Source organism: Pontiella desulfatans (assembly GCF_900890425.1).
Taxonomy (GTDB): Bacteria; Verrucomicrobiota; Kiritimatiellia; order Kiritimatiellales; family Pontiellaceae; genus Pontiella; species Pontiella desulfatans.
In genome coordinates this window covers 230,150-460,835 of the sequence record NZ_CAAHFG010000001.1, presented here as the reverse complement: position 1 = coordinate 460,835, position 230,686 = coordinate 230,150, and the positions used below count along the sequence as shown (strand labels likewise).

The window sequence follows — 230,686 nt, the reverse complement described above, 5'->3', positions numbered from 1 at the left end:
AGGTTCGCGCTCCGGCCGGTGGCCACCTGGCCGGAAACGAGTTCCTTCGCCCCGACAAATTCCGCCGGAATCTCAACGCGGAAGGTCTGGGAAGCGTCGCAGTTCATCGCGATGAAATAGGGATCGTAGTTCATGGTGTAGAGCTGCCCCTTGCCGGCCAGGATATGTTCCTGGCCGACCTCATAGGAATCGTCGCCCGTCACCTTGGCAATCGGTTCCTTAACCCCGGCCATGGCTTGGTATATGCCTTGGTTTGTATACCAGCGCTCTTCCCGGCCGCGGCTGAATTCCATGTTGGTGCGCTCGGGGAAGGTGTAGACTTCGCCGCTGTCCTCGAAAACCGTTTCAATATTCACGATGGCATCGCGTTCGATATATGGCGTCATATAGTGCACCCGCGCCAGGTTGTTGACGGAGTGGCGCGCTCGCCAGTAGAGCGAGGCATAAAAGAAAGTTCCCCGATCCTTGAACGCCAGCACCCCGTCGCCCGGATCGGCAAACACAAAGTCGGGTTGGCCGTCCGTCATCGGCAGGCGATAGGGCTGTTCCGGAAGCGAAGCAACATATTCATACAGCTCCGGCACATTCAGCAAATAGGTCTTGGAATTGGTGTGCCGGCTCTCCATCCGCTCCTTCACCGCCGCAAAGTATTGGTTATCCTCCAGCATTTGCTGGCCATAACCCAACAGCACCTTGTCCCCGGTGGAGACCGCAACCTCGAAGGCACCGCCGTCGCGACCGTTGGTTTGGTCGTAGATCACGTTGCCCGGATATTTCCAGTCGCGCCAGCCGATGAGCGCCTCCTGGTTCATGCTGCGATACCCGTCCTTATCCACCAGCGGATAACGGAACGGCGCGCGGGCCCGGATCATTTTGATCAGCTGTTCCCTGAGACGCTCGTCTGCGCCCTCCGGCGAGGATTTGGTTGCTTCATAAATCGCGAAACCGGAATCCGAAATAATTTCGCCGTATGCGCCCACATACCCAAGCTCCTTCGTCAGCCCCGCCTCCGTGAGCAACATCTTGTTTTTTCCCTGACTCCAGTCCGGCCGCGCATTTTCGTCCCAGCTACCGCTGAACGGTTCCAGCCCCATGGCTTCGTACAGCATCAACCGCGCGATCTCTTCCGGCCAGGCCTTCGAGGGATAGATCAGCCGGACTGCCAGATTACAGTAGTAGGTATTCTGGTCCTTGATCATGCACTGGTTGGTATAGGCGCGGCGGCCCTCGCCCGTTGCCGAACAGTTATGGTTCCGCGAGGCAACCATCATCTCTGCCCAGGCCTTTCTGCGCGGCGTGCTGGTTCCCGGCACGTCTTCATCCAGCCAGGGTTCCAGGTCTTTATGCGTCAATCGGATCGCATCGCCGATGGGCCCTTTAAAGATCCAACGCACCCCTTCAATCTTTCCGTCCTTCTCGCGGAACTCCAGATAGTGGGCATCGATGGCTTCCACCATCCGTTCCAGCGCCTTCCTATTTTTATAGGCGGTGTTCCACGGCGTGTTGTAGGCATGGCCAAGATACTGGATATTGTACTCATGCTTTTTGCCACCCCGCGCCATTTCGCCATCCGAGCGGTCGTTCAGCTCCTTCTTCAGCTTTTCAATCACCTCGGCGCCCGGCGCCTGGCGCACAGGAATATTCGCCGGAGGTGCCCCCTGGATTTCACCTTCAACGGGTTCGAAACAGGGATTCGTATGAACATAGGCGCGGTAGATCCCACGCGACGGCTCCTTCATCATTTTCTGGTAATCCGCGATCTTGGCCGCATAGCCGTTGATCCCCCCCTGCCCCTCGACCGTAAGCTCGATCTCGGTCTTGCCCTGGGTCATGTGGATGGGCAGCGGCCGGGTGGTGTAAAGGAAACGACCCGGATAGCGCGCCAGATCGTATTTCATGATATCCAGCATATCGATGGTACCCAGATGGCGCGTACCCAGCTGCTTACCATTCACATAGAGACAAAGGCGCGATTCATATTGATCTTCGCTGCAGGTATCCCCACCCCAGAACTTGGCCGTGAAATAGTTGGGCTTTTCCGGATCGACCTTCATCGTCACCGTAAACCTGCCGCCGCGCCACTCGCCCTTGGCCAGCAACCGCCGCGCCTTCAGCCCCAGCGCACCGTCGAATACCTCGCTCAGCTCCGCCTCCATTCCATGCGCCATCTCCGAAGCCGGATTCCCCAGCACCACGTGGTCGACCATCTCCGCCGAAGCCCTGCTGGGGCTGCCGAGAAAACCCAATACCGCAATAATGCAGAAAACCAGACTGCGACCGCTCAACTGGAGGGGCGCACGCCGTGCGCCCGGCCAGACAGCGTCTGCCCCTCCAAAGGCACAAGCCATGGCCACCGTTTTTAACATATAGAGCATTTTAAATAATTCTATAGCCATTAGATGAGTCATTGTGTAGAGTTCTTTGCATGAGCACTCTATCACTGGATCTACGCCAGAGAATTCTGGCCACCTACGATGCCGGAGAAGGAACCCGGCAGGACATTGCTGACCGATACAAGGTATCGCTTGGTATGGTAAAGAAGCTCCTCTCGCAACGGAAGCGAACCGGCGATATCGCCCCGCTTCACAGCCATTCAGGAAGAAAACCCTACTTCACCCAAGAGCACCGGAAGCAGATGAAAACGCTGATTGATCGGCAACCTGATATCACGTTGTGGGAGATCCGAGAGCAACTGGAGCTCGATTGCACGCTGCCTGCCATTCACTATGTACTCAAGGACATGGGGATGAGCTTTAAAAAAAACGCTTCACGCCAGCGAGCAAGGGCGCGAAGACGTGAAACTCGCACGGGCTGAGTGGATGGCCATGCAAGGGCAACTTGACATTGCTCGGTTGGTCTTTATTGATGAGGCTGGAGCCAAGACCAATATGACTCGGCTGTACGGACGCTCGCCGAAAAATGAGCGGGCTTACGATCACGCCCCGCATGGCCATTGGTGTACCACCACCATGATCTCCTCCATTCGTTTCAACGGAGAAACAGCCTGCATGGCGATTGATGCCGCCACAAGCGGCGATGTATTCCGTGCCTATGTCGAACAGGTTCTAGCTCCGACTCTTCGAGTGGGCGATATCGTTGTGCTTGATAACCTCTCGGCTCATAAGGACAAGGCTTCGTTACAGTTGATCGAAGAAGCTGGGGCAGAGGTTTGGTTCCTTCCGCCCTACAGTCCTGATCTCAATCCCATCGAAAAGATGTGGAGCAAAGTAAAGCAATTGCTTCGCGGGGAAAAAGCGCGCTCCCTGGAATCTCTGTTTGATGCGATCGGCGCTGCCTTAGGGTGCGTTAGTGCGGCGGATGCTCAAGGTTGGTTTGCCTCATGCGGCTACAGTTTAAATTAAATTGCTCTAGAAATCCTTCTTCATCAAACGCCCCACTCCATCAGTTGGTTGACCCCTACGTTTTTCTTCAGCTCTATCACCCTTTTCCGCCCGTCCCCATAGGGCGCAGCCAGCTCGACCGTCTGGTCGGTCCTCGAACAAAGCAGCACCTCGATCCGGTTTGCGTCGAGGTTCCACCGGATCGAAACCTCAACACCGCCGCGCGCGAGCAACCGCTTCACCGAACCCTGGCTCCATTCCTTCGGAAGCGCGGGGAGCACCCTGATTCTTCCGGGCACGGAAAACAGCAACATTTCCTGAACGGCGGCCGTCCACCCAAAGTTGGCGTCGATCTGGTACGGCGCCAGATGCATCGGCACCCCGATGCCGCTGTTGCGCCAGTCGTTGTGCGTCGTGTAGAAATTATTCATCACGCAGGCGCGAGAGAGCAGGCCCAGGCAGTTGAGCGCATCGTCGCCCTCGCCCATGCGCGCATAGACGTTCGCCATATGCGCCAGCGACCACCCGGTCTGCGAGCCGATGCCGATTTCGAGCCGCTTGCGAATTGCGATCTCAAATCCCTGGAACAGCTGCGGGTCGGACTCGCGCGTGACCTCCAACCCCGGAAAGACCGGGTAGATGTGCGATTGGTGGCGATGGCGATAGTTGTCGTCGAAAAACGGATGCATCCATTCGCAAACCGCGCCGTCCCCATTGATTTGGTAGGGCGGAATCCGGTCGAGCATCGCCTGCCAGCGTTCCACGTCGTCGCCGCTTTCGACCAGATGCATCAGCACCTCCTTGGCCAGTGCAAAGTCCATCGTGGCATTCATCGTGGTTTCCATCGAAAGCATGTCGGCCGCGCCCTCGGCATAGTTGCCCGGATGGTTTTCCGGCGAGTTGGACGGCGAACTCAGATAAAACCCATCTTCATTGATCGTAAAGAAATCCTCGTAGAACTGCGCCACCTCGCGCAGGTAGGGAATGCAGCGCTCCGTCAGAAACACCTCGTCGTTGGTGTGCAGGTAATAGTCGTAAAAATGCTGGCCAATCCATGCCGCCGCGCCCGTCCAGTGCAGGATGTGCGGTTGGATGTCCTTGAACAACCCCGACGGCGGCGTGGTGATGCACGACATCAGGATGCCCCGGCAACCATACAGCTTGCGGGCGTTTTCGCGGAAGTCGTCCATCATGCGCTCGACATAGTCGAAGACCGGCAGCGCCACCTCCGGCATGTTGCCGGACATCGCCTGCCAATAGTTCATCTGCAGGTTTTCGTTGGCCATGTTGAACGTCCAATAGCCGCGGTACGAACCGCACCACTTGCCCTGCAACGGACACGGATGGCTCCCCTCGCGCGAACTCGAAATCAGCAGGTAGCGCCCATAGGCCCACATCTTTTCCACCATCTCCGTCGGCACCGCACCCTGATAGGCCGCCATCAGCAATTCTTCATTGGAACGCCCATGCCCGGTCGCGCCAAGATCGAGCGTCAACCGGTTGAAGATTTCGCCGTGCAGTTCCGCATGCGGAGCCAACAACGATGCGTAGTCCGCATTCAATCCAGCAACGTCGGATTTAAGCCGCGCCCAATCCTTTTCACGCTCGCCCTTCACAAACATTTTTAGAATGACCAGCACCCCGTCACACCGCCCCGGTTGCTTGGCTTGCGGGGAGCCACCACATAGTGGCGGCTCTACCGGTACAGCCTGCACTACGTGCTGGCTTTCCGTTTGAAAGACGCGAGCGACAGCGCCAAAGTCGGTGCCATCGTCGTTTTGCGCCGCATAGAAGATCCAGCCGGGCTCATCCGTTTTCACTTCCCGTTTTCCAGGAAGCTTCGGATCGGGCTGGTCGCAAATGTGGGCATCGAGGCGGTCGTGTAGATCCAGCGCAATGTCAACCTCCAGGGCACCGCCAGCGCTCGCGACCTCCATCACGACGCAATCGTCGGCGCGGGAAACAAACAGCTTGCGGCAATAGTCCACCCCGTTGTCCCTCCACGAAACCAATACCTCGCCGGTCGCCATGTCCAGCTCGCGGCGGTAGTTGGTAAAGCCGTGGCTGACCGGGATCTTGATTTTCAGGTCGCCCAGCGGAAGCGGTGCGCCGATGTCGGCGGTATAGCCCGCTTCCTTCAGCGCATTGGAAAGAATGGGGTCGGCGGCATAGGCATCGCCCTTCGCCAGCAGCTCGCGGATTTCCGGCAGGGTGTGGCTCACGTCCGGCAGCTCGTTCGTCACCACCTCGTGCCACAGGTCGTCATGCGTCAGCAGCACGGTTTCCTCATGCACCGCGCCATACGCCGCCGCACCGATCGTTCCATTCCCGGAAGGCAGCGCCTCCTTCCACATATCCCCCTGCCACCCGGCGGGAAAATTCATCGTCAGTTTGTTCTTCATAAAAAAACCTTAAGGGCGCAGTGCGTCTTTTAGTTCAATGTGGGCGTGGCTTGTTTTCCAAAGCGGCATGCCCGCTTCATCGAGTCCGGCCACTTCCGGCCGGTGCAGATGCTCTGGCGCCTGCCCGTGGTTCATCATTCTTGCCATCAGCCGTTGCGTCAGCTCCCGTGCAACCGGGGCAAGTTCGGGTTTATCATACAGGTTGCACGAATCGGAGGGATCGTTTTCCAGGTCGTACAGCTCCCAGCCATCGAAGCTATGCGTACACAACTTCCAGCGGTCGGTGCGCAGCATGGCACCGGCCCCGAAATGGGTGGGGCCGTGCGGCGCGCGCAGGTTGGCCTTCCTGATGGGCTCCTCCAATGGAGCCATCTGGATTCCGCCCTCGGCAAAAACATCCGCGCGCGGTTCATGGTTTGCACTCAGCAGCGAATAGGCGCGACTGCCCTCCGGCTGGGGGACGCCACAAAGGTCCAGCACCGTGGCGAAAACATCCAACGCCTCAACCAGGTTTGCCTGACGCCCCTTCGGAATGGTTCCCGACGGATCCCACAACACCAGCGGAACGCGCACCAGCGAATCGTAGAAGGCCGCCATCTTGTGCGTGACGCCATAGTCGCCGAGGAACTCGCCGTGGTCGCTCCAAAACAGGACGATGGTTTCGTCGAGGATGCCCCGCTCCTCCAGCTTATCGAGCACACGGCCGAGTTGGTCGTCGACATAGCGGATCTGCCCGCAATACATCGCCATCGCCTTCTTGAAGTCCTCCTCGGTCGCTTCGCCGGAGCGGGAGTTTTCGCGCCAAAGCGTCATGCGCCGCGGCTCGCCCGCCACCGGCCCGCGGCGGAAGTTGGATGGCAAATCAAACTGATCCGGAGAAAACATCGAGGCATACGGTTCCGGGCAGGCGAAGTAGGGATGCGGATCCTGGTAGTTGAGCGTCAGGAAAAACGGTTCGCCGGTTTGGCAACGCCGGTCGATGTAATCCAGCCCGGCCGAGGTGAGCCGCTCCGTCAGGTTCGAAGGGCTGGATGGATCGAGTACGCCGGCGCTCCAGCTGCGGGCATAGTCCGGATGGTCGTCCATGTTGCCGATGCAGATATCCTCGCCCTCGTCGTAGAGCACGCCAATGGCATCTTCGGCCATGATGTGGTCCTTGCCGAAGAGCGCGCGGTGGTAGCCGGCCGCCTTCAGGTTGTGGAACAGGTTGGGGTGCTCCGGATGCATGCGGCCGCCATAGTTGCGGCATCCATGTTCCGAGGGATATTGCCCGGTGACGACCGACACCCGGCTCGGCCCGCACATCGGGCAGGAAACAAAGGCCCGCTCGAAGTTGGTGCCCATTGCCGCCAGGCGCGACAGGTTGGACGTGCCGATGAACGGGTGCCCGTTCGGCGTCATGTAGTCCCACCGCATCTGGTCGGGGTTGACCACCACTATGTTGTACAGCCTTCGATCCATGAAACCCCTACTCGACGACCAGCTCCTGGAAGGCGGAGTTTTCGCCCCGCGAGGTGACCGGGGAAACCTGCCAGACGATCCAGCGGAACGAACCGAAGGTTCCGTTTTGACCGGCGCGGAACGCGACGCCTGAAAATTCGCTCTTTTCCATTTTCGTCGTATCGAACGAGCCCAGCGGCACAAACTTCGAGGCATCGCCCAGATCCCATCCTGGATCCTGCTGCGACGCACTCGCATAGAGGGTGACCTTCTGTGCGCCACGGCTCCCCCCCTGGTTGCAGCTCCAGCTGGTGATGGCCGAAACCGGCACGGCTTTGCCCAGATCCATTTTGTATGCACCGTCGCTGATGCCGTTGCCGAAGACCGGGCCATAGCCTTGGTTCAGCTGGCCATCGACCAGGATCGGCAGCGGATCGTTGTTGGTCTTTTGATTGGCAACGACCTTCTTGGCGGACGGCACCGGCTTGCCTTCGGCCACCACGTCCACAAAAGGAGCACCGCCCACCGCAATCGCCTCACTTTGCTGATTGCGCAACACCTGAACCTGGAGCGCCGCATCCGACAACGCCGTGTAGACCGTCAATAGATCGGCGATATTCCCGACTTTCCGTCCGTTGAGCCCCTGAACCAGGTCATCCTTCCGGAGTCCGGCCTTCGCCGCCGGGGAACCTTCGGGAACCGAAGCCAACACCACGCCGCCATCCTCCTTGCCGGCCCCGTAGGCTGAAAATTCCTCGCCGGAAAGATCGTGCAAACGGGCGCCCAGCCAATACGAACCCAAGGCCACCTTTTTCATCGTTGTCGGCTTCATGCGCAACTTGGTGCGCTCGAATACCAGCTCCGGAATGACGGGCGTTTTTGCGATCGCCTTGAGCGTTGCCTTTTTCACGCCAAACGAATCCATCGGGAAGTTCTTGAAGCCGATTTCCAGCGCGGGCGAACCGTCTTTGACCGAGAAGTCGCCGCCGGCCGGATCAACAAACAACGCGTCGCCGGAGAGGGAGTTCACATCCCAGCCGGAAGCGGTGAAATAATCCTTCTCTTCGGGGAAACCGGTAAAGAAGAGGTTGCCATCGATCCGTTTTCCGCTGGCGCCTTCCTTCGGTACGTTCACGCCGAGCGGCGCGCGCATGACGATGTTGGCGAAGAATTCGTCGCCGCTGTTGTTGTACCAGACGTGCGGGTGGAAGCCATTGTTCACCATCACGTTGTTCCAGGCGCGACGGCGGAACCCCTCGCGGAACTTCAGGCCGCCGTTGAGCATGAGGTTGTTGTAGATATCGTAGTTGGAGGAGCCGTCGTCGAGGTCGATGTCCCAGCCGTGGTCGCAGCGCCAGCGGCTGTTGCGGATGACGGTGGTGTGCATCGCGTCGAGGAACGGCAGGTTGGGTTCCTGGTCGATCACCCGCTGCGATTCCGCACGGTTGCTATGCCAGAAACGGTCGCGCCCCCAGGAATTGAACGAGCCGTGGTCGTGCGTTTCAAGAACGGTATCGAACACGTCGCAACCCTCGATCAAATGGCCGCCCCAGCAACCGTCGCCAATGTTGAGACCGGCGCGCGCGGTGTCGTAGACCGAACAGTCGCGCACCGTGATCTTCATCGCCATTTCAATCTGCACCCCGGCGGGCTGGCGCTCCACGCGGCCAATGCCATGGATGAGGCAGTCTTCGACCGTGCTTTCGGCCGGATAGTTGTCGGTCTTGGGGCCGACCGTGCGGTCGATCTTGTCGAGGTCGTTTTTCTCGCGGTATTCGAAGAGCGGATCGCGTACGGCATCGGGATCGCCGACAAAGCAGACCCCGCTCGCCCCGGCGTCGTGGATGTGGCAGCCCTTGACCAGCGTGCGGCGGTTATAGTTGTTCACGAAAACGGCGTTGCCGCCAACCTGGTCGAATTCGCAATCGAGAATGGACACCTCTTCGGTGCCGGTGAGCATGAACGCACCGCCGCGATAAATCGCCCAGTCGGAACGAAGCATCTGCTCCTTGCAGTCCATGAACGTGCGCGCCGCGTGGCGCACCGTGAAGCCCTGGAGCGTGACGCGCCTGACCGGCTTCTTCGCACTGCCCTTGAACTCAACCAAATGGCGAAGGCGCACGACCTCGACCTGCGCACCTTCCAGATCGGCTCCGGCTTCGGGCATGTAGTAGAGGGTGCCGCTCTTCGCGTTGTGGAACCATTCGCCGGGCGCATCGAGCTCCTCGAAAATATTTTCCACCATGCGGTAATCCTTGTGCATCCCCATCTTGCGGTTGTTTTGCCAGCCGCCTTCATACACCACTTCGCCCTTGGCATCCTTGCCGGTGATCCGGTAGTGGTAGCCGCCCCACCGGTTCTTGTGCATGGCGTGGATGTAGCCGCCCGCCGGATCGGCCCAGCCTGCGGCGCGCTCCTTGGAAAAGGCATCGGCCGCGTAGCCCTGGTAGGCGGCGGTGGGTTGGTTGGCATCATAGTTCGGGTAGCGGGCCATGCGCTGGTTCCTGCCGTTGATGAAGAGCTGGTCGATCTCCAGCCCCTTGGGCGTCTTGGCCTTGAAGATTCCATTTTTGAAGGGCGCCCACTTCAGATCCAGCCGCGATCCTCCGCTCAACACCGCGCCGCCTTCGTTCATCGCCTTAAAGACCACGCCCGAATCCTCCGGCGTGAAGACGAGCGTTTCCGGCAGATAGTAGACGCCGTCGGCCACATGCACCGTGGCATCGTTGTGGCTCCGCGCCAGGTCGCGCGCTTTTGCCAGCGAAGCAACGGGCGCGTCCGCCGTTCCAGGATTGCGATCCGAACCATTCGGGGCCACATGGATGTCCATTGCGTCAACCGACCCACAGGCCACTAAACCCACCATCAAACACATTGTTTTATTCTTCATACCTTCTCCTATTTCATGACTCTAAAGCTTCGCATAGCTTCCCTATATTCCTATCCGGCATTTAGGGGACACGTTTCATTGCTTCGGCCGTTTCCGCCGCGATCACCTTGCCGTCGAGCTCCACCGTCATTTCAACGGAAACCCCGCGGCCACCGAGACCCGCGATTTTAAACCGGTCAACACTACCATCCCTACGCAGAACCACAACTTCGTCGTTGCCGACGGCCTGGATCGATTTGATGACCGGGTTGTCTTCGTGCAGCTCGACGGCACTGAGGAAGCGTGCTTCTTTTCCGGTGCTGCGGGTGGCGATGATTTTACGATGGATATCGTCGCCACCAACCGGATAGTCGCCGCCGAGCGTGGCCTTGAAACGCGCCGCGCCCTTGAGATCGATCTTGAGCATGCCCGGCTTTTTACGGTCGGCGGGTTCGGCGGCGATGGATCTGGAATGGTGTTCGCCGAAGATCGAAACCGTGCCGCCGGCATAGTCGAGGTTTTTGCCGGAAGCTTCCGCCACGTTTTCGGCCTGCACTTCAAACGGAATTTCCTCCCCTGCTGCGTCCAGCAGTTTGGGACTGCCGAGAAAGATGGTTTTCGGCGCTTTGGCTTTTTCGATCCGCGTTTCGATTTCGAGCGTTTGCATTCCGCGGACATCGACATCGATTTCGGCGCTACCGAGAATCCACGGAGCGAGCTTGCCTTCGGCCAGCACGGTTCCATCGGCGCTGACTTTATAGTAGAGGTGCCGTGCCACATCGAGGCTCTCGGCATAGTTGCCCACCATCAGCCCGGCCTTTTTCGGCCAGAGCGAATAGTAGTCCACGTTCATGACCCCCGGTTCGGAGCAGGAATGGCGGCCGCCCATTTCGCCCTTCGCCCCGTCGAGAACGAATCCGGCCTTCACCGTTCCGGCGGTTTCATACCAGTTGCAGTCGGTGATGAACTGCGCACTGCCGTAGGGATCGGGATCGCACTGCGCGGTGTGCTTGACGAAGGTTTTCTTTTCGGCGGCGAGTTCGACGAGCCCCTTGCAGTTGAAGAGGTTGTCGAAGTCGTGCGTTTGCGTGCCCTTGAGATCGTCGGCCATCACCACATAATCGTCGGTGGTGATGATCAGGCGGCGCTGGAGGATGGGCTCCGACGGCGTTCCGGTGCTGCCCTGCGGGCGCGGGTTTTCGGGCGTCGGCAGCCAGCGCGCTTCATCCCAGGTTTTTTCTTCCGGCATTTTCAGCGCGTACGGCGTCTGCCCGCCGTAGGGCGGATCGATCCATTCGGTCTCGATCTCGGTGGCGGAGACCTGCATGAGGTCGCCGGAGTGGAAGAGGATGCGGCGGGTTTCGGCGGGTTTCTGCATGCGGTGGTCGACCACGGTCATGTTATGCGCGTCGGAGGTCTGCACCCACATCTTGAACATGAACGACCAATAGCCGAACCACGAGGCTTCGGTGTTGTAGTGCGAACGACCGAAGCGCGAGAGGGAAACGAGGCTCGTTTTATCGAAATGGCCGTGGTAGCCGCCGTGCGTTCCATACCGTTGCACCACCTGGTAGCGCTCGCGCGGCTCTTCGGCCTTCGAGCGCAGCACGGCAAAGCCGGCGTTGTCGTTTACATACGAAGCCGATCCCAGCCCGCCGTCCACATCGGGAAGCTCGACCGCACCGTAGAGCAGATCGCGCTTCTTCATTTTTTTAAGCAGCGGCACATAGGCGGGATCCGGCCAGAGATGGTAGGCCATCTCGAATCCGAACCCGGCTTCGCTGTGGCCGGTCGTCAGGTCGATGCCCCCCGAATCGTTGGAGGCAAACACGACGCCGCGCCAGTCGGCCATGGGCAGCACGGCATCCCAGATATCCTTCAGCTGGCGGTAGGTTCTTGTGCTCGGGCCCTGCCGTTCGAACGACATGCCCAGGAATTCGCCGGAGAGCGCCCATGGCGAAACCATGATGTGCTTGCCATACTTGGCCGGAATCTTCCAGTCCTTGAGGTTCAGTCCCCAGGGCTCCAGCGCAACCGCCACCGAGTTAAAGAGGTTTCCGGCCAGAATATTATAGTTGGCCGTACCTTCGAAATAGTGGCCGTCGTCGAGCACCCCCTGCCCGATCAGATCCAGCAGGCCGCCGGTGCCGTGGAGAAAGCGTTCCACCTCGGCGAAGTCCTGCAGGGCCAAGCCGTTCATCAGCGCACCGGCCACGAGACCGTCCTGGTGGTTGTTTCCATCGCCGGTCAGGATCTGGTAATCCACCCATCGGTTGTAGAGGCGCATGGCGCTTTCGATGTTGGCGTGATCCTGCTCCGTAAACGACGGATGGTTGTAGAGCAAATCGTAGGCGCGCGCCATATGCAGGAAAAACATGCCGCGGTGCACGAGTGCGCCGCTGTTGCGGATGGTCGTGGGATAGCCGGTTTCAGGATCGCTGAACGCCCGCAGGAATTGGACGACCTTTTGCGCCAGCTTCTCGTCGCCGCTGAGCTTCCACGCGATCGCGCAATCGGCCACATCCTTCCCATCCGTATTCTTGAAACTGTAATCGCCTTTGGTGCGGGCGGCGGGAACGCGCCATTTTTTGGCCTTATCGATATAGTCCTGCCGCGCGGCCTTTGCCCACTCCACCGTTGCGGCCTTTTGCTTTACCTTTTCCCAGCCGGCCTCGGTGTGCAGCAGGTACGGGTGCGGCAATTCCCGCACCGTGATGAGTGCCAGCTCTTCCTTCAGGTCGCCACGACCATCCGGGACGACGGTCACCTTGCGCAGCTCCCGGCCGCCCGGCGCAACGAGGTCATTCATCTGAACTGAAAGCGTGACCTTTTTAGTTTCCCACGGCTGGAGGATCAGCTCATTTTCCGACAGCGTAGCCGGGCAGGCTTCCCAGCCCGTATGCTCAAGAACGAGCGATACATTCCGAGCAGTGGAGCTCTCGTTTTCCAGCTGCAGTTCATAAACTGCCGTTTCACCCGCTTTCGCGGACTTCGATTTTATCGGCGTATCGAGAGCGACCATGCGACTTTTTTTCAGGCGAGGCTGACCGATCACCACCGGATAGGAAATTCCTGAAGTCGAAATTTTCAATCCCTGGATATGTTTCCAGTGGGCACCCTGGTGGCGAACATAGTCGAAGTCGCTAAGCGAAAAGACCACTTTCTGCCAGCCTTCGCCCTGCACGGTCACCTTCGCGGCAAGCGACTTCACATAATCTGGCCGACCAACCGCCAGCGGCAAAACCGAGCACTCCAGCTCCACCGGATCGGCGTGCGGCAACCAGACCCAGCATTCAAGGTAGCGGTAGTCGTACCAGTCTTCGACGCATACCTCGTCGAGCATGTCGGAAAAATCGACCGTTTCGCCGCTCAGAAAGGTTTTGGGCTCTGTATAGGTAAACGTCGCCGTTCCCGGGGGCAGTAATGCTGCAAATTCCCCGCAAGGCGTTTTAAGTGTGGATGCCCCAAGCCCCGTCCAGTTTTCCATCGTCCGGAAATCGCCGATCGGTTTTGCCTCCGCAAAACCCACCCACAAGAGCGGCACCATCAAAAGCATTCGGTTCATCATGCCCTACAGCGCCTCGACTTCGGTGAAGTAGGCGCCGCCGGCTTCGCCTGTTTCATTGTAGAGATAGGTCATGAGCTCGGTCTCGCCGGCCGGGAGCTCCAGCTCGATCACAATGCCCATGGAACCGGGCTCCACGCTCACGTCCTTTGACCGCCCGGCGATCTCGATCTTTGCCCGCACGGTTTGCTCGACCGGCTTGCCGGCGAGCTTGGGATATTGGCGCAGCGTGAAGCGGTAGCGTCCGGCCTTTTTCACTTTGACCATCCACGGCGCGGTGACGCGCGGCAGCTGGCCGATGAGCCGGAAGTTCCAGGGCGGATTGCCCTGCGGCATGTACCAATCCTGCGAGCAGAGCTCGACCGGGTTTTCGGTCGGGTTGCCGAGATCGAGGCGTACCGGAGTCATGCCTTGAACGACCGACTGCCAATAGGGTTCATAGTGCGCCCACAGCTGCTTCACCACCTCCGGGTGCTCGGCGGCGACATCGTTGCGCTGCTTCGGGTCGGCTTCCATGTCGTAGAGTTCGCGCCCGTGCAGCAAGCGCCAGCGCTCGGTCAGGATGTAGGAAAACTCGCGCTTGAGCCGGTCTTCCGGGAAGGCGGCACCGCCGTGGAACTGAAGCACCACGTGGTCGCGGTCCACGGTTTTGCTTTCGCCTTTAAGCAACGGGGCCAGCGAAAGGCCGTCCATTTCGCGATCCGCCGGAACCTTGATTCCGCACAGCTCGGCCAGCGTTGGAAAGAGATCGAACTGCACGGCGAGCGTATCGATTTCACGCCCGCCGTCGAGCCCGCCGGCCGGCCAGCGGATAAAGAACGGGACGCGGTGGCCGCCGTCGAAGATCGATGCCTTTCGGCCGCGCATCCCCGCATTGAAGCCTTCCACGGGCTCCGAATCGTTGTTCGCGAATTTCGCACCCACATAGGTTCCGTTGTCGGTCATGAAGATCAGGATGGTGTTCTCTTCCAGCTTCAGCGCCTTCAGCCGTTGGCGCAACAGCCCGAAGTTGTGGTCGATGTTGGCAATCATGCCGTAGTAGTCGGCCAGGATTTCGCGGTCGACCTTGTCCTTATAGGGCGCAGACCACTCCTCGCCCACGATGATGGGCGTGTGCGGGGCGTTGAGCGGGAGGTAGAGGAAAAAAGGCTTGTCCTTGTTTTCCTCGATGAAGCGGATGCCCTCGCGGAACCAGACGTCGGTGCAGTAGCCTTCGAACTTTTCGAGCGTGCCGTTGCGTTCGTAGGTGTCGTCGAAATAGTCATTGCCCCAATAGTCGGAAACCTGCCCGATACCGCCGCAGCGGTGCCAGACCACATCCTGGAAGCCATAGTCCTGCGGACGGTGCGGGGCGCTGTCGCCCAGATGCCACTTGCCGAACATGCCTGTGGCATAGCCGTTGTCCGCAAAAAGGTTGCCCAGCGTGCGCTCGTTGGTGTGCAGGATCGAGCGGCCGGCGCTGGTGCGGTAGGCCCCGTTGCGCCCGGGGTCGCGCCCGGTCATCAGCGCGCCGCGCGTCGGGGTGCAGAGCGGGCTGACGTGGAAATCGGTAAAGCGCACGGATTGTTCGTGGAAGGCATCGAGTTCCGGCGTCTTCAGGATCGGGTTGCCGTGGCACCCGAGATCGCCATAGCCCTGGTCGTCGGTTAAAACAAAAACCACATTGGGCCGGGCTTGTTCGGTAGGTATTGGTTTTCCACCGGCAAACGCGTTGCCTATTGCAACCAACAACAAACTGAATACGACTCTTTTCATTTTCTTTCCCATCCTGTTCGTGGCGCGGATATCCGATCCGCGTTGTCGCTCGCAAAGCATCCCTGCCGTCGGTCAACTCGCATCGGATATGCGAGCTACTATTTCGGGGGCTTAATCTGCACAATCCGGTTCCGCCGCCCGTTGTCCTCCACGGGGCCAACCGATTTGATATAGCAGTTTTCCACATTCGATGCGAGCACCAGCGTGGCGGTGGTGTGGTTCGTGATTTTGGAATCCTTCAGTCCGCGCTTCCCGCCGCACTGGAGCCGGTTGGCCGAGGCCGGCAGCGGACGGGTGGTGCCATCGTGGAAAATGAATTCGCAATCTTCGCCACAGATGATGCCGAGGCTGGAACGCTCGGTGACGATGGCCCCTTCCGGCGGATCGAGCACGGTCAGTTCAAAAAACGCGTCGGTCGGCTGCGCACCGCGGGTGAGGTTGAAGACCGGGTTGTAGGCGACATCGGACTTGCAGTTTTTCATCACCACCTTTCCGTTGTCGCCCACGCTCAGGTCATAGGCAAAATCGCCACACTCGAGCACCGTGACATTTTCGAGCACGATGTCCCCCTCCGGGCAGAGCAGCTGGAAGCAACCGCGCAGGCGCTCGACGGTGGTGTCGGTCACGGTAATGTTCCGGACATTGTTGTATGCCCGGATGCCGTCCTCCGTGAGCGGGATCATCCAATCGCGCGGAATGGGCTGCTGCTTGCGGTACATCATCTCGAAGTTATAATCGACGGCGCGCCCCACCTTTTCCTTGAAAATATCGTTCGTCGGCCGCAAGGCTCCGGTGAAATAGCAATCCTTCACCGTGACCCCGTCCACGTTATGGAAATGGAGACAGTGCCCGAACGATTGCTGATAGACCTTGCAACCGATCAGCGTCGTGTCGTTCGCATTCAGGATGCTCATGAAGGAGTGCTTGTTCAGGCGGCCGTGAGAACCGCTACCCTTCCCGTAGAAATCGGTGTAGCCGTAGGGGATGGAGCCCTTGATCACAAACGTGCAGTCATAGAACGTATTGCCGTCGCCACAGATTTCAAACTCGCATTCGGTCACGAAAAAATCGGGATAGGGCTTGTCGAGCACGTTGCGGAAATAGCCGCCGATGAAGGTATTGTTCGCCCCGTTGATATGCCAGGAGTCCGCCACATGGACCTTGCGGGAAAGCGTGCTTTGCAAGGAGACCGGTGTTTCGATCACGACGCCGCGCAGATCGAAATAGTTGTTCGATCCGGTGACGGCGAAGATATGATCCTGCTGAACGGTTTGGCGCTCCCCCTTCTCATCGTCGTGCAGCGCCGTGAATTCCATCGGCGGGTCGGTCTTTTCCGCGCGGTAGACGCCCGGCTTCAAGCGGATCTTTTTGCCGCTCAGCTTGATGGCCTGCCGGAACTGATCCAGCGAATCAATGACGACATAGCCGGGGCGAACCTCGAAATCATCGGTGACCGGATCGGGTTCCGGCGGTTCGTGGGCGACCACCTCCATAAGGGGATTTTCAGCGAATTGGAAACCAAACCCCGGTTGCTCCTCCGGCTTCAGGACGACAACCGGTTCGGCCTTCACCGTCGGCTTGAGCTCGGGCAGTTTTTCCTTAACAGCCGGTTCGGGTTTGGGTCTAACCGGTTGAAGGTCCTCGTCTTGACTCTTCTCCTTACACCCTGCCAGCAATACGCCAACCGTCAAAACACTTAAAACAATGCCCTTGTACATTATCGCTCCACCTCTACCTGAATAAATCCCGTGGCATGATCCGTCAGCACCGTGCTCGTACATTCCGGCTCAATGCCGAGGATTCCGCTGTCGCTCAACACCCATGCCGTTTCCATAAGATTCGTTTTAAACCACACATCATAGGTTTTTCCTGTGACGGCCGACCAGTCAAAGAACAATTGATTGCCTACGGATTCGGCATCGGTGATGCGGAATACCGATGCGGCGTTGGTCGGATCGGTTCCTGCCCAATATTCCCTGCCGTTCAGCAAACCATCGCTGTCGGCATCCTGCGCATCGGCCGCGGCATAGTCTCCGCCGGTCACCAGCGCGTGGGCATCCAGCCAGCTGTGCGGTGTGCCCGCATCAGTATAGGCATAGGAACCGTACAGCTGAGTAACTTCGTGCTCCATGAGCTCAACATCGTAAAGCCGCACGTCGTCGATCATGCCTTTATAGTTGGCTGCCCCCCCGATCTGGCTGCCGATAGACGCGGCCGTGATACCCCGCATCTCTTTCTGCAGGAACGCTGCATGGTGCCACATTTCGCCGTTGCGGTAGATGCGCATGTTCCCCGTTTTCGAATTCTTGGTGAAAACCCAGTGCGCCCATGATCCCTCGTAATCGGCGCTAGCCGCATTCGTGGAGATCCGGTCATAGCCCCCGTCGTTTCCGGCATCCCAATAGACCGTTGAATCACTGTAGGGAAGATGAATGTTCAGCACCCGGGTACTGCCGTCTACCGCATAGAACAGGGAGTCCGCCGTTGGCTGGGCGGCATCGCCGAAAGCCCAGCAGGCGATGGTGATTTCTTCCTGAACCGAATCAAACGCATTCGACGGAATGGAAACGGTCGAAGCTCCTGCTCCGAAATCGAGCGCGCCGCCCTTCTTCCCGCTCACCCACGCGGCATTCGCCATGGTGCCGTGGTGTCCGTAGCCCGAGGAGTCGGATGCAACCGTTCCGGCGGTCTCGTCAAATTTCCAATGACCCACCAGCCCCTTGGCCGCTTTCCTGCCGGGAAACTCGACGTAGAAACGGAAGCGATCCAGTCCGGGCAGTGCCCCGGCGGTTCCTTTGAAGACCAGATAGAGATCACGCTTGCCGCGCGGCTCATTCAGCGTGATGGTTTCGGCGACCCATGCTCCTGAACCGGCAGCCACCGGGCAGGTTCCGATGAGTGTTCCTGCCGCCCCATCGAGCCGCAGTTCAATACTTCCGGCAGCGGCACCGCCCATCACAAACGCCTCAAACCGGTTGGGGCCCGAACCCATGAAAAAGTCCTCGAAGCAGATCCAGTCGCCGTCATTTGCGGCGCCCATATGGCGGATGCCATCCCCCCGGGTCTGAATCGACGCGCCGCTCTGCGTTGAAAATTCTTCCGCCTGGATGGTCTGAACCACCCCGTAACCGCCCGCGGTGGTTACCGGAATCTGAGCGAGGCTGTTCCCGGTGCCGTAATCCACGACACTTCCATCCGTCCGGCCGCTGGTTCCCGTGCTCTTCGTATTCATTTCCACCGGATACTGCGTGTGGTTGTATAACTCGACGTCGGTGGTGGAAAAATCGTTGTAAGTCGGATTCACGACATACTCGCGAATGCCCGTACGGATGCCCGCAATCATGATGCGCAGGTTGGGATCGACATAGGCATCCCTGCTCCGGAAGGTCAGGTCGTGGCGGGAACCGCCGGTATAGGCGAGAATCGTATTTCCATATCGGCCCGTATTATCCAGGACGGTCAGATCCACCACGCTGTCCCGGTCGGTCTGGTAGGCATTCCCCAGCAGCTTTCCATAAACGGCATTGCCGGCGCATTCAACAATTTCCCCTTCGGTTCCCACCCAGTAGCCCCCTTCCACTCCAAGGACCACGCAGTTTTCGACATACTTGGTATTGTTGCAGAATCCGATCGTCACCCCGGAACGCATCTGATTCACGGTGCAGTCGATGACCTGGATATTGGCTGTATTCACCGTGTTGGTTCCTTCCAGGCCCACCCCGGTGTTGTAACAACGGATGCCATCCTCCTGGCAGCTGAACATCCAGCCGGGCTGGAGCGTATATCCATTCTCCCCGTTTTCGTCCTCGCCCCAGTTGGTCCGGAAATCCACATTGTCGGCCGACGACCCGGAACCGGCCTCCGCCAGCACATCATCCGACGACCGGACCTCGCCCTCCACATAGCAACCCTCAATCACGGCATTGATGGAACCCTGGCAGAAAATGCCGTGACCATACGCCCGATGGAAGACCTTGCAGTTCAACAGATGGTTATCCTCGCCCCGGACCAGAATGGCGGAGTGCTTGAAGTGCTTGATCACATAGCCGCTGCCCTTGCCGAAAATATCGCCATAGCCATAGGGCTGTGAGCCGCGCACCGTCACGTTGAACCCCTCGACCCGGTTGCCGACACCATCCAGCAGCACACCCAGCGCGGTTTTTGAAGGCCGCGTGTTCCCGATATCCGTCAAGGTCAGGTTTTTCAGCACCTGACCTTCTCCGAAAACAGCAATTTCTTTGACATCGATGCCGCCGAACGACTGAAACACATCCGTTTCGATTTCAAAGGTTACCCCCGTAAAATCATACACGTTGCTCGAACCGATGAATTCAAACAGGTGGGAATCAGGAAACAGTCCGGAGGTCACGTCGGCAGGAGTTATGCGGTAGGTACCCGGCGCCATGGTTACATCATGATCCGTTGCGTTCAGATACAGCTTCAAGCCGGCCAGGCTATTTACCGTTACGGCGGTGCGTCCCGGGGCGGTGCCTGCTGCCGTTACGGTCAACCGCTTGTTCAGCGCATCCACATTAAAGCTCCAGACGTTGGTATCCACCGAAGGGGCAAACGCGAGGCCGTTATTGGTTACAACGCCATCCCATTCCATCACGGTAAAGGTGCCCGGATTGGTTGCAGCCAGATACCCGACATCAAGCAGGGAGCCGGCCTCAAACGTCACGTTGCCATCCCAGGAAACCCCGGTTGTTCCATCGATTTCATCAACAAAAATTTTGCTGACCCCGGTGGGTGTCGTATCAATGCCGACGCACAGCACTCCGCCGGCGGCTTGCATCCATCGGCCATCCAGCAGCCCGTGGCTGCCGATGCCAATGGTTGCCGCCGCACTGCCGGTCACCTTGAAGGTGCTGCCGTTTCCGATAATGACGCCCGTTCGGGTATTCAGGGAACCCCCTGCAATTTCAATCATTCCGGTTCCCCCGGCCCCCACATGAAGACTGTAGTCATTATAGCCGCGAGCAATGGCCATGGTGCCGCCGGCAAGGGTTAGATCGCCGGTGCCGCTGCCTAGCCCCAGTTGAATGGCGTTGATGTTGGCTGTCCCGCCGGTCATTAACCACGAACCGGTTTTCCCGGAGCCGTTTCCGACCCGGCTCACCGCGCCGGGATTTGAGGTAGCCGTGAGCGTACCGCCCGTCTGTTCAAACGCTCCATCCGATCCGTTGTAACCGATTCGAAGCACATCTATGTTTGCAGGGGAACCGCTGCCCAGCACCGCTTTATTGATTCCCGCCAGATCCACCACGGCCGTTTCGGAAGCAAGAAAGGCATCGCCAACCCAGTTTAACGGATTGGCGAAATCGTTGTCCCCTTCGCTGTTATCCCAGACAAAATCCACCGCCGGCGCAGAAACCGCCAAGAGCAGCAGCACGGAAAAAAAACAAATCTTACTGATCGCTATATGTGTCATCCGACGGATCCTCATTTTTTTGGATCCCTAGATATACACGCTATCGGATAAAATTAAGCCCATATGAAGGTTACCTTGTTAATCCAGGAGGCAGGACGCAAAAACCAGGCGCATGGGCGCACCTGCGGTCCGGCCAGCAGGCACCCCTCCCGTTTGCGTTGCGCGAACTATTTCTTGCGCGCTTCCGCTGCGATCCGGTCGCACTCGGCCCGATACTCCGGCGTCTTCGGCGAACAACTCAGGATGTAGGGATCCTCCGGATGGTTCGCCGGCCATTTGTCGCGCTTGCCGGACGGCTGGTTGATGTGCGAGAGCGACCCGAGGTAGCGGGAAACGGTCAGCCACTGGAGCATGTCGGCTTTGAGTTCGAGGATTTCCCGCGCGTAATCCGGATGCTGCGCGAGGTTATGTTCCTCCCACGGATCCTTCTCCATGTTGAAATATTCCTCTTCCGGCTGGCCTGCATAATAGATCAGCTTGCGGTCGTCGGTGCGCACCATCGTCAGATAGTTGTCCTCGCAGAACACCATGTCCGGCACCTCGCTGCGGTCGTTTTCGGTGATGCGTTTCCAATTGCTGGAACCATCGAGCCGCTGCGGCACCTCCAGGCCAAGCGCCGTCAGAACCGTCGGCCCCACATCCATCTGCGTAAACAGACCGTCGTCCACTTCGCCGGCGCGCGCCGCGCCCGGCAGGCGAACCACCATCGGTACCTGCACCGACTGCTCCGTCATCAGCCATTTATAAATCAGCTCGTGATCGCCGAGGTTGTCGCCGTGGTCGGAGGTGAAGATAATCAGGGTGTTGTCCATCAGCCCCTTTGCTTCGAGCATGTCGAGAATCTTGCCGACCTGGTAGTCGATGCCGGTGATCTTGGCATAATAGTGTTTCCGCATCCGGCGGAACGCAGCGTCATCCATGCCCGTCAGGTCGACGGCCCAGACGCCAAAATGCGGCCCCGAATCAAACATCAGCGGATTGCGGCATGCCTCCATAAACCGCGCATACTGCGGCGGACGGGCGGCCAGGCCGCCCACATCGAAACGCGGCAGCGGCACCTCCTTATCGGCATACATGTCCAGAAAACGCTGCGGCGGATCATACGGATCGTGCGGCCCCTGGAAACCGATGTGCAGGAAGAACGGCTGTTCCTTTTCATAGTCCTTAATCCAGCGCGTCGCCATGCGGCCGACAAACTGGTCCACATGGTATTTTTCCTCGAGCGGAAACGCGTTGGACGCATGCTTGTTCATCCAGTCGCCGCCCTGCGTCAGAATCTTGCACGGACTCGGCTGGCCTTCCGCCTTCAGATAGTTCGCATAGTCGTCGTACGATTTCGTCAGGTCCGGAAAGTTTTCCGTATAGAGGCGTTCGTTGTAGCCCATCATGGCGGTGGCCGGATAATGGTGCACCTTGCCCATCGCCGCCGTGTAGTAGCCCGCATCGCGGATCTCCTCCACCCAGCTGCGGTTGTGCGCCCACTCCTGGAACCCATAGCAACCCGTGTTATGCGCAAACTGCCCGGTATAGAACGCCGCGCGGGACGACACGCAGGTGGACCCGCAAACGTAGCTCCGCTTAAAGCTGATCCCCTCGCGCACCAGCCGATCCATGTTGGGCGTAACCATGTGCTCATGGCCCCACGCGCCCACCGCATCCGAGCGCTGCTGATCGGTCGTGATCACCACCACGTTCATCGGCTGCTGTTGAGAACTTTCCGCAAAACCAACCGATGCCGACAACGCGACTACCGCCCCTAAAACCCTATTTTTCATCATTCCGCCTCCAGGTAAAAACAGCCGTCCCGATCAAACGGCCAGGTCGTGCACCCGCGATCCGTGATCGTCTTCCAGCGCATGCCAAAGCTGGCGGCTATAAAAACCCCTGCCCCCGGAATTGAACAGCCCTGTTTTGTTTTACCTGTACAACCGCAGCCCTCGGCGAAACCTACGACGGCCTCTGCAAACTTGCCACCCCCGCCGAAGTCGCCGAACAGGACTATTCCCTCAACCCCGGCCGCTACGTCGGCGTCGTCATCGAAGAAGACGGCAAAACCGAGGAGGAGTTTTTGGAGGAGTTGATTGGGATGAATGAGGAATTCGCCAACCTGAACAAGCAAGCCTCAGATCTGGAAAAAACAATCTCAGCAAACATCAGCGCCCTGGTGAATGAGCAATGAAGAGCTGGAAGCAAATTCCAGCTGATCCCTATCCGTGTATTCTGTACTAGGTGTTCCGTGGTTAAAAAAATCCGCCCTACCCTTCGCGCAGGAGGTGGGCGAGCATGCCGCCCGGCTGCACATACGAGATCCATCGCTGGTCGGCGTGTTCCAACACAAAGCGGTTGCGCGCCTCGGCCGCCGCCAGATTGCCCGCCGTATCGCGCATTTCGAGGATCAGCATCCGATTTTGTTCCTGGGCTTCCCGCACGCCCGGTGCAAATGCGGCCCGTTCCAGCCCCCACGCCGGGCACCAGATCACGGGGCGTTTGTGCTCCAGCAGCTTTTCAAGGATTTCCTTTTCCATCGGCGAATGGAAGCCGCCCAGGTAGACCGCCGCTTTCGGGATGCTTTTGGGGCGCGGCGCATTGCGGCTGCAGAGCACGCCCATCTTTTCGGCATTCCACAGCGCCGGGTTGCCCATGCCGCGCAGGCCACTGCCCAGCTCCTGCACGCACCGCCAGGGATTCATCCGGATATATTCTGCAATCTTCGCCTCCGCTTCCGCCGAGCGCACAATCATTTCATAATAATTGCGGTGCCAGATGCGCATTTCCCGGGGAAGGGCGGGAGCGATCCCGCCCGTACGGGCAAGGCCTGCCTTGCCCGCTTTGCCTGCCTCGTCCCTGCGCCATTCCCGAGAAACGCCAGCCTTGAATCCGCCAATGATATTCCCCAAATCGAGGGAGCCCCCTTTACGGATGCGGATGAGCGCATGGAAATGATCGGGCATGATGATGCTTTCGCCCCATTCCATCTGAGGATTTTTTTCGGCGGTAATGGCCATGCGCTCAGCAATGAGCGCTTTCATAGGTGCGAAGGGCTTGCCTTGCATGGCGGCGATGGCATCCCGATGCGCGCAGAGGGTGATGAAATAAAGCCCGCCGCCCGCATAATCATGCCCCTTCAGCCGGATCGATCGTCGATGATGCTTTTCCGGATCGTATGCGCCCTTTTCCATGGAAGAGGCTTAGCATGAAAACCGCGGAACGGGCAAAAGGGTTTGAAATTATTTTTTGCGCCGCCCGACCCTTTTGTGTTTAATGCGCTTCAACATGCCACCGAACATCATCGGCGAAGACGATATCGAGCAGGCGCTACTTCAGCGCCTGCAGCATCTGCATGGTTTCGACACGCTCAACTGCTACACGGCCAGATCCTCGAGCTCATCCAGCCAGGCCTCGGCAAATGCGCCATAGGTTTTGAGCGCCTTGAGTGCATACTGCTGCGTTTGCGGATGCGGATCGATTACGAACGGATGATGGTATTACCCGGAAGGATTCTGAGTGGTCGAAACCGTATTGCCTGAACCGTGGTCGGTCACCGCACTGGTGCTGGTGATGGTGCTTGAGCGGACGGTGGATCCGATTTCCACCGGCATGCCGGTTTCGTTGTTCAGGGTGATGCCGGACGCCGGCTTCGTCCCCAGCGGCGAAAACGGATTACAGGCCGCGGGCCGGGTGGTCCCCATGCAAATGGGCAGCATCGCCCCGCGGGCCATGTTTCGCCAGCGTTTCAACGTCACGGAATGGTCTTCGCCCGCAATCGTCGCCAGGGCATGAACCGTTGTTTTATTGGTGGCCGGCATCAACGCCAGATCCACCGTAGAAGCTTCGCCGGCATTGAGGTAGAGCAACGGCCCGTTCACCGCATCGCCCCGGCTGTTTTCGATGGTCACGCCTTCAATATTATACCCCGCCTCGCAACCGGTGGCCTCGCAGTCCTTGATGAGAATATCGCCATCGACCTTCGTCATAGCAAAACCGATGCGGCAGTTTTTTGCCCGGCAATTGATCAGCGAAATCGCCCCGGTGGAGCGCCGTTCCGGACCGCCGGATCCATAGTTGCGGAAGCCGCATTCGCTGAGGGATTTCGTGTAGCCCGGCGAGATGATTTTTTCGCCGTCATAATTTTTGTAAACCGCCGCAAAATTGGCGTCAAAGGCCGGGCCCGAGGTTTCCGCCAGCATTTCATCGGTGGTACGGGTTACGGCCTCGGCATAGCAGTTTTCGAAACGGACCTTCCGTCCGCCCTGCACAAAAAAGAGGTGACCAAAAGATCGGGAATAAATGGAGCAGTCGCGGATCACAATATCCTCCCCCGTCACCAGCAGGCCGCTGTGCTTCTGCAGGCGGGCCAGGCTGCCGCCGCCCTTGCCCAGCAGATCGCCATAGCCATAGGGCGCAGAGCCGCTCATGTTCAGCGTCACCTCCATAATGGCATTTCGTTGGCCATCCACCACAAACGACTGTCCGCCCTTGGCCGTCGGGGCATTCCCGACATCGGTAACCGTCAGGCCCGTGATCCGGTTGTTGCTGCCGGTCACAAAAAACTCCATGACGGTCGTTCGGAAATCGTTCAGCAGCTCGGTGTTCACCTCGATGGTTACCCCGGTGAGATCAAAGGTGTTATTGCTTCCGCTGAACGTAATCATGGCCGCCCCCATCACCTCGTGCGGAACGGTATTGCTGATCACTTGCGGCGTCAGATAGTCCTCCATCCGATAGACGCCCGGCTTCATCTTGATGGCATTCCCGCTCTGGCCCGCATAATGAGCCAGCTGCGCCACCGACGTGATGCCTTTTACCTTTGCCGCATAAGCATCGGCAACCGCGATGCCCAAACCGATCGCTAAAACAAATCCTGCTTTATTCATCATTCAGACCCCGCTGATATTCCGGTCAGCTTCGAAAGAATGAATTGGGCCGCCGCCGCATTAATCTCCTCCATGGAGGGCGAAATATTTTTTCCGCCAAAACTATGCCCGGCGTTTTTAACCGACAGCAACTGCACATCCGCCCCTTTTTCCTGGGCGACGTCCATCATGTAGCGTGAGTTTTTGATGGATAGCGTTGTATCCTTTTCACCATGCAGCAGCAGGATTGGCGGGGAATCCTTGGTGAGATATTCGGTCGGGCTGAGCAGGCGGGCCAGTTGCGGTTTTTCCGAAAACAATCCATCCAAAACATGGCGCAGCACTTCCGGATCCTCGAACTTCGATCCCGACAGCACCTCCGGATTCACCAGCGAGGTGAGCGGGAAATAGGAGGCCACACACTTGAACGAGGGTTGGTATTCCGCCAGCGCCGCATCCCCTGGAAAATCTTCATTCCGCCCCAGCGCCGTCATTAAACTGAGATGCCCGCCGGCCGACCCGCCCCACACGCCGTAGCGCTCCGGATCGAGATTATAGGTGGAAGCATTCTTGAGCAGGAAACGCGCCGCATCCTTGCAGTCCACCACCGAATCAAACGCGGTGACATGGTTCTTGGTTAACCGATATTCAATGGTGAAACAGGCAATGCCATTCTCCGTCAACTGCTGCAAGGTCCCGGAGAACGCCGACCGGAGCACATTGAATTTATTTCCTCCGCGCCAGCCGCCGCCATGCACAAAAAGCATCCAGGGCACCTGTTCCCCCGCCTTGGGGTTCCGCGGTTTGAAATAGACCATATCCAGTTTTTGGCCACCGGCCATTTTGTATACGATGCCCTTTTCATACTCGAAGGCATCGAGCACGTCCTGCTCGGCCGCCTTCTGCCCGTATCCGGAGGAAACGCCGCCCAACAACAGAACCGCGAAGATACACCTGAACAACCTGCCCACCATAATCAACATCCTCACCTCTCCTAACCCGTTAAACCAAAAACCTACTGCGACCTAGAAATAGACTTGTCCCGGCAATTTGACAGCCCTATTTTGTTTTACCAGTACAAACCCCGAATTTACGACTTTTCCAAACACAGAAAGAGAGCATGGGCAGCAAGCAAAGAATTACTTATAGCGATATCGCAAAGGCACTGGGCATATCCAAGATGACGGTCTCCTACAGCCTGCGCAATGATCCGCGCATTTCCGAAGCCACCCGGAAACGCGTTCAGCAAAAAGCCAAGGCAATGGGTTATCAGCCAGACCCCATGCTCTCGGCGCTCTCGAACTATCGCCATGAAACCAAGGAAAAAGCAGCGAAGGCCTCCTTGGCCTGGCTCAACTTCCATCGGCATCCGGACAAGCAACGGGAAAAAGAGGTCTTCAACCTATACTGGAAAGGCGCCTACGAAATGGCCCGCCAGCTGGGGTTCCATCTGGAGGAATTCAGGCTGAGCGAGCTCCCGCTGCATCGCATGCACGGCATCTTTAAAGCGCGCGGCATTCGCGGCCTGCTACTGACCCCGACGCCCCAGGACGAAGAACCCTCGGCCGCCGAGCTGGCAACCTTTCCCTGGAAGGATTATGCCCTGGTGCGGTTCGGCGAAAGCCTGCGGTCGCTGAAGGTGAACGTTGTCTCCGGCGCCCAGGTTTCCAACACCATCCTGGCCTTTGAGGAAATGCAGAAGAAAGGATATCGACGCATCGGCTATGCCGGCGAATATCGCCGCCAGCATCTTTTCAGCGCGGGATACCTATGGGCCCAGCAGGCCCTGCCCCGCTCCCGTCAGCTGGCGCCGCTCTTCCTGAACAACCAAGAGACCGGTCGGCATGGGCAGCTTGAAAAATGGTTGAAGCAACAGCGGCCCGACGCCCTCATCTGCGGCGCCCCATGCCTATTGAATATGCTGAAGGAGCTGGGTTATCGCATCCCGGCCGATCTCGGATTGGCCTCCATGAGCAAACAAGACAATCCCATCGATGCCGGCATCGACCAAAACCCCGTGGAGATCGGGCGCACAGCCATCCTGACGCTGGTCTCCCAACTCAACGAAAACAGTTATGGCATTCCCGCAACCCCGAGGGAGATCCTCGTTGAAGGCCGCTGGACGGAAGGCTCGATGCTGCCGAACCGTTTACTTCCGGATATCAAGCCCTGACAGGAAGAGTCATTCAAACGAAACGACGATCTTATCGAGGATCGGCTTCGAGATGTTCTCGGTGGTATCCGTCAGTTTGACTTCAAACTGGAAACCGTATCCTTCCGGCAGGTCGGACAAGTCCATCTGAGCCGCAGTTTTCGCAATCTGTTTTGCGAAGCCTTCGATATAGTCGTACTGCTCGGAAACCGTCTGCCAATCAGACCATTGGTCCACGTTCCCATCGTTGGACGTATCAACACCGACGCGCACCTGGACGGATTCCACCCACGGGCCGGGGCTAACGTAGTCGGTCTTCATCTGGGTGAGCAGATAGAACCGGCCCTCTGCAAAGAGGATTTCCGGATCGGGATGCCCCTTCCCGATGTTTCCGCAAAATTTAAACGGTTTGTTGATATCGTCGGCCGTGAACCAGGCCGCGCTCATGCTATCGCGTCCATGCCCACCGGCGGGGTCGAAATCCGCGAACAGATAGTATTGCCCGCCGATCGAAATCGCCGCCCAGTCGCCGTAGGCATTCTGTTCCGGCTCGTGGATTTCGTAGGTTCCGTACGCCCGTGTTTGACCTTTTTTGACCCGGTGTTGCGGAACATCTAGCGTGGCCGTCTTGCCCGGATAGTTTGCGGGATCCTCAGAGTGCCAGTGCGGATGAACATATTCGGCAAACCGGCCGGTGGGCTTCGTTCGTTCATCAACCGGCGGCCCGAGAATCTTGAAATCCCCAATCCCATCCGGACTGACCGCGTGAACCGCAAGCGGCGAATCCCACGCATGGGTCGATGCATCGATCGGGCTCCAGTCTTCGGCGATCACGTGGAAATTACCATCGAGGTCCCGAATAAACGCACAATCCGAACCGTGCGTCGGATCCTGAAATGCCATTCCCATATCCTTGCCCGGTTTGCCGTCGAACAGATCGTCATCGATGAAGAGGTGCGGATCCTGATCGTTCGGGAAGTCGTAGTAGAAATAGGCTTTGCCGTCGGCATACTCCGCCGTGGTCATCCATTTGCCTTTGGGATCGGTGATCGCTCCATGATACACCCAGTTCACCATATCCCGACTCTGCCAGGCATGATATCCCCCGTCGCCCGCAGCCACGCCCCCCGGCGCATCGAACTGGTTTTTATGCGGGGAGGTTTTCAGCTCAACATCAAACCCGTCCAACGTTGCCGGTTCGGCCTTGAACGTTCCATCCTTCTGGCTCTTATGTTTGCTGTAGCGCCCGAACATCCAGTAGTTCCCGTCGCCCATTTGCAGGGCAACCGGGGCGTCTCCCAGATTCCCGGGGCCAACGTTTGGAACCGGGTTCCAGTTCAGCCATTCGGGCGACTGCGAGATGCTGATCGTTTGCGCGGAACGCTTTTTGGGGTAGCGCTTCATCACGCTCAGAAACGTGGCTTCAACGTCCGTGGGAATGGCTTTTCCGGCTTCATAGGTCAGGTTCGACTGCGTTGCGGCATTTTCCTTCCAGTCCCCCTGCGATTCAATCGTCCACGTCTCTTGCGCCCATGTGCATCCGCACAGGGAGAGTGCCCCGAGCAACGACGTTCGTATACATGCTTTCATACATTCAGCTCCTAACGGTTAATGCCCATCTTAAGATTGCCCTGCACATTCTACCGAATCGCGTCTGCATGCAACTCATCCGTCCGCTTGCGCAGCTTCTTCAGCAGCTCGGCATGTTCCGGGTTGTTGACCAGGTTGTCCTGCTCGTACGGATCGGCCTTCAAATCGTAGAGTTCCTCGATCACAGGATCGTGCTCGAAGTAGATGAAATATTTGTAGCGCTCCGTCCGTACACCTCGCGAACGATAGGATCGGTTATTCGCGATGATCTCGCTGTTCAACCCAGGGATATCCTCATGTTTTTTCACACCTGCCGAATGAATCTCCTGCAGGAAAAGGTTTTCCATCAGAACCGCATCGCGCCATTGGGCCATATCCTGGGAGCCTGCCAGTATCCCGCACAAGTCGCGCCCCCTCATGCTTTCCGGAACCTTTTCACCGGCAAGGGAAAGGATGGTGGGCGCCACATCGGCAGAGGAAACCATCGCATCCTCCCTGCGTCCCCGACTCTTCTTATCGACTCTTCCATCGAATACAATCAATGGCGCCTTCATGGATTCGTCGTAAAGGATCGCCTTGTCATAAAGCCCCTGCGAACCATGGAAGCGGCCATTGTCGCTGGTGTAGATCACAATGGTGTTGTCCAGCACGTCCATCTCCTCCAGCTTCGCCATCAACCGCCCGACCTGCGTATCGACGGTGTAGCCTTGTGTTGCGAAACGACGCGCGAGCTTTTGATACAGCTCGGGTGTTGAGGTTCGCGCGACATGCAGGTAGGTGCCCCGGCAATGGTCGAGCACCTTCGGCAACCGTTCATTCCTACCCTCCACCCAGTTTTCAGGAACCCACATTTGCTTGTCCTTAAAAATCTCCACATGCGGTGCATACATGTCTTGGTCCCGATCGTTTTTCACCGCATCGAAGCTGATCGAGAGACAGAAAGGCTGCCCCTCCGGTTGGGTTTCAAGGAAACGAATCATCGCGTCCCCCTTCTTCAACGTTCGCTCTTCCCGCGGGCGGTCACGACGATAAATGTGATTCAAGCCCGGATCATCCTCCGGCCAACGCGTCCCTCCGACGACGAAGAAATCGAAGTGCTCGCGGGCTGTATTCGACCAATTTTCCAAGCGGATCCCGAATTTCCCAACAAAGCCGGTGCGGTAGCCCGACGCTCTCAGCCTGGCCGGATAGCTGTCGGAAAACTCCGCTACCGACAGTGTCCGGTTGTAGGGATAGGTAAACCCGGATTGGTGATCCGAAAAGTAGCGCCCGGTAAATATCGTAGCGCGGCTCGGCATGCAGATCGCGACCGCATAATAGGCATTATCAAAAATAACCCCCTGGGTGGCGAGCTTGTCGATATTTGGAGTTATGACGTCGGTCCGGCCGTAGCAACCGAGCGTATCCCAGCGCTGGTCGTCGGTCATCAGGAAGACAATGTTCGGTCTATTCTCCGAACCGGCATGGCTGGCAAGGGGAGCCGCCAAGGCAAATACCACCAGCATGGCAAACGGTTTCAGGGGGAAAGGGCTTTGTTTCATCGGTTTCTCCTCAACTGCTTTTTCGTTCAATCAGTCCGTCACTTATTGGCTTGAAGGACCACGCAGTCGAGGCCGAAGAAAGTCCCGATGCTTTTCGGATTTTTACCGCTCACCTCCACGCGCAGGAGATAGGCGCCATCGACCGGGTCAAACGCTCCCAGCCCGATCGCGCCGGACGGAACCGGCTTGGGGGCATAGAGGTCGACCTCCGCCCCGGCAGGCTTTCCGTTCACCGAAAAACGCACAATACCGAAGTCCCGCGATTTCGTGGCGTGCAGCACGAGCTTTTCCGCCACCGGACTCGATGCCGGAATGCGAACCTCGACCACGTTGCCAACCTGCGCACCTTTGAATAGAACATGATCGGTTTCGTTCCAGTTTCCTTTATAGCTTTTCAGTTTTTGCGACTTTCTTACCAGTCCTTTCGGACCGGATACGATCGACATCTCTTCAAACTCGACAGCTCCCTTCAATGTATCAGCCGAGGTTTCAGGTGCGTCACCCTCCATGTTTGGTAGCGGCGGCACGTTGAGCACCTCTTCCGGTTCCGGTTTGCGGTTCGAGGTCGTGTCCGCAAAACCATACCAATACGCCCCGACGCCATAGCCCATATCGCAATCCGTCCAGGACCAGACTTCCATATCAAGCTGAAGCGAACTCCCGAAAGGCATGGTGTCCAACGAGCGACTCCGGGTCTCTACACTATAGCCCATAGAATTCCGTTCACTTTCGTCCGTTTTACGGTTCAGCTTGTTATATTTATACGACATGGGCTGTGCGTGGAACGGGTGCTCATAAAAATCCGTGCTCTGCCCACCCCATGAATAGGCATAATAGTCCTCCGTTCCCGTACCGAACATGGATGGAAAGTCTTCCCCATCAACCCAAATTTTTTCATCCCCCTCGCCCCACCATTTTTCGACCGGGTTCATGATGGTCAGCGTGTCGCCCACATAAACGCCGCGTCCTTTGAGGTGAACATAGTTCCAATCTGAATACGGACGTGTCGGAACCGGATATTGTCCGCGCCATCCGGCGTGGAAATACATGGAATGGTCATCCCAGATCCAATCGCCCGTTTTAACTTCCAGCTCGGCATCCACCGGCTCACCGCTGAGGTTCTGTAGGGTTACTTTACCCCCTTCTTTGTATGGCATGACCCAGCGGCAACTCATGGTTCCATCTTCTGCAACCGTACGATACCAACCCTGCACAGGATTCAGGCCGATTCCCGAACCGAAAAAATCGCCGATCGGGCACCAGACCGTTTCCTTGCCGTCAAATTCCATTTTAAGAATAACCTGGCGCGTGACATCCGCATTTTCATAACTACCGAGTTTTACTGAAATTTCGCGTACAGCAGTCTCACCAGCCGGAAGTTCAATCGATTGTTCTTCCTTGTTGCCCAGCTTCGCTTTGAAGCTGAGCGGATCACCTGCTCCGGAAGCGACCGGATTCAAAAGCGCCTTGCCTGTAGTTTCAGTCAAGGCCTGAGCAGCTTCAAAATCTTCCATCGTAAAGGTTTTGATCGGCGTACCTTCATCATATTCACGGAACGTACAGATAAAGAAAAACGGCATTTTATCTGTGGTAACCTTACAGCTTTTCGCATAGGGAATCGGAAAAAAGTTTACCGACGAGCGCAGGGACGGATGGGCAAAGGGATATGGGATAACGCCCGTTCCATCAAACATACCCAGCATATTACCCTCAAGCGCCGGTGTATCGGAACCATCCAGGTAGATCTTCATATTAATGTCGGTACCGCCGTTTTTGGGATTCCGCCAAGGCATCCACGTACGCACGATGGCCCCGGGACCTTCATGATCCATCAGGACCCATTCTTTTTGCCCGTTGTTTTCTTCAATACGAATAAAACTGTCATGTTTGTCGCTCGTATTGTTGTCCTTATTGTTAAACCAGCCCTCAGGCTCATCCGGAGTTTTAGATGCCCGGTTATAGCTGCTGTGCTGCTTAAGTCGAAAATCCGCTGCAGGATAACGGGCGACCGAATCACGGTCGATCATTTCCGTCAACAGGGATTCAATCGTAACGGGTTCATTGGCCTGAACAGCAACAGCGGACAACACCGTCCAGGCACACAACAGGCTTAGGGTTTTCGATCGTTTATTCATCATTCATTTCCTTTTTTAATATCTGCGGCTTTATAGTGCTGACTGTCCTTGAGCCAGTCGTAGTCGGCGTATTGAATGTTTTTACCGCCCGTCCACAGCGGAGGCTGTTTGTCCTTATCCCATTCCAACCAGCGGGCCTTCATTGCCTGTGCTTTTTCCGGATAACTTGCCGCGATGTTTTTAGTCTCACCCAGGTCGTCCTTCAAATTATACAGCTCCAGCTTTCCCTTCATTCCAATGATCAATTTAAAGTCCCCTTCACGGATAACGCCTACCGGAGCTATGCTGCGGGCGGTGTGCCAATACAGCACATCGTGCGGTGCTTCAGTTGACTGCTGGGTCATGTACGGCCGAATATCTTTCCCGTGCAGACCTTCCGCTATCGGATCACCGCCGGCCATGGCAACGGAGGTTGCCGTGATATCCAGAGAGGTGACCGGTGCGTCGAGCACTTTTCCTGATGGAGTTTTACCGGGCCACTTCACGAACATGGGTACGCGCAATCCCCCCTCATAAGCGCTACCTTTCGCTCCGTTCAAGGGTCGGTTATCACTCGTACGCTTCATCCCTCCATTATCACTCAGAAACCAAACCACCGTATTCTCCGCAAGCCCCAGCGCATCGAGTTTAGCCAACAGTTGCCCGATGCCCGCATCCATTTCATAGACCATCGCGCCATAGATGGAGCGGGCCGCCGGCTTCACGCCGGGCACCTTGGTCATCTGATCCGCAGGAAACTTGGCAATCGTCTCCTCCGGGGCCTCCAGATCGAGATGCGGAGCGTTGTAGGACATAAACAGGAAAAACGGTTTGTCGGCGTTCTTTTCCAGGAAGCGAATGCCCGCATCCGTCAGTTCCCGGGTCAGGTATTGATCCCATTCCACCGGCTCCCGATTGTGGATCACCGGCAGGGTATGCTGCATATACTTCATACTCAGCGGGCGTTTGATCGGCGTAAAGCGGCCGTTATAGGAAGGATGGTCGAGCGGGAAATACATCAGTCCTCCGCCCAGAAAACCGAACCAGTCATCAAAGCCCATGGCATTGGGATGCTGATCATCGGTGGTGCCCATGTGCCACTTGCCCACCCCGCCGGTGGTGTATCCCTGCTTTTGCAGCAGACTGGCGATCGTCTCGATTTTCGGCAAACCCTGATTCGGATCAAACGGTGCCGACACATTTTCATAATACCCAAATTTGGATTGGTGTTTCCCGGTAAGAAAACCGGCCCGCGACGGACCGCACATCGGCCAGGTCACATAGCCGGAGGTAAAGCGCACACCCTCGCCGGCCAGTTTATCCAAATGCGGCGTCGGGATATCTTTGCAGCCATAGCAGCCCAAATCGTTGTATCCCAGATCATCCGCCATGATGACGATGACATTGGGAGCTCCCGCGCAAGCAACCCCCGCAATCCCCACAGACAGCACGACGACGCCTATGTTTTTTTTGATCAACCGCATTCCAATCCATCCTTAGTTTTTTGAAGGTGCGAAACCATGGCGCACCAGGAACCCGATGCCCTGCTCCATGGTCTTGTTGAATGCTTCGTCTCCGTTTTTCTTGCGGAAGAACGCCCCGTTGAAAAAGCCGTGGCCCTTGCCCTCGAAGGGAACGAGCCGGCATTCGTTCCCGGCCTCTTTCATGAGGCGGTCGAAGCGCTCGGCGTTTTCGAACGGAACCGTCGTATCCGCCGTGCCATGGAACAGCAGCGTCGGAACAATGCCGGGCGTCACATGGTGCGTGAGCGACAAATCCGTTTGCTGCTCCGGTTTAAAGTTTTTTGCGCCATAACCTTTATCCGTCGTATCCAGCACCGGATTATAAAGAATCATCAGGTTGGGCTTCGAGCTGACCTCCAGGTTGTCGCCCGCCTCCTCGCATCCATCGATCACTCCCGTGCAACCGGCAATATGGCCGCCCGCCGAACCACCGGACGCAACGATGCGGTTGGGATCAACGCCCAGCTCGGCCGCATGTTCCCGGATCCACCGGACGGCGGACTTGGCATCCTTGACGCATTCGAACGGGGTGGTCTTGTTGCGGCTCTTCACACGGTAGTCCGCGGAAAAGCAAACCAACCCCTCGTCCGCAAACGCGCGCGCCTGCTGGTAAAACTGTTTCGGATCCCCTCCACTCCAACCGCCGCCGAAAAAGAAGACGATCGCCGGACGCTTGTCGGCGGCCTTGACTCCTTCCGGCTCAAAAACGTGCATCTTGAGTTCAATGCCATCGATCTCTTTGTAGGCCACTTCCCGATCCGGCGTCATCCCATCACCCAATGCCAAAAACGGGCATGCCACCAACAGCCATGTCATCTTCGATAATTTCATACTCCCCAACACCTCATTCCTCGGTCATCCACCGTAGCTCGCATATCCGATGCGAGTTTCCCGACGAAACGGACGCGGATCGGATATCCACGCTACTTCCAAAGTACGATTTCATCGACATCATTCCGCTGAGCCGCCCCGTCGGTGCTGCGGCCGCGCTTCACATCGGCTTCCAGTTGCCTATATAAACGTTCCACAACCTCCGGATGTGACGCGTAGAGGTTGGTTGTTTCGCCGGGATCGGCCTCCATGTCGTAGAGCTGGGCTTTCAGCGCATCGGCTGGAGCTTCCTCTTCCGTGGGCGATGTCCAGCCGCCGGAAGCCTTGGCGAGCAGCAGTTTCCATCGGTCCATGCGATAAGCGAAGTGGCCACTGAAGGAATGGTGCACCACCCCGGCGCGGGAGGAGACGATTGCCTTGCCCGACAAGGCCGGCAGGAAACTGACGCTGTCTTCACCGGCCGTTGCCGGCATGGGAGCGCCCGTCAGCTCCGCGCACGTAGCCATCAGGTCGTTCAGGGAAATCAACTGATCGCACATTGAGCCGGCTTTAACTTTTGCCGGCCAGCGCACAAGGAACGGAACGCGATGGCCGCCCTCCCACAGATCGCCTTTTGAGCCGCGATAGATTCCACTGAAGTGGTGCCCCTGTTCGAGGAGCTTAGCCGTACCGCACCATTTCGAGCAACCGTTGTCGCTGGTGACCACCACGATGGTGTTTTCCCCCAGCCCGGCAGCATCCAGCGCATCGACGATTTCGCCGATGATGGCATCGGTGTGCATCACGAAATCGCCGTAGTCGCCAATACCGCTTTTGCCTTTCCATTCGTCCGTCGGCACCAGCGGCGTGTGCGGCGAGGTCAGGGAGCAGTAGATGAAGAAGGGCGTGGAGGCGTCCTGCCGTTGGATGTATTCGATGGTTTTCCGCGTCAGGATCGGCAGCGTCTGCACGTCGTCGAAATTCTTTTCCTTCGGCCCCTTGCGGCCTTTCTTGTGCATCACGATTTCATCGCCGACAACGCGGTTGTTCTCGATGTAGACATACGGCGGAATATTCAACGAGGCCGAGATTCCGTAGAAATAGTCAAAGCCCAGATCGACCGGCCCGCCCGCGATGGCGCCTTTCCAGTCCACGTTGGTAAGGCCTTCGGTATCCATTGCCTCGCCCCCGATGGTCGGCAGCCCCAGCCCCAGGTGCCACTTGCCGATGCAGGCGGTGCGGTAGCCCTGTTCCTTCAAGAGTCCGGCCACGGTCAATCGATCCGGCGTGATCAGCGGTTGATCAAACCCCATCAACACCTGGGCCTGCAGCTCCGTTCGCCAGTTGTAACGCCCGGTCAGAATGCTGTAGCGCGTCGGGGTGCAGACCGATGAGCTGGTGTGGGCATCCGTAAAGGTCATCCCCTCGCGGGCCAACCGGTCCATGTGCGGCGTGTTGATTTTTCCGAGTTCCGGATTCAGGCACGACACGTCGCCATAGCCCAGATCGTCGGCCAGGATATAGAGGATGTTCGGTTTTTCGTTCGCCGCCAAAGCCAGGCCGGCCGCTCCGAGCCACCCGATGGCAAGTGCTGTTTTCAGTACGTTCATAGGTTCATTCTTCCTAAGGTTCGAAACGATCCGTCCGGAACGGGTAGGCCGGCAGGCCCGCACCGTTCACGAGATTGACTTCGGGTTTTCCCGCAAAGGCATATCGAACATGCAACGGCTTCTTCAGACCGGCCGACTCGAGCACAACGGTTTGCCCGTTGATGGCCGCAGTGGCAGGAACCCATTTCCCGGAATCATCCGTCAGCCAGAATCCTTTCGGCCTTTCGCCGTCCGTGGTTTTCAGTTCCTCGGCATGGTCAAACGAAAGCACCAGCGTTGTTCCTTTTCTTTCCAATCCGCGGAAAACGGGGCCCTGCGCTTCCACATCCATTCCCAGCGTATCGCGCTGCGCGAGCAAAGCCAGGCGCTGCCCGACCGGGAGTTTATCCTTGGGGTGCACGTTCTTGACATCGCCCAGATCGATCGTGTTGGCCACACCGACCCCCGGCAGGTCGAGCGCCTTCAGCTGCGACTCCCGCATCCACGCCCATGAATGGGCCACCGGGCTTTCCGGCCCCTCCTGCGGCCCGGTCGGCAGTTGCTTATAATATCCCGGCAGCATGACCACCAGGAAATGAAACTCATCCTGCCCCCATTCCGAGCGCAGGCGCTTCATCCATTGCTGCAGGGTATCGGCATAGTTGAGCATGCCGGAGTTGCGGGAAAACCAGGGTTCGTCAATCATGCCAAACATCGACTGCGTATTGCGCTCGCCCTGGTACCACACCAGCCCGCGGCAGGCGTACGGTGCCAGCGGATGCATCATGGCGTTATAAAGAATGTTCGATTGGCGCCGCAGAAAAACATCGTCCTGCTTGCTCCAGGGTTTGGGTCCGTCGAGGATGGCCTGAATCTTATCGCGCGTTGCGGTGTCGGCATCGAACTCCGCCATCATCGTCTTGAAGTGCGGCACGGTTTCGGTCATATCGCGCGGCATCCAGGCCTCGATCGACGAGCTGCCCCAGCAGGTCAGGACAATACCCACCGGCACCTCGGCGGCCTGCTCCAGGAAATAGGCGAAGGAAAACGCCACGGCGCTGTTGGGATGCCGCACGACCCACCCGCCTTCGCAGGAATCCTGCCCGGTCAAGGCGACGGTTCGCTTCACCTCGAAACAACGGATGTTTTCCGCCGTGGTTTCCAGCGCCTTGATCTCCGGCACGGAGGCCACCGGGAACTGCATGTTGGATTGCCCGGAACAGATCCACACCTCCCCCACCACCACATTGGAATAGGCGATCGTTGGATGATTGGAACAGGAAATTTCCATCGTCCGGGGCTTGGTCGATGCGGAAAGGGGTTCCAGGGCCACGTTCCATGTTCCGCCGGAGTCGGCCTTCCCCTGTTTGATCTGGCCGGCAAACCCCACCGTAACCGTTGCCCCGGGATCGGCGGTGCCCCAAACCGGAACCGGCCTATCGCGCTGCAGCACCATGTGGTCGGTGAAGAGCGAGGCGGGTTGCAACGCGGCCTGCGCCGCGGCCGACACGAAGGCCGCCGCCACGATTCCTGCTTTCACTACATATCTGGTTCTCTTCTTCATGCATCTCTCCAAGCTAATTGATTCATCGTACCGTGCGAGGCAGACTACCGATGCAATAGTAAGATACGCAAGCACGCAGCGTCACCCGACCACGGCAAAGATTACCAAGTTAACCCTGCCCGCCCGTTCCCCGGGCCTTGCCCTTCTGACTCAAAACGGCCCGGCTGTAGAAATTGTCGTACGTCAAGAGTTCGCGCGGCGAATCGCAGGCAACCAACCGTCCGTTCTCCAACAGCGCAATCCGGTCGGCGTTTTCAACCGTTGAAATGCGATGCGCCACAATCAGGGTCGTGCGGCCTTTCATCAGTTCATCGAGGGCCGATTGGATCACCCGCTCCGATTCCATATCCAGCGCACTGGTTGCTTCGTCGAGGATCAATACCCGGGGGTCCCGCACAATCGCCCTGGCAATCGACAGCCGTTGCATCTGACCGCCCGACAGGCGGGCGCCGCCGACCCCCAGGACGGTATCCAGCCCGTCGGGCAGTTCCTCCACAAACCCACGGGCATGGGCTTTTTCCAAGGCCTGCAAAACCTGTTCCCGGCCTACGTCTTCGCTGCCGTAGGCAATGTTTTCAAAAACGGAGCCCGAAAAAAACACGGGATCCTGCGTCACCACCCCGACCTGCCTGCGGTAGCTGCGCAGATCCATGTTCTGCATATCCTGGCCATCCAGCCGAATCACGCCGGATTCCGGTCGGACGAAGCCCAGGAGCAAAGACAACAAGGTGGATTTCCCGCATCCGCTGGGGCCGACAATGGCCAGCGAGGTTCCGGCATCGATCCGCAGCGACAGATCGCGGAGCGCGGGCGCCTCCGCCCCGGGATAGGTGAAGCGGACCTGCTCCAGGCGGAAGTCGCCGCGCACCGATTCAAATGCCGGCTTGCCGCTGTTTTCCTCCAGATCGGGGGCACTGAGCACTTCGGCGATCGACCCGAGCGACTCGCGGATCTGCAGCAGCTGCGGCACAAAGGTGAGCAGGTTGGCCAGGCTGTTCGACAACGTTCCGAAGAACAGGTTGAACATCACCACATCGCCGACCGAGATGTGGCCCTTGAAGCACGCATACATGGCACCGCCCAGAAACAGCGCCTGCATAACGCCCATGACCACCCAGCTGATCGCCATGAAAAGCTGGGTCAGCTTATCAAAATCGACACCTCGCTCGAAGACGGAGTGAATCCCGCTCTCCACCGTCCGGAGCTGCTGCTCCTCCACCCCGTGGGCGCGGGTGATGGGCATCATGGTGACCATCTCGTTGAGGAACAGGCTCATGCCTTCCATGCTCTTGCGGTAGCGGTTGGCACTGACGTCGAGTCTTTTCCGGAAATGGCTGGAAACCAGCGCGCAGGCCGGAACCGTCAGAAAGAAAAAGACCAGCGCCTCCGGCTTCCGGACCAGGATCGAAACCGTTGCAATGAGCAGCGCCATGAAAAACCCGAACCCCTGCTCCACCACCAGCTTCGGCAGCTGTTCCACCAGTTCGATATCGCGGATCGCCTTGGAATGCAGGGCACCGATGCTGTTACGGCTGTGATAATGGAGCGAAAGCACCTGGAGCTGGCGGCAGATGCGGATGCGCAAGTCCCGCCCGATGCCCCGCGTGAGGTGCACCAGGTTGCCCATGTAGCACACGGCGGCCGGAATATTCTGCACAAACAGGAACACCGACAGGGCGGTATAGAGCACCAGCTTGCCCACATCCGGAACCTCCATGCCTCCGAGGTCGATAATCCTCCCCATCAGAACCGGCCCCAGCCAGACCGGCGCGCCCTTGAGCATGATCCAGAACAGCACCGCGCCGATGCGACGGCCCCGCCCCTCCGGCAGCTCGCGCAAAAGTCCATATTCCCGGCGATTCAAGAAAACCCCCTAGTTGACATCCAGCTCTACCTCGATGCGGTAGAAGCAGCATCCCGGCAGGACAACGTCGGTAAAGGTGCCCGTGGCAAGGCCTCCGGCAATCCGGACGAACGGTTTGCCCAAACAATCGGTCCGATATACCGAAGCGTCAGCCCTCGCCATAGGTATCATCCGTTTTTTCCAGCCAGTCGGCAAACAGCTTGCGGTGGCGCTCCAGCTGCTGGGCATATTCAGGATTGTTGGCCAGGTTCTTGGTTTCGCCGGGATCGTTGGCCATGTCGAACAACTGCTCGCGGTTGTCGCCCTTGCTCCAGAGATGGTATTTGTATTTCGGCGTACGCAGTCCGCGCCCTTCGATGGTGTTGCTTTTTCCAATCCGGACCTCGGCCTCCGAAACCACGAATTCATGCGTCGGCGCCTTGCTGTTTTTATGGAGCACAAAGGGGAGCACGCTCTTCCCGTAATACGGTCCTTCCGGCATATCCACCCCAACCAGCTCGGAAATGGTCGCCATCAAATCGATGCCCACGGAAACCAACCGGTCATCCGTCTCGTTCTGCCGCCCCTTGCCGGGATAGCTGACGATGAACGGGACGCGGCAGGACTCTTCGTAGAGCACCGATTTCTGGTGCCAGCGGTGTGCGCCATAGCCGTCGCCGTGGTCGCTCGTAAAAATGATCACCGTATTGTCCGCCAGCCCGTTTTTTTCCAGTGATTGGAGAACTTCGCCGATATGGCCATCGACCAGTTCCACCAACCGGTTGTAGGCCCATCGGTATTGACGCCATTCGTCGGCCGTAAAATCCATGGCCATTCTTTGCGCGTTCGGGACCCCTTTATCCACCAGGCTGCGCCGGGTTACGACCGCTTCGGATTCATCGGGATTGATTTCATAGTTCTCCGGCAAAGGCGGGCAGTCCGCCAACGCCGGATCGGTTTCGACCTCGCCGTTTTTCATATCAATGCCTTCAGTGCGACCGGCCTTCTTCCGCCCCCACTCACAGATATCGTGCGGGTTGTAATAGGACACCACGGCAAAGAAAGGTTTTTTTCGATCTCCGGAAAGAAACTCGATCGCATTCTTCGTCATCGTTTTATCTTTGCCGCCCGTATGCAGATCAAACCCGTGGTTCGCATGATCCTTCGAGGAAAAGGTTTCATCCTGCACATGCCACTTCCCGAAGTAGGCCGTATCGTAGCCGGCGGTCCTGGCCTGATTGCCCAGCGAAATGGTCGGCTTGTGGTCTTTGTCGGCCAGATGGCGTTGGCAGGGAAGGCGTCCGGTATACATCGTGTAGCGCTCCGGCATGCAGACGGGATAGTTCACATAGGCATTGGGGAAACGGACGCCCCGCTTCGCAATGGAATCCATCGCCGGAGTCTTGACCCACTTCGACCCGGCGCAGCCCATCACATCGGCAAACTGCTGGTCGGTGGTGATGAACAGGATGTTGGGCCTGGTGCTCTTTGCGGCCTTCGCGCTTAAAGCTCCAGCGGCTACGGCCATGGTTGCCGTCTTTAAAAAATTGCGTCTTTCAAAACTTTTCATTTTTCTCGTTCTCCATTTTTTCGTCCGTAGCGCGGATATCCGATCCGCTCCCGCTGCATCGGGAAACTCGCATCAGATATGCGAGCTACTTTTTCTCCTGCAATTCAATCATTTTTTCCGCAAAGCGTTTTCCCAATTCCCGCTGGCTGGCGGAATCGAAGTGGGTGCCGTCCTGGGTCGTCAACCCTTCCGAAGAAGCAACGGCCGTGTTTGGAACCACCTCGGGAAGCTTGAGGAGGATGCCATTGATTGCGCGCGGCTCCTTGCCATCGCGATCATCCATCTCAACCAACCCGGCCACAAAGGGAAGCCCGGGATTCCCGAGCTCCTCACGCAGCGCGGCAATCAACGCCGCAAGCCGCTCCATATACTGGCTGGTTCGCTTGCCGTCCGACTCCCCCTGGTGCCAGAGGATGCCCTTGACCGTCCCGCTTTCCTGCGCAACCTTCAGACGGGCGAGCATATCGTCGTAAAGATGCTTCTTGCTCTTGGCATGTTCAACCCCCGGAACCCAGGCGGTGATGGAGGTTCCACCCACCGCACATGGAACCAGGCCGATCCTGGCCTCGGGATCGTGTTCCGCCATCGCAATCCCGAAGGCCCGGCCCGGCCCGACCCCCGCAATGGATTTATCGAAATGGATCGGATCCACGGCCGGCACCCACGCCTTCTCCTTGTTCAGGGTGAACACCTGCGGATGGGGCTTGCGATCCTGCTCCTCGACCTTTCCGCGCCCGGCCATGTTGGATTGGCCGATCAGCAGATAGAGGTCCATGGTTTTCCGCTCTCCCCCGTGGGTTGCCAATGCCCAAACCACGACATGGCACAACGTCGTTCCTATCCATCTGTTCATCTTGTTCCTCAATAAATAAAAGTGATCATTGGCGATCGAAGTAATCGATGAGCGCATAGACCTGCGTGTTGAGTTCTTTCATTTTCGTCAATAAAGGTTCATACGGTTCATAGTCGTTATTCACGATCCCCTTATTCGCATTCAGGTTGGATGCATCCACTTTCGTGTTCCCGGGGTCATTATCCTGATACCGGAACCAGTGCCAACCGATGCAGACTTTGGATTCAAGCAGGTCCAGTGCAAAATTCTGGTAGAACAGGCCCCGATCCTCCTGCGTCGGCACGCACCACCCGGCGCCGGACTCATTCGACAAACCGTCCACATCCATTCCTTTGGCGTAGAATTCGGTCACCAGCAAAGGCTTCCCGATGGATTCCGCCAAATCCGCGGCTTTCCATGCGGGCGACCATTTTCCATAGAGGTTGTAGGCAAACGCATCGACATATTTTCCAATGGTGCCCATCGAAGCATTCCGGGAGTAGAGACGGGGGCCGAGCAACATGTGGTTTGGATCCACCTTACGGATCGCCCGGGCAATGGTGCCCATGTATTTTTCCATGACGAGGTCATCGAACGCGTCCCGCTCGGCCGCCTTGAGATCGCCAATTGCGGCCCCCTTTCCCTTGCGGGATTCCATAAAGTTGCGGGCCGCCAGATAACCGGCATCCCCCTTCGGCAGTTCCAGGAAGCGCTCGATCATGCCCGGCTTCAGCGGAAGCTCATTGTCAAAAAAATGCCCCACCAGGCAGGGATCGTCCTTAAACCCGGCCACCTTCATTTTTGCATGGCGTTCACAAAAGCTTTCCCAATCCGGATCGAACACCGGAATGCAGTCCGCCGGATAATCAACATGCCCCGACCCCAGCTTGGTACGCCCCCGGGCAAACGTGGACATGAACTTCCAGTTTACGCAATAGTTGATGCGGTTCTTTGCTTCTCTCAACTGCTCATCGTCGGACCAGGCTCCCGTGCCGTTGAATCCATTCTCCCGAAGCAGCTCAACCGTTTTGTTCGCCCACTTTTTTTCCGAACCGAATGCACGAGGGAACGCCTTCTTCTGCGATGGGCCGCTTCCCATATTCACGGACACGACCGAAACATTGATATTCAGATAGCCCTCGGGATCGACCAGCCACCAACGACCGTCTTTCTCGACCGCATGGAAAAAACCCGTCTTCTTCTGCCGACAATCCATCCGGCTTCCGAATGCATTGGTCTTTATCCGCTTCGGTTTAAAGCGGTTCAGCGATTCAACCGTCCGAGTTTCCTCCAGCTTCCAGCCCAGCCCGGGATCGCGTTTGGCTTTCACCCGCAGGGTATCTGCCGATGAAACCGAGACGCCAGCCAGCACATACGCCAGGCCCGCTAAAATGAGACGCTTAATTTTCATATTTATAACTGCTCAGGTCGATCATGTGCCAACGGCACTACACAACTTAGCCTTGGACGCAGTCCAAGGTTGACGAAACCCCATTCTATTTGCCCTGAAGGGGCAACACAATCCGCGATGAAAACAGCTGTTTGTGTTGCCCCTTCAGGGCAAGAAACGCGGCCTTCTCTCAGCCCCATGGCTTTGCCATGGGCTAAATTGTATTGTGCTTTCAGCACATTCCCTGCCTCTGTGTGCCTATCTGCGAAGATCCCCATATTTATTGCAGCCAGTCCGGCACACCTTTTGTTTTAAAATCATCAACGCATCGGTCATAGCTATCCGTCGGGTAGTCCGCAGTTGCATCGGCAGCGGCTTCGTTACTCAGCAGCCACTCCCGTTGAGCTTTCAGCACATCGGCAAACTCGGGGTTTGATGCAAGGTTCTTGTGCTCGCCGGGATCCTTGCGATGATCGTACAGTTCTTCGGTTCCGTCGCGATAGCGAATGTAGCGCCAGTCCCGGCTCCGGACGGCATGGTTTCCGTTATAGCGGGTGGTTACCACCGGAGCCCCCCGTTCGGCCTCGTCATTCTTCAGCATCGGCACAAGGCTTACGCCATCAAGATCCTGTCCAGGCAGTCCGCAGAGTTCGCTGAGGGTCGGGAAAATATCGAGCAGGCTCACCGGCTGGTTCCGGAGCTCGCCGTTCGAGGGCATGCCCGGCACCGAGAAAAACAGCGGCACCCGGGTGGACTCCTCCCACAAGGCCTGTTTTCGCCAATGCCGTTTCTCGCCCAGATGCTGCCCATGATCCGACCACAGAACAACGATCGTATGGTCGGCATACTTGCTCTCATCGAGCGCGTCGAGCACCCTGCCGATCTGGTCATCGACGAAGGTGGTACAGGCGAGATAGGCCCGGACGAGCTCCTTCCAATAGGTCGGGCTGATATCGAGGACTTCCTTATGGTCGCCCTTCGGCAGTGTTCCGTAAATCATGGCCTTGCCGTACAGCGGAATATCGTTGAACTCATCGGCGGGCACCTCGGGAACCTTGATCGACTCCAGCGGATAGCGCTCGAAATATTTCTTCGGAGCCGTGTACGGATTGTGTGGACGCAAAAAACCCACCGCCATGAAAAAGGGCTTTTCATGCTTTTGGCCCAGCTGCCCGATGGCCCAGTCCGCAATCTGCTCGTCGGGCATGCCTTTCTTCGGCATCTCATCTTTTTCCAGCGCCGCCCAGCAGAGGGTGTCGCCTTTAACCCGGCCTCCATGGGCCTGATAGATGGCTCCGCCGTCCGGCGGGAAAGGATTGAAGTGGCTGTTGCGATACCACGGAGCGCCTTTTCTGAACCCATAGTTGCTCGACAGCGTTTCATCCCACAGCGGATAGTCAAAATCCTTCACGCCCTTATGATAAATCTTACCGGCCGCCATGGTCGCGTATCCATTGTCCCTGAAAAGGGTCGGTAGCGGTTTCCGCCCCGCCAGCACGGCGTCGTATTCCTCTGCGTTATTCGGCGTGCTGTTTACCCACCCGGACGTGGTCGGTGCCAATCCACTGAGCAGCGATTGCCTCGATGTTGTGCAGACCGGCGCCGCGCAGTGTGCATTGGTGAAATAGACGCCCCGTTTCGCGAGGCGATCGAGGTTGGGCGTGTAGGCCTGCGGATGTCCCTCCAGCAATCCCGTCCAGTCGTTGAGGTCGTCCACCGCAATGAACAGCACGTTCATCCTGTCTTTCGCGGCGGATGCCTGTGCCGCCGCGCCAATGAGCAACGAAAAGAGCAGTATTCGAATAGTGTTTTTAGATTTCATGACTTCGTTCCTACCTGTAGCCGCGATCCATGATCGCGGAAGCGGGGTCACGGCCCCGCCCTACACATCACCGTACGATTGTCCAACCATTGGAATTACCGGATGTTAAATCCGCCGGTCAGCTTTATGCCTTCCGGTGCCGAGGAGGTGCCCACTTTAACCTCGAACCGACCGGGTTCGACGACCCATTCATTTTCACGATTCAGCATTTTAAGATCGCGCTTCGGTTCGAGCTTGAACGTGACGGTCTTGGTTTCGCCGGGCTTGAGCGGAACGCGCTCAAAGCCGCGGAGCACCTGATCGAACGGGGCGACGGAAGCAACCTCGTCCGTGATGTAGAGCTGCACCACTTCGTCGCCGTCCACTTTCCCGACATTGGAAACATCGCAACTGACAGTGATTGTTTCCCCTTCGGCGATTTTCAAGTTGCTGTATTCAAAGGAGGTGTAGCTCAGGCCATGGCCGAAATGGTAGAGCGGATCGACGGCACGGGTGGCGCCCCATCCGTTTTCATCGGCCGATTTATTCTGGGCGCCCCAGGCCCCTTTCCGGTGGGGAATGCAAAGCGGAATCTGGCCGGCGGTCTGCGGGAACGTCAACGGAAGCCTGCCTCCGGGATTGTTGTCGCCGAACAGGGTTTCCGCCACGGCCTGGCCCACCTTTTCCCCGCCATGCCAGCAGACCAGGATGCCGGGCACCTGCTGCTTGATCCAGTTGATCGATGCCGCGCGGCCTGCCATCAAGACCACCACCACCGGCTTGCCGGTCTTCACCATTTCCTGCGCGAGCAGGGTTTGATATCCGGGGAGATCCAACGATGTGCGGGAAAGCGATTCCCCGATCGTATTGTGGTCGTCGCCCAGCACGACCACCAGGGCATCGGCCTGTTTTGCCAGGCTCACGGCTTCATCGAGGCCCGCCTGCTCCTCCGCATTGGGCGGCATGGGAATCAAGTCCGACCCCGGGAAGCGGGCATCCTTGAAGTCAACCCCTTTCGCATGCAGCACCTGCACCCGGTCGCCCACCAGCGCCTTGATCCCGGCCAACGGCGTAATCACATCCGAGGTTCCCGGGCCGTAGCGGCTGATCATCGGGTGGAAATCGTCCGCACCGGGGCCGGTCACCAGCAGGGTTCCGATCTTTTCCGGATCCAGCGGCAACACGTTCCCCTCGTTCTTCAGCAAGACCATCGCCTTGCGCGCCGCCTCCAGCGTCGCGGCTTCGTGCGAGGCCTGGTGAACGATGGACGGGGCCGCCGCCGGATCAACGAACGGGGCATCGAACAGGCCGAGCTGGAATTTATACCGCAGCACATCGCCCACCCGCGAATTGATGGTTTCCTCGCTGATGCGCCCTTCCACGACCAGTTCCCGAAGCGGTTCCACGAAATGCTCCATCGACCGGAAATTGGTGCGCACATTCAGCCCGGCATTGACCGCCTGCACAATCGCGTCCTTGAAATCCACGGCGACGCCATGTTGCTTGTAGAGCCGCTCAACCGCACCGCTGTCGGAAACGACGTAGCCCTCGAAGCCATACTCGTTGCGCAGCAGCTCCGTCAGGAAGTAGGGGCTGCCCGTCACCGGAATGCCGTCATAGGTGTTGTATGAACTCATCGTGCACATCGGCGAAGCTTCGGTGAACACCTTCTGGAAAGGATGCAGCAGGATTTCCTGCAGGTCGCGGAACGGGATCTGCGGGTCGGTGCGGCCACGGGCATCGCGCCCGCCGTTCGGATTGCTGTAGGCCGCGAAATGCTTCGGGGTCGAGGCCATCCCCTGCGACTGGATGCCCAGCACCTGCTGTTTGCCCAGCTCGCCGACCAGATACGGCGACTCGCCATAACACTCCACCGTGCGCCCCCAGCGCGGATCGCGCACGGTATCGAGGATCGGCGAATAGACATTGGTGTAGCCCAGCGCCTTGCCCTCCTTGCCGGTAATTTCGCCAATGCGGCGCACCAGTTCCTTGTCGAAGGTGGCGCCGATGCCGAGCTGGCTCGGGAAGTTGCTGGCGCGCCAGTGGGCCAGGCCGCGAATGCCTTCGTTGGTGAAATCCACCGGAATGCCCAGCCGGGTTTCCTCGATGAACCAGCGTTGGATTTCGTTGAGCAACTCGCCGTGCTCCACATGCCCGGTCAGCTCGTTCGCCCCGCGCACGCCGTTGCAATGTTCATCGATGTTGGCGACGCCATCCTTCCAGACGCGGGTTTTCCACTCTGCCGTCGGATGGATCTGCTTCAACACGCGCTTGTAGCCATAGATGGTGCCCATCTGGCAGGTCTTTTCCTCCAGGTTCATGCGGCCCAGCAGATCGGCGACGCGCTCATCCACCGATAGCGTGGGATTTTCATACGGATCCATTTCCCCGTTCTTGTTCCGGTCGATCCACCCTTCGTGATAAATGCCCTCCGCTCCGGCGGACAAAGCCGCCGCGGCACAAACCAACACCAAACCTGTTTTCGTCATCCTGCTTCTTCCTTGTTTTCAATTGTAGCGCGGATATCCGTTCCGCGTTCCCGTGCGCGAAAACTCGCATCAGATATGCGAGCTACTTCGTGCCCATGGTTAATGATGTTTTTGGCAACTCGAAGGCGCCCACGTCTGCGCCCTCAGAATCAATGGCGGTCTTCAGCATATCCACCCCGCCGTTTCCAACGATTTTAAGCCCGGCATCCACACAGGGCGATCCCGACCGGAGCCGGTACCCCCCGAGCGCAGCCATGGTTTTCAGATCAATATCCGTTCCAACATCGCCCGGATTGATGAATCCGGGGTTCGCAACGATGGGAACCGTTTCCGAAGGATGCGGTTCGATATTAAAGTAGAGGTTGTTGCGGAAGACGGTGTTGATGCCTTCCGCGTGAACTCCCCATTTCCCCCGGCCTTCGAAATAGAAAATATTGTTTTCAAAGGTTGAATTCAGCGGGGTCCGCCCTTCCGCAAAGACCTCCACCTCCAACCCCCGCCGAACAAAGTGGGTGTTGTTGTAGATGTGTACATTTTCGGCCTGCTTGTTTCGATCGAACCCATAAAAGTAGATGCCCGCGCGATCGTTCTGGCTGAGGTTGTAACGGATGACCACGTTGCGGGTCGGCCTCTTCATGATCCCGCAGAACCACAGGTTGTCGTGGCTGTAGTTGTATTGGATAAAGGTGTTGATACAGTTGTAGTCCGCATCGAAGCCGCCGCGGTCCGACTCGCCGCCCCCGTCCTTGTTCTTGGTATCGCCCACATTTCCATAGGCCTCGTTGAACTGGATCCTGATGCCTTCGGTATTGAAGCAGAAGATGCTGTGCCCGGTATCGCGGCGGCTGCTGTTCGCCAGGATATTATGCTCATAGACCGCATCCTTGCTGACACGCGCAATGATGTTGTTCCGCCCGGTCGTATCCACCCGGTTGCCGGCCACATAGACGCGCGTCCAGAGGTTTTCACTCTCGAAACCGTCTTCAAGCAACTTGACCCCGCCGCAGGAGGAATCATTTCCAATCCCGACCCCGCCGATGTTTTCAATCCGGTTGTTCGTGATGCGCAGATCATCGAAGCTGGAGTTCTTGAGCTTTTTGATATGGACATGGATACCGCCACGTTTTTTGCCGGCCACCATGCCGTTCACATCGTGGATATGGCAGTCGTTAATGTAGACATTCCGGTAGGTGCCTTCCTCGCCCTCGGCCAGCACATAGATCCCGAACAGATCACCCTGATCCTTGTCCGATCCATCCGTATTGGTGATTTCCAATCCCTGGACTTCCCAGAAAGAGGGATTTTTCAGCAGCAGGCCGGCGATCTCTTTTCCCCTTGCATGGATTTGCGGGCGTTTACCGCGGCCATACGAATCAATACGAACAGGAGCCTCTTCCGATCCGTTTCCCAAGGGAGCAAGCATACCTGAAAACTGCATGCCACGTTTGAGGAGGATGGCATCGCCCGGCTGCATTTCAATCTGGCTGATGGCCTCGAACTTCCGCTGCGAATCCACATGGTAGTCCCGCGCAACAGCAGGCGAAGCGACCAACAGGAGCATTAGGACGGATAGCCACAAAAAGGCACAAGAAGCACAAAGACCTGTGCGACTTCTTTCTATGTGTTTCCTACGCCTTTTCGTGGCCATTTTTATTCCTGCTAGTATTTGTAGTCCGCGCCGTCGCGGCTGAGCTGGCAGCTCATTTCGATTTCGGCCAGCCTTTCGGAGAGCACCTTGAATTTTTCGGGCATGCTTTTAGAGAGGTCGGTGGTTTCCCCGGGATCTTTTTCCAGATCGAACAAGTAGGTTTTTCCGCCGCCCTTGTCGGCGGTGGTCATCAGCTTGAAGTTGCCGCTGATGAGGGCCTTGCCATCGGTGCCTTGGATCAGGCGGCGGTATCCGAAGTAAAGATCCTGCCCGCGCCCGGAAACCTCGCCACGGATCACCGGAAGGAGGTCGATGCCGTCGATCGGCAGGCTGGACTTCAGCTTATAGCCGGAAAGGTTTGCGATGGTTGGAACATAATCGACGGTCGAGCAGCGGACGTCCGAGACGGTGCCCGGCTTGATGGTGCCCGGCCATTCGGCGCAGGCCGGCACCAGTAGCCCCCCCTCGTACATCGTGTGCTTGTGCCCCTTAAAGGGGCCGGCGGAGGCAATGCCTTTCTTGGCCAGTCCGTCGGAGGGGCCGTTGTCGGAACAGAAGAACAGAACGGTGTTTTTCTCGATGCCCATTTTCCGCAGCTCGGCGCGCAACCGGCCGATCTGCTCATCCATCGCGGTGATGCAGCCGTAATAATTCTGCCGCGCATTCCCCCCCTTCGGATATAGTTTTTTATATTCCTCGCCGGCCACGCACGGCTCGTGCGGCGTATGGAACCAGACCGTGGCCAGGAAGGGCTGGCCTTTGTTCTTTTGGATGAACGGAAGCACCCGGTCCATGATGACGCGGCTGTCGTCGCCCTTCAGGTTTTCGCGGACTTCATCGCCGTTGTGGACATAGGGGAAGCCGCCTTTCCACGGTTGTCCGCCCAGATCGGTCTTGCCGGAACCAAACCCTTTCCAGCCCTTGGGCGTGATGCCCGGATCCCACGTCGGCACGGCGCTGGTGGTGGCGAACCATTCGTCGTAGCCATGCAGCGAAGGCGGCGAATAAAACCCACGGTCTCCGGAATCCTCCATGCGGACCCATCCGAGGTGCCACTTTCCGAAGAAGCCGGTGGCATAGCCCTGCTTCCGGAGCATTTCGGCCACGGTGGTTTCGCCGACCCGCATACCGGCGGTGTGGGCGGCCAGGATGCCGTAGCGGAAGGGATAGCGACCGGTCAGGCAGCTGCCGCGCGTGGGCGAACAGAGCGGCGCCGCGGCATAGAAGCGGTCGAAGCGAACCCCGCTTTTGGCCATGTCGTCGAGATGCGGCGTCTTCAGCTCCGGATGCCCATTGAACCCGACATCGCCCCACCCCTGGTCATCGCTCATGATCATGATGATGTTGGGCGTTTTCGGTGCCGCCAAGGAAAGCAGCGGCAGGCATAGCGCTCCGACCATGCATGCCATCGTTCGTTTGTTAAGTTGTTTCATCATTCCTCGTCCTGCGTTAGTCCATTTCAACGGTAATTCTATAGAATCCGGCATCATCGCCTGAATGGCCGGTATCCGTCCAACTGTTTTGGGGATAGGGCAGTCCATTGGTCACCATCTGCCAGTTGTTGGTTAACTGATCCGTCCAATAGACGCTGTATACGCGCCCGGAAACGGAGTGCCAGTCAACCGTAACATCGGGCTGAGAGCTGACTCCGTTAACCACGAATTTTTCATTTTGGTCATTCGGGTCGGTTCCGGCAATAAACTCGGAAAAATTATCAAACCCGTCCAAATCACTATCCACCATACGACCGGGATAGCCTGACGGGAAATTCGTCGAAACCCAGGCATCATGACCGTCATACGCAGGGAAGAGCCTGATGGCAGTAATCTGGCCTTCGGAGGTTCCGGAACTGCCGCCGTTCACAGCCGAATAATAGGTGCAGAACAGATATTTTCCGCCGTCATCGTCCACAAACACGGCTCCCATCCCCATGGAACTCGGATCGGCGTAAACATCCGGGTCGGCGCCGGGATTCGCCGCCTGCACCGCCGCCGCGATTTCGTCGTCCGTCACCACCACATCGAACAGATGGAGCCCGTCGCCGTTGGTCGCCACCGTCCATTGCTGGAAATCGGGATGGCTGATATCTAGAACAATCCGGTACTCATCATCGTACAAGTCCGTCTCAACATCCGCGCGCACATAGAAAAAGACCTCCAGCTGCTCTTGCTCTGCCAGCAGGTTCAAACTGCAATGGTTCAAACGCAGGCCGTCATCGTGCTCACCCTCACTGAAGATGCGCCTACCGGGATGCGGATTGTTCGGATGGACTGCAAAGGCGGAGGAGGCGAGGAAGGTCGCCGCCGGTGAAAAATAACTATCCTGCCCACCCGGATTCGCGTCGTTTATCCAGAGGTCGGAGGGCGTATTTTCTTCCACCCACGCCATATTGAACGGCTCTGCCGTTGACGTTCCGGGATCATCAGCAGGCGGTGCCCACGGATCTGAGGGATCGGGTGCCATGGCCATGATGGCACGCTTGGAGAGCGAATAATAGTTGCCCCTGAATTCAAATACGCGTTGGTAAACATCCCCAAGGAACACCTCGCGCGTGATTCCGTCAAACGTCACCTCGATCGGTCCATGCCCGGGGTCTCCACCGGCCTCATCCGGATCGTTGAAATTCAGTCCATAATGGCTCGTAGCCACAAAATTAGCGTGCCGATTGGGAACCTTCTGGCCTGTCGTCAATGTCGTGGTGGAGGGCTGATTCTGCCCGTGGTAGTACATGACAATCTGCTGATTGATGTCATCCACATGGACATCCGGGGAAAAGACATGATCATAGTCTTCGCGGGTGGCATCCGCATCGGTATCGAACACCCCTCTCCGGTCTTGGCCGTTGTAGGTTCCGCCCAGGTTGAACTCCATCCAGGGGCCGTCCAGCGTTTCCGCCCATTTCATCTGGATATATGGGCCGCTGTGCTGCCCGTAATACATGTAATAGTTCGCATTGGTGGCGGCGCGCTGTCCGGGGGGAATCCAATCCGGCACGCGGATCACCGATGCGTTGGCGGATCTTCCGGTCGATTGGTCGGCAATGACCGCGCCGTCGGCCACCAGCTCAAAGTCATAGGCCCGTTCCCCGACATCCTCATTCGGCGGTTCGTCGGAAAGAATGGTTACGGACTCGATACGAAATTCTCCGAACCCTGTATTTATAAGTGTAATTGGGGTTCCTGCCGGGACATCCAGATTCAGCGCCCACCGTCCTTCTCCCGTCCGAAGGGTATCATTCGTCTGAACTGCGGTTGTAAAAGCGGGTGAAGAGAGCGTGACTTCATAGCCCTCGTCCAACGACTCGAATTCCAACTCCGTCAATGTGACATCCCGATCAAAGTTGAAGACCCACCCTTCCGAGGCGTCAATTCCCCGTTCCCAATCGTTTGTGTTCCAGCTATCGACGGTCAGGGAATCCCAGGCATCCACATTGACCGTATTGTTCGATCCATCCAGCGCGCTGGAGCCATCATCCCCAATGACATCGACCGTTGTTAACGTAACGGAGTTGCTTGTACCCACTATCGTCCAGCTCTGGCCGGGACCTCCGTTAATGGCTTCGGCATCCGACCCGTCAACAAAGTCGAAGACCACGCCGTGCGCGCAGAACGCGACCGCCATGACCATCATTGGAATCAGTAAGGTGCTGGAGATTTTCGGTTTCATATTTTTCCTGAGCCTCATGCGGTATAAAAGACGCCCCGCATCCCTGCGGGGCGTTTCCGTCATGAAACTATCCGGCGTTGCTTAGTCGATCGTGACCTTGAGCTCCATGAACTGCGCATCTTTGCCGTCCATTGAGACGCGGTTGGTGACCGATTCAAAATCGGCGTCAATGGCACCGGCAGGGAGCTGCTGCGTGGCATTGGTCATCGGTTCGTGAACCAAATTGCCCCCCGCACCCACTGCATAGGTCATGCCGCGGGCGGCATAGTCGATGCGGCGGCGGTAGACATAGTTCAGGTAGTTGGTGCTGCCATCCTCGGCAACCGCATACCCCGGCAGGAAAGTGGACGCATCGTTCAATAGCGCATTACCGCCCAGCGCATATTCGAGCAGGTTATCCATGTCGTCGCCGTCCGGATCGTCGCCATAGGCTGCATTGACCCCGTTGGTGAGTCCCTGCTCTGCCATCCAATCTTCATAAGGCGTCGTTGCGACTATGTTCGTGCTGAAGACATAGAGTTCTGCAATGCGCAATTGCCAGTCGGCAGCATTTGTTGTGCTGGTCATCTGGAACATTACGTTTGTACCGGCAGGGACAACAACATCGCCAAGTGTAAATCCACCACTTCCATCACCGGTTCCCAGAAGTACAATATCATCAAAGGCCGAAGAGGAAACCGTCATCTCTGTATCCACTCCCTGGGAGCTTAAATCAATGAAGTTCATCACCACATCCTTGTCAAAGGAGATGATCCACGCTTCGCCGGGATTAAAGTCGCGGGACTCGCTTCCGACGCCCCAGATATCGTCAGCCGAATTGATACCCAGCGAATTAGAACTCGATTGAATATTGGTCTTATTATTCACTCCATTCGTAGCACTTGAGCCGTCCTGACCAATAACATCAACCGTCGTAATGGTTAGTGCTTCACCCAGGTTATTGGATCGTGTCATAGAGACGTTATAACTTTTATCATCAAACTCGGTGCCTTCATTAAAATCAAAGAGCGTGGCTTCCCGGGCAGGTTCATTATCCTCAACAGTCAGGGTGACGGTGGCCACGACACTGGTTGCTAATGGTGTATAGGCCTTATAGGTGAAGGTCTCGATACCAGTGAATCCAGCATTTGGCGTGTAGGTAAAGTCTCCATTAGTCGACACATTTAGCGTGCCATTCGCGACCGTATAGTCGTCTTCCATCGCAGATAACCCGTAGACGAGTGAGTTGTTAATATCATTATCAAGCACGTTACCCACAATATTCGAGTCCCCGAGTCCAAAATCCATCGAGTAGCTATCGTCTACGGCCGTAGGGGGATCTTCTGTAAGCGTAACAAGCAGCGAAACCGTTGCCGGAGCACTGGTCACGGACCCACCGACCACCGCATAGCTGAAGGTGTTCAAGCCATTCACCAAGCCGGAACAGGAGAAGCTTCCATCGGGATTCAAGGTCAACGAGCCCGAGGAAATATTGGTGGCCAGTATGGCGGAATCATACGACGCATCATTGGCAAGCACACCGGGAGCGGCCACATTCGTACTGATGCTTCCAGCCGGCAGGATATATTCATCGTCGCGGGCGGTCGGCGGTAGTGGAGGGGCAAGCGCAATCGACAAATCCCTTGCAGACGTACCGGTCCCCTTAATAGTACCGTCTTCATACATATCTCCGCCGGCATAGGGATCGGCCGTGGAGGACCGCAGCCACTCCCAGCCAGGTAGAAAGTCCCCGCCGGAAGATTCGGTAATTTGCAACGCATAACCTGAGGTTCCCACACTGGCAGCCAATACTACCGGGGTCGTCAGATTAATTTCAGCCGTGGTATCTGAACCGCCCACATAGGGAAACGTGAATGTATTCGTATACACATCGGCACCCGATGCCACCACATTGCTTGCCGATACATCAGCAACTGGAAAAATGCGCACCGTCATGCTCCAATCAGCCGTACTTCCACCGGTATCATTCTCGTAAGGAATATAAATTGTTCCAAGGGAAAATGCATTGGACACACTAAACGTCTGCGCTAGTGATACGTTCGCATCGTCTCCAAAGCCAGCATCAGCCGCAGGAACCGTCACGACTTCGGCGGCACCGGGGTAGTCTACCTTGCCATAGGTAATGAAGGTATCCGCATGAACGACCACAACACCAAAAGCCGCTACCGCCAACGTAACCGCTCCCAATTTGCATGCTCTTTCTCTCATTTTGCTCTCTCCTGTTATGCATTGCACTCCCCGACCATGCACTCCCCACACAATCGGCTTTTACACCTATGATCTTCCCGGAAGGCAATTGGGACACTTCGGCAGTTTTTTCTGCTTTATTCACACAGAGACCGCACGACCGACGAAATCCCCGGTAAAAGTCCCCTGTTGGAGCGGGGGCTTTCCTGCCCCCGACGGGGACAATACGCGAAGCGAGGCTTTCTGGAAGAAAGCAACGACCAATAGGGAGTGGCAATTCCCCGCTCCTTTTTTTGGCGCATGCGGATAGGTCATCGCTGCCACGCTCTTTATTCCGCAATAATCCGGTAAAAGGCCGCATCTGCGCCCGGAAGTTCAATCACGATCCGGTTGCCCTCTTCCTGGGAAGGAATTCCGGACTCAATGGTGGTGGAAAACGGATCGGTTGCCAGATTGGTCGAGCTTTGCACCGCATAGCTTGCGCCGGGCGCATTGGGCCGATCCAACGCAACAGATCCTTTGATCATACCCTGTATTCGAAGGGATCCTATCCTCCGTTTATTCAGCAATGATTCGGTAGAATGCAGAGGGTTCGCTCGGTAGCTCCAGTGTGATGGCATTAGTCTGTGTTAAGGCAGGAATGCCTGATTCAATGGTCTCAGAGAAGGCATCCGCCACCAGGTTGGTTGAACGTTGCACGGCATAGATCGCGCCCGGCGTATTGGGCCACTCGAATGAAATCGAATCGGCATTCATTGCCATGGAAGGCGACAGGTCAGAAAGTCCGTAGAACTCAACTTCCTCGATCGTCGGATTGGCTGTCGCCGACATAATCTGCAACCGGAATCTGGATCCGGTCACGGCTGTAAACCACTCGATCGGATCATCACTGGGATTGGCCCCCACAAAAACGGTTTCCCAACTGTCGGTATACACCTGAATTTCATACGAGCGAATGCGATCCCTCGTTTCAATGATGCGAACGCCATTGACCGAAACGATCGAGCCGAAATCCACCTCGAGCCAAGGCGTTAACTCCGTAGATGCCCAACGGGTATTGAGATCTCCATCGAACGATTTAACCGCTGTGTAGGAGGAGCTATGCACACTGCTCGCACTCGCCGCCTGATTCAGCGCGATATTGATTGAATCCGTCGGAACGGACGACTCAAAGTAGCCATCTGAAGCGGTTAATTCAAACCAGTTTAATAGTTGCGCCTCTCCATCGGTTGCAGAAACCGTGAGGGTACTATTACCTGCAGAAAGCGTGATCATCTTATACACGGTGGTCCAGGTTTCACCTGCGTCAACCAGCCGATTAAGCGTGGTGAGCGGTGTTCCATTCTGAGCCAACTCCAGATTCAGCAACCCTGTGTCGGAGGCCACACGGAAGCCGACTAAATAGGTTCCAGCTGCCGGCACATTCACCTCGTAGGAGATTTCATCGCCCGTCGCATCAAAAGCCACCACCTCACCACCACCGTCATCGGAGCTCGGCTGGGTCACCACACCCATGGCATCGTCGTATAACTCCGCCTGCACCACGGTTGTTCCCTCCGCGAGGAAAGGAACGGCAGAAACGGTGATGCTCGTCACTCCAAGACCGGTATCGACACCATTGGTCGGCGTGGTCATCATCAAGGTTAGTTCGGTTCCAGCCGGAATAAAGCGATATTCCAGATCGTGAACATCATTCGGTTTCCCGTCCGCAAGAACAATATCGTCAAATACATCCGACGACAGGGTCAGCTCCGCATCAGACGTCTGGCTGCCGAGCTGTATATTTTCGAGATAGACATCCACATCAAAGGAGAAGACCCAGCCTTCGTTCGGATTAAAAAAACGGGTTTCCGAGTCGTAGCCGCCGGGGTTTCCGCTTTCATCGTTGACGCCCAGATAATCGACAGAACCAAACACATTCAACGTATGCCCTCCGCCCTCAGAAGCCAGGCTGCCATCCTGCCCAATAATATCGATAGTCGTTAGTTTTACATGCTCGTCTGTCAAAGAGTTTGTCAACGTCACGTTCGAGCCGATCCCGCCTCCACCGGCACCGCCGTCCCAGACCGAATCTCCAAGAAAATCAAACGTGACTCTGGAGACCGGCCCCTGATACTCAAAGGCACCGATATCGCGAGCGCCGTCATTTATCGGATACCCTACAATATCCGACGCCAAAGCCCCCGGAATCACAGTCGCCGCATCAATTGCCGGCGAGCCGGTTAGTAATTGATAGCCGCGCAACCCTCCCATCGTCGTCAGGTCAATATCTGTTCCGGCAATGCCGGGCTTTGTGAACAGCGGGTCTCCAACCATTGGGTTCGTGTCCGACGAATGCGGCGTAATATTGTAGTAGATATTGTTGTTAAACGTAGCGCCACTCTGATTACCCGTTCCGTATGAGGCATCAGCCGCATCCTCAAAGTAGAAGATATTATTTTCAAGCAGGGTATCATGCGGTTTTCGACCCTCTACAAACACAACGGCACTGTTCCCGGCGCTCACATAATGCGTATTGCCGTAGATATGCACATTTTCAACTGCCGAACTGCTGTCAAAGCCATAGAAATAGAAGCCCCGCTTCTCGTCCTGAGTCACATTGTATCGAATGGTCACATTGCGTTGAATTTTCTTCATAATGGCACAGAAATATTCATTGCCATGGCTGTAGTTATATTGAATATAGGTATCCACGCAGGTGTAATCTGCATCAAACCCACCGCGATCGGCATAGCTGACGTGCGTGGAACCTTCGACTGTGTTTCCATAGGCTTCGTTGTACTGCATTATACAACCAACGGTATCGAAACAGAAAATACTATTCCCCTGACTATGGCGACCGGGGTACGCGACAACGTTATACTCAACCATCGGATCCTGACTGGCGCGAATAATGATACTGTTTCGCCCGGTTCGATTCACATAGTTTCCACCGATATACACTCCGGTCCACAGGTATTCTGCCGTATACCCACCAGCTTCATGCACCGTCACATTCCCACAGCTTGACTTGGTGGCGATCCCGACCCCGCCTATATCTTCGATCCGATTATTCGTTATGCGAAGGTCATCGACGATAGAATTATCCAAACCCTCCATATACACATGTATTCCACCCCGGTCTTTACCTTCCACCCCGCCATTCACATGATGAATAAAAACATCATCGATATAAATATGCTCATAGACGGTATCATCGGGACCGCTTACGACAACGAGAACGCCAAAAAAATAGTTATCATCATTATCCGTTCCATCGTTATTGATGATTTCCAACCCCGATACTTCCCAGAAGGCAATGTCTCCCTCCAGAAGCACACCGGCCTCATTCAACCCCTGGGCATCAATCAGCGGGCGATCTCCCTCTCCATATGCACGAATTCGAATCGGGGCACCTTCCGTTCCTCTTCCGGTCGGCGACAGCATACCGATAAACTGTTGCCCGCGCTCCAGCAAAATGGCATCGCCGGGTTGCAGCACCGCATTTGCAACAGCATCAAATTCAGTCTGAGTGCTCACATAGTAGTCCGTTGCAAAGCACGACAGGCTTACGCTTGCCGCCAACATCATATGCTGAAAACGTCTCATCATCCTCACCACTTCCTCTTTCTTATTCGCTGACAACCGAAATCGACTCGATTCGCGCTTTGCCTGCAATTTGCTCAATCCGGATGTCCGTTCCGGCGGAAACCTTTTTTTCGAGAACCAGGTTACCCGCATCGGTAACCGTCATCGTGGTTCCCGCTCCGCCATTACTGCCATCAAGAATACTTACTTCCATGGTTTCGCCGCTTCCCAGGCCGTCAAAATGAATCCGGCTCAGCATCACATCCGTATCAAAATCAAACACCCATGCTTCGCCGGGATCCATATTCTGATATTCATTTCCGCTCACCGATCCCGTATTGATACTGAGCGAATCAAAATGCTTAAAAATGGTGGTCGTATTGCCCTCTTCGGTCCCATCGCTGCCGATGATCCCGCGGGTTGTCAGGGTGATTCCTTTGACCGTCATGCTCGCCCCAACGATGCCCGCTTTTCCATCCAGCGCGGAACCATCGGTGAATTCAAAAACCACCTGATTGCCTCCGGCAGTCCGGGGATTTGACAGAGAGGAACCCACCTCGCGCAGGTCGATCGGCTTGATTCCCAGCGCTTCCGCCGGCGAGCCTTTTTTGAAACGATAGAGGCCTTCCTTCATCGCCTCTTCATCAAATAGGGGATCGGCATACAGCAACTTCACCGGATCCCTGCCGGGCGTTACCGGTTTTCCCGTGAACAGATCATTGCCGAGTGCTGTTTTGGGTACATACGGTTTGCTCTCGTTTTCTGTGAAATAAATCGAGTTTTCCATTAGCGGGAGATTCTCATAGAACGGCTTATCCGTAGCGCGGTCGTCGGTCAGATAGAGGCCGTTACTCGATTTGGACGACGCCGGCGGCATAAAGATATTCCCCTTTGGCAGGGCTTGTTTGGTGCCGCCCAGCCAGCCCGGAGTACTGCGCCCGCGCAGGAACGTTTCCGTGAAAATAAAGTTATTGATCACATCCGCCGGCCCCTTGAGGCCCAGGCCCCGCTCCGATGTTGTGATCACGTTTTCCCGAATAATGGTAAAGCTCGGGTTATCATCCAAACGTATAGCCCCTGCTGTATCATGATTCTCGTGAAGATAGTTGCGCTCAACCACATTATCCTCGCCCATGGCGGAAAAATAGATCGCATTGCCGTCATGCAGCTTCAGCAGCGTGCGCGAAATATCATTCATCACGATCCGGTTTTCGCGGGCGTGCAGCAGCGGCAGAAAATGTTCAAGGCGGTTCTGAGATTTCGCTTCGAGCCCCTTCTTGATGTAGGGTTCGCATTCCTCGAAACGGATTGACGAAACCCAGGCACGGCGGAATGGAATCCGCTTTACCAGATAAAACTCATGCGGACGGCAACCGCTCACCACAATGCCGTTATACGGAACATCATGAATGGTATTGTGACTGATTTCATTATGCCCGCTTTGCGCAATAAAAATAGCGCAGGAGTGCATCAGCAGTTCGCCGATGTGATGGATATAGTTATCGTGCACCACATTGTTTTTATTCACATCTTTCGTACCCGGACTATAGCCGCTGAGCACAATGCCTCCCCCGCCGAGATGATGCAGATGGTTGCGAGTAATTTTGATGCGCTGACAATGCAGATCCAGGCGGATGCCCGTGCCGCTGCTTGATTTTATGACGCACGAATCGACAGCGCAGTCTTCCGCAAAGCGGAACCGAATCACGGCATTGGCCTTGTCATACATTTCCCAGTCGTGCTGCAAGCCCTTGTCGTCCTCAAGCAGGGTATCGCGCACACCATGGGTGAAGGTCAGGCCCTCGAAACGGAGGTGCGATGCAAACGGCCCGTTTTCCGAGCCTTCAACCCGGATGAACTCCTGCAGATACGGAGCCATCACATTCATGTCGGCCATATCCTTCTTCGGCCACATGTAAATGAGCCCTTCGCGGGTATTCACCACCCATTCGCCCGGCTCATCCAAATATTCAATCGCATTCTCCACCCAGTACCGATTGTTCGGATTGATCGCCTGATACGTCGGATCCACCGCCAGATAGGCAATCTTCTTTTTTGTTTCGATGCGATCAAGAGCAATAATATTAGCCAACCACGGGCGATCCTTAAGGATGAGTTCGATATCGGAAGGGTTTGGCCAATCCTTTATGTCATCGTTCCGGTAATGAACCGTGCGGTCAAACGGCGCAACGGGTTCGCCCTCGTATTCCAATACACTCGTCAGTTTTTTACCCTGCCGGTTCGAGTCGTTTTCTTTTTCGGCCGCTTCCGCCGCATATTTAAAACCATCCGACCGGGCACGCTTCAGCAGCTCATCCCCGTCATAGAGAGATCGGATGACCCAGTTCTTTTTTCCAACCTTTGGAACCTTAGCCACCCACAGGTTGCCACGCGCTTCCTTGGAAACACCCTTTGGATACGCCGACACTTTTTTCCATCCAATGATTGGAACTCCGCCTGTGAATACCGGCTCCTCTCCAGGGGCCGCTTTGTATACGACTGGAGCACCTTCAGCCCCCGAATCCTCGAGTCCGAAAACTACCGTTTCCCGCAACGGATAAACCCCGCCCTTAATCAAAACCTCAATCGGTTGACCGGCCTGCTTTTTCTTCAGTTCCCTGACCTGCAACCGGGCCTCTTCCAGAGTTGAAATCGGCCCATCGGGACTGACCATCAGGGGCGCCGCCCGAAGCGAACTGCAGGCCAGCAAGCAGAATAGAATGACACAAGGCGGTTTAATAATTTTTGACATTTAGATCTCTTCCGTTTTGTGGCAGCTAGTCTGCCGAAATTCTGAGCTCCATGAACTGCTGCACCTCTACATCCGTCGGAATCCGGTTCGTAACGAGTTCAAATCCATCGCCCAGCGCGACCGCCCCCGCCTCCTGCGTAGCATTCGTCCGTTCCTCCAGCAGATTGGTGGCCGAACCGACCTGATAGTCCAGCCCCCGGTATGGGGCATCCATACGCCGCCGATACACGAGGTTTAGATAGTTGGTTCCATTCTGCTTTGAAGACGTGGCATGGGGTCGATAGAATGCTGCATCGTTGCTCAGTGAATTTGCACCGATGGCATATTCAACCAGATTGACCATGCCGTCCCCATCGGGATCATCGTCATACGCATCATTCACCCCGAGTCCCTGCTCCACAGCCCAATCGCCATAACCTAGCGTATCCGGAGCCCCTTCAACCACCACCGAGTCAACATAACCGTAGTCGGATCCGGCATTGACCCGGAAGCGAATCCTGAAGTTTGGATTATGGTCGGCGCCGGCCGGCAAACCAATCTGCGAAACCACTTGCCACGGGGTAAATCCGCTTGAAAGGTTCTCGATGGTGTTCCAACCGGTTCCATCGTACCACTCGCTGGTAAAGGAGCTTCCGGCCGACAGGCCGTCGGTCTTCCGGGCATACGAGATCCGAATGCCGGAATAACCGGTCGTGTCTACGCCCGTTTCAACATAGTCGGCATTGTTCATTTTTGCGGCTTTTGCTCCTTCATACGACGTTGATGAAAGGTAGGCCGTGCTGGCCCAGATCGGGGTAAAGCCCCCCTCAAAGCCATCGGCAAACAGCTCGGAAGAAGCCGCCGGAGGGGGCATCACAGTAAGACTCATGATTTTCGGCCCGTCCATACCCGGCCCATTGGTGTGGCTGAAGGTGATGCCGATCAGGGCATTGGAGGGCACGAACACATTCCCCAAACCAGATGCTCCATCCTGGGCGCCGCTAATGACGATATCCGTAAAGCTGGATGACGAAATGGCCAGCGTGCCGCCAGCAACCGTTTCCAACAGATCAATGCTCTGCAGATAGACATCGGTATCGAATGAAAATTCCCATCCTTCACCCGAATCAAAGTTATTGGCCTTGTCGGAATCAGCGGAGTTAATGCCTAAACCGTCATTAGTCCCGACATTGGTACCATGGCCCACCCCGCCGGAGGCCCGGGTGCCATCCTGCCCGATAACATCCAGCGTCGTGATGGTTACATCCCCAACGGTCATACCGCCTCCGATTCCCGCCGCGTCCAGCGCAGATCCATCGACAAATTCAAATACCTTCGCCGAACTCGGAGGCTCTTCCTGAAAGGGGGACATGTTTTTAAGCGCAATGATAATCTCCGCATAATTCACATCATTCACCAGATTCGTCCATTCATCGGGGTCGTTTGAATGGTCATACAGTTCCTGTGAACCATCTTCATATTCTATATGCCGCAGATCGCCAACCTGTACGGCTTCGATGCCGTGCTTATAGTTAAATGCGGGAACATCCCACGGGAGCGCAGGGTTTTCCAACAGGGGTCTTAAGGTTTGGCCCCGGTTCAACTCATTAGCAGGCAAACCGCATAGATCCAGCAGCGTCGGGTAAATATCGAGCAGGCTCACCACCCGGTTGCACGTCGAATTGGTGGCCATGCCGGGCGCCTTGATGATCAGCGGCGCCACCCCCGACCGATCCCAAAGGGTATGTTTCTGGAAGGTGTTCTTTTCACCCATGTGGTAGCCGTGATCGCTCCACAGCACCACAATGGTGTTCGTGCTGTATGGACTCGCCTCCAACGCATCCAGCACCAGCCCGATCTTGGCGTCGGCATAGGTAATGTTGGCCAGATAGGCATGCACCATATTCGTCCATTGATTATTAGCGATCGCCCATTCGGTTCGGGGATATCCATCGTTGATGTTATCAAGCCCGGCAGACGGAATGTCATCCCAGTCATCCGGATTATACGGAGGCATGATCAGGTTTTCATGATCGTACATATCGTAATAGCTTTGAGGCACATACCACGGTACATGGGGATGCAGGAAGCCGACCATCAGCATAAAGGGTTCCGAGTGCGTTTCCTGCAAGCGATCCACCGCCCATGCGGCTGCTATTGAGTCGCTCATATCGGCCTCAGTGCCCGTGCCGTTGTCGCCGACATAGATGCCCCAGTCGGTCAAGGTGCTGGCCGTATCCGGATTCAGATCAGGCGGCCAATTACTGCGGATCCGGTTCCCGGCAGCATCCTCGTTAAAATCCCACCCTTCTCTTCCTCCCGACAGATCCACACTGAAATCCGGAACATGGCTGTGAAGGATTTTTCCCACCGCCATGGTTTTATAGCCATGATTGCCCAAATACGTGTGCAGCAGGGACGAGCCCAACGCTTCGATTTTTTCTTCAACCTCTTCATCCTCTGGCTGCGTTGCACTCGCGTTGAGTTCCGAAAAATAAACGCCGCTCATGAGGCTTGCCCGCGAAGGCCCGCACAACGGATACGCACAATACGCACGCGAAAAATGAACCCCCTCGCCGGCCAGCTGATCCATGTTGGGCGTGATCGCATTCGGGTCGCCCGCAAAGCCCGTCCAATCATTCAGATCGTCCACCGCAATAAACAGGACGTTCGGCTGCTGCCCGAAACACACCATTGCGGACACCAGAAACACAGCCACTAGGTTTAAGCGTCTCATCATTTCACGGATACTTTACTGTGATCTCCGGTCATTTTTACGCGGGGGTGTTTGACCACGGCGCGCCACTGGTAGGTTTTATCGTTCGGCACTTCGATGGTTTTGGCAAACTCGCCCGGTTCCGTCATCTCAGTCAGCTCGGTTGAGAACCATTCGTCGTTGTACATGTTTTCGGCAAAACCGAGATATTCCTGATATTCAAAGCCGACGAGCACCTCCTTCGCATCACCCAGATCCTTCAGCTCGCCGTTGAAGGACACCTGCCCGTCTTTGCCTTTGGCTTTGCCGTTCATCACCAGCGGCGGTTTGCAGGAAGCCTTCACATTCGTCAGCTTCACGACAATGGGGTTCCGCCAGTCGGTGTGGTTCAGCAGGCGCTGACCCGGCATGATCGAGAGGTGCAGCCCATCCTGCTTCTGCTCAAATCGCGGAGCCACTTCTTCCGTCTTCATTTTGCTGTACTCAACAAGTTTACCGGTATAACCCACCACGCTGATTTCCGTCTTGTCCGTTGCCTCCACCGATCCGACCACGAAATCGCGGCGCGACTTCCGGCTCCAGTCCTGCTGTTTGGTCAGGAAGATATAAACGGTGTCCTCATCCTTGGCTTTGGTAAACCAGGTGTTGCCCTCGTTCGTCACAATCCATGGGCGAACCCCCAGCACCGACTCGCGGTTGACAAAATTCCAGAGCGCCACTTCCCGCATGATGTCTTCCTGCAGCTCGGTAATGCTTCCATCGGGGCGCGGCCCCAGGTTCAGCAGCAGCGCCCCGCCCTTGGCGCGCGTTTCGACCAGGATTTCCACCACACGGTTACCATCCTTCAGATGATCGAGCTGCTGCGGCATATACTGCCACTGCGTTCCGAGCGTCATGCAGGTTTCCCACACCTCTTTCGGCGGCAGGCCGGGTACGGTCTGTTCCGGACTCTGGATGGCCCCGCGGGTAATCATGCAATCCGGTTGCAGCGTCCAGACGACTTCCTTCGTGGCCGGCTTACCCTTGCCGTCGATAAAGAACACATTCACGTCGCCATACTGGGTCATGAGCTCCGTCACCTGCGCTTTGATATACGCGACATACTCCGGGTCGCTGTCCGGACTCGGCTGGTGCCCGAGCCGCCGGATGGTTTTTCCGCGTTTGTGGCTGTAGGAAAAATCCTCCGGGGAATAGTACAGCCCGACCGCCATATCAAACTTCCGGCAGGCATCGACAAACTCGCGGACGATGTCCTTTCCATACGGCGTGTTCATCACATTGAAACCGGTCGTCCGGGTATCCCACAGGCAGAAGCCGGAATGGTGCTTGGTGGTCAGCGCCACATATTTCATCCCAGCGGTCTTCGCCAGCAGCACATATTCCTCCGCATCCCACTTTTTCGGATAGAAGGTTTGCGGGAGTTCGTTGAAATATCGATCCAGATAGGCCTCATCGGCCCCCACCATCGAATGGCTGATCACCGACCCCAGCTGCGCATCCACGCCCCAATGCAGGAACATGCCGAATCCGTTATCCCGCAGCCATTCCAACCGTTCGGGCTTGTTGCCCAGCTCGCCCACCTTGCCGACATCATCCGCCGCATTGGCTTCTTTAATGGCATCCGCCAAATTTGCATCAGCGGCAAATGCGGTTCCCGCCCCGATGACCACAAATAATCCAAACAACAGTATCTTATAGTTCATTCCTTCTCCTTTGTAGCGGCGGTTCTGCATCTTGGTGCGGATATCCGATCCGCGTACCCTCCGTCCGGGAACTCGCATCAGATATGCGAGCTACTCCAGACTAAGCAGGGCCTCGGCATAGCGACGGCCCAGTTCGCGCTGGCCGGCCGAATCGAAATGGGTGCCGTCCATCGTGAGCAAGCCTTCGGTCGTTGCGACTGCCGTGTTTGAACTGACGGTCGGCAGCAGGATGATGTAGTCATTGACCGGGCGTTCTTTTACTTCGGGGGTGACATCATCCTGCTCCAGCTGCCCGGCAACAAAGGGCAGATCCGGATCACCGAGGTCGGCGCGGAAATCCGCGACCAGTTGGGCGAGCGAATTCAGATAGGAGGTGGTCTGGCTGCTGTTGCCTTCGCCCTGATGCCAGAGGATGCCCGCCAGGCGGCTGTTCCCATCCTTCAGCGCCGACTGCACGCGGCTGATCGCCTCATTATAATAGGTCGTGCCTTTTTCCCACTCGGAAATACTCGTCCCGCCGCGCGCGTTCACCACCAGTCCCAGATGGATTTCGGGCTGCACTTCGCGCATGCGCTGCGCAAAACCATAGCCAGGCCCCAGGTTTTGCAGGCTGATATCTTTCCGGATGGTGGAATAGCGGTTGAGCGGATTGGTCGCCGTCTCCCAGCCATTGGAACTGTTGAACAGCTCGCATCCCACGACCGGCGCTTCGTCCTGTGTTTCGATCGGAGCACGCCCGGCCATGTTCGACTGCCCGATCAGCAGATAGATGGCGCGCTTCTCGATGCCGACCTTATAAAAGGCGGCACTCGCGGAAGCAACGGTTGTGGTGTACGCCGTTTCGGTTTCCAATCCCTGGATATTATTCGCGACCGTTTTCCAACCATTGGAAAAAGCAACCAGGTTGGTTTCAACCATCACGCTGTAATACTTTCCGGTTACAGACTGCCAGGAAACAATGCAGTTGGTATCGGCGAGCTCCGTGGCGTTGACTTCCAGCAAAGAGGCGGAATTCGTCGGAATGGTTCCGGCAAGGTATTCCTTCCACGTCAGCATCGAATCTCCGTCGCTGTCGCTTTCATCAGCATTAAGATAATCGGCTTCTGTTTCCAATCCCTGGAAAAACTGATCCAGCCAAACGTAGGGAGTTCCATGGATCGTCTCCGTTGCAGCAGGCTGGTTCGTTGCCAGCACCACGGTAAGCGAACTGATACTAAGACCTGTGTCGGCGGCGTTTGTGGCGCTCGTCATCCGGAAGGTAATTTCTGTTCCCGCCGCAACAAACGTATTTGCCAGAGAGTGGATGTCCTCTGCATTAACGCCGTCTGCCAGCACGAAGTCGGAAAAGGCCGATGACGAAACGGTCATTTCAGCCCCCGCGTCCTGGCCGAACATATCCAGTTCAACCAGATGGACATTCCGGTCAAAACTCATCACCCAGCCCTCACCGGGATTAAAATCGCGCAATTCAGTGGTGCCGATCCCCAGCAGATCAATAGCATCATTCAAACCCAGCGCATTATAACTGCCGTAAATGTTCAGCCGATGCGCAGCACCCGTGGAATTCAGCGATCCATCCTGACCGATCAGATCAATCGTGGTGATGGTGATATCGCTGCGGGTCATGCTGGAGCCGATCGCCGCCGGATTGTCGAACTCGCCGCCATCGACAAAGTTGAAAATGGCCGTACCGGTTGTATTGGTGGTTGCCAACGCCTCTATCGTGAAACTCGAAAGCCGCAGAACGTCATCCGCGATATATGAAGTAAACTGGAGGGTTATCTCTGTTCCTGCCTCCACAAAGGCGTCGTCCAGGCTATGGGTGTTGTTTGCATCGCCATGGGCATAATCCAGCGTTTTGTCAGCAAATGCCGGACTGGAAAGAACGACAACAACGTCAGTGCCCTGGCTGGCAAAATCCAGCTCAACCAGATTAACATCGACATCAAACTTAAACACCCAGCCTTCACCCGGATTAATGCTTGTCGCTTCATTACTCCAGTTCGTATTCGGCGTGCTGTTCACAGCCAATCCACCGCTTCCGCCAATATTCAGTGTCGGGACATCCGGCCCGCCTTCCGAGGCCAGGTCGCCTTCCCAGTCAATAATATCCACGGTCGTCATGTTCACGATCACGGAGGAGACGGCATCCGTCTGCGTCATGGAAACGCCGATGCCGGTGCTGCCATCAAATGCAGTTCCATCGGTAAAGGAAAACACCGCATTGGCCGATACTTCTGCGCAAAGGGCTAACGCAGCCGCAAAACAAAGGGCGATTGGACGTGTACGATCAAACATATCTCTCTCCAACAGGACAAATAAATGGGCCTCCGAAACCGGAGACCCACACAGATTTAAATTTCGGTCCCTTAGACGCGGAAACGGCGAATGATGAATGCCCCGACTGCACATGCGCTGAGCAAACCCAACGTAGCCGGTTCCGGAACCACGTTGACGGTCAAGGACTCGATCCGGTAGTCCGTGTCGAGCACGGGACCACCAGCCAGGAATGTGATCTCAGTGCCTGAGGAAATGGTGAGCCCGTTGAGTCCACCAAGGCCTGTGCCGGAGACATTGCCATCCGGGGCATCGAGGGTCACGATGTTGCTTCCTCCAACCAGAACGCTGAAGAGATTGCCGGAAACTGCGGATTCAAACTCAATGTTAGCGAAGGTAACGTCTTCATCGAACGAAAAGATCCAGGCCTCTCCGGTGTTGAAATCACCCGACTCTGAACCGCCTCCGATGGTGAGGAAGTCGGTGTTCCCGATGCTGGGATTATTGAGGCCCAGCGCGTCAGCAGTACCGGCAATATTGGAGCTTCCTCCATCGCCGTCCTTTGCGCTCAAGGTGTTCCCCGTAGCTACCCATCCGGTGCCGGGATCTTCATACTCAGGAAAGAGAATATCGATGGTGGTGAGCGTCACGGTATCGGAGCCGTCGGTTTCCGTCATCATGGCGCCCACACCTCCTCCATCAAGAGGATCCGCGCTGTTGGGATCGGTGTCGTCAACAAAGTCAAATATAATAGCCGCTGACGCTCCGGACACGCCAACCATAAGCGCAAGTCCTGCGACCCATTTACATGTTATTTTTTTCATCTCATTTACCTTTTCAGTTTATTTTCCGAATTTCATGTACACCCATCGAATGGGCTAAAATTCCCACAAATACACGTACATGTGTACTTATGAACATCCCAAGTTGGGATTGGGACAGTTGATGTTGATTTTTTTTCCGCGTGGCGCGCCGCTAGCGAAGCGACCGATATTTGCCGAAGGAAAAAGAGACGAAGTCTCGGTTCATATCCGATCCGCGTTTTTCTGTGCAACGGGAACTCGAATCGGATATGCGAGCTACGGCGTGGCGGACGGCGTGGCGCGGATATCCGATCCGCGTACCCTGCGTGCGGGAACTCGCATCGGATATGCGAGCTACGGCGTGGCGGACGGCGTGGCGCGGATATCCGATCCGCATACCCTGCGTGCGGGAACTCGCATCGGATATGCGAGCTACGGCACGGCGGACGGCGTGGCGCGGATATCCGATCCGCATACCCTGCGTGCGGGAACTCGCATCGGATATGCGAGCTACGGCACGGCGGACGGCGTGGCGCGGATATCCGATCCGCGTACCCTGCGAGCGGGAACTCGCATCGGATATGCGAGCTACGGCACGGCGGACGGCGTGGCGCGGATATCCGATCCGCGTACCCTGCGTGCGGGAACTCGCATCGGATAAGCGAGCTACGGCGTGGCGGACGGCGTGGCGCGGATATCCGATCCGCGTCGTCCCGCGCTTGCCTCGCCCCAGCCCCTTGGCTACTCTTTTCCCATGGAACCAAGTTTAAAGGCATTCAACAAGCATGCCACGGTGAAGGTCTACCACCGGAACCTGCCCCATTGGCGGCAGGAAGGCGCCACCTACTTTGCAACCTTCCGCTTGGCCGATTCAATTCCACGCCCGATACTCAACCAATGGAACCATGAGCGGAAAGCATGGCTCGCGGCGAATGGTGTACTCGACTCGATGGACAAACGGGAGCGAGCCGAAGCCTATGCCAAAATCGACAGGAAGCGACGTCGTAATTTTGAGCGCGACCAAACTCGGCACCTCTTCACGGAACTCGACCAATGCCATGGCCGCTGCCTTTTTCAAGAACCGGATTGCCGTGCAGTACTGCGGAAAAGCATGCTGCATTTCGACGGCGAGCGGTATTGGGCGGGCGACTTCGTAATCATGCCTAACCATGTGCATTGGATTGTGCAGCCCATGCATGGCCATCCGCTCGAAACAAGCCTCCAGTCTATCAAGCGCTTTTCTTCAACCAGGCTGACCAAACTCGGCCTGCACGAAGGCGGACACCTGTGGCAGAGCGAAAGCCACGACCATATTATCCGCAACCGGGAAGAGTTGGGTATGCGTCTTTTCGATCACCTCATTGACAACGGCTATGCCGTTTGAGTGCGAGCGGTGGACCAGCGGGCAGGTGTCCAGTTCGCAGCTTCGGACTGTTGCATGGTCGGCAGGGCGTCGAGTAGGTCTTTGAGATACTCGGCGGGGTTAAGGCCGAGTTTACGGCAGGTTTCCACCAGGCTGTAGATGACGGCACTGGTCTGCCCGGAGTTCGGGCTGCCGAAGAACAGGAAGTTCTTTTTGCCCAGCGCGGTCGGACGAATGGCGTTCTCGACCAGGTTGTTGTCGATTTCGAATGTTCCGTGTTCGAGGTAAAGATTAAGCGCTTCCCAGCGATCAAGCGCATAGGTTATGGCTTTTCCAAAGTTGCTCTTTGGCAACTGGCGCGCCTGTTCTTTATCGAGGATCGTTTTAATTTTATCCAGAACCGGAGCCGCATGTTTCCGGCGGTAGGCCGCGCGTTCAAGTTCAGGATTGTTTCGAAGTTCTGTTTCAGTGCGGTAGAGTTTGGCGATCAGCTTTACGACTTTCCGGGCGTTCGAGTTGTCAGGCACTTCCACGAAGTTCCGACGGGTATGCGCCCAGCAGGCGGCGTGAATGATGGTCTCTTTTTCTTTTTGATGTTCCGGACGGTTCAGCCACGCCGGATAGGCGGCATACCCATCGGTCTGAATATATCCTTCATAATCGGTGAGCATCGGATCCAGGCATTCGGCGGCCCGGCTCGGGAACCATTCAAACAGCACGCCGGCCCCGGGACTGTGATAGGCCCATAGGTATCCATTGGGACAATGGTCCTTTTCCGTGTCCTGGTATTTTATGAATGTTTCATCGATCTGCATGTATCCGCTTTGCCGGATTTCATTGCGGAGCGCTTCATAAATCAGAGTCAGCCAATCGGCGACCAGATACATCCAGTTGCCCATGGTTTTGCGGCTGATTTCAATATCGTGGCGGTATTTCAGCGTCATCTCCTGCCGGTAAAGCGGAAGATGGTCACAGTATTTGTTCAGAATGATGCTCCGGATCAGTCCGGCGGAAGCATAGCTGTTCGGGATCAGCCGCTTCGGGGCAGGAGCAATGAGCGGTGCGACGTTGCGGTCATCTACTTTGATATATTTTTCGCGGACGATGATGCGGCGGAAGTATTGAGTCGGCGTAACGTCGAGTTCCTCAACGGTTTCCTCGCCAATCTTTTTATAGCTCTGCGGATCCGCCTGCACTTCATCCGGAACGATAACGACGCGCTCGGTCGGGAGATCTTCAGGGATACGCTCTTTAAGCGGTTTGCGCTTACCGCGCCGGGATTCCTTTTTTTCGTCGAGCTCTTCGAGTTTTTCTTCGGCTTCGTCGAGAGCATCCTGCATCTCGCGAAGCTCTTCAAACGCCAGTTCCATCTGGTCCGGGGTCAGTTTTTCACTGCTGCGCCCGAATATCTTATTCATCAGATAACGGACCTTCTCATGCAGAAGGCGTATTTCAACCTGCTGATCGGTGTTTTGCGCAAGCAGCTTATCAAAATTTTCCCGGTTGAATTCCATGCCGTATATTATACCAAAACCGACCGGAAAATGGCGGCATCAAGAGCAGGAAAAATGCAAAAAAAATCAGCGCTGATACCACGGCTTAAACGATCCCTGTTTCAGATCGACTCCATCGAGCAGCAGCGCCAGCGCCTCGGGCGCGAGATCAAGCTTCTCGTTCGCGGCAACGCCCTTCGGCCAGCTAAAGCATCCTTTCTCCAGCCGCTTGATGGCCACCCACATACCGGTGCCGTCCCAGTACAGCGTCTTGATCCGGTTCCGACGACGATTCGTAAACACATACAACGCCCCTGAACACGGATCTTCATTCAACCGATCCAGCACAACGCCATGAAGGCCGTTAAAACTTTTTCGCAGGTCCACCGGCTCCACCGCCAGGTACACCCGGATAGAGTTGCTTAATCCAAACATCCGGCCGCCTCCCGCAGAACAGCACCGAGTTCTTTCGGCGATGCAACCGGCACCATCACCTCAATCCGGTTCGGCAGACAGATCCGCACCTCATCCGGCTCGGCGGCATCAGGCCGCAACTCCACCTCGTAAAAAGCAGGTTCCTGCTCCTGTCGTTCAAGGCGCAACCAACGAGCCAGCGTTTTCGGATTAATATTCCATTCCCGGCAGAATGCCGCCTGAGTTAGCCCGGCACCATTGAACTCTTCGATCAACTCCCGGCGTTCCTCCTCTGTATAAGAGGCTCGCCCCATTCCATTGCTTTCATTCGTATCCATGCCCGACAAATTATCAGGCTTCCCCCGAGCTGACTACGGGGAGGAGGAAGAGGCGTATACAGAGTTGGTGCGTATCAGGAAATATATCCGGGAAAACCCGGAGAAGGCGAAACTCCCGGTCGGGCGGTTTTCACTCTACCGGGCGGACTGGCTCGACGACTGATAACTCGCATCGGATATGCGAGCTACGGCGTGGCGCGGATATCCGATCCGCGTACCCTGCGTGCGGGAACTCGCATCGGATATGCGAGCTACGGCTCAACAATCTCGAAGCGGCCGTTTGCATGGATGGAATCGCGCAGGGTCTGCGCTTCAATCTGTCCGGGGCGGATCACGACTTTCCGCAACAGGGGCAAATCGACCGGATGATTAAACACCAGCGTTTTACATTCGCTCAGATCGAGGGTCTCAACCTGAAGGCCCTGAAGATCGCCGGGATAAAACCGGCCGTCCACCACGGCCTTGAAGGTGCGGAAGGGCAGAAAGCGCAGCAGGCATTCGTTGGACCCCCACTTGTCCCAAATGGCGAGCCGTATGTTTTGGCCGGATCTCAAAACCAATGAAGAGCCCTCAGGATGATGATCGAGTTCAGCGGCACTCTTCCGTTGATTCACATATTCAAGCAAGGCTTCGACCACCGGAGCATAATTTTCAACAACGCTCCGGGCGGCATAGTCATATGCAACCATCCGCTCCATCAGGGCCTTGCGGTTCGGGTTGATTTCCCGTGCCCGTTCAAGAAATCCGTGGAGTTGCCCGGTAGATGGGCGATGGTCCTCGGTGAAATCAAAATCAGGGAAGGCCTTTGCAAAAAGCAGATAATCGGCCAAATCGCTTTGAGGCTGCACCGGATCAGCCAGCGCATCCCTGAAATTCAAGCAGATACAGTCCAGCGAAAAGCGTTGCAGCTGAACATTGGCGCTGTCGCTGTTCAACGCATAGGCCGAGTCAACCAGTTTACGGGCCTCGCGGACGGTTTCGAACGGCCGGACAAATATGCCAAGCTTCTTGAGATCGCTGGCCGACGTTGCCAATTTTCTGGCTAGGTCGATCCGCTCCTGTTCGGAGCGTTCGAGTTCATCGTGATAAAGCGTTGTGGCCACTTCGGCCTCGGTTTCAAACAGTTCCGCCCGCTCCCGTTCGATGGCGGTAACCCGCTGCTGCCGTTCCAGATGTTGGATAAACAGTACGCTCACCACCGAAAGCGCGACGATGGAAAACAGCACAATGGCGGCGGGCAGCCGGTTGCGGGTGATAAACAGGCGGGCTTCGCGGAAGAATCCGGGTTGCTCCGCGAGCGTGGAATAGCCCTCAAGGAAGTTGGAGATTTCGTGCCGCAACGCCGGCACCGAAGCATAGCGGCCGTCGGGGGCAAGAGCGGTGGCCTTGAGCACCACCGCCTCGAGCGCGGCTGGAATATGACGGTCGGGATAGCGGTTGCGGGGCGGAACCATTTCCGCGCCCCGCGTGGCCTTGAGGATTTCCTCCTGCGTCCCGAGAAAGGGCGGCTTCCCCGTCAGGATCAGGTGAAGGATGCACCCCAAAGCGAAAATGTCGCTGCGGTGGTCTTTCACGGAACCGGGCACCACCTGCTCCGGCGACATGTAGCCAAGGCTTCCTTTGATCTGCCCCATCAGCGTCATGTTGTCGATCGGCCGCAGCGCGGCAGGCATCTCGTCCTCCCCCTCCTCGGTTTCGCCCACCATCTTGGCCAGGCCCCAGTCGCAAACGAGCACCTCGCCGAATTCGTCGGTCTGGATGTTTTCCGGCTTGAGGTCGAGATGGACGACGCCGCGGGAATGGGCATAGGCGACGGCATCGCACACCTTCATGAAGATTTCCAGCAACTCGCGGCGCCCGGCGGCGGCCTTCCCGGTCGCCCGGTCGGCCAGGTTGGATTTTCCCTTCAGGTCCATGGTGAAGAACGGGCGGCCGTCGCGATCGATCCCTGCGTCGTGGACGGTGATGATGTTCGGGTGGCTCAGGGAGGCGGTCAGCCAGGCTTCGTGTACAAACAGGTCGTAGAACTCCGCGCCGCGGTCGGCGCGCAGGCGCGCCATGGCGATCCAGCGCTTGGTGTGGTTGTTGAAGGTTCTGTACACCTCCTTGACCGCCCCCTTGCCCAGCAGCTCCCCGTCGCGGTAGCGCGTATCGGCTTCGGTCAGTTCGGTGTAGGATGGGCAAAGTCCTTCCAGCCCCTTTTCATCGAGCAGGGTTGCCTCTTCGTATGCGTCGATCAACCGATGGTCGGGTTTAAACGTCATGAGGGCTCCAGCTCGGCGACCAAGGCGCGGATTTCCAGATAGAGGCGCTTCTTCACTCGTTTCCGGAGGGTGTAGACCGATGCCGTGCTAAGGCCGGTCTTTTCGGCGATATCGGCGGTGGGCAACCCATCCAACCCCAACTCGAACACCTCGATGGCCTGCCCTTGGAAAACCCCCTTCACCCGCTCCATGGCGAGGTTTGCCACATAGGCCGCCCATTCCTGCTCGATCCGCTGGTCGATCTCCGAGGGTTGCGCCATGGCCTCCAGGCTTTGTTCCTCGCCAAAAACACTGATGCGCGCCTGGCGGTTCTTTTGTTTCCTGAAATGGGCAAAGGCGGCATTGCGGATGACCGTACTGAGCCAGGTGCGGAAGCGGGCACGGGCGCGGTCGTAGCCCGGCAAATCCTTGGTAAGCGAAAGCAGCACCTGCTGGGCAACGTCTTCGATATCGCACGCCGCCACGCCCAGCTCGTTCAGGATGTAGAAAATGAAGCGGCGGTAGTGGCCGACAAACTCCTCCCACGCCTGCTCGTCATGAAGATCGCAGGCGCGTTGCAGCAGCGTGTAGCGCGTTTGGTCGAATTCACCCATGAAGCACAGGTTTAACTATTTCCGGGCAGATTGGAACCCAATAAATGGAGCGGGGGCTTGCCAGCCCCCAATCGGGGACAGGAATGTCCCCGCTCCGTTTACAGCTAGTCTTCGAGGATGATGCAGCAGTAGGCCGTATCGGCCGGTTACTGCCTTTCGATTGTAATACGATAGAAGCATTCGGCATCGGTCGGGCCGACGGGGAAGTCGAATATGATGACGCCACCATTGCCCGGCTTCGGCGCGCCGACATCCATCCAATCGCCCGTGGTGAGATCTTTTTTCTCTTGCCCTTGGTAGATGTGCCCCGGCACGGAATTCAGGAGTTCGATGTCTACATTATCTCCCGCCAGGTTCATTTCAGGGGATTCAAAGTTCAGGTCTTCGACCACGATCGGATCCGAAGGCACGGCAACCACTTCGCCTGACTCGTCACTCTCGTCTCCGTTTCCGTAGCGGGCGACAATGACATAGTAGTAGGTAACGCCGGGCGTGAGCCCCGTGTCGGTGTAGGTCGTTTCGGTGATCGTGTCATCAACGATGGCGTAGGCCCCGCCCTGGGTCGTGGAGCGCTTGACGGTGTAACCGATCGCACCAGGGACTGCATTCCAGGTGAGCGTAACCTGGGTGCCGCTAACCGGAGACTCGGTGATGGAAGATGGGGTTTCCGTCTGAGTGAGTTCAAACCAGTTCAGGTTGAACATGACGCTGGAAGCGGCTTCGTTGGAATCGGCCTCCACGTATACCAGGTAGAGATCATGCGTGCCGTTTGTTGGATCGAGTGGTGTTTCAATAGTGCACCAGTCTTGCCATCCCCCCGTCACCGGAACAGCGACTTTGCCGATCAAGGTTCCAAAAGGAGTTCCGGTACGAATCTCGATCTTGCCATCCGCCTGTCCCGCCGGGGCGGCCACACGCAAACGGATGGACTCCGCATGATCCAGGTCGATATCATCATAGCGGGTCCAGTTGCCGTCGTTGATGCTTGAAAGGTTGAGTCCGCCTCCTATGTCGGCACAGGCTTCAGTACTATGGCTAACGGGGCTGCTTCCGTCATAAGACTCCGCTTCAACACGAACGTAAGGTACCGTTTCCGGTTCGAGCAGGATCTCGAAGCAATAGGCGGAGTTGTCTTTGACGATGGTGAATACTGAAGTGTCGGAATACTTAGCGACACTTCCCGTCTCGCCTTCCGAAGAGAGGCCGTCGACTTGACTCCAGCGCGTGAACTTGATCGGTTCATCGCTGATCGTCCGCCCGGTTGGGTTGATCGCGACCGGGTAGTCCGTGTCGGAGTGGTTGAGCACCCAGACCGTCATCAAGTTGCCGCGAATCAGTGCAGATACTGCGGAGTCCGCATCGGCCTGATCGGGATCAGCATCCCAATATTCCTTAAACTCATCGGGTTCATTGACATCCAAAGCGTAGCCGCGATTGGAGGTGGTCGTCAGCTTCTCGAAAATGTAATATTTCACACTGCGTTGTTTGTTGACGATATAGCAGTGGCCCTGATCACTGTAGCCGACAGCCAGCCAGCCATTGAGGCCGGAGAAGCCCGCATTGATGCATTCCAACATGTAGGCAAAGGTCAGCACTTCGTCGGCGTTTGAGGTGCTCTTCCATCCGTGAACCTCTGTGTTCCAGATTTCAGGAACAGGTTGTGGTTGGCCGTCATACATTTCGTTGACCTTGTCGGCGAAGTCCGCTGCGGTTCCACCTTTGTCGGTGTTATGGCAGGAAGCAATGTCCAGAGCTTCTCTGTAACTGTTGAAGAGAACGCCACCCATCCATGACGCGCCCTGCGTGTAATTCCAGGCTGAGGGAGCCACCAGTTGCGGAATATCATCAGCCGTAAGCGTGACGGTCGGATAATCGGGGTGGACAACCGGCTTGGTGCCGTCCAGGTAATCGTCGAAGAGCGCACTGATATCCCTGACGTCCTGGGCGTTGACATAATTCCACTCATTGCTCAGATCCATATAGGAGATCTTTAAACCTTTAGCCTTCATCAGGATCAGATAGCGGAGCAGATACTCCGAGCATTTAACTTCGTTGAAACTGAAAGTGCTGTTGGTATAACTCGGAGCACCGGTTATCCAGATCGGATAGGGCTGCCATTTGATATCATTTTTTGCAATACCTATGGTTTCAAATGCTTCATTAAGCGGGCGTGGGCTGGCGAAGAACTTGATGTCCGGATTGGCAGCCTGCATGTCCTGCATCATGGGAATAATTCGGTCGTTATTATGCTGACCGTCTTCAAGGTCGTCCATATCGAAGTAGGCATCTTCCCTGTAGGTTCCTTCGTTCAATTCGTATTTGGCGCTGACCGCCACGCGGACATAGTCGACATCGCAATCATCCACTGACCATTCCGCGAACCGGTCCTTGACCGAATCGGCTCCCGACCAAAACCAGAGGCGCTCGTAGTCGATGCCGTAGCGCATCTGCTGCTTACGCGTATTGCCTACGGTAATCGCGATCGGATCACCCGCCGGCTCATAGGAGAACCAGTTCACATTAAAACCGGCGGTTGGAACGACAAATTCCAGACGCAAGGTCTGGGTTCCGGTGGATGTAAAGTTCACATAGGCGCTGACCGTCTTCCAGGTCTGCCAGCCACCGGAGCCGCCAACATATACGGAACCGATGCTTGAGCCGCCGCTTACGATATCGATGGAGCCGTCGCCGTTGTTGGAGGCCACGCGAAAATCAATTTTATGCAGCCCGGTGGTTTCAACGTTGATGGTGTACTCCCCCCAGTCGCCGTTATCGATCCATCCAACATTCGTTCCGCCGCCGACATCGGCAGTGCCTTCGAGCTTCAACCCGTAATGGGCGTCATAATCCTCGGCTTCCACATGCCATGCCGGCCGGGAGATTGCAAAAATTTCATCGGCGGAGATTTCGTAGTTATACAGCCGGAAATCGTCAATCTTGCCGTGGTAGGGTATTGCATCATGCGCCGCCCGGCCGATGTTGAAGGCGGTGATCCCGGAGATCGGCGACAACGTACTGCTCCATTCGGGACTGTCCTGCACCCCGTTGATGTATACCCGCTTCACGCCACTCGTGACGTTCATGGTGAAGATGCAATGGTTCCATTGCCCTTCATACTTGGATGCCTCCGCAATGTTGTAGTTATGCCGAACATTGCCGGCATCCCAATACAGGTTTCCGTTGTTCCACGGCGTATGGGAGTGCAGCATGTCGCGGATGTTGCAGCCGAACGAACTGTTTGGCGTCGAGCCGTCGCCCAAGATGTCCGGATCGCCGAAGGTCCACATCGCAATAGTGATCTCGTTACTGACCGTGTCGAACACGCCTGCGGGAATGCTGACGTAGTTGGCGGCATTGCCGTCAAACTCCAGCGCAGACGTACCGTCCTCAACGCCGCCGACCACGGCGGGGCTGCCCATAATGGTTCCGTCGTATGCACTGCCACTGGAAGCCGAATTCGTTGCCGAACCGCCTTCAAACTGCCAGTGACCGATCAGTTCGGGGGTTACCACCGGGATCGGATCTCCCTGAGCGGTAATCGTCAGGATCCCGTTGGAGCCCGAGTTGTCGACCGCGAACGACCAGACATTCGTATCCACGCCCGGCGCGAAGGCCAGGCCATTGTTGGTGATACCTCCATTCTCAACTTCGAGCAACGTCCAGGTACCCCCGTATGCGGTCGTGTTGGTCACCTCAAGCAACGAACCGGCTTGAAGTTCTGCCATTGGAATGAGGGTGGAGGTGTTGTCTTTGTCTTCGACGAAGATTTTGGTGATGCCCCCGGCATCGACAGAGGCCTTCAGCAGCCCGTCGGCACTCAAGGCAAACCAGCCGGTATCATCGCCGGAACCGCCCAGGCGAATGGCGGACGCACCGGAACCCACGATGCTGAAGGTGCCGTTCTTGCCCACCGCCATGCCGACCCGGGTATTGAGCGAACCACCCGAAATTTCCATCAGACCGGTCACGCCGGTGTTGCTGTTGTTGCCGCCGATGGTGACCGAATGGCCTCGGGAGAAGATTCCACCATACCCGCCAATCAGCGAGTTGCCGCCGCGGAACACATTCAGGTCGCCGCCCGTGAGGTTGAAGGTGCCGTCGCTGTTGCTGGAGTGGGCGATGGCCAGCACGTGGCCGATCCCGTAGGTGCCGCCCGACATATTGACCGTACCTAGGGAGCCGTTGCCGATAAAGTTCCGGATCGTGTTGCCCGACTTGCCATCGGAATGCGCCCCCGAAGGAATATTGAGTGTTGCCCCGCCCTGCACAAAGGTGCGGTCTGGGTTGGCCGTAACATCGCGGGTCACGGTGAAGGCACCATCGATGATGCGCGTGGTGCCTGCGAACGCATTGGTGGACGGATCCCAGTTGAGCGGGTCTTCGTAGCTCGTTCCATCCCCGGCCCCAGTCCACACCTCCGCCTGCGCAACGCCTCCGAATGCCACGAGCACCAAAACCAGACTTGTCTTAATAAATGTATTTATCATCTTCAGATCTCCATCATTCCAGTTAAGGAAAAAAAACCTCCGCCCCGCGCAGTAACGCGTACCCATGCATCTACGTTTGGACGTCCTCTTTGTTGTTCAGTTAACAGACAGATATACGCACATGTAGCAATTTTTACTAGAACAAGAGGAGTTACCCTGTTAACAACTAACAAACAACAGGAACAAAAAATCCAGATATTGGAAATACAACGGTATATTTGAATCAATACATCAGCTTCAGCTGAAGAAACCGGTTCCAATGGTTGGAAATCGATTCAGTATCCTCCACCGTCACCGAGCCCGCCGTGTTGGATACCCCGACGTTCCACTCATTGGAAGAGATCCAATAATCACCAACCGGTCGCGAGGAGCCGCTTTGACCTCGCTGGCAGCGATTTACTGCCGCCAGGATTCCAACTTGTAGAACTGATTGGTCAGTGCATTCACATTCGGCAAATCAATCATCAATTCTCCACCGGTTCCCACATAGGTTCCTGAGGCTTCCTGCCAGTCTGGGTCGATCAGACGGTCACTCGAAATGACATGGTAATAATGACCAAGCCCGGATTCCGCAATCGTGATTCCAACCTGTTGCCCCCCGTTTCCATCATCGCCGATCACCAAGGGTCCGATAACGACATCCTCCGGATTAATCGGTGCGGACGGTCGAGCAGAAACTTCAGTCGAATCGGCACCTTCCAACCCGTTGAGAAACGAACTGATTACATAATAATAGTTGGTCCCCTCGAGCAGGCCCGTATCGGTATAGTTCGTCGTGAGCGGCCCGAATGCCAACGTCTGATAGGGTCCGCCGCTGATGCTGGAGCGCTTCAGGTGATAGCCGGAGACATCAGCCAGGCCATCCCATAGCAAACCAACCGCCGAAGCACCGAGAGGACTGGCCTCCAGCCCGCTGGGAATGCCTGGACTTGCCGGCGTTTCCAGCTCAAACCAGTTGAGGTTAAACAGGGATACTCCAGTGGCACCGGATTCCACAAAAACCAGATATACGTCGTGAATACCGGCAACCGGATCGAGTTGCGCCTCCACCGTTGCCCAGTTCTGCCACCCGCCGGTTAATGGTATGTCGACGAAACCGACCAGCGTTCCCGACGGGCTGCCGAGACGCACCTCAATCGTGCTGTCGGACTTGCCGGATGGACGGGCCACCCGGGCGCGGAAGGTGGTGTTCGTTCCCAGTGTAAGACGGTCGTACCTGCACCAGTTTCCGTCCGAGATATAGGCCACATTCTGGCCGCCTCCCGTATCGGAACATGTTTCGAGCTGCGTACCGCTTTGGGCATTATGCGTCTCCGCCTCAATATGCTGCAACGATCCCCCGGGGGTCGATCCATCCAGGTTAACCGTGAGCCTGCTTAAGCGATACGCACCGGAGGTTCCAGGAATATGTACGCGCAGATTCTGGACGCCTTCATCCAGCACAACACCCTGGGTGACCCGCGCCGTCGCCCAGCTGGAGATGCCGCCGGTCGCAGGCAGAATGACATCATCGGTAATGTCGTTGCCGGCCACCGACAACCGTATGCCCCCGTCTGCTTCGGCCGCATAGCGCACATCGAAGCTGTACATCCCTGTTTCCGCCACATGGATGGTGTAGCTGATCCATTCCCCCTCTTCCAGATCGGTTAGAGCATATCCTCCCTCGGAACAGGTCGTGATATCCACGCCGTCCGACAACCGATAGTGGCCGCCGGAATTGGTCGGTGTCAGATCATGATAGGTGTGCCCTTCCCCTTTCACCGCAAAGTGATCATAGTTTTCCAGCTCCATCAGGCCGGGCAGCACATTCATTTTAAATTTGGGAACTCCATTGAAATGCAACCCTTCGATGGGGTCTCCATAACAATAGTCGGGACGACGTGCGCTGAGCCCGCCCCAGCCGATGGCATCGTTCGACCAGCCAGCCACTTCATATCCGGATTCCACGATCGCCTGTTCCCGGGCGCGGAGCGTCCATTTCACCTCTGCCTCCGTTTTGAATCCCCGTCCCAGATAGTGCGCAACGGGCATTTCAAACACAGGCCGCTTACCGCTGTAACCCGCGCGCCCATCCGGGCTGATGGCCTTGGAAAACCAGCGCAGCGTCCGGTCATCCCGCTGGATGAATTCGCCGGAAGCTACGGTAGGTTCCCAGGGGGTCAATTGATCCGGAAAGGAATTGGTCACATTGTACCGCATGTTATATTCGAGCCCCAGCAACAGCCGGTCGTTTTCATGGCTGTATACATCCTCGCCCTGGTTCCATGCCATTTCGGCCATGGAACAAATCAGCCCGATTCCGAAAAAGGTGTGCTGCTGGTCCCGCGAACTTTCCTGACACTGGCCGTTCTCCCAGATATAGTGCGTCATCACTCCATTGAATCCATAGTCTTCAATGGAGCTGCCCGCCGTGGTGCTGTAGCTGTCGGCATAGTCCGTGGAGGAAATCAACGAGCCGCGGGTCCGGGGTCCTGAGGGATAGGCCAAATCGTCGGGCCGGTGCGGCAGCCCTTTGAGGTGCCTGAGCGCCCGGTCATACATGATTTCATTATCCAAAAAGATGCCCATGGCCATCACGGTCCGCCATCCGGACAGGCCTTGGTTTCCATGCCGGTCGGCATCGCCCTGATAGGCCATCCAGTAGAACGTGGTTTCGCCGGATGGTTCTGCGGTTGTGGAGTAGCCGGGATAGACCAGCATGTCCTGAAATGCCTGGATATCGCCTGCAGACCATCCGCTGTAGGTGCTTTTAATGATTTCAGCCGCCTCGATCATGATGTAGCCGACTCCTCCGCTCAACGAGTCGGTCCCGCCACTGGTAACGGAGGTCAGGTTGGTCCAGGCATTGAAAATCTCCACGGCTTTATCGGCATGCCGGGAGTCGCCCGTAATATACCAGCGGATGGCATTGTAGTACGCGGCCCGGATATCGCTGTTCCAGGCACTGTAGTTGACCCCGCTGTCTCTCCCGAGTTCGGTAAAAGAATGATCGCCCCGCACGCTGTAGCTATAGCTGGCCTTCGAATCGGCCGCCATTTCCTGATAGGACGAATACCAGGGCTCGAGCTGCGCCTCGACCATATGCTTCATCCGGTCCAGATCGCTTAATTTATGCGTTATGCCTGGGTGAACAAAACTCGGAAGATTCAAAGGGGCGCCTGCCGCCGTGATCTCAAGTTTTTTGTTCACGGCATCGAGGTTAAAGCTCCAGAAGTCCGTATCAACGCCCGGCGCAAACTGCAGGCCGCTATCGGTGAGTGTCCCCTCCCACTCCATCACCGTGTAGGTGCCGCCGTTCGTGAAGGCGCCGGCAAAACCGACATCCAGCAACGCGCCGGCTTCGAACGTTACATCGCCCCCGCCATTGCCCCCGACTTCATCAATCAAGATGGAGGACAATCCAAAGACGGTTGCATCGACACGAACACGCAACACCGAGTTGGAGCGTTGCACCCAGGAGCCGTCCAATGATCCGCTGGAACCGATTCCAATTTGAGAGATGGCTGAACCGAGTACACTGAACGTGCCCACCCCCGAGCCATCGACAGACCCAAGCTGGACACCCGCGCGGGTTGTAAACGAACCACCGCTGATCTCAAGCGTTCCATCGCCATTCGCAACCGTTGCCGTGTCATCCGTTCCAAGACTGAGGGAATTGCCGCCCCTTTCCCTTGAAACAATAAAATCGCCCCCGGCAAGGGTATAGAGCCCCGTACCGCCGCGTCCGACTTCAAGCGTATTGATCGTTACACTCCCACCCGATTGGCTGATCGTTCCGCTGTTGCCGGAGCCTGCCCCGAGATGACTGTCCCAACCAGCATTCGCTGTTGCCGTCAACACGCCGCCTTCGACAACGTTCAGAACCCCTGTGCCGCCGGAACCAATCCGAATTGCATCCACGTTGTTCGGCACCCCGCTGTTTAGATGGGCAGTTTCATTCAGGGAGGCTAAGTCACCCGGATTCGGGTACGAACCGCTGCTCCAGTTTGAACCGGTGGCCCAGTCCCCTCCGGAAGCGCCCGTATAGCTGACTTCCGCCGCATACGAAAACCCCGCACCCAGCAACAGGCAGAGTTCAACCACGGTTCTTATTCCATTCCGGTTTAGCATAGTGTTTTTTGACCTTCCTGTGCGTACCCCGCTCAATGCATCAGCTTCATTTGCAGGAACCGGTTCCAAGGGCTGGAAATCGATTGCGTATCTTCCACCGTCACCGGGCCCGCCGTATTGGAAGAACCGGTGCTCGTCCAGATCGTGTTCCAATCATTGGAAAGCAGATTGGTTCCGGCTTCCACCCAATAGGTCAGCGCAGGGTCGGCGATGCGGTCAAAGGTGATGGTGGCCTTCGTGCCGTCGGGCGTGGTTCCGAGGGTCGCAACCGAATTGCTATTGAACACATTCGGGTTCGAGCCGGTGCCGTATTCGAGCAGGTTGTCGCGCGCATCGCCGTCGGGGTTGGCGCCATCCGCCGCATCGCCCGCGTTGGAATAGGTGCCGAACTTTTGGAAGCGCCATTCCTCCAGCGCCGTGTAGGGAACCGGCGTAAAATCGAGATGGAGTTCCCCGCCGGATTCAGAGACGGAAAACGTGCCCCCGTCCAACGGGTTGTTCGCCGCGAAGGCCGAGGCATCGACCGTGAATTTTCCGGGGGAGAATCCCGACACACTCGCGGCATCCACAATCAACCACGAACGGGACGCGCGGGCATCGAATCCGATGTCCGGTGCCGATAGATGGATGGCGCAGGAAACCCCGCCGAGTGCGAGTGCTCCATTCACCACCAACACATCGTGGCTTGAAGCATCCACTTCAACATCGAGCATCGCCCCACCGTTCCAGGTTTGCGGGCCGGTGGTCAGCGTGCCAACGCCGTTGCCGGGGGCAATGCCTGCGCCGGGGGCCACCGTCACCGCGCCGTTGATGGAGCCCGTTCCGCCGAGCCATCCGGCATTGACGAAGGTGCCTTCGGAGTGGGAGCAACTGCCGTTGAGCGCCAGCGTGGTGCCTGCACCGTTCTTCACAACCGCGAGCCGGCCGGCAATGGTTCCGTCAAAGCTGCTGTCTGTGGTTGTACTGTTAACGTTGACGGTTTGTGTCGCCGCCGTACTCGTTGCGGTGATCAAGCCAGCTCCTGAAAGCGATCCGATATTTACGCTGAACGCCCCCGTATCCGCCACGCCACGGCTATTCAGGTTAAGCGTTCCATCCACTGTTGTTTGCTCAGCGCTATCCTGGTTCAAGGCAAGGTTCCCATTCTGCGAGAAGGTTGTTCCTGCCAGAATGATCAGATCGTTCAGTGCCTTGTTGGATCGGGCGAGCACCTTGCCTTCCGCAACGGTAAATGTACCGACGAACGAGTTGGCTCCTCCTTCCAAGGTCAGCTGGCCCGCGCCGGTTTTGGTGAGATTCCCGGTTCCGCCAATCGGGCCGACCAGCAGCTGATTGCCTGAAACACCCACACCGATGGAGGTGTCGCCCGCGAGGGTGATCGAGCCGGAGCCGGAGCTGAGGCGGGTGGAGTTGGCGACGGCGCCATCGGAATAAATCGCGCCCTGCCCGGCCGTGCCGCTGCCGGAAAGCACCAGGTCTTCGCCCTGCAGTGCAAAACCGGATGCAACCTCGAGCGTGCCGTTGCTGACCGTGGTTCCGCCATCGCCGGCGGGCGACCCGCCGAGTGCATCGGCATCGTCGATGTACAGTGTGCCGTCAAAGATGGTGACCGGGGGCGTCGGCAGGATCAGGTTGCCTTCGGAGTCCCACTGCGCCCAGGGCACGTTGGTCGGGTTGGGCGGATACGACCAGGTGTCCTGCACGATGATCGGGGCCGGAACGAGTGTTTCACCGACATACTCGTTGTTGGTTCCCTTGTTGATGACCCCGCCGGTGGAGACGCAACCGCTGTTGCCGGTCGCGTTCTTGCCGAACACCAGAATCTGGTCGGTCAGGTTGGTGATGAAGTTGCCGGTGGTGTAACTGGCATAGTTCCCGGTGGACAGTTCATCGAGATCGCCGGAAGGCCGGTGCCGCCATTCGCGCCATTTTTGGGAGGTGTTCACATAGGCCTCCTTTGAATAGACGCCCGGTGCCGCGGAGCTGGTCAGCGTGATGTGGTTGCCGACACCGCTGATCAAGGCGATCGGCCAAACGCCGTGGCCGGGCGTGTCGCCGGTCAGCTCCACCTCGTAGGTGGCCGGATAATCAACCCCATACTGGAAATAGATCAACGGGCCGTTGAGCGCATCGCCCTTACAGTTTTTGTACAGGGTGGTGCCATAGGCGTTGGCTCCAAAGCCGTATTCACACTCCACGATCTCCATGTCATAGACGTTCAGGGTTCCGGCATTCGCCCCGGCGGCCACTCCGGTGCGCATGCGCTCCACCCGGCAGTTGGTGATGGTGACGTTTTCGATATATTGGTTGTAGCCGTTGGACTCAGGGTCGTTTCCATAGGAGCGGAACCCGCCCTCATGCTTGGAAATCCGGATGTCCGCAGGAATGGGCTCCTTGTAGGTGGCAGACCCCCATGCCTGGTATTCGGGATGGGCGATGATGTCGTCGCTATCCGCCATCGTGTCGCCGAGCACCTGGCAGTTGTTAAAGAAGAGGTCGTGCGCCCCCTGCTGGAAAAAGAACCCGTGGCCGAAGCTGCGCATGTTCAACGTGACATTCTCAACCGTCACGTTTCCGGCTCCGCCCGTAATCAAAAAACCGCTCTGCTTCTTGTGGCTGATGAAGGCCGCGCTGGTGACTCCATCCACATTCGGCCGTGCCCCTTTTCCGAACGCATCGCCATAGCCGTAGGGATAGGATCCGCCCGTGGTGAATTCGCAGTTTTTAATTACGGTGTCCGATCCCGTCACCACAACCACCACGCTGCTTTTATCGGCACAGTATTCCTTCGGGTTTCCGAAGGCATCGGTGCCGTTGTAGGCCAGCTTTTCCATGCTGAGCGTAAGCCCGTCCACCACCACGCCGTCCCCGCCGATATTCAGCACATTCACCAGGGTTGTGGAGCCGAATCCGGCCAGCTCCGCCGTATCGACCTTGATGTGGACGCCGGTCAGATTGAAGGTGTTGTTCGATCCGCTGAAATTGAGCAGGTAGGGATCCGTCGTGCCGGTCAACCAATAGGTTCCCGGCGCCATGGTGATGGCATAACCGGACTCGCCGGCATACTGGCGCAATTCCGAAATACTGTTCACCGTTACATTGGTGCTGTAAAACGGCGCACCGGCGGCGGTGACCGTCAGTCGCTTGTTGGTTTCATCCACATTGAAACTCCAGATCGAGGTATCGACGCCCGGGGCCAAAGCCAAGCCATTCTCCAGCAGGGCCCCCTCCCATTCCATCACCGTGAATGTGCCGCCGTTGGTGAACGCCCCGGCAAAGTCCACCTCCAGCAGCGAGCCGGCCGCGAAGGTAACGTCGCCATTCCAGTCGGTCGAAGCCTCCTGGTCGTCCACAACGATTTTGGTCAGGCCGGTCGCGGTGGCGGCCACACGAACGGCCAGCGTTCCGCCGGAATCCTGAACCCAGCGGCCGTCAACCGAGGTGCCGGAAGAACCAATTCCGATCTGCGTTGCCGCATTCCCAACCACTTTAAAAGTGCCGTTATTACCGATCTTCACCCCTGCGCGGGTAATCAATGATCCACCCGAAATCTCGAAATTCCCCGCCGAGGAACCGCTGTCGTTGTCAATGATGAGACTGTAGTCCGAAACCGCCCGCGAAACATTCAGGCCGCCGTCGGAGATGGTGATATGGCCGGAACCGCCGGAGAGCCCCAGCTGTATCGCATTAATCGAAGCCGACCCGGCCTTGATGGTCAGCGTGCCGGAATTCCCGCTGCCATTGCCGAAGCGGCTGACCGCTCCGGAATTGGAGGTGGCCTGCAGCGTGCCACCGGTCTGCTCCAGTTCGGCACCGGCACCGGAATAGCCGATGCGCAGCGTATCGGCGTTCAGCGTGGTTTGTCCCGGACCAACGACCGCTTTATCGTTTCCTCCGAGATTGATGTACATATTTTCCGAAGCCGGGAACGAATCACCCACCCAGTTCGAAGCATTGGTATAGACATTATCCCCGGCACTGTTATCCCAATAGATGTTGGCTGCCCGCACCGCCGAGGCCGTGCAAAGAACCAGCGTAAGAAAACCTGCCTGAATTGTTCTGTTCATCTATCCCCATTTTTACAAGCATTGGAAACGCCTTCAGGGATAGCGATCCCGGCGATCTGTTATTGGACACCAAAGATTTCCAATCGTTGGAACTTTTTTCTCAAAAGCAGCGGCCAAAGGGCATGGCAACCTACGATACGAAAATCTAAAAAACGGGGATGACATGACATCATCCCCGTACAATCAGACAAACCTTCCGGAGCTAAAGCCCGGAAGGTCTATGGTTGCCTAGTTAGCGTTCGTTACGCCGATTTCGAAGAACATTGCCGCAGCAGCCGGAACACTCGACGTGTAGGAGGTTGATCCATCCTTACCCGGAATGTCTGACACCGTTACAGCGAAGTCGCTGATTACGAGGTTCAGGTTGGTTGAGATGCTGTACTGACGATCTGCAGATGAGTTCCAGGTGATAACAAAGTCACCGCCAGGAAGCTGCTCGCCGCCTGTTACCTGGAACAGGTCATTAGAATCAGTCGGATCTGTGTCGCAGATATACTCTTCCCAGGTCAGGAACCCGTCGACGTCGTTGTCGACTTCATCATCCGCCGCGGACAGACCATATCCTGTCAGCCAGCTGATCGGCGTTCCGTTTTCTGTAAAGTCGTTGTCGACAACCGTAACCTGCAGGATATTGGTGATACCGTTGGTGACGATTCCATAACTCCACTCGCCGGGAGAACTTGTAACAAGTTTCAGTCCGTTGTCGGTGATCGGACCTTCACAGACCATCAGATCGAAGGTCGTGTAGTTTGTAGCACCTTCCATGAAATCGACCTCCAGAATAGCGCCATCTTCGAAGGTTGCCCATGCATCATCATCACCATCTTGATCATCGATAAAGATCGTAGTAACACCATTCGTGGCAAACCGTGCCTGCAGAACACTGTTGGACTTCTGGTTCCAGAATCCATCTCCAGTATTGTTTGAACCGATTCCGATAGACGTGGCTTCAGTTCCTTCAACACTGAAAACACCGATACCTGTTCCGTTACCCAACCGCATACCTGTACGGGTAATCAGTGAACCTGAAGCTACATGAAGTGCTCCTGTTCCGCCCTTGTTGTCATATCCCAGAACAATACTGGTTGAGATGCCATCAAAGGTTTGCCCACGTCCAATCGTCAGGTCTCCACCGTTAATGTTGATGGTGGCATCCGCCCCACCCAATGCGGTTCGGATAGCGTTGATCCCAAGGGTTCCGCCATTCACGTTCAGTGTAGCGTTACCGCCGGCATTGTGTCCACCGATGTTATTCCAGCCGTTGTTGCCGAAACTCAGATTACCGCGGTTAAAGTTAAAGGTTGCGGTACGGGCGATTCCAATCGCGATCGAATGCTGGTTAACCGCAGCTCCACCGTTGTAATTACAGTCCGGCACGGGATTGCCCGCGTTATGGTATTCACCGATCCACCAGATATCACCCGAGTAAGGCGTTGCCGTCGCTTCATTGGTGTAGGTGCTTCCGTCATAAATGGACCAGTTATCCAGGTTGTTGTAATCATCATCAACCGTTCCGTTCCACTTCATGGTTCTTCCCGTGGGAATATCTCCTGGCAGCGAAGAACCGATGCCATAGGTTACACGCAGGGTATCCGGCGCACCGCTACTGTCGGTATCAACAACCGCAAAGCTCCAGTCGTTGGTCAGGGACGCATCAGCTAACTGCATACCATCATCATACATAACACCCTCGGAGAACATAACATCCCAGGAGTTAGTTCCGGTGGGAACATAGCCGTCGAGCAATTCAATATCCAGCAGGGAGCCGAATGCAAAGAGGGCCTGACAGGTGCCGTCGTTTTCAGTATCATCAATCAGGATCTGCGAAATTCCGTTGGAGGAAATACCCAGGCTGAGCGTACCTTCCTGATACCAGTTTCCGTCGATGCTGCCGGCCGAACCGACCGCTATGGTTGCGTTCGTTCCGTCGACTTTAAAGGTTCCGTTATTATCAATTTCCACCCCGACGCGGGTTTTGAGTATACCGCCGGTGATATACATGAGTGATTCTCCACCACCCACATGAAGAGACGCTCCGAACGGGCTTCCCATCAGTGTGTTTCCACCACGGCCGATATTGAGCGTTCCGCCACTCAGATTATAGGTGCCATAACCGCCGGATTTACCAACAGCCAGGAGATGGCCGACATCATAGAACCCGCCTGTCTGGTTCACCGTGCCGGTGTTCGCGGAGCCATCCCCGATAAGTTCCCGAATAGTATTTCCCGCCAGTGTGCTTGACAGCTTACCGCCGGTAATATTGACGGTTGATCCACCATTGACATACTGCCGTTGGATCGAATTCGTATTACCATCATCGTAGGTAACCGTGTCGCCATTTGCAATATTAGCGGTATCAGCTAATGGCAGTGCACCGCCCCAGTTGACGGCGTTCGTCCACATGCCGTCTGCGGCAGCGCCTGTCCAATCCACTGCCTGCGCCGATACGGCACCAAGCGTTGCTGCAGCAATCGCAGCTGTGATTATTCTCGTTCTATTCTTCATCTCATTGCTCCTGTTTTCCTGCGTTTCTACCTGCGTTACCCGGAATTGAACCTGGCTCTGACCCAGCCTTCCGGGAAACGTTCGTTTTCTAAATCATGAATCGACGACGAATGAACAGCATCCCGGCGCCGAAGGCCGCAACCATGCCCAAGGTGGCCGGCTCCGGAATGACGTAGGTGGCCGTTAGCAAACCGTTCGCACCGGAGTTATCCACATTGAAGCTCCAGCCCGAAGCGGTGTCGCCCGAAAGCTCCAGACCGAGGTCTTCAATATCGTTGTTTTCAAGTTCCATCAGCGTCCAGGTTCCGGCGACGGGCGTCGTACCGAAGAACGACAGATCCAACACGGCTCCATCCTGGAAATGCACATAGGGGTCAGCTGTGACTTGGTCTGTATCGTCGATGAAAATCTTCGTTACACCGGTCGAGTCGATGCCCATGCTCAGCACACCGCCGGCCTGTTGCCACCAGTGGCCATCGAGAGTCCCGGAGGATCCAATCCCGATTTGCGTGGCGTCGTCTCCCAGAACCCGGAAGGTTCCTTTGTCCCCCACTTCGGCACCGATGCGGGTAATCAATGATCCCCCCGTCACATTGAAAAGACCGGATCCACTTCCATATCCGACGGAGAGGGATCCTCCCGAGTTTCCACCGAAGGAGTTAGGATTACCCGCCAGCGTGTTGCCCCCGCGGGAAATATTCAAATCGCCGCCACTCAGGTTGAATACCCCGGTGCCATTGCCGCCGACAGCCGTAATATGCCCGATGTCCCAGCTACCGCCGGACATGTTGACCGTGCCGGCTCCGGAGGAACCAATGAAGTTGCGGATGGTGTTGCCCGACTGGCTGTCACTGTGCGTACCGCCGGTGACATTCAACACGGCACCCCCATTGACAAAGGTGCGATTCACAGTGACATTGCCGGAGCGGGTCACGGTGAAGGCTCCATTGATGTCCCGAGTGCTGCCGGGAAACGCCGTAGCAGGAACATCCCAGTTGTTGGTATCCCCATAGCTCACGCCATCCCCTCCTCCGGTCCACAACTCCGCCTGCGCAACGCCTGCGCAAGCCACGGTCAAGGCCAGGGCGGCCACCAGCTGTTTACATGCTCTCTTCATCGTGCTCTCTTCCTTATTCATTGGACTGCTTCTCTTCTTCTTGAACCTAAGGCCTCGGGCAAAGCCACTGCGCCATTTCGAACGGTATAGTTCTACGACGCACCTAGGAATTTCTCTAGCCGCAGGAAGGTTACCTTGTTAAACCGACCTATTTTGTCGGCTTTAGGGCTTGTTTATCCGATCGATTTCGGCGATTTATGTGGAGTTTACAAGGTAACCTAAAAATTGAGCGATAGAGGATGGACATGCCGGAAAAAAAACCAAGCCAACCGGAAAACGAGGGCAAACGGATGCAGGTGACGCTGCGCGACATTGCCGCCGAACTCGGGGTTTCGCACGTCACGGTATCGCTGGCGCTGCGCGACCATCCGCGGATTTCGGCCGCCACCCGCAAGCGGGTAAAGCAGAAAGCCGAAGAGATGGGCTATCACCCCGACCCCATGCTTTCGGCCCTCTCCCACTATCGGCTGACCAGCAAGGAAAAGCCGGTGCAGGCCACCCTGGCCTGGCTGAACCCCTTGAAGAATCCGGAAAAGCTGCGGCAGCATGAAGAGTTTTCCCAATATTGGAAGGGCGCCGAGTCCACGGCCCAGCGCCTGGGTTTCCATCTCGAGGAATTCATGACCGAGGAGCTTTCCCTCAAACGGATGGACACCATCTTCAAGACCCGCGGCATTCGCGGTCTCATCATTGCCCCCCTCTCGTGGGAAACCACCCCGATCAACTGGAACGATTTGCCCTGGCAGGACTACGCCGCCGTTCGCTTCGGGCGGAGTAGGCAGGGCCCCTTGCTGCACTTCGTTACCAGTTCACAGGTCTCCAACGCCATGCAGGCCGTTGAAAAAGCCATCGAAAAAGGATACGGGCGCATTGGATTTGTCGGCATGACATCCCCCCGGCGCATGTTCAGTGCCGGGTTCCTGCGGGCGCAGCAGGAGCTGCCCGAAAACCAACGGCTTCCCCTGATGGGCTATGAAGGAAACTCCCTTTCCCAGCACGCCGACCGGCTGGCAAAATGGATTGAAGAAAACCAGCCCGATGCGATTCTTACGGATTATGCCCCCCTGCCCACCATGCTCGGCGAGCTGGGCTACCGCGTGCCCGAGGATATCGGGATCGCCACCATGAGCATCCACGATACCCCGGTCGATGCCGGGATCGACCAGAACCCGGAGGAGATTGGCCGCGCGACCGTTCGGATGCTGGTCTCCCTGCTGAACGAGCATCATTTCGGGGTTCCGGAAATCCGCAACCAGATTCTCGTTGAAGGCCGGTGGCTGGATGGTTCGATGCTGCCCGACCGGAACTAAGGCCCCATCCATCGGATTCGTATTTTCACCACAGAGGCCCCAGAGGCACAGAGGATTACGAAAGCTCTGTGTCTCCGTACTACTATCCGTCAATTTCTTGTTTTCCTGACAAGTTTTCACCACCCGCTGCGCTAGAGGACACTGAGGCTCAGAGGATTAGGGTGCTCTGTGTCTCTGAGTTCTCTGTGGTAAAAAAAAATCTGTGTCTTCGGTGTTCATCAGTGGTTCTAAACAATTTGGTTGCGGCTATGCCGCGCTAGGTTCTCTGTGGTGAAGAATTCGGTTGCGGAGTCTGGCCGGCACCTTATTTCAGCACGCCGAAGTTCGGGCCGCTAACGGTTCCAACGCCGGGATCGATCTGCATCTGGGGAATCAGCTTTTCCGGAACTTCCTGGGTTTTGAAGATGGGCAGGATCGGCTGGCCACCGTTCCCCTTGGGATATTCGACACCGTCCTGCTCGATGTAGAGCCGGCAGTAGAAGATGCCGCCGGGTTGCTCTCCAATCAGCACCTCCATATCGGTCGGCTTGTCCTTGGTCATGTGGAACCAATCGCCAATCACCAGGCCCGCGTGCCGGCCATCCTTGAACTTCCGGTTGTTTCCATCGCTGCTGTCCCAATCCGAATAGCGTTTCCCCAGGCTGGCATCGATGACCATCCGGCCCTTGACCCGGACCATCATGGCATCGTCCGCAATGCCGCGGAACCGGTAGCGGCCGGTTTCTGGCGCGGCAATCTTCCCGCTATAGTAGGCGGCCCACCGCTTCGGCTTCACGACATCCTCGACGGCAAAGGCCTTGGGTGCCTCTTCGGCCGGCATGTAGGGCACCATGAAACTGGTGGCGAATTTTTTCTTCGGGGCCTTGAAATATCGTCTTTCCAGCCGGCTGACGCTCCAGGAACTACCAAAGCTCGTGAGCACCTCGGTATACTTGCTATTTTGTTCCTTTTCGACCTTCGAGTCCATGCCCTCGACGATTTGCTTCATGTCGGTGGGTTTCCCGTCCGGATCCGTCTTGAGGTCGAAGAAGACGCCTTCGAGCTCGTTGCCGGAACCCTTGTTCCCGCCGAACAGGTCGATCTCCAGGCCAAAGCCCAGGCCGCCGAGGCCGCCGCCGCCATCCATATAGCCCGTGCCACCCTTGATGCCGACCACTTCCGGCATCTGGATATCCAACGACTTGGTCTTGGGCTTGGCCACAATGTTCTTGCGCAGCTTGGGTTTCTCGATCTTCTTTTTCTTAAGATTGACCGGCACCTGCAGCTTCTTGAGCTGCATCTTCGGCCGCTTGACCGGCTTGGCCTCGAACACCTTGTCGTCCTTCTGGATGACCGTGACCGCCACAAACGACAACGCCACCACGAGCAGCACCGCATGTATCCCCAGACTGATGAGCGCAGCGCTCGATTTTGCGTGACTGGTAAAAAATTGTTTCCTTGCCATAGATCCTTATCCCCTATTTATGCCGGAGACTGAGCAGGTTCCAAGGCTCCAGCGTCATGAAAACATGCAGGATTCCGTCTTCGTTTGCGAAACTTGTTTCCATTTTTGTGGCCCGGGCCGCCTCTTTGAGCTTTTTCGCCTGCTCACGCGAAAGCGGATCGGGCGCCCCCATTTTTTTCCACGCGGCCAGCGAATCGCCATGCTCCTGGCCAACGAGCTCGAGCACGAACTCCGCGCCCGGCGCCAGCCCCGACAGCTCAATCACCACGTCCACCGGGGAGCCGGTGGCGAGGGTTGCCTCGGCAACATCGCGGTTCTCGTAGGAACCGGGAATGGTCCGGGTGACCTCCGGCGGGTAGTGGTAGGCCAAGACGGCAATACGGCCGGTTTCGCGGTTGCGGGTCACCAGTCCGTTTGCCGTTCGTTCCAGCACTTCGCCGCCCAGCGTGTTCAACAGGCGGTAGGCATGGAACGTCGGCTTGGGGATGCCCTGGAAATTGACCATGCCGAACCCGCCATGGAAGGCGGTGTCCCCCGCCCCGCTCTCCTCGAACACATCGGTGAACGTCCAAAAGGAGAGTGAATCCACAAAGCCGATCGATTCCACATTGGCCTTGGCCACATAGGTTGCGGCCTGGAGGTAGTCGTGTGTGAAGTCGCGCGAGGAAGAGCTGCAGTTCCATTCGGTTAGATGAATCTCCGCATTCGGGAACGCGCTCGCATCCATGGTTTCCCGCAGCAGCTGCAAATCCTTCGGCGTGGCATCCACGCCACGGGTCAGCTTCTGTCCGGTGCCGTGCTCGTCGAACGCCCAGTCGGTCGGATACGGATGCACCGAGATAAAATCGACCGGCAGCTGGTGCTCCACGCAAAAGGCGAGAAAGTCGTCCAACCAGACCGGCTTCCAGTCCAGCGCATCCAAATCGCCGCCACAGGTGACGGATTTATGTTCCGAAAGATCCTCGGTCTCGCCATCGAACCGGGCATCGGGAACAAAGTTGCTGGTAGATGGCCCGCCCACCTTCAGGCGCGGGTCGATCGCCTTGATCACCTCGGCGGAAACCTGGTAGAGCCTGAAATATTCGCTCTTGGTCCCATGCCAGAACGGCTCCAGGTTGGGTTCGTTCCAAACCTCGAAATACCAGTTCAGCACCTCGTCGATGCCATAGCGGGCAACGACGTGCTCCGTGAAGCGGCGAACCAGCTCGCCCCACGCATCGTAGTCGGTCGGAGGCGCGGAATTGCCCTTCCACCAGAAGACCGTTTCCGATGGACGCGCAAGATCCTCGGGGCAGAAGCCGAGCTCGATGAACGGGCGCACGCCCAGGTCGAGCAGGCGGTCGAAGATTTCGTCCACATATTGGAAGTTGAACGTGCTCGAACCATCGGCGTTCCGGCGGTAGACAAACATGTCGTTATGGAACAGGCCGTGGAAGCGGACGCTCTCAAAGCCGCACTCGCGGTGCACCAGCTCCATCTGCTCCATCCACCCGCAGCGCAGCGCCTCGTTGGCCCGCCCGGCCCCGACGCAGGGGCTCCAATGGGGACGGAAGGTCTTGACCGCTTCACCCTGGGCATCGGCGGAAATCGTGATTTTAGTATTCATCGTATGCTTTCGTCTGAAAATAGGCCGGGAACTCCCCGATGGGCATTCCGCACAAACAGGCACAGCGTCATGAACCCACCTGTTTTTATCAATGAACAAATAGGTTTCCCTGTTAATGCCCCGGGCATCCGGACCGCCCGATCACTTCGGGCTGATCCGCAGGCGGAAATAGCGCTCGGTGGAGCTGCCCATGGGCAGGGTCGATTCAACCTGCTGGACGGCACCATCGTCGCTCAGCACGGTCTCGCCCACGCCGGCGGACGACCAGGTGTTCGACGAAAGATTGTCGGTCCAGATCACCTCGAAGGTGTAATCCGCCAGCGCGTTGACGTTGCGCGGATAGGTTAGCCTGGCCTGGGCCGGGTCGACCGCAAACAGCAACGGATCGGGATTGGCCACCTTGGGGGAAGTCGCCAAGCCAAACTCCAGCAGGTTGGCGTAGCCGTCTTCATCAAAGTCCGCATCGTCGGCCAAAGGCCCCACCGGCAGCAGCGTGCCGAAATATTCGGTTCGCCAGGCCTGCAGCTCGGTGTAGCCGGTGGCGGACAGGTTGATGTCGAAGGGGTTCTCGTTGGCATCGTTGCTGGCCAGTTGGAGCGCGGCGGAACGCGCGCCGGTGCCGAGCGGATCGTAGCTGACGGAGAAGGAGGCCGTCTGTCCGGTTTCAAGCTCCACCGAAGAGAGGGCGCCCACGCTGAAGTCATCCGCATGGCTGCCGCTTTTCGCGATGGCCAGGCCGGTGAGCGGGCTGCCGCCGGTATTGCGGACGGTGTAGCTTTTCACCACCGAGGCTTCGGAGGGGGCCGTTGCTCCGAAATCCTGCACCCCGGAGTTGTCCGCCAGCAAGACCACGGGCGGCCCGTTTTCCTCCACTTCGATCTCCGGCGCCGTCTGGCCGGTCACGACGAGGGAATAGGTTTGTTCCCCGTCCGTCAGCGCCCCGGCATAATCGACCACCACCAGATAGTCGCCGGCGACCGGGGCGGAGAGGTAGACCTGCTCGACATTGTCGACATCGTTGACGCCGGTGGTCGCCGATGTTTCGAACTTACTCTCCGACCAGTCGCCCACATAGGGCATCACATACGGATAATGGGTTCCATCCGGACTGATCACCTTGAGATTAAGGTCGTTGACGAGCGCCTTTGCGCGGTTGTCATGGCCCTCCTTTTCCGTTCCCGCCGGATCGGTCCAGCAGAGGGTGACGCGCAACGGCGCTGTGCCGTCCCACCCGAAGGTGCGCGTGCGGGAGGGGATGGCGGTGTCGACCGTGGATTCCAGCAAGATTCCGCCGCCCTGGTTGTCGGCATGCGCCTTGATCACATCCGCAGCGGCCTGCGTATTCATGACCCCCCAGCCATATTTGTAGTCGGGCCCGGTTTTGCCACGATCATCCGCCGTATGGAGAATCAGCGCTTTAAGGGTGCTCGCCCGCATCGCGTCTCCGGGGAAACGCGACGTGAAATAATCGATCAACAATGCGGCCGAGCCGCAGACGTTGGGCGAAGCCATGCTGGTCCCCGAATAGCTGGCCGTGGCGGTATCGCTGTTATCGATGCACGACGTCAGCCCCGTTCCGTTCCCGTGGATATCCGGCTTAATGCGGCCATCATCCGTGGGGCCTCGCGAACTGTAGGTCACAGCGGTCGCCGCACCCGGATCGCGAACTCCACCAGAGATCCCTTCATCGGAACTGCCAACCGTGATGACATTTTTCGAGAGCGATTTCCCCTCCATCGTGTCATATCCACCGGATGTATAGTAGCGGTTCCCCGGCGGATGGTTTGCCGGATCGTAGGCATACGGGCCATCCCAGCCATACTTCCACAACGCCCCGGTCGCCGGGGCTTCCGTCCGGCTGTTCCCGGCCGCCGCAAAAATCAGGTAATAGGGCAAATTATAGGCGATGCCGTCCCACTCTTCAGCGTTGTCGTCATAGCGGCCAAAGTCCTCATCATAATCGTTAGACGGATCGCCATCGTCACTGAACGTACCGTTATAAATCCAGTCGTAGTCGTCGCTGCCGACCCATTTCCATCCCGGCGTCGAGCCATAGGAATGGTTGGAGAGATAGATATCGGTGGTGCCGGGTTCGGCGGCGCCGTTGGCGAGCATCTCGACTTCATCGTAACTCGAGCTAAAAGCCGCCACGTTGGCACCGGGCGCCATGCCCAGCGTTGCCGCATTGATTCCCCGCGAAACCAGCGTCCCCGCAACATGCGTTGCGTGGTCCGACGTCGAAGTGGATCCATCCATCACGGTGACCTTTCCGGAGAGCTCCTGATGCGTCACGCGCGGAATCCCGCCCGATTCCCACAGCCCAATCGTCACACTCGCTCCATCGACGCTGTTGTACGCGGAATTGGAACGAACCTCATCGGCCGCCGTCGTTTTGGCGGCGTCGACATTGAAATCCTCCTCGTAAACCGGAAAGCCGCGATCATCGAAACCGATCAGGCGGAAGCCCCGGCCGTCGGGCCGGGTGCCCTCCAGCTCCAGGCCCTCGGCGGCGGCCCGGCGCCGCACGGCACGCAGGTGTTCCTCCTCCGCCGCCTTCAATTGGCGCACCACATCGGCCCGCGTCTGCCGGTCGTTCATGTCGTGCCGTTTTGAAAAAATGTCCGAACGTTTCCGCCGCGCGTCCTTCATTGCCTTGGCATCGCGTTCCGCCATGGCCCGCGTATAGGCATTCGTCCGGCCATGCGTTTCCGCGGCCAGCACGAAGATCGACAACCCGACCAGGCCAACCATGCGGATCGGCCACCGGCGATCAACGCTTTTCCGGGATTCGGCGCATGCAACCGCCGCACGTTTTTCCATCATGTTCAAATGCTCCATCATTGGCGGCGCAGCGCTATTTGCCGTACCAGGTGAAGGTCTCGCCCTTCGCGAGTTCCTTTTCGAGGGTGTTGGTTCCATGGCGGAGTTTCAGCGGGTTGCCATTGAGCGATGTGATTCGCGCGGCGGACAGCGCGCCGTCCTTCCACGCGATATCCACCTCGAACCCGCCCCGGGCGCGCAACCCCTGCACGGAACCCTCCTTCCAAACGCCGGGAAGCGCCGGAAGCAGCTGCACCTCGCCATCGTGGCTCTGCAACAGCATTTCGGCAATCGCCGCCGTGCCGCCGAAGTTGCCGTCGATCTGGAAAGGCGGATGCGTATCGAACAGGTTCGTCAGGGTCATCTTTCTGAGCAGGTTGCATAGCAACGCATAGGAGCGGTCGCCATCGTGCAGCCGCGACCACATGTTCACTTTCCACGCCATGCTCCATCCCTTGCCGCCGTCACCGCGGGCGATCAGCGATTTGCGCGCGGCTTCATAGAGATCCGGCGTGGCGTTGCGGGTGATGGATGTTCCCGGATGAAGCCCGTAGAGATGGGACGTGTGGCGGTGGTTCGGATCGAACTCCTTGTAGTCCTCGATCCACTCCATTAAACGTCCGGTTTTCGCACTGATCCGAACGGGCTGAAGTTTTTCCAAGGTTGCCTGGAGCGCTTGCTGGAATTCCGCATCATGGTTTCCGGAGGGATCGATGGCCAGGCTGGCTTCCTGCAATCCGTTGAACAAGTCCTGGATAATCTGCAGATCCATGGTGGCCGCATAGGTGAATTCAATCTTCGTGCCGTCCTCCATGAGGAAAAAGTTTTCCGGCGAGTGCGACGGGTTGGTGACCAGCCTGCCGGCCGCCGGCGTTCCCTCCGGCGCTTCGATGAGGAAATCGAGCATGAATTCGGCGGCGCCTTTCATCAGCGGATAGGCGCGCTCCTTCAGGAACGCCATGTCGCCGTTGAAGCGGTAGTATTCCATCATGTCGCGCGCCAGCCAGGCCGCACCCAACGGCCAGACGCCGTGCACGCCGTCGGCGGGCGCCGCCATGCCGAAGATGTCGGAGAGGTGGTGCACCGTCCAGCCGTCCGCGCCATAATGCACCTTCGCCGTCTTTTCGCCGAAGGGCACGAGGCTTTCGATATAGTCGAAATATGGCAGGTGGCATTCGGACAGGTTGCAGACCTGCGCCGGCCAATAGTTCATCTGGAAGTTAATGTTCAAATGGTAGTCGGCGTTCCACGGCGCTTTGTAATATTGGTTCCACTTCCCTTGCAGGTTGGCCGGGAGATAGCCGGGGCGGGAGCTGCCGATGAGCAGGTAGCGGCCAAACTGGAAATAGAGCGCTTCAAACTGCGGATCGAAACGGCCGCCTTTGACGGCCTTCAACCGTTCGTCGGTCGGCAGGTTAATGGCATCGGTGCTGCCGAGGTCGAGCTTTACCCGGTTGAACAGGGCCTGGTGGTCGGCAACGTGGGCGGCGCGCAGCTGCCCGTAGGGCTTTTTCCCGATGGCCTTCAAATAGCCTTCGCAACGCGCCGTGGCATCGCCGGAGATATCGGTTGGGCCATTGTAGCTCGTTGCCCCGACCACCAGCAGCGTCACCTCGTCCGCATTGGAAACCGTCAGCAAGCCGCCGTTGGACTCGACCCTTCCACCTTCCGCCATGGGAAACAGCTGCGCCTCGTAGTCGATGCCCAGTTTGCCGCGCAAGACCAGGCGGTTGCCGGAAGCGGATTCCGTGGATGCATTTTCCCGCGCCAGCCGGGCGGTGAAGTTGATCTTGCCCTTCCGGCTCGCCTTGAGATTCACCACGATGGCCTGATCCGGCGCGCTCACGAAAACCTCGCGCACATAGTCCACCCCACCAACCGTATACTGTGTGCGGCTGATGGCCGTGGTCAGATCCAGTTCGCGGCGGTAGCCCTCCACCTTTTCGGTGTCCGGGAAATCGAGAAGCAGATCGCACAACGTCTGGTAGGATTTAACCTTGTGCGGCCGCCCCATCATTTTATTGCCGGCCAGTTTTTTGGCCTCGACATTCTTGCCTTCGAAAAGAAGGCGCTGGACTTCCGGCAGCGCTTCGAACGCTTCCGGATTGGTGTAGTCGGTCGGGACACCGTCCCAGACCGTCTCCTCGTTGAGCTGAAGCCGCTCCTCGTTCACGCCGCCGAACACCATCGCCGCCAGCCGGCCATTGCCCACCGGCAACGCCTCGTTTTCCCAATGGAGGGCGGGCTTGCGATACCAGAGCGTCAGCGGCTCGTCCGGAGCCGGGGCATCCTTTTCGAACTTCATGTCCGCCTTCGGGTTGTTCGATTCATCCGCGGCATGGCGCGCGGCAAATGTGGTTCCCGCCGCGACCAGTCCGACCATCACAAAAATAAATTTACACATCATACCACCCTGACTTCGTTAAACCGGCTACCCGCTGCCCTGCGCAGGCCTATTCCACCGACACCGCATTGGGCCTCTATTTATGGAGGAAAACCAGCCATCCCCCGAGTCGCGAATAGGTTACCCTGTTAAGCCCCCTTTTCAACCGAAAAAAAACGCTGCCTCCAATCATTGGAAACAGCGTTAAGCAGGCGTGATCCCCGCTCCGGTAGAGGGATGTGAATCTATATTATTTTTCGACCGCCTTAATGCGGATGAAACGTTCCCCGGCATCCGTCGCAACGAGGTTGGTTACCCCCACGAAGTCTGCCGCAAAACTCCCGTTCGTACCGGCAATGACCACGCCTTCGTTCGTCCATGTGCCACCGACCAGATCAACGGTGGTCTCAACGACATACTCAATATCGTCGCTGCCGATGCGCTGCGCGTGGATAAAGGACATGAACGCGCCACCGGCTTCAACGAGGCCGTATTCCACGGGATGGCCGGTGTCGGCACCGTTGGTCGGATTGCCGCCAAAGGCATATTCGTTCCAGTTGTCGAGCGCATCGCCATCGGGATTGTCGGTCTTGCCGTTGTCGGTATCAAAGTCGGGATACTGTTCCGCCAGCCAGATGTTGTAGCCAGCCGCCTCCGCCGATCCCACCAGCATCGCGAAATCTTCTCCGCCGGAACCGGAGACCGCTCCACCGAGATCGCCGATAAAGACCAACCCGAGTTTTTGGACCGATGTAATGTTCAGGCCCGTCGGACCGCCCAATACTTCGCCGGTTGCGAGATCCCACTCCATGGTTTTCGAGTCGCCTTCAACGATGGATTCTTGACCGTCCATCGGTCGTACCACCCAGCCGGTATGCCCTTCAACGGTCGTCACATAGGCAGACATTGTAATGCCATTGTAATTCGGCGGATTGGTTCCCGGATTCGTGAAATCGACCGACCAGCGTTCCCCGGGGTTTATGGCAAGGCCCAACGTGTTCGTATCCGCCCCGATACCCAGAAGACCGTAACCCGCGCCGACATCAACCACATTCACATTCCATTGGTATCCCGGATCGCGCGGATGGTCTGTCGTGCCGGAAATGCTCCCGCTGAAATAGAGGTTGTGCGGCTCCACCACCATGCTCGACCACTGCGCGTCATTCAGTACTACGGTGGACGGAGAACCCACGATGATGGAGAACGGTTCGCCGGCCCCTCCCGAAGCCCCTCCGAGATCACCGATAAAGACCAACCCGAGCTTTTGAACCGATGTGATGGAAAGACCGGCCGCATCGCCAAGAATGTCACCGGTGGTGAGATCCCAGGTCAGGGTTTTCGACTCTCCTTCATAGATTTTTTCTTCATCATCGCCCAGCGGGCGTACGACCCAACCGGTATAGACCGCGGTCGTCACATAGGCGGCCAGCGTAACGGCATTGTAATTCGCCGCATTGGTTCCCGGATTCGTGAAATCGACCGACCAGATGTCCCCGGGGTTTACGGCAAGGCCCATGGTGCCGGTAGCCGCACCGATGCCCAGGAGGCCATACCCTCCCCCCACATCAACCACATTCACATCCCATCGGTATCCGGGATCGAGCGGATAATCCACCGTGCCGGCAATGCTCCCGTTGAAATAAGGATTATGTGCCTCCACCACCATGCTCGACCACTGTGCATCGTTCAATTCTATGGTCGCCGCCGATGCCGTTAGGGTCAACAGCGCTGCCATCGGCAGCATCATCGATCTTGCATGCACTCTCATTGCCTTGCCTCCATGGTTATGATTCCCAAAATCCCGAGCTAGATATACGCAGGATAATACGGCACATCCCCTTTGTACACTATATCAACTAAATAACAGGAACTTAGCTTGAAAGGTCTCACCACAGAGGACACGGAGGCACAGAGAAATAGTGCAATCCCGCTCCTCTGTGCCTCAGTGCCCTCTGTGGTAAAAAAACGAATCAGTTTAATTTGGAGTAACTCGATCGATGCGGGTTAACCAGATCAGGGGTCACGGGAGGGAAGCCCCCCTATTCAACCAACAACCGGTAGAAACGCTGCGGCGCGTTGGTGGTTGGAACCTCCCATTCCAAGGGCGCGCCGGTGCCCGGAACCGCATTGCCGAGCGGCAGCCAGTGGGTATCCGACAACGAATCCTTGTACTTGAGGGCATAATCATGGCCGTCAAGGGTTTCGACGCCCAACAGCAGTTCATCCCCGGTCGGCGATCCGCTGCAGGTGAAATACGGCAACGCGCCGACCTGCAGGATGAACGTCGCGGAATCGTCCAGCGCGGGGGTGCCATCATCCGTCACCCGCACGGTCGCGGCGGAATCGGAAGGGGTCCATCCAGCGGGCACCGTCCAGGAAAACGAACCGCCGGGGGTGACGGTTGCACCGGCCGGCGCCCCCGGATCGAGCGAATAGTGCAGCTGCTGGAACGCGCCTTCGGCATCGGTGGCCTGTGCGGAAAACGAGCAGGTTTCCCCGGGATAGAGCCACACGTTCGCAATGGATTCGAGGATCGGTGCCGTGTTGACCACCTGGTTCGGTGCCCCTGGCGTTGATTCCATCGCCACGATGACCGCCCCGCCGTCAAGCATCCGCCCTTCGCTTTGATCGGGAGCTTGGGCGCCGAAGGTAACACTATCGATGATGCTTCCGTCGGAAGCCACCAGCGCAAGGGTTTCCCCGTTCTTCGAGAGTGCGAAGTTGACATGCAGCGCCGCGGCGTCGAGCTCGTTCTGCGCCGGCTCATTATCGGCCCAAACCAGCAGGAAGCCATGGGCGGGAACGGCGTATTTCCCTCCCGTTGGAATCTCGAACTGGAAGGGATCGGCCAGATCGTCGGTCAGGAAATAGCCGGCCAGGTCGATGGCTTCATCGCCGGGATTATGGATCTCGAACCAATCCTCGAAGTCGCCGTCGATCGCATCGGCCAACGTGGCGCCGTTGTCGGCCATCCATTCGTTGATGCGGGCATCGAGCGGCGCGGACTGGTTGGTGTTGGCGGCGCCGGGCGTGGCCGCATACATCGCAAGGCGGGAACACGGATCGCCATCCGGATAGTCGCCATAGCTCCAGCCGACCGGGATGGTTCCAGGGTTGAGATAGTCGATCATTTCGGGCGAGCCGCCGACATCGCGGGAAAGCGCAACGCTTCCGTTGGCCAAGGCCCCTGCCCCCAATTCAATCTGGACAAACCCGCCCGGAGCAATCGACGTTGGGGCAGTGACCGGCCACTTGGCCAAATCGCCATAGTCGTCGGACAGGGAATAGCCGGCCAGGCTGAGCGTCATGGCTCCGGCATTGTGGAGTTCCACCCAGGGCAGGCCACTCACCGGCGAAGGCATGGCCTCGTTGAGCCAAAGCGCGGGGATGGCGGCGTTCGGATAGCCGATGTTGTTGGCCGCGCCCGGAGTGGAACCGGCCGCGCTACTCGCCGCGTAGTCGGTCGCCACGTGCAGGTCGAACGCGACATCGCTGCTGGATGCGGAGGTCTGGTGAAGCTCCACGGCAATCACATGCGTGCCCGGTTGCAGGTTCACTTCGATGGCAACCGGCCCCTCTTCATAGGCATTGTCCACATACGATGTGGTCGTGGTCGTATAGGTCGGCGTGCCGCCCGGCATCCGCACGCGGTGGATTTCCACACCGTCGAGATACACCACGACCCCGTCGTCGGCCATGGTGGTCAGCAACAGCGACGCACCGCCGGCCCCCGTAAAGTTGATCGTCTTGCGGAAATAATAGGTAATGGTCCCGAGCGTCAGCGGGGTTTGGATCGGATGCGGCAACGAGTCTTCTTCGTACCCGAACGCGGCGGGCCCGGAAGGCCAGGCCGAGTCGCTGTATCCAGTCGTTTGCCAGCCGGTTCCATCCAGGTTTATGCCCTGTTGGTATTTCCAGGAGGCGCCCCAGTCGATGAGCGTTTGCCCCGGAGGCGGCGTCCCGGAACCATCGGCCACGGCCCAAAGCGCCGCGCGGCGGTTGTCCTGCGCGGCCTCCATGAGCTGCAACGAGCTACCGGCCGTCGTGGCCGGCCAAGGCGCCACGGTTTCGTAGCGAACCTGGTCCACCACCGCCTCCGCGCCATTGGTTCCAACGGGGCGGTAGAGCGTCAGCGTCTCGCCATCGAGATCGAGTTTGCCGTCGAACTCGTCGAGCACCAGATAACCGCCGGGATCGAGCACCGTGACCGGGAACGTATATCCCAATCCATTCATCCGCCAGCCCGTCAGGTCGAACGCCGTGCTCGCGGAGCGGTTGAACAGCTCCACGAACTCGTCGCCTACCACCGTCGGGTTGTAGTGGATTTCATTAATGACGATGGAGTCCTCCGGCGCATCCAGGCTGCCCGTCACCGTTACCTCAACCGACGCCGTTGTTCCATCGATGGGCGCGCCGTAGACATCCAGCCCCTGCAAGGCGAACGTTGCGGGCGAGGAGTCCGCGACGACATCGATCGACCATTCGGTGACCGATGTCCAGGTGACGGGATATTCGATCCCGTTGAGGGTCATCGAAGCGAGCTCGACCGGGGCCGTGCCCGTGAGGGTCACCGTGTTGCTGGTTGTTGAAACCGAAGCGGGGCTGGTCAGCGCGAACGCCGCCGTATCCTCCTGCGCCACGCGGGCCAGAATGCCGACCCGGGCCTCCGCCACCCAATCCTTGATCGAACCCGAGAAGTAGGCCGTTCCGCCCCCATCATAAACCCCCGATCTCGATTCGGAATAACTGAACGACGTGTCGGGCGACATCGCCGGCAGGCCGTCGGCGACAAAGGCCTGGTAGCGCGCATCCAACCACTGGTTGATTTCCGGCCCGAGGAACGGCCCGTTGGCGATTTCCTTATAGGCCCGCAACGACATCCGGCGGAAGGCCGGGTTTGCATAGACTGCGGAGAGCGTGGTGTCACCATCGCCGTCGCCGTAGTGGCTGTAATCCGGAAACAGCCCGCGTCCGGGGCCGTACGACAGGTTGTTGCCCAGTAGGTGGTTCATGTCCCAGATCAGCAAGGCCCAGCGCCCTTCGGTGGGTTTATACATGTACATGTTCTGCGCAATCTGGCACCCGAAATGGTCGAGGTCGCCCACCGCTTTGCGAAGCGCCCAGACGCGCATCCACTCCTCCATGTCGGCTTCGGCCAGCATCCGTTCGGTCATGTCGGCGCCCGAATTCGCGGCGTCCATCAAATCCAGCACCGGCGTAAAATCGTTGCCGCCGGTGTTGCCATAGGCGCGCGCGCCCCACGTCCAGCGGTAGCGCGGCGCATGGAGGTTCCCTTCCGCATTGGCATAGGGAAGCAGCTCGGTTCCTCTCTGGCGCTGATTATTCAGCACCCCGTTCGTCGAGGTGGCCACATTGGAATATTCCCACCAGAAGTTGGCCTTATGCAAATTTCCGTCCGCATCGTTCCGCCAGTATTGCTCGATGAATTCGCTGCCCGGCACCTGGGTGTCCTCCATCAACCAACCGGCCTTGCGGGCCACGCCGTTGACGTAGACGTTCACATAGCGCCGGTAGAGCCACGGCAGCTTCAGCTTGCGGGCGGCCCAGAATCCCGCCTGTTCGCGGGTCATGGTTTTATCCTGGAATGGATTGTTGCCCGGCCCGTGCAGCTTGTTGAAATTATCCGTGCCCAGCAGCTTGTCGTCCAGAGGCATGTCGAAGGAGTAGTGGCAGTCGTCCGTGATGGCGGTCCAGCCCTGGTGGTAGGGGCTTCCGGCATAGTGGGCGCCGAAATGATGGATCACGCGGTCGTCGTTGTAGACAAAGGTGCCCTCGACCGGTTCGTTGCTGAGCACCAGGCGGGTTTCCCAATCCGCGGTGGCGGCCTGCGTGAACCACATGCGGTAGGTGCCGAAGCTGCTGGCGCGTGTGGCATCGCCAAAGCGCACGAGGCATTCCCTTAGGCGGGCAGCGTTTTCCGGCGTGTTGCCCGGAAAGCGGCGAGGCGCACCGGCGGCATCGAAGGCGAGCACGTAGAACGCAACCAGCGTATCGGCCGACTGCCCCGGGATCGTGGCGCTGACGATTCCGTCCCCCGCCACGGCGTCGCCCGAGGTGCCGTTGTCCTTCATGGCAACCCCCGTGTACGAGGAGGAGGGATCGACGCGATAATAGAGCACGAGCGAAGTGACTCCATCGGGATCTTCCACGCGCGCGGTCACCACCACAGCCTGGCCGGCGGCCGGCACCGCCGGGCTGTGCGCCACCTCGTCGATCGCCGGCGCCGCGTTGGCCACGGCCCGGCTGTTCGCCTGGCCGGGCGTTCCCAGGTTGGCCGGCACGTCGAGCCGAACGGGCGCTTCGAGATAGTTGCCGTGCAAGCGAAGATAGAGCCACGGATAGCCCTTCTGCCATTTGGCCTTGGCGCTGATGGTTGCGGTGGCGCCATCCGCAACCGATGAAGACAAGGCGCCGCTGATCTGGTTCGCGCCGGTATCGCAGCGGGTGCTTGCCCGGACCTGAAGGGCATACGTCCCGCCCGATCCGCCGGGCTCCCGCGAGGAGCGCTCGTGCGACCCGCGCATCACCCAGTCGGACAGGCCGCTGTTGAAGGTCGGATTCTTGACCCGGTTTTCGGCATCGACCAGCACCTGCACATCATCCAGCAGACACTCCCCCGCCCCCTGCAGGCCGCCCTCGATCCGGCTCGCCCCCCGCGACCCCAGCTCCAGCATCCCGGTAACGGAAACATCGGTCCAGGTTGCCTTGCCCGTTTCATCGCTGTCGGCCCAGGCGGTCGGGCGGCGCGGGTTTGCGCGCGCATCGACGCGCTCGAGGCTGCTGCCGCCGCCCTTGGCCCAGACCGGCCACTGCCCGCCGGTTCCATAGGTCACGTCGTCAACCACGATATGGATCAGGTTGGTTTCGGGATGGGCCGGGTCGGCGTAGTCGACCACGGTATCGGGCTTGTTGAGTTTAACGCGATCCCCGCCATTGCCTAGCGAGCCGCTAAAGCCGCCAAAGGTGTTCGACGCATTCAACTGCGCATAGTTGGTCTGCAGGTGAAGCGCGTCGCGCGCGACCACCACATAGCCGCCCGCAGGAATTTCCGCCCCGTCCGGAAACTCAAAGTCAATCCCGCCCCGGAGCCGCCAACCGCCTAGATCGACGGTGCCCGAACCCTGGTTATGGAGCTCGACGAACTCGTCGTCCTTTTCGCCGGAAATCGGGTCGTACATGATTTCATTGATCACCACGTCGTCGATGCGCCGGGTGCCGTTGCCACTGCCCAGCGTTAGGCCGGCCATCCGGTGGAACTCCGCGCCCCCGTTCGGATAGCGGCCAATGGAGATTCCATTTTCCTGGCCGCCAAACTGCACGGCGTCGATCATGCGGGTTCCCGCCGCGTTGCGGAAATAGATGGTTTCGCCGCCGGAGTTGAGCGAGAAGCCCATCTGCACCTGGTCGAAAACCGCAAAGCCGCGCGCCGCGATGGTGGTTCCGCCGGGGATGGTGAACTTGTTCGTGGTGGCCTCGTCGAACAGAGTGCATCCGGAGAGATCGACGCTGGCATTGGAATGGTTGTAGAGCTCGATGGTGTCGAGCTGCGGGTCGTCGGTATGCGCGAGGATTTCGTTGATGACCACATGGCGCAGGGCTTCGTCGCCATAGGTTTCGCCGGTGCCCGGCGAGCCGCCGATCTGGTCGCTCGCCTCCCAGGCGTGCGGATCGTTTTCGCCGTACGACGGGCGCGCCAGCACCAGCGAGTGCCCCGCCCCGTCCGCCGCCACCGGCCAGGGTGCGTCGTTGTCGTAGTCGATTTCGAGCACCGTTCCGTTGCAGCTGTTGACCAGCCGCAGGGTGCCCGAGCTGCCCAGCGAATTGCCGCCGTTGGTTTCCCCGTATTCAAACAGCTGCACCCCCGACACCCCATACTCCAGCTGGAACGCCGTTGCATCCTTTGCCACCACCAGATAGGACTGTCCTGCCAGCAGGGTGCCCTCGGGAAAGGTAAAGTCGATTTCGCCCTTCAGGCGATAGCCGCCGATTTCCTCTTCGAAGGGATTGGAGTTGTAGACTTCGACAAACTCCAGCGCGTTGGTCGTGGCCGGCCTGTACATGATTTCCGAAATCACAAAACCGGTCTTGCGCGTGCAGGCCCCCGGTTGCTCAACGACCACCTCCGCGGCCATGACCGATCCGGCCAGCAGCCCGGAAACACATAGCGTCTTAAACAATGAAACCGTGCCCATAAACCGAATCCTTCACTCTATCCTGCGCATACATCCCATGCAGCCCCTGGAAACCAGCAACCATAACTGATTATTCATGCCTGGAAATGCGCCATCTGCCGACCATCCAGAAAGTTACCCTGTTAGCCGCGGGGTTCCCGAACCCCCGCGATACGCGCCGTCCCTGCGGGACAGGCGCGTCCTACACCCCTCCACGCGCCGTCCCTACGGTTCCGGTGTGAAGCGCATCGTGATGGAGCCGGCCTTCAGCTTTTCCTTGAATTCAATCCCGATCTTGAAGGCCTGGTCTGCATAGCGGATCGCCTTAACCTTTACTTCCTCATCCTTGATTTTAATTCCGCCGCCCTCGGCACGGATCTCGACCTTGATGGTTTTTCCATCATTCATCAGCAGAAGGGTATCTGAATCCACGATCTTGTATTCCGTATGCGTCATGATGGCGGTATCGAACGAGATCGGCCTGGTAGCGGAAAATTCATCCGTGATCGTGATGGTTCCGTTGCCGGACTTATCGTTGGTCATCGTACGAACCAGTTTTCCAAGGGTTGGAACTTCGTAGGCCGCCTTGAGATCCAGCACCACTTTATCCCTGTTCTCCGCAAACTCGGTTTCGAGCACGTTCCCGCGGAACTGCTCGCCTTCCGACTGAAGCGATCCATCCACGCGGGGCACCGGGTGCCCCCAGGACGAGCGCATTTTATGTTTGGGCGAGAACGAGCCGGCCTGATACGGCGGTGCGCCCAGATCGCCGCATAGGATGTGGTCGTCGTCGAGCACCATGACATAGCTGCCGACATCCATATGGTTATGGTTTTCGTTGTTATGCCCGGCCTTGATCGCAATCGAGAACGGAGTCGCCTGCTTGCCGCGGGAAATCAAAACGCCGTAATCTTCATAATAGGTGTGTGGCGGCAACTCGTCCGCTCCCCGGCCCGGGGCAACATAGGATACCGGATCGGCCCATTCCATCAGCTGCATCGTAATATCCGCAGGACGGCTGTAGACCGGTTTGGCCGCGCCGTAGTTCTTGGCCGAAAGGATATAGGCAAAGTTATCCTGTCCCTCTTTGATCCTCGCGCCACCGTCTGAAAAGCAGGGATAAATGCTGTTCTGAATTTGAAAACCAGCCGGGAAATTACCAACGCATTTCATTTTTTCCGGATCGTCAAACCTGAACATATCGACCTTGCCGTCCGTGTAGTCGTAGATCATCTGCGCGAGATAAAGATAGTTCCCGAAGCCGTAGTTCCAGTACCCGACACCTTCCGAGCAATAGCCGTCGTCACCGAAGCCGCGAAGATAGTGCTTCATGCTGTTGAGGGCGCAGCCGATCACCGCAATTCGTTCGTCCACCTTTTCGGACGCCGTCAGCGTCGAGAAGACGGTTCCGCCCGTACAGACCGAATTCCAGTTGCTGGTTCCCCAAATCCAGGAATTGCCTTTCTGGTCTTCACCCCGGCAGCTCTTCAGGTAGGAATCAATCATCCGCCACTGGATCTGCGCCCGGATTTCCTTCCGCAGCTCCGCCGGCAGCTTGTCCTCCAGCAGAACCTCGGACAGCATCAGCACGGAACCGAACTTGCGGGCTCCCAGATCAATCGCCACCCGCTTGCCTTCGAGCACATCGTTTCCGGGATCATGATTCGGGTGCAGCCACGATTTCATTTCCAGGATGGCCTGGATGTGCTCGATGATCTGCGGAACATAGCGCCCCTCATCTTCGACGCACTCCGCAATCACGGCCCGCTCCAGCGTTTCCATCGTACGGTAATAGCGCGGTTTATAAATGCCCCGGTTCCCCTCCTTGTTCGCGCGGCGGTAGATCTCGTCGCTGATCGGAACCTCCGGCTTCCTCTCCCGGTCCTCCCTCGCCTGCTTGATAATCGCCTCGGCCGATTCCTTCTGCCCGATCATTTCCCAGAAAGCGCGATCGGCGATGGACGGCGCCGGGCGATAGCTTGTTGCGGGGAGATACGGCCTGAGCATTTCGATCTGCTTTTCGGAAGGATGGATGACCCCTTCGTCCGCGGCACCGAGGTATTCGCCGATGTCCAGCTTCTCCGCGGCTAGCCCACTGCCTGCGGCCAGCATCATTCCGCCGACTACGGCACTTACTATCATTCCTGATGGTCTCACCATTTCACCCCGATCGTTTTTCAACGTAAACGTATTTACCTTCTTTTGACATGCCCGAACACGACCTGCACCCACCACTTGAAACCCATGGCTACAGGCTTAACAGTGTTACATCTCTAACAGGTTCAAATCTTTTGGCAAAACCACGCGGGGTTACCCTGTTTAGCAGCCCCGCATTCGCCATGCGGTCGCCAGCGCCACTATTTCCACGACCGGAAGGATCTGGTCATGTATATCGTGATGTACAATCCGGAACAGATCGCGCTGCCCGAAAATGAACTGCGCCGCATGCCGGGCTACTGCGCCATGTTCATGCTCGAACCGGCCTACCGCAAACAGCACCGCTTTGCCAGCCGCCTCCACCTGAAACGAATGCAGCTCGCCCACGTGGAAGCCATTTGCGACGAAATGGAGCGGGAGTCCACCGAAAAAACGCCCGGCCACGAAATCGTGCTCCGCGCCAAGCTGCTGGATCTGATGGCCTACCTGTCGCGCACCTACATGCAGGGCGAATCCACCGAAACCCAGGCGCTCCAGCGCGTCGGCGAAGTGATCGGCGCCATGGAAATGCTACTGAAAACCGATCGCACAATCACCAAGATCGCCTTTGCCGTCGGCTTCAACGACAGCAACTATTTCACCCGCCAGTTCAAGAAAGTCGCCGGCCTCCCACCCCGCCAGTTCCGCATGCAAAACAACATGTAGGCGGCCTATCATCATATTGGCTATTTTTTAACTACTCTTCTGCGAGTTGCGGAAATGCCGACTTTGTTTTTTTATCCCGATACGGCCAGCCGTCGTTTTCCTGCTTGGGACCGGGTGTTGTGCGGCCATCGCGCAGGGCCTTGGCCAGGTCGGTTACCAGTTCCTCAATGATTTCCGGGTTGGCTTCCTCGAGGTTTTTGGTTTCGCCGGGATCCGTTTTCAGATTGTAGAGTTGAACCAGCTTGGCCGACGTTTCAACGTCCTTCCAAGGTAGCTCCCAGCCGACGCCTCCATCCTTGCCCATGATCAGTTTCCAGTCGCCCTTGCGAATGGCGAATCCGCCCTTGAAGTTATGATGGATCGTGAACGGACGAACGTCTTCGCTTTTGCCTTTCAGGTTCGGATAGAACGAAAACGAATCCTCGGCGGCATTGTCCGGAATTTTATTTTTGCTTCCCACGACATCGGCGAAGGTGGCAAAGAAGTCCGTCGTGCAGATGGTCGCATCGCTGGTGCTGCCCGCCTTGACCTGTTTAGGCCAGCGCACGATGAACGGCACCCGGTGGCCGCCTTCGTAGATGGATGCCTTGGCCCAGCGGAATTGGCCGGAGGGGCAATAGCCCGCGGCAATCATCTTTGGAATTTCCACATAGGGGGCAAAGCCGTTGTCCGCCGTAAAAACAACCAACGTGTTGTCGTCGATCCCCGACTCTTTCAGCTGTTCGAGCACCTGCTCCACCACCCAGTCGGTCTCGGCAATGAAGTCGGCATACCAGCTGTATTGCGGAAAGCGGCCCTTGAAATCCTTGCCGGGCGTTACGGGCGTATGCGGCGAGGTCAGCGAGAGATAGAGAAAGAACGGCTTTTCTGAAGGATCTTTCACCCGCTGCTGAATATAGCGACGGGATTCCGCAGTCCAATCGGCCAGGCAGGTGCTCGCATCAAAGTCTTCCGCCGCCGCGCCGACCCGCTGATAGTCGTTGTATTCATTGTGCGGCCAGCTTTTGTTCACCGTCGGGATCGCCTCCGCGCGATCATTGCGGAGATAGACATACGGTGCCATGTCCAGCGAGGAGAGGATAAAGAACGCTTCATCAAATCCCACATCGACAGGGCCATTGCGGAACGGCTGCGAATAGTCGATGTTCCACGATTTATCCTTGTTGCCCTTTTTTCCGGCACCAAGTTCCTCGGAATGCCGCAACCAGTCGACGCCGAGGTGCCATTTTCCGATGCATGCGGTGTGGTAGCCCACCTGCTGAAGAAATGCAGGCAGGTTCAAACGGTTCGGATCCATTAATGCGGGGTCGGTCGCCTTGAACAACACACCGCTTTTGAGCCGGCTGCGCCAGTTGTATCGCCCGGTGAGAAGGCCGTAGCGCGTCGGCGTGCAGACCGACGAACTGGTGTGGGCATCCGTAAAATTCATGCCTTCCCTGGCCATCCGATCCAGCGCCGGCGTCGGGACAAGCCCGCCGGCGGCGCTCAGCTCCCCCACTCCCATGTCGTCCGCGAGGATGAGCACGATGTTCGGCAGCTCGCCTCTATCTTTTGCCAGCGATGAAATACCGGTTGCCATGACGGTGGCAACCATTGCGAGGACAATATTGTATCTGCTCATTCATTCTCTTCCTGTTTTCGACCCTTACACTCCAACTTCTTGCCATTCTGCGTTTCAACGAACACCTCCCCTATCCGCTCTGCGGGAGGATGATAAGCAAAATCATTTAATGCAAAATGTTGGCTTCGGCCAGTGTCTTTGAGTGTTCAACATTTTGCTCTAATACCAAATTAAACTGATTCGTTTTTTTACCACAGAGGGCACTGAGGCACTGAGGAGCGGGATTGCTATATTTCTCTGTGCCTCCGTGTCCTCTGTGGTGAGACCATTCAAGCAAAGTTCCTATAAATCATTTTGCATAATTGCTCTGCCGCGAAACCGCGTTGGGAAAGCCTAGTATTACTCAACACCGACCTCAAAGAACAGCGATTCTGCGGACGGAATGCTTGAAGTATACGAGGTTTCCGTCGGCAATCCGGAAATCCCTGTAGCCATGGTGCTGGTATTCCTGAACAGCAGATTTGCATTCGTAATGATGCTGTAGTTTTTCCCTGCAACGGACTGCCAAGTGATCACCAAGCCGCCACCGGTTGCTTCGGTTGAATTCACCCTGAGTACCGAGCTGGAATCGGTCGGGATGGTTCCGGCAATGTGTTCCTCCCAGGCCAGATGACCGTCCAAGTCCGTATCCGAAAGGTCGGCGGCCTCGTAGTCGCCACCAAACAAGGTGTCCACATCGTAGTACGAATCCAACCAGCTGTGCAGCGTGCCGTTCGTGGTGGACGGGATGTTTTCGGTGGTCACAACATTCAGCTCCGCCATGAAGTTGCATGCATTGCCCTCCCTCGGGAGCAGCCGGACGTAGCGGAAGGATGCCGTGTTGGAAACGACCGCCGAATTCACCGCCGGATAGAGGGCTGCATTCGTCGATATGGTATGCAGCACCACGGCATCGGAAAAGTCATCCAGGTTAGCCCCCTCGAACGTTGCATTGGTTGCCGCAGGATAGGCGTGGGATCCCCAGTTGCGCAGGGTATACTGAATTTCAACCACCTGCCGGGCCGTGCCAAAGTCCACGCCGCCCCAACCACCATTGCCGTAGCCATCAAAAAACGTCGTCGGATCCGTATCGAAGAGATTATCCTTGGCCAGTGCAGGATTGTTCAGATAGGTGGCATCCGTACCGATGATGTCGTAGGGGAACCCTACGCCGATCACCTCCGAAGAATCATCGCTTGCCCCGAACTGGTTGGTGGCGGACACCACATAATAGTAGGTCTCGTTGGTTTCAACCGTTGCATCGACATAGGTCAGGTCGGTCACGCCCGTGGCAATCGTCGCATAGCCCGCCCCGCTCGTGGCTGAGCGCTTCACGTCATACGAATCGGCACCGCCGGCCGCATCCCAGTTAACGGAAACCGCCATATTGTTGACGACGGTATAGACATTCTGGGGAACCGCCGGAGGCGTTTCGGCATCATTCTCCACGACATCGAAATCGCGGAAGCACACTTTGGCGTTGGAGCCGAAGAAAATGTGCGCCATGTTGGTATCCGAAATCTGGCCGGCAATGGAAATCTCCGGCGTGGAGAGGTCGATATCGCTGTAGCGGCCGCCGTTCCAGTCATCGAGATCAAACTGGATGGTCTGGTTGACATGGTTGTAGGTCATCCAAATGTCATAACCCGGATCACCACGCCAGGCTTCGGTATCATACAATACGTCTCCATTGTCGTTATAGACCTTCACATCCGAGTTTCTATTGCCGGTCTGGAACTTGAGATATACCGTGTCGGCGTTCCTCGGTTCATGGTACCGATTACCCGCCTCGTTCGGTGTCGGGTTGCCCAGCCCAAAGAAATAGTAGGGTTTCTCGGCGTTCGGCGCTTCCATGCCGATATGGGCCGTCCAGGATTTTCCAAGATAGTTGGAATGGATTGTTCCCAGATAACTGCGGGCGGTATCATCGTCCACCGTCACCCAATCAATGACCGCGCCCCCTTCCAGGACGGTATTGGTGGTCCCGCTGTCCGTCACCATATAGCCGTTCGTGTAGGACCAAACCGCATTGCTGACGGACGAAATATATTCATTGAAGTCCAGCGCCACGCTGGCCGCGTCCGTCAGGGTATTGGTAAAGAAGGGCACAGCCGGCGGCGGTGGCCCCTCGGGCACGGCCATCACTTCAGCGGAATTGACGGTTTCCTGACCGTCGATGATTGCAGTCACGACATAATAATACGCGGCCCCCGCGATCAGCCCGGCATCGGAGAAGCCGGTATCCAGGAAGGTGCCCACCTCGGTGTACGGCCCGCCGCTGGCCAGCGAACGCTTCAGAACATACTCCGTTGCACCGGCCACGGGACTCCAGGTGAGATCCAATTGAGAGGCCGAAGAAACGGATGCCGCCAGATGGTCCGGGGCGATATTGGTGTTGATGAACCCAAACCAGTTGACGTCAAAAAGGCCGGCGCCTGTCACGCCCGCAGCGGTTGTCTCAACATATTTCAGGTAGACCGACCGGGTTCCGGAAACCGGATCAAGCGCCGTCTCAATGGTATTCCAGTTATTGTCCCAGGAGCCGGTGTATGGAACATCCACCGAGCCGATCAGCGTTCCGGTGCTTGAATCCAAACGCACCTCGATTTTTCCGGTGGCATTGGTGCTTCCGGTGGCAACGCGTGCGCGGAATACGCTGCCGGTGCCGATCTGGATATTGTCGTATCGGTTCCACTCGCCATCATTGATAAAGCCCACCTTATCGCCACCGCACCAATCCGAGCAACCGCCCACTTCCCGGGCATTCCCACCCCGGCCATCATAATCCTCGGCCTCAATATGGTTCGCTCGATACTGGAAGGTTTCTTCCGGAGATTTAGCGCTTTCGCCATGGGTATTGACGGCACTGACCGCGTAATAATAGCGGGTGCCGTAGACCACATTGGTATCCACGAAACTGGTTCCGGTTTCCTGGGTCAACAGGGTGTACGGACCGCCGCTTATCGTGCTCTTCCAGATTTTATAGCTGTCGGCTTCGAACGATTCCAGCCAGCGCAGGGGCACCTCCGTGCCGCCGGGCGAGGCATAGATGGCAAAGGGGGCTTCGGGCACCGTCGATGCTTCGCCGCCATCGCCGCCGGTGATCCGGACATCGGTAAAGGTGGCGGTGGCCGTGGAACCATACTCATCCGAACTGACCGCCAGTCCGAAATAGGCCGTGTCCGCGAGACCCTCATAATCGGCGACGCCGGCTGTGCTCCAGCTGGCGCCGTCCGGCGACGTGAAGAGCGTAACCCGCTCGCCGACCCGCTCGATTTTAAGCCAGTACGGCATTCTCGGCCGGGGCTGGTTCGGTTTTCCATGAACGGGATCGCCACCGTCATGACTGTGCGCCGTTTCGCCGCGGTACCAGGTTTGCAGCTCATCGTCGGCGTCCTCGGCGGTGATGACCACCGCCGCCATGGTATCGTTGTTCGCCATGCTTTCATTGAAAACGAGTCCGGCGCGGGCATCGGTGGCGGATCCACCGGAAAGGCCGATCAACTGCGCGATGATCGTGGCGTCGCCGGTCACCGGCAGGTAGGCAAAACGATAGTCGGGATCCGAGCTGTAATACAGTCTCGTTCCCCGGCCGGAAACCGTCCAGGTTCCCGAACTGTAGGATTCGTTGCCGGACGTGCAGTCGCCCATGTTGGCCCCGTTCAGGCTGGTTACGGAAGCGACAGGAGCCGGTTCGGTCAATGGCGCGGGAATCACTGCGGTGGAGGTATCGACCGCTTTCAAATACGTGAACGATTCTTCGGTTTGCTCAAAACAGGCGAGGTATTCTTCGAGATACGGCGCGCTCAACCCTTTGCGCAACACGTAGGCGGCATGCAGCTTATTCAATCCCTTCGCTCCATGAAAGTACGTGGCGTTCGTCGCGGTCAGTGCGTTGTTGTCGGAATAGATGTCATACACGGTACCCGCCGTCACAAACGGCGTTTCCAACCCCATCGCCACCCGGGAATAATACTCCCCGGCAGCCAGCAGGCGGTTATCATGCTCGGCATAGACATCCACGCCCTGCTTCCAGAAGGCTTCCGCAATCCACGTCAACAGCTCAATCTGCCCATTCGAATGCGAATCCCGGCCGCTGTCGCCGACCTGGCCATTGCACAGGCTGTCCATCAGTGCGCCGGCCGGGCCCGCCCGGAACGCCTGAAGGCACTGGTTGAATTTCACTTCATCGTCATTGAAGATGGCCACCCCGACCGCGGCCGCCAGATTGGCCGCGCCCTGGTTCGCCGACCGCAACGGATACGGAACGTGAACATGACCCGGATCCCAGTACACATTCTCAAAATAGGTTTTACAGATTTCGGTATCCTCATCCGTCCATCCCGGCCAGGTTCCGCGCAGGATGTCCGCCCCTTCGAAAACGCGCCAGGCGTTGTAGCCCATTTCCAGATAGGTCTCGCCGGCAGCAAATAGCGTTTGATTGGTCGCCCAGCTGATCAGGATATCGCGCCCTTTCTGCGCATAGGCATCCTCTTCCGTAAAATACCACATGCGCGCCAGGCAATGGATCGCCTCCATGTCGTTTTCCCATGCGGGATCGCTTCCATCATTTTCCTGCCCGGGCTTCGCGTGGGAAACGGTCTCAAACGGGCCGCGCATGACATAGTTGGTTGAAGCGTGCCCATCGGCCAGCAAGTGCGCATAGCCCGTCGCCCACGGCTCAACAGCCAGTCTTGCCTTGACGGCATCCAGATCCTCGATGGTCAGCGGGATTCCCGGATGCACGCACTGGAACGTCTCCTTCACATAAAACTCGCCAAAGGTCACCTTGGCGTTGGCCCCGAAGAAAATATGGACATCGTTGGTATTGGAGAAGTAGCCATCGACCGAAAGCGTTCCCGTATCCACATTGACCCCGCTGAACCGCCCGCCGTTCCAGTTATCAATTTCAAACCGGACCGTTTGGTCGAGATGGTTGTAGGTCATATACATATCGTATCCGGGATCGCCCTGCCACGCACCGGTGTTGATTTCCGTGATCCCGTTTCGCTTCACCGAAACCTTTGAACCGGTGCTCCCGGAACGCCAGTAGACATAGGTGCTGTCCCCTTTCCGCGGCTCGTTCGACGCGCTCTCGTTCGGCGTCGGATCGCCCAGGCCGAAGAAAATGTAGGGCGTCGTCGAAGACGGGGCTTCGATGGCAATATGTGCCGTCCAGGATTTATCCAGCCAGTCGGAAGCGATCGTTCCCAGATAACTGCGGGCCGTATCATCATCAGCAGTCACCCAGTCCAGGATCGCACCGCCGGTCAGCTCCGTATTGGGGGCACCGTTCTGATCCGTCGCACCGCTGGCCACATGCGACCAGGAGGAGTTGGCATGGGAGGAAACATACTCGTCGAAATCCGACGCGACGCTTGCCGCATCCGTCAGGTCATTCGTAAACCACTCCGCCAGGGCCAGGTTGCCCATCAGGCTGAGTGCGGAAACAAGGGTCAAGGCTCTTTTCGTCATTCGCGTTCCTCTTTGGTTACTGGCGTGCAGCGGTTAAACACGTCCACGACCATCAGCGTTTAATACCTCAGACAAACCATTGTTAGCGACGAACACAATGATTAACCTGTTAACCGCATGGCTACCACCCCCCCAAAAAAAAGCCGCGGGCGGTGAAGGCTAACTGGTTAGCCTTTTCGCTATTATCCCTGCACTCGTCGTGCTACGTTCCCATCCCTATGAGTGAAAAACCAGACCACAACGGAGCGCGCCGGGTCACCCTGCGCGATATTGCCAAGGAGCTGGGCGTTTCCCACGTCACGGTCTCCAAGGCGCTTCGCAACCAGTCCGGCGCCTCGGAGGAGCTGAAAGCGCGGATCCAGGCCAAGGCGGAAGAAATGGGCTACCAACCCGACCCCATGCTGGCCGCCCTCTCCCACTATCGCAAGAGCAGCAAGACCAAACCGGTACAGGCGAGCCTGGCCTGGATCAACACGTGGACTGATCCGAATCAACTTCGGCAGTTTAAGGAGTTCGATCTCTACTGGCAGGGCGCGGCGGAAAGTGCGCGGAGGCTGGGGTTCAAGCTCCAGGAGTTTTCCACGGCCGAAATCCCGTTGCGGCGACTCGAAACCATCCTTAAAACCCGGAATATCCAAGGCATCCTGCTCCCTCCCCTGCGCGACCCGGTCGAGGGTTTGCAGGCGTTTGATTGGTCGAGCTTCGCCGTGGTGCGCTTCGGCCAAGCCATCCCCTTTCCCGAAACGCACTTTGTGACGGGCGCCCAAATGGCGGACACCATGCTGGCCTTCGACCGCGCGCACCAGCTCGGCTATGAACGGATCGGGTTTGTCTGCGAATATTGGCGCATGCGCTTTTTCGGGGTGGGCTATTCCTGGGCCCAGAAAACCCTCCCCCCCAAACAGCAGCTCCCGTTGCTGACCCTCAACCAGACGGATGATTTCGAGCATCAACAAAGCGTCTTTGAAAAATGGATCGCAAAAGCCAAACCCGATGCCATCCTCACCGACAACAGCAATACGCTGAAGATGCTCAGCAACCTGGGCTACCGCATCCCCGAAGACCTCGGGCTCGCCACTACCAGCATCCACGACACGCCGATCGATGCGGGCATCGACCAACGCCCCTTCGAGATCGGCCGCGCCGCCGTCCGCACCTTGGTTTCGCTGCTCGTTGAAAAAAACTTCGGCATCCCGGATTGCCGCAACGAAATCCTCATCGAAGGCCAATGGATCGACGGTTCCATGCTGCCCCCCCGCACATAGCGCGCCCCAAAAACCGCGTCTAGCCACATCGCCCGCCTGCGCCCGGAAGCTAACAGGGTAACCCAGGAAATGGTTTCTCCGGAAGCAGGGGCGGCCTATATCTATCCACTGACAATACGTCAGGTCGTGTCCGGTCTCCGCGCCGGCCCCGACCCAAACAAAAGTGGAAATCAAAGGAGAGACCATGAAGAAAATCCTTACCTGCGCAGCCCTGGTGGCACTACCCTTGGCCCTGATGGCGCAAACAACCATTACCTGGACCGGGGCCGGCGACGGCAGCACCTACACCGACGGAGTAAACTGGGGCGGCACGGCCCCGACCGATGACCTCACGACCGATATCGCCCAGCTCACGGGCGGCACCGTCAACCTGGACGCCGACCGCAGTGTGTACGGTTTGGATATCGACACAGCCAGCACGTTGACCGGCTCGGGAACGCGCTTGATTCTGGGCGGAGGCGGCCTCACCGGCTCTTCAGCGCTCATTCTCAGCAACAACGTGACCTTGCGGACCGGCACCGTCACCACCTATGCGTCCGATGTCACGATTGATGGCGCTACGGTCGAGGCCACTACAGGGACTCAAGGCTTCCTGGGAACCGGAACCATCACCCTCGATAACGGAGGAACAATTGCAGGGCAGAGCAGTCACATCAATATGAGGGACACGACCAGCATTGTCCTCGGATCAGGCGGCGGCACCCTCGCCAATGCGCACACCCGGGCCGTTTATGGGCTGAATAACACCGTCATTTCAGGTGCTGGCCAATTAACACTCGACGGTTCAGGTAGCACCAGCTACTCCGGAAACAGTCGTATTCAGATGGAGGGTGGCATAAACACCTACACCGGTGGAACGCGTCTCCAAAACAAGGCAAACGTTCAAGTTACTGCGGATGAAAACTTTGGTGCTGCTGGCTCCAAAGTGACCATTGATGACGCGAGGCTTATTACAGGCGGCGGTGTTGATTTCGGAAGCCGCGAGTTCGCGATCACGAGTAATGGAGGTAGAATTAGTCTCAACAATCAGGCTTCAACGATTGGCGGCAGCCTTAGCGGCTCGGGCGCATTGCTTATCGACGGACAAAATCTGAAAGACAATGGTGGAACGCCTAGCGGAACCCTTACGCTCACAGCGGACAGCACCGCCACCTTCACCGGCGACATCACCATTGGGCCCGGAGCGACACTGAAAGCGAACCAGAACTCGATCGCGATCGACAGCGGACTTGGAACGGCCAACATCACCCTGGACGGCGGAACGCTGTCGGCCAACGGCAACAACCACATGGACATCGGCAACCGTCAGATCGTCCTGACCGAAAATGGCGGAACGGTCATTCACGGAGGTAGCAGAAACATCTACGGCAGCACCAAGATCACCGGTGCCGGGCAATTGACGATCAAAGGCGCCAATGGCGATGGCGGTCGCTTCCAGATGACCGGCAACGGCAGCGACTATACGGGCGGCACGCTCGTCACCGAAGGCGGCCAGGCTTGGGCCTATTATGGCGATTCGTTCGGCACGGGTGCTGTGACCCTCGATAACGGAGATCTTCAGCTGGTCAACAACGGGCACACTTTCGCCAACGACATTGCGGTTGTAGGCACCGGCAGCGACATCAAGGGAGCCAAGACCGCAACCTTTAGCGGCGTGCTTTCAGGAACTGGGGAACTCACCATCAAGGATAACGGAACGCTCAGCTTCAGCAACACCGGCAACACCTTCGAGGGCACACTCAATCTCGGAACATCGGCCGGCACGGTGAATTTGACCTCCCTGGGCGATGGCGCCACCATCACCGGGGATGGCGCAGGAACGCTGAACTTCCTCGGGGCCATCTCGCTGGACACGGCCAATACCTACGCCGGGGGAATCACGGTTGCCTCCGGGGGTTCAATTGGCGGTAGCGGCTCGCTGGCCGGTGACCTCACGCTCGCATCCGGCGCGATGATTGAATTCAGCGCCACCGAAACCCTTACCGTTGCAGGCTCGGTCACCTTGGACAGCTCCTTCGGCATCGACGACCTGCTGGGCCTCGACGGCAGCACGGCCGAGGGAACCTACACGCTGATCGCCAATGACGGCGACTTCTCCCACATCGAAAACTTCGGCGAAGCCTTCGCCGCCGACATCGGCGGCGGCAAGAGCGCCTACTTCCAGACTGGCAGCCTCCAGGTGGTTGTGATTCCGGAACCGGCCACGCTCGGTTTGGTGGCGGTCTTTGGCGCGGCGGTGCTCTTCATCCGCCGCCGGTTCATGATCTAGGATCGAGCACACCCGTTGCCATGGAAAATGCGTCGCCGCAAGGGGACGCATTTTTCGTAGGCAAACGGTTTAACCCAACCCGGCGGAGCCGGAACCAAATTTTACCACCCGGTTGCCGCTTCGCTGCCGTCGCTTCGCGCCAGCCTCACTTCGTGTCGCTAGAGAGCACCGAGACACAGAGAACTCCATCCCTCTGTGCCTCCGTACTACTATCCGTCAATTTCTTGTTTTCCTGGCAAATTTTTTTACCACCCGCTGCGCTAGAGGACTCTGAGGCACAGAGGGTTAGGATGCTCTGTGTCTCTGAGATCTCTGTGGTAAAAAATCCGTGTCTTCGGTGTTCTTCTGTAGCTTCAAATAATTTGGTTGCGGCACCGCTGCTCCAGGTCCTCAGTGGTAAAAAAAATCCGTCGCAAACATGATAGGATTTGAGTAGAGAGGGACTAAAAACGTAAATGAACCACTGATGAACCCGGATAAACACAGAAACCATATCAGCGTCCATCGGTGTTCATCCGTAGTTCCATTCCCGAGTTAAGGGTTAAATTTCCACTTCGGTGAACCGGCCGTTTTCATGGACGGTTTTGCCATCGAGCTGGATGCGGCCGCCGGGACGCATGTCGCAGACCATGTCCCAATGCAGGCCGGAATCGTTCACGCCGCCGGCCTTGCGCAGGCTCGCGCCGACGGCCAGGTGCACGGTTCCGCCGATCTTTTCGTCGAAGAGCGTGTTGCGCGAAAAGTTTTTGATGGCGTAGTTGCAGCCGATGGCGAATTCGCCGACGCGGCGCGCGCCCTCGTCCTGGTCGAGCATGTGGTTGAGGAACTCCCCGCCTTTTTCGGCCGTTGCTTCGACCACCACGCCCTTTTCAAAACGGAGTTTCACGCCTTGGCATTCGTGGCCCATGTGGATAGCCGGAAAGCTGAAGCAGATGGTGCCTTCGACGGTTTCCTCCACCGGGCAGGTGTAGATTTCGCCATCCGGAAAGTTGTCGTTGCCGCAGCTGCTGACCCACCGGCGGTTTTCGAGGCGGAAGGCCAGGTCGGTTCCGTTGGCCGCTTCGATATGGATCTGCTTATGCCCGTTGAGATAATCGACCGCCGCATCCTGCTTTTTGGAGAGCGCCTGCCAGGAGGCAATCGGATCGTCGTGGTCGAGCAGCCCGGCGGAAAAGACAAAATCCTCGTATTCGGCCAGCGACATGCCGGCATCCTGGGCCGACGAGTGGGTGGGAAACATCGACCCCGTCCAGCGCAGCTCGCCGCTGGCGGCGCGCCGGAAGAAGGTTTCGGAAAACGGCTTGCGGGCGGCGCTCATCAGGCTGTGGCGCTTCGAATCGGTGTTGGAAAGCGCACGCGTGTTTTCCTGCCCCCAAAGCCCGATGCGGCAATCGATGTTTTCGAGCTCGTACAATGCGATCGGGCTCAAGTAGGAAAGTTGCTCGTCCGAACCTTCCTTGAGCAGGATTTCGCCGAGCGCTTCCGGCGCAACGCGGACGATCGGATAGCCGCCCGCCCGCAGGGTTTCGCGATAGATTTCGACGATGAGGGGTTCGGTAATCGAGTTTCCGCTGATGGCCACGCGGTCGTTGGGCTTAACGCCGACCGAATAGTTCACCAGCACCTGGGCCAGTTTTTGAAGACGTGGATCCGTCACAGTATACTCCTGATTTAGTGCTTACAGATTATTCCGCCTGAACGCGGAAGAAGAGGTTGGGATTGTTGCGCGGCAGCAGGCTGTCGGCGGGCAGCGTCCAGCTCCCCTGGAGCTCGCCCTGCGATCCCGTGCTGCGCAGATCAACCACCCCGGGCGGGTTGTCGATCCAGCTTTGCAGGTCGGTGCTGTATTGCAGCATGACAGCCTCGTCGCCATGGGCGGCGGGCACGGTGTATTCGGCCGCAAGAATGCCTTCGCCATCGACCAGCCGCTGGGCGCCGCCCGTCGAGGAGATCATCCGCCAGCGCGGGCGGCTGGCCCGGACGGCGGAGGTTTCCACTTCATAGCCCCAGAAGCGCAGCGGCCCGAGATCGGTCGAAAAGTCGAACGGCAGCACGGTTGCCCCGACCACCAGCTGGCCCGCCCCAGTGGCCGGGTCAAGGTCCATTGTGCAGTTGGCCTGGCTACCCTCGAAATCCTCCGCCGGCAACGTGGTGCTGACGGTGGTTTGGCCGGGATAGCTTACGGCAACCTGCAAGCTGCTGGCATCGATGCGCACGGCCAGGCACTGCGACACCTCGTTGGCGTTGCCCAGCAGGAACGATGCGGCGGTGCTGGAGGGAAAATTCAGTTTCCAGTCGAACCGCGCGGAAGCCCCCAGCCCGTTTTCGAACGGCAGATAGTTGAACGCCGACCCCGTACCGGACGGCGTTAGGGTATATCCATTGTTGGCCCCGGCGGCATCGTGCGAACCAAAGAGGTAGGCGGCGGGTGTCAGGTCGGTCTTTGTGAAGAATTCGTCGTCCGCCTTGAAGTAGGTCGAAACGGAGACCTCGTGGGTGCCCTCCACCAGCGGAATCAGGCGCGCCAGGACATCCGTTTCGTTCGTCGAGAGATCGGTCGTTTCGTAGAGGTCGGCGGCGAGGTTGAACAGTTCGTAGGTCGGAGCGCTGCCGTCGGTTTTGCGGGTGCGGACAATCTTCCAGTCGCCCGAGCGCACGGCGCGCCAGCGGCGGTCGCCCTCGGTGAAGGACCAGTAGTGGTAGTTGCGCGGCTGCAGGTCGGCCTCGGAACCGCCGAGCAGGGCCGGCAGGATGGAACGCCCGGTGACCTGCGCCGGGGACGACATCCCCGCGAGCTCCGCGAAGGTCGGCAGCATGTCGGCGAAGGTGCCGACCACGCCCGAGGTGGTGCCGGCCTGGATGGTGCCCGGCCACCACGCCACGAACGGTTCGCGGATGCCCCCTTCGTAGCAGTCGCGCTTCAGGCCGCGGAAATCGGAGTAGCCCGGCTTCAGGTGCTCCGGCGTGAGGAAGGTCGGCTCGTCTTCGCCGTTGTCGGAGCAGAAGATCACCAAGGTACGGTCGTCGATCCCGAGCTCGACGAGCTTATCCAGAATGCGTCCGGTGTCGCGGTCGGCGGCCGAAACCATGGAGGCGTAGCAGTGGTTGTTGAAGTTTGGCCAGCCGGCGGCATATTCATCTTCGCCGAAGGGCATGCCGGGATAGACCGCGTTGATCAGGGTCTGGTCGAGATCGAGCGGATCGTACAGCAGGCCGTCGGCATCGGTCAGCGCATCGAGCGTGGCCGCCGGATACATGTAGGCGTGCGGCGGCGTCCAGGCGCAGTAGAGGAAGAAGGGTTTATCGGCGTGGTCCTCGATAAACCGGAGGCCTTCGGCCACCACGACATCGTGGGAGCAGACGTTGCCGAAATCGTTGCTCCAGGCTTTCGTAATGGCGTTGAGGTTGGCCGCGCCCGGAATATACAGCGAGTCGCCCGCGCCCAACTGGTCTTCGTTGAAGTAGATCTTCTGGTCGTTTTTCCAAAGATACTTCGGGAAAAAGCGGTGGGCCGCCGTCTGGCTGAGGTAGCCGCAGAAAAAGTCGAACCCCTGGTTCCAGGGGGCGCCGACGGTGGTGGATCCCCCGAGCCCCCATTTGCCCACCAGGCCCGTGGTGTAGCCCGCCTGCTTGAGCACTTCGGCCAGCGTAACGCGATCGGTCTGCAGCGCCATCGTCGAATTATGCCGATCCTGCGACCGGCGCGCGTCCTGGCCGCTCATCAGGCAGGAGCGGCAGGATTGGCAAACCGGGCTCGCGGTGTAGTAGTCCGTGAACATCATGCCCTGGCTGGCCATGGTGTCCACCCGCGGCGTCTGCAGCGTGGCCTGGCCATAGACGCCGATTTCGCGGATGTCGAGGTCGTCGATCATGATAAAGACAATGTTCGGCTTTTCGGCCAGGTTGGGAACGTGCGTCCCGTCGGAAGGATCGTAGCCGAGCTGGATTTCCGTGGCGTCGTCAACGCCATCGTCGTCCGTGTCGGCCAGCAGCGGGTCGGTGCCGGTGTTGCCGGGGCCGGCATACGTTCCGGTATCCGACTCCACGCCATCCAGCAATCCATCGTCGTCGCAATCGGGGTTCATTGGATCGGTCACGCCCGCCACTTCCACCTCGTCGGCCAACCCGTCGGAATCGGAGTCGGCCTTGTTCGGATCGGTGCCGTTGGTTTCCTCGGCCTCGTTGTCGAGCCCGTCCCCATCGGGATTGCCCGTCCCCAGTTGATTCAAGTTTCCAAAATTCATGGATTCCCAAACGTCGGAAAGCCCGTCCTCGTCCTCGTCGATGGCGTACATGCCGGCGTCGATGGCGTTGCCGTTGATATAGAAAACCACATCCCGCGGGGAATAGGCCTGGTTGTAGCTGGGGATGCCGGCCGTCCTGATTTCGACCCCGTCGGCATAGGCGGAGCTGCCCGACTCCCGGTATTGGAAATAGGCGCTGTCGCCCGCCCCGTCGACATAGCCGATCAAAAACCCGTAGGCCTTGTTCTCGGCGAAGTAGAGCGGGCTGGAGCTGAAATCGAACGTCAGAAACGATTCATCGGCGAACGAAAGGCCGTTCAGGTCGACGCTCTCAACCTTCAGGGCGGTCATGCCGGTTCCACTGAGGGGATCGCCGTCGTCCGTCCCGGTGGTTCCGGCCTGCGTCCAGCCCGACTCGTCATTGCCGTCCATGGTGGGCTCCCAGGTGAAGAGCCACAGCTGCAGGGCATCGCCCGAACCGAAGCTCTGGGCGGCATCCTTGCGCAGCGTCACGCCGGTGACCTGGTAGCCGGGGAATTCATCGCCCGTGTCGGGCATCAGGAAGGAGTTCCCCCGGGTCGTTTTTCCGCTGCTTCCGTCGTGGAACGATCTCGTGTAGCTGGATGCGGTTGGGTTCGAGACCAGGGCGCCGGCTGGGGCGGACGCCGACACCGTCAACACCGCCTCGGCCTGAACCGATGACACACCGGCGGCCAAACACAAACAGGTTATCCATTCCGAACGCATGCAACCTCTCCTTTTCATAACCAACAGCGCAGGGTGCTTTATCTGCGGATCCATTTCCACGGCTTGAATGTAGCCAGGAGACCGGCCTGCGTCTTGTAGAAGTCTGCCATGCCTGTGTATATTACTGCAGGCGTCCCCGTGGTACGGGTGCGGTCACTCAAAGTAGCGGTTGATCTTCGGGAGTTCCCGGAGATCGGTTTCATCGAAGGCGTCGAGGGTGTTGGAGTCGATATCGAGGACGCCGACCAGTTCGCCGGTGGCCGTCACCATGGGGATAACGACTTCGGAGCGGGTGGTTGAAGAGCAGGCGATATGGTCGGCGATGGCGTCCACATCGGGCACGTGCTGGATTTTCATTTCGCGCGCGCACTTGCCGCAGACACCCTTGGAGAAGGGAATCGAAAGACAGCCGTGCGTGCCTTGGTAGGGGCCGATCTTCAGGGTGTCGTCGCCCATGTTGCGATAGAAGCCGACCCAGTCGAAATGGTCGAAGGCGTGATTGAGCTCGCAGGCGATGGTGGCCATGCGCGCAATCGCATCCGGCTCGTCCCCGCACAGGGCGTCGAGCCCCCCGAAAAGCTGTTCATAGGCCGCTGGTTTATCCATGTCCGTGTTTCCTTTTCTGCTACAACCCGAACGGGTGCTCCTTGCCATGCGGGGCGACGGGGGCGACCGATGGCGTGGGCCGGGCGGCGCCCTTGGGCCAGAACAGGACCGTGGCGCCGGGCTCGGTTTGGATGGTGCAGATGCCGTCGGCGCCTTTTTTGACCGTGGCCTCGTTGGAAGCAACCCATTGGGCATCGGCCATGGCCGGATCCACCTCCACGGTTCCGCCGGCTTCGGACTGGACGAGCACCCATTGCGTCGTGCCGTGCTCGCGGCGGGCGCTGACCAAATAGGCCCCTTCGCCGCGCAGCTGGTGGAACTGGGCATCGGGCCATTCCGACGGTACGGCGGGAAAGACGCGGAGCTTGCCGCCCCAGCTCTGCAGCAGCATTTCCTGCATGGCGGTGGCGCCGTGCAACGGCGTTTCCATAACGGGCAGGTGGTCGATTTCGTAATAGAGCGTATTGGGCCGTAGATGGGATTTGAGAATGGAAAGATAACGGAGGGCTTCGTCGCCGTCGCCCAGCAACGACGCCATGCAGGACGCCCCCGTATAGGCATAGCCGGCCAAGCCCCGTCCAAAGCTGTGCCAATGCTTCAGGCTTTGGTCGATCAGCGCGCGGTCGGCGGGCGCCTCCGGCGTGAGGGTGCGCAGCGGATAGATGGCAAGCAGGTGCGACCAGTGGCGATGCCCGCCGGTCAGCTTGACGTTGCGGCCAACCATGCGTCCGGTCTCTGCATCGACATGCGCCGGCACAAGCCTGGCCTGCAGCTCCTTCCAGACGGGAACCAGCGGTTCGTCCTTGCCGGCGGAGAGTTCGAGCAGGCGCCCGACACCCCAGTGGAGCAGATCGATATCGTAGGTGCAGTCGGCCGCGCGGCGGTATTCGGGGCTGTAGGTTTCCGGCAGGGAGAGCTGCCCCTCCTTGTTTTCCACCAGGAAGTGGCGGTAATAGTTCACGGCGCGCGTGAGGAGCGGATAGAGCACGTTGTCGCGCAGCTCGGCATCCTGCCAATAGCGGCATTCGAGATCGACGTTGTGCAGTCCCCACAGCAGGTTGCCGGTTTCGCGGCCCATGTTGGGTTCGATCGGATCGCGCCCGCCGGGCTGGCCGGCATGGCCGAGGAAATCCCACCCCGACACCGTGCGGCCAATGGCATAGGAATCGGCGCGGTAGGGTTCGGCCACGTTGCGCGCGAGGTTGTCGCGGTTGGTATCGAGCCGATGGCTCATGGCCGAAACCGCCCCCCGGCGGTTGGCGGTGTAGCCACCGCTATGCGACAGCTGCACATTGAGGTTCCACCAAAGGGCATTCCATGCGGTGGGCTGGAGCCATGGTCCTTGGTTATCGATCATCCACCCCTTGTCGCGCGTGGCGCAGGCGAGCTTGTACTGCTGGATCCAGTAGAACGCGTCCCAGTAGCGGTCGCCGATGGAGACAAAGCTTTGCGGATAGTAGGCATGCCACCAGTCGCGGTGCGCCTGCACCCAGGCGGCCTGGTCGGCCTTCGCCGCGGCGCGCACGGCGGCCACGGCTTGTTCCACCGCGCCCTTGTCCGGGAAGCTGTGCAGGACGCTGAGCCAAAGCTGCGTTTTATCGCCGGCCTTCTTTTCGATCCAGGCCACGGCGGTCTGTCCGCCGGAAGCGAGATTCTGCACGGCGGTCCGCACCCCGTCGTCGAGTGTTTCGAGCTCGGGCGATGGGTTGGCGGGCACGCGAAACTCGTTGCGCGGTTTGGGCAGCATGCTGGCGCGCAGCGCACGGGGATTGCGCGCCTCTTCGGCAACATAGGCTAACTTCGCGCCCTTGAGACGGCCCTCGCCCGCCAGTTCGAAACGCAGCACGGGTTCGGTGGCATGCGCCAGCGCCGACCATTCGGCGGAACCGCCTTTGGCGGAGAGCGTGCCCGTGGCCTCGGCATCCCACAGCGAGAGGCGCGACTGGCTGCCGGTCACATCTGCCGGGAGCTCCATCCGCAGGTGCCCGATGAAGTGGCGGCCGCGGTTGAGCACCGTAACGTTTTTCTCCGTGAGATCGTCCTTTTCGATCGGACGGTGGTCGTGGGCCGCCGAGCAGCCGACATCCCACCGCAGCGTCCGGTGGTCGAGTTGGTACATCAGCGTCCCCTGCTCGCCGTTGCCGAGGAACGGCCCTTCGAACCATTTGGACGGAAGCTTTTTCCACTGCAGGTCCTGCCCGGCCATGAACACCGGCCAATCCACCGCATCGATCTCCGGCACCGCCGCCCACGCCGCGACCGACAAGAACAGGGTGGCGAGTATTAATGACCGCAAAGACGCTAAGACGCTAAGAATCCCCAATTCATTTCCTTTGCGCCTTTGCGTCTTCGCGGTCAAAAAAATCTGTTGAATCGTTTTCATGTTCTTTTTCCTATTGCGGCTCCTGCCGGGTGACGATCGGGACATAGCCGACCTCCATGCCCTTCGGCGGGGAAACGATCAACGCGGGGTCGAGGTCCGCGAGCGTTCCAACGGTGGGCGGTGCCAGATAGTCGCGATCGTTTTTCCAATGCGCGTGGATTTTTTCCACCTTCTTCTGCAGGGCTTCGCGCTCTTCGTCGGTCAGGTCGGCATTGAGCAGCGCGGGCTGGTCGGCGAAGCGATACCAATGGTAGGTCACCGCGCTGCCGTCGCCCAGGTTCGCCTTGAACGGCCCCGCCACGGGGCCGGGGGTTTTCCAGCAACTGCCGGGGTCTTCCGGCGTCGTGTAGACATAGGGTGTTTCCTTCGGGTTCGGACTGAAGTCGGCCTCGCCCAATTGTTGCTTGGCCTCGATGCTCGCCGTGCGCGTTGGAATCCATTTCCCGTTCTTGCTCTTTCCGGATGTATCCAGACGATACAGCTGCGGCAGCTCCACCACGGCTCCCCGCGAGGTTTTCTTCAGCGAGACCGTATCCAGGTCCCACAGATAGCGGAAGGTGTATGGATCCGCCGCATCCGGCTTCATGAAATCCATCGCGAACGGAGCCCGGTCTTCCTTGGGAACATGCTTCATGTAAACCTTCCACCCCACGCCGCCCTTGCCGTTGAACCGTTGCGTGAAGGTTCCCCCGGGGGCGAAGCGGCCGTCAACCGGATCGCCACCGTTGAACCAGGCCTCGACTCCGTCCCACAGGGCGGTTTTGTCGTAGACGCTCAGGCGGTGCATGATCAGCGAATCGCCCTTGGGGCCGACGGGGAACAGGGTCGGCGCCATCCGGGCGAAGGTCTCGCCCTTGGAGTCGGTCACCTGCGCGCACAGAATGTGTTGGGTCTCCATCGAAAGGGAGCGGTTCGCCTTTGAGGGGCGGCTGTCGAGGAACATGCCCGCCACGCTCGGCTCGTCGACCGATGCGCGCGACCAGAAGTAGGGCGTGAAAAACGCGACCGGCCCCTTGAAATTGCCTGTGCCAAGGAACAGCGTCCAGGAGTGGTTCCCGGTCGGGACATCCGCCCCCGCCGTGGTGGTTTTCGGTTCAGTGAGCGGCAGCGGGTGATAGCCGTATCCGAACAGTTCGCCGCAGGTGCCCTGCTTCAGGTTTAACCCGTCCGGCGGAAACAACAGCCAGGGGCTCAGCTGCGCCACGCCATAGTGCCCCTTGGGATTGTTCCAGTCCTTGCCCTTCCCCGCGCCGGGCCCGTTGGCCCATCCACGGAAATTCAGTTCCACGCCCCCCATAATGAATTTGGGCGTCGTTGTGGGATATTCCGTGTTGCGCCACCAGCCGAGCCCCCCCTCGATATCGGTGTAAAGTTTAATGGGGGCCGGCTGGTTGTTCGCGGGAAACATCCACGTTCCGAACAAACCGGATTGGAAGCGGCGCCCGGGATGCCGGGGATGCAAGGGCCAGGCCGCCGTATACATCGAAAACCCGGCACCATACGAATCGGCGGCGTTTTCCTTGCCGATATGCGCATAGCCGCCCACGTTTCCGATATGCACCGGGTTCGTCGCCTCCCCCCGTTCAGCCCCGGCGGCCTCAGCCGGCGGAACGATGCACCAGGCCAACAGCACACCGCACAACAACACAGCTGACTGCTTGGCGGCGGCGAGCATGTTGCGAATGATGACCGAGGCGCCGAAGGCGATGCCAACCATGACTACGGCCAGAACCGTCAGCAGCCCGAAATAGTTGCCATAGACCTCTTGAACAATCCCCTGCGTAATCTCCATCCCCTTTTCCTGCGCGATGGAGGTCGAGAAGACCGCACCGAAAATTCCGCTCAACGCGATGGCAACGGAGAAGAGACTGACCGAAAAGTTTTCGATGCGCCGCGGTGCGACCGACAGGATGAAGGCCACCACCAACGCCCCCACGATGACTTCCGCGAACGCCTGGAAGAGATGAACCACGAGAAAGATTTCCGGACGAACCACCGCATCGGCGCCCACCAGTTCCATGGCCGCCGTCATGGTTCCGAAGGCGATGGCCGTCAGCACGAAGGCGATGGCAACCCGGGTGGCCGTCGACCAATTGATGCCACGCTTTTCCATCTTCGAGAAGACCAGGGCAATCACCGGGCCCGCCACCATGCACCACAATGGATTCATCGACATGGAGGCTGCCGGGGTAATGGGGATGATGCCGAAGAGGTCGCCGCGCATGGTATTGATGGCCACCAGGTTCAACGAGGTCATGATCTGTCCGTAATAGACATAGAAACAGGTGGTCAGAAACATCATCACCAGGATGGTGCCCATCTCCAGCCGCTGCGCGCGGCCGAACGTGAACATCAGCGAAACAAAATAGAGAATCGCCGCACCGCCGATCACGTAGACCATGATCCGCCCCGCTTCCATGTTCGAAAACATGAAGAACACCAAGCCGGTCATCGCCGCCGATACCGCGAAAAACGCCAGCCAGTTCCGGACGCCGACGGGCGCCTGGTCAATCTCCGCCGCCACGCCCCTGAGCGGCCGGCGCATGAACACCAGCGTGCCGAGCGCCAGTGCGCTCAAAAGCGCGGACAACAGGAACCCCCCTTGGAACCCGGCCTTGAGAATCAACGCCGGGAAGAGGTACATCCCCAAAAACGCACCCACGTTATTGACCGAATAGTTTACCGGAATGCCATTTTCAAAATCCTCCTGCGTTTTGAACGTGCGCTTGTAAAGGCTCGGATAGGAGGGCGACATGAGGCCGCGGAAATAACTCGCGAGCGCGATGCCGCTCAATGCCAAGGGAACATTCCGCACCCATGCGGCCAGCACGAGCAGGAGGTAGCCGGCCGCAAAACCCATGCAGGCGATGGTGAGGCCCCGATACGCCCCGAGGAATTTATCGGCAACGAAGCCGCCGGCCACGGCGAACAGGGGGCCGATGGCAGAGAATGCGCCGAGGATCAGCAGGGTTTGTTCTTCGCTATAATCGAGCTCCAGGAAAAAGGGCGTCAAGATACCCATCACGCCGTAATAGGAGAGGCCAAACAACATTTGGCAAAACATCATGGATCGGTTCAGGTTATTCCACATTAGGTTAATATCCATTTATCCAGCTTGGTCGGGAGGGTGCAGAGGTTTTTGCAGCCGTCCGAGGTGATCAGGTAGTCGTCCTCCAACCGCACACCGCCGGTGCCGATGAAGTAGATGCCGGGTTCAATCGTTACGATCATGTTTTTTTTAAGCCGTTCCTTGGACGCGGTTCCGAGCGTCGGCGCTTCATGGATCTGCAGACCAATGCCATGCCCGAGCCCATGCCGGAACTCCGTGGTGTATCCCGCCGCCGCAATCCAATCCCTGGCGGCCGCATCCACCTTGCGGCAGGAGACGCCGGGCTTCAGCAGGTCGACCGCCGCCAAATGCGCCTCGCGCACCAACGAATAGATTTTACCGATCCTCTCCGGCACCGAATCAATGAACACCACGCGCGTCATGTCGCTGCGGTAGCCGTCCAGCTCGGCGCCCCAGTCGAAGAGTACCGGATCGCCTCTCTTCACCTTGCGGTTGGTGGGCACATGGTGGCATGCGGCACTGTTGGGACCGGCGCCCACAATGGTTCCATTGCCTTGGAAGCCCTGCTTGTCCGCCCCCAGCGAGCGCATCCGGTATTCCAGCTCGGCCGCCAACTGCTTTTCGGTCCTGCCGATAAAATAGCCCGCGCCGCCGCCCAGCAACTGCTTCATCGCCTTTTCCGCAATCCGGATGGCCTTTTGCGTTAGGGCAATTTCGCCGTCGTCCTTCACCGCCCGACAGCGCCCCACCACCCCGGGCACCGGAACCAACTTCTTTTCCGGAATCGTTTTGCATAGCGAGCGGTAGCGATCGATGGCCATATGGTCGGTTTGTATACCGATGCCCTTAACGCCGCGGCTGTTGAAGATGCCGGCCATCTCCTGGTCGAGATGCTTGAAGAGCATCGTTTCGGCACCGGGGGCAAAGCGCGGCACGAGATCCTTGAACATGTTCGAGGTGAACAGCACGCACCATTTCTTGCCGATCAGCAGTGCCGGGCAGCCCTCGCGCAAACCGCTCAGATAGTGCACATCCACCGGATTGGTGATCATCAATCCGGCAACCCGGCCGTCGCTTTGCTTAACGGCAGCCCGCAAGACGGCGGCGCGGCGCTTCTTGTATTTTTCCGTCAACCCATCGCGTTCCAAACCCATATCGGCCATCTCCATCCCGGTAGCGATTCACCTGCCGGGAAGATATCCTTTAAAGCATCGTTCGTCCAAATGTCCACCCCCATCGGCAACAATCCTTCCCGCCTCAATCCGGGAAGAGACGCCCACGCCGCTAGCGTGCACCAAGGTGCGTGAATTGTACAATATATCAACTCAACACCTTTGATAAAAAGTTCCAACATGGTTGACCCTCCATAGTGATCAACCGTGCGGAACGCAGTGTTAATAAGTTGAACAACCCACCAAAAGGAGATGGACCATGAAGACCACACGAAGCTTCACCATGGCAATGGGCGTGGTTGCCCTGCTATGCCAGACCAGCCTAGGGGCAACGCTTACCGTTGACACGACCGAGCCCGGCGGCGAGGCCGCAAAGCATTCCCAAATGGGTAGCTACACCCGCGCATTCGGAACCAACCATGCCAACTCAGGCTTCAGCCGCGGACAAACCTTCACCACCGCCGACACGGGCGATGCCAACAAGGCTTGGAGCGTGACGGAATTCGCGCTTAAAAAGCACACCACCCACACCTTTGGAACCAACGACACCATTCAGCTTTGGATTTTTGAGTGGAGCCCCACGGCAGACGCCGACACCATGGACAAGTGGATCACGGGCGATGGAAACCTGAGCGACGGCGACCCGATGAATGGAACCGGCGTTGGCGAAGTGCTGGTGAATGGCGATGTTTATGAGCTGCCGGAATCGATTACGGGCGGGCATTATTTGCACTTCGGCTTCGACACACCGCTGGAACTCGCCGAAAACACGGCTTATGGCGCGTTCATCGTCTTCAACGACGCGGATGCCACAGGAGCCCAGTTTCTCCAGTTGGGAATCGGCTCCGGGGGGTCCACATACCCAAGAGGAAGAACGCTTCGAACCGAATCAACGACCAATACGTCTTATGACCAGGACTTGACCTTCTATGTGACGGGAACGAAAGTTGCCGGATCGGGCGGCCTGAAACTGGGTTCGCCGTTCCAGGATGGAATGGTGCTGCAGCGCGACAAAGCCGTATCGGTTTGGGGCCTGGCCGATGCCAGCGCCTCGGTTTCGGTTTCGATCAACGGCACTTCAACCAACACCACGGCCGATGCCGAAGGAAACTGGACCGCAGTACTGCCCGCCATGGGCTACGGCGGCCCCTACCAGATGGACGTAATCAGCAACGGCGAAACCAATACGCTCGCCGATGTACTGATCGGCGATGTATGGATCGCCTTCGGACAGTCGAACATGGTTCGCCCGCTGAGCGAAATGGAGGGTGCAACCACCTATATCGACGCGATCACCAACGGCGCCCCCATCCGCTGCCTGCAGGTACGCTCCATGGCGGCCACCTCCCCGCAGACCACCGCTTCGATGACCTGGCACGGCAACTCCGATCCGAGCTTCTGGACTTCCGTCGGCACGGTCTTCGCCTATGAAAACTACCAGAAAACCGGCGTTCCCACCGCCATCATCTGGGGCGCATGGGGTAGCTCCACGATCGAGGGATGGATGCCCATCCAGATGACCAACGACTTCCCGCACTTTGCCGCGGAGATGGAAGAGTATTACGCCAACGACGAAGCGGATGCCATCGCCATGCTCGATGGCTCCATCAACTACGACGATGTCTGGATCCGCCAGCGTCCCAACCTGATCTACAACCGGATGATCCACCCGCTGTTGGACTATGGCATTTCCGGTTTCGTGTGGTATCAGGGCGAAGCCAACGCCGGCAACGCGACCGATGCCGACCAGTATGGCGACACCCTGCCCGCATTCGTTACGGAATACCGTTCGCTGTTTGGCCAGGGCGACCTCGCCTTCTACGGCGTTCAGCTCCCCTCCTACAACAGCACCTACTGGCCCTGGTTCCGCGAAGCGCAGGACCAATTGCTGACGATCCCCAACGCCTATGTTGCGGTTACGCTGGACACCGGCCTTTCCGGCAACATCCACCCCTACGACAAGGGGCCGATCGGCCAGCGCCTCTCGCTGCTGGCACAGAAATATGAATACGGCCTCCCGGTTGAAGCACACGGACCGACCCTGTCGTCCGTCAGCATCGCCGGAAGCGACGTCACCGTCAGCTTCTCCAGCGCCACCGGCCTGACGACCGACGATGCCGCCGATCCGGCCGCATTCGAAGTCGCGGGTGCGGACGCTGTATTCCATGCCGCCGACAGCGCAAGCATCAGCGGTTCGGACGTCACCGTCAGTTCCACATCGGTTGCAACCCCGATGTATGTTCGCTACGCCTGGCTGCCCTATGCGAAGGACACCATCAACCTGGTGAACTCCGACGGCCTGCCCGCCGCCCCGTTCCGCACCGATACCGAGTGGGCAGACCCCGCTCCGACGTTTAGCGCGGATCCCTTCAGTGCAGATCCTGCCGAGGAAAATGTGGAATACACCGGCTCCATTGCCAGCGCGGCGACAGGTGCGGAATTGGTCTTCAGCAACCTGACGACCGGCACCTGGCTGAGCATCGCCGAAGACGGCACCCTCGGCGGAACGCCTGCTCCGGGTGATGTGGGAGTCAACTCCTTCAACGTTCAGGTGACGGACAACATTGGCCGCACCGCCACCGCCACGATGACGATTGAAGTCCTCGCGTATGTCGCTCCCGACCTCTCCAAATATGTCGACACCTTCGATGGCGATGGGCTTGACGTGAACACCGGAAGCGGTGGCGGATTGGAATATGTAGCACTCACCAGCTACACACTTTATGTCACGGACAATTCGGACAACCTGGTGTTCAGTCAAGGATTGGGCAGCAATTTGGGTGCTCAGCACGGCGGCGTGCACACGGCTAATACATTCCCCGTAACACACGGCTTCACACTGGACGTAACCTATTCGATCGTTGGCGTTCCCGGAACCCTTTCGGAGTCAGTAGGCATTGGACTGATTGATGGTGTTGAGGGTCTACCAGGGATGCTTTATGCCGCGACCAAGCAAGAGTCCCTTGGAATCAGCCTCACCGCCCGGAATGGTAATCAGGGCCTAAACCACTGCACCTATACGGAGGGCGATGCGGCTGGCATATTGACCTCGTTGAGCACTGCTCAAACTATCTCTGCCGGAACCGACCGCACCTTCAGCCTTACGGTGGATGCGGACGGCAACTACAGCTATAGTGTCGATGGAGCCGCCGCAACCATGGGCACGACGACATTCGACCTGACCAAGGAATACCACTTCGCGATCTATTCCCAACGGGCTTCCACGGGGCTTGAGATTCAGAGCGTTTCGTTTGTTCCGGTCAATGTCGTAACCGGCATCGGCGACATTACGATGGATCTGTCCGGGGGCGGCGGCACGCACGCAGGCTTCAGCTGGTACGGGCAGTCGGGTGCGAACTACGAGCTCCAAGCCAGGGAATCGCTGACCGTTGGCATCTGGGAAACCGTAACGAATGTCGCCGGCGAGGATGCCGTTATCTCGATCACCGAAGAAATGGATAAGGACAACGAGTTCTATCGGGTCAAGCTGGCTGAATAGCCCACCTTGCCCATCCGTTTTACGCCAACAGGCGCGGCCCACGCCGCGCCTGTTTTCCGTCGGGGGGTTTTGACGCTTTCGCCCGCGCCGAATCGTCCGTCCATCTAAAGGAACTCAACTTGAATCGTCTCACCACAGAGGACACCGAGGCAGAGAGGAATATAGCACCCCCGCTCCTCTGTGCCTCGGTGCCCTCTGTGGTAAAAAACGAATCAGTTCAATTGGGTATAATCGGTCTGGTGCCATTTATCCTTTGTGGCCAACCTCAGCGGGGAACGGGCGGGTTTTGTTTTCGAGCCAGGCGCGCTCTTCTGCGGAAAGATGCGGGGCGAGACGATCGAAGACCTTTTGATGGAACGCGTTGAGCCACTTGAGTTCCTTCTCGGTCATCAGTTCGGCCTTGAGCGGTGCGGTGTCGACCGGGCAGAGCGTCTGCGTCCGGAAGCGGTAGAAGATGCCGCATTCGGTTTCGCAGTCCTCTTCCACCACCGCCATGTTTTCGATGCGGATGCCATGGCGGTCTTCCTTGTAGACGCCCGGCTCGATCGTCAACAGCATGCCCGGCTCAAAGGGGGTATCGCACGTCTTATGCGCACTGATGCCCTGGGGCCCTTCATGGACGTTGAGGTAGCAGCCGACGCCGTGGCCGGTGCCGCATTTGTAGTCCACCCCGTGTTCCCACATCGCGAGGCGCGCGAGCACGTCGAGGTTGTTGCCGGCCGTCCCTTTCAGGAAGCGCGTGCTTGAAAGATTGATGACGCCCTTGAGCACCAGCGTGTAGTCCATGCGCTGTTCGTCGGTCAGCTCGCCGAGGGCGAAGGTGCGCGTGATGTCGGTGGTGCCGCCGAGGTATTGCCCGCCGGAGTCGATCAGATAGAACCCCTTCGGCTCCAGGGTGGCGCAATCGCCGCGCTTGGCGCAGTAGTGCATCATGGCGGCGTTGGGGCCATAGCCGGAAATCGAGGTGAAACTCAGATCGAGACATTCGGGGTTCGCGAGGCGCAGCCGTTCGAGTTCATCGGAGGCATCGACCTCGTCGACGCCGCCGTTCGGCACGTTTTCCTCGAGCCATTTCCAGTAGCGCACCATGGCCACGCCATCGAGCTCATGCACCCGCTCCCAGTTGTGGAGTTCGGTTTCGTTCTTGCGTGCCTTGGGCAGGCTGGCCAGCTCCTTCCCCTCGACCACCTTGCATGGGATTCGCCGGCGCAGCGCGGCGCTCACCCGCTCTTCGCAAAGAAAGACGGCCGCCGACTCCGGCAGCTCTTCCACCGCTTCGAATATTCCATCGTAGGGCGCAACACCGATGCCCTCGGCGGCCAGCCCTTCGCGGACCTCCTGGGTCAGCTTGGCTTCTTCGGCGAACAGCGTGGCTTTATCCTTTTCCACCAGCGCATAGGACGTGAGCAGCGGCGTGTGCGCCGTATCGTTGCCGCGGATATTGAACAGCCAGTTGACATCGTAGATGGAGGAGATCAGATAGGTGTCGGCATCCTGCTCCTCCATGGCCGCGCGGATCTCCTTCAACTTGTCGGCGGCGGAACGCCCCGCATATTCAACCGGCCAACGTTTGGCGGGATCGGTCGGCAGCTCCGGGCGGTCGATCCAAACCTGGGAAACCAGATCGACATCGGTTACCAGCCGTGCCTTTTTCTTTTCCAGTTTTTCCGCCCATTCCTTGCCCTGCTTCGCGGTGATCAACCGGCCGTCGACCCCCACGGCCCCACCTTGCGGCACGTTCTCGGCCAGCCAGTCGATCAGCTCCGGCACGCCATCCATTTTCATTTTGAACAGCTCGAACCCGGAACCTTCCAGTTCGCGCTCCGCCTGGATGAAATAGCGCCCGTCGGCCCAGACCCCCGCCTTTTCGGCCATCACCACGGCGGTGCCCGCGGAACCGGTGAAGCCGCTCAGCCAGGCGCGGCAGCGCCAGTGCGGATGGACATATTCCGTCTGGTGCGGGTCGGCGCTCGGAACCACGTAGGCATCGAGCCGGTTCTCCTTCAACAAGGCACGAAGCTGTTTCACGTGTTCTACTGCGGGTTTTTCCATTGGTCTTCCTTTCAACATTCCTGGTTTTCCTATGCGAGTTCCCGGTAGACCGCCGAAAACTGTTCGATGGCATCATCCAGGTTTTCCATGCTGTGCGCCGCGGAAATCTGCACCCGGATGCGCGCCTTCTCCCGGGGAACCACGGGGAAGGAAAAACCGATAACATAGATGCCCCGCCCGAGCAAGCGTTCGGCCATCGCCGTGGCGAGCCGCGCATCGCCCAGCATGATCGCCACGATCGGATGGTCGCCTTCGGGGACATCGAAGCCGGCCTCCTTCATTCTCATGCGGAAGTAGGCGGTATTCGCCGTCAACCGGCCCAGCAAATCGTTGGGGGAGGAAACGAGTTCCAATGCCCGGATGGACGCGGCGGCAATCGGCGGCGCGATGGTGTTGGAAAAGAGGTAGGGCCGCGAACGCTGGCGCAGCAGGTCGATCACCTCTTGGCGCCCGCTGGCATAGCCGCCGCTGGCGCCGCCCAGCGCCTTGCCGAAGGTGCCGGTGAGAATGTCCACCCGCCCCATGACCCCGCAATGCTCGGGCGTGCCCCGCCCGCCCTTGCCGAGCACGCCGACCGCGTGCGAATCGTCGACCATGACCAGCGCATTGTAGCGGTCGGCCAGCTCGCAAATGGCGGGCAGGTTCGCGATGGTTCCATCCATCGAAAATACGCCGTCGGTCGCGATCAGCCGGATGCGGCAATCCTGGGTTTCCTGCAGCCGCACCTCCAGCTCTTCCATATTGGAGTTGGCGTAGATGTGCCGCTGCGCCTTGCAGAGACGGACGCCGTCGATGATCGAAGCATGGTTGAGCGCATCGCTAATCACGGCATCCCCGTCGGTCAGCAGGGTTTCGAACAGGCCGCCGTTGGCATCGAAGCAGGAGGAATAGAGAATGGTGTTGTCGGTTCCGAGAAAGTCCGAAACCTTTTTTTCCAGTTGCTTGTGCAGCTGCTGCGTCCCGCAGATGAAGCGGACGGAAGACATTCCGTAGCCCCAGTTGTCCAATCCGGCATGGGCCGCCGCAACGAGGGCCGGATGGTTCGCGAGGCCCAGATAGTTGTTGGCGCAGAAGTTGAGCACCTCCGCGCCGCCGACGCCGATGGCGGCGCCCTGCGCGCTTTCGAGCACGCGCTCGTTCTTGAGCCATCCGCCTTCGCGGATGCCGTCCAGCTCACACCGGAACCGTTCGAGTCCCTTTTCCATCATTCACTCCAATCCAGCACCACTTTGCCCGAGTTGCCCGAAAGCATGCGCTCGAAGCCTTTTTCATATTCGGTATAGTGGTAGCGGTCGGTAATGACCGCGGAAATGTCCAGCCCGCTCTGGAGCATGGAGGTCATCTTATACCAGGTTTCGTACATCTCGCGGCCATAGATTCCCTTGATGGTGAGGCCGTTGAACACCACCGTGTCCCAATCGATCCCGACGTTCTCCGGCAGGATGCCAAGCAGGGCGATCTTGCCGCCGTGGCACATGGAGGAAAGCATTTGCCGGAAAGCCGACGGATTGCCGGACATTTCAAGGCCGATATCGAAGCCCTCCTTGAAATCGAGATCCTTCATGACGGCTTCGAGGCTCTCCCCGGCCACATTGACGACGCGGTCGGCCCCCATTTTTTTGGCCAGTTCGAGGCGGACGGGATTCACATCGGTTGCCACCACATAGCGCGCGCCCGCATGCTTGGCGATGGCGGCGGCCATGCAGCCGATTGGCCCCGCACCGGTAATCAGCACGTCTTCGCCGAGCATATCGAACGAGAGCGCCGTGTGGGTGGCGTTTCCGAACGGATCGAAACAGGAGAGGATTTCCTCGGGGATCGAGGGGTCGCAGTGCCAGGCATTGGTTACGGGGATGGAGAGGTATTCGGCATAGGCGCCGTTGCGGTTGACCCCCACGCCACGGGTCTTCGCGCAAAGATGGCGGCGGCCGGCCAGGCAGTTCCGGCACCGCCCGCACACCACGTGCCCTTCGCCACTCACCAGGTCGCCGATCTCGAAATCGTGGACGTTCGCGCCGATCTCCGCAACCTCGCCCACGAACTCGTGGCCGATCGTGAGCGGCACCGGAATGGTTTTCCGCGCCCACTCGTCCCAGTTGTAGATATGCACATCGGTGCCGCAGATCGAGGTCTTGCGGATCTTGATCAGGACATCGTTGATGCCAATCTCCGGAACCGGGACATCCTCGAGCCAAAGCCCGCGTTCCGCCTTTTTCTTAACCAATGCTTTCATGGCATCCTTGCTCCCCTAATCCACCCCGGCAGGTGGTCCGTCTTTAAATTAGAGCGACTCCACCAAATCCGGACGCGGGGAATTCAGTTCGCGAAGCAGGATCTTCTTAAGGTCTGAAACCTTCTCCGGATATTGGTCTTCGAGGTTGTGCCGCTCCTCGTTGTCTTCCCGAATGTTATAGAGCTGGAACTCATCCTTCTTGCGGTCGATCTCCACCAGCTTCCAACCGTCCTTGGCAATCAGCGCAGAGCTTCCCATCCGGTTGAAGTTGTTGTTGACGATGACGTAGTCGTGCTCCTTCGGCTGCGGCTTCGACAGCAACGTGGGCAGATAGGACAGGCTGTCCTTGCCCTTCGGCATTTCTGCGCCGATCAGGTCGGCGAGCGTTGCCATGAAATCGTAGTGGGCGCTCAGGTGGTCGGTTTCCGTACCCGGCTGGATCCTGCCCGGCCAGCGCACGATCATCGGGCACTGCATGCCGCCCTGGTAGCCGGCGCGCTTGATGCCGGCGCGTCCGCCCGCGCCGTCGAAGATGTCGCCGCATTCGGAGGTGCGCCACTTCCTGTCGGTCAGGTTGGCCTTTTCTCCACCCGGGCGGGTGTTGGGAAAGTTTTTCTTCGGGCCGTAGTAGAGCTCGTGGCCATTGTCGGAGGTGAAGGCGACCACCGTTTTTTCGTCCAGCCCCAGCGTCTTCAGCTCCTGCATGATCAAGCCGACGTGGTCGTCGAGCATGCGCACCATGGACGCATATTTTTTTTCGGCCAGCGTCCAATCCTGGTCGGCGTAGTCCGGATGCAGCTCGGGAATGGCGACAGGGCCGTGCGGCAGCTGGGTCGGGTGGTAGAGGAAGAAGCGTTCGTCCTGGTGCTCGCGGATGTAGGCAAGGATGCTCTTGATGAAGACGTTCTGCGAATAGGTTTTTCCGCCGGAACCGACGGGTTCGTTCCCCTCTTCGCTCATCTTGCCGCAATAGGGATCGGTGTTGCCTTCGAGCTCGAACCGCTCGCCGTTGCGCCACAGGTAGGCCGGGTAGAAGCCGTGGCAGCGGACGTGGCAATAGTAGCCTTCGTGGAAGTCCCAGCCAAAGCGCCGCACGCGTTCGTTCCAGGTCAGGAAGCCGCGGTCGAGCTTGCCGAACTGCGCCGTTTTATAACCTGCCTGCTGGGCAATCTGCCCCAGGAAAACCTCGTGGTCGGGAATGGTCCGGTTCTTTTTCAACTGCTCGAGTTTCTGCTCGTATTGCTCCTGGGTAATCTTTCCCGTATCGCGTTGGATCGGGAGGCCGCCTTGGCTATGGCCCCAGCCGCCGCGGCGGCCATCGTGCATGCCGGTCAGCAGCGTCCAGCGCGTCGGCGCGCAAAAGACGCCGCCATAATAGTTGTTGAACTTGATGCCTTCCGCCGCGAGCCGGTCGATGTTCGGTGTCCGGACCACCTGCTGTCCGTAGCAGCCCAGCATGCCGATGCCTAGGTCGTCCGCGTAGAGCAGGATCACGTTGGGGCGTTCCAGCGAGGGCTTGAGCGCGAACGAGGCGGGCACCGCCAGGAGGAGTGCCGTGAGAATGAGGATGTGTTGTTTCATGATGCTCCCTATGGGATGGCCGGTTTCTGAAGCGCACTCCCGATCATGGCCATGAGTTCGTTTTCCAACCGTTGCGCCAGTTCCGGATGCGCATCGATCAGGTTGTTGCGCTCCACGATGTCGTTCGAAAGATCATAGAGCTGGTACGGTTTTTCAAATGGCGTGCTCTTCGGCAGGGTGCGCCCGCCGGAGCCTTTGGTGGCAATGAATTTCCAGGGTCCGGAATAGAGGGCAAAACAGCCGTTGACGGAATGGGCGACCACGGGGGCGCGTTCATGCGTCCCCTCCCCCGTAAGCAACGGAAGGAAACTGAAGCTGTCCTCGGCGGCGCCATCCGGCACCTCCGCGCCGAGGAGATCGGCGCAGGTTGCCAGAATATCCACCAGGGAGATGGTGGAGGAAATGCGGCGTCCGCCTTCGACCGTCCCCGGTATGCGCACCAGGAAGGGAACGCGGTGGCCACCCTCGAAGATATCCGCCTTGGTGCCCCGATAGTTCAGGTTGGCGCGGTGGCTGGCTGAATTGAACCCCTGGATGGTGGGATCGCTTTTATGGTCGGAACCGTTTTTCGGGTTGTTCGAATCGGCCGGCATTTGTGGCGGGCATTCCGGCGCGTCGAGCCGGAACATGAATGAGCCGTTGTCGGAGGTGTAGACGATCATCGTGTTTTCATCAATACCGCTCTCCCGGACCGCCTTCAGCACTTCGCCGACCGACCCGTCGGTCTGCATGACATAGTCGCCGTATGGGCCGATGGCGGACTTGCCCCGAAAGCGCCCGGCGGGAAGAACCGGCTTGTGCGGCGACGGCAGCGGCAGGTAGATGAAAAACGGTTCCCCGGCCGCGGCCTTCTCCCGGATAAAGGCCGTTGTGGTTTCCACCAGTTGATCCTGCACGTTTTCGTGCTCGAAATTGGTGCCGGTTTCGCCGGCACGCAGGAATTCCGGAAAACGACGGGAGGGTTTCCGCTCAACGGCGGGCGCATCGATCTTGTCGTCGCAAATGAATACATAGGGAGGAAAGTCCAGCGAGGCCGTGATGCCGTAAAACCGGTCGAAGCCATTGGCCAACGGCCCGTTTTCAACCTTGCCCGCCAGATCGAGTTTGTTTTTTCCAGACATTGGCAGATCCATGCCCAGGTGCCACTTGCCGAAACAGGCCGTGGCATACCCCTTGGATCTGAAGAGATCGGCAATGGTAAAGCGCTCCGGCTCGATCAGATGCCCGCTGTAGCCGTTGAGCACCCCTTTTTTCAAACGGGAACGCCAGCAGTAGCGGCCCGTCACAAGGCCATACCGGGTAGGTGTGCAGACGGCGGAACCGGAGTGGGCGGCGGTGAAGGTTGCACCTTCCGCACTGAGCCGATCCAGGTTCGGCGTTGGAATCGCCGAATCCGGATTGAGCGCCCGGATATCCCCGGATCCCATGTCGTCCGCGAGGATCACAATGACATTCGGCTGGTTCGCGGCCGCGGCACTCAGCGCGAGAGCCACAGCCGCTGAAAACAGCATGCGCTTCATGGCTATTTCGTCTCCATCGTGCGAATTTCCCCGTTGACGCGCACCTGAACCGTTGCAGGCTCAAGCCCCGGCAAGCGCCGGATTTCCATCTCGGTGACTTTTCCCTGCTCCCAGGCAAAATCGACCTCGAATCCGCCGCGGGCGCGCAGGCCCTTCACTTCGCCGTCGGGCCAGGCCTTCGGCAGGGCGGGCAGCAGCTCGATCTGGCCGGTGTGCGACTGCAGCAGCATTTCCACAATACCCGCCGCGCCGCCGAAATTGCCGTCGATCTGGAACGGCGCATGTTTGTCGAACAGGTTGTTGTAGGTCGATTTCTTGAGCAGTAGCGCAATGTTTTCATGCGCCTTGTCGGCATCGCGGAAGCGGGCCCAGAAGTTGATGATCCAGGCGCGGCTCCAGCCGGTGTGGCCGCCGCCCTTCGACAGGCGGTGGTCGATGCTCTTGCGCGCCGCCGCAACCATGGCGGGGTGGTCGTGGACGTTGTACTGGCGGCCGGGATAGAGGCCATACAGGTGGGAAATGTGGCGATGCCCTGGATCCACTTCGCCGAACTCCTTCGTCCATTCCATTAGGCGGCCGTCGGAACCGATCTGCGGCATGGCCAGGTTGGCGAGCGCCGTTTCGACCTCCTGGGTGAAGGCATCGTTGAGGCCCAGGATCCGTGCGGCGTCGAGCGTGTTGGAAAAGACATCCCAGATAATCTGCTGGTCCATCGAGGGCCCCATGGTCAGGTTGCTCGGTTGTTTTTCCGTTCCGGGAATGATGAATTTATTTTCGGGGGAGGTACTCGGGCCGGAGACGAGATTGCCGGTTTCCGGATCCTCCACCAGCCAGTCGAGGAAAAAGAGCGCCGCTTCCTTCAGGATCGGATAGGCGCGGTCCTTCAGGAAAGCCTGATCCTGGGTAAAGCGATAGTGCTCCATGAAATGCTGGGTGCACCAGGCGCCGCCGACCACCCATTGGCCATACTGGGCCTTGCCGAACGGAACCGTTCCATGCCACACGTCGGACGCGTGCCCGGCCAGGAATCCCCGGCAACCATAGACCTCCTGCGCCGTCTTCCGCCCCGAGGGCACCAGGCGCTCGATATAATCCATGAACGGCAGGTGGCACTCCGGAAGGTTGGCGATTTCGGCCGGCCAATAGTTCATCTGCATGTTGATGTTGATGTGGTAGTCGGAGTTCCACGGTGCGGCAAGATCCTTGCACCAGATGCCCTGCAGGTTGGCGGGCAGGCAGCCTGCGCGCGAAGAGGTGATCAGCAGGTAGCGGCCATACTGGAAGAAGAGCGCCTCGAAGTCGGGATCGATCTCGTCCTTGCCGTAGGCTTTCAACCGCTCCAGCGTCGACTTGCTGGACGGTGTCCCGAGCTTCAGCGAAACGCGGCGGAACAGCTCCTGGTGGGCGGCGACCGAAGCGGCCTTCAGCTGCGCGTAGGTTTTTCCCTGCGCGGCCGCAATGGTGGCTTTGCCGGCGGCAACGCGGTCGTGCGTCAGCGGCTGGGCCGTGTCGGCGGCGTTGTAGTCCGTTGAAGCCGCAATGTAGAGCGTGGCCGAGTCGGCCGCGGCGACGACGAGCTTGCCATCGGTTGCCGTAACCGTCCCGTTGTTGGCCACCATTTTGTAGACCGTGGCGAACTTAACCCCGAGATGCTGTTCGCCTTGCGATGCCTGGCCCCGGGCAACGAGGGTGTCGTTTCCTTCCGCGGTGATTTCAAACATGCCATCGCGCTCGACCCACGCACTAAAGGAAACCGAGCCGGGTTTGTCGGCGGTGATGTGGACGGCGATCACTTGGTCAACTGGGCTGGCGGTGACTTCGCGGACATAGGTGACGCCCTGGGCCTTATAGGTCGTGGTGGCGATCGCGGTGTCGAGGTTCAGGTCGCGGCGGAAGGCGGTTGCCGTGTTTGTGATGCCGAAATCGAAGCGGAGCTCGCCCATGGTTTGGTAGCTGCGCGGCGAAATGCGCGGCGCCATCACCGACTGCATGAGCTTTTGCCCTTCCGCATAGTTGCCGGCGAACAGCAGCTCCCGGACGCGATCGACCGTCTCGCTGATGTTTCCGTTCGCCTCCGGGATCGGTGGGCCGGCCCAGATCGAATCCTCGTTCAGTTGGATCAGTTCGTTTGCAACGCCGCCGTAGACCATGGCGCCGAGCCGCCCGTTACCGATCGGCAGGGCCTCTTCCCAATAGGTCGCGGGGGCATCGTACCACAGCGAGAGTTCGGATTCCGGCGGCTGGTTCAACGGCAGCACTTCAACCGCTTCCTTATAACTGAACTTGTTGGCCTTTTTATTGGCGGGAGCCGCGCCCGTATCCAGGCAAACGAGAATTGCAAGGCCTGCAACCCAACCCAGGGTCATCTGTTTTTTATCCATCATCTTCCTCCTCGTCATCGTTTTCATTCGGCGTGCTTTCCATCGAGCTTGGGTAAGCTACCGCAAACACATACTGTGCGTATTGCATAATTACAACCCGCCTGTGTAGGATTCCACACGTGGAAGGGTTTCTCAACCTATGCCATGTCAAGTTAACATGTTAATCCACGAACGACTTCCGCCGCCGCGGGCTTGGGATACCCTGTTGGTTTGCTTGGTGGCAGCAGATCGCTCGGCTTGCACCGGGGGCGGCCAGCGAATGGAGGCGGGTTCCGAGGAATGTGATGAAAAAGTTTATCTTGTTTTTGATGCTCTGCACGGCCGGCTTTGCCGGGGTCTATTATTTCATGGAACGGGAACCGGTGCCGGAGGCCACAACGATCGCGGCTCCGGTTCCGGCCCCGGTTGAGCAAAAGACCCCGGAACCGAAACCCGTCCCCGAGCCCAAACCCGCGCCGGTTACGGCGGATTTCGAGATTCCTGCGGGATACACGCTGATCTCCTCGCTGGATGAGCTGGCGGACTATGCGGCGCAGAGCGGCAACCTGATCCGCATGAAGCCCGGAACCTATGTCGTTAAGAAAACGTATTATGCGGACGACCCTAAAATTATTTTCAACTTCAGCGGATCGAACAACACCTTTGATCTGACGGATGTGCGGATTGAAATCGACACGCAGGTCTATGCGGATATGCCGAACTCCAAGAACCCGCATGGGTATATGGGCTTCCGCATGCATGGAGATCACATCACGATTCTCGGCGGCGAGTTTGAAGACATCGGCGAAAAGGTGGGGCCGCGCGGGGCCAACGAATTCGAGATTATGGGCAACGATTTCACAATGAAGGGCAGCTCGGTTACGGTTCGCGGTTCGGCGCCCTATGGCTATGGTGATATGTACGGCAAAGGGCGTGGCGCATTTGTGCGGTTGCAGAAGCATGCGTTGATGTCGGTGATGGGCGACCGCATCCTGATTGAAGACTGCGACTTCAAGGTCTTTTCCTATGGCCACGGCATTCACATGCACGGCTCGCAGGATAATGTGTTCCGCAATGTGAAGATGCTGGGGGCGTTGCGCCTGACGGACGAGATCTACAACGAGAAGTCGGGGCCGGCGGCCGAGCACGACTATAAAATCATGTTTCCCGACTGGATGCAGGGGCAGCCGATTCCGAAGGGGCAGATGCTGAGCCTGACGGAAGACGGCATCCGGGCGTATGTCCGGGGCACCAACAAAGAGGGAGTAGAGCGCAACACCGGACACGTCACCATGGAAAACTGCACCATCGTCCGCATGCGCACCTGCGTTGCGCTGGCGGCGGCCTCGAGTGCCGACGTTACCGACTGCACGGTGCGCGAAGCGGGCGGCACGGCCTATGGCCTGCCGTCCAACTGCACGATTCGCCGGTGCAAAGGCGATGCGTCGTACAGCCCGCTGCTTTCCATCCCCTATAGCAACCGGCGCAACGCGGACATCGAGCTGGAGCTGGTCGAGACCGACCAGGATGCCGGGGATCATGCATTGGCCAATATTGTTGGCAGCAATCACCGGATCACGATCACCTATTCCGGCAAAACGCGGCCGAAGAAGCTACGCGAAATCTGCATTGGATCCACCGGCGAGCGCTATCGGGAGGACAATACCGACGAAAAGGAACTCCGCGAGAAAAACAACGCGAACGGCATCACCCTGATCAACGAAACACCCCATCCGGTCTTCCTGACGGAATTTTCCTCCAACTGCGAAGTCATCACCCATAGCTCCGTCAAAGACCGGGGCGACGACAATAAAAAGAAAAAAACCGCATCCCGATAGGATCCATGATCACGATTGAAAACGAACAGTTCTCCGCTACGGTTGACCTGCGGGGCGCGGAGCTCCGCTCCTTCAAGGAAAAATCCACCGGCCGCGAAATGATGTGGCAAGCCGATCCGGAAATCTGGGGCGGCAGCGCGCCCATCCTTTTTCCGATCGTTGGAAAACTGCGCGATGGCAAGACCCGGATTAATGGCCAAACGTATGGGATTCCAAAACACGGCCTCGTCCGCACCCGCACTGCCAAGTGTATTGAACAGGGGCGCGACGTTGTGGTCTTTTCATTTTCGTCCGATGCGGAAACCCTCCAGCACTATCCCTTCACCTTCACGCTTGAAGTCGAGTTCCGGCTGGATGGGAAACAACTGCTTATCGACTACCGGGTAAAGAATGAGGGAGCCGAAGAGATGCTCTTCACCATCGGCTCCCACCCGGCACTGGCGCTCGACCTCGAACAGGCCGCGCTTGATGGGTATGACCTCGAATTCGAAAAGCCGGAATCGCTGGATCTATATGGATTGACCGATGGCTTGCTGGCCTTCAAGCAGGGCGGTTATCTGGAAAACAACAACTGCATCCGGCTCTCGGAAACCCTGTTCGACGACGACGCGCTGATTTTCAAAAACATCCGCTCACGGCGGGTACGGCTGAAACCAAGGCACCGGACGGGCGGTCTCGAGATTGACCTGGGCAACTGCCCGCACCTCGGCATCTGGGCGAAGCCCGGTGCGGCCTATGTCTGCATCGAGCCGTGGCATTCATACGACGATGCACCGGATAGCAACGGAAACTTTGAAAACAAACCCGGCATACTGCGGCTCGCCCCAGCCGAAACCTTCGAGACCGGCTACGCCATCCGCATGGTCGGCTGACGCCGCTCAGCGGACTGCGCCGCTGACGATGGTTGCCATGCTCTTGGGCGGCAGGGTCAACCGTTCGTCATGGATGCTGAACCGTTGCATATGGGAGTCCTTGCGCGTCAGGAAACCCTGGGTTTCCCAGCGGCCTCGCGCGGGCGGGAGCATGCGGGTGCGGTAGGCGACCTCCTGCTCGACATCGGAAAAGTTGACGAGCACCATCACCCAGCGGTTGCGCCCGGCGTCGTGGTAGGCGGAGGCCATCAACCCTTCGAGGTCTTTTCCGGCCGGCCGCCCGGTCTGCGCTTCGATGCGCACCATGCCGGGCCGCACAAAGCGGCTATAGTGGCCCAGCGCCCATAGCAGTTTCGTTGCGCGATAGGTTTCCTCGTCGTCGTCCCCGCACTCGATCAGGCAATAGCGCGGCACCCGCCCCATCCGAGGCTCGGTGGACGACCACCATTGCCACGCCGAGGCATTGGCCAGTGTGAGGTCGGCATGGATGTTGCGCGCCAGCAGGAGGGCGGCGGTCATCTCATCCACCTCCGAAACGGGCAACCCGCCCGTCCACCCCTCGCCCAGCAAGCTGTATTCGGTTTGCCAGAACCGGAGGTTGGAACCGGAGCGGGCCACGGCTTCCTTCACGGCTTCCCGGGTGTTGATGATCTTGACAACGCTGCCATCGGAAAAGTAGGCATGCCCGGCCACCGCCGGCTCCACCGACTTGAGGTTTCCGACATAGTCCGGGCTCTTGCGGTTCCAGAATGCGTCGATTTGGTCGGAGGCCGCGGCAAAGTATCGCCCCGGAAGCGGCTCAACCAACGCGGGATATTCGGCCGCCTCGGGAATGAGCAGCCGGGTCGAGATCCGGTTGGCAAGAAACCGCTGATCGGTCAACCGCACCACCTCGGCAATCTGTTCGTTCGTCCACGGAGAGCCTTCCTGCTTGGCCCTGCCCGGAACCCCGTCCCAGTACCACTGCGGTTCGTTGACCGGACTGATGTGGGAGAACGGCAAGCCCGTTTCCTGGAAATGCGTTGCGACGGCGGTCAGGAATGCGGCGTAGTTGCCATAGTGCTCCGGCTTGAGATTGGAGGTGAAGCTTTTCGAGGTCTTGAACACATAGCCGCTTTCGGTGAACCAAACCGGCGGCGAGTTGAGATAGCCGATCACCGTCGGCACTTCGTATTCGCTTGCCTTCCTGCGCCAGTAGTGAACGCCCTGTCCCTGGTTGACCCAATCATACGACCCATCGGCCCGGAGGAAGCAGTCGGTTCTGCGCCAAGGCGCCCGAATCCCCCCCTCTTCCCCTGCTCCGCCCGCGCCAATCTGGATCCGGAAACAGGAAAGGCCGATCCCCTTCGGCGTGCCGGCCCCATCGAATTCCCGGCTAAACAAAAGGTCGGCAACCGCATCGACGGTTTCGGGGGCCCAATGCTTGGCCATATGGTCGCCGTGCATCCCCGTTGAGGAACCGATGTTCTCGATGGTTTGCGCCCGCTTCGAAAAATCCAGCGTAACCAACGTCTCGCCCTGGCAGGCAAGCGCAACGAATCCAACGGTAAAAAATAGACGGTTCTTCATGGCCCGGGAATATAGTTCGAATGGCTCCGCGTTGCGAGACGCTTCCGCCGGGATAAATCCCCACCCGGCCCATCCTTCCGCCGATCAATGGCGAAGGAGCGACGGCGCAATCCAAATTCCCCAGTCGCCATCCTTGCCGTCGGGCCCCGGCTCGGTGACGAGTTCGAGGGTTTGGATGCCTGAAACATTCACCCTCACATCGGCTTCGCCATCCGCGAGACGCAGCAGGGACGAACGGAACAGTTCGCGGCCATCGCCCTTAACCACAAAAACGACGGAGCCTTGGTGGCCGCGATGGAGGGCCATGCGGGATTCGAACGATTTCCATTTTCCGCCAAGGGCATAGGCATAGGAGGATGGTGCGTGCGCATACAACCCTTGCGGGCACTTCCCTTTCGCACTGGCCAGCGGCTGGAACCATTTCCCGTCGGGATCCAGCACCCCGTTGAAACTCGGCACATGCCACCCCACCGAGGCGGCGCTCCACCGGCAGGAGGAGAGGCCAATGGCCTGTTCCGCGGCAGCAACCTCGACCGGGGCGCAAAACCCCTCCCACTGTTCCGTCAGCCCGAGGAACAACCGGGCGGCCTTGACCGATGCAGGGTCGGCGGTCTCCAGTTCCTTGATGACCGTCCGGAGCCGGGCGGCATCCTTGACCTCAAAGGCATGCCTGGCCTGTTCCTTGAGATAGCCCGTCCGCAAGCGTTCAAGCCCGCCATCCTGGCCCTGGGTAAAACTAAATTTCCGGTGCATGCCGTTCTTGAAATAGACCTTCACGTGCAGCGCGCACTCCTGGCCATCCAACAGCGGCAGGGTTGCGCGGAAGGCGCCATCCGGCTTCATTTCGGCGAGATACGAAAAGGCGTCGTAATCCTTGTTGGTTCCCGTCGGCAAGGCATCGTGGTAAAGCACAACCCCCGCAACCTCCCCCACCGGCGCCACACGGCCGGAAACCATCAACCGGCCGCCTTCGGTCGTGAAAGCCAACTCTTCCGGAAACACCGGCGGGATGGCAAAACCACCGGGCACCCGTCCACTGAACAGGGGATGCAGCGAAAGGATGAAGGCGTGCGCCGGCGTCAGGAAGGAGCCATGCGGCTTCGAGCCCAGCCGCTCCTGCCGGTAGGTATAATTGCCCGCCCCCATCAGCGCCTTGCCCAGCCGCTTGGACTCCGCCTCGGTTTCGCGGTTGTGCGGCAGGCCGAGCCCATGGCCTAATTCGTGCGCCACGCCGCCGATCATCTTGACGTTGAACTGCCCGATGGCCATCCGGTGCCCGCGATCGTTGATGCGCTCCTTCCGCTTCGGATCAAGATTCCGGGGATCGAGCCATTCGTGGTCGGCCACCCACGTTGCGCCCTTCACCGGATTCCCGCTTCCGGTATAGACCACGTCGTAGGTCCACGTGTCGCCATCCTTCCAATAGGCGTTTTCGAACACAACGAGGTATTCCTGCTCGATGTCGATCCCCTTCCTGGAGAGGGTTTCGGCGATGGCCGGGCGCAGCTCCCCCGGCGTAAATTTGCGGTGCGGATCGAAATCCCAATCCAGGGTGACCAGATGGACGTTGGCCTTGCCGTCCACGCCGAGGTCGAGCCGGAAGGTTTTCGGCCCATGGCCATTGCGCGCCATCTCGGTGCGGTAGAAATCCTGCACATCCACCATCATGCGATGGACCCGGTTTTCATAATCCGCCAGCGGGGGGCGGTCGCGGTTCGTCACATAGACCAGATGCAGGCATTCACGCGGCCCGGCCAACGCCGGAAGACCCAGCAGGAAAACGGCCGCCAACATCAACCGCTGCGAGAGGATGCGCATTATTTTTTCTTTTTCCACGAGACGATGGGCGAAGGCGAGTGCGCCTCGTTGAAGATTTCCAGGAATTCCGCAACCACTTCCGGGTGGCTGGAAGCAACATTGTTTTCCTCGGCCCGGTCGGCGGCGGCGAACAGCAGAACGGGGTCGCCGCCCTTGAACATATTGAGCTGAACCGCCTTCCACCGGTGCGTCAGCGCGGCGCGCTTGCCGCCCTTTTCATAGAATTCCCAATAGAGGTAGTCGTGCCGCCCCTGCCCGCCCTGCCCCAGCAGCGTCGGCAGGAAGCTGATGCCGTCGATGTTTTTCGGCGGCTTCGCACCGGTCAGTTCGCACAACGTGGGCAACACATCCCAGAACGCGGAGAGATGGTCGCTCGTCGTTCCGGCCGGGATCCTGCCTGGCCAGTGGGCAATCATCGGGACGCGCACGCCGCCCTCGAACAGGTCGCGCTTTTCGCCGCGCAGGTCTCCGTTGGAGTTGAACCATTCCGCCTGGTTTCCGCCGGCGCTGTGCGGGCCGTTGTCGGACGCGAACATGACGAGGGTGTTTTCGGCCATGCCCAGCTCTTCCAGCTTGTTCATGATTTCGCCCACCTCCCAATCCAGACGGCTGACCATGCCGGCGAAGGTGGCCTTGGGCTCGTCGCACTTGGCATAGCCGCCGCGCGCGCCCTGCTTTTCCTCCTTCACCTTGCCGCGGTATTGGGCCACCCACTCCTCCGGGGCCACGAGGCTCGCGTGGGGGATGAGCGCGGCATAGTGCAGGAAAAAGGGGCGGCCGTCTTTGGCGCGCCCGTCGAGGTAGCCCATGATTTCCTTCATGAACTCGTCGTGGATGTAGGTATCGCCGGTGTGCTTCGTGTTGTTCGGGAATTTGACCGGTTGCTCGTTGCGGTAGACTTCCGGCGGGAAATAGTGGTGCGCCGCACCGTGGCCGTTAAAGCCAAAGAAATGGTCGAACCCCTTGCGGTTGGCGTGCCCGGGATCGGTGTTGCAGCCCGTGCCGGACTTGCCGACCATGGCGGTGTGGTAGCCGGCACTCTTCAGCACACGGGCCAGGGTGATGTCTTCGCCATCCTCGCGCATCTGGAAGTTGCCGTTGGCGCGCACCCAGGTGTGGCCGGTGTGCTGCCCGGTCAGCAGGCAGGATCGCGACGGCGCGCAGACCGTGCTGCCCGAATGGTGGTTCGTGAACTTCATGCCTTCCCGGCACAGCGCGTCGATGTTCGGCGTCTGGATCTCCTGCTGGCCATAGCAGCCGAGGTCGCCATAGCCCAGGTCGTCGGCCAGGATGTAGATGATGTTCGGTTTCGCGGCCGCGCACGCACCAGCAACCGCGAATACCAATAAGAATAAAACCTTCTTCATCATGAGCCCTCTACTGAATTCCATTGTCAGCATCATTTTGCCAGATAGTCCAGGCGCTGCTTGGCCAGACTCTTCTTACCCTTCGCCCACGGGGCGTCGCCGAAAGCGGAGAGGTCGAAGTTGTAGCCGGGCTCCGAATCCTCGAGCAGCGCGGCGGAGTTGAGGATCAGGTTGGCCTCGACCGCATCGGCGGCCTGCCCGAGGGCCGCCATGATGACGGGGCGCGGATCGGCCTCGCCATTGAGCCCGAGGAACTCGGCGGCGCGGACGCGCACGAGCGGATCGGCATCGGACGCGGCGAGCTCCTTCGCCTTATCGTGGAACGGCGCGGCCTGCCCACCGAACGAGGAGCAGACGATAAGCCCCCAGTAGCGTTCGAGCGGATCGGCCGAGGCCAGCGCGCGGGCGATGCCCTGCTTCACTTCCGGGAACTGCCGGAGGCTGAGATCGGCGAGTTCCACCAGCTTGCCGATCCGCGCCTTGTTCTGCTGGCCAAATCCGGTCGGGTTGCCGCGCCCCTCGCGTAGAAAGACCGGTTCGGGGATGAAGCTGAGGTCGGGCATCGACTTCACCCGCTCCTGCATCAGCCCGCGCATTTCGGCGAGCTTTGCGGCATAGGCCGGGTTGCCCGCCAGGTTGTCGACCTCGTCGGGATCGGCCTTGACGTTGTAGAGGATTTCGGGCGGGCGCTTTTCGAAGAAGCGGGCCTGGGTGGCGTTGAGTTCACCGGCCTGGTGCATCTCGCGCCACTCCTGGTAGGCGAGCATCTTGTAGCGGTAGTCGTTGTGCAGGCCGTCGAAGTTGAAGGGCTGGTAGCTGCGCATGTAGACAAAGTCGCCCTTGCGGAGCGTGCGGACGAGGTCGTATTTTTCATCGAAGCGGTCGGCGTAGCCAAAGGCGGTGTCGCGCGCATTGAGTTCGTCGAGATCAACGCCTTTGCCCAGGAAGGGCTCGCCGTCGATGCCCGCGGGGATATCGACGCCGGCCAGGTTGAGCACGGTGGCGGAGAGATCGACGAATTCAACAAAGCCGTCGATGCGGCTTCCGGGCTTGGCGGGCACGAGGTGGCGCCAGTTTTTCGGCACATGGACGACCATGGGCACCTGCTGGCCGTTGTTGTAGGCATAGCCTTTTCCGCGCGGGAGGACGCCGCCGTGGTCGCCGTAGTAGAAGATGAAGGTGTCGTCCATCAGGCCGTCCGCTTCAAGCCTCTGGATGAACCGGCCCATCTCGGCATCGACCTTGGCATGGTTGTCGAGATAGCGCGCGTAGGTGTAGCGGAAGGTTTCGGTGTCGGGATGGTAGGCGAAGAGCCGGACGGCGGCGGCATCGGTGGTGTTCGCCTGTTGCATGTCCTTGAAATGGAGCGAACTCTCGTGGGTGGTTCCATAGTTCTGGACGTGGAAGAAGGGCTGGCCGGGTTGGCGGTTGCGGTAGCTGGCCTTCTTCGAGGAAGCGTCCCAGACGCCCTCCTTCTCCTCGGGGTTGAAGTTATAGTCCTCCTTCGAGCAGTTGGTGGTGTGGTAGCCCGCCTGGCGGAGATAGTACGGAAACATCCGGATGCCCTCGGGCATCGGCACCGTCTTTTCCCTGCGGTGGTATTCCGCGCCGGTGCGCGGCGCATAGCAACCGGAGATGATCGTGCTGCGCGCCACCGAGCAGACAACGCCGCAGGAGAAGGCATGGTTGAACACCAGCCCATTGGCGGCAAGCTTTTCAATGTTCGGCATCGAAGCGCCGTTCGCGTTGTAGAGCTTCAGCCAGCTGGCCGAGTTGTCCTCGCTCACCAGCCAGACCACATTGGGCTTTTCCGGCTTCGCGACGCAGGCCACGGCCGACCACAGCAACAGGACGGATATTTTTTTCAGCATGGTTTCTCCTTTATGAATCAGCGTTTCTTGCCGACGGGCTTCGACGGATCGAAGCCGGGATCGGCCTTGGGAATGTAGGCCTCCCGTTGCGACAGCCATCGGTCCAGCGCGGCTTCGTATTTATCCGCCATTTCGGGCATCTTGTCCACCAGGTTGTCGGCCTCGCCGATGTCTTCCTTCAGGTTGTAGAGCTCGCGCGTGGCATCCTCGTAGTGGCGGATGAACTTGAAATCGCCCATGCGGATGGCGCTGGCGGGGGTTTCGCCGGCGCCGTGGTAGTGCGGATAGTGCCAGCAGAGCAGGTCGTGGCTCTTGAACCGTTGGGTTTCGAGCAGGGGCTTGAGCGAAAGGCCGTCCTTGTGGGCATCCGGCCGCAGCGGCAGGCCGGCCAGGTCGAGCAGCGTCGGGAAAAGATCGTTCGAGATCACCGGCTCATCGGTTTCCGATCCGGGTTTGACCGTTCCCGGCATGCGGACGATGAGCGGGACGCGGATGCCACCTTCGTGATAGAATCCCTTGCCGCGGCTGAGCGGCCAGCACGAGGTTTGCCGGCTGAGCCCGCCGTTGTCGGAAAAAAAGACGACGATGGTATCGTTGGCCATCCCCTGCCGGTCCAGCGCATCCAGCACGCGCCCGACGTTTTCGTCCATGCTGTGCACCATGGCGGCATACTTCGGGTTGTTCCAATGGCCGGCCGGCTGCTTCGCCAGTTTTTTCTCGTAGTGCCGCTGCAGCTCCGGCTTGGGCTGGATCGGGGTGTGGACGGTGTAGAACGCGAGCATCAGGAAAAACGGATCGGAGCCGCCGGCATGGCTTTCGATCAGGCCGATGGCCTCGTCGCCGAGCCGGTCGGTCAGATAGAGGTCGTCGGGCCGGTCGTCCATCTTCGGGTTTTTGAAGGGCGCGAAGTAGCCGCCCGGCGGCGAACCCTTGTGGTGGCCGCCGATGTTGACATCGTAGCCCTGGTCCTCCGGGAAGCCGGTCGTGTGGTCGTGGTCGTTGAGGTGCCATTTGCCAACGAAGGCCGTCTTGTAGCCCTGCCCCTTGAAGGCCTCGGCCACGGTGACCGCCTCGAGCGGCAGCATGCGCTTGGTCCACTGCTCCTTCAGCGGCGTATTGGGTTTGCGCGCCCCGGCGATCCAGTCGGTGATGCCGAAGCGGATGGGATATTGCCCGGTCTGGATGCTCGCGCGTGTCGGCGAGCAGACCGCGCAGGCGGTGTAGGCGGCGGTGAAGCGCATCCCCTCGCGCGCCAACCGGTCCACGTTGGGTGTTTCGTGCAGCGTGTTGCCATAGCAGGCGACATCCGAGTAGCCGAGATCATCCACCAGAATGAAGAGGACATTGGGCCGTCCGGCCTGAACCGAAACGCCCACCAAAAGAGAAAATAGAAGCTGTTTATACATACGAACCCACCCATGTTTACCCAAGGAACGAACCTCCCCTCCGATTCCTGCCGAATTTTAACTGGATATTTCCCCCACCCCGGTTGACGTCTTCCATCCCGTTGCGGCTCGGGTATATGCCCGACATCAGCATGGCCCGGCGGGGACTGTAAACCGGGAGCGTGCTCGTTGCCTGCGTGAAGACCACGCCTGGTTGTTCACGGAAGTGCGGCACAGGAAAACCGCAACCGTTGTTTGCCTTTTATCGCGGCAGTCCATAAAGTGTTGATCTGTTTTAAAACCAACATAAGGAACTTGATATGAGCGAACAGGCAAACATCCCGAACTATCTATGGCAGTCGATCGTTGTAACCGTTCTCTGCTGTCTTCCATTTGGCATCCCGGCCATCATCTTCGCGGCCAAGGTCAACGGACTGGTCGCCGCCGGCCAAATCGAGGAAGCCCAGGCGGCCTCGGCCAAAGCCAAGATGTGGTGCTGGATCAGCCTAGGCCTCGGCATTGCCGCCGGCGTCATCCAGGGCATTGTAACCGCAATTGGCGCCACCCAGGCCGCCCAATTCTAGCCCGCATGCGGCCAGGCCTGAAAAACCTGTTGGTCGTCGCCCTGATCGGGGCGGCGGCTTTTTTATTGTGGTGGATCCATCCGGCGGAAAACAAGGCCATCCCCCAATGCCTGTTGCTGCAGACCACGGGTCTCCATTGTCCCGGTTGCGGCTCCCTCCGCTCCATCCATTTCCTGCTGCAAGGCAACCTTGCGGCCGCGTGGGCCATGAATCCGCTCACCATCCTGCTCCTTCCGGGCCTGGTCTTCCTCGGCATCGCGGAACTCCTCTTCCGCCGCCACGACATCGCCACGCGCATCCCCCCGGTTTGGCTCTGGCTGCTGGCGGCCGTCTTCATCCTCTTCGGCATCCTGCGCAACCTCCCCGCCTTCGCCTGCCTTGCACCGCATTAGAGCAACATTTGGCTCGTCGTTTTGCTGGTGGATATAAGGATCGTCGCACAGCGCCCGGGGTTCCGGCGCTACAACCTCTCCCGCTGAATCGCCTCAAGCTGTTTTATGGTTTCCAAATCCTTTGGACGGCCCATCGCCTGCTTGGATCTAATGAGCGCATCGAGCCGGAGTATGCTGCAAGAGCGTCCGTCCAGCGCCGATTGGAGGCGGAGAAGATTTTCCTCCGAAAAGTCACAGCAGATATCAATATCCTGGGTCGCCATCAATGAGCCGCTCGATGATGTCCGTTAGATCAGCCACGTTTTTTCTCCATGGCGACGCGGAGCTTTTGCATCGTTGTCAGTGCGCGGTCATGGCGACGGAGACGCTCGACCGGTGAAAGACGCAGGTTGGCACGGAGCAACGAAATATCAACCCCGTACCGTTCAACATCTTCATGGACTTCCCATTCTTTTTCCATGGCCGCAACATACAACCAGACCGATTGGGAACGCGACTATTTTCCTATCACGATCTGAGCGAAGGCAGTGGTGTGCGGGATTCCGAGGCACGTCGCCGCATTAGAGCAAAATTTAGCTCGTTGTTTTGCCGGTGGATAAGGTACGTAGTTCCGCCTTCAGGCGGCCATGCGAGAGGAACGGCCTGAAGGCGGAACTACATACTTTTATGAGCGAAATTGAAACAGGTGGATATGAACATCGCTTCGGCGGGCTTTTCCGGCTCTACGGAAAAGAGGCCATGGAGGCGTTGCAAAAAGCGCACGTGCTGATTGTCGGCATTGGCGGCGTGGGCTCGTGGGTGGCCGAATCGCTGGCGCGCAGCGGCATTGGAAACCTCACGCTGGTCGATTGGGACGACATCTGCTTTTCCAACACCAACCGGCAGATCCACGCCATGACCGGCACCGCCGGGCGCGCCAAGGTCGACATCCTCGCCGAGCGCATCGGGCTCATCAATCCCGGTTGCAACATCACCCCGATCCGCGAATTTTATTCCGACAAGAACGCCGACGAGCTGATCACCCCCGGCCTTTCGTATGTCGTTGATGCGATCGACAAGAAAAACGCCAAGATCCATCTGATTACGCAATGCAAAACCATGGGGATTCCGGTGATCGTCTCCGGCGGCGCCGGCGGCCGGGTGGATCCGTCCAAGGTGCAGACCACCGACCTGCGGGATTCCTATAACGACCCCCTGCTCGCCGCCTGCCGCAAGCAGCTGCGCAAAAACATACCCGGCATGCACCTGCACCATAAAAAGAAGTTCGGCATCCCCTGCGTCTTTTCCGCCGAAACCATCCGCTATCCCCATCCCGACGGCGGCGTCTGCTTCGAGAAGCCCGCGGCGGGCGCAGGCCCCAAGCAGCTCGACTGCCAGTTCGGGTTCGGCGCGGCCTCTTTCGTAACCGGCAGCTTCGGCTTCGCCATGGCCGCCCGCATCGTCAACGACCTCACCACATTTCCGGAATAAGTATAGCCACGAAGAGGCGCAAGAATCACAAGACTTCCAGAAGCATGGGTCTTCGTGCCTTTTGTGCCTCTTCGTGGCTATTTAGTACACATCGAGGATGATGCCTTCGAGGCCGGAGGGGAGCTCGATGAAGCCCGCTTCGATGTTGCCCATCAAACGCGAACCCAGCGGCGATTCGGGCGTGATGACCGTGATGGTTTTCCCATCCACTTCCACCTCCGTGCCGCCGCCGCAGTTGAGCAGCATGTAGCCATCGACCGCACCATCCATCTCCACTTCGGCGATGGCACCCAGATCAATCTCCTGTCCCGTGAAGTCCTCGACCTCCATGGCCTTGAGCTCATCGATCCGGTGCCGGAGATGTATCGCGTGCATGGCATGGCCCCGGGCAAGGTGGGCCGCTTCGTATCCGGTCGTGTCGCGCTGCTTTTCCGCACCGGCCGCACTGAACGCCGCCCCCGCGTTCGATTGGACATTGGCGTTCAACCGCAAGGCCAGCTCCTGCTCCAACGCCGCAATCACCGCATCTACAATCGCTTGTTTCATGGGACGGAATCAGGGCTCGTAGTCGAGTAGCTCGGCGCCTTTGATCAGGCGGCAGAACTCCTTTTTCGTGACGAGATGGGTGGTTCCTTCGCCATCGACCGGATCTTTCATGGTCTTGTAGCTGACGGCCAAGCGGGCAAGCTCGACAATGCGAATATAATCCTCGCCCTGTTTATAAAGCTGGTTCTGTTGAAGTTTCATCCGTTCTCTTTAGCATCCCCGCCCCCGCAACTCCAAGCTAATGCGTATAAACAACACCCCCTGCAAGCGGGCGGATGGTACCGCCGCCGGATCAGGCCTGGCGAAACCACCAGCCGCTCACATAAGCATAATCCTGCGCTTGCGATCCCCTAACGCGGGTAGCCCATCCTGAGCGCAGATTATGAAAGTCTGCGACATCGTCCAATTCTACAGTGCATTGAGCGGCGGGGTGAAGCGCTACATCGACGACAAGGCGCGCTACTACGCCACCCAGCCCGACATCGAGCATGTTCTGATTGTTCCCTCCCACCGCAATGCGGTCAGGACGGAGGGTTGCACGCGTATCCACGAAGTCAAATCGCTCCCCGTCATTGGGTCTAAAAGCTACCGTCTCCTCCTTTCCCCCTTGCGCATCAAAAAGATCATCAAAGCCGAGCAACCCAACATCATCGAAGTGGGCGACCCCTGCCAGACCGCGTGGATCGTGCAAAGCATTGCCAAACGGCTGAACATCCCGGTGGTGGCCTATTACCACAGCGACTATCCCCGCGCCGCCGGTCGCACCATCACCAAATACTTCGGTAAATACATCGGCCTGGTTTCCATCCAGGTGATCAATTCCTACCTCTTGCGGCTCTACAACCACATGGCCGCCACGATCGAGGCCACCCGCAAAGGACGCAAACTCCTGATCAAGCTCGGGATCAAGCGGGTGATCCAAGTACCGCTGGGCACCGACATTGAGCGCTTCCACCCCGTTGAACAGCGGTCGGGAGTACTCAACGACCTCGGTGTAGGTGAAGACACCAAGCTCCTCCTTTATGTTGGGCGCATGGCGCGCGAGAAAAATGTTGTTCCGCTTACCGAAATGATGAAACTGTTCGCGGAACAGGACAACGTCGTCCTGCTGATGGTCGGCGACGGCGAACAGGGCGACCTCGTCCGCCTGGCCGCCTGGGAAAACCGCAACATCATCTGGCATCCCTACTGCAACAGCCCGGAGCTGCTGTCCGTCTTTTATTCCGCGGCGGATGTGTTCGTGCATCCCGGCACCAACGAGACATACGGATTGGTTTCGCTCGAAGCGCAGGCCTGCGGCGCACCGGTGGTTGCCGTAAAAGGAGGTGGGGTCGACTCCACCCTGCAATATGACCCCGATGCCGTATTCGCCGCCGAAGCCACGCCCCGCGCCCTGAAAAACGCAGTGGATGAGCAACTCAAACGCAAAGAGGATTTCGAAGACCGCCATGCCCGGCGCGAGCGCGTCATCCGCTACTATGGCCGCGATACCACCTGCGGCTTGCTGGTCGATCTCTACGAGGTTGTATTGGCTGAACACCATGGGGCATCCAACGAGCCCATAGAAACCTTCCAAGCATTGGAACCGACTGGTCGATGAAACAGGCCGAGCTCAACCTCCGCAAGTTTACCATCATCGCGATCCAGGGCCTGGTCATCACGGTGGTGGTTTCCAGCCTGGTCCTGCTCTTCACCCTCGATGCGGAGACGGTCGGCGAGCTCAAGAATCAGGTCAACTGGATGCTCGTTCCATTGCTTGCCCTGCCCGTGTTGGTTTCATGGACGTGTAACGGCCTGCGCTTCTGGCTCATGTGCCGCTGCATCGGAAACCCGTTGAGCCTGCGCCGCGCCTGGTCGATCGCCGTGTCGTCCGAATTTGGCGTGATGGCTTCGCCCGGGGGAGTCGGCGGTACAGCCGTACGACTGGGCTTCCTGAAAAGGTCGGGCATCTCGTTTGTACATGGCGGATCACTGCTTGCCGCCGACGTCTTCCTCGATCTCCTGTTCTTTGTCAGCATCACTCCGTTTGCACTTTATGCCCTGCTCCAATACCTCTCCTTCGACAAAACCTCGCTTGCCAGGACCTGGAACCCACTGTGGTTGCTCCTCTTGCTGATTCCTATTGCCGTTTATGCCCTGCGCAAACGGATGTTCCAGTCGGTGAAGAAGAACGAACAGATGCAGAAGCACCGCGTGGCCGGGCGCATCCGCCTTGCCCGCCAGAAAGCACTGCATGGTTTCCGGCAGGGCAAAACCGCGACCGCCCTCATTTTCAGAAACCACCGAGGGGTGCTGCTGATCAACTTTATGCTCAGTGCCCTGCAGTTTACCGCCCGCTACAGCATCCTGCCGTTCGCCATCTGGCTGCTTGGCATCCCCGTCAATCCCCTGCCGCTGATCATGATGCAGGGTACGCTCTTTATGATATCGATGCTGGTCGTCGCACCCGGCGGAGGCGGCAGCGTCGAGCTGCTCGCCGCCCTGGCCCTGCCCCAGCTGATGCCGACGCACCTCGTCGGCGTCGCCATCCTGCTGTGGCGCATCTTTACGTACCACTTCTACCTTCTCTTCGGCGGCGCCGTCTTCGCGGCCACGTTCAGGAAGCTAATGCGCGACTAGTTTGGCGTAGGTGGTGGGTTCGCGGGTTTCGAGGGTGCGGGCGATGAGGCCATGGATGAAGTTTTCGATTTCCGGGAACCGGAAGTCGATGGGATGGACGGCGATGCGGAGGATGTCTTCGTGCGCATGTTTGCTGGCCAGCATGGAAACGACCTGCCGGGTGAGGGCGCGGCGCAACCCGGTGCGCGATGTGGTGCAGAGCACCGGGGCGCGCAGGATGTCGAGCCGGTTCATGTCGTAGATTTTTTTGAAGGTCACGCAATAGTCGAGACCAAGCTTGCCAACCAACGGGATATGGTCGTCCTGGATCAGCCACGCCGGTGCAATGAACCCGTTGGCCTCGATGCCCACCTCCCGGAAGATTTCCAGCCCCTGGAACATCAGGTGGTCGGCCTCGGGCAGGGAGAGTTTATAGAACTCCCCTTCCCCGGCGGTATATTTGTTGGCCATCAACCATTCGAGCGGCTTTTCGGGGCGGTGCCCGGCCACATGGGTGCAGCCATGCAGGCTGATGTCGTGCGGGAGCCCGCGCAGCCATTCGCAGAAATCCGGGTGTTCGCTCAACGGGGCTTCGCCGTACCAGTTCGGCACCACGAGCAAGGAGGCCTCCGGCACACCGAGTGCCGCGAGCCGATTCAGGAACCGGTCGCAACAGGCCATCGACCCCGGATGGAGATCGTGGAAACTCACCACCAACTTTGGTTTCATTACCTGAACCACTTTCTTATAGATACGGCGGCTAAATATCGGGATTTATTTGCCACAAGAGAACGCAAGGATAACAAGGAATTCTCCATATGGTTCTGAGTTCTATGCGCTCTTTCGTGGCCAAACCTTCCCTGCTGAGAATTCACAATGTTTAATCGCCGGAGCAATATTGAACCACGAAATACACTAAACACACGAAAACCAGAATTGCGGCACCACTTTCGTGTATTGAGTGTATTTCGTGGTTGCATAGTTAGTCGGTCGAAAAGTCGCGCACGAGAGTGGCGACTTCGACGCCGGTGACGCCGAAGCGCTCGAACTTGGTGACGGTGCGTTTGTCGTAGATGTGGAAGCCGAAGCGGGCGAACAGTTTTTCCGCGCGGCGCGATCCATAGACCTGCATCTGGCCATACATCAGCCCGATGCCCCACTTGGGGATGGAGCGCAGGAACAGGATGAGCATAGGCCGCCCGGCCTCGCCCCGCCACCCGGGCAGGATATTCACGTGGAAATGCGCGGCATTCTTCGGCGCATCGGGCGTCTCCTTGCCGGCCTTGCGCAACAGCCAGCCCAGGAAGGTGAAATCGCTCTTGCCATACCGCCCGGCGACCATTTTCCAAATGACGGAGGGAATGTTGCGCAGCACCACCCAGGCCTGGCGGCGGGGATAGCGTTTGAAATCGGTCGCCGTGATGAGGTAGCCAACCACCTCCCCTTCGTCGCTCTCGGCCACGATGCAGTACTCGGGCTCAAAGTCGGTATAGTAGCCGGTAAAAAAGTCGGCGAAGGCATTGCGGTCGGAATAAAGCGGATCGACCGGCTTGCCCATGAAGCCCGTTTCGCAGCAGATGCGCCGGATGGCCTCGCGGTCGGAGGGCTTGTATTGACGCGCCTTGCATCCCCTGCGTTTTTCCACGCCGGGCGCCGTGGGTAGATTGAGATCATTATCGCTCATTTTCTCCTAACACCGGTCGCATATAAATGCGCCGTTTATTTTTATGGGGGTCATTATGCGAAGACGATGTGAGCGTATTGTTTGGGCCGTATTAGTGGTTTGCAGTTCGGCCGTTGCCAAGGCACCCAACCTTGCCATCCCGGAACGTTTCACAGCCACCAAAGCAGGTGTGGAGCTCACCTACCAAATCTCCTACCATGTGTTAGGCCTCAAGCTGCTGCGCATCGGCGAGGCGCGTTCCTACTCGGTGCAAGGCGAATGGCTGAACGATGAGGGCGAAGTGGTTCCGGCCTACTATTCCGAAGTCCGCTTCGACACACGCGACGATCCGGCGTCCGGCAAGCGCGGCCGCATTTCGATCCATAACAAGATGGTTGCCGTCATGTCGGACCCCGGCCTCCAGACCATGATTTACTACAAGGATGCCGACGAATACCTGAATCCCTTCTTCAAGGATCCCAAGCATGAATACTACCGCGACTACTATGCGGTGAAAGATGGCGGCATCGATTATTTCAAGCTCGACCACCACACCGGCGAACGCAAGACGGAGTTGGAAAACGCCGACGAGCTGCTGGAGCAAAGCAATGCCGTGGCTGCCACGTTGCGGCGCATGTCGAACGTCTACCTCGGCAAGGAGGAAAAACTGACGCACGCGTCCGACTTCCGCGTCTATTTCAACGTGGCCGGCGAGGTGAAGCCCTTTGCCGCCGCAAGCTCGAGGGAAACGTTCAAGGTGAAGCCGATCAACAAGAAACTGGAATCGTTGCGCGTCGATGTCAGCCTGGCACCGGAGGCCGAAGGCAAGGCCGGCGACATGACCCTGTGGGGTGTTCCCTTTTCCGAGCTGGCGGAAACCTCCGGGGATTCAAACCTGGTCGAGCTCGCCAACCAGTCGCCCGACTGGTCGATGATTCCCCTGCGGATGAACTACAAACGCCCGGTTGGCTATATCCGCTGCCATCTCGAAAGCATCGAAGGCCGTTCGTTCGGAACGCCGAAAAAGGTGGCGGCAAAGTAAAGCCTGCGCTACGAGCCGGCTTCCCCGGCGGGCAGTCCTTGCTGAAAGCCGGCGCGTAGCGCAGGCTGCACTTCCTCTTCGCACAAACTGCTGGTGATGGTGGTGACGATCTCGGACATGTGGCCGGTCTTCTTTTTGAAGTAGCGTTCCACCACACCGAGGTGGCGCGCGAAAAAACGATTGAAGGCGTTTTCGGGATAGGCGTAGACGGACGCCACATAGGTTGAGTTGTTTTCGCCCTCCTTCAGCACCTGGATATGGATCAAGGCCTGGTAGGCCCCGAAGAACCGTTTGCCGGCGGAATAGAGGATGATGTCGAAGCAACCTTCCACTGTTTCCCGGCGCACCACCTCCGTGATGTCGGTTCGCTCATCCTTGCGGTTCACGTAAAAATAGGTGTTGGTGGAGGTTTTCTGGATGGTGAATTCCGGCGTGCCGTCCTCGTCGATCAGTTCGCAGTAGGCGTCCTGGACATGGGTTATGAAATCCGGGTGCCGGAGCACGTGCAGTGCCGCATCGAAATTGACCGGCACGGAACCCTTGGCTTCGGCAACGATCGGCTTCTTGTCCTGCAACAGCGTTTTGGATGGCCCTGTCCCCAGCAAGGCCAACGTATCGAGTGCCAGCGCAGGAACAACGAACTGCCACAAAAGAACGCAAAGGGCGCAAAGCTTCATTTTCGACATTCGAGGTTCCTCGTTGGTTACTTCTACAGCTTCTCCAAAGCGTGTTCCCAGCGGCTCTCCTGCGCCTTCAATCCTGCGTTTGCTTTCAGGAGTTCGTAAAGCGCCACATCGTCCACCACGCGCTTCATGGCCTGAAACAGCTCTTCCGGTGTGCGGGCGTTGACAACCAGTCCGGAGCCGTGGGACTCGACGATCTCCTGCGGCCCGCCTTCGTTCGAAACGATCGCCGGCAGTCCGGAGGCGTGCGCCTCGAGCACCACGTTGCCGAAGGTGTCGGTCAGGCTCGGGAAGACGAAGAGGTCGGCGCTGGCGTAGGCCTTGGCCAGCTCTTCGCCGTAGAGGTAGCCGGTGAAAACGATCTGCGGATCGTTGTATTTCAACTGCAGCTCATCGCGCAGGGGGCCGTCGCCCACGACGACCAGGTCGGCATCGCACCCGGTTCCAATCAGCAGGGTGAAGGCCTTGAGCATGACCTCGATGTTCTTTTCCTTCGACACGCGGCCGGCATAGATAAACTTAAAGCTGCCGTTGCGGTTGTAGGTGGTCCACATTTCGCGGTCGCGGAAGCCGGGATTGAACTTTTCGCGGTTGATGCCCCGCGGCATCACATCGATCTTTTCTTCGGCGAACCCGCCATCCATCAGCAACCGCTTGTACTGCTTGGTGGGCACAAGGATCTGGTCGACCTTGTCGTAGAACCAGCGCATGAAGCGCCAGGCCACCTCGCCCAATTTTTCGTCCTCGGTGATGTCGGCGAAAAAGCGCGGGAAGTCGGTGTGGTAGATTCCCTTGGTTTCGAGCCCCAGCAGCTTGGCCGCGCCCAAGGCGCAGATGCCGAGCGTACCCGGCGTGGAGATGATGATTTCGTCGAACTGCTCCTGTTCGAACCAGGCCAGCATTTCCATGAACGGCGGGTAGCTGACGACAATCGATTCGTATTCCGGCAAATGGAACGAACCGACCGGCTTGAAATTCTTGATCGGGAAGTCCCCGCTCGGCTCTTCATCCAGGCTAGTGACGACCGTAATGTCCTTTTCGGCATCCTTGGCCATACCCGCCAAGGTGCGGATGGTCTTGGTGACGCCGTTGACGTCGGTGAAGGTGTCGGTGACCCACGCCTTCCTGCCCGTCTTGTGGCGGAACGTGCCCGCAGCCGGGAAATGCGCCGCAACCGCTTTCAGCAAAGCCTCGTCCTTGTGCTGGGTGGAGAAGGCCGTCAGGTAGGGCGCAATGCCCAACGCCACGGGCCCGAGCGACGAAACCGCCTGCAGGGAGCCGATCAGCTCGCCCTTCTGGATTTTTTTGGCCGCCTTTTTCATGAAGACAAAGCTGAGCTCCTGGCTCAGGCGGCAGGCCGACTTGAAGTTGGCCATGTCCGCTTCCTCGAGCGACAGGTCGTGGTTCGTATCTTCGAGCACGCGGGAGAATTCCTCCACGATCATCTGCTCGATCTCGCTCATCTGTTTTTTGACATAGGCCTTCTTGACCTTCCGGCGGAAGGCGGCGCGGACGTTGGCGCGGAAGCCGACCGGCGCCGGCTCGCGCTCTTCCGGCTGAACCGCCAGGTTTTTCAGCACGGCACCGATCACGGAGCGGTCGGGGGTGCCGTCGGCGAGGAAGCGATCCTTGTAGTAGCAGTAGGCAATGCGGTAAAGGCTGTTGGCCAGCCGCACGCTGGTTCCGCCCGCGCCGCCGGGTTCGTGCTGCCCCTCGCGGATGTATTCCAGGAAATCGATCACGCTGGCCGCCTTGGGCGTGACCGTGTAGGCGCTGGCGATGTAGAGCCCGCCGTGATCGTCCGATCCTCCGGTCAAGGTCTTGTTCCACGGCTCGAGACCGACCGGGTTGAGGTTGTGGCGGCTGGCCATGTCGACAATCATTTCCGGCGTCAGGCTGCTGAAGATGGCGTTGCCGATTTCGCAGGCGCGTGGAACGCGCGACCCGTTGATGCCCTCGAAGCGGTTGAACATGACGATCAGCTTTTCGAAGAGGTCGATCGTCAGCTTGTCGTTGATGCTGAACAGCGGGTGGGCGATGGTGTGGATCACCCGGTTGTCGTTCATGTAGTGCTGCAGGTCGTAGATGTTTTCGCGCAGCTTATCCATTTCGTGGAACTGCTTTTCCGTAATCCCCGACACCAGGCAGTGGATCTTGCAGCCGTTTTCCGGGAAATAGGTCGTCAGTTCCGAGGAGATGAAGGTGCCCGGCAAATGCGCAATCGACTTGGCGCCGCAAATGCAGTTGTGGTCGGAGAGGGTCACATAGTCCATGCCCGCGGCCCGGCAGGCGTTGTAGACCTCCAACGGCTCCATGAAACTTTCCGGCGCACCGATGCGGCGCAGGAACCACTCGGAGGGGCGGTTGGAGAATTTACTGTGAACGTGCAGGTCGGCCTTCGATACAGCATCTGTCGTTTTCATGCGCGTAACTTCACCCCGCCCCGTTACGGACAGATTGGCGGATCGTTAGAATTCCATGCGTTGCTTGTGGTGAAGCCATGAGTAGCCCCACCACAAGTTGTGCAATTTGCCAATGCCTAAGCCCGGCAGCAGGAATAGCAGCCTACGGCTTTGCGGTGAATCTTGCGGGCCATGCTCATGGCCGTGACGGCCCTGCTGAACGTACCGACCAACTTGACTTCGGCCTTTTCCGGCAGCAGTGCGCAATCGGCCGAGTGTAGTTGGCGAATCCCGCTCCAGGCTTGGGGTGCATTTTCCAAATAGTATCTTTTTTTCGACATGATGAACTCCTGTGGGTTGTTTGCTCAAGGGGCTCATATAGCCTTTGTTCCGTTGGCAGATAATATAAAGCGTATTAGGAATACGTTATTTGTATGCCCCCAAAAGGAAGCCCGGCATGGGAGGGGATTCCATGCCGGGCTTCCAGGGTGTTGCTACCGCGTGTGCAGCTATTTGGATGAAAGAATTTCGTAGATGGTCGTGGTGCCGCTGACTTCGTTGGCCACCACCAGCAACGGCGTGCCGTTCGGGCTGTCATTCGCCGAAATGAAGGCGAGGCCTTCGGGCCCGAGGTCGCCGGCTCCCGCCGTTTCGACATCCTGCGTGAAGTCGCGGTTGTTGTAATACTCGATGAACTCCGGGCGGCGCGGGTTGGTCACGTCGTAGACCATGATGCCGCCGATGCGCTCCAAACCAATGAATGCATAGTGGCGCCCCTCAACCTTGCCGACCACAACACCCTCCGGCTCCGGCCCCTTGTTATCGGAACGGTTGTCGAATTTGGAGTTGTCGTTGCTGGCATTGAAGAATTCCGGAAGGGCTTCGGCGGTGATGCGCTCGAAATCGTCGCCGGAGTCGAACACCCTGCTGCCGCGATCATCCAGGATCGAGAACGACCGCGCGCCATAGCTGAAGAGCACATGGCTCACCTCGCCGCATTTGCCGAACGGCGGTTCGGTGGTGGTGCCGAGGCGCCCAAGGTGTTCATTGGCCTGGATGGTCGGGAAGCGGTTGGTGAGCCACCCCGAAAGCTGGAGACTCCCGATGTCGCTCTCCTCGGAGAAGCCGTCGTAGTCGCGGGCATCGCCTTCATTGGCCGTAATATAATAGTTGCGACCGCGCACATTGTAGGATGCGATGGCATCGGGCTGGAACATGCCCGCCACGGGCCAATTTTCGATATTTATCGCATCATCTTTGTCGGAGGCATCCAACCCGTTTCCCGGAAGCGCATGCCATTTATAACCGAGGCTCTTGATCCGCTTCACTTGGGCTCGCTCGACATCGACCATGGCAATCGCATTGTTTTCCTGCAGCGTAACAAACGCGGTCTTACCATCCTCGCTGAGGGCGATGTATTCCGGCTCCAGATCCTGCGCCACCGTCGCGTTGGGCCCAAAGATGCGGACTTGACCGCGCTTCAGGCGATTTTCAAGGGAATTGAACGGGGTGAACGACACGGTTTTCACGTTAGCTTGCGTCAACAGTTCCACTCCGCCCGAAAGATCAATAATGCTCACGGAACCTTCGGGATCGACCACATAGTCGTCGTCCGGCTCGCCTTCGTTGGCCACCAACACCTTTGTACCGTCGGGCGTAAACGTCAGCATATCCGGCAGGGCTCCCACGACGACCGAAGAAACGAAGGTTCCATCGATATCGAGAAAAGCAACCGTCCCGGGATCCTGCTTGGGATCCGCCTCGCAGGCGACGGCAACCACGCCATCGTGCACCGCCACCGAGTTAACGCCGTCGCCATACGGTGCAAGATCGATCTTGGTGAGGAGCGACGGATTGGCCGGTTCGGAAATATCGAGTACGTCCAGCGTGTTTTCATCGGCATTGGTAACAAACAGGCGCTGCGACGCGGCATCGTGGGCCACAATCTCGGCGGCCCCTTCATCGAAGATACCCGAGGCATAGGTTGAGAGCGGTGAGAGGGAAATGGATGACGGTGCGGCATTCGCCAAGGTGACGGCAGTCATCGCTGCGGCGACAATAAAGGTAGTGCGTTTTTTCATGATTTCTCCCATTCAGTTTCCGGCGACCTCGACCGTCGAAGCCTCGCCGACTTACATCGGGGAAAGTGAAGCAACCACCGGTTTAACCGAAATGAGCAAGCCATTCATGTTGTGTTAACAGAAGGGGCGGGGTCAAGGGGCGGTTCCAACGGAGCGGGGGCTTTCCTGCCCCCGCCGGGGACAGGAATGTCCCCGCTCCCGCACAAGCCATTCCCGCCGGAAAATGGCCTCTTGGGTGACTCCTTTGCTCATCAAACACAAAGATCAAAGGACCCCTTAGCTATATCGCTGCTGGAAAGAACAGGTGCCGTATGACGAAATGCACTATTTGAGCATCTTGAAAAAACGAGGATCAAAATTATGGAAAACAATAGCCGAACACCCTGATTCCATTAGGTTGAACGGCCCCTTGGAAAATCATTTTTTGGGTTGACGGAGAACCTCAGATGGCTGGTTAGCCGATTTTTCTTTCAATCAGATCCCCCTCAACATACTGATGAATCATTGAAGATATGAGAGTTTGATAGGGCATACCTTTTTCGATGGCTTTTTTCTGAATGCCTTTTAAATCATGATCATAAAGACGAATGGTTACTCGTCTGTCTTTACGGAGTGTATTTTCTGCCATCGCTTTGATTTCAGCGATCTCTTTCTTCGACGGAGTAAGGGTATTAATCTCATCTCTTTCGAGCGCTTCCAAAATGTCTTTTTCTTCTTTATCCAATTTCATTTTAATCACCACTTTCCTGTTTGTATTGTTTTGTGGCTTTTCTGCTTGGGATGATGGTTTTTAAGAATATGTATTCATCATCAATTACATGTGGAACCAGATAGATATATTCATCAACGATTACGAAATAGATCTTTTGACCTGGATAATCTTCCTGGTTGGGATGATCTGCTGTTTTCCATAAATCACCTTCCGATAGATGGAAAATGATATGTTCAAAGGATACATTTCGCTCCTTCTTTAGTTTTTCGTTTTTCTCTGGGTTCCACTCAAATTTCATGAAATACGTGTACATCTATTGTGCGTACACGTCAACTCTTCTGTGGCAAAGTACACGGATATGAGCATACCCTGCATGCGGAAAAAACCGCCCACCCTGTGAGCGCTCTTTTCGCCCCTCGGGTTCGGTTGTCAAGGCCCTTTTTCAACGCGCGAAAAAGGTGGGTCTAATTCTTTTTTTTCACCCTGTTGACCAAACTTCAGCCATATGAACGTTAAAGCTGACCTGCCGTGCCTTGTTCATTGCCTGACTCAAAGGGCGTTTTCACGGTAGGGTCAAGCTGGTTCGGCTAGTTTTTGTAGTATTGTTTGAATTCTTCAGATGGATCTCTTTCAGAAAAAATGTAAAGAGAGACTCCATTGGGATCGACAACTGAGAACCCACGATCACCCCAAGGATGGTCTTCAAGTGGCATGACGGGTGTTAATCCTGCCTCTGTAAGACGTTGATATTCTGCATCCACATCATCTACTGAAAAGTTATAGATTAGCGACAGGACAATTTCCGGTGCGGACGCAGGGGGAATTCGTGTTCATTCGTGTTCATTCGCGGTTAAGCAAATGATCCTGTCATTCCATTATCCTGTCTTGTGAATTATGCGCCTCTTCGTGGCCATCCCAACACCTGCGATGCCTTGATGGAGGGGCGCACGCCGTGCGCCTGGGCGGACAGCGTCCGCCCCTCCATGAAAGTACCGTGCGGCGGCTCGGATGGAACCTCGCCCTCCAACCCGTTTTTTTCACAAGACGATTAACAACAGGACACTTTCCGGTGCGGACGCAGCGGTTTAAAAAATCCACCCGCACCGAAATAGTCTTGTCGTTCAATTGTCCTGTGGCAAAACCGTCCGCACCGTTCACCGGAAAGCTTTTCCTCATTTAAAGATGGAGTCGAAGCCCATGGCGGATTCGGAGGCGAATTCGGGGACGGCGTTTTTGCCGAAGCGCTTGAGCATTGGATAAAGCACCGAAAGCAGGTTGAGGGTGACGATTCGGTCGAACAGGCGGTAGCCATGTTCGCCGCGGAACATCATTTTCAGCATGAGGTGCAGGTGGGCGCGGCGGAGCTTGACGCGTGAAAAGTCGAGCATGAGGGTGTAGCGCGGCTCGTCGTACTTCGCTTCATACTCTTCCTTCATCCGCGTTAGCCGCGCTTCGAGCTCATCGGTGAAATCGAGGAAATAGTATTCGCGGACGGTGGCGATGATCTTGAAGGTGTCGTATTGGAACTTGAGGTCTTCGACGGGCAACCCGAGCGGCCCGGCAAGTTCCTGCATGCGCTTGATTTTCTGCAGCGCCCGGAAACCCTGCTTCACGGTGCGCTGGCCGTCGCCGACATAGCACCGCATGAATTTGCGCATGAAATGGTTGGCCACAATGTGGCGCCAGTAGACGGTGACCAGCGGCGGAACGCGCAACCGCCGGAAATATATTTTGCGCGAGGCAAAGTCCTCGATATAGAGCAGCTCCTTGATGACTTCATCGGAGAGGCGTAGCAACTCCTGCAGCGGGCGCCAGTGCGGATCGGGATAGTGCTCCCGGTAATAGTGCTGGATGGCCTGGTCGGCGGTGATGCCATCGCGAAAAAGGCGGACGGTGACAAACGTGTTGATCTCGTTCCAGACGGCGTTGTCGTCGAGAAACGTCAGGCGCCGGAAGCCGCTCCATCCGCCGGTCTGGCACCAGACGGACATGCCGACCACGTTGTGCTGGCCGACGAGCTTGTTGCGTACTTTTTCGTAGTCGTAGCCGATGAAGGAGGGATATTCGCCGAAGCCTTCGTATTCGCGCCGCGCCTGGAACTCGACCAGCTTGCGGTGGCCGCCGCGAAAGAAAAGGCGATTGAGTGGGAGGTAGCGGAAAAAGTCGGACTGGCCGTATTTCATGGAAATGATGAGGTGGTCGTTTTCCAATCCGGCAAAGACGGCATCGAAGGTGTCGGGGTTCCAGATGATGTCCCCCACCCGGCCCACGCCGACACTCCAGGTGCGGAAAACCAGTTGGCGATCGAACTCCTCGAAGACCGGCAGCAAGGCCTGGATCATTTTGCGCGCCTGCTGCGGGCGGCGAATCACCAGGCGGCTATGGAAGTCGCCCTCCACGTCCAGCCCGTCGGCCTCGCCGATGCGGACAATGATGCCGCCGACCATCGGATATTTCTCAAACAACTGGCGGCAGGCATCGGCGGCAAAGGTGCGCAGGGCATCGTCGTTGGAAGCGATGTGCCGGTCGATGGCTTCGTTGAAAAAGAGCAGGTCGGTGGTGATGTAGGGCGTCAACCCAGCGGCCACGGCATCCTTGAACAACTCGCCGAAGAAGCAGCGGTAGTCGGCAATCTTGTTGACCAACGCGGCATCGTAGAAACCGAAGATGCACAGGTGGGCGAGGTCGTCGAGCGTGATGGCGTTATAGCCCGCCCCGGCGGCCTTGCGGCAGAAGGTCTTGAAGTCGGCGCGGATCTGCCGGCACCGGTCGAAGTCGAGATGGTCGCCGGACTCGATATGCGAAAACGGGGCCTTCGACCAGTTGACGACCTCCTGGTCGTAGCCCCGGAAAAACGGCGCAATACCGTCTATCAAAAACAAGTCCATGTGGATTTAACCACAAAGACACAAAGGACACTAAGCTACAGCATTTCCGGCGTCTCAGATATCTTTGTGTCCTTCGTGCCTTTGTGGTTCAACACTCCTAACTGCGGGTTTTGGCGATGCGCTCGACTTGCTTGACGTAGTCCTCGATGTCGGAACGGGGTTTGAGCTCGTAGGCGCGGCGCAGGAGCGGCAGGGCATCGGCATATTTGGCCTGCCCGACGAGCAGCTGTCCGTGGTAGAGCTTGGCCTCGGCCTCGTGGCTCTCGATGTTGGCGGCGCGTTCGTAGTAGAAGACCGCCTTTTCAGGAACGTTGCGGCCATAGTGCTGGGCGAGCAGGATGAGCGCCTCGCCATCGAGCGGATCGACCTCGACCACCTCCTCGAGAATCTTCACCACATCCTCGCCCCCGCCGGCGGCCACGGCAACCCGCGCCTGGAGCTTGAGGAGTTCCTTGAGGTCGGACTGGTCGAGCGCGCTCTTCTTTTCGGCCACGCGGTTGAGCATGCGGTTGGACTGGTCGAGCGAACCGCGGGAGGCCAGGATCTTGGCGGCGCGCAACGGCTTGGAGGGATTGTTCCCGTTGTCGAGTTCGTAGGCGCGCAGGTAGGCATCGGCCGCCATGTCCCAACGGGATTCGTTCACATAGATGTCGGCGAGCATGGTCATGCTGGCCGCGGTGGCCGTGCCCATGGCGTTGACATATTCATAGTTTTCGGCGGCCTTCATCGGCTGCTTAAGGCCGAGATAGGCATTGGCCTGCAGCAACCAGAAATCGGCATTGTCGGGCTTCCTCGCGATGAGCGTGTTGCACAGGCTGACGGCGTCGCCGAACTTTTGCTGCTTAAAGAAACTGCGGGCGAGGCCGAGCTGCCAGTCGATCGTTTCCGGATCGAGCAGGATGGCCTGGCGATAGGCCGACTCGGCACAGAGGTGGTTTTCGATCGAGCCGTAGGCGAAACCGAGCAGCCCGTAGGCGATGGAGGTGTGGCCGCCCAGTTCAATGACCTTGGTCATCAGCGGCAGCGCCTTCTTGAAATCGCCATTGCGGACGTGGATGAGTCCGGCGTTCTTGTAGGCGCGGCGGAAGGATGGAAACTTTTCGATCGCCTTGTCGTACCAGGCCAAGGCTTCCTCCAGGTTGTCCTGCTGGAAATAGAGGTTGCCGATGGTGAAGTCGAAGATGGCGGAGGAGGAATCCTTGGTATACTTCCTGAGTTGATTGATGGCTTTTTCCATATCGTCGCCGTCCGACATGATATCCATGACCTTCTGCATCTGCTCGTGCTCGACGGCGGAGACGCGCGGTTCGATTTCGGCGTTCGCGCCATAGCTGGCCAGGAACTGTTTCTGGAAGAGTTCCTCGTCCCAGATGGAGAGATCCTGCATCGATTCCGGTTTCTTGATGGAGACTTCCTTCTTCTCGATGGCGGACATATCCTTTTCGGCATGCACGGCCTCGGCCACGGCGGGCGCCACCGACGCCTTGGCGCCCGGAAGCCCATCGAGCAGTTCAAGCATTTCGTTGGCGGAAACGGAAGCTGCCACAAACAGCAGGCTCGGCAATATTATTTTTTTGCCACAAGAGAGCGCAAAGGACGCAAAAGGGAATGCTTTGTTTTCTTTGCGGCCTTTCGTGGCCAATTCATTCTGTTGTTTTGCAATCATGTTGAGTACCTATTTTTGGAAGGTGATCGGCACGCGCATCCGGAACTGGACGGGCTTGCCCTTGCGTTTACCCGGCTCGAACTTCCACTGCTTCACGGCCTTGAGCGCGGGGTTGTTGAAGGCCGGGTGGGTTGATTTCTGAACCTTGAGGTCGCGGGTACGGCCGGTCTTGTCGACAATGAACAAAACATAGACGGTGCCCTGCATGTTCTTGCGCGCCAGCTCCGGCGGATAGATCGGCGCGGGCTGGTAGACCACGCGCGGCTTCTGGTCGAGGTCGGAGAGCGAAAAGATGGCATCCACCTCGTCGCTGTTGCCGGTCACGCCCGCCAGATTGATGGCGAAGTCGCCGCCACCGAATCCACCGTCGCCCGGATTAAGCGCGAGCTCGAGCTGCGAAAGGTCGAGCGGCTGCGCATCGACCGCGGGGGGCGGCGGAGGCTGCTCCTCCGGTTCCGGTTCCTCCTGCTCCTCCATCGGAGGCGGCGGAGGCGGCGGCTCGACCACGGCATCGACCGAACGGATGGTCAGATCCTTTGCCGGCGGACTGGTGATGACCTGGAGAATCGGCAGCAGCAGGAACAGCAGAAACGCGAACACGACCCCGCTGCCGGCATACATCGCCTGCTTCAGCACCCACTGGAAGGATTTCACTATGGCATGGTCGCTCACGGATTATCCCTGCTTCTTGCGGGTGGCGATGCTCACCTTGACCGCGCCGGCCAGCTTCGCTTCGTCGATCACGCGCACCATGAGGCCGGATGCCACGTTCTGGTCGGCCTGCACGATCACCGGCACGTCTTCCTTCTGCATCATGCGCTTGACCAGCGGCTGGACTCCGGCAATGCCGATATCGTTTCCGCCGTACACGATCTGCCCCTTGTCGGTGACCGCAATCATGATGCTGGTCTTTTCCAACTGCACCGACGACGCGGCCTGCGGTTTATCCACTTCAACACCGGTCTCCTCCACGAAGGTGGTGGTGACGATGAAGAAGATGAGAAGAATGAATACACAGTCGATGAGCGGTGAAATATCCACTGCCACTTCCGAGCTGTCTTCGCTGCTGCTACTAAAACGTCCCATGGTATGTACTCCGTATATTTAATGAAGAATTAAGATTTCAGAATGAAGAATGATTGGTCTGCGACGCTTTCCTTTAAAGGGGTGCGGGGAAGCCCCGCCAACCATTCTTAATTCATAATTCTGCATTCTTAATTCCCTACGCCGCCTTCCTTAGGCTTTGTTTGTAGATGCGCTGCGAGCAGACGGTCTGCAGGTGGGCGAGGAAGGCCTTGTACTGCGCATGCTCGCGCGCCAGTTTGTATTGGAAAATAAGCCCCGGCAGCGCGACCAGCAGGCCGGTCTCGGTGGTGATCAACGCCTCGGAAATGCCGCCGGCCACCATGCCCATGGTCTTGTCGCCGCCCGATCCGCCGGCCAACGCGGCGAACGTGGCCAGCATGCCGGTCACCGTTCCGAGCAGCCCCATCAGCGGCGCGATGCTCACGCAGGTCTGCATCACCTTCAGGTCGCGGTTGAGCGGCGCGATCTCGGTCTGGTTCAACTCATCGAAGAAAATGCCGATCTCCTCCAGGGAGCGCGCGCCCATTACAAAACGGATCATTTTGCCGACCGGGCCGCGCCCCTTGGCAGGCTCCTTCACCCAACGCTTCATCTTCTTCTCGGAAACATAGAGGTATCCCTTGGCCCGAATGCGGGAAAAGATACTCATGCCCAGATAGAAGATCAGAAAGGCATCGGCCGCGAGGGCAATCATGGCCCACCCGCCCGACGTCCAGATGGCGAGGGTCTGTTCCCAAAAAGCTTGTAAATCCAGATTCATAGTATTTTCACCACAAAGGCACGGAGGCGTTGCTATCGAAATTGAGTTATCTCTGTGCCTCAGTGAGCTCTGTGGTTATTTCCATTTATGCTGCCGCGGCAGGTTCGTCTTCCACCGCACGGGTCGAACGGTTGATGAAGAGAATGCCGATCTGCTCCATCTGGTCGGTAATGCTCTTGGCCTTGCGGGAGAGGAAGGCGTAGAAGACCAGCGCGCTGATCGCGACCACCAGCCCCATTTCGGTGGTGACGAGCGCCTCGGAAATACCGCCGGAAAGCGTCTTCACATCGCCCGATCCGAAGACCGTAATCATCTTGAAGGTATTGATGATGCCGGTCACCGTACCCAGCAGCCCCATCAGCGGGGCGGTCGAAGCACACACGGCAAGAACCGGTGTGAGGCTGTTGACGCTCATGCGGGTGGTCAGCAGCTCTTCATACATGACTTCCTCCACCAGATCCTTCGGCTCGTCGATATGCTCGATGCCGGCCGTCAGCATGGCACCGGTCGGCCCCTTGAGTTTCCGGATTTCGGCGGCGGCGGTTTCATGGTCGTTCACCAGAATAGCTTTCAGCACCGGCATGGCCCGCTTTTCGGATACGCGAGGCACCAGCGACAACTGGATCCACTTGTAAATGGAAACCAGTATGCAGAGGACGAACATGCCGACGATCACATAGCCCACTTTGCCGCCCTTGGCCAAATGCTCCGAAAAGGTCTCGTTGGTTTCGGCAATCTTGCGGGCATTGCCCAGGCTCGCGTCGAACGGGAAGTCGCCGCCCATGTTCTTGATGGTGGCAGCCACCATGGCGGCGTTGGCGGGGTCGGCGAACGGCATGACCGTGGGCTCGAGCGAACCGAGCTGCTGCTCGGCGATGCCGGCCATGGAACCGTCGTCCGAGGCGAAGATTGCCACGGGGCCAACCACGATGAACTGCCCGTCTTTAACGAGGCCGTCGTCCCCGGCGGCATTTCCGGCAAAGGCCGATCCGCCGACCGAATTCTGCAGGCGCAGGATCGAGGCCTCGACCAGCTCGGTCTGCTTGACGAAGATTTCCTCGTCGGAAAGGTTCGTGTTGTCGGGCGCAAGCACGGCGGCCTTGATGACCTCCTGGTACATGTCGAGTTCGGCAATGTGCAGGCGGGATTCGAAGTTGCGGATATATTCGCCGAGCAGGTTCGAAATATAGCTTTTCTCGCCCTTGCGCATCGTGATTTCGGAGCGCAGGTTGTTGAGGTCGAGATTGCGGCTATCGAGCTGGCGCATCACCTTCTGGTGTTCGAGGCGAACATCCATCACCTCGTCCTCAAGGGCATTAAGGCCTTTGACCATCGGAAGCTTTTCCTGCGAGATGCCCTTCCTGATATTGGAAAGCTCCTGCAGGCTGGCATCGAGTTTTTCCTGCATCTTCACCTCGGGTTCAGCGAATGCGTAGAGCGAGCAAAGCACTAATACCGACGCAATAAAAATCACAATCCGCTCCATGCGGTTCCGCAGGTGTGTGTGGTAGAATCCTGAATCGTTCATCTGATTTCCTGTTTGGGTTTAAAGCGTTTTCCGAGTGACGAATTAATCGATGCCGACGGGCAGCGGGATAAACTCCGCCGTTTTTTCGTTTTTCAAAATGGAGATCGAATCGGCCACCTGCTGGGCGATGGCGTTGTTGGACGTCCAGACCCAACCCTCGGCTCCGGGATGGCCAACGCCGGCAATGTCGCCCTTGTTGGTGCAGTAGAAGGCCCGGGCAAAACCGAGGTACAGGGTCTGAACCTCGGCCGTGCTGCCATCGGGAAGCTCGCGCACTTCGCTGACGACCGAGATTTCGTTGGCGCCCTTGTTGAGCTCATTGATGATGCCGACGACGTTCTGGTAGCGCTCGGAGAGGGAGAGCTCGGTCTCCTGGTTTTTCGGGATGCGCTGGCTGAGCGGCTTCATCCGATCCTGCACCGGTACCGGGAGGGTGGGCAGCAACTTCAGCACGCTGCGCTCCAATGTGAAGATTCGGTTAACGAGCGTGGCCGAGGCATTCTTGAGCGCATCGTTCTCCTCAACCAAATCCTCACGTTTCTTGTCGGCGTCGGTAATGAGCGACTGCGTCTCGTGGATCTTGCTGGACAGGGTGTCGCGTTCGGAGCGCACCAGGTCGATGCGGTCGCCGAGCACTTCACGCTCGAGTTCCCATTTTTCCTTTTCCTGAGAGATCAGCTTGCGGGTTTCGACCCACTTCGAAAGCGTCTCCTTCGTGAGCTCCAGCTCGTTGTCCTGCGCCAGGCAGGCCACCGCGCCGGAGACGGCTAAAATCATCCATATTTGTTTTTTCATGTTCACCTCGGGCTAGAGTTCTATTGTCAAAATATTATTGCTGAATGAGGGGTATGTTAGCGGGTTGTTACCAGGAGGCCGTGACTCCTACCGAATACTCGCGCCCTTTGGTATACGACGTATGCAACGCATCCCCCAATCCATCCACCCGATAGACCGTTTGGATATCCGGGTCGGTTAGGTTCTTGGCTTTGAAACTGAGTTTCAAATGATCGGTCAACTTGGTTGAGATCGTGAAGTTGAGCGCGCCGTAATCGAGCGCATAGATCGCTGGAGACGGCGTCCCTTCGTCGTTTTTAACCGTTTTAAGCGTATCGCCCTGATGCGTGTAGAACAGACCGATTTTCGTGTCCATGAAATCAATGCCGTAGGTGCAGAAGAGGTTGTACAGATATTCGGGCATCTCCATGACATCGCTGGTCTCGCCATTGCCCAGATCGACCTCTCCGGTAATGTACGTGTAGTTGGCACCGACACTCATGCCTTCCATCGGAGAGAAAAAGCGGCCTAGATCCTGCCGGATTTCAAATTCATAGCCATCGACCCAGGCCGAAGAATAGTTGGTAACAAAGGTATATCCATTTCCGTAGTCATCATATCCCTTATAATATTGAATGGGATCCGTGATGTCCTTGGTGAAGTAGGAGACGGAGATCAATCCACCGGGATAAGGCGTGTAATCCAAACGCAAATCGAGATTATCCACCGGGCTGGCGACCAGATCCGGATTACCGTAAAACGCATCCGCTCCCGCGTATTCACGCTGAATGATGGGGACGACCTCCTTGAACTGCTGCTTGGCCACCGTCTGAGCCCAGTTGAACCGGAACGTAATCGGCTCGACGGGAGTCAGGTCGAAACCGATCGAGGGCAGGTTATCGACCCGGCTATAATCGGCATCCTCCACATACCCCGTTTCATTGGACGTAAGATACCCAAGCCCGCCCCCCGACTTGATGGTTCGCGCATACTGATAGTCGTCGGGCTCCAGGAATGTTTTCAGCGCAAATTCTTCGTGCCTTACCCCCCCGCGGACGGTGAGGAAATCGAATACGGGGAAATCGAGCATGAAATAATGGGCATCAAGATCCTGTTCGCCATCGTATTGAATATCGGCGAAGGAAGAATACACGGCGGTATTCGAATCGGCCGCGAACAGATCCGCCAGACTCTCATCCCAAGTGCCCTTGAATCCGGTATCGAACGACACACTGGGATCCGGCGAAATGTTGCTTAGGGTTTGTTGGAAATATTTGCGGTCGACGCGATCCTGGAAAATGCCGGCCTTAAAGAACCCTTTGTTGGCCGTCCAGTTTTCAAAATCCCACTTATAGTTGAAGGCAACCTGATCGCTATCCTCGACCACCTCTTGCCAAATCACCTGATAGTTGCCCAACTGAATCCCCGAATCGGCCACGTAGGTGCCGTTGGACTCAACTCCGGTTATCTCCTGCGGATTCGATCCGTCCACATTAACGTTTCCGTTATACCAGGCGTACTGCGGGAAAACCAAACCCAACTCGGGATGACGCTCGATATAGCTCTTAAAAGCCGCATAGTCGGTAATCCACTTTTCAGTTACCGCAGGCGGGGCTTTCACTTCCCCCAGGGAATTCGTGAAAGGATTCAACCAGGCGGCCCCTGACACAAAGTTTTCCAGCGCCCCCGGAAGAATGTCATCCGTAGGAATCCCCGCATCCCATTCCCACCCCTCGGCAATCTCCGTTGTCGCCTTTCCGGGATACCAAAAATAGTCCAGCATTTCCTTCTGCTTCCACAACGAGGATGAGCTATCGGACAATTTGATGTCCAATACCGGCCGCTTGAACTTAATGATCCCCAGGTTCAAATCCGGAACCGGAAGGGTAAGCTCCCCGCCAAACTGATCCGACTCCGTATCACGTTCTGCATAAACGATCGATTCCGATCGCCGGTATGGCGCGTAGTATCTCGAGAAGTCTTGCAGGTAATCCGAACTGCTTTCCGGCTCGACAAAATCAACATACTCGGGGTTATAGGTCTCACGTCCACGGAAATCCAGGGACTGGATGGCGGTATCTTCCGTATTATGGGTGAACACATGCAGATAATTGAGTTTCAGGAGTTCGTGCTCCAGGCCAATCCCTACCGCACCACTCCAGTTAATCTCATAGGTGCCTTTTTTAATATCCCACATATCCGTCAACGCAACGTGTTCGCTATCCACCTCCTTGGAAATGGTTCCCGTATTCGTATAGGTGTTATCCGGAGCCAGGGTGTATTTATCAGAAATTCCTTCATAGTAGGTTGCGCTTTGCTCGTAGTTGAATGCGGCAAGCCCCCCGACCGAGACCTCCTCACCGAACAGGTCAAGGTCATACCGGTCTCCCAGCTCGATGCCCCAACTATAGTTTTCCGGTTGATCGGTCTGGCTAACCCCATACGAAGTCGTGGGGTATTGCGCAATGGGTCGATCGTTTCTCTGCTCACCATCTATTGTTTCAGCGAGGTCTTCGGCGGGCTCAAATTCGCGCTGCCCCCAATAATCATTCTCGCTGGTGTCATATGAGAGAAATTCATCTCCGCCATAATTTTCGTTGTATTTGGTACCGACACTGAACTTGAGCACGCGCTTTTCAGGGATGCCCCGCAAGACCACGTCCACGGCACCGCCGGAAGCATCGCCCTGCTGATCCGGAGTGAATGATTTCAGGACTCGAACACTCTCGATCAACGACGATGGATATTGATCCAGCTGCACGGCGCGTTTATCCGGATCGGCCGTCGGCAGACGCACGCCGTTGAGCAACGATACCACATAGCGGTCGGGCAATCCGCGGACTACGGCATATTTGCCATCCTGAACCGTCGTTCCCGAAACCAGTTTCAGCGCACCCGCCGCATCGCTCGCGCCCGCCTGGCTGATCAGATCCGCGCCAACGGAATCCATCAGCGCGGAGCTTTCCATACGCAGGTTAAGCAAGCCGATTTCGGACGCGCCGCCCAGCTGGATATCGCGAACCACCAGCTCGTCCATCTCTTCGTATTCGCCCTCAAGGGCGGCCTCCACCTCGGCCAGCTGCCCCCCCATCACGACAACCTCTGGTTTCGTGAACCGGGTGTATCCGGATTTGCTGAAGAGCAACGTGTATGCGCCGGGAGGAACCTGCTCGAGATAATAGCTCCCCGCATCCCCGGTTTCGGCTTCCTGTCCCGTCTCCGAAATACGAACCTTCACCCCGGTCAACGGCACCTCGAAATCCTTGTCCATCACCGAGCCGCGGATACCCCCCATCTGGGAATACGCCTGGACGACAATGAACGAACAACAGACAACCAACAGTGTTTTTAAAGAATATTTCACCAAAACCTACCAAACCAATTCAAATCCAAACCCCATTCAAACACAAATAGGTGCATGGGTTTTACGGTGCACCAAAATCGGCAACAACCTTTTTAGGGTTAGTGTTATGTTAAGTGCGGGCCGCCTACCAAGGCGCCCCCAACGATCCCACGAATCCATCCATCTTTTCATGCAGTCCGGATGTTAACGGAACATCATGCTTAATCAGGGAGCACGCGATGAGGTTCAAGTCCTCGACCCGGGGTCTGGAGTTCGGATTCACGCCGGCCTGATCCAGCGCATTCAGATAAACCTCTTCCGCACGATCCATACGCCCGATCGCAACAAACATTTCGCCAACCGCGCAGAGCACGTCTGCCCGGTGGATGTTGTAGATGTTGCCCTCGAACCTGGCATATTCCCCGTAAAGCAGGTCGGCGGCTTCGGACGCCTCTTCACGAAACCCAAGCTTATGCGAGGTAATGATGTTTTCCGCTTTCAACGGAAAGAAGAGACGGGGCTTGAAGGAGCCTTCCGATATAAGCAAGGAAGACTCTATATACAACGACCTTGCCACCGCGGCATCGCCATGGCCGAAAGCGGAAAGTGCCATGCCGTGCAACCACTCCACCCGGTACATCACCGGCATGGAGATAGAAAACTCGTCAATCAAGGCCTTCAATTCATTGCGTTTCCCTTCCTCGCCATAGTAGAGGTCGAATAGCAACACCAGCCCATCAATGCCGGCTTTCTTACCCTCGAAGGTCTCTCCCTTAATCAAAATATTATTTACGGCAAGCGAGGTGTCGTAATTCTCTTTAGCCAATGCCTGCGCCTGTTGTTTGATAAACTCGGACTGCTCGGCGGGCAGCACACCCTCGCTCCATTTTTTGGCAGACTCCTTGTCTCCCTTGGTAAAATAATATTTGGAGAGCGCCACTTTCACACGATCCAGGCGAAAATCGTCGTATTCCTCCAAGATGTTTTTGTTTTCTCCCGCCGCAACGATCCTACCGCTCTTAATTCCAAGAACCGTGTCGACCGTCTGCTCAACCTCCTCCACGAGTTGCCGGGCCTTCTCCTCCCGGCCCATGTTGTAGCAGGTCGTTGCCAGCTCCGCTTTCAATTGTATGTTTCGCCAGTTGTCGATTGCCTCAACAACCTCAAGTACGAGCGATTCTTCATCCGCCTCCAGAGCCACTTCCGCAAGAAGGCCCAGCTCCCGGTTACGGGTTCGTTTATGCGGCTCGTCGGGAAGCTGCCCAAGCGCACCCTTGACCTGTAGAACCAGCTCCCGTTGGCTTGTCGTGAGAGATCCGGCATCGCCATCCCGCGCAACACAACCAACCAACGACAAAGAGATCAAACAGAGAAAGAAAAACCGTATACTCATATTCCATACCTAATAATAGAGAGTGGTGGCAGGGGAACCCTGCCACCATATTGATCATTTTTCCTGCAGCAGAACCTTAGTAGGAAGTGATGCGGAAAAACTTGGCCGACTCGATCGCAGGATCACCATAGTAGATCTCGGAACCGGTACCGACCAAGGTTGCTTCCACAACAACGTTGCTTGCGAAGCCGGGATTGTCCGAACTTTCAACGTAGTAGTACTGCCCCTCAACCGAATCAGCAACGGTCAGATAAACGCCGCCATCGATTTCAGTCGCACCAGCGTCGGTGCGGCCGTCGAGCATTCCGTACTGATAGGCAGCCGTCCAGCCAGCCAGCCAGTTTTCATCCGCGGAGAAAGCGCCACGGTAGGATACCGGATCGAAGAAGCCATCGTTGGTCGGCAGGGAGTCGGCAACCAAGGCATCGTTCGCTGCGCACGGATTCAGGTTGGTCACCGGCGCGCAGGACAGCGCACCCCCGTACAGGCTAACCAACGGGCCACGCTCCAAGGCGACGATCGGCAGGTTGGTTACAACTTCAGCATTGTAGCCGGCATACTCGAAAAGCTCGATCTCGTCGATGTGCCCACCCTTGACCACATTGTAAAGGACCGTATCGGTCAGCTCGTTCATGTAGCCGTCGGCCTGCGCCCAGTAGACGATTTCGTTGGAAGCAACACCGATGCGGGCCAGGTCGCCGGCATAGGCATTGGCGTTGAAGGCAACGCCATAGGTGTCTTCCATGTTCGGAACCGTCTTCAGGGCAACGTGGGAAGCGTAGAAGTTTCCATCGCCGTCATCCGGAGTAACCGTCGTGCCCTGGGCGAAGCCCCAGCCGGAACCGCCGTCACCGTCATACTCTTCGTCGATCAGCACGTCCGGGATATCCATGAAGATGGAGTTGCGAACCTGCAGGCGAACGTTGTCGCGCAGCGCAAGGCCGTGGTCGCCCTTGGTGGGGTTGCCGATTACGGTGAAGTTGTAAAGGGTGGAGGTGGTGTGCGGCTCGCAGTCGGAGTCTTCGGAACCGTCCATCTCGATGCAGTTGTCGCCCACACCGGAACCCTGCTTCGCGTCGGCGGAGTAGCCCTGAACGATCAGGCCATGCTGAACCTTGCCGCGCCAGCCCTGGTCGCAGTCGAGGCTGTCGTCGCCAATGTTCCAGATGGAGATATACTTCATGCAGACCGTGCCGCCCCAGATTTCGATACCGTCATCGACGTTGTTCATGATTTCGATGTGGTCGATCTGGGTTTCGCGGCCAATACCCCCGAGGGAGAGACCGTTCAGCTCGGATGTTTCTTCCAGCACCTGTCCGCCGTAGCGGAAGGAAACATAGGAGAGCGTACCGGCATCGTAGTCATCGTTGTTTCCGCCGTACTCTTCGGTTCCATCGCCGCGGGCAACCAGGCCTTCCATGACGCGGGTGTGCGTGCCAACGGCAGTCGGGGTGTTCTGCGTACCGTTCTTCGGAGCGCCTTTGTAAAGGTGCGAGGAAATGATGCCTTCCCCCATGATCGCAAGCGAACCCCACTCCTGGCACACCGGGCGCCAGGTTGCGAAGTCGTCGTTGACGGAAGTGAAGATGATCGGCTTGGCGCGAGTACCTTCGGCGTGGATCTGAGCACCGGCCGTGACGGCCAAGGAACCACCGTCACTAGCGATAATGGTACCCGGTTCGATGGTCAGGGTTGCCCCTGGCATCACGGTAACGCGGTCAACCATGCTATGCGTGTCGCCGGCTGCCCAAGTCACAGAACTGGTGATATCACCAGAATGGTTATAATGTGCCGCGCTAGCCGCACCTGCTGCAGCCATGGCAGCTGCGATAATAAACTGTTTTTTCATTAACTTTCTCCTTTAATGATTAACGATAATAAATTGCGGTCTCCCGCAACATTGGTCCTGCCTACCCATGTCGTCGGGGCGGAACCGGCGGCCTTTACGTTTTGTCCGTCCGGTTTCCGATCATCCCGCTGAAACGTCAAAGTGGTCGGGTTCGTTAAAATTATCCGTCCCAGCGGAGTTGTCCCCTTCGACACCGCACATTGGGCGGTTTTTGTGTTAAGGAAACATTAGAAGGCGCTGTGGATGCCGTTGGCTTTCGGCAAGGAACAGGCTAGCGCAACATTAGGAAACGGTTTGGATGCAACGGTTCCGCTAGTGGTTAATCTAGCAAAACATACTACCGGCCAGGGCTTTAGGCCCCATATCGTTAGGCATGCATTTGAAAAGGGAAAGAAAGATTAGGGCAGGATTATGAATGTCGCATGTGCCCAACAACCGGAACTGGTGCCGGAAAACATGGTTTTATCGAAAGGCCAACATGCACCAACCGTGCGTGCCGGTTCCCGTTGCTGCGCTTCCCGATGCAATCAAAGCAATTCGAACCGGGCCTGGATGACCTTGCGGAATTCGGATGAAATGGAATGCCAGTCCAACACATCAATGCGAATAGGGAGGTCGGACTCTTCGAATGCTTCCCGGAGGTCACCAAGGGCACCCAGTTCCAGCTTTTTGTTTCCGATGATTACCAAATCAAGATCAGACCAGGGCTTGGCATTGCCTTGCACCCGCGAACCAAACACCCGGATTTCAGCGCCGTGAACATGTCCGGAAAGAATCCGCCTTACGGTTTCCAGCTGTTCTTGAGGAAGATCAATCATTACGGGCAGCAATCCTGGAAAGCACATCCGTTGCGGCAGGCAAGAACACTTTCGCCATATTAAAAACATCGTCGGCGGTTTCAGCATCATAGGTATGTGAGGTTTCGTTGCGCGACTTGTGGAATCCCATCCAGGCATCAACATCGTCAATCAACCGGCTTTCATGGCATAGCCGGAAGAGTTGTCGGCGGGTAACTCCATCAACCTCGACCGAACCCACATTGGCTTCCAGCCACCGCTTCATCATTTTCCACGACTGCTCGTACGCCACCTCGAAATTCTGTACGACCCCGGCTCGCAGCGTTTCAATCAGATCGGAATTGGCGGAGTCCGATTCTGCTTCAATCACGCGCAAAGACCGGCCAAGCGCCTCGATAGCCTTTTCTAAACTGCCTAACTCCAGTGACATGATTTATCTCCATATACCATCGGGAGCATGGTACCCGACCGGCAGTTATTAGGCAACATTAGCGAACGCGATGTTCCTGCCAGATTTTTCGATACTCCAAATACCCCGCCGCCCCACATTCACCCCATAGGGAACGCTTACTTCTGCTGCCCGCGCTCGATGCGGCGGTGGGCGTCCATGAGCTCGCCCGGGTTGGTCTGGGCGGCGAGGAGGGAGAGCTCGCCGCAGAGGACGGTGGCGGCGCAGAGGCAGGCGAGGCGTTTTGAATTCTCGCCGGGGGCGCGCTCTTCGTCCAGCCCCATGCGCCGCATGTTGTCCAAGACAAAATCGAGCCCCTTGCCGTTGCCGACGGTGCCCATGATGAGGTTGGGCAGGGTGACGGAAAAATAGAGGTCGCCGTCGCGCTCCTCGGCCAGGGTCATGCCCTGGGAGCCCTCGACAATGTTGGCGGCGTCCTGCCCCGTTGCGAGGTAGAAGCCGAGCAGCATGTTGGCGAAATGGGCGTTGGCGCTGCGCGAACCACCGGCGAGCATGGTGCCGATGAGGTTTTTGCGGATGTTGAGCTGCACCACCTTTGCGGGCGTGGTTTTGAGATAGCGGCGGACGATTTTTCCGGGAATGAGCAGTTCGGCCACCACGTATTTCCCGCGCCCGAGGATGCCGTTGACGGCGGTGGCCTTCTTGTCGGAACAATAGTTCCCGGAGATGGAGCCATATTCGAGCTCGGGATGGTTTCCGAGAATATGGTTCATGAGCGCCTCGGCGGCCTGGGTGCACATGTTATGCCCGGAGGCATCGCCGGTGGTGAACTCGAACCGGACAAACAACAGGTTGCCGGCAATCTGGGCGTTGATGTTGATCAGCTTCGCGAAGCGGCTGGTGCCTTCGACCACCTTTTCAAGGATAGGAAGACCCGCCTTTATTTTTTCCAGGGCAAGGAATGCCGCGGTGGCATCGGGCGCCTCGAAAAGCACGGAGCGGGTCATCCGGTCGTCCACGACCGTGCACTTGATTCCGCCTTCGCAGTTCATCGAAACACGGGCGCCGCGGTTGACCGAAGGCCATAGCGGAATCTCATAGGTGGCCAGCGGCACCTCGTATTCGCCTTCGAGCTGGATTCCGGAAACCCTTAAAGGGCCCACAAATTGCATGGGGATCTGCGCAAACGAACCTTGTTCCATCATATTCTCCTCTAACAAAAAACTGCCTCGCAAACTCGAAGGGTTTTGCAAGAGGCTCCATAAACTTAGTTTATCTGGTTCATTTCCGCACCGAAGCTAATACCTGCCCCCATGAAAGTCAACCCGGCACCCTGCACGGTTTGTGTAATCCAGATTGACGATCGTCAATCTGGATTACACAACCGAAGAAAACCCACCACGAAACAGCCCCCTTTGGCTCCCGGCGCACGGATTCCCTAAACATCTAGCAAACAACGGAATAACCTGATTCTAACATTTTAAGGATTGTTAGCGTTCGGCAAATGCGAAACATTGGGCGCATGGAAAAGATCAAAATTTTAGTCGTGGAAGACGAAGCGCCGATCCAGGAACTGCTGTTGTTCAACCTGGAGCGCAACAAATATCGGGTGAAGGTGGTGGACTCGGGCGAGGAGGCACTAACCTTGGCCGCACAATTCCAACCCGACCTGATCCTGCTCGATATCATGCTGCCGGGGGCGGATGGGCTGGAGGTTTGCAAACGCCTCAAGGCCGACCCGAAGACGGAGCGCATACCAATCATTATGCTGACCGCCCTGTGCGAGGAGGCCGATGTGGTGACCGGCCTGGAGCTGGGCGCAGACGACTATGTGACAAAACCGTTCAGCCCGCGGGTTCTGCTGGCCCGCGTCAAGGCGGCCCTGCGGCGCATTACGGCTAACCGGTCGGTCGCCAGCGAGGAGCTGATCAGCAACCACGGCATTTCGATCGATGTTGCGCGCCACAAGGTGGAGGTCGATGGAACCGATGTTGCCCTGACCTTTACCGAGTTCAAGGTGCTCCAGCTCTTGGCCCAGCAACCGGGCCGGGTCTTTACGCGCTACCAGATCGTGGACGCGGTCCATGGCGACGATTATCCGGTGACCGACCGCTCGGTGGATGTCCAGATTGTGGGTCTACGTAAAAAACTGGGCGCGGCCGGGAAATGCATTGAAACCGTCCGGGGAATCGGCTACCGCTTCAAGGAAGAAGAATAGGCGGATTCCCCATGAAGAAAAGGCACCTGTTCTGGTTGTTGCTCCCCTCCTATTGGGTGCTGATGGCGATCGCGATTGTCGTGGTGGCATTCTATTCCTTCCACTCCATGTCCGATCTCTATTTCCGGGCCATGGAAGACGACATCCGCACACGGACGATACTGCTTTCCGAGCAGGCGGCCCCCTTGGTCGAAGAGCTGGACGAGGCCGCCCTCGACGCCTTGTGCAAAAAGCTAGGAACCTCCGCAAACACCCGCTTCACCATCATTATGCCCGATGGCAAGGTGGTCGGCGATTCCGACGAAACCCCCTCAACGATGGAATACCACGGCGACCGCCCCGAAATCCGGCAGGCGCTCGGCGGGGACGTTGGCATGGATACGCGCTACAGCCGAACGGTTAAACAGGAAATGATGTATATCGCCGTCCCGCTGAAAAGCGGCAACCAGGAAACCCTCTGCGCCGTGCGTGCCTCGCTGCCCATGACCGACATCAAGGGTGAACTGAACAAGATGACCGTTCGGGTTTTCGTGGCCGCGATTCTCTCCGGGGCCCTGGCCATGGTTATCTGCATCGGCGTTGTCCGCCGCATCACCTACCCCTTGCGCGGCATGGGGCGCGCCGCGGGGCGCTTTGCGGAGGGCGACTTCAACCACCGGATCCCCGCCCAGCAGGCGCTGGAACTCGACCAGCTGGCGAATGCGCTCAACTCGATGTCGGAGCAGCTCAACACGACGCTGTCCACGATCATCGAACAGCGCAACGAACAGAATGCCGTCCTCTCCTCCATGGATGAAGGCGTGCTGGCGGTCGATCGCAAGGAACGCATTATCCACATGAACCGCGTCGCCGGCGAAATCCTTTGCGTGGACCACGAGAAAACCAAGCGCGAGCTGGTCCAGCAAGTGGTCCGGTTCTCCAATCTGCAGGAGTTCATCAAGGCCGTCATCGGTTCCCAGAAGCCGCTCGTGCGCGATTTGACGCTGATCGGCGACACCGAAAAGCAGGTTCTGGCCAGCGGCACCGTCCTCTGGAACGCCGAAAACAAATCGATCGGCGCGCTCATCGTCTTGCGCGACGTCACCCACATCCGGCACCTCGAAACGGTGCGCGCCGACTTTGTGGCCAACGTTTCGCATGAACTGAAAACCCCGATCACCTCCATCAAGGGCTTTGTCGAAACCCTGCTATCGGACGAATGGAACCACGAACCGGACATTCTCCGCTTCCTGCAAATCATCAGCCAGCAGTCCGGGCGGCTCAACTCGATCATCGACGACCTGCTCACGCTATCGCGGCTGGAGCAGAAGGGCGGCCTCGTCATGAAAGAAACGAGCAAGCTCTCCCCGGTCATCGAGACGGCCATTTACCTCTGCCAGCTCCAGGCCGGCAAGAAAAACATCCAGATCGACTGCGTCTGCCCCGAAGACCTTGAACTATCGATCAACGCGCCCCTGCTGGAACAGGCGCTCGTCAACCTCATCGTCAACGCCGTCAAATATTCCGAGCCCGACAAAAAGGTGCTGGTGCTGGCCGAAAAACATGCCGACCAGGTGCTGATCTATATCAAGGACGAAGGCTTCGGCATTGAGCGCAAGCACCTCGACCGCCTGTTCGAACGCTTCTACCGCGTCGATACCGCCCGCAGCCGCAAACTGGGCGGAACGGGGCTTGGCCTTTCGATCGTCAAACACATCGTGCAAAGCCACGAAGGCTCCATCCGGGTCGAAAGCCAGCTAGGAGCCGGCACGACCTTCATTATCAGCCTCCCCGCAGGCGAACCCCCCGCCAGCGCGTCCTAACAAAACGCTAACATTTAAGTATTAGCTTTGTGTCAGCTTTCTGTTAGGTTCGCCGCGCAATTCCAAAACCAACCAATAATCAGGGGATAAAGATGGACGTCAGCTTCATGCAAATCGCTTTAAAGGTCGTAGGCGGATTGGGCATTTTCCTGCTCGGAATGAAACATATGTCGGAAGGCTTGCAGGCCGTATCCGGCGACCGCTTGCGCACCATCATCAGCGCGGCCACCAACAACCGGATCATGGGCGTTCTGATGGGCCTGCTGGTTACAATGCTGGTGCAGTCGAGTTCGGTGACCACCGTCATGGTGGTCGGCTTCGTCAACTCGGCCATCATGAACCTGATGCAGGCGATCGGGGTGATTCTCGGCGCCAACATCGGCACCACCATCACAGGCTGGATCCTGGTGCTGAACATTGGCAAATGGGGCCTCCCCATCCTGGGCATCGCCGCCTTTTTCTTCCTGTTCTCCAAAAACGAGCGCATCCGCTACATCGGCATGACCATCATGGGCATCGGCATGGTCTTCTATGGCCTTGAACTGATGAAGAACGGATTCAAACCGCTGCGCTCGCACGAGGAGTTCAACGCGTGGTTCCATGCCTTCCAGGCCACCTCCTACCTCGGCATCATCAAATGCGCCTTGGTCGGCATGGTGCTGACCATGATCGTCCAGTCCTCCTCGGCCACGCTCGGCATCACGATCGGCCTTGCCGCCATGGGCGTGATTGAATTCAGAACCGCCGCCGCGCTGGTGATGGGCGAAAACATTGGAACCACCATCACCGCCCTGCTCGCCTCGATCGGCACCACCACCAATGCCAAGCGCGCGGCCTACGCCCACTTTTTCTTCAATGTTCTGGGAACGGCCTGGTTTATTGCCCTGTTCCCGTTTGCGATCAAGGGCCTGTCCGCCCTGGTTGCGTGGAAAACGGGCTTCAATCCGCTGGATATCAGCATCGACAACATGGATGAGAAGGAGTTCGGATTGATCATCACCTCCGGCATTGCGCTCACCCACACCACGTTCAACGTGGCAAACGTCATTATCTTCCTGCCGTTCGTCGGCCTGCTGGCCAAGTTCGTGACCTGGCTCGCACCGGAGAAGGAAGTCAAGGAAGCCGCGCACCTCACCTTCCTCGACGTGCGCATGCTCGATACGCCTTCGCTCGGCATCGTCCAGTCGCAGGGCCAGCTCAACTTCATGGGCGAAAGTGTCGAAGGCATGATGGCCAAACTGCGGGTTTGCCTGGAGAGCGAAAAGCTCGATCCGGAAATCCAGCGCAAACTGTTCCACCGCGAGGAGATCCTCGACAACGTCCAGAAGGAAATCTTCATCTTCCTCAGCAAACTGGTATCGGGGCAGGTACCGCAGGAGATCACCAAAAAAGCCCAGAAGCAGATGCGCATCGCCGATGAATACGAATCGCTCTCCGACTACGCCGCAAACGTGCTCAAGGGCATCAAGAAACTCGAAGAGATGGAGCTTCCGCTCGATGGGCCGGCCCGGGAAAAACTGCTGGCGCTCAACGACCGGATCGGGAAATACATCGAGCGCGTCAACAAGCATGTGAAGGATGGAAGCACGGCGGACCTGCTTTCCTGGGCCACAGCCGAAGGCGCGGCCATCACCGCCCAGATGAAGGAGTTCCGCCGCCAGCACCTCGAACGGCTCCAGAACGAGGAGGTTTCGCCCTTCTTCAGCCTGGCCTTCACCGACATCCTCAACTACTACCGCCGGATGAAAGACCACGCCCTCAACATTGCCGAGGTCGTCGTCGGCGAGAAATAGGGGAAACGCCCCTGTCGGCAGACGGGCCCTTCCGGCAGCGGGAGGGCCTTTTTTCTTGGGTCTGGACGAAAATCCGGCTCGACAAGGTTCCGCCGGAAAACATAATGCGCACCACCAGAAACCACCCCTTGAAGGACGGCGCCCCATGATACACCCGGAAACAGAACTACGCTTCGTGAACCCCGAAATCGGCCACGGGGTCTTCGCCACCGGCTTCATTCCCAAAGGAACCATCGTGTGGGTGCAGGATGCGCTCGACCGCACGCTCCCCCCGGAAGAGGTCGGGCGCTATCCGGCCGACCTGCGCGAACGCATGCTCAAATATTGCTTCCGCGACCGCCACGGCCATTTCGTGCTCTGCTGGGACCATAACCGCTACGTCAACCATAGCTTCGACTCCAACTGCATCCTGACCCCCTACCAACTGGAAATCGCCGTGCGCGACATCCAGCCGGGCGAGGAACTGACGGACAACTACGGCTACCTGAATATCATCGAACCGTTTGACGCCTGCGACGAAGGCCACGCTCGCAAAACCGTTTTCCCGGACGACCTGACCCGGCACCACCCCGAATGGGACAACAAGCTCGAGGGCGCCTACGGTCGGCTGGCCGAGGTTGAACAGCCCCTGCGCGGACTGCTCGGCAACGAGGCCTGGGAAACGCTGCTGCTCATTGCCAACGGAGAGGCCGCGGCCCGGTCGATTCGCGAGTGCTTCTACGACCCGGCCTGACCAGGAACCCTTCCACTAACGGGTGCCGTAGCGGTAGCGCTCCATCTCGCTGAAGAAATGCTCCATCACCCGCAGGTAGCAGAGTTTGCCCAGATGCATATCTTCGACCCCGGCATCAATGTTGGGGTTGTCGTTGATTTCGATGACGGCGAAGCGGTTGCCGCTCTGCTTGATATCGACGCCATAGAGCCCCTTGCCGATCAATCCGCACGCCTTGACGGCCAGTTTGACGGCGTCCTGCGGGGCCTGCTCGACGGCCATGGTGGTGAAACCGCCCGAGCGGCGGCTTCCGGTGGCGGCGTGGTTGTAGATCTGCCAATGCCCCTTCGACATGAAATATTTGCAGGCGAAGAGGGGCCGGCCGCCCAGCACGCCGATGCGCCAGTCGAAATCGGTATACATGAACTCCTGCGCCAGCACGAGCACCGAGGATTCGAAGAGCTCCGCGGTGCGCTCCGTTAGCTCGGCCAGCGAATTGACCTTGTAGACCCCCTTCGAAAAGGAGCCATCGGGAATCTTGAGCACGATCGGCAGCCCGAGCTGGTCGATGGCGGTCGCGAGCGACTCGGGCTTGTCGCGATAGAGCACCATGGTCTTCGGCGTGGCCAGTTCGTTGTCGCGCAGCAGCTCGGCCAGATAGATCTTGTTGGCGCACTTGAGGATCGAGTTGGTGTCGTCGACCACCGGAATGTGCAGATGCTCGGCTTTCTGGGCAAACTGATAGGTGTGGTGGTCGACCGACGTGGTTTCGCGAATGAATAGCGCGTCGAACTCGGTGAGGCGCGCATAGTCGTTTTTCGTGACGATTTCGGTGTCGATCCCGATCTGCCGGCCGGCAAGAACGAGGTTTTCGAGCGCCTTCTTGTTGCTGGGCGGGAGCTTTTCCTCGGGATCGGCGAGGATGGCCAGGTCGTAGGCATAGCGCTTCTTGCGGCGCGAGCGGCGCCAGACCTGGCGGCTGAACTGATCCAGCGCATCGGCAAACTCATCCTGCTGGCCCTCTTCCAGCTGGTGGATCCCGATCGACCGGACCGACTCGATCGCCCACGTTTCGCCAATCCGCTGGAAGTTCGCCTCCAGCACCGGGCACGGGAAGAGGTCGAACAACTGGCGGGCCAACGACCGCAGCTCTTCGACCAGGGTGGTCCCGAAGAAGACGCGCAGGGCAAAAACCGAACCGTCCTTGCCGAGATGGGCCTGCTTTTTCTTCACAAGCTTATCGAGCGCGGAAAGGCCCAGCGAATACATCTGCCGCCGGCTCAGCTCGTTGATGGTGCGCACCGAAGGCAGCACCTTGTCGCCCCGGGCCTCGGCCAGCAGCGAGCAGTAGTAGCCGCGGCCCATGTATTCATGGTCGCGGCACAGGTTGATGATCTGCGTCCCCTGATCCGGCGAAGGATCCTGCTGCTGGTAATCCTCGAAGGTAAGGAGGTTTTCGCTGGATAGGAACGGAGCCCAATCGTCCAGCTGCTCCACGACAATATATTGTTTTGGCATTCTGTTGCTCCAATTCGCCGCCATGCCCCGAAAAACAGGCGGGGGTTCCACCGATCTAGCCCAGTTCCTTGAGATACAACATGCCGTGCGTCCCGTCTTCGTAATAGCCGGGCATGACCCGCGCATCCACGTAGCCGAGGCTTTCGTAGAGTTTGATGGCCGAAACATTGTCCATGCGAACCTCCAGGCGCATCCGGGTGCAGCCGCGGCTCCGGGCCTCGCGTTCCGCCCGGTCCATCAGCCGCCGGGCGATCCCCTTCCCGCGATAGGCCGAAGAGACGGCGACGGAATAGATGCGGGCGGTGCGGGTATTGCGCCGGAAAAGAACCACCATGCTGCCGACGAGTCGACCCCGGTGATAGGCCCCCAGGCAACAGGCGCTTGGCGAACGCAGCAGGTTACGCAGGTTTCGGCGGGAAATCCGGTCGAAACTGAAACAGGCCTCCTCTAGATCGAGGAGGTCGTCCACACGATTCAAACCAACGCGGCGACAAAGCACGCCGACATCTTCCATTGGATTCATAATGTCCTGAAATCAGAAAAAGACCCCCCTCAGGATTCCAGTCCTGGGCGTAACGGATCGTTCGGCGCTGAATATGTTTATTCCCCGGGTTTTTTCAACCCATAAAACATAAAATAAGCGCCCCCGGGAAAACCGGTCCGGGGCGTGGTTTCCGGCGGGCGCAACCGGAGGGATTATGGGGTCGCACCCCGTGTTAGGATTTTGTTAGCCTTCCCCCGATTTTTTTTCACCAAGCAGGGGAACGGCTATGGAATGGCACGCAATTCAGGAGATCCTTTTCAAGGTTGTCGGAGGACTCGGAATCTTTCTTCTGGGCATGAAATACATGTCCGAAGGCATGCAGGCGGTTGCGGGCAGCCGGCTTCGCAAAATGATCAGCGCAGTGACCGACAACCGCTTGGCGGCCTGTGCGATCGGCACCCTGATTACGGGCATTGTCCAGTCGAGCTCGGTGACCACGGTGATGGTGGTCGGTTTTGTGAACAGCGGGTTCATGACGCTGATGCAGGCCATCGGCGTGATTCTCGGCGCCAACATCGGCACCACGGTCACGGCATGGATCATTGCGCTCAAGATCGGGAAGTTTGGCCTTCCGGCGCTCGGGGTTGCCGCCTTTTTCTTCCTGTTCTCCAAAAAGGAGCGCGTCCGTTATACCGCCATGGCCCTGCTGGGCGTAGGCATGGTCTTTTTCGGGCTCGAGACCATGGGCGGCGCGTTCAAGACGCCGGAAGTGAAGGCATACCTCACCCAAGTGTTTTCCGTGATGGATGCCGGAACCTTGTGGGGCGTGCTCAAATGCGCTTTCTTCGGGTGCATTGCCACCATGATCGTGCAATCCTCCTCGGCCACGATCGGCGTCACGATCGTGTTGGCCCAGGGCGGGATCATCGGGTTCGACACGGCGGCGGCCCTTGTGCTGGGCCTGAACATCGGCACCACGATTACCGCCTTCCTGGCCTCCATCGGCACCTCCACCAATGCCAAGCGCGCGGCCTATGCACACATTATTTTCAATGTCATCGGCACCCTGTGGCTGATCCCCTTCTTCTTTGCCTATGTGAAGGGCATCGAAGGGCTCTTTGTCCATCTGGAAGGATTCTTTGCCAAAACACAGGAGGGGTGGGACGACATCACCGCGAAGATCGCCCTGGTCCATACCGGCTTCAACCTCATCAACACCATCATTTTCCTACCGCTGATGAAACCGTTGGCCAAACTGGTTGAAAAACTCGTCCCGGAAAAGACCATCGACGAAATCAACCATCTCACCTATTTCGATGTGCGCATGCTGGATACCCCCTCGCTGGCCATTGTGCAATCGCGCAAGCAAATCCTGTTCATGGCCGAAAGCGTCGAAAAGATGGCCGGCTGGCTGGACCAGGTGCTCCACAGCACCGAACAGCTCGATGAACTGGAGAGCAAAATCTTCCACTACGAAGGCATCCTCGACAATGTGCAAAAAGAGATTGTGGTCTTCCTCAGCGAGATGCTCACCGGCCAGGTTCCGCACGATGTGATGGAGGAAGCCCGCCGTGAAATGCGGATCGCCGATGAATACGAAAGTCTCTCGGACTACATCGTGAACGTGCTCAAAGGGCACGTTAAACTGCGGAACAACCAGTTGGAGACGTGTCAGGAAGGCCGGATTGAACTGCTGGAACTTCACTCGCGCGTCTCCGAATACATCAAAATGGTCAACGAAGCCGAGCGAAACGAAAACCTGTACATCCTCGGGAAAGCGCAAACCGACAGCGATGCCATCACCCGCCAGATGAAAACATCGCGGCGCCAACATCTACAACGGCTCGCGGAAAGCAAAACTTCGCCCCTTCAAAGCCTGGTTTTCACCGATATGCTCAACAACTACCGCCGCATGAAAGACCACGCCTATAATATTGCCGAGGTCGTCGCGGGCGAAAAATAGCGAAACGGCCATCCGTTAACGACCAAGCTCCCCCTCGCGGGGGAGCCTTTTTTATGCGCCCTAGCCAAATCCAACCCCCCGGGCAACACTCCAAACACCGCGCTTGCCCGTTACTAATCTCTAATACCCTCCTCACAATCCCCTAACACTTCACCCCTAATCATACGCACATATTTAACAAGGAGATCCAATGCGCGGCGAACATTCCCCAAACATTGGAGTGCTACAAGGGGGCAGAGACCCGCTAAAACAAGCGGCAAAGGGGATTTCAGAGGTTTGAAACCATTTTGCCTAATGAAACCTGAACGGAGGATGAACATGAAAAAAACAACCGCAATTGGGATGGCCCTGGCCTTCGCGCTCTGCGCAGCACCGGTCTTTGCCGAGGAAGAGGCATCGATCTACGATACGATTTGGGGCTACGGCACCTGGTATGACAATGATGAAGCCAAGGTGATGCAGAACTTCGGCATTACCGGGCGCCTGCAGGGAGACGCCTTCTCCTTTAACGATGGAGACCTCGCCAACGAAGATATCGTCTGGCGCCGTTTCCGCTTCGGCTTCAAGGGTACGTTCTTCCAGAACCTGACCCTGCATGCCGAAATGGACATGGATATGAACGAAGCCGACTCCGGCGAGTGGGATCAATTCTACAACCGCCTGACCGACGTCTATGCCAAATGGAAGTTTTCCGACGCCGCAACGTTGAAAGTGGGTAAGCAGTCCGCAGGGTTCACCCTTGATGGTGGCACTTCCTCCAAAAAGTTGATCGTACCGGAACGCAACATTGTGGCCGGCAACATGTGGTTCGGCACGGAGTACTTCACCGGCGCAACCCTGGGTGGCGACGTTGAAGACCTCAGCTACAAAGCGGGGGTTTTCTCGGCCAGCGGCGAGCCGGAATTCGGCCACTTCGACAACGGCTACTTCGGCCTGTTTTCCGTTGGGCACAAAGTCGGCAAGGGCGATCTCCGCCTTGATTATGTCTACAACGGTGCCGAAGAAAGCGACCAAGGCTACGATAACGGAACCCGCGATCTGGAGCACATTGTGGCCCTCGTCCACAAAACCAAAATCAATGACAACATCGGCATCTGGTCCGACCTTTCCTATGCGGTTGGCATGGACGGAATGAGCGACCTGTTCGGCGGTTCCATCAAGCCGTTCTACGATATCTCCGACGAGTTCCAGATCGTGCTTGAATATGCCGGCGTAACCAGTCTGGACAGCGAAGTGGATGTCAACATGGCCCGCTACGCCTCCCGCAATGTGGCCAAGACCAAAGTTGAAACCGCGCACAACCTGCTGGCCGGCTTCAACTGGTACCTCTATGGCCACAAGCTGAAATGGCATAACGCCGTCGAATACAACTTCGGTAAAAACCTCGGCGGAACCGGTGCAGACTACAACGGCTACGGAGTAACCTCCGCCCTGCGCATCAGCTGGTAAGCTTTACATTGGGTGATTAACCCACCCTACCTACCCCCCCAAGGGCGCCCAATCGGGCGCCCTTTTTTCGTTTGGATACGCATCGCTCCTGTCCATAAACACTAATACGACTCGTCATTACGCATATTATCATGATAAATATGATCATGTTTTGGAAACACATTGACGCAATGCCATTGCCGAACAGGAGATATCAGTGAAAAAAATATATATTCCATACGCAGTCGCCTTCACATGCGCAGCCGCATTTGCGACCGCACCGGTTGAACTCGTGCCCGTCCAGAAAAAGGATCTGTCCATCACCACCACCCAGCCCGCCAGCATTGAAGCCTTCCACACCGCCAGCATTGGCGCACGCGTTACCGGCTACGTGAAGGCCGTGCTGGTCGATATCGGCACCCCGGTCCAAAAAGGCCAGCCCATGGTTGAAATCGATGCCCCCGAGCTGGCCGCCGCCGTCGATGTGCTCAAGGCCGAGATCAAGGATCGCGAGGCCGCCCTCGCCGCCGCCCAATCCGAACAACAACGCGTGAAGAAACTGGCCGAAAAAGGATCCATCACCGAAAAAGCGGCGCAGGAAGCGGAGCTCCGGTTGCAGCAGGCCGAGGCCGCCAAGGCCGTCACCGAAGCCAAGCTGGTGGAAGCGAACCAGATGCTGGCCTACACCCGGATCCCCGCGCCGTTCGATGGAACCGTATCCGTCCGCAACGTTGATCCCGGCGATCTGGTCGAAGCCGACTCCGGCAACATCCTTTTGGAAGTGGCCTCCGTTTCCCCGCTGCGCGTCGTGACCTTCATCCCCGAACGCGAAGCCGTTTGGCTCAACAACGGCGACAAGGCCACGCTCGCCTTCGATGCCTATCCCGGCCAAACCTTCGAAGCGTTGATCTCCCGCACGGCCGGCGTACTCGACCCCAAAACCCGCCGCATGCGTACCGAGATCGACCTCGACAACGCCAAGGGGCTGCTCTTCCCCGGCATGTACGGCAAGGTGAGCGTCGAACTCGAAAATCGCCGCAACGCCCTCGTGCTGCCCGCCGGGGCCGTCCGCCTCAACGACGGCGCCCCGCACGTCTACGCCATTGAAAACGACGCCGTCAAGCGCATCCCCGTTGCCACCGGAACCGACACGGGCACCGAGATCGAAATCCTCTCCGGCCTCACCGGCGGCGAACAGATCGTCGCCAACAGCATCGGCCGCCTACGCGACGGCGACGCGGTTTCCGTCAAGAGCCGCGACTAACCGGGGAGATCCAATGCTCGTAAAATTCTCCATCAAAAATTCCTTCGCCGTACTGGCCGCCGTGCTGGCGCTGGCCTTCCTCGGCTTCGCGGTCTACCCGAAAATACAGACCGACATCCTGCCCAACTTCAACAAGCCCGTCGTGATGAGCTACTATTCCTATCCCGGCCTCCCCACCGGCGAAATGGAAAAATCGGTCTCCTCGCGTGTCGAGCGCGCCCTGACCCTCGCGGGCAAGCGCGAGACCATCGAGGCGCGCATCCTGCCGGGCGCGGCGCTCATCAAGGTCACATTCCAGGCCGGCGCCGATCCGGGACAGGCCATGAACGACATCATCAACTATGAAATGTCCGACCTGTTCCACCTCCCGCCCGGCATCGAGGTTCCGTTCACGATGCGTTCCGAACCCGGCAACATGCCCGTCCTGCTCGCGGCCATCAGCGGCGAAGGCATGAGCGAAACCGAACTCTACAAGATTGGCTACTATGCCGTGCGCAACAAGATGGGCGGACTCCAGGGCGTGCAGATCCCCCACCCGTTCGGCGGCAAGTTCCGCCAGATGATGATCTATGTCGATCCCGACAAACTCGCCGCCCACCACCTCTCGGCCGACGACGTCGTCAAGGCGATGGAAAAGGCCAACCTCGTGATGGCCGGCGGCACGGTCAAGATGGGCGCGCTCGACTACCAGGTGCACCCCGTCAACACCCTGCCCACCCCGGCCGACATCGACGAGGTGCCGATCGCCGTGCGCAACGGGCAGACCATCCATATCAAGGATATCGGCCACACCAAGGATGACGCCGCGCTGCAATACAACATTGTCCGCGTGAACGGCCTGCGCTCGGTCTACTGCCCGCTGCTGCGCGAACCCGGCGAAAACACCGTGCAGGTCGTCGACCGCATCCGCGAAGGCATCGCCGCCGAAGTCCCCAACATGAAGGCGCGTGGCGATATTCCCGAGGCCACCGAAATCACGCTGGTGAGCGACCAGTCCACCTACATCCGCCAGGCGATGGACGGCCTGCAGAAACAGGTGCTGCTCGGCGCGCTGCTGGTGGTGCTGATTGTGGTGCTGTTCCTGCGCAAGCTGCGCCCGTCGATCGCCGTGCTGCTGATGCTGCCGCTCTCGCTGCTCTCCGGCTTGCTCGGCTTCTACTTCACCGGCGAAACGCTCAACGTCATGACCATCGGCGGCCTCGCCCTGGCCGTCGGCACCGTGGTGGACGCCGGCATCGTGGTGGTGGAAAACATCATGCGCCACCGTTCGATGGGCAAAAACGCCATCGATGCGGCCCGGGAAGGCGCCGAAGAGGTTTCGATGCCCGTCCTGGCAGGCATCGCCACCACGCTGGCGGTCTTCATCCCCGCCCTCTTCCTGGCCGGCATGATCAAGTTCCTGTTCCTGCCGCTGGCGGCCGCCGCCGTACTGACCATCGCCGCATCCTATGTGATTGCCATGACGGTTGCCCCCGCCTTCTGCGCGCGCTTCCTCGGGAAGGATTCCGGGAAAGCCAAGGTTCAACACAACCTGGAAGAGCGGATTTCCGAACCGGCCACCTTCTACCAAAAGCTGCTCTCGGGAGCCATGAAGGCGCGCTGGCTCACCATCGCCGTCATCGGCGGCGTTTCCGCCGCGGCATTCCTGCTGCTGCCCAAGGTGGGAACCGAGCTGTTCCCGGCGGTCGATGCCGGATCGTTCGAGATCCGCGTCAAGACCGCGCCGGGAACCCGGCTGGAAAACACCGAAGCGATCATTGCGAAGATCGAAGCCTACATCCAGCGGACCATCCCGGAGGAGGAGATCAAATCGATCATCTCGAACATCGGCATGCCGGTAGGCAAAGGTGCGGGTTTTTCGACAGTGCTCAGCTCCAACTCGGGCCCCGACACCGCGTTCCTGATCATCAACCTGCAGGAGAAGGGCCGCAGGAAGAGCGTCATGCGCTATGTCAGCGAGCTGCGCGCCGGGCTAGCCGAAACCTTCCCGCATGAAAAGTTCCTGTTTGTGACGGGCGGCATCATCAACGCCACCTTGAACGAAGGGGTTGCCGCGCCGATCGATATCCAGATTGCCGCCGGCTCGCTCGAAACCTGCCGCGCCACCGCCGAAAAGATCGAACGCGCCGTGAAGGAGGTTCCGGGTGCCGCCGACGTGCAGATTGCGCAGTCGCTCGACTACCCGCAGCTCGACATCCACGTCGACCGCGCCAAGGCCGCGCTCTATGGCCTGACCCAGGACGATGTGGCGCGCAATGTCGTGACCGCCTACGGCTCCAGCCTGGGCCATGCCCGGATGATCTGGATCGACAAGGGCGGCGTCGATTTCTTCATCGGCGTCCAATACGAGGACAACGAGATTGAATCGATCGAAGAACTGAAAAACATCCCGTTGCCGGTCAAACTCGACGGCACCCACACCACCGTGCCGCTTTCGAGCGTGGCCGAAATCAACCGGGTGAATATTCCCGCCGAGATTGCCCACTACAACATGTCGCGCGTCAACGACGTCTATGTGAACGTCGAAGGGCGCGACCTCGGCTCGGTTGTGAAAGACGTCGAGCAGGTGCTGGCGGGAATCGAGCTGCCCAACGGCGTGACCGTCAACCTGCGCGGCCCGGTGCAGTCGATGCGCGAGGGCGCGTCGTCGCTCGGCTTCGGACTGGTTACGGCGGTGGTGCTGGTTTTCCTGGTGCTGATGGCCCAGTTCCGCTCGTTCTCGGAACCGCTGATCATCATGCTGGCCGTTCCGCTGGCGCTTTCGGGGGTGGTGGTGGCGCTGTTCGCCACGGGCACCAACATCAACATCCAATCGTTGATGGGCTCGCTGATGCTGATCGGCGTGGTGGTGAACAACTCGATCCTGCTGGTGGAATTCGCCAACAAGCAGATGGACCAAGGGCATAGCCCGTTCGAGGCGGCCTACGAGGCGGCCTGCGTCCGCCTGCGCCCGATCCTGATGACCTCGCTGACCATGCTGGCCTCGATGCTTCCGTTCGCCTTCAACTTTTCGATCGGCAACGAAGCAATGGTTCCGCTGGCGCGGGCCATGATGGGCGGCATGATTGCCTCCACCATCCTGACGCTGTTCCTCGTTCCCTGTGTCTATACGCTGGCGAAAAAGCACCAGCCCAAACACGCTTAGCCCCCGGAGATTGAAACCATGAAAAATGCTCTTTTCAGTCTGATTCTCGCCTGCAGCGCGGCCGCCTATGCGGAAACGCTGCTGATCGACCTGCCGACCGCCCTGCGGTTGGCCGATGAAAAAAACACCGAGCTCGCCATTGAGGTGCAGCGCGTGGCCCGGGCCGAGCTCGACCAATCCGCGGCGTGGTACCAGTGGATTCCGACCCTGCGGATCGGCGCGGGCTATGCGTGGCAGGACGGCGCGGTGCAGGAGACGTCGGGCAACGTGATGGACGTCGAGCGCAACGCGCGCTACTACGGCATGGGCGGCATGACCCAGCCCGGCCTCTCGGTGGGCCTCGACCTTTCGGAGGCAATCTTCGCTCCCCTCGCCGCAAAGCAGCGCCTGCATGCCGCCGAGCTGGGCGAGGAGTCGGCCCGGCTACGCGTGATGCTCGAAGTGGCCTCAGCCTACTATGAACTCGTGCGCTCCACCCGCGAGGTGGAGGTGGCCAAGCTCTCCGCCGACCATGCGGATAAGTTGGCCAAGCAGACCGCCGACTTCTCGTCGAGCGGCGAAGGCCTGCAGGCCGACGCCGAACGCGCCGAGGTGGAATCGCTCATTCAGCAGCAGAAGGTCGAACTGGCCATGGAACGCACCGAGGCCGCGGGAATCAAGCTGGCCCGCCTGTTGCGGCTCGACAACCCCGTGCAGTTGGTTCCGGCCGATCGCATGATTGCCCCGCTGGCCCTGCTGGACGCCGGCGCGGATTTGCAAAGCCTGGTGGCCCAGGCGTTGGATGACCGCCCGGAGATCGGACGCAACCATGCCGAGCTCGCCGCGGCCGATGCCCGGCTGAAGCAGGAAAAATTCGGTCTCTTCCTGCCCAAGGTCGAGGTGGGGTATAGCTATGGCAATTTTGGCGGCGGCCCGGGAACCGGCAACGACTACGACGACCGCCGGAACGATCTGTATGGGGTGGTCTACTGGCAATTCGACAGTCTCGGCCTGCGCAACCGCAACAATATCCGGAAACAACGCGCCATGATGGAAGAAGCCAAGGCCATGCAGGAACAGACCCGGGTCGACATTGCCGCGGAAGTCCGCCTGGCGCATGCCGAGCTGAACGGTGCCCGGCGCCGCCTCGACCTCGCCAAACGCGCAGTCGATGGCGCCCGCAAATCCTATGACCTGAACCTGGAACGCGTGTTCGAGAACCAGGGCCTTCCGCTGGAAGCCCTGCAGTCGATCAAGGCGCTGGCCGAAGCGGAAGGGCTCTACCTCAACGTGGCAACCCAATACAACCTGGCCCAGCTCCGCCTGGTGTCAGCAACGGGGAAGGGGCTATAGAGAAGAGCCACCCGTATGTCGATCCTGTGAGCAACACGTTGGAATTCACCACTTCTTAATCTCACCCTAATGCTTTCCTAACAGCAATCGCCGAATTTAACCGCGGTTATAAAAAAAACTGTTAGGGAACCATAACAAACCAGGAGAGATTCAAATGAAGAAACAGATCCTCGCAATCACCACGGCGATCGCCGTTGCCGGCATGGCCGGTGCCGCAGACAAGATCGTCATCGACGGCTCCACCACCGTGGGCCCCATCGCCAAGGCATTTGCCGAATACTACATGTCGGCCAATCCCGACGTGAACATCACCGTATCCGAGTCCGGCAGCGGGAACGGCGCGAAGGGCATGGTCAACAGCACCTGCGATGTCGCCGCGATGTCGCGCCCGATGAAGGAGACCGAATTCAAGGCCGCCGCCGAAAAAGGCGTCCAGCCGGTTGCCCACGTGGTGGCCCTCGACGGCCTGCCGATCCTCGTCCATCCGTCCAACCCCGTGCAGGATTTGACCATTGAACAGGTTCGCAACATCTACCTCGGCAAGATCAGCAACTGGAAGGAGGTCGGCGGGCCCGACAAGGCGATCGTGACGATCTCGCGCGACACCAATTCGGGCACCTACGAAACCTTCGAAAATCTGGTCATGAGCAAACAGAAGATCCATGAAAACTGCGAATATGTCGGCTCCAACGGCGCCATCCGCCAGCGCGTGCAAAGCACCCCGGCCGCCATCGGCTATGCCGGCCTCGGGTTTGTCGACAAAACCACCAAGGCGCTCAAGATCAACGGCATCTACCCGTCCGCCGAAACCGTGCAGACCGGCGAATACCCGATTGCCCGCCCGCTGTTCCTCTACACCAACACCTATCCGAAACTGGGCAGCGCGGTCTACCAGTTCGTGACCATCCACCTGACCGAGGACGGCCAGGAAATGGTTGAGGAAATCGGGTTCGTTCCGGTGACCGCATACTAAAAACGTGAGGCGTGACGATTGAGGCGTGATCTCCGGGTCGCGCCTTTTTTTGTAAAAACACGTCCCCCACTCAACACAGCTTCTTAATCTTCCCCTAATCTTTCGCTAACATTACCCCCCCAATCTGCACCCATTCTTAAGGGATTCGTGTGTCTATGAGCGAAACAGCAAATAAAAGCCTAATGTTGAGCGATGCGGCGAGCTTTCGCCAACGGCTGGCCGGAATGTTTGGACAGGGCGTCCTGTTCCTGATCACCTCGCTCTCCACCTTCGCGGTGTTCTTCATCTTTTACTTCATCCTGAAAGACGCCATTCCCTTCTTCAAACTGGAGGGTTTCCAGGAATTCTTCACCAGCACACGCTGGTATCCATCCGGCAAGCCCGCCGAGTTCGGCGCGCTGCCCATTTTCATGGGAACCGCGCTGGTGACCCTCGGCGCCGTGGTGGTGGCCGTTCCGCTGGGCATTGCCGCCGCGGTCTGCCTGAGCGACCTGCTTCCCTTCAATGTCCGGCAAATTGTTAAACCGGTCATCGAAGTGCTGGCGGCAATCCCCTCGGTTGCCTATGGCTTCTTTGCGCTGGTGGTCTTTGCCCCGCTGTTGCAAAACCACGGCGGCGCGATCCTTTCGGCCGGAATCTGGATTGTGCTGGGGCCCATCGTTGCCCTGCTGGTGGTGGTGATAGGCGACATGGCAACCGACAAACTGCGCAACAAGGTGAATCCAAAGGTTGCCGGCGCAATCGTCTTTTCCGCACTCGGCGCCCTCGCCCTCCTGTTCCTCTATCGCCTCTCCTCCCAGCTCAGCGGCATCGAAATCAGCTCCGGAACCAACGCCCTGAACGTATCGGTCATTCTAGGAATCATGGCGCTGCCCACGGTGGTGAGTGTTTCGGAAGACGCCCTGCAGGCGGCCGGCCGCGAGCTGCGCGAAGGGTCCTATGCCCTCGGCGCCACCCGCGCCGAAACCATCATCAAAACCATCATTCCCGCCTCCATCAGCGGCATCCTCGCCGCCGTCATCCTGGGCGTCATGCGCGCCATTGGCGAAACCATGGTGGTCTGGATGGCCTCGGGCAACGCCGCGCGCCTGCCGGACCCGATCTACAACATGCTCCAACCCATCCGCACGCTCACCGCCACCATCGCCGGCGACATGGGCGAGGCCGACCACGTGACCGGTTCCTCCCGTTTCCACGTCCTCTTCGCCATGGCGTTCTGCCTGCTCGCCTTCTCGTTCATCATGAACCTCGCCAGCGAAATCATCGTCAAGCGCTCACGCAAGAAGCTCGGGAAATAGCCATGCGCCTAGAGACTCGAAAACTCCTCGACAAAGCCTTCTCCGGAGTCGGCCTGATTGCCATTGCCGTGATGGGTGTTGCGCTATTGCTGATCCTGTCGCCCATCGTCTGGCGCGGATCCAAGGCCTTCGTTTTCAAGGGCACCATCGAGCACCGGCGCGTGATGCTCGAACAGTTCGACCGCGGAGACCCGGACCAATTCAACCAGGAATCGGCCGCGATTGCCGCCGCGCGCGCGCCCGCCTACCAGATGCTGGAGGCGTTCGAGGCCGAGACCCGCGAACTCGAGGCCTCCTTGGAAGCCGGCATGGACGCCAGGAAAGAACGAGCCAAGGAGCTGAAAACCCAGGCCCGGGCACTTAAGAAGGAAGGCAAGGCCGAAGAGGCCGAAAAGCTGGAAGCCGAAGAGGATCGGCTCAAGGATGAAGCCAAGGCGCTGAAGGAACAAATCCAGGAACTCGACGAGACGCGCAACGCCCCCTTCGAAGCCGTGAAGGATGCCATGAGCGAATTGCTGGGACCCTTCCCCGGCCAGCGCACCCCGGTGCTGCTTCGGCAGCAATATGGCCAGACGCGCTGGGACCGCACCTTGGTTAAGCTGCACGAGGTGCTCTATTCCGAGGAGTGGGACTATTCCAATGCCGACGCAATGGGCGTTCTGGTTGAAAAGCCGCGCGCCGACCAGTTCACCGGCACCACGCTGGAGCCGTTCTTCCCCTACCTCGAGGAACACATCGGCGAGATGATGAAGCCAAAGACCACCCTCTACTGGCAGTTCATTACCGACAAATCGAAGGACTCGCACATTTTCGGCGGCATCTGGCCGGAGGTGCTGGGCACGATCTACCTCACGCTCGGAGCCATGCTTTTCGCCGTCCCCATGGGCGTGGTCGCCGCCATCTATCTCTGCGAATATGCCAAGGAAGGCCGTCTGGTCAGCTTCCTGCGCATCTGCATCAGCACGCTGGCCGGCGTACCCAGCATTGTCTTTGGCCTGTTCGGCCTCGCCTTCTTTTTGAATACGATCCAGGTGTCCGACTCCAAGAGTGTGTTGGCCGGGTCGTTGACGCTTTCGCTGCTGATCCTGCCAACCATCATCCGCTCCTCGGAAGAGGCGATCCTGGCCGTGCCGCGCGCCTACAAGGAAGCCGCCCTTGGTCTCGGCGCCGGACGCTGGCACACCGTGATGACCATCATCCTGCCCGCGGCCCTCCCCGGCATCCTGACCGGCATCGTCATCAGCATGGGCCGCGCGGCCGGTGAAACCGCGCCAATCATCTTTACCGCGGCCGTCAGCGTGGGCGCCCCGCTCAAAATCTGGGAGACCCTGAGCCAACCGACCCCCGCCCTGCCCTGGAACATCTACAACCTGTGCACCGAGCACGAGGCGGTCGACGAAATCCGCCACGTGCAATACGGCATGGTGTTCACCCTGGTGGCCATCGTGCTGCTCCTGAACCTGTTCGCCATCCTGATGCGCGCGCGTATTTCAAAGAAACTCCGTGGATAGGAACATTACGAATTACTCGTTAGAGGCCAATATGACCGAAGAAATCACCATGAAGAAGATCGACACGTTCGCCAACCACGACGACGACCACAAAGTGCGCGAAACGCATATCGAGGCCAAGGATTTTTCCCTGTTCTACGGCGACTTCGAGGCCGTCCGCAAAGTGAGCATGAAGGTGCCGAAAAAAAGGGTTACCGCCATGATCGGCCCCAGTGGCTGCGGCAAGAGCACGCTGCTGCGCTCGATCAACCGCATGAACGACCTGATCCCCTCCACTAGCGCCAGCGGCGAAATGATCTTCGATGGGCACAACATCTACGCGAAGAACATCGATGTGGTTACCCTGCGCGCCCGGGTTGGCATGGTGTTCCAGAAGCCCAATGTGTTCCCGAAATCCATTTTCGACAATGTGGCCTACGGCCCGCGCCTGCAGGGGGTGAAGAACAAGCAGGAGCTGGGCGAGATCGTCGAGCAGAGCCTGCGCAAGGCGGCCATCTGGAACGAGGTGAAGGATCGGCTCCAGGCCAATGCCCTCGGCATGTCGGGCGGGCAGCAGCAGCGCCTCTGCATCGCCCGCGCCCTGGCCATCAAACCCGAGATCCTGCTGATGGACGAGCCGACCTCCGCGCTCGACCCGAAGGCCACCGCCAAGATCGAGGACTTGATCGGCCAGCTCCGCAAGCAATACACCATCATCATCGTCACCCACAACATGCAGCAGGCCGCGCGCGTCTCCGACCTCACGGCTTTCATGTATGAAGGCGTGCTGGTAGAGTTCGGAAAAACCAAGCAACTGTTCACCAACCCGGACAACCCGCAGACGGAAAACTATATTACAGGACGATTTGGTTAATAATGCGTAACGAGTAATGCGTAACTGTCACGAATTACGCATTACGCATTACGCATTATGAATCAGCCTCCGAAGGAGACCCCATGGCAAAACATCTGGAAAAAGAACTCGAACGCCTCAAGAAAATGATCTACTCGCTCAGTGCGCGGGTCGATGAAAGCCTCGAGCTGGCCGTTAAATCCATCCAGGAAAACAACATTGAACTGGCGCAAAAGGTGATTGCCGACGACAAGCTCGTCGACAACCTGGAGATTGAAGTGGAGGAGGAATGCCTCAAGGCCCTCGCCCTCTACCAACCCGTGGCCATCGATCTGCGGTTCATCATTGCCGTCATGAAGATGAACAACGATCTCGAGCGTATCGGCGACCTCGCCGCCGACATTGCCAAGAACGGCATCAAGATCAGCAAGCTGCCCAAGCCCAAGATCCCGCTCGACCTCCACCAGATGACCTATCTCGTGAAAACGATCGTGCGCAAAAGCCTCGATTCCCTAATCAACATCGACCCCTACCTCGCCCGGGAAGTCATCAAGGACGACGACGAAATCAACGACATGAAGTCGGAGATGAAGAACGAGATCGTCGAGGCGCTCCAGCGCGAACCTGAACACGCCGAATCGCTTATCACCCTGCTGGCCATCACGCACCGCCTCGAGCGAATTGGCGACCATGCCTGCAATATTGCCGAGGATGTCATCTACATGGTCGAGGCCGACATCGTCCGCCACAAGGCGGCCGAAGGCTAGGCGCTCGCCGGAGCGGCGGCTTCTCCCTTGCAGAGGCGGGTGTATCGTGTTTTACTTTGCGGTCATCAACCCGTGGCACAACCAGAAGGGGGTAGTTCATGTCCAAGCAAGCCGTTCAAAAGCAGAAACCTCTCGACGATTCCTATTGGATCTATTTCCTGAAACTGGAATCCGACTTCCACGCGGCCACGCAATACGTTGCGTGCACCGAAACCAACGACGCCACCTGCTCGATCGAGTTTGCCAAGCAGATTGTCTGCATCTGCACGGAATGCGAGGGGATCCTCAAAAAGCTCTGCAAGATGATCGACCCCAAAAACCAAGCCGTCAACATGGGGCACTACAAGCGCACCATCCTGAGCCAATTCCCCGAGATCCACAAAGCCCCGGTTGACCTGGACCGGTTCCACCGCACGGAGCATCCCTTCGCCGAATGGGCCAGCTCCGGAGGGCGGCTCGATTGGTGGAATGCCTACCAGGATGTGAAGCACCATCGCGACAGCAACCTGGAAAAGGCCAACCTGAAAAACACGCTGGATGCGCTTTGTGCGCTGCTCGTCCTCAATCTTTATCTCTACGGAAGCAACCCGGCCAACGGCACGGCAACCCTTGGCGGCACCCTATTGCTGCGGGCGCCCGGCATGGCCCGAACGGAAAACGTTCCGCCCACCGACGCCCTGCCCCACCTTTCCGTGGCACGGAAGCCTTCTGAATAAACCGCCGGGGTATCGTTCTAAGTGGCGCCGTGTTGCAACCCCACCTCGGTGTTATTGACATATAGCGTCTGGGTCGGGAAGGCGAATTCGATTCCGGCTTCGTTATAGCGCTTGAGCAGCTCCATGTTGAGCCAGTTGGCGTGCTTGAGGTAGTCCCAGTATTCGGGCGGATGATACCAGTAGATGACGAGAAGGTTCAGCGAACAATCGTTGAAGTCGTTGAAGAAGACCCGCGGCGGAAACTCCGCGTCCATGCCCTCGTGGTTTTCCAGCAGCTCGTTGAGGATGTCGATGGCCTGCTGCACCTTTTCAGGGGGCGTGTCGTAGGTGATGGTCACGTTCATGACGCGCTTGATGTAGGGGCGCTTGCCGATGTTTTGGATCATCTGGTTGGCCAGTTCGCCATTGGGCATGGTGACCAGATGGCCATCGAGCGTCCGCAGGCGCGTGGAACGGAAGCCGACTTCCTCGATCGTGCCGTCGTGCCCGCCCACCTTGATGCGTTCGCCCAGCTCGAAGGGTTTGTCGGCAAAGATAACTAGCGAACCGAAGAAATTCTTGATGGTTTCCTGGGCGGCCAAGGCCACCGCCAGGCCACCGACCCCAAGGCCGGCGATGATCGACGTGATGGGTTTATCGCTCAGGATCTGGGCAATCTGCACCAGCGCCAGGATCACGATGACCACCCGAAGGCTCTTGCGCACCATCGGTGCCATCATATCGTCCATGGTGGTTTTAGTCTTTTTCGTGACGTGCGTAATGGCATGGTCGATCACGTCCACCATCGAATAGACAAAGAAGGTGACGACAATCGTGAAGAGCACGCCAAAGCAATCGGCAATGATTTCCTCTACCCCGTCACTGAACGACAGGGTCTGCAGGCCATACCGCAGCCCAATGGTAAGGAATAGGAAGGGGATCGGCCGGGAAAACGATTTGAAGGCCACCAGCACCCACGGGCGCGATTCGAAACGCTTGGTCTTGCCCATCCCGTTCAAGACCAGCTGGATCAATTTACCGAGCAGCATTGCCCCGACAACCCAGCCCAACAAAAAGAGGATCTGCCTCCAAGTAATCTCGCCAAAAGCAATGTCTTCCATCATGGCACCATCTCCGTTCGGTTAATGCCATCGAAGATAATTTCTTTGCACCGAATGCCAAGTTTCAAGTTGCACCGAATTCATTCCGGCCAGGCAGAACCAAGGCAGCCTCCGTCCGTCAAGGTTAGCGCATTAAAACAAAACCATAGCCTCATCGTGTGGAGAGTCGCCGGCCCCACAAAACTACCTATGGTTTTCGACGGTGGGCGGGGTGGTGTTGCCGGATGCTTGCAGGTTTAGGGCTTCAGGGAATTGTTGGTAGTGCGCGCGGACGGCGTTGGCGAGCTGTTGCTTGGTGGGTTCGCCGATGGTGCAGATGCCCTTGTGGGGCAGTGCGGCGAGCAAGGCATCCAGCAAGCGATCCTGCGGTTCGGGCATTCTGGAACGCCAGGAGGCGAGCAGGTTTTTGTCGATGCGCGGAGGCAGCGAACCGAGGATGCCGACATCGTTCTGGTTGTGTACCATCAGGCCGGAGGTGGTTCCGCGATCGAGGGTGAGCACCTGGAAAAAGTATAGCGTATGGTAGGCGAGCTGGGCCGCTAGATCCTCTTCCGCCGGAGGGGCGGCAACGCGAACGGCATCCGATAGGATTCCGGCATAGGTCTCGATGGCCGCCTCCCCCACCCGTTGCGCAAGGGCATGGTCGGTTTCGAAGTCGCCGGTATTGAAGTTTTCCAGATAGAAGTGGGCGATGCCGCGGTGGCGGCCGAGGGCCGGAATGAAAAAGTAGCGCCCGCCCTGCTCCACTGCTTCGGCGAATTGTTCCGGGGCGGCGGCGTTGAGGGCATGTATGAACCGTTGCTTGTCGGCATCGGAAGGAAGCGATGGGTTGAGGTCGGCCATGATACGCCAGTAGCCGTTGCCGCCTTTCATCTCTGTCCAGCTAATGTGGATGTGCACAGAGGGTGCCTGCGGATGCGCCGGATGGACAATGGTGGATATGGCGGATGCCGAACCGAGCTTTCGGTCGGGATCATCGTTGTAGTGCACCTGCGAAACATTGACGGATGCGCGTCCGAGCAAGGCGGTATCCTCCACCCCGAAACGGCGACCACCGCCGTGCCGTCCGGCATCGCGCAACCATTCGGAGCAAAGGAATGCCTGCCCGCCCAGTTCTTCGAGGGTTGCCACAAAACGGGATTGCAAGGCTTCAACAAGGGCCAGCGCCCTTGCCGCCTGCGCGGATGAAGCGGATATGGGGCTCATGGTTTCTTCGGCAGTTCCATGATGTAGCGGAATCCGACATCGCTCGGGACAACGGGCGTATCGGAGGAATAGGAGCAGGGCAGGAAGTTTTCCGGCGTGGAAGCACTACCCCCCTTGAGCTGGAAGAATTCCTCGTCGGTCGGCAAGGGCGTGGAGGTCATCTCGCGGACATTGCCGGCCATGTCGAACACGTCGTAGACCGATTTATCGGACGACATGAAGCTTTTCGGAGGGGCAAAGGCCGGATACTTTTCCTTCCCCTTTTTATTCTTCCTGGTGAGGGCGAAGCGCTCATCGAACACGTTGCCCCAAACGTAGATTCGCCCATCGACCCCGCGCGCGGCCTTTTCCCACTGTTTGACGGATGGTAGGGAGATGGCGGCCCCCATGCGCTTGCCCATCCATTCGCAGTAGGCTTCCGCCGCCTGACGCGTGATCCCGACGACGGGGTGCACCACATCGAGTTTGTCGGGGTGCAACATGTTTCCTTCGTCGTCCCAGACATTGTGGAACTCGCGCTCGGTTTCAACCACCTGGATTCTGCTTCGGTAGTTTTTCTTCAAAACCGGATCCGGCAGGCTTTTCCAGAACTCGAGATATTCGCCAAACGTGACTTCGGTCTCCTTGATGAAGAACGCGTCCAGCTCCACCACCTTGCCGCGATAGAACCGGGATTCCTGCCCGCCGAAAACAAATTTCCCGGCGGGGATGAAAGCCATGCCTTCGGGGAATTCGGAAGGGAAGTCCATGTGCTGAACCTTGGCCTCGCCATGGCCGATATGAATCGGGAAGGGTCGCATCCCCCCCCCGCTGGAAAGCGAGGCCATCGCCAAGTAGGAGCCCGGCTCGACGGCGTCGATGTTGATGGGCGGCTTTCTTTTGGCAATGGCCACATCGTGGTCGATCACCAGCCTTCCGCCGCCGGGCTTCAGGGCAAGGATGATTACATTTTCCACGTTGTCGGATGCGGTTAGCTCCAGACGACCGACCCCGCCAACCCGTTCGCGGGCATGGTACAGGAATGCCGCCGCCTCGGCGGTGGGCGTCTTACCCCACGCATTCAACAGGGCATCGACTTCGTTCAACCACTCGCCGGCCAACTTGACATCGTCCCGGAAGAGGGCCAACTCAATCCGGTTTCGGTAGATATGGTAGATCCCCTGCTTGATCGGCTTTTTCCGGCGGAGGGGCAGCGGCACGCTTTCATAGTTGCTGAGTGCAATATTGAATTCGGTGTTGATGTTCCGCAACACCTCCTCCAGTTCACCGCGCAGCTGGGTTTCTTCCGGCGTCTCCTCGCGCTGCACCGCACTGGCACACAGATCCTGGAGTTGTGTCATTTTTTCCTTCGCATCCACCACCAGCTTCTCGCCAGCGACAAGGTGGTCGTTGGCGGTTTTCAGATCCTGGTCATAGGCGCCCTGAATCATGGCGCGTTGCGCACCGAAGACCAGTCCCAACACAAGGACGACGGCGGCGGTTACACTGGATTTAACCGGATTCCGGCGGCAGGATTTCCAGAAGCGCACATGGCGCGGTGCCCGGTAGGCGCTCACGTCGCGGTGGCCGATATAGTTGCGGATATCGTCGGCAAGCTGTTCGACGGAGCGGTAGCGGTTGACCTGGAAGCGGGCCATGGCCTTCATGCAAATGGCATCGAGTTCGCGCGGGATTTTCATTTCCGGCCGGCGTTTGCGCGGTGATTGGAAATTGCCCTGCTTGACGTTTTCGAGCAGCTTTCGCAACTGTGTTTTCTCGAAGGGCGGAAGGTAGGTCAACATGTGGTAGAGAATGGCGCCGAGGCTGTAGACATCGCTTTGGAAGTCGATCGCGTCGATATTGCCCTCCGCCTGCTCCGGCGACATGTAGTTGGGAGTTCCGGAAATGGCGCCATCGAGCGTGCGGGAGCCGTCTTCGAACTCCTCCATGCGCAGTTGCACCTTGCCGGGTTCGACCTCCTCGTCATTGAGTTGCTTCACCAGCCCCCAATCGAGCACCAGGACTTCGCCAAACTCCCCGATCATGATGTTGGCGGGCTTGAGGTCGCGATGGATCACGCCCTTGCTATGGGCAAAGGCCACCCCGTTGCAGACGGCCAGGAACATTTCGAGCAGGACGTTCAGCGGATACTGTTTCTGGAAGAACGCCGTGTTGACCTGAAGCTTGTCGAGGAGCTCCTTGAGGTTTTCCCCCTCGATCTTCTTCATGGTGAAATAGATTCCCAGCTCATCGGTCATCCCCATCTCATGTACCGGCATGATGTTGGGATGCTCGAGCTGCGCGGTGCCCCGCGCCTCCTTGAGGAAGCGATCGACCACGTCCTGCTCTTCCCGGAACTGGCTCTTGATGGACTTGATGGCCACCTCGCGCCCCAGCAGCGTGTCGCTGGCGCCATGCACCTCGCCGAAAGAGCCCTTGCCGAGCGGGGTGATGGTGGTGTAGTGCGATTCCGGCTTTTCCATTTTGACGGAAAGCACCTGCTTGACCTTGCCCAGCTCCAGCGAGGAGCCGGTCGCGGCCGTGGCGTCGGTGGTTTCCGTTGAATCGAGATTGCGGTCGGCGTCGGGTTGATCCATTCATACCTCCAGAAATGCGGACATCCTATGGAAATCGTTCCGGTGGGTCACGGAGATTAAACAAAAATGCCCGCCTTCCATAATCCGGAAGCCGGGCATGTGCGGGCGGGCCGAACCGGCTATGCGCTGATCCAAGCCTTGATGCCTGCGGGCAAAGGCAGAACCGCCTTCAATTCGCACTCGCCGGCCGGAATCTCCACCTTGTCGCCGGGCCGGTGGCCGATGAGCGCCTTTGCCAGCCGGGTTTCGCTGGAAATGATCGAGAGGGCTTCGTCCTGATCCCACACCCCGAGGATGTAGTAGGTTTCCTCGGCTCCGGTTTCTTCATATCTCAGTTCCACCCCGCAACCGGCGGCAACGACATCGGTTCCGATGTCGGCGAAGTCGGTCGGTTTGACCTTTTCCAGATCCTCGGCCAGCTGAGCGCCCTGCGCCATGAGCAGGCCCTGGCGCTCCTTGGCATATTTGAATTCCGCGTTTTCGCGAAGGTCGCCATAGCTGCGGGCCACTTCGATTTCCTTGGAGTTTTCCGGGATATCGACCGTCATGATTCGCTCGAGCTGTTTTTGGCGCAGGGTATAGCTGCGCGTGGAGGTCTGCGGAACTTCCCGTCTCGTAGCGGCCTGCCCGGCGGTCGGGAGAATGATATCCTGCAATTCGGGGAACTTGCGAAGCACCTTGGCCACAACCGACTTGCGGTCGAGCGCATCCCACCCGTTGCCTTCGTGGATGCGGCGCATGAAGTCGCGGCGCTGCTGCTCGGTCATGGCGCCCATCACATCGTGAAGCCATTCTTCCGTCTGGAAGCGTTCGCGCAGCTGGTTCTGTGCGCGGAGCATGGCGCCGGCGCTGTTGACCTCCAGCACTTCCTGGATGCGGAAGGCGAGATCGCCCTTGGAGATCAGGTCCCATTTCTCGACATATTCGGTGGAGCGCTGGCACCACAGCAACATGGGCGAGCTGGCCGTACGGCGCGCCACGGCACTGGCCATGATCTGGCGTACGTCCTCTTCGGCGCCATGGGCAATCAAGGCCGCCATCACTTCATTGAGCACCGGGTGGCTGACCACGGGAATCACTTCGCTCAAGGTGCCGATAACGGCCTCCTTGTCATTTTCGATCAGAATCGTCAGCAACGCCTGCAACTGGCGCGACGGCAGGCGGTCGAGCATGGTGACCAAATCGTCGTCGATCAAATCGCGGATCAGTTTGGCGGTCTCCAGATCGGTCGGCTCGATTTCGAACATCCGGGCATAGATGAAGCCTTCGGCCTTCCACTCGGGACGGGCAGACGGCGCGCCTTTAATAATGAAGGAGAGGCGGTTCGCCAGCACCTCCTGGGCGGCTTCCGACGAAATATCGATCTTTTTCTCGATGATCTCCTTGAAGCGTTCGAACAGGCCTTCGATATCGCGTTCGGCACCGATCATCCCGAACCATGCGTCGTCGTAGGCCATGCCCTTGCGATGGAAGACAATGTTGTCGGAACGCTTTTTCGGGATCTCGACGGAGGCGTCATCCTTGAGCGCCCGGCGGGCGCCCTCCCAGAATTTTTTCCATTTGGCTTCGGTCAGCACGGACGGCACCAGCTTTTCCATCAGGCGGGTAACGGACATGTTGCCATAGCTCCGGAGCGTAATGCGCACGACCTCGGCCGGCTCCTCCTTGACCATCTTATCGAGCTTGTCCGGATGGTTGTGCTTGATGGCCAGGATGTGTTCGTCGCCGAGCACTTCGAGCGCTTCGGCGGCATAGCTGAAGGCCATCTCGTGATCGCCCTTGCGTTCGAAGTCGATCTCGACCTGCTGGTAGAAAAAGTCGATATGCTCGATGATGCCGAAGCCCCAGGTTTCGTTGTAGCAAAGCATTCCGGTCTTGAGGGAGCGAAGGAGATTCAGGCGCTCAAAGCATTGGGCGACCGGGGTCTGGCCACCAAATCCGGCGGGCTCGATCATCTTGAGCGCGTTGCGGTCCTTGCCAAAGAGCTTTTCGAGCACCCCCTTGATGTCCGAGACCGTACCACGTACGCCGCCCATCCACGAGAGGACCGCCAGCGCATCGTCGACCTTATCGTCTTCCGCCAGCTTCTGGAACAGGTGCTGGGCCCCGCGATCGGCTTCCTGCCCACGATCCGCATCCACCAGCCCGTCCAGCACCTCGACCAGCTCGGACGCATCGATCTCGCCATCCGCCAATCCCACAATCCACTCTTCGTTCACCGATTCCAAATCCATTGCTTGTCTCCTGAAAAATTAGCGACGAAACATAGCGGTTTTCACGGGGTCTGGAAAATGTTTTCGGCGGGTGATTTCCAGTTGCCTTCAATCCCTTCGCCTAAATTCGGCAAAAAAAACGCCATGGGAAACCCATGGCGCGTATCCGAAGGAATCGGCGAGGATCAATTGCCTTCCTTATTGCCGTACTGGGATTGGTATTTGCGGTAGAGTTCCTGCTCTCCCTTGTTCATGAACTTCTTGATGTCATCGATAACCGATCCATCGGACTTGAACCCTTTCCAGATAGGGCCGAATTCATCGTTCAGCACCCGATTGGCCCCAGTGGAGTCCCTGCCGGCTTTCGCCAGAACCACCACATTGATGGTTGGCCATTTTTTCTTATCAGGGCCATAGACATCCAGGCACATCTTTTTCAGGGAATTCGCCATCTTGGTGGGTTGGGCCGGAGTCCGGTTCCCCTTCTTGGAATCACCGGTTTCCCATCCATCAATGTAGTTGGTTGTCAGCACGAAGATGGTATCCGGCTTCTGCTCCAGAATTGCCCAGGCCACCCCTCGTCCCCAGTGCATGAAGCCATTGGGCGCATCCGGCGCATATTTTTTTTCCAGTTCGCTCGGAACATAGTAGGGATAGCACCATTTGGTGGCGTAGAACGGGAGCTTATCAACCTTGGTCGGATAGTTTTTATAGGCGGCGGCAACCGTGGGCGGCTTCCCCGCAAAACAGTACTGATAATCCCCTTCCAGCGGATTCACCGGTTCCATCCAATCCTTCACCTTCTGCTTGTTCGCCGACGTCGCCAGTTGCATCTTGGGTTCCATCGCCCAGGCATCGCCCGCAAAATAGGCAATGACGTTGAACAAGGTGTATTCCGGCAATCCGTCAACCAGATCCTCCAACCGGTTCCGGATCGTCAGGCCGGTCATGCGCGAAAACGGGGTATATCTGGTCTCGCCGTTCCCGCCCCCCCCGGCACTGATGGTTGCCGGACCGAAGTGGACGACGAAGACGATGGATTCGCCCTTGGCCTTGGCGCCGAAAAAGTCGATTTCGGGCATGGAGAAGCCAATGCTTTCCACCCCGCCGCCATCGCCCATGCCGGCCATGCCCCCCTTGACGCCGGTAATCTCGGGCATCTTGAACTCGGGGGTATTGCGTTTCACATCCTTAACCACCACGCGTTTGCGCAGCTTTGGCTTCGGCTTGTTTTTCTTCACCTTCACCGGCACCTGCAGCTTCTTGAGATTTTGCTTCGGGCGGCTGACTTTCTTGTATTCGAATTTTTGTTCTTCCTTCTGGATGACGGTAACCGCCACGAAGGACACGGCCACGAGAACCAGGACGGCATGGATGCCCAAACTGATTAGGGCTGCGCTGGATTTGGCATGTTTGGCGAAAAATCGCTTTTTAGGTCTTTTCTCTGTCATTGCTTTTCCTCTGGTCGACGGGAAACGGCCCTTCAATAGCGACCGCACAGGGCTTCTTGAAAAAGATGGTAAGCTAGCACATCATCGGCCAAATTCAATCCGAAGCTTCCCTTAAGCATAAATAAACACCTCGACGAATAAGGGGGAATTCATCCGGCGACAATTGCGGGTTATTTGCTGCCGTACTGGGACTGGTATTTGCGGTACAGATCCCGTTCTTCTTCATTCATGAACTTCTTGATATCGTCAATCACCGAGCCGTCGGCATTGAACCCCTTCCAAATCGGCCCAAACTGCGCATTCAACACGTTTCCGGCCCCTTGGGAATCCTTGCCCGCCTTGGTGAGGACAACGATGTTGATGGTCGGCCATTTCTTTCGGTCCGGCCCATAGGAATCGGTGCACATTTGTTTAAGGGAAGCCGCCATCTTGGAAGGCTGCCCCTTGCTGCCGCTGCCCCAACCATCGATATAGTTGGTGGTCAGAACGAAAATCGTGTCGGGCTTTTGCTCGAGGATGGCCCAGGCGACACCGCGGCCCCAGTGCATGATTCCGCCTTTCGCCGTGGCCGCATACTTCTGGACGAGGTTGCCGGGAACCGCGTAGGGATAAACCCACTTCGGCGCATAGGATGGAAGTCCGGTCACCTTGGTCGGATATTTTCCGCGGGCATTATCGACCGACTTGGGCTTACCGGCGAAGCAGTGCTGATAATTGCCTTCGAGCGGGTTGACGGGAGCCATCCACTCCTTGACTTTCTGCTTGTTGGCCGGGGTGGCGAGCTGCATGTTCGGCTCCATGGCCCAGCAGTCGCTAGCCCAGTAGCTCGTCACATTAAAAAGGGTGTATTCCGGCAGCCCCTCCACCAAGTCCACCAAACGATTGCGGATGGTCAGGCCGGTCATGCGGTCAAAAGGGGTCGGTCCAATCGTCGCCGGGCCAAAGTGCACCACGAAGCAAACCTTTTCGCCCTTGGCCTTGGCCCCGAAGAAGTCCATTTCCGGCATGGAAAAGCCGATGCTTTCAACTCCACCGCCATCGCCCATGCCAGCCACGCCTCCCTTGACGCCGGTAATCTCGGGCATCTTGAATTCGGGGGTATTGCGTTTCACATCCTTAACCACCACGCGCTTTCGCAGCTTCGGCTTCGGCTTGTTTTTCTTCACCTTCACCGGCACCTGCAGTTTCTTGAGTTTTTGCTTCGGACGGCTGACTTTCTTGTATTCAAACTTTTGATCTTCCTTCTGGATGACGGTAACCGCCACGAAGGATACGGCAACCAGAATCAGGACGGCATGGATACCGAGGCTGATGAGTGCCGCACTTGATTTCGCGTGTTTTGCAAAATAACGTTTCTTTTGTTTTTGGTCTGACATGGTTTCCACCTATTGCGTGCATCGTTCCATCAAGGATACGGTTGCACGCCGGGGTTTCTTTGGATTATTCATAAAAAATGCCCGAGCGACCGGGCATCTTCAGAAAAGAAAGGGGCGCCATGACGGCACCCCTTCTATTTCTTTCTACATCGTCATGCTGAACGACATGTTCTTCACATCCGCCGCAGCGCAGGCGTCCATCACCTTGATGATGCGCCCATGCACGGCCTTGTCGGCCGGAAGGATGTTGACGATCAACTCGCTCCCCGAAGAGTCGGCCGCTTCCTTAAGCGAAAGCAGCTGGCCAATCAGGTCGTCGAGGTTGGTCTCGTCCTTGCCAAAAACCATGCCTTCAATCACGATGTCGCCGAGCTCGGAAACCTCGATCAACACCTCGATCGGCAGATCGAGCGACTCAGGCACGTCCACCTTGGCCGGAAGCATGAAGGAGAGGTCTGCTTCCTTCTTGATCAAGGAGGCCGTCACCATGAAGTAGATGAGGAGCAGAAACACGACGTCAATCAGCGGAGCAATTTCCAGCTCAGCCTTTTTATTCATCATTTCTTCAATAAGTTTCATAATTTACTCCTCGAAGGTTGCGTAGATGAGGTCGGTTGCCCCGACCTCGCCACACGCGATCATGAGATCTTTGCAGGTCTTGTACTCGACACGGTGGTCGGCGCGAATCAGGATGCGCAACTCAGGGTTCAGATCCAGCTCGGAGTCGATGAGCGTTTTCAGCTCCTCGAGTTCCACCGGCTGGGTACCCACGTATACCTGGTTGTCCGCATCGATCGAGAGCATCATTCTGCCCTTCGTGTCTTCCGGAACCTTGGCGTGGGAAGATTGGGGAATCTCCACCTCCACCTTTTCCAGTTCCGTGACGACGGAAGCGACCATGAAGAAGATGAGCAGCAGGAACACAAGGTCGATCATCGGCCCCATGTCAATGCTTACGTCATCTCTGGCTGGTGACTTAATTTTCATTCCACACCTCGCGTTGGAGGGTTACTAGACAATGGCTTCCAAGCCGCGGAAACTACCCAGCATGCTCTTCGAAGCCGAGCGGCAGTTCGCCGGTTTCGAGCGTATCGAGCAGCCCACCGATGTTACGGCCAAGCGTTGCAGTGGTTTTGATGAAGCTGTTCCGGAAATAGTAGTAGGACAGCATCGACGGAATGGCGATCAACAGACCGGTGGCCGTCGTTACGAGGGCCTCACCAATGTTACCGGCGAGTGCTTCCGGCTTACCCATGCCCTGCGAACCGATGGTCTGGAAGGCCTTGATCATACCGGATACCGTACCGAGCAGTCCGAGCATCGGGGCGGTGGCGCCAATGATGGAAAGATAGTCGATCGGCTTCATGTAGGACGTGATTTCCTCGGTGGAAGCTTCGTCGATCCCTTCCTTCACTTTGCCGAAGTTGATTTCGCGGGTGGTGGAGCAACGCTCGAGACCCGCCTGGAACACGTAGGTGAACAGGGTTTCGTTTTCTTTGCAGAGGCTGTGGGCCTCAACGATTTTCTTGTCCTTCATCAACTGGATGAATTCCGGGATCAGGTCGGGGCGAAGCAAAACCTTTTCACGCAATGCCAGACCGTTCTGAACAATGAAATAGACCATGCCGACCGACATCAGGCCCAACGGCCACATGGCCCAACCACCCTGCTTGATCATCTGCCACAACGTGGTCTGCTGTACGTTCGCAACTGCTGCTTCCTCGGGGGCCGCCTCGGCTGCTTCCTGGGCGAAGGCGATCGGCGCCGCCACCAGACTCAAGCAAAATGCCAGTTTAATAATTTTTTTCGTCATTGTATTTCTCCTTCATTCCTATCGGTTAAGCTTCCTCAGTCGTCTCCAAAGAGTCCTGTAATTCCTTCTCGGCACGCAACTTTTCGATCTGGATCTTAAGCTTCTGTGCCTGGTCATCCTCATTCGTGTTTTTGTATAACAGCGAAATCTGGCGGATCACCTCTTCGGCCGAATCAAACATGCCGAGTTCAGTGTAGATTTCCGCGCAAAACAGTTCAGCCGGCTGCATCCACTCGGGATCCTGGCTGTTGAAGGCAATAATCTTCGCCACCAGCTCCATGGCCGAGGCATAATCCTTTTTCAGGGCCATCAGCTTCGCCATGATATAGAGTTTTTCGGGCGGAGCGTCTTCGCCCACGTTCTGGTCCCAGCCATACTTGGCCATCAACGCCTGGGCTTCATCGGCACGGCCCGCATCGATGTAGGCCAGCGCCTGGTAGAAGCGTGCCTGCTCCTGCAGCTCGGGATCGCGGTCGTCTCCGGCCAGCTTTCCGGCGAAGTCCAGCGTTTTGTCGTAGTCTTTGACCTTGTAGTGCAGCTCCATCAGCAACGCATTGTATTGAGACAGGTTCGACGGGATGTCGCTGAATTCCGCGTACGGGGCCATAATGCGGTCAAGCGCCGAAATAACCCGCTCGTATTCGCGGTTGCGGTTCATTTCGTTGAGCTTGTCCTGGTCGATATTCACATCGAACTCGAGCTCCTTGATGGTCGAAGCACCGACGCGGATCGGACGTTTGCCGGCCCCTGTGGAAAATTCGATCCAGTCTCCGTCGCGACCAACGATCGCGCCGTCCCACGATTTGTCGCCGGGCATGACCAGCTTGCATTTGAGCTGTGCCGCATCTACGGAAACCGTGGCGGCAATGAGCGCTGTGAGCGCCATGGCAAAAAAAGGTTTGTTCATTATTGTACCCCTAGTTTCTTAAGCTGTTCGCGAACTTTTTCCGCAAGCGGGTTGGTGTTCGTGTATTCGTCCTCAAGCATGGCCTTGAGCGTGTTGACCGCGTCTTCCTCGCGACCGAGCTTGATCAGGCAGTCCGCTGCGGCAAGGTAGCCCTTGGCCGCCCAGTCGCCGTCGGCATACCCCTTGAAGAGCAGATAGGTGCGCTGGAAGAAGGAATGCGCCTTTTCAATGTCCTCTTGGGCCAGCGCGCAACTGCCCATGCCGAACATGCCTTCAGCAAAGATGGGCCCGCGCCATTCGGCAACGCCCATGCACATGTTGTAGGCTTCGAAGGCTTCGTCGTATTTCTTCATCTTGAACAACGTGTCAGCCTTGATGATCTGCGCCCAACCCATGTGGGGTTCGGCGCCGAACATGCCCTGCGCCTCGTCGATCGTCCAAAGGACATCCTTATAGTTTTCCTGAGCCAGGAACTTGAAGGTCTGGGCACGGTAGGCGTGCCACAGCATTTCTGAATCCTCGAAGTTTTCGAGGAAATAGCTACCCAGCCGTTCCATCTCAACCGTGTTGCCGGTGGCCACTGCGGCATCGCACATCAGGGCCAGCGCCGCCGGGGAGGCCAGAGTGAGTTCGAGTTTGGACTCCAGCAGCTCGGCGCCGAGGGCCGCGGCAACTTCTTCACCCTGAAGCATGGCCTGGGTGATACGGAGACGCAATTTCAGCACCTGCTCGCGCTCATCAATACTGGTAAGCCTGAGCTTGATCTTGATGGCGAGGCCTTCGCGGTCTTCGTCGGAGAGGTGGTAGCTGGACACTTTGACGAGCTCCAGGATGATCTTGTCGACCCCCTGTTTGGTCGGATCGTTACCAAAGCGTTCGATTGCGTTAAGGTAGGCCTCGACCGCCTCGGAAACCTGCCCGAGCTCGATCTGGGACTGCCCGATCCAGAAGGTGGCTTCGGCCACATCGGCCTTTTCTTCCCAACGATCCATGTAGTAGTTCATCAGGTCGATGATTTCCTGCCATTTGAACTCAAGCTTATAGACCTCGGCCGCCTTGAAGGCCGGGTAGGATGCCTGGAGATCGGTGGTGGCCTTGTCGATGCCCTTGCGGTAGTCGGCCAATGCGCGGTCCAGCGTGTAGGGATCTTCGTTGGTGGCTTCCTTGGAGGCCTCGATATCGCCGCGCATGGAGTGCGCTTCCGAAACGAGCACGTCGTCCGGGAAGGCGTCGATGAAGCGGGTGAAGGCGGCTTCGGATTCCTGGATTTGTTCCAGGCCGAACTTACAGACGGCTTCGCGGAACATGGACGCCGCGAAATGTTCGCCGTGCTCGTTCTTTTCCTGGTAGGCGAGGAAATCGGCCAACGCGTCGGCATAGTTGGCTTGGAGCATGTAGGTCATGCCGCGGTAGTAGCGCGCGTCGTTGAAATGGGTGCTGTTGGGATGATCCTTGATGATGACCGAGAACTGGCTGCCGGCGGTTTTGTAGTCCTTCTTCTGGAAATAGCCAAAGGCGAGCATGTAGTGCAGGTCGGCCTGAAGGGAGAGTTCATCCGGATCGCTGGTGGCCGGCAGCCCCTCGACATATTTCTGGAGTTCAACCACGCGGTCGAAATTTTGCTTCACGAGGTTGTCGCGAACCATCATCGAAAGCAGGGTGCGTGCATACTGGCCGTCCGGGCGCTCTTCGAGATACTTGATGATGCGTTCTTCGGCACGCGGGATTTCCTGCACGTCGTAGAGAATCAGCACCGACTGAAGCATCGAGGCTTCGCCGATTTCACTGGTGCGATCCTGGCGGTAGAGCTTGTCGAACAGCACATAACCTTCCCAGTAGCGCTTCACCTCGGCATAGATCTGGCCAATGCGGAAGGTTACCTCATCCTCATAGGGCGGGAGATCGTTGAGGGTCTTCATGGACTCGCGGAGGTCGGCAATCTCGGTATCGCGCTCCTTGACCTCTTCCTCCTTGATGCCGGTCTTCTTGTCGGCCTCGAGCTTCTGGGTCAGGGTGCGTACTTTGTTTTCAGAGAAATCGATCAATTTTTCACGCGGCAGCACCATGCGGTATAGCAGCAGGGCGTTGAGGAAATCGTCGTCCTCGAAGCGGGCCTTACCGGCCTTCATGAGCGTCAGGTTGAGGGAGATGTCGTATTTGGAATCGGTACGGTAGATCTTCGGAATCCAGCCAAACAGCTCGCGCCAGTTTTCGGCTTCCACCAGCGCGCGGACCACCATGATCTGGCAGAGCGCCTTCACGCGCTCTTCCTTGGAGTAGTCGGCGGCATAGCCAAGGGGCTTCACACTCTCGGCCCACTTTTCCTGACGGAACAGCGCCTGGCCGAGCAACAGGTTGGCGTTGTATAGGTCTTCCCTCTCCAAGTCCGGCAATGCGAGCAGACGATTGGCGATCTCTTCGATCTTCGGCCATTCCTGCGTGTCGAAGAAGCCCTGCGCCATCATGCGAAGCGCCATGCGCTCTTTCTTGAGCGGCTGGCTGGCGAGGTACTTTTCGAGCACGGCCATTCCGGCGGGCACGTCGCCCGACTGGAACAGGGACCGGGCCAGCTGGAAGCGGCAGGTCTGGCAGGTATCCATGCCCTGCGGATCGTCGAGCGACTCCGTTCGGCGGATCACCTCTTCAAGGGCGGGAATTGCACCCCGGTAATCGCCGCGCTGCAACATGCGGTCGGCGGAGGCCACGACATCGGAAATACCCAAGGTGCCGTAATCTTGCGCCGACGCAACACCGGCAATCAAAGCAACGGCCAAAATCGCCGTCTGCACCTGGTTTCCACGAAAACGGTGGTAAAGCTTCATAAACTACCCCTCAAACACTATGACTATAAAAATAACCGAGCGACCCCATGTGCCGCTCCTTCCTGACCATTGCGCCACCAAGGCCGAACCTGGCGCACAACATGTGCGATTCGTAACAACCTACATTCACTAAGGAACTTTTCAAGCCAATAAGACGCAAAAAACATCCGTGCGAGTTGCCTCAAATTAAATGACACCGAAGCATCCGATAGGATGCGGGCGGAAAGGATTCGTTGACTCACAAAAAATCACACCCTGTATACAGGGAGGATGAAAGAGATGAGTTGCGAAACCAGAATGGAATACATCGCGGTACAAAAACGCCGCTATAGGCGCGCGGAAAAGGCCTACAAGACCCGGTTGCTCGATGAAGTATGCGCGGTATGCGGCTATGATCGCAAGCATGCCACCAAGCTGCTCAACGACTCGTTTACGCCCTCCAGGGGCAAACGCGGCCGCAAAGGCGAGTACGACTCTGCTGAATTGCGCAAGACCCTCAAAACTCTGTGGCTTCGTTCTGGACAACTGTGCGGGAAGCGCCTCAAGCCTGCTATGCCACATTGGCTGAAGCACTATGAAAAACATTACGAACCGCTATCGACCGAATGCCGTGAAAAGCTACTGAGAATCAGCCCGGCAAGCATCGACCGGGTGCTCAAACCCTTCAAAGCGCAGTACCAGCGAAGGCGCAATACCGGTACCAAGCCCGGCTCGCTGCTCAAGAATCAGATCCCAATCCGCACCTCCACCGAGGACATCGACCGGCCCGGCTATCTCGAAGCCGACACAGTAGCCCACTGTGGCGGATCGATGAGCGGGGACTTCATCTGGTCGATCACCTATACGGACATCATAAGCACCTGGACGGTAACCC

General features: G+C 58.1%; 146 protein-coding genes and 1 pseudogene (2 of these 147 cut by a window edge). 35 read left to right on the top strand and 112 right to left on the bottom strand.

What is annotated here, in order from left to right:
• Window positions 1-2,396, bottom strand: partial view of a hypothetical protein gene (locus E9954_RS01665; protein WP_136077511.1) — the 5' portion only. Its footprint begins 295 nt before the window's first position; the window shows 2,396 of its 2,691 coding nt (coding positions 1-2,396); it begins with the start codon at window positions 2,394-2,396; its stop codon lies off the left edge, out of view.
• 29 nt (window positions 2,397-2,425) lie between these two features.
• Here E9954_RS01665 and E9954_RS32935 point away from each other — a divergent pair, with 29 nt between their 5' ends.
• Window positions 2,426-2,815, top strand: coding sequence for an IS630 transposase-related protein (locus E9954_RS32935; protein WP_222847016.1), 390 nt, complete (start codon window positions 2,426-2,428; stop codon window positions 2,813-2,815).
• Window positions 2,796-3,362, top strand: coding sequence for an IS630 family transposase (locus E9954_RS32930; protein ID WP_222847015.1), 567 nt, complete (start codon window positions 2,796-2,798; stop codon window positions 3,360-3,362). Before E9954_RS32935 ends, E9954_RS32930 begins: the two co-directional genes overlap by 20 nt.
• 23 nt (window positions 3,363-3,385) lie before the next feature.
• On the opposite strand, the gene E9954_RS01655 is transcribed toward E9954_RS32930, so the two are convergent.
• From E9954_RS01655 to E9954_RS01600, 12 genes are all read right to left on the bottom strand, one after another.
• Complete coding sequence (locus E9954_RS01655) at window positions 3,386-5,743, bottom strand: glycosyl hydrolase family 95 catalytic domain-containing protein (RefSeq protein ID WP_136077510.1); 2,358 nt, start codon at window positions 5,741-5,743, stop codon at window positions 3,386-3,388.
• Between the two features lie 9 nt (window positions 5,744-5,752).
• On the bottom strand, window positions 5,753-7,204 hold the full coding sequence (locus tag E9954_RS01650; protein ID WP_136077509.1) for a sulfatase-like hydrolase/transferase: 1,452 nt from the start codon (window positions 7,202-7,204) through the stop codon (window positions 5,753-5,755).
• A 7-nt stretch (window positions 7,205-7,211) separates the two neighbouring features.
• The gene (locus E9954_RS01645) at window positions 7,212-10,073 is read right to left on the bottom strand and encodes a right-handed parallel beta-helix repeat-containing protein (protein ID WP_222847014.1); all 2,862 of its coding nucleotides are present in this window, start codon (window positions 10,071-10,073) and stop codon (window positions 7,212-7,214) included.
• 61 nt (window positions 10,074-10,134) lie between these two features.
• Window positions 10,135-13,620, bottom strand: a complete 3,486-nt coding sequence (locus E9954_RS01640) for an alginate lyase family protein (RefSeq protein WP_136077508.1) — start codon at window positions 13,618-13,620, stop codon at window positions 10,135-10,137.
• A gap of 3 nt (window positions 13,621-13,623) precedes the next feature.
• The gene (locus tag E9954_RS01635; protein ID WP_222847013.1) at window positions 13,624-15,372 is read right to left on the bottom strand and encodes an arylsulfatase; all 1,749 of its coding nucleotides are present in this window, start codon (window positions 15,370-15,372) and stop codon (window positions 13,624-13,626) included.
• A 98-nt stretch (window positions 15,373-15,470) separates the two neighbouring features.
• Window positions 15,471-17,090: a hypothetical protein gene (locus E9954_RS01630; RefSeq protein WP_136077506.1), complete on the bottom strand. Its 1,620-nt coding sequence runs from the start codon at window positions 17,088-17,090 to the stop codon at window positions 15,471-15,473.
• Complete coding sequence (locus E9954_RS01625; protein ID WP_168441888.1) at window positions 17,090-20,803, bottom strand: carbohydrate-binding protein; 3,714 nt, start codon at window positions 20,801-20,803, stop codon at window positions 17,090-17,092. The genes E9954_RS01630 and E9954_RS01625 overlap by 1 nt, the downstream gene beginning before the upstream one ends.
• Before the next feature lie 167 nt (window positions 20,804-20,970).
• Window positions 20,971-22,581, bottom strand: a complete 1,611-nt coding sequence (locus E9954_RS01620; protein WP_136077504.1) for a sulfatase family protein — start codon at window positions 22,579-22,581, stop codon at window positions 20,971-20,973.
• Window positions 22,578-22,922, bottom strand: a complete 345-nt coding sequence (locus E9954_RS33785) for a hypothetical protein (RefSeq protein ID WP_168441887.1) — start codon at window positions 22,920-22,922, stop codon at window positions 22,578-22,580. The genes E9954_RS01620 and E9954_RS33785 overlap by 4 nt, the downstream gene beginning before the upstream one ends.
• A 136-nt stretch (window positions 22,923-23,058) precedes the next feature.
• Window positions 23,059-23,982, bottom strand: a complete 924-nt coding sequence (locus E9954_RS01610) for a transposase (RefSeq protein ID WP_136077503.1) — start codon at window positions 23,980-23,982, stop codon at window positions 23,059-23,061.
• A 306-nt stretch (window positions 23,983-24,288) separates the two neighbouring features.
• Window positions 24,289-25,680, bottom strand: coding sequence for a hypothetical protein (locus tag E9954_RS01605; protein WP_136077502.1), 1,392 nt, complete (start codon window positions 25,678-25,680; stop codon window positions 24,289-24,291).
• Complete coding sequence (locus tag E9954_RS01600) at window positions 25,677-26,639, bottom strand: prolyl oligopeptidase family serine peptidase (RefSeq protein WP_136077501.1); 963 nt, start codon at window positions 26,637-26,639, stop codon at window positions 25,677-25,679. The genes E9954_RS01605 and E9954_RS01600 overlap by 4 nt, the downstream gene beginning before the upstream one ends.
• Window positions 26,640-26,776: 137 nt before the next feature.
• Here E9954_RS01600 and E9954_RS01595 point away from each other — a divergent pair, with 137 nt between their 5' ends.
• Window positions 26,777-27,829 carry a LacI family DNA-binding transcriptional regulator gene (locus E9954_RS01595; protein ID WP_136077500.1) on the top strand — a complete coding sequence of 351 codons (1,053 nt, stop codon included), beginning with the start codon at window positions 26,777-26,779 and terminating at the stop codon, window positions 27,827-27,829.
• Window positions 27,830-27,838: 9 nt separating this feature from the next.
• On the opposite strand, the gene E9954_RS01590 is transcribed toward E9954_RS01595, so the two are convergent.
• The 25 genes from E9954_RS01590 to E9954_RS01475 all read right to left on the bottom strand — a co-directional run bounded on the left by E9954_RS01590 (window position 27,839) and on the right by E9954_RS01475 (window position 69,783).
• On the bottom strand, window positions 27,839-29,398 hold the full coding sequence (locus E9954_RS01590; RefSeq protein ID WP_136077499.1) for a glycoside hydrolase family protein: 1,560 nt from the start codon (window positions 29,396-29,398) through the stop codon (window positions 27,839-27,841).
• Window positions 29,399-29,448: 50 nt separating this feature from the next.
• A complete protein-coding gene (locus tag E9954_RS01585; RefSeq protein ID WP_222847012.1) occupies window positions 29,449-30,939 on the bottom strand; it encodes a sulfatase-like hydrolase/transferase in 1,491 nt (496 codons plus the stop codon).
• Window positions 30,940-30,977: 38 nt separating this feature from the next.
• Entirely contained in the window at window positions 30,978-33,077 is a 2,100-nt protein-coding gene (locus E9954_RS01580; RefSeq protein ID WP_222847011.1) for a glycoside hydrolase family 172 protein, read from the bottom strand.
• On the bottom strand, window positions 33,074-34,537 hold the full coding sequence (locus tag E9954_RS01575; RefSeq protein WP_136077498.1) for a sulfatase: 1,464 nt from the start codon (window positions 34,535-34,537) through the stop codon (window positions 33,074-33,076). Before E9954_RS01575 ends, E9954_RS01580 begins: the two co-directional genes overlap by 4 nt.
• 12 nt (window positions 34,538-34,549) lie before the next feature.
• Entirely contained in the window at window positions 34,550-35,407 is an 858-nt protein-coding gene (locus E9954_RS01570) for an alpha/beta hydrolase (protein WP_136077497.1), read from the bottom strand.
• A 92-nt stretch (window positions 35,408-35,499) separates the two neighbouring features.
• Window positions 35,500-36,996, bottom strand: a complete 1,497-nt coding sequence (locus tag E9954_RS01565; protein ID WP_136077496.1) for a sulfatase family protein — start codon at window positions 36,994-36,996, stop codon at window positions 35,500-35,502.
• A gap of 13 nt (window positions 36,997-37,009) precedes the next feature.
• Window positions 37,010-38,539 (bottom strand): sialate O-acetylesterase, encoded by a 1,530-nt coding sequence (locus E9954_RS01560; protein WP_136077495.1) that lies wholly within the window; start codon window positions 38,537-38,539, stop codon window positions 37,010-37,012.
• A gap of 109 nt (window positions 38,540-38,648) precedes the next feature.
• Window positions 38,649-40,403 (bottom strand): ABC transporter ATP-binding protein, encoded by a 1,755-nt coding sequence (locus E9954_RS01555; protein ID WP_136077494.1) that lies wholly within the window; start codon window positions 40,401-40,403, stop codon window positions 38,649-38,651.
• Between the two features lie 9 nt (window positions 40,404-40,412).
• Window positions 40,413-40,565: a hypothetical protein gene (locus tag E9954_RS32210; RefSeq protein WP_168441886.1), complete on the bottom strand. Its 153-nt coding sequence runs from the start codon at window positions 40,563-40,565 to the stop codon at window positions 40,413-40,415.
• Entirely contained in the window at window positions 40,552-41,952 is a 1,401-nt protein-coding gene (locus E9954_RS01550; protein WP_136080109.1) for a sulfatase family protein, read from the bottom strand. The genes E9954_RS32210 and E9954_RS01550 overlap by 14 nt, the downstream gene beginning before the upstream one ends.
• Before the next feature lie 85 nt (window positions 41,953-42,037).
• On the bottom strand, window positions 42,038-42,805 hold the full coding sequence (locus tag E9954_RS01545; RefSeq protein ID WP_222847010.1) for a sialate O-acetylesterase: 768 nt from the start codon (window positions 42,803-42,805) through the stop codon (window positions 42,038-42,040).
• Window positions 42,806-42,830: 25 nt separating this feature from the next.
• Entirely contained in the window at window positions 42,831-44,195 is a 1,365-nt protein-coding gene (locus E9954_RS01540) for an agarase (RefSeq protein ID WP_136077493.1), read from the bottom strand.
• Between the two features lie 259 nt (window positions 44,196-44,454).
• Entirely contained in the window at window positions 44,455-45,996 is a 1,542-nt protein-coding gene (locus tag E9954_RS01535; protein WP_136077492.1) for a sulfatase, read from the bottom strand.
• 95 nt (window positions 45,997-46,091) lie between these two features.
• The gene (locus E9954_RS01530; RefSeq protein ID WP_136077491.1) at window positions 46,092-48,464 is read right to left on the bottom strand and encodes a glycoside hydrolase family 3 N-terminal domain-containing protein; all 2,373 of its coding nucleotides are present in this window, start codon (window positions 48,462-48,464) and stop codon (window positions 46,092-46,094) included.
• An 82-nt stretch (window positions 48,465-48,546) separates the two neighbouring features.
• Window positions 48,547-50,025: a right-handed parallel beta-helix repeat-containing protein gene (locus tag E9954_RS01525; protein ID WP_187357940.1), complete on the bottom strand. Its 1,479-nt coding sequence runs from the start codon at window positions 50,023-50,025 to the stop codon at window positions 48,547-48,549.
• A gap of 98 nt (window positions 50,026-50,123) precedes the next feature.
• Window positions 50,124-51,548, bottom strand: coding sequence for a sulfatase-like hydrolase/transferase (locus E9954_RS01520; RefSeq protein WP_222847009.1), 1,425 nt, complete (start codon window positions 51,546-51,548; stop codon window positions 50,124-50,126).
• Window positions 51,549-51,561: 13 nt separating this feature from the next.
• Complete coding sequence (locus E9954_RS01515; RefSeq protein ID WP_136077490.1) at window positions 51,562-53,778, bottom strand: hypothetical protein; 2,217 nt, start codon at window positions 53,776-53,778, stop codon at window positions 51,562-51,564.
• Between the two features lie 81 nt (window positions 53,779-53,859).
• Complete coding sequence (locus tag E9954_RS01510) at window positions 53,860-55,986, bottom strand: Ig-like domain-containing protein (RefSeq protein WP_136077489.1); 2,127 nt, start codon at window positions 55,984-55,986, stop codon at window positions 53,860-53,862.
• A 308-nt stretch (window positions 55,987-56,294) separates the two neighbouring features.
• The gene (locus E9954_RS01505; protein ID WP_136077488.1) at window positions 56,295-56,492 is read right to left on the bottom strand and encodes a hypothetical protein; all 198 of its coding nucleotides are present in this window, start codon (window positions 56,490-56,492) and stop codon (window positions 56,295-56,297) included.
• A 31-nt stretch (window positions 56,493-56,523) separates the two neighbouring features.
• Window positions 56,524-59,556, bottom strand: coding sequence for a carbohydrate-binding protein (locus E9954_RS01500; protein WP_168441885.1), 3,033 nt, complete (start codon window positions 59,554-59,556; stop codon window positions 56,524-56,526).
• Window positions 59,557-59,575: 19 nt separating this feature from the next.
• A complete protein-coding gene (locus tag E9954_RS01495) occupies window positions 59,576-62,284 on the bottom strand; it encodes a right-handed parallel beta-helix repeat-containing protein (RefSeq protein WP_136077486.1) in 2,709 nt (902 codons plus the stop codon).
• Between the two features lie 25 nt (window positions 62,285-62,309).
• Window positions 62,310-65,003 (bottom strand): sulfatase, encoded by a 2,694-nt coding sequence (locus E9954_RS01490; RefSeq protein WP_136077485.1) that lies wholly within the window; start codon window positions 65,001-65,003, stop codon window positions 62,310-62,312.
• Window positions 65,000-66,682 (bottom strand): alpha-L-fucosidase, encoded by a 1,683-nt coding sequence (locus E9954_RS01485; protein WP_136077484.1) that lies wholly within the window; start codon window positions 66,680-66,682, stop codon window positions 65,000-65,002. The genes E9954_RS01490 and E9954_RS01485 overlap by 4 nt, the downstream gene beginning before the upstream one ends.
• A gap of 90 nt (window positions 66,683-66,772) precedes the next feature.
• Entirely contained in the window at window positions 66,773-68,980 is a 2,208-nt protein-coding gene (locus E9954_RS01480; protein ID WP_168441884.1) for a sialate O-acetylesterase, read from the bottom strand.
• Window positions 68,981-69,051: 71 nt separating this feature from the next.
• The gene (locus tag E9954_RS01475; RefSeq protein WP_136077482.1) at window positions 69,052-69,783 is read right to left on the bottom strand and encodes a PEP-CTERM sorting domain-containing protein; all 732 of its coding nucleotides are present in this window, start codon (window positions 69,781-69,783) and stop codon (window positions 69,052-69,054) included.
• Between the two features lie 121 nt (window positions 69,784-69,904).
• On the opposite strand from E9954_RS01475, the gene E9954_RS01470 reads away from it, so the two are divergent.
• Window positions 69,905-70,423, top strand: coding sequence for a hypothetical protein (locus E9954_RS01470; protein WP_136077481.1), 519 nt, complete (start codon window positions 69,905-69,907; stop codon window positions 70,421-70,423).
• Window positions 70,424-70,516: 93 nt separating this feature from the next.
• Window positions 70,517-71,146 (top strand): transposase, encoded by a 630-nt coding sequence (locus tag E9954_RS01465; RefSeq protein ID WP_136077480.1) that lies wholly within the window; start codon window positions 70,517-70,519, stop codon window positions 71,144-71,146.
• Here the strand turns inward: E9954_RS01465 and tnpC are convergent.
• The 3 genes from tnpC to tnpA all read right to left on the bottom strand — a co-directional run bounded on the left by tnpC (window position 71,134) and on the right by tnpA (window position 73,370).
• Entirely contained in the window at window positions 71,134-72,639 is a 1,506-nt protein-coding gene (gene tnpC / locus E9954_RS01460; protein ID WP_136077479.1) for an IS66 family transposase, read from the bottom strand. The two genes, E9954_RS01465 and tnpC, sit on opposite strands and share 13 nt — an antisense overlap.
• A 66-nt stretch (window positions 72,640-72,705) precedes the next feature.
• Complete coding sequence (tnpB, locus tag E9954_RS01455; protein ID WP_136077478.1) at window positions 72,706-73,053, bottom strand: IS66 family insertion sequence element accessory protein TnpB; 348 nt, start codon at window positions 73,051-73,053, stop codon at window positions 72,706-72,708.
• A complete protein-coding gene (tnpA, locus tag E9954_RS01450) occupies window positions 73,041-73,370 on the bottom strand; it encodes an IS66 family insertion sequence element accessory protein TnpA (protein ID WP_136077477.1) in 330 nt (109 codons plus the stop codon). The genes tnpB and tnpA overlap by 13 nt, the downstream gene beginning before the upstream one ends.
• On the opposite strand from tnpA, the gene E9954_RS32205 reads away from it, so the two are divergent.
• Window positions 73,369-73,533: a hypothetical protein gene (locus E9954_RS32205; protein WP_168441882.1), complete on the top strand. Its 165-nt coding sequence runs from the start codon at window positions 73,369-73,371 to the stop codon at window positions 73,531-73,533. The two genes, tnpA and E9954_RS32205, sit on opposite strands and share 2 nt — an antisense overlap.
• A gap of 88 nt (window positions 73,534-73,621) precedes the next feature.
• Here the strand turns inward: E9954_RS32205 and E9954_RS01445 are convergent, their stop codons facing one another.
• The 7 genes from E9954_RS01445 to E9954_RS01415 all read right to left on the bottom strand — a co-directional run bounded on the left by E9954_RS01445 (window position 73,622) and on the right by E9954_RS01415 (window position 92,513).
• Window positions 73,622-75,634: a serine/threonine protein kinase gene (locus tag E9954_RS01445; protein WP_136077476.1), complete on the bottom strand. Its 2,013-nt coding sequence runs from the start codon at window positions 75,632-75,634 to the stop codon at window positions 73,622-73,624.
• Window positions 75,631-76,227: an RNA polymerase sigma factor gene (locus tag E9954_RS01440; protein ID WP_136077475.1), complete on the bottom strand. Its 597-nt coding sequence runs from the start codon at window positions 76,225-76,227 to the stop codon at window positions 75,631-75,633. Before E9954_RS01440 ends, E9954_RS01445 begins: the two co-directional genes overlap by 4 nt.
• 146 nt (window positions 76,228-76,373) lie before the next feature.
• Complete coding sequence (locus E9954_RS01435; protein ID WP_168441881.1) at window positions 76,374-80,714, bottom strand: carbohydrate-binding protein; 4,341 nt, start codon at window positions 80,712-80,714, stop codon at window positions 76,374-76,376.
• A gap of 396 nt (window positions 80,715-81,110) precedes the next feature.
• Window positions 81,111-84,797, bottom strand: coding sequence for a carbohydrate-binding protein (locus tag E9954_RS01430; protein ID WP_168441880.1), 3,687 nt, complete (start codon window positions 84,795-84,797; stop codon window positions 81,111-81,113).
• Between the two features lie 59 nt (window positions 84,798-84,856).
• Window positions 84,857-88,891, bottom strand: a complete 4,035-nt coding sequence (locus tag E9954_RS01425; RefSeq protein WP_136077472.1) for a beta strand repeat-containing protein — start codon at window positions 88,889-88,891, stop codon at window positions 84,857-84,859.
• 228 nt (window positions 88,892-89,119) lie between these two features.
• Window positions 89,120-91,396, bottom strand: coding sequence for a hypothetical protein (locus E9954_RS01420; protein WP_136077471.1), 2,277 nt, complete (start codon window positions 91,394-91,396; stop codon window positions 89,120-89,122).
• A gap of 88 nt (window positions 91,397-91,484) precedes the next feature.
• The gene (locus tag E9954_RS01415; RefSeq protein WP_168441879.1) at window positions 91,485-92,513 is read right to left on the bottom strand and encodes a PEP-CTERM sorting domain-containing protein; all 1,029 of its coding nucleotides are present in this window, start codon (window positions 92,511-92,513) and stop codon (window positions 91,485-91,487) included.
• 245 nt (window positions 92,514-92,758) lie between these two features.
• On the opposite strand from E9954_RS01415, the gene E9954_RS01410 reads away from it, so the two are divergent.
• On the top strand, window positions 92,759-93,823 hold the full coding sequence (locus E9954_RS01410) for a LacI family DNA-binding transcriptional regulator (RefSeq protein ID WP_168441878.1): 1,065 nt from the start codon (window positions 92,759-92,761) through the stop codon (window positions 93,821-93,823).
• Window positions 93,824-94,127: 304 nt separating this feature from the next.
• Here the strand turns inward: E9954_RS01410 and E9954_RS01405 are convergent, their stop codons facing one another.
• The 7 genes from E9954_RS01405 to E9954_RS01375 all read right to left on the bottom strand — a co-directional run bounded on the left by E9954_RS01405 (window position 94,128) and on the right by E9954_RS01375 (window position 112,410).
• Window positions 94,128-95,267, bottom strand: coding sequence for a PA14 domain-containing protein (locus E9954_RS01405; RefSeq protein WP_136077468.1), 1,140 nt, complete (start codon window positions 95,265-95,267; stop codon window positions 94,128-94,130).
• A gap of 13 nt (window positions 95,268-95,280) precedes the next feature.
• The gene (locus E9954_RS01400) at window positions 95,281-96,873 is read right to left on the bottom strand and encodes a GH39 family glycosyl hydrolase (protein ID WP_136077467.1); all 1,593 of its coding nucleotides are present in this window, start codon (window positions 96,871-96,873) and stop codon (window positions 95,281-95,283) included.
• Between the two features lie 141 nt (window positions 96,874-97,014).
• Window positions 97,015-99,696 carry a S8 family serine peptidase gene (locus E9954_RS01395; protein ID WP_168441877.1) on the bottom strand — a complete coding sequence of 894 codons (2,682 nt, stop codon included), beginning with the start codon at window positions 99,694-99,696 and terminating at the stop codon, window positions 97,015-97,017.
• A gap of 31 nt (window positions 99,697-99,727) precedes the next feature.
• Window positions 99,728-102,100 (bottom strand): glycoside hydrolase family 95 protein, encoded by a 2,373-nt coding sequence (locus E9954_RS01390; protein ID WP_136077465.1) that lies wholly within the window; start codon window positions 102,098-102,100, stop codon window positions 99,728-99,730.
• A gap of 226 nt (window positions 102,101-102,326) precedes the next feature.
• Entirely contained in the window at window positions 102,327-103,844 is a 1,518-nt protein-coding gene (locus tag E9954_RS01385; RefSeq protein ID WP_136077464.1) for a hypothetical protein, read from the bottom strand.
• 271 nt (window positions 103,845-104,115) lie between these two features.
• Window positions 104,116-110,289, bottom strand: a complete 6,174-nt coding sequence (locus tag E9954_RS01380) for a lamin tail domain-containing protein (RefSeq protein WP_136077463.1) — start codon at window positions 110,287-110,289, stop codon at window positions 104,116-104,118.
• A gap of 204 nt (window positions 110,290-110,493) precedes the next feature.
• Window positions 110,494-112,410, bottom strand: a complete 1,917-nt coding sequence (locus tag E9954_RS01375; RefSeq protein WP_222847008.1) for a heparinase II/III family protein — start codon at window positions 112,408-112,410, stop codon at window positions 110,494-110,496.
• Between the two features lie 243 nt (window positions 112,411-112,653).
• Here E9954_RS01375 and E9954_RS01370 point away from each other — a divergent pair, with 243 nt between their 5' ends.
• Entirely contained in the window at window positions 112,654-113,130 is a 477-nt protein-coding gene (locus tag E9954_RS01370; RefSeq protein WP_136077461.1) for a helix-turn-helix domain-containing protein, read from the top strand.
• Window positions 113,131-113,161: 31 nt separating this feature from the next.
• Here E9954_RS01370 and E9954_RS01365 read toward each other — a convergent pair whose 3' ends face one another.
• Both E9954_RS01365 and E9954_RS01360 read right to left on the bottom strand, forming a co-directional pair.
• Window positions 113,162-114,751: a sulfatase family protein gene (locus tag E9954_RS01365; RefSeq protein ID WP_222847007.1), complete on the bottom strand. Its 1,590-nt coding sequence runs from the start codon at window positions 114,749-114,751 to the stop codon at window positions 113,162-113,164.
• Window positions 114,752-115,090: 339 nt separating this feature from the next.
• Window positions 115,091-120,205, bottom strand: a complete 5,115-nt coding sequence (locus E9954_RS01360) for a carbohydrate-binding protein (protein ID WP_136077460.1) — start codon at window positions 120,203-120,205, stop codon at window positions 115,091-115,093.
• 218 nt (window positions 120,206-120,423) lie between these two features.
• Here E9954_RS01360 and E9954_RS01355 point away from each other — a divergent pair, with 218 nt between their 5' ends.
• Window positions 120,424-121,470: a LacI family DNA-binding transcriptional regulator gene (locus E9954_RS01355; protein WP_136077459.1), complete on the top strand. Its 1,047-nt coding sequence runs from the start codon at window positions 120,424-120,426 to the stop codon at window positions 121,468-121,470.
• Between the two features lie 184 nt (window positions 121,471-121,654).
• Window positions 121,655-123,739, top strand: coding sequence for a beta strand repeat-containing protein (locus E9954_RS01350; RefSeq protein ID WP_136077458.1), 2,085 nt, complete (start codon window positions 121,655-121,657; stop codon window positions 123,737-123,739).
• Window positions 123,740-124,280: 541 nt separating this feature from the next.
• On the opposite strand, the gene E9954_RS01345 is transcribed toward E9954_RS01350, so the two are convergent.
• From E9954_RS01345 to E9954_RS01320, 6 genes and pseudogenes are all read right to left on the bottom strand, one after another.
• Complete coding sequence (locus E9954_RS01345; RefSeq protein ID WP_136077457.1) at window positions 124,281-125,396, bottom strand: aminopeptidase; 1,116 nt, start codon at window positions 125,394-125,396, stop codon at window positions 124,281-124,283.
• A 28-nt stretch (window positions 125,397-125,424) separates the two neighbouring features.
• Window positions 125,425-128,730 carry a sulfatase-like hydrolase/transferase gene (locus E9954_RS01340; RefSeq protein ID WP_136077456.1) on the bottom strand — a complete coding sequence of 1,102 codons (3,306 nt, stop codon included), beginning with the start codon at window positions 128,728-128,730 and terminating at the stop codon, window positions 125,425-125,427.
• A gap of 153 nt (window positions 128,731-128,883) precedes the next feature.
• Entirely contained in the window at window positions 128,884-129,336 is a 453-nt protein-coding gene (locus tag E9954_RS01335) for a GAF domain-containing protein (protein WP_136077455.1), read from the bottom strand.
• 19 nt (window positions 129,337-129,355) lie between these two features.
• Window positions 129,356-131,719, bottom strand: a complete 2,364-nt coding sequence (locus E9954_RS01330; protein WP_136077454.1) for a glycosyl hydrolase family 95 catalytic domain-containing protein — start codon at window positions 131,717-131,719, stop codon at window positions 129,356-129,358.
• 1,657 nt (window positions 131,720-133,376) lie between these two features.
• Window positions 133,377-134,810: pseudogene (locus tag E9954_RS34020) on the bottom strand (oligopeptide:H+ symporter); the annotation flags it as partial.
• Window positions 134,810-135,943, bottom strand: coding sequence for a M24 family metallopeptidase (locus E9954_RS01320; protein ID WP_168441876.1), 1,134 nt, complete (start codon window positions 135,941-135,943; stop codon window positions 134,810-134,812). The gene E9954_RS01320 and the pseudogene E9954_RS34020, both read right to left, overlap by 1 nt.
• Window positions 135,944-136,220: 277 nt before the next feature.
• On the opposite strand from E9954_RS01320, the gene E9954_RS01315 reads away from it, so the two are divergent.
• Window positions 136,221-139,460 carry a sialate O-acetylesterase gene (locus tag E9954_RS01315; protein WP_136077452.1) on the top strand — a complete coding sequence of 1,080 codons (3,240 nt, stop codon included), beginning with the start codon at window positions 136,221-136,223 and terminating at the stop codon, window positions 139,458-139,460.
• A gap of 246 nt (window positions 139,461-139,706) precedes the next feature.
• Here the strand turns inward: E9954_RS01315 and E9954_RS01310 are convergent, their stop codons facing one another.
• Genes E9954_RS01310 through E9954_RS01285 form a run of 6 tightly spaced genes read right to left on the bottom strand, consistent with a single transcriptional unit; the run spans window position 139,707 to window position 149,230 of the window.
• The gene (locus E9954_RS01310) at window positions 139,707-141,530 is read right to left on the bottom strand and encodes an aminopeptidase P family protein (protein ID WP_136077451.1); all 1,824 of its coding nucleotides are present in this window, start codon (window positions 141,528-141,530) and stop codon (window positions 139,707-139,709) included.
• An 11-nt stretch (window positions 141,531-141,541) separates the two neighbouring features.
• A complete protein-coding gene (locus tag E9954_RS01305; RefSeq protein ID WP_222847005.1) occupies window positions 141,542-142,720 on the bottom strand; it encodes a glycine C-acetyltransferase in 1,179 nt (392 codons plus the stop codon).
• Window positions 142,717-143,745, bottom strand: a complete 1,029-nt coding sequence (gene tdh, locus E9954_RS01300) for an L-threonine 3-dehydrogenase (RefSeq protein WP_136077450.1) — start codon at window positions 143,743-143,745, stop codon at window positions 142,717-142,719. Before tdh ends, E9954_RS01305 begins: the two co-directional genes overlap by 4 nt.
• Window positions 143,746-143,793: 48 nt before the next feature.
• Window positions 143,794-145,326 carry an arylsulfatase gene (locus E9954_RS01295; protein WP_136077449.1) on the bottom strand — a complete coding sequence of 511 codons (1,533 nt, stop codon included), beginning with the start codon at window positions 145,324-145,326 and terminating at the stop codon, window positions 143,794-143,796.
• Window positions 145,327-145,334: 8 nt separating this feature from the next.
• Window positions 145,335-146,846, bottom strand: a complete 1,512-nt coding sequence (locus tag E9954_RS01290; RefSeq protein WP_222847004.1) for a sulfatase family protein — start codon at window positions 146,844-146,846, stop codon at window positions 145,335-145,337.
• 2 nt (window positions 146,847-146,848) lie between these two features.
• Entirely contained in the window at window positions 146,849-149,230 is a 2,382-nt protein-coding gene (locus E9954_RS01285) for a glycoside hydrolase family 95 protein (protein ID WP_222847003.1), read from the bottom strand.
• A gap of 281 nt (window positions 149,231-149,511) precedes the next feature.
• Here E9954_RS01285 and E9954_RS01280 point away from each other — a divergent pair, with 281 nt between their 5' ends.
• Both E9954_RS01280 and E9954_RS01275 read left to right on the top strand, forming a co-directional pair.
• Window positions 149,512-151,044, top strand: coding sequence for a right-handed parallel beta-helix repeat-containing protein (locus E9954_RS01280; RefSeq protein WP_136077448.1), 1,533 nt, complete (start codon window positions 149,512-149,514; stop codon window positions 151,042-151,044).
• A 5-nt stretch (window positions 151,045-151,049) separates the two neighbouring features.
• Window positions 151,050-151,916, top strand: a complete 867-nt coding sequence (locus E9954_RS01275) for an aldose 1-epimerase family protein (protein ID WP_136077447.1) — start codon at window positions 151,050-151,052, stop codon at window positions 151,914-151,916.
• 6 nt (window positions 151,917-151,922) lie between these two features.
• Here the strand turns inward: E9954_RS01275 and E9954_RS01270 are convergent, their stop codons facing one another.
• The 5 genes from E9954_RS01270 to E9954_RS01250 all read right to left on the bottom strand — a co-directional run bounded on the left by E9954_RS01270 (window position 151,923) and on the right by E9954_RS01250 (window position 159,947).
• Entirely contained in the window at window positions 151,923-153,485 is a 1,563-nt protein-coding gene (locus E9954_RS01270; RefSeq protein ID WP_136077446.1) for a glycoside hydrolase, read from the bottom strand.
• An 84-nt stretch (window positions 153,486-153,569) separates the two neighbouring features.
• Complete coding sequence (locus E9954_RS01265; RefSeq protein ID WP_136077445.1) at window positions 153,570-155,303, bottom strand: NPCBM/NEW2 domain-containing protein; 1,734 nt, start codon at window positions 155,301-155,303, stop codon at window positions 153,570-153,572.
• Window positions 155,303-156,673 carry an arylsulfatase gene (locus E9954_RS01260; RefSeq protein ID WP_222847002.1) on the bottom strand — a complete coding sequence of 457 codons (1,371 nt, stop codon included), beginning with the start codon at window positions 156,671-156,673 and terminating at the stop codon, window positions 155,303-155,305. The genes E9954_RS01265 and E9954_RS01260 overlap by 1 nt, the downstream gene beginning before the upstream one ends.
• A gap of 29 nt (window positions 156,674-156,702) precedes the next feature.
• The gene (locus tag E9954_RS01255; protein ID WP_136077444.1) at window positions 156,703-158,541 is read right to left on the bottom strand and encodes a sulfatase family protein; all 1,839 of its coding nucleotides are present in this window, start codon (window positions 158,539-158,541) and stop codon (window positions 156,703-156,705) included.
• 17 nt (window positions 158,542-158,558) lie between these two features.
• Window positions 158,559-159,947: a sulfatase gene (locus tag E9954_RS01250; RefSeq protein ID WP_136077443.1), complete on the bottom strand. Its 1,389-nt coding sequence runs from the start codon at window positions 159,945-159,947 to the stop codon at window positions 158,559-158,561.
• A gap of 299 nt (window positions 159,948-160,246) precedes the next feature.
• On the opposite strand from E9954_RS01250, the gene E9954_RS01245 reads away from it, so the two are divergent.
• Complete coding sequence (locus E9954_RS01245) at window positions 160,247-160,510, top strand: CD225/dispanin family protein (protein WP_136077442.1); 264 nt, start codon at window positions 160,247-160,249, stop codon at window positions 160,508-160,510.
• A 5-nt stretch (window positions 160,511-160,515) separates the two neighbouring features.
• Window positions 160,516-160,902 carry a DUF2752 domain-containing protein gene (locus E9954_RS01240; RefSeq protein ID WP_136077441.1) on the top strand — a complete coding sequence of 129 codons (387 nt, stop codon included), beginning with the start codon at window positions 160,516-160,518 and terminating at the stop codon, window positions 160,900-160,902.
• A gap of 292 nt (window positions 160,903-161,194) precedes the next feature.
• On the opposite strand, the gene E9954_RS32200 is transcribed toward E9954_RS01240, so the two are convergent.
• Entirely contained in the window at window positions 161,195-161,362 is a 168-nt protein-coding gene (locus tag E9954_RS32200) for a hypothetical protein (RefSeq protein WP_168441875.1), read from the bottom strand.
• Between the two features lie 206 nt (window positions 161,363-161,568).
• Here E9954_RS32200 and E9954_RS01235 point away from each other — a divergent pair, with 206 nt between their 5' ends.
• On the top strand, window positions 161,569-162,372 hold the full coding sequence (locus E9954_RS01235) for a tRNA threonylcarbamoyladenosine dehydratase (RefSeq protein ID WP_136077440.1): 804 nt from the start codon (window positions 161,569-161,571) through the stop codon (window positions 162,370-162,372).
• 81 nt (window positions 162,373-162,453) lie between these two features.
• On the opposite strand, the gene E9954_RS01230 is transcribed toward E9954_RS01235, so the two are convergent.
• Window positions 162,454-162,918, bottom strand: coding sequence for a hypothetical protein (locus E9954_RS01230; RefSeq protein WP_136077439.1), 465 nt, complete (start codon window positions 162,916-162,918; stop codon window positions 162,454-162,456).
• A 9-nt stretch (window positions 162,919-162,927) separates the two neighbouring features.
• The gene (locus E9954_RS01225) at window positions 162,928-163,119 is read right to left on the bottom strand and encodes a hypothetical protein (protein WP_136077438.1); all 192 of its coding nucleotides are present in this window, start codon (window positions 163,117-163,119) and stop codon (window positions 162,928-162,930) included.
• A 181-nt stretch (window positions 163,120-163,300) separates the two neighbouring features.
• On the opposite strand from E9954_RS01225, the gene E9954_RS01220 reads away from it, so the two are divergent.
• Window positions 163,301-164,518, top strand: coding sequence for a glycosyltransferase (locus E9954_RS01220; RefSeq protein WP_136077437.1), 1,218 nt, complete (start codon window positions 163,301-163,303; stop codon window positions 164,516-164,518).
• A complete protein-coding gene (locus E9954_RS01215; RefSeq protein WP_136077436.1) occupies window positions 164,515-165,537 on the top strand; it encodes a lysylphosphatidylglycerol synthase transmembrane domain-containing protein in 1,023 nt (340 codons plus the stop codon). The genes E9954_RS01220 and E9954_RS01215 overlap by 4 nt, the downstream gene beginning before the upstream one ends.
• Here the strand turns inward: E9954_RS01215 and E9954_RS01210 are convergent.
• Window positions 165,523-166,245 (bottom strand): DUF2334 domain-containing protein, encoded by a 723-nt coding sequence (locus E9954_RS01210; protein WP_136077435.1) that lies wholly within the window; start codon window positions 166,243-166,245, stop codon window positions 165,523-165,525. The genes E9954_RS01215 and E9954_RS01210 overlap by 15 nt on opposite strands.
• 253 nt (window positions 166,246-166,498) lie before the next feature.
• A complete protein-coding gene (locus tag E9954_RS01205; RefSeq protein ID WP_136077434.1) occupies window positions 166,499-167,200 on the bottom strand; it encodes a GNAT family acetyltransferase in 702 nt (233 codons plus the stop codon).
• A gap of 55 nt (window positions 167,201-167,255) precedes the next feature.
• On the opposite strand from E9954_RS01205, the gene E9954_RS01200 reads away from it, so the two are divergent.
• Window positions 167,256-168,221 (top strand): hypothetical protein, encoded by a 966-nt coding sequence (locus E9954_RS01200; protein WP_136077433.1) that lies wholly within the window; start codon window positions 167,256-167,258, stop codon window positions 168,219-168,221.
• A gap of 8 nt (window positions 168,222-168,229) precedes the next feature.
• On the opposite strand, the gene E9954_RS01195 is transcribed toward E9954_RS01200, so the two are convergent.
• The 20 genes from E9954_RS01195 to E9954_RS01100 form a co-directional block, all read right to left on the bottom strand.
• Entirely contained in the window at window positions 168,230-168,907 is a 678-nt protein-coding gene (locus E9954_RS01195) for a hypothetical protein (RefSeq protein ID WP_136077432.1), read from the bottom strand.
• Window positions 168,908-168,930: 23 nt separating this feature from the next.
• On the bottom strand, window positions 168,931-171,327 hold the full coding sequence (locus E9954_RS33425) for a glycosyltransferase (protein WP_136077431.1): 2,397 nt from the start codon (window positions 171,325-171,327) through the stop codon (window positions 168,931-168,933).
• Window positions 171,328-171,443: 116 nt separating this feature from the next.
• Complete coding sequence (locus tag E9954_RS01185; protein WP_136077430.1) at window positions 171,444-171,647, bottom strand: hypothetical protein; 204 nt, start codon at window positions 171,645-171,647, stop codon at window positions 171,444-171,446.
• 168 nt (window positions 171,648-171,815) lie between these two features.
• On the bottom strand, window positions 171,816-173,387 hold the full coding sequence (locus tag E9954_RS01180; protein ID WP_136077429.1) for a choice-of-anchor I family protein: 1,572 nt from the start codon (window positions 173,385-173,387) through the stop codon (window positions 171,816-171,818).
• A gap of 454 nt (window positions 173,388-173,841) precedes the next feature.
• Window positions 173,842-174,117, bottom strand: a complete 276-nt coding sequence (locus E9954_RS01175) for a hypothetical protein (RefSeq protein WP_136077428.1) — start codon at window positions 174,115-174,117, stop codon at window positions 173,842-173,844.
• Between the two features lies 1 nt (window position 174,118).
• Window positions 174,119-174,397, bottom strand: coding sequence for a BrnT family toxin (locus E9954_RS01170; protein ID WP_136077427.1), 279 nt, complete (start codon window positions 174,395-174,397; stop codon window positions 174,119-174,121).
• A gap of 289 nt (window positions 174,398-174,686) precedes the next feature.
• A complete protein-coding gene (locus tag E9954_RS01165; RefSeq protein ID WP_281281227.1) occupies window positions 174,687-174,884 on the bottom strand; it encodes a VOC family protein in 198 nt (65 codons plus the stop codon).
• 387 nt (window positions 174,885-175,271) lie between these two features.
• Window positions 175,272-176,987, bottom strand: a complete 1,716-nt coding sequence (locus E9954_RS01160) for a hypothetical protein (RefSeq protein ID WP_136077426.1) — start codon at window positions 176,985-176,987, stop codon at window positions 175,272-175,274.
• A gap of 97 nt (window positions 176,988-177,084) precedes the next feature.
• On the bottom strand, window positions 177,085-178,653 hold the full coding sequence (locus tag E9954_RS01155) for a tetratricopeptide repeat protein (RefSeq protein WP_136077425.1): 1,569 nt from the start codon (window positions 178,651-178,653) through the stop codon (window positions 177,085-177,087).
• 9 nt (window positions 178,654-178,662) lie between these two features.
• Complete coding sequence (locus tag E9954_RS01150; protein WP_136077424.1) at window positions 178,663-179,325, bottom strand: energy transducer TonB; 663 nt, start codon at window positions 179,323-179,325, stop codon at window positions 178,663-178,665.
• 3 nt (window positions 179,326-179,328) lie between these two features.
• Entirely contained in the window at window positions 179,329-179,739 is a 411-nt protein-coding gene (locus tag E9954_RS01145) for an ExbD/TolR family protein (RefSeq protein ID WP_136077423.1), read from the bottom strand.
• A 136-nt stretch (window positions 179,740-179,875) separates the two neighbouring features.
• Complete coding sequence (locus tag E9954_RS01140) at window positions 179,876-180,499, bottom strand: MotA/TolQ/ExbB proton channel family protein (RefSeq protein ID WP_136077422.1); 624 nt, start codon at window positions 180,497-180,499, stop codon at window positions 179,876-179,878.
• An 85-nt stretch (window positions 180,500-180,584) separates the two neighbouring features.
• The gene (locus E9954_RS01135; protein WP_136077421.1) at window positions 180,585-182,027 is read right to left on the bottom strand and encodes a MotA/TolQ/ExbB proton channel family protein; all 1,443 of its coding nucleotides are present in this window, start codon (window positions 182,025-182,027) and stop codon (window positions 180,585-180,587) included.
• Window positions 182,028-182,069: 42 nt separating this feature from the next.
• On the bottom strand, window positions 182,070-182,822 hold the full coding sequence (locus E9954_RS01130; protein WP_136077420.1) for a DUF3450 family protein: 753 nt from the start codon (window positions 182,820-182,822) through the stop codon (window positions 182,070-182,072).
• Window positions 182,823-182,889: 67 nt separating this feature from the next.
• On the bottom strand, window positions 182,890-186,165 hold the full coding sequence (locus E9954_RS01125) for a TonB-dependent receptor domain-containing protein (protein WP_136077419.1): 3,276 nt from the start codon (window positions 186,163-186,165) through the stop codon (window positions 182,890-182,892).
• A gap of 124 nt (window positions 186,166-186,289) precedes the next feature.
• Complete coding sequence (locus tag E9954_RS01120; RefSeq protein ID WP_136077418.1) at window positions 186,290-187,537, bottom strand: hypothetical protein; 1,248 nt, start codon at window positions 187,535-187,537, stop codon at window positions 186,290-186,292.
• 76 nt (window positions 187,538-187,613) lie between these two features.
• The gene (locus E9954_RS01115) at window positions 187,614-189,386 is read right to left on the bottom strand and encodes a hypothetical protein (protein ID WP_136077417.1); all 1,773 of its coding nucleotides are present in this window, start codon (window positions 189,384-189,386) and stop codon (window positions 187,614-187,616) included.
• A 527-nt stretch (window positions 189,387-189,913) separates the two neighbouring features.
• Window positions 189,914-190,204 carry a nucleotidyltransferase family protein gene (locus E9954_RS01110; RefSeq protein WP_136077416.1) on the bottom strand — a complete coding sequence of 97 codons (291 nt, stop codon included), beginning with the start codon at window positions 190,202-190,204 and terminating at the stop codon, window positions 189,914-189,916.
• Window positions 190,197-190,613: a nucleotidyltransferase substrate binding protein gene (locus E9954_RS01105; protein ID WP_136077415.1), complete on the bottom strand. Its 417-nt coding sequence runs from the start codon at window positions 190,611-190,613 to the stop codon at window positions 190,197-190,199. Before E9954_RS01105 ends, E9954_RS01110 begins: the two co-directional genes overlap by 8 nt.
• A gap of 137 nt (window positions 190,614-190,750) precedes the next feature.
• Entirely contained in the window at window positions 190,751-191,797 is a 1,047-nt protein-coding gene (locus tag E9954_RS01100) for a hypothetical protein (protein WP_222847000.1), read from the bottom strand.
• A gap of 317 nt (window positions 191,798-192,114) precedes the next feature.
• On the opposite strand from E9954_RS01100, the gene E9954_RS01095 reads away from it, so the two are divergent.
• From E9954_RS01095 to E9954_RS01080, 4 genes are all read left to right on the top strand, one after another.
• Window positions 192,115-192,810, top strand: a complete 696-nt coding sequence (locus E9954_RS01095) for a response regulator (RefSeq protein WP_136077414.1) — start codon at window positions 192,115-192,117, stop codon at window positions 192,808-192,810.
• Between the two features lie 11 nt (window positions 192,811-192,821).
• The gene (locus tag E9954_RS01090) at window positions 192,822-194,612 is read left to right on the top strand and encodes a sensor histidine kinase (RefSeq protein WP_136077413.1); all 1,791 of its coding nucleotides are present in this window, start codon (window positions 192,822-192,824) and stop codon (window positions 194,610-194,612) included.
• Between the two features lie 107 nt (window positions 194,613-194,719).
• Window positions 194,720-196,405 (top strand): Na/Pi cotransporter family protein, encoded by a 1,686-nt coding sequence (locus tag E9954_RS01085; protein ID WP_168441874.1) that lies wholly within the window; start codon window positions 194,720-194,722, stop codon window positions 196,403-196,405.
• Window positions 196,406-196,550: 145 nt separating this feature from the next.
• The gene (locus tag E9954_RS01080; protein ID WP_136077411.1) at window positions 196,551-197,138 is read left to right on the top strand and encodes an SET domain-containing protein; all 588 of its coding nucleotides are present in this window, start codon (window positions 196,551-196,553) and stop codon (window positions 197,136-197,138) included.
• 15 nt (window positions 197,139-197,153) lie between these two features.
• On the opposite strand, the gene E9954_RS01075 is transcribed toward E9954_RS01080, so the two are convergent.
• Both E9954_RS01075 and E9954_RS01070 read right to left on the bottom strand, forming a co-directional pair.
• A complete protein-coding gene (locus E9954_RS01075) occupies window positions 197,154-198,635 on the bottom strand; it encodes a RimK family protein (protein WP_136077410.1) in 1,482 nt (493 codons plus the stop codon).
• A gap of 55 nt (window positions 198,636-198,690) precedes the next feature.
• Window positions 198,691-199,158: a GNAT family N-acetyltransferase gene (locus E9954_RS01070; RefSeq protein ID WP_222846999.1), complete on the bottom strand. Its 468-nt coding sequence runs from the start codon at window positions 199,156-199,158 to the stop codon at window positions 198,691-198,693.
• 247 nt (window positions 199,159-199,405) lie between these two features.
• Between E9954_RS01070 and E9954_RS01065 the strand changes: the two genes are divergently transcribed.
• The 11 genes from E9954_RS01065 (at window position 199,406) to E9954_RS01015 (ending at window position 214,348) form a co-directional block, all read left to right on the top strand.
• Window positions 199,406-201,082, top strand: a complete 1,677-nt coding sequence (locus tag E9954_RS01065) for a Na/Pi cotransporter family protein (protein WP_136077409.1) — start codon at window positions 199,406-199,408, stop codon at window positions 201,080-201,082.
• Between the two features lie 318 nt (window positions 201,083-201,400).
• Entirely contained in the window at window positions 201,401-202,531 is a 1,131-nt protein-coding gene (locus E9954_RS01060) for a porin (RefSeq protein ID WP_168441873.1), read from the top strand.
• Window positions 202,532-202,727: 196 nt separating this feature from the next.
• Window positions 202,728-203,774 carry an efflux RND transporter periplasmic adaptor subunit gene (locus E9954_RS01055; RefSeq protein ID WP_168441872.1) on the top strand — a complete coding sequence of 349 codons (1,047 nt, stop codon included), beginning with the start codon at window positions 202,728-202,730 and terminating at the stop codon, window positions 203,772-203,774.
• 13 nt (window positions 203,775-203,787) lie between these two features.
• On the top strand, window positions 203,788-206,919 hold the full coding sequence (locus E9954_RS01050) for an efflux RND transporter permease subunit (RefSeq protein WP_136077406.1): 3,132 nt from the start codon (window positions 203,788-203,790) through the stop codon (window positions 206,917-206,919).
• 18 nt (window positions 206,920-206,937) lie between these two features.
• Complete coding sequence (locus tag E9954_RS01045; protein WP_136077405.1) at window positions 206,938-208,251, top strand: TolC family protein; 1,314 nt, start codon at window positions 206,938-206,940, stop codon at window positions 208,249-208,251.
• Window positions 208,252-208,405: 154 nt separating this feature from the next.
• Complete coding sequence (locus tag E9954_RS01040) at window positions 208,406-209,224, top strand: phosphate ABC transporter substrate-binding protein (RefSeq protein ID WP_136077404.1); 819 nt, start codon at window positions 208,406-208,408, stop codon at window positions 209,222-209,224.
• A gap of 155 nt (window positions 209,225-209,379) precedes the next feature.
• A complete protein-coding gene (locus E9954_RS01035) occupies window positions 209,380-210,522 on the top strand; it encodes a PstC family ABC transporter permease (RefSeq protein ID WP_136077403.1) in 1,143 nt (380 codons plus the stop codon).
• A gap of 2 nt (window positions 210,523-210,524) precedes the next feature.
• Window positions 210,525-212,033, top strand: coding sequence for a phosphate ABC transporter permease PstA (gene pstA, locus E9954_RS01030; RefSeq protein WP_222846998.1), 1,509 nt, complete (start codon window positions 210,525-210,527; stop codon window positions 212,031-212,033).
• A 49-nt stretch (window positions 212,034-212,082) separates the two neighbouring features.
• A complete protein-coding gene (pstB, locus tag E9954_RS01025) occupies window positions 212,083-212,886 on the top strand; it encodes a phosphate ABC transporter ATP-binding protein PstB (protein ID WP_222847197.1) in 804 nt (267 codons plus the stop codon).
• 83 nt (window positions 212,887-212,969) lie between these two features.
• Complete coding sequence (gene phoU / locus E9954_RS01020) at window positions 212,970-213,632, top strand: phosphate signaling complex protein PhoU (RefSeq protein WP_136077401.1); 663 nt, start codon at window positions 212,970-212,972, stop codon at window positions 213,630-213,632.
• Window positions 213,633-213,730: 98 nt separating this feature from the next.
• Entirely contained in the window at window positions 213,731-214,348 is a 618-nt protein-coding gene (locus tag E9954_RS01015) for a hypothetical protein (protein WP_136077400.1), read from the top strand.
• Between the two features lie 17 nt (window positions 214,349-214,365).
• Here the strand turns inward: E9954_RS01015 and E9954_RS01010 are convergent, their stop codons facing one another.
• The 11 genes from E9954_RS01010 to E9954_RS00960 all read right to left on the bottom strand — a co-directional run bounded on the left by E9954_RS01010 (window position 214,366) and on the right by E9954_RS00960 (window position 229,812).
• Window positions 214,366-215,451: a mechanosensitive ion channel family protein gene (locus tag E9954_RS01010; RefSeq protein ID WP_136077399.1), complete on the bottom strand. Its 1,086-nt coding sequence runs from the start codon at window positions 215,449-215,451 to the stop codon at window positions 214,366-214,368.
• Window positions 215,452-215,631: 180 nt separating this feature from the next.
• Complete coding sequence (locus E9954_RS01005) at window positions 215,632-216,654, bottom strand: coproporphyrinogen III oxidase (protein WP_136077398.1); 1,023 nt, start codon at window positions 216,652-216,654, stop codon at window positions 215,632-215,634.
• Entirely contained in the window at window positions 216,651-219,230 is a 2,580-nt protein-coding gene (locus E9954_RS01000) for a bifunctional serine/threonine-protein kinase/formylglycine-generating enzyme family protein (RefSeq protein ID WP_136077397.1), read from the bottom strand. The genes E9954_RS01005 and E9954_RS01000 overlap by 4 nt, the downstream gene beginning before the upstream one ends.
• Before the next feature lie 119 nt (window positions 219,231-219,349).
• Window positions 219,350-221,464 (bottom strand): GreA/GreB family elongation factor, encoded by a 2,115-nt coding sequence (locus tag E9954_RS00995; protein ID WP_136077396.1) that lies wholly within the window; start codon window positions 221,462-221,464, stop codon window positions 219,350-219,352.
• 164 nt (window positions 221,465-221,628) lie between these two features.
• Window positions 221,629-222,894, bottom strand: a complete 1,266-nt coding sequence (locus tag E9954_RS00990; RefSeq protein ID WP_136077395.1) for a hypothetical protein — start codon at window positions 222,892-222,894, stop codon at window positions 221,629-221,631.
• Window positions 222,895-223,064: 170 nt separating this feature from the next.
• Window positions 223,065-224,270, bottom strand: coding sequence for a hypothetical protein (locus tag E9954_RS00985; RefSeq protein WP_136077394.1), 1,206 nt, complete (start codon window positions 224,268-224,270; stop codon window positions 223,065-223,067).
• Between the two features lie 144 nt (window positions 224,271-224,414).
• On the bottom strand, window positions 224,415-224,849 hold the full coding sequence (locus E9954_RS00980; RefSeq protein WP_136077393.1) for an ExbD/TolR family protein: 435 nt from the start codon (window positions 224,847-224,849) through the stop codon (window positions 224,415-224,417).
• A gap of 3 nt (window positions 224,850-224,852) precedes the next feature.
• Window positions 224,853-225,257 carry an ExbD/TolR family protein gene (locus tag E9954_RS00975; RefSeq protein ID WP_136077392.1) on the bottom strand — a complete coding sequence of 135 codons (405 nt, stop codon included), beginning with the start codon at window positions 225,255-225,257 and terminating at the stop codon, window positions 224,853-224,855.
• Between the two features lie 52 nt (window positions 225,258-225,309).
• Window positions 225,310-226,083 (bottom strand): MotA/TolQ/ExbB proton channel family protein, encoded by a 774-nt coding sequence (locus E9954_RS00970; RefSeq protein WP_136077391.1) that lies wholly within the window; start codon window positions 226,081-226,083, stop codon window positions 225,310-225,312.
• A 25-nt stretch (window positions 226,084-226,108) separates the two neighbouring features.
• Entirely contained in the window at window positions 226,109-226,990 is an 882-nt protein-coding gene (locus E9954_RS00965; RefSeq protein WP_136077390.1) for a tetratricopeptide repeat protein, read from the bottom strand.
• Window positions 226,990-229,812 carry a tetratricopeptide repeat protein gene (locus tag E9954_RS00960; protein ID WP_136077389.1) on the bottom strand — a complete coding sequence of 941 codons (2,823 nt, stop codon included), beginning with the start codon at window positions 229,810-229,812 and terminating at the stop codon, window positions 226,990-226,992. Before E9954_RS00960 ends, E9954_RS00965 begins: the two co-directional genes overlap by 1 nt.
• Window positions 229,813-230,091: 279 nt before the next feature.
• Between E9954_RS00960 and E9954_RS00955 the strand changes: the two genes are divergently transcribed.
• Window positions 230,092-230,686 carry the 5' portion of a DDE-type integrase/transposase/recombinase gene (locus E9954_RS00955; RefSeq protein ID WP_136077388.1) on the top strand. Its footprint extends 629 nt past the window's final position, so only the first 595 of its 1,224 coding nucleotides appear in the window; it begins with the start codon at window positions 230,092-230,094; its stop codon lies off the right edge, out of view.

Bases quoted from the DNA above. Each gene is read 5' to 3' on its own strand.
- tnpA (WP_136077477.1), bottom strand. From the start codon at position 73,370: ATGGATACGAATGAAAGCAATGGAATGGGGCGAGCCTCTTATACAGAG.
- E9954_RS01350 (WP_136077458.1), top strand. From the start codon at position 121,655: ATGAAGAAAATCCTTACCTGCGCAGCCCTGGTGGCACTACCCTTGGCC.
- E9954_RS01540 (WP_136077493.1), bottom strand. From the start codon at position 44,195: ATGAAAATTAAGCGTCTCATTTTAGCGGGCCTGGCGTATGTGCTGGCT.
- E9954_RS00975 (WP_136077392.1), bottom strand. From the start codon at position 225,257: ATGAAAATTAAGTCACCAGCCAGAGATGACGTAAGCATTGACATGGGG.
- E9954_RS01530 (WP_136077491.1), bottom strand. From the start codon at position 48,464: ATGACGAAAACAGGTTTGGTGTTGGTTTGTGCCGCGGCGGCTTTGTCC.
- E9954_RS01315 (WP_136077452.1), top strand. From the start codon at position 136,221: ATGAAGACCACACGAAGCTTCACCATGGCAATGGGCGTGGTTGCCCTG.
- E9954_RS01155 (WP_136077425.1), bottom strand. From the start codon at position 178,653: ATGATTGCAAAACAACAGAATGAATTGGCCACGAAAGGCCGCAAAGAA.
- E9954_RS01570 (WP_136077497.1), bottom strand. From the start codon at position 35,407: ATGAAATTATCGAAGATGACATGGCTGTTGGTGGCATGCCCGTTTTTG.
- E9954_RS01620 (WP_136077504.1), bottom strand. From the start codon at position 22,581: ATGATGAAAAATAGGGTTTTAGGGGCGGTAGTCGCGTTGTCGGCATCG.
- E9954_RS00985 (WP_136077394.1), bottom strand. From the start codon at position 224,270: ATGTCAGACCAAAAACAAAAGAAACGTTATTTTGCAAAACACGCGAAA.
- E9954_RS01270 (WP_136077446.1), bottom strand. From the start codon at position 153,485: ATGAAGAACCGTCTATTTTTTACCGTTGGATTCGTTGCGCTTGCCTGC.
- E9954_RS01040 (WP_136077404.1), top strand. From the start codon at position 208,406: ATGAAGAAACAGATCCTCGCAATCACCACGGCGATCGCCGTTGCCGGC.
- E9954_RS00995 (WP_136077396.1), bottom strand. From the start codon at position 221,464: ATGGATTTGGAATCGGTGAACGAAGAGTGGATTGTGGGATTGGCGGAT.
- pstA (WP_222846998.1), top strand. From the start codon at position 210,525: ATGCGCCTAGAGACTCGAAAACTCCTCGACAAAGCCTTCTCCGGAGTC.
- E9954_RS01650 (WP_136077509.1), bottom strand. From the start codon at position 7,204: ATGGATCGAAGGCTGTACAACATAGTGGTGGTCAACCCCGACCAGATG.
- E9954_RS01575 (WP_136077498.1), bottom strand. From the start codon at position 34,537: ATGCGGTTGATCAAAAAAAACATAGGCGTCGTCGTGCTGTCTGTGGGG.
- E9954_RS01095 (WP_136077414.1), top strand. From the start codon at position 192,115: ATGGAAAAGATCAAAATTTTAGTCGTGGAAGACGAAGCGCCGATCCAG.
- E9954_RS01360 (WP_136077460.1), bottom strand. From the start codon at position 120,205: ATGACGAAAAGAGCCTTGACCCTTGTTTCCGCACTCAGCCTGATGGGC.
- E9954_RS01045 (WP_136077405.1), top strand. From the start codon at position 206,938: ATGAAAAATGCTCTTTTCAGTCTGATTCTCGCCTGCAGCGCGGCCGCC.
- E9954_RS01100 (WP_222847000.1), bottom strand. From the start codon at position 191,797: ATGATGGAACAAGGTTCGTTTGCGCAGATCCCCATGCAATTTGTGGGC.
- E9954_RS01465 (WP_136077480.1), top strand. From the start codon at position 70,517: ATGGAACCAAGTTTAAAGGCATTCAACAAGCATGCCACGGTGAAGGTC.
- E9954_RS01080 (WP_136077411.1), top strand. From the start codon at position 196,551: ATGATACACCCGGAAACAGAACTACGCTTCGTGAACCCCGAAATCGGC.
- E9954_RS01385 (WP_136077464.1), bottom strand. From the start codon at position 103,844: ATGAGAGTGCATGCAAGATCGATGATGCTGCCGATGGCAGCGCTGTTG.
- E9954_RS01015 (WP_136077400.1), top strand. From the start codon at position 213,731: ATGTCCAAGCAAGCCGTTCAAAAGCAGAAACCTCTCGACGATTCCTAT.
- E9954_RS00970 (WP_136077391.1), bottom strand. From the start codon at position 226,083: ATGACGAAAAAAATTATTAAACTGGCATTTTGCTTGAGTCTGGTGGCG.
- E9954_RS01560 (WP_136077495.1), bottom strand. From the start codon at position 38,539: ATGAAGAAGAGAACCAGATATGTAGTGAAAGCAGGAATCGTGGCGGCG.
- E9954_RS01370 (WP_136077461.1), top strand. From the start codon at position 112,654: ATGTATATCGTGATGTACAATCCGGAACAGATCGCGCTGCCCGAAAAT.
- E9954_RS01520 (WP_222847009.1), bottom strand. From the start codon at position 51,548: ATGATGAAACAACTTAACAAACGAACGATGGCATGCATGGTCGGAGCG.
- E9954_RS01115 (WP_136077417.1), bottom strand. From the start codon at position 189,386: ATGAAAAAACAGTTTATTATCGCAGCTGCCATGGCTGCAGCAGGTGCG.
- E9954_RS01640 (WP_136077508.1), bottom strand. From the start codon at position 13,620: ATGATGAACCGAATGCTTTTGATGGTGCCGCTCTTGTGGGTGGGTTTT.
- tnpB (WP_136077478.1), bottom strand. From the start codon at position 73,053: ATGTTTGGATTAAGCAACTCTATCCGGGTGTACCTGGCGGTGGAGCCG.
- E9954_RS01120 (WP_136077418.1), bottom strand. From the start codon at position 187,537: ATGAGTATACGGTTTTTCTTTCTCTGTTTGATCTCTTTGTCGTTGGTT.
- E9954_RS01395 (WP_168441877.1), bottom strand. From the start codon at position 99,696: ATGATGGAAAAACGTGCGGCGGTTGCATGCGCCGAATCCCGGAAAAGC.
- E9954_RS01440 (WP_136077475.1), bottom strand. From the start codon at position 76,227: ATGGGTGAATTCGACCAAACGCGCTACACGCTGCTGCAACGCGCCTGC.
- E9954_RS01180 (WP_136077429.1), bottom strand. From the start codon at position 173,387: ATGAAAAAACGCACTACCTTTATTGTCGCCGCAGCGATGACTGCCGTC.
- E9954_RS01280 (WP_136077448.1), top strand. From the start codon at position 149,512: ATGAAAAAGTTTATCTTGTTTTTGATGCTCTGCACGGCCGGCTTTGCC.
- E9954_RS32200 (WP_168441875.1), bottom strand. From the start codon at position 161,362: ATGGAAAAAGAATGGGAAGTCCATGAAGATGTTGAACGGTACGGGGTT.
- tnpC (WP_136077479.1), bottom strand. From the start codon at position 72,639: ATGGAATTCAACCGGGAAAATTTTGATAAGCTGCTTGCGCAAAACACC.
- E9954_RS01630 (WP_136077506.1), bottom strand. From the start codon at position 17,090: ATGTACAAGGGCATTGTTTTAAGTGTTTTGACGGTTGGCGTATTGCTG.
- E9954_RS01590 (WP_136077499.1), bottom strand. From the start codon at position 29,398: ATGAAAGCATGTATACGAACGTCGTTGCTCGGGGCACTCTCCCTGTGC.
- E9954_RS01200 (WP_136077433.1), top strand. From the start codon at position 167,256: ATGCGAAGACGATGTGAGCGTATTGTTTGGGCCGTATTAGTGGTTTGC.
- E9954_RS01470 (WP_136077481.1), top strand. From the start codon at position 69,905: ATGTTGATTTTTTTTCCGCGTGGCGCGCCGCTAGCGAAGCGACCGATA.
- E9954_RS01230 (WP_136077439.1), bottom strand. From the start codon at position 162,918: ATGAAACAAGCGATTGTAGATGCGGTGATTGCGGCGTTGGAGCAGGAG.
- E9954_RS01410 (WP_168441878.1), top strand. From the start codon at position 92,759: ATGCCGGAAAAAAAACCAAGCCAACCGGAAAACGAGGGCAAACGGATG.
- E9954_RS00980 (WP_136077393.1), bottom strand. From the start codon at position 224,849: ATGAAACTTATTGAAGAAATGATGAATAAAAAGGCTGAGCTGGAAATT.
- E9954_RS01010 (WP_136077399.1), bottom strand. From the start codon at position 215,451: ATGATGGAAGACATTGCTTTTGGCGAGATTACTTGGAGGCAGATCCTC.
- E9954_RS01645 (WP_222847014.1), bottom strand. From the start codon at position 10,073: ATGAAGAATAAAACAATGTGTTTGATGGTGGGTTTAGTGGCCTGTGGG.
- pstB (WP_222847197.1), top strand. From the start codon at position 212,083: ATGAAGAAGATCGACACGTTCGCCAACCACGACGACGACCACAAAGTG.
- E9954_RS01070 (WP_222846999.1), bottom strand. From the start codon at position 199,158: ATGAATCCAATGGAAGATGTCGGCGTGCTTTGTCGCCGCGTTGGTTTG.
- E9954_RS01380 (WP_136077463.1), bottom strand. From the start codon at position 110,289: ATGGGCACGGTTTCATTGTTTAAGACGCTATGTGTTTCCGGGCTGCTG.
- E9954_RS01205 (WP_136077434.1), bottom strand. From the start codon at position 167,200: ATGAGCGATAATGATCTCAATCTACCCACGGCGCCCGGCGTGGAAAAA.
- E9954_RS01085 (WP_168441874.1), top strand. From the start codon at position 194,720: ATGCAAATCGCTTTAAAGGTCGTAGGCGGATTGGGCATTTTCCTGCTC.
- E9954_RS01295 (WP_136077449.1), bottom strand. From the start codon at position 145,326: ATGAAACAACACATCCTCATTCTCACGGCACTCCTCCTGGCGGTGCCC.
- E9954_RS01340 (WP_136077456.1), bottom strand. From the start codon at position 128,730: ATGCGTTCGGAATGGATAACCTGTTTGTGTTTGGCCGCCGGTGTGTCA.
- E9954_RS01000 (WP_136077397.1), bottom strand. From the start codon at position 219,230: ATGGATCAACCCGACGCCGACCGCAATCTCGATTCAACGGAAACCACC.
- E9954_RS01075 (WP_136077410.1), bottom strand. From the start codon at position 198,635: ATGCCAAAACAATATATTGTCGTGGAGCAGCTGGACGATTGGGCTCCG.
- E9954_RS01185 (WP_136077430.1), bottom strand. From the start codon at position 171,647: ATGTCGAAAAAAAGATACTATTTGGAAAATGCACCCCAAGCCTGGAGC.
- E9954_RS32205 (WP_168441882.1), top strand. From the start codon at position 73,369: ATGCCCGACAAATTATCAGGCTTCCCCCGAGCTGACTACGGGGAGGAG.
- E9954_RS01495 (WP_136077486.1), bottom strand. From the start codon at position 62,284: ATGTCAAAAATTATTAAACCGCCTTGTGTCATTCTATTCTGCTTGCTG.
- E9954_RS33425 (WP_136077431.1), bottom strand. From the start codon at position 171,327: ATGAAAACGACAGATGCTGTATCGAAGGCCGACCTGCACGTTCACAGT.
- E9954_RS01320 (WP_168441876.1), bottom strand. From the start codon at position 135,943: ATGGGTTTGGAACGCGATGGGTTGACGGAAAAATACAAGAAGCGCCGC.
- E9954_RS01415 (WP_168441879.1), bottom strand. From the start codon at position 92,513: ATGAAGAGAGCATGTAAACAGCTGGTGGCCGCCCTGGCCTTGACCGTG.
- E9954_RS01260 (WP_222847002.1), bottom strand. From the start codon at position 156,673: ATGATGAAGAAGGTTTTATTCTTATTGGTATTCGCGGTTGCTGGTGCG.
- E9954_RS00965 (WP_136077390.1), bottom strand. From the start codon at position 226,990: ATGAACAAACCTTTTTTTGCCATGGCGCTCACAGCGCTCATTGCCGCC.
- E9954_RS01435 (WP_168441881.1), bottom strand. From the start codon at position 80,714: ATGATAAATACATTTATTAAGACAAGTCTGGTTTTGGTGCTCGTGGCA.
- E9954_RS01400 (WP_136077467.1), bottom strand. From the start codon at position 96,873: ATGAATACTAAAATCACGATTTCCGCCGATGCCCAGGGTGAAGCGGTC.
- E9954_RS01290 (WP_222847004.1), bottom strand. From the start codon at position 146,846: ATGAAGCGCATGCTGTTTTCAGCGGCTGTGGCTCTCGCGCTGAGTGCC.
- E9954_RS01550 (WP_136080109.1), bottom strand. From the start codon at position 41,952: ATGAAAAGTTTTGAAAGACGCAATTTTTTAAAGACGGCAACCATGGCC.
- E9954_RS01580 (WP_222847011.1), bottom strand. From the start codon at position 33,077: ATGATGAATAAACGATCGAAAACCCTAAGCCTGTTGTGTGCCTGGACG.
- E9954_RS01060 (WP_168441873.1), top strand. From the start codon at position 201,401: ATGAAAAAAACAACCGCAATTGGGATGGCCCTGGCCTTCGCGCTCTGC.
- E9954_RS01330 (WP_136077454.1), bottom strand. From the start codon at position 131,719: ATGAAAACGATTCAACAGATTTTTTTGACCGCGAAGACGCAAAGGCGC.
- E9954_RS01375 (WP_222847008.1), bottom strand. From the start codon at position 112,410: ATGATAGTAAGTGCCGTAGTCGGCGGAATGATGCTGGCCGCAGGCAGT.
- E9954_RS01365 (WP_222847007.1), bottom strand. From the start codon at position 114,751: ATGAGCAGATACAATATTGTCCTCGCAATGGTTGCCACCGTCATGGCA.
- E9954_RS01035 (WP_136077403.1), top strand. From the start codon at position 209,380: ATGAGCGAAACAGCAAATAAAAGCCTAATGTTGAGCGATGCGGCGAGC.
- phoU (WP_136077401.1), top strand. From the start codon at position 212,970: ATGGCAAAACATCTGGAAAAAGAACTCGAACGCCTCAAGAAAATGATC.
- E9954_RS01225 (WP_136077438.1), bottom strand. From the start codon at position 163,119: ATGAAACTTCAACAGAACCAGCTTTATAAACAGGGCGAGGATTATATT.
- E9954_RS01305 (WP_222847005.1), bottom strand. From the start codon at position 142,720: ATGATGGAAAAGGGACTCGAACGGTTCCGGTGTGAGCTGGACGGCATC.
- E9954_RS01215 (WP_136077436.1), top strand. From the start codon at position 164,515: ATGAAACAGGCCGAGCTCAACCTCCGCAAGTTTACCATCATCGCGATC.
- E9954_RS01355 (WP_136077459.1), top strand. From the start codon at position 120,424: ATGAGTGAAAAACCAGACCACAACGGAGCGCGCCGGGTCACCCTGCGC.
- E9954_RS01160 (WP_136077426.1), bottom strand. From the start codon at position 176,987: ATGGACTTGTTTTTGATAGACGGTATTGCGCCGTTTTTCCGGGGCTAC.
- E9954_RS01240 (WP_136077441.1), top strand. From the start codon at position 160,516: ATGCGGCCAGGCCTGAAAAACCTGTTGGTCGTCGCCCTGATCGGGGCG.
- E9954_RS01545 (WP_222847010.1), bottom strand. From the start codon at position 42,805: ATGAACAGATGGATAGGAACGACGTTGTGCCATGTCGTGGTTTGGGCA.
- E9954_RS01485 (WP_136077484.1), bottom strand. From the start codon at position 66,682: ATGAACTATAAGATACTGTTGTTTGGATTATTTGTGGTCATCGGGGCG.
- E9954_RS01105 (WP_136077415.1), bottom strand. From the start codon at position 190,613: ATGTCACTGGAGTTAGGCAGTTTAGAAAAGGCTATCGAGGCGCTTGGC.
- E9954_RS01145 (WP_136077423.1), bottom strand. From the start codon at position 179,739: ATGGGACGTTTTAGTAGCAGCAGCGAAGACAGCTCGGAAGTGGCAGTG.
- E9954_RS01250 (WP_136077443.1), bottom strand. From the start codon at position 159,947: ATGTATAAACAGCTTCTATTTTCTCTTTTGGTGGGCGTTTCGGTTCAG.
- E9954_RS01600 (WP_136077501.1), bottom strand. From the start codon at position 26,639: ATGTTGATTATGGTGGGCAGGTTGTTCAGGTGTATCTTCGCGGTTCTG.
- E9954_RS01255 (WP_136077444.1), bottom strand. From the start codon at position 158,541: ATGCTGAAAAAAATATCCGTCCTGTTGCTGTGGTCGGCCGTGGCCTGC.
- E9954_RS01405 (WP_136077468.1), bottom strand. From the start codon at position 95,267: ATGGCAAGGAAACAATTTTTTACCAGTCACGCAAAATCGAGCGCTGCG.
- E9954_RS01235 (WP_136077440.1), top strand. From the start codon at position 161,569: ATGAGCGAAATTGAAACAGGTGGATATGAACATCGCTTCGGCGGGCTT.
- E9954_RS01565 (WP_136077496.1), bottom strand. From the start codon at position 36,996: ATGAACGTACTGAAAACAGCACTTGCCATCGGGTGGCTCGGAGCGGCC.
- E9954_RS01625 (WP_168441888.1), bottom strand. From the start codon at position 20,803: ATGACACATATAGCGATCAGTAAGATTTGTTTTTTTTCCGTGCTGCTG.
- E9954_RS01635 (WP_222847013.1), bottom strand. From the start codon at position 15,372: ATGAAAAGAGTCGTATTCAGTTTGTTGTTGGTTGCAATAGGCAACGCG.
- E9954_RS01175 (WP_136077428.1), bottom strand. From the start codon at position 174,117: ATGAAATTGGATAAAGAAGAAAAAGACATTTTGGAAGCGCTCGAAAGA.
- E9954_RS01275 (WP_136077447.1), top strand. From the start codon at position 151,050: ATGATCACGATTGAAAACGAACAGTTCTCCGCTACGGTTGACCTGCGG.
- E9954_RS32935 (WP_222847016.1), top strand. From the start codon at position 2,426: ATGAGCACTCTATCACTGGATCTACGCCAGAGAATTCTGGCCACCTAC.
- E9954_RS00960 (WP_136077389.1), bottom strand. From the start codon at position 229,812: ATGAAGCTTTACCACCGTTTTCGTGGAAACCAGGTGCAGACGGCGATT.
- E9954_RS01475 (WP_136077482.1), bottom strand. From the start codon at position 69,783: ATGAAAAAAATAACATGTAAATGGGTCGCAGGACTTGCGCTTATGGTT.
- E9954_RS01490 (WP_136077485.1), bottom strand. From the start codon at position 65,003: ATGATGAGACGCTTAAACCTAGTGGCTGTGTTTCTGGTGTCCGCAATG.
- E9954_RS01220 (WP_136077437.1), top strand. From the start codon at position 163,301: ATGAAAGTCTGCGACATCGTCCAATTCTACAGTGCATTGAGCGGCGGG.
- E9954_RS32210 (WP_168441886.1), bottom strand. From the start codon at position 40,565: ATGGCGAGGGCTGACGCTTCGGTATATCGGACCGATTGTTTGGGCAAA.
- E9954_RS01510 (WP_136077489.1), bottom strand. From the start codon at position 55,986: ATGAGAGAAAGAGCATGCAAATTGGGAGCGGTTACGTTGGCGGTAGCG.
- E9954_RS01265 (WP_136077445.1), bottom strand. From the start codon at position 155,303: ATGCGCATCCTCTCGCAGCGGTTGATGTTGGCGGCCGTTTTCCTGCTG.
- E9954_RS01335 (WP_136077455.1), bottom strand. From the start codon at position 129,336: ATGGATAAACCAGCGGCCTATGAACAGCTTTTCGGGGGGCTCGACGCC.
- E9954_RS01605 (WP_136077502.1), bottom strand. From the start codon at position 25,680: ATGATGAATAAAGCAGGATTTGTTTTAGCGATCGGTTTGGGCATCGCG.
- E9954_RS01065 (WP_136077409.1), top strand. From the start codon at position 199,406: ATGGAATGGCACGCAATTCAGGAGATCCTTTTCAAGGTTGTCGGAGGA.
- E9954_RS01005 (WP_136077398.1), bottom strand. From the start codon at position 216,654: ATGAGCCCCATATCCGCTTCATCCGCGCAGGCGGCAAGGGCGCTGGCC.
- E9954_RS01420 (WP_136077471.1), bottom strand. From the start codon at position 91,396: ATGAAGAATAGAACGAGAATAATCACAGCTGCGATTGCTGCAGCAACG.
- E9954_RS01480 (WP_168441884.1), bottom strand. From the start codon at position 68,980: ATGTTTGATCGTACACGTCCAATCGCCCTTTGTTTTGCGGCTGCGTTA.
- E9954_RS00990 (WP_136077395.1), bottom strand. From the start codon at position 222,894: ATGACAGAGAAAAGACCTAAAAAGCGATTTTTCGCCAAACATGCCAAA.
- E9954_RS01195 (WP_136077432.1), bottom strand. From the start codon at position 168,907: ATGTCGAAAATGAAGCTTTGCGCCCTTTGCGTTCTTTTGTGGCAGTTC.
- E9954_RS01310 (WP_136077451.1), bottom strand. From the start codon at position 141,530: ATGTTGAAAGGAAGACCAATGGAAAAACCCGCAGTAGAACACGTGAAA.
- E9954_RS01245 (WP_136077442.1), top strand. From the start codon at position 160,247: ATGAGCGAACAGGCAAACATCCCGAACTATCTATGGCAGTCGATCGTT.
- E9954_RS01135 (WP_136077421.1), bottom strand. From the start codon at position 182,027: ATGAACGATTCAGGATTCTACCACACACACCTGCGGAACCGCATGGAG.
- E9954_RS01140 (WP_136077422.1), bottom strand. From the start codon at position 180,499: ATGAATCTGGATTTACAAGCTTTTTGGGAACAGACCCTCGCCATCTGG.
- E9954_RS01515 (WP_136077490.1), bottom strand. From the start codon at position 53,778: ATGAAACCGAAAATCTCCAGCACCTTACTGATTCCAATGATGGTCATG.
- E9954_RS01110 (WP_136077416.1), bottom strand. From the start codon at position 190,204: ATGATTGATCTTCCTCAAGAACAGCTGGAAACCGTAAGGCGGATTCTT.
- E9954_RS01425 (WP_136077472.1), bottom strand. From the start codon at position 88,891: ATGAACAGAACAATTCAGGCAGGTTTTCTTACGCTGGTTCTTTGCACG.
- E9954_RS01500 (WP_168441885.1), bottom strand. From the start codon at position 59,556: ATGATGAGACGTTTTCAGCATATGATGTTGGCGGCAAGCGTAAGCCTG.
- E9954_RS01130 (WP_136077420.1), bottom strand. From the start codon at position 182,822: ATGAAAAAACAAATATGGATGATTTTAGCCGTCTCCGGCGCGGTGGCC.
- E9954_RS01525 (WP_187357940.1), bottom strand. From the start codon at position 50,025: ATGCTCCTGTTGGTCGCTTCGCCTGCTGTTGCGCGGGACTACCATGTG.
- E9954_RS01390 (WP_136077465.1), bottom strand. From the start codon at position 102,100: ATGATGTGTAAATTTATTTTTGTGATGGTCGGACTGGTCGCGGCGGGA.
- E9954_RS01610 (WP_136077503.1), bottom strand. From the start codon at position 23,982: ATGGAAAAGGGCGCATACGATCCGGAAAAGCATCATCGACGATCGATC.
- E9954_RS01655 (WP_136077510.1), bottom strand. From the start codon at position 5,743: ATGAAGAACAAACTGACGATGAATTTTCCCGCCGGGTGGCAGGGGGAT.
- E9954_RS01210 (WP_136077435.1), bottom strand. From the start codon at position 166,245: ATGAAACCAAAGTTGGTGGTGAGTTTCCACGATCTCCATCCGGGGTCG.
- E9954_RS01285 (WP_222847003.1), bottom strand. From the start codon at position 149,230: ATGATGGATAAAAAACAGATGACCCTGGGTTGGGTTGCAGGCCTTGCA.
- E9954_RS01445 (WP_136077476.1), bottom strand. From the start codon at position 75,634: ATGACGTTTAAACCCGACCATCGGTTGATCGACGCATACGAAGAGGCA.
- E9954_RS01535 (WP_136077492.1), bottom strand. From the start codon at position 45,996: ATGAAATCTAAAAACACTATTCGAATACTGCTCTTTTCGTTGCTCATT.
- E9954_RS01050 (WP_136077406.1), top strand. From the start codon at position 203,788: ATGCTCGTAAAATTCTCCATCAAAAATTCCTTCGCCGTACTGGCCGCC.
- E9954_RS01090 (WP_136077413.1), top strand. From the start codon at position 192,822: ATGAAGAAAAGGCACCTGTTCTGGTTGTTGCTCCCCTCCTATTGGGTG.
- E9954_RS01585 (WP_222847012.1), bottom strand. From the start codon at position 30,939: ATGAAACAAAGCCCTTTCCCCCTGAAACCGTTTGCCATGCTGGTGGTA.
- E9954_RS01170 (WP_136077427.1), bottom strand. From the start codon at position 174,397: ATGAAATTTGAGTGGAACCCAGAGAAAAACGAAAAACTAAAGAAGGAG.
- tdh (WP_136077450.1), bottom strand. From the start codon at position 143,745: ATGAAAGCATTGGTTAAGAAAAAGGCGGAACGCGGGCTTTGGCTCGAG.
- E9954_RS01595 (WP_136077500.1), top strand. From the start codon at position 26,777: ATGGGCAGCAAGCAAAGAATTACTTATAGCGATATCGCAAAGGCACTG.
- E9954_RS01505 (WP_136077488.1), bottom strand. From the start codon at position 56,492: ATGATCAAAGGATCTGTTGCGTTGGATCGGCCCAATGCGCCCGGCGCA.